215 protein-coding genes and 2 tRNA genes (1 of these 217 cut by a window edge) are annotated in these 230,686 nt (G+C 32.2%); 119 read left to right on the top strand and 98 right to left on the bottom strand.

Features of this window, described 5'->3' with window-relative positions; genetic code table 11:
• From ACVCZW_RS05705 to ACVCZW_RS05690, 4 genes are all read right to left on the bottom strand, one after another.
• Nucleotides 1-233, bottom strand: partial view of a hypothetical protein gene (locus ACVCZW_RS05705; protein ID WP_452228769.1) — the 5' portion only. Its footprint begins 94 nt before the window's first position; 233 of the gene's 327 nt are visible here — the first part of the coding sequence; the start codon lies at nt 231-233; its stop codon lies off the left edge, out of view.
• Nucleotides 234-381: 148 nt separating this feature from the next.
• Nucleotides 382-579, bottom strand: coding sequence for a hypothetical protein (locus tag ACVCZW_RS05700; protein ID WP_452228770.1), 198 nt, complete (start codon nt 577-579; stop codon nt 382-384).
• Between the two features lie 135 nt (nt 580-714).
• Complete coding sequence (locus tag ACVCZW_RS05695) at nt 715-1,515, bottom strand: TIGR00266 family protein (protein WP_452228771.1); 801 nt, start codon at nt 1,513-1,515, stop codon at nt 715-717.
• A 60-nt stretch (nt 1,516-1,575) separates the two neighbouring features.
• The gene (locus tag ACVCZW_RS05690; protein ID WP_452231882.1) at nt 1,576-2,037 is read right to left on the bottom strand and encodes a DUF4442 domain-containing protein; all 462 of its coding nucleotides are present in this window, start codon (nt 2,035-2,037) and stop codon (nt 1,576-1,578) included.
• Nucleotides 2,038-2,180: 143 nt separating this feature from the next.
• Between ACVCZW_RS05690 and ACVCZW_RS05685 the strand changes: the two genes are divergently transcribed.
• From ACVCZW_RS05685 to ACVCZW_RS05635, 11 genes are all read left to right on the top strand, one after another.
• Complete coding sequence (locus tag ACVCZW_RS05685) at nt 2,181-2,627, top strand: DUF4870 domain-containing protein (protein WP_452231881.1); 447 nt, start codon at nt 2,181-2,183, stop codon at nt 2,625-2,627.
• 89 nt (nt 2,628-2,716) lie between these two features.
• The gene (locus ACVCZW_RS05680) at nt 2,717-3,061 is read left to right on the top strand and encodes a PadR family transcriptional regulator (protein WP_452231880.1); all 345 of its coding nucleotides are present in this window, start codon (nt 2,717-2,719) and stop codon (nt 3,059-3,061) included.
• Entirely contained in the window at nt 3,054-4,868 is a 1,815-nt protein-coding gene (locus ACVCZW_RS05675) for a PspC domain-containing protein (protein ID WP_452231879.1), read from the top strand. The genes ACVCZW_RS05680 and ACVCZW_RS05675 overlap by 8 nt, the downstream gene beginning before the upstream one ends.
• A gap of 1 nt (nt 4,869) precedes the next feature.
• Nucleotides 4,870-5,376, top strand: coding sequence for a nuclear transport factor 2 family protein (locus tag ACVCZW_RS05670; protein WP_452231878.1), 507 nt, complete (start codon nt 4,870-4,872; stop codon nt 5,374-5,376).
• Between the two features lie 107 nt (nt 5,377-5,483).
• Nucleotides 5,484-6,212 (top strand): head GIN domain-containing protein, encoded by a 729-nt coding sequence (locus ACVCZW_RS05665; RefSeq protein ID WP_452231877.1) that lies wholly within the window; start codon nt 5,484-5,486, stop codon nt 6,210-6,212.
• Between the two features lie 122 nt (nt 6,213-6,334).
• Nucleotides 6,335-7,183 carry a head GIN domain-containing protein gene (locus ACVCZW_RS05660; protein WP_452231876.1) on the top strand — a complete coding sequence of 283 codons (849 nt, stop codon included), beginning with the start codon at nt 6,335-6,337 and terminating at the stop codon, nt 7,181-7,183.
• 29 nt (nt 7,184-7,212) lie between these two features.
• Entirely contained in the window at nt 7,213-7,926 is a 714-nt protein-coding gene (locus ACVCZW_RS05655; protein WP_452231875.1) for a hypothetical protein, read from the top strand.
• A 57-nt stretch (nt 7,927-7,983) separates the two neighbouring features.
• Nucleotides 7,984-8,436, top strand: a complete 453-nt coding sequence (locus ACVCZW_RS05650; RefSeq protein ID WP_452231874.1) for a hypothetical protein — start codon at nt 7,984-7,986, stop codon at nt 8,434-8,436.
• A 159-nt stretch (nt 8,437-8,595) separates the two neighbouring features.
• A complete protein-coding gene (locus tag ACVCZW_RS05645; protein WP_452231873.1) occupies nt 8,596-9,786 on the top strand; it encodes a dipeptidase in 1,191 nt (396 codons plus the stop codon).
• A gap of 86 nt (nt 9,787-9,872) precedes the next feature.
• Entirely contained in the window at nt 9,873-10,556 is a 684-nt protein-coding gene (locus ACVCZW_RS05640) for a hypothetical protein (RefSeq protein WP_452231872.1), read from the top strand.
• 150 nt (nt 10,557-10,706) lie between these two features.
• Nucleotides 10,707-11,000, top strand: coding sequence for a hypothetical protein (locus ACVCZW_RS05635; protein WP_452228783.1), 294 nt, complete (start codon nt 10,707-10,709; stop codon nt 10,998-11,000).
• Between the two features lie 88 nt (nt 11,001-11,088).
• Here ACVCZW_RS05635 and trxB read toward each other — a convergent pair whose 3' ends face one another.
• On the bottom strand, nt 11,089-12,072 hold the full coding sequence (gene trxB, locus ACVCZW_RS05630) for a thioredoxin-disulfide reductase (protein ID WP_452231871.1): 984 nt from the start codon (nt 12,070-12,072) through the stop codon (nt 11,089-11,091).
• 230 nt (nt 12,073-12,302) lie between these two features.
• Here trxB and ACVCZW_RS05625 point away from each other — a divergent pair, with 230 nt between their 5' ends.
• The 3 genes from ACVCZW_RS05625 to ACVCZW_RS05615 all read left to right on the top strand — a co-directional run bounded on the left by ACVCZW_RS05625 (nt 12,303) and on the right by ACVCZW_RS05615 (nt 14,826).
• On the top strand, nt 12,303-13,217 hold the full coding sequence (locus ACVCZW_RS05625; RefSeq protein WP_452231870.1) for a YihY/virulence factor BrkB family protein: 915 nt from the start codon (nt 12,303-12,305) through the stop codon (nt 13,215-13,217).
• Nucleotides 13,218-13,355: 138 nt separating this feature from the next.
• Entirely contained in the window at nt 13,356-14,366 is a 1,011-nt protein-coding gene (locus tag ACVCZW_RS05620; protein ID WP_452228786.1) for an AI-2E family transporter, read from the top strand.
• 67 nt (nt 14,367-14,433) lie between these two features.
• Nucleotides 14,434-14,826 (top strand): arsenate reductase family protein, encoded by a 393-nt coding sequence (locus tag ACVCZW_RS05615; protein ID WP_452228787.1) that lies wholly within the window; start codon nt 14,434-14,436, stop codon nt 14,824-14,826.
• Here the strand turns inward: ACVCZW_RS05615 and ACVCZW_RS05610 are convergent.
• The 5 genes from ACVCZW_RS05610 to ACVCZW_RS05590 form a co-directional block, all read right to left on the bottom strand.
• Complete coding sequence (locus ACVCZW_RS05610; RefSeq protein WP_452228788.1) at nt 14,823-15,137, bottom strand: hypothetical protein; 315 nt, start codon at nt 15,135-15,137, stop codon at nt 14,823-14,825. The genes ACVCZW_RS05615 and ACVCZW_RS05610 overlap by 4 nt on opposite strands.
• 98 nt (nt 15,138-15,235) lie before the next feature.
• Nucleotides 15,236-15,439 carry a hypothetical protein gene (locus ACVCZW_RS05605; protein ID WP_452228789.1) on the bottom strand — a complete coding sequence of 68 codons (204 nt, stop codon included), beginning with the start codon at nt 15,437-15,439 and terminating at the stop codon, nt 15,236-15,238.
• Nucleotides 15,440-15,468: 29 nt separating this feature from the next.
• Nucleotides 15,469-15,630: a DUF1328 domain-containing protein gene (locus tag ACVCZW_RS05600; protein WP_452228790.1), complete on the bottom strand. Its 162-nt coding sequence runs from the start codon at nt 15,628-15,630 to the stop codon at nt 15,469-15,471.
• A gap of 128 nt (nt 15,631-15,758) precedes the next feature.
• Nucleotides 15,759-16,433: an SOS response-associated peptidase family protein gene (locus ACVCZW_RS05595; RefSeq protein ID WP_452231869.1), complete on the bottom strand. Its 675-nt coding sequence runs from the start codon at nt 16,431-16,433 to the stop codon at nt 15,759-15,761.
• 141 nt (nt 16,434-16,574) lie between these two features.
• Nucleotides 16,575-17,024 carry a ferritin-like domain-containing protein gene (locus ACVCZW_RS05590; protein ID WP_452231868.1) on the bottom strand — a complete coding sequence of 150 codons (450 nt, stop codon included), beginning with the start codon at nt 17,022-17,024 and terminating at the stop codon, nt 16,575-16,577.
• A 270-nt stretch (nt 17,025-17,294) separates the two neighbouring features.
• Between ACVCZW_RS05590 and ACVCZW_RS05585 the strand changes: the two genes are divergently transcribed.
• The gene (locus ACVCZW_RS05585) at nt 17,295-18,329 is read left to right on the top strand and encodes a helix-turn-helix domain-containing protein (RefSeq protein ID WP_452228793.1); all 1,035 of its coding nucleotides are present in this window, start codon (nt 17,295-17,297) and stop codon (nt 18,327-18,329) included.
• Between the two features lie 158 nt (nt 18,330-18,487).
• On the opposite strand, the gene ACVCZW_RS05580 is transcribed toward ACVCZW_RS05585, so the two are convergent.
• From ACVCZW_RS05580 to ACVCZW_RS05565, 4 genes are all read right to left on the bottom strand, one after another.
• Nucleotides 18,488-20,032 (bottom strand): hypothetical protein, encoded by a 1,545-nt coding sequence (locus ACVCZW_RS05580; RefSeq protein ID WP_452231867.1) that lies wholly within the window; start codon nt 20,030-20,032, stop codon nt 18,488-18,490.
• Nucleotides 20,033-20,190: 158 nt separating this feature from the next.
• On the bottom strand, nt 20,191-20,391 hold the full coding sequence (locus ACVCZW_RS05575) for a DUF6327 family protein (protein ID WP_452231866.1): 201 nt from the start codon (nt 20,389-20,391) through the stop codon (nt 20,191-20,193).
• Nucleotides 20,392-20,396: 5 nt separating this feature from the next.
• Complete coding sequence (locus ACVCZW_RS05570) at nt 20,397-20,744, bottom strand: hypothetical protein (protein WP_452228796.1); 348 nt, start codon at nt 20,742-20,744, stop codon at nt 20,397-20,399.
• 3 nt (nt 20,745-20,747) lie between these two features.
• Nucleotides 20,748-21,080, bottom strand: a complete 333-nt coding sequence (locus ACVCZW_RS05565; RefSeq protein ID WP_452228797.1) for a YtxH domain-containing protein — start codon at nt 21,078-21,080, stop codon at nt 20,748-20,750.
• Between the two features lie 195 nt (nt 21,081-21,275).
• On the opposite strand from ACVCZW_RS05565, the gene ACVCZW_RS05560 reads away from it, so the two are divergent.
• Nucleotides 21,276-22,640: an NAD-dependent succinate-semialdehyde dehydrogenase gene (locus tag ACVCZW_RS05560; protein WP_452231865.1), complete on the top strand. Its 1,365-nt coding sequence runs from the start codon at nt 21,276-21,278 to the stop codon at nt 22,638-22,640.
• 90 nt (nt 22,641-22,730) lie between these two features.
• Here ACVCZW_RS05560 and ACVCZW_RS05555 read toward each other — a convergent pair whose 3' ends face one another.
• Together ACVCZW_RS05555 and ACVCZW_RS05550 are read right to left on the bottom strand one after the other, a co-directional pair.
• Nucleotides 22,731-23,888: a hypothetical protein gene (locus ACVCZW_RS05555; protein WP_452231864.1), complete on the bottom strand. Its 1,158-nt coding sequence runs from the start codon at nt 23,886-23,888 to the stop codon at nt 22,731-22,733.
• 130 nt (nt 23,889-24,018) lie between these two features.
• The gene (locus ACVCZW_RS05550) at nt 24,019-25,206 is read right to left on the bottom strand and encodes a hypothetical protein (RefSeq protein WP_452231863.1); all 1,188 of its coding nucleotides are present in this window, start codon (nt 25,204-25,206) and stop codon (nt 24,019-24,021) included.
• 120 nt (nt 25,207-25,326) lie between these two features.
• Here ACVCZW_RS05550 and ACVCZW_RS05545 point away from each other — a divergent pair, with 120 nt between their 5' ends.
• On the top strand, nt 25,327-25,866 hold the full coding sequence (locus ACVCZW_RS05545) for an RNA polymerase sigma factor (RefSeq protein WP_452228801.1): 540 nt from the start codon (nt 25,327-25,329) through the stop codon (nt 25,864-25,866).
• Nucleotide 25,867: 1 nt separating this feature from the next.
• On the top strand, nt 25,868-26,581 hold the full coding sequence (locus ACVCZW_RS05540; protein ID WP_452228802.1) for a tetratricopeptide repeat protein: 714 nt from the start codon (nt 25,868-25,870) through the stop codon (nt 26,579-26,581).
• On the opposite strand, the gene ACVCZW_RS05535 is transcribed toward ACVCZW_RS05540, so the two are convergent.
• Nucleotides 26,561-29,662 carry a CHAT domain-containing protein gene (locus ACVCZW_RS05535; RefSeq protein WP_452231862.1) on the bottom strand — a complete coding sequence of 1,034 codons (3,102 nt, stop codon included), beginning with the start codon at nt 29,660-29,662 and terminating at the stop codon, nt 26,561-26,563. The genes ACVCZW_RS05540 and ACVCZW_RS05535 overlap by 21 nt on opposite strands.
• A gap of 91 nt (nt 29,663-29,753) precedes the next feature.
• Nucleotides 29,754-29,828: transfer RNA gene (locus ACVCZW_RS05530), tRNA-Pro, on the bottom strand.
• A gap of 98 nt (nt 29,829-29,926) precedes the next feature.
• Between ACVCZW_RS05530 and ACVCZW_RS05525 the strand changes: the two genes are divergently transcribed.
• The 12 genes from ACVCZW_RS05525 to ACVCZW_RS05470 all read left to right on the top strand — a co-directional run bounded on the left by ACVCZW_RS05525 (nt 29,927) and on the right by ACVCZW_RS05470 (nt 40,837).
• Nucleotides 29,927-31,033 carry a PQQ-dependent sugar dehydrogenase gene (locus tag ACVCZW_RS05525; RefSeq protein ID WP_452231861.1) on the top strand — a complete coding sequence of 369 codons (1,107 nt, stop codon included), beginning with the start codon at nt 29,927-29,929 and terminating at the stop codon, nt 31,031-31,033.
• A 35-nt stretch (nt 31,034-31,068) separates the two neighbouring features.
• Nucleotides 31,069-31,677 carry a uridine kinase gene (udk, locus tag ACVCZW_RS05520; RefSeq protein WP_452228805.1) on the top strand — a complete coding sequence of 203 codons (609 nt, stop codon included), beginning with the start codon at nt 31,069-31,071 and terminating at the stop codon, nt 31,675-31,677.
• Nucleotides 31,677-31,979: an FtsB family cell division protein gene (locus ACVCZW_RS05515; protein WP_452228806.1), complete on the top strand. Its 303-nt coding sequence runs from the start codon at nt 31,677-31,679 to the stop codon at nt 31,977-31,979. Before udk ends, ACVCZW_RS05515 begins: the two co-directional genes overlap by 1 nt.
• Nucleotides 31,972-33,351, top strand: coding sequence for a methylmalonyl-CoA mutase subunit beta (locus ACVCZW_RS05510; protein ID WP_452231860.1), 1,380 nt, complete (start codon nt 31,972-31,974; stop codon nt 33,349-33,351). Before ACVCZW_RS05515 ends, ACVCZW_RS05510 begins: the two co-directional genes overlap by 8 nt.
• A 102-nt stretch (nt 33,352-33,453) precedes the next feature.
• The gene (locus tag ACVCZW_RS05505) at nt 33,454-34,131 is read left to right on the top strand and encodes a hypothetical protein (protein ID WP_452228808.1); all 678 of its coding nucleotides are present in this window, start codon (nt 33,454-33,456) and stop codon (nt 34,129-34,131) included.
• 7 nt (nt 34,132-34,138) lie between these two features.
• Nucleotides 34,139-34,771, top strand: a complete 633-nt coding sequence (locus tag ACVCZW_RS05500; protein ID WP_452228809.1) for a hypothetical protein — start codon at nt 34,139-34,141, stop codon at nt 34,769-34,771.
• Nucleotides 34,768-36,891, top strand: coding sequence for a methylmalonyl-CoA mutase (scpA, locus tag ACVCZW_RS05495; protein WP_452231891.1), 2,124 nt, complete (start codon nt 34,768-34,770; stop codon nt 36,889-36,891). Before ACVCZW_RS05500 ends, scpA begins: the two co-directional genes overlap by 4 nt.
• Nucleotides 36,892-37,645: 754 nt before the next feature.
• The gene (locus ACVCZW_RS05490; RefSeq protein WP_452231859.1) at nt 37,646-38,143 is read left to right on the top strand and encodes a hypothetical protein; all 498 of its coding nucleotides are present in this window, start codon (nt 37,646-37,648) and stop codon (nt 38,141-38,143) included.
• 2 nt (nt 38,144-38,145) lie between these two features.
• The gene (locus ACVCZW_RS05485; protein WP_452231858.1) at nt 38,146-38,658 is read left to right on the top strand and encodes a hypothetical protein; all 513 of its coding nucleotides are present in this window, start codon (nt 38,146-38,148) and stop codon (nt 38,656-38,658) included.
• A 131-nt stretch (nt 38,659-38,789) separates the two neighbouring features.
• Entirely contained in the window at nt 38,790-39,308 is a 519-nt protein-coding gene (locus ACVCZW_RS05480) for a hypothetical protein (protein ID WP_452231857.1), read from the top strand.
• On the top strand, nt 39,268-40,059 hold the full coding sequence (locus ACVCZW_RS05475; RefSeq protein WP_452231856.1) for a tRNA-uridine aminocarboxypropyltransferase: 792 nt from the start codon (nt 39,268-39,270) through the stop codon (nt 40,057-40,059). Before ACVCZW_RS05480 ends, ACVCZW_RS05475 begins: the two co-directional genes overlap by 41 nt.
• 178 nt (nt 40,060-40,237) lie before the next feature.
• Nucleotides 40,238-40,837: a CDP-alcohol phosphatidyltransferase family protein gene (locus tag ACVCZW_RS05470; protein ID WP_452231855.1), complete on the top strand. Its 600-nt coding sequence runs from the start codon at nt 40,238-40,240 to the stop codon at nt 40,835-40,837.
• A 201-nt stretch (nt 40,838-41,038) separates the two neighbouring features.
• On the opposite strand, the gene ACVCZW_RS05465 is transcribed toward ACVCZW_RS05470, so the two are convergent.
• Nucleotides 41,039-43,807 carry a M16 family metallopeptidase gene (locus tag ACVCZW_RS05465; protein ID WP_452228815.1) on the bottom strand — a complete coding sequence of 923 codons (2,769 nt, stop codon included), beginning with the start codon at nt 43,805-43,807 and terminating at the stop codon, nt 41,039-41,041.
• A gap of 280 nt (nt 43,808-44,087) precedes the next feature.
• Here ACVCZW_RS05465 and ACVCZW_RS05460 point away from each other — a divergent pair, with 280 nt between their 5' ends.
• The 7 genes from ACVCZW_RS05460 (at nt 44,088) to ACVCZW_RS05430 (ending at nt 49,817) form a co-directional block, all read left to right on the top strand.
• Nucleotides 44,088-44,852: a ParA family protein gene (locus tag ACVCZW_RS05460; protein WP_452228816.1), complete on the top strand. Its 765-nt coding sequence runs from the start codon at nt 44,088-44,090 to the stop codon at nt 44,850-44,852.
• Nucleotides 44,853-44,855: 3 nt separating this feature from the next.
• A complete protein-coding gene (locus ACVCZW_RS05455) occupies nt 44,856-45,761 on the top strand; it encodes a ParB/RepB/Spo0J family partition protein (RefSeq protein ID WP_452228817.1) in 906 nt (301 codons plus the stop codon).
• Nucleotides 45,751-46,344 carry a DUF5683 domain-containing protein gene (locus ACVCZW_RS05450; protein WP_452228818.1) on the top strand — a complete coding sequence of 198 codons (594 nt, stop codon included), beginning with the start codon at nt 45,751-45,753 and terminating at the stop codon, nt 46,342-46,344. The genes ACVCZW_RS05455 and ACVCZW_RS05450 overlap by 11 nt, the downstream gene beginning before the upstream one ends.
• 58 nt (nt 46,345-46,402) lie before the next feature.
• Complete coding sequence (gene dapB / locus ACVCZW_RS05445; protein ID WP_452228819.1) at nt 46,403-47,101, top strand: 4-hydroxy-tetrahydrodipicolinate reductase; 699 nt, start codon at nt 46,403-46,405, stop codon at nt 47,099-47,101.
• Between the two features lie 87 nt (nt 47,102-47,188).
• Nucleotides 47,189-48,790: a signal peptidase I gene (gene lepB, locus ACVCZW_RS05440; protein WP_452228820.1), complete on the top strand. Its 1,602-nt coding sequence runs from the start codon at nt 47,189-47,191 to the stop codon at nt 48,788-48,790.
• 98 nt (nt 48,791-48,888) lie between these two features.
• On the top strand, nt 48,889-49,509 hold the full coding sequence (locus ACVCZW_RS05435; RefSeq protein ID WP_452231854.1) for a WbqC family protein: 621 nt from the start codon (nt 48,889-48,891) through the stop codon (nt 49,507-49,509).
• Nucleotides 49,509-49,817: a DUF6122 family protein gene (locus ACVCZW_RS05430; protein ID WP_452228822.1), complete on the top strand. Its 309-nt coding sequence runs from the start codon at nt 49,509-49,511 to the stop codon at nt 49,815-49,817. The genes ACVCZW_RS05435 and ACVCZW_RS05430 overlap by 1 nt, the downstream gene beginning before the upstream one ends.
• Before the next feature lie 20 nt (nt 49,818-49,837).
• Here ACVCZW_RS05430 and ACVCZW_RS05425 read toward each other — a convergent pair whose 3' ends face one another.
• The 7 genes from ACVCZW_RS05425 to ACVCZW_RS05395 all read right to left on the bottom strand — a co-directional run bounded on the left by ACVCZW_RS05425 (nt 49,838) and on the right by ACVCZW_RS05395 (nt 56,648).
• A complete protein-coding gene (locus ACVCZW_RS05425; protein ID WP_452231853.1) occupies nt 49,838-50,863 on the bottom strand; it encodes an endonuclease/exonuclease/phosphatase family protein in 1,026 nt (341 codons plus the stop codon).
• 68 nt (nt 50,864-50,931) lie between these two features.
• Entirely contained in the window at nt 50,932-51,795 is an 864-nt protein-coding gene (locus tag ACVCZW_RS05420) for a rhomboid family intramembrane serine protease (protein WP_452228824.1), read from the bottom strand.
• Complete coding sequence (locus ACVCZW_RS05415) at nt 51,795-52,565, bottom strand: rhomboid family intramembrane serine protease (RefSeq protein WP_452228825.1); 771 nt, start codon at nt 52,563-52,565, stop codon at nt 51,795-51,797. Before ACVCZW_RS05415 ends, ACVCZW_RS05420 begins: the two co-directional genes overlap by 1 nt.
• 102 nt (nt 52,566-52,667) lie before the next feature.
• Complete coding sequence (gene mutL / locus ACVCZW_RS05410) at nt 52,668-54,521, bottom strand: DNA mismatch repair endonuclease MutL (RefSeq protein WP_452228826.1); 1,854 nt, start codon at nt 54,519-54,521, stop codon at nt 52,668-52,670.
• A gap of 3 nt (nt 54,522-54,524) precedes the next feature.
• The gene (locus ACVCZW_RS05405) at nt 54,525-54,806 is read right to left on the bottom strand and encodes a riboflavin synthase subunit beta (protein WP_452228827.1); all 282 of its coding nucleotides are present in this window, start codon (nt 54,804-54,806) and stop codon (nt 54,525-54,527) included.
• A 565-nt stretch (nt 54,807-55,371) separates the two neighbouring features.
• Complete coding sequence (ribH, locus tag ACVCZW_RS05400) at nt 55,372-55,854, bottom strand: 6,7-dimethyl-8-ribityllumazine synthase (protein WP_452228828.1); 483 nt, start codon at nt 55,852-55,854, stop codon at nt 55,372-55,374.
• A gap of 23 nt (nt 55,855-55,877) precedes the next feature.
• A complete protein-coding gene (locus tag ACVCZW_RS05395; protein ID WP_452228829.1) occupies nt 55,878-56,648 on the bottom strand; it encodes a tetratricopeptide repeat protein in 771 nt (256 codons plus the stop codon).
• Nucleotides 56,649-56,781: 133 nt separating this feature from the next.
• Between ACVCZW_RS05395 and recF the strand changes: the two genes are divergently transcribed.
• From recF to ACVCZW_RS05375, 4 genes are all read left to right on the top strand, one after another.
• Nucleotides 56,782-57,861: a DNA replication/repair protein RecF gene (recF, locus tag ACVCZW_RS05390; RefSeq protein WP_452231852.1), complete on the top strand. Its 1,080-nt coding sequence runs from the start codon at nt 56,782-56,784 to the stop codon at nt 57,859-57,861.
• Nucleotides 57,858-58,289 carry a hypothetical protein gene (locus tag ACVCZW_RS05385; protein WP_452231851.1) on the top strand — a complete coding sequence of 144 codons (432 nt, stop codon included), beginning with the start codon at nt 57,858-57,860 and terminating at the stop codon, nt 58,287-58,289. Before recF ends, ACVCZW_RS05385 begins: the two co-directional genes overlap by 4 nt.
• A 35-nt stretch (nt 58,290-58,324) precedes the next feature.
• Nucleotides 58,325-58,621, top strand: a complete 297-nt coding sequence (locus ACVCZW_RS05380; protein ID WP_452231850.1) for a DUF721 domain-containing protein — start codon at nt 58,325-58,327, stop codon at nt 58,619-58,621.
• Between the two features lie 80 nt (nt 58,622-58,701).
• Nucleotides 58,702-58,893, top strand: coding sequence for a cold-shock protein (locus ACVCZW_RS05375; protein ID WP_452228833.1), 192 nt, complete (start codon nt 58,702-58,704; stop codon nt 58,891-58,893).
• A gap of 103 nt (nt 58,894-58,996) precedes the next feature.
• Here the strand turns inward: ACVCZW_RS05375 and ACVCZW_RS05370 are convergent, their stop codons facing one another.
• From ACVCZW_RS05370 to ACVCZW_RS05355, 4 genes are all read right to left on the bottom strand, one after another.
• Nucleotides 58,997-59,917 carry a YeiH family protein gene (locus tag ACVCZW_RS05370; RefSeq protein WP_452231849.1) on the bottom strand — a complete coding sequence of 307 codons (921 nt, stop codon included), beginning with the start codon at nt 59,915-59,917 and terminating at the stop codon, nt 58,997-58,999.
• A gap of 77 nt (nt 59,918-59,994) precedes the next feature.
• Nucleotides 59,995-60,879, bottom strand: coding sequence for a LysR substrate-binding domain-containing protein (locus ACVCZW_RS05365; RefSeq protein WP_452228835.1), 885 nt, complete (start codon nt 60,877-60,879; stop codon nt 59,995-59,997).
• A 72-nt stretch (nt 60,880-60,951) separates the two neighbouring features.
• Nucleotides 60,952-63,501 carry a M4 family metallopeptidase gene (locus ACVCZW_RS05360; RefSeq protein WP_452231848.1) on the bottom strand — a complete coding sequence of 850 codons (2,550 nt, stop codon included), beginning with the start codon at nt 63,499-63,501 and terminating at the stop codon, nt 60,952-60,954.
• A gap of 116 nt (nt 63,502-63,617) precedes the next feature.
• A complete protein-coding gene (locus tag ACVCZW_RS05355) occupies nt 63,618-64,037 on the bottom strand; it encodes a nucleoside-diphosphate kinase (protein ID WP_452228837.1) in 420 nt (139 codons plus the stop codon).
• 90 nt (nt 64,038-64,127) lie between these two features.
• On the opposite strand from ACVCZW_RS05355, the gene ACVCZW_RS05350 reads away from it, so the two are divergent.
• From ACVCZW_RS05350 to ACVCZW_RS05340, 3 genes are read left to right on the top strand one after another with little or no spacing between them, the layout of a single operon-like run.
• On the top strand, nt 64,128-65,147 hold the full coding sequence (locus ACVCZW_RS05350) for a DHH family phosphoesterase (RefSeq protein ID WP_452228838.1): 1,020 nt from the start codon (nt 64,128-64,130) through the stop codon (nt 65,145-65,147).
• Nucleotides 65,140-65,685 carry a gliding motility-associated peptidyl-prolyl isomerase GldI gene (gene gldI, locus ACVCZW_RS05345; protein ID WP_452228839.1) on the top strand — a complete coding sequence of 182 codons (546 nt, stop codon included), beginning with the start codon at nt 65,140-65,142 and terminating at the stop codon, nt 65,683-65,685. The genes ACVCZW_RS05350 and gldI overlap by 8 nt, the downstream gene beginning before the upstream one ends.
• 22 nt (nt 65,686-65,707) lie before the next feature.
• Nucleotides 65,708-66,886 (top strand): peptidylprolyl isomerase, encoded by a 1,179-nt coding sequence (locus ACVCZW_RS05340; RefSeq protein ID WP_452228840.1) that lies wholly within the window; start codon nt 65,708-65,710, stop codon nt 66,884-66,886.
• 73 nt (nt 66,887-66,959) lie between these two features.
• Here the strand turns inward: ACVCZW_RS05340 and ACVCZW_RS05335 are convergent, their stop codons facing one another.
• Complete coding sequence (locus tag ACVCZW_RS05335; RefSeq protein WP_452231847.1) at nt 66,960-68,420, bottom strand: aminoacyl-histidine dipeptidase; 1,461 nt, start codon at nt 68,418-68,420, stop codon at nt 66,960-66,962.
• A gap of 67 nt (nt 68,421-68,487) precedes the next feature.
• On the opposite strand from ACVCZW_RS05335, the gene ACVCZW_RS05330 reads away from it, so the two are divergent.
• Both ACVCZW_RS05330 and ACVCZW_RS05325 read left to right on the top strand, forming a co-directional pair.
• Nucleotides 68,488-69,552, top strand: coding sequence for a DUF3810 domain-containing protein (locus ACVCZW_RS05330; RefSeq protein WP_452231846.1), 1,065 nt, complete (start codon nt 68,488-68,490; stop codon nt 69,550-69,552).
• 38 nt (nt 69,553-69,590) lie between these two features.
• Nucleotides 69,591-69,923 carry a hypothetical protein gene (locus ACVCZW_RS05325; RefSeq protein ID WP_452228842.1) on the top strand — a complete coding sequence of 111 codons (333 nt, stop codon included), beginning with the start codon at nt 69,591-69,593 and terminating at the stop codon, nt 69,921-69,923.
• 79 nt (nt 69,924-70,002) lie between these two features.
• On the opposite strand, the gene ACVCZW_RS05320 is transcribed toward ACVCZW_RS05325, so the two are convergent.
• Nucleotides 70,003-70,806 (bottom strand): DUF6503 family protein, encoded by an 804-nt coding sequence (locus tag ACVCZW_RS05320; RefSeq protein WP_452231845.1) that lies wholly within the window; start codon nt 70,804-70,806, stop codon nt 70,003-70,005.
• Between the two features lie 105 nt (nt 70,807-70,911).
• The gene (locus ACVCZW_RS05315) at nt 70,912-73,866 is read right to left on the bottom strand and encodes a T9SS type A sorting domain-containing protein (protein ID WP_452231844.1); all 2,955 of its coding nucleotides are present in this window, start codon (nt 73,864-73,866) and stop codon (nt 70,912-70,914) included.
• A gap of 37 nt (nt 73,867-73,903) precedes the next feature.
• Here ACVCZW_RS05315 and ACVCZW_RS05310 point away from each other — a divergent pair, with 37 nt between their 5' ends.
• From ACVCZW_RS05310 to ACVCZW_RS05290, 5 genes are all read left to right on the top strand, one after another.
• Nucleotides 73,904-74,704, top strand: coding sequence for a TrmH family RNA methyltransferase (locus ACVCZW_RS05310; protein ID WP_452231843.1), 801 nt, complete (start codon nt 73,904-73,906; stop codon nt 74,702-74,704).
• Nucleotides 74,705-74,795: 91 nt separating this feature from the next.
• Nucleotides 74,796-76,028: a M48 family metallopeptidase gene (locus tag ACVCZW_RS05305; RefSeq protein ID WP_452228846.1), complete on the top strand. Its 1,233-nt coding sequence runs from the start codon at nt 74,796-74,798 to the stop codon at nt 76,026-76,028.
• Nucleotides 76,029-76,251: 223 nt separating this feature from the next.
• Nucleotides 76,252-78,468 (top strand): RelA/SpoT family protein, encoded by a 2,217-nt coding sequence (locus ACVCZW_RS05300; RefSeq protein WP_452228847.1) that lies wholly within the window; start codon nt 76,252-76,254, stop codon nt 78,466-78,468.
• 24 nt (nt 78,469-78,492) lie between these two features.
• Complete coding sequence (locus ACVCZW_RS05295; RefSeq protein ID WP_452228848.1) at nt 78,493-78,945, top strand: Fur family transcriptional regulator; 453 nt, start codon at nt 78,493-78,495, stop codon at nt 78,943-78,945.
• Nucleotides 78,946-78,955: 10 nt separating this feature from the next.
• A complete protein-coding gene (locus ACVCZW_RS05290) occupies nt 78,956-80,227 on the top strand; it encodes an adenylosuccinate synthase (RefSeq protein WP_452228849.1) in 1,272 nt (423 codons plus the stop codon).
• Between the two features lie 334 nt (nt 80,228-80,561).
• Here ACVCZW_RS05290 and ACVCZW_RS05285 read toward each other — a convergent pair whose 3' ends face one another.
• Nucleotides 80,562-81,683 carry a T9SS type A sorting domain-containing protein gene (locus ACVCZW_RS05285; RefSeq protein WP_452231842.1) on the bottom strand — a complete coding sequence of 374 codons (1,122 nt, stop codon included), beginning with the start codon at nt 81,681-81,683 and terminating at the stop codon, nt 80,562-80,564.
• A 401-nt stretch (nt 81,684-82,084) separates the two neighbouring features.
• Here ACVCZW_RS05285 and ACVCZW_RS05280 point away from each other — a divergent pair, with 401 nt between their 5' ends.
• The 10 genes from ACVCZW_RS05280 to ACVCZW_RS05235 all read left to right on the top strand — a co-directional run bounded on the left by ACVCZW_RS05280 (nt 82,085) and on the right by ACVCZW_RS05235 (nt 92,843).
• Nucleotides 82,085-82,333, top strand: a complete 249-nt coding sequence (locus tag ACVCZW_RS05280; protein ID WP_452228851.1) for a type II toxin-antitoxin system Phd/YefM family antitoxin — start codon at nt 82,085-82,087, stop codon at nt 82,331-82,333.
• Nucleotides 82,333-82,593, top strand: a complete 261-nt coding sequence (locus tag ACVCZW_RS05275) for a Txe/YoeB family addiction module toxin (protein ID WP_452228852.1) — start codon at nt 82,333-82,335, stop codon at nt 82,591-82,593. The genes ACVCZW_RS05280 and ACVCZW_RS05275 overlap by 1 nt, the downstream gene beginning before the upstream one ends.
• A 186-nt stretch (nt 82,594-82,779) precedes the next feature.
• The gene (locus tag ACVCZW_RS05270; protein ID WP_452228853.1) at nt 82,780-84,588 is read left to right on the top strand and encodes an OstA-like protein; all 1,809 of its coding nucleotides are present in this window, start codon (nt 82,780-82,782) and stop codon (nt 84,586-84,588) included.
• A gap of 56 nt (nt 84,589-84,644) precedes the next feature.
• A complete protein-coding gene (locus ACVCZW_RS05265; protein ID WP_452231841.1) occupies nt 84,645-85,775 on the top strand; it encodes an aspartate aminotransferase family protein in 1,131 nt (376 codons plus the stop codon).
• 140 nt (nt 85,776-85,915) lie between these two features.
• Entirely contained in the window at nt 85,916-87,301 is a 1,386-nt protein-coding gene (locus ACVCZW_RS05260; RefSeq protein ID WP_452228855.1) for a tetratricopeptide repeat protein, read from the top strand.
• Between the two features lie 55 nt (nt 87,302-87,356).
• Complete coding sequence (locus tag ACVCZW_RS05255; RefSeq protein ID WP_452231840.1) at nt 87,357-88,364, top strand: DUF368 domain-containing protein; 1,008 nt, start codon at nt 87,357-87,359, stop codon at nt 88,362-88,364.
• On the top strand, nt 88,365-89,384 hold the full coding sequence (locus ACVCZW_RS05250; protein WP_452231839.1) for a DUF368 domain-containing protein: 1,020 nt from the start codon (nt 88,365-88,367) through the stop codon (nt 89,382-89,384).
• Entirely contained in the window at nt 89,377-90,114 is a 738-nt protein-coding gene (locus ACVCZW_RS05245; protein ID WP_452231838.1) for a shikimate dehydrogenase family protein, read from the top strand. The genes ACVCZW_RS05250 and ACVCZW_RS05245 overlap by 8 nt, the downstream gene beginning before the upstream one ends.
• 113 nt (nt 90,115-90,227) lie before the next feature.
• Complete coding sequence (locus tag ACVCZW_RS05240; RefSeq protein WP_452231837.1) at nt 90,228-92,150, top strand: DUF349 domain-containing protein; 1,923 nt, start codon at nt 90,228-90,230, stop codon at nt 92,148-92,150.
• A 168-nt stretch (nt 92,151-92,318) separates the two neighbouring features.
• A complete protein-coding gene (locus tag ACVCZW_RS05235) occupies nt 92,319-92,843 on the top strand; it encodes a hypothetical protein (protein ID WP_452228860.1) in 525 nt (174 codons plus the stop codon).
• A 222-nt stretch (nt 92,844-93,065) separates the two neighbouring features.
• Here the strand turns inward: ACVCZW_RS05235 and mazG are convergent, their stop codons facing one another.
• From mazG to ruvX, 5 genes are all read right to left on the bottom strand, one after another.
• Nucleotides 93,066-93,839, bottom strand: coding sequence for a nucleoside triphosphate pyrophosphohydrolase (gene mazG, locus ACVCZW_RS05230; protein ID WP_452231836.1), 774 nt, complete (start codon nt 93,837-93,839; stop codon nt 93,066-93,068).
• A gap of 79 nt (nt 93,840-93,918) precedes the next feature.
• Nucleotides 93,919-94,338, bottom strand: a complete 420-nt coding sequence (locus tag ACVCZW_RS05225) for a DUF5606 family protein (protein ID WP_452228862.1) — start codon at nt 94,336-94,338, stop codon at nt 93,919-93,921.
• Between the two features lie 56 nt (nt 94,339-94,394).
• The gene (gene def, locus ACVCZW_RS05220; protein WP_452228863.1) at nt 94,395-94,985 is read right to left on the bottom strand and encodes a peptide deformylase; all 591 of its coding nucleotides are present in this window, start codon (nt 94,983-94,985) and stop codon (nt 94,395-94,397) included.
• 115 nt (nt 94,986-95,100) lie between these two features.
• Complete coding sequence (locus ACVCZW_RS05215) at nt 95,101-95,679, bottom strand: T9SS type A sorting domain-containing protein (RefSeq protein ID WP_452228864.1); 579 nt, start codon at nt 95,677-95,679, stop codon at nt 95,101-95,103.
• Between the two features lie 152 nt (nt 95,680-95,831).
• Nucleotides 95,832-96,242: a Holliday junction resolvase RuvX gene (gene ruvX, locus ACVCZW_RS05210; protein ID WP_452228865.1), complete on the bottom strand. Its 411-nt coding sequence runs from the start codon at nt 96,240-96,242 to the stop codon at nt 95,832-95,834.
• Nucleotides 96,243-96,399: 157 nt separating this feature from the next.
• Between ruvX and ACVCZW_RS05205 the strand changes: the two genes are divergently transcribed.
• The 4 genes from ACVCZW_RS05205 to ACVCZW_RS05190 all read left to right on the top strand — a co-directional run bounded on the left by ACVCZW_RS05205 (nt 96,400) and on the right by ACVCZW_RS05190 (nt 100,215).
• Nucleotides 96,400-97,215 carry a 2,3,4,5-tetrahydropyridine-2,6-dicarboxylate N-succinyltransferase gene (locus ACVCZW_RS05205; RefSeq protein WP_452228866.1) on the top strand — a complete coding sequence of 272 codons (816 nt, stop codon included), beginning with the start codon at nt 96,400-96,402 and terminating at the stop codon, nt 97,213-97,215.
• A gap of 114 nt (nt 97,216-97,329) precedes the next feature.
• The gene (locus tag ACVCZW_RS05200; RefSeq protein WP_452228867.1) at nt 97,330-98,382 is read left to right on the top strand and encodes a glycosyltransferase family 9 protein; all 1,053 of its coding nucleotides are present in this window, start codon (nt 97,330-97,332) and stop codon (nt 98,380-98,382) included.
• A gap of 2 nt (nt 98,383-98,384) precedes the next feature.
• Complete coding sequence (locus tag ACVCZW_RS05195) at nt 98,385-99,467, top strand: CDP-glycerol glycerophosphotransferase (RefSeq protein ID WP_452231835.1); 1,083 nt, start codon at nt 98,385-98,387, stop codon at nt 99,465-99,467.
• On the top strand, nt 99,460-100,215 hold the full coding sequence (locus ACVCZW_RS05190; protein ID WP_452231834.1) for a glycosyltransferase family 2 protein: 756 nt from the start codon (nt 99,460-99,462) through the stop codon (nt 100,213-100,215). Before ACVCZW_RS05195 ends, ACVCZW_RS05190 begins: the two co-directional genes overlap by 8 nt.
• A gap of 25 nt (nt 100,216-100,240) precedes the next feature.
• Here ACVCZW_RS05190 and ACVCZW_RS05185 read toward each other — a convergent pair whose 3' ends face one another.
• Complete coding sequence (locus ACVCZW_RS05185) at nt 100,241-100,999, bottom strand: lipopolysaccharide kinase InaA family protein (RefSeq protein WP_452231833.1); 759 nt, start codon at nt 100,997-100,999, stop codon at nt 100,241-100,243.
• Between the two features lie 99 nt (nt 101,000-101,098).
• Between ACVCZW_RS05185 and ACVCZW_RS05180 the strand changes: the two genes are divergently transcribed.
• Nucleotides 101,099-102,205 (top strand): glycosyltransferase family 4 protein, encoded by a 1,107-nt coding sequence (locus ACVCZW_RS05180; protein WP_452231832.1) that lies wholly within the window; start codon nt 101,099-101,101, stop codon nt 102,203-102,205.
• A gap of 3 nt (nt 102,206-102,208) precedes the next feature.
• Here ACVCZW_RS05180 and ACVCZW_RS05175 read toward each other — a convergent pair whose 3' ends face one another.
• Nucleotides 102,209-103,084, bottom strand: coding sequence for an ATP-grasp fold amidoligase family protein (locus ACVCZW_RS05175; RefSeq protein WP_452228872.1), 876 nt, complete (start codon nt 103,082-103,084; stop codon nt 102,209-102,211).
• A 113-nt stretch (nt 103,085-103,197) separates the two neighbouring features.
• Between ACVCZW_RS05175 and ACVCZW_RS05170 the strand changes: the two genes are divergently transcribed.
• The 15 genes from ACVCZW_RS05170 (at nt 103,198) to uvrB (ending at nt 133,566) form a co-directional block, all read left to right on the top strand.
• The gene (locus ACVCZW_RS05170) at nt 103,198-103,758 is read left to right on the top strand and encodes an L-threonylcarbamoyladenylate synthase (protein ID WP_452231831.1); all 561 of its coding nucleotides are present in this window, start codon (nt 103,198-103,200) and stop codon (nt 103,756-103,758) included.
• Between the two features lie 74 nt (nt 103,759-103,832).
• Nucleotides 103,833-105,251: a CCA tRNA nucleotidyltransferase gene (locus ACVCZW_RS05165; RefSeq protein ID WP_452231830.1), complete on the top strand. Its 1,419-nt coding sequence runs from the start codon at nt 103,833-103,835 to the stop codon at nt 105,249-105,251.
• 99 nt (nt 105,252-105,350) lie between these two features.
• Complete coding sequence (locus tag ACVCZW_RS05160; RefSeq protein ID WP_452231829.1) at nt 105,351-105,800, top strand: GNAT family N-acetyltransferase; 450 nt, start codon at nt 105,351-105,353, stop codon at nt 105,798-105,800.
• A gap of 2 nt (nt 105,801-105,802) precedes the next feature.
• Nucleotides 105,803-106,816, top strand: coding sequence for a COX15/CtaA family protein (locus ACVCZW_RS05155; RefSeq protein ID WP_452228876.1), 1,014 nt, complete (start codon nt 105,803-105,805; stop codon nt 106,814-106,816).
• 129 nt (nt 106,817-106,945) lie between these two features.
• Nucleotides 106,946-107,461 carry an IS1096 element passenger TnpR family protein gene (locus ACVCZW_RS05150; RefSeq protein ID WP_452228877.1) on the top strand — a complete coding sequence of 172 codons (516 nt, stop codon included), beginning with the start codon at nt 106,946-106,948 and terminating at the stop codon, nt 107,459-107,461.
• Nucleotides 107,462-107,582: 121 nt separating this feature from the next.
• Nucleotides 107,583-108,479 (top strand): ABC transporter ATP-binding protein, encoded by an 897-nt coding sequence (locus tag ACVCZW_RS05145; RefSeq protein ID WP_452228878.1) that lies wholly within the window; start codon nt 107,583-107,585, stop codon nt 108,477-108,479.
• A 45-nt stretch (nt 108,480-108,524) separates the two neighbouring features.
• Complete coding sequence (locus tag ACVCZW_RS05140; protein WP_452231828.1) at nt 108,525-109,349, top strand: ABC transporter permease; 825 nt, start codon at nt 108,525-108,527, stop codon at nt 109,347-109,349.
• A gap of 84 nt (nt 109,350-109,433) precedes the next feature.
• Entirely contained in the window at nt 109,434-112,787 is a 3,354-nt protein-coding gene (locus ACVCZW_RS05135) for a T9SS type B sorting domain-containing protein (protein ID WP_452231827.1), read from the top strand.
• 7 nt (nt 112,788-112,794) lie between these two features.
• The gene (locus tag ACVCZW_RS05130) at nt 112,795-115,242 is read left to right on the top strand and encodes a T9SS type B sorting domain-containing protein (RefSeq protein WP_452231826.1); all 2,448 of its coding nucleotides are present in this window, start codon (nt 112,795-112,797) and stop codon (nt 115,240-115,242) included.
• A gap of 30 nt (nt 115,243-115,272) precedes the next feature.
• On the top strand, nt 115,273-117,120 hold the full coding sequence (locus ACVCZW_RS05125; protein ID WP_452231825.1) for a T9SS type B sorting domain-containing protein: 1,848 nt from the start codon (nt 115,273-115,275) through the stop codon (nt 117,118-117,120).
• Nucleotides 117,121-117,285: 165 nt separating this feature from the next.
• Nucleotides 117,286-122,073, top strand: coding sequence for a choice-of-anchor L domain-containing protein (locus tag ACVCZW_RS05120; protein WP_452231824.1), 4,788 nt, complete (start codon nt 117,286-117,288; stop codon nt 122,071-122,073).
• Nucleotides 122,074-122,154: 81 nt separating this feature from the next.
• Nucleotides 122,155-124,482, top strand: coding sequence for a choice-of-anchor L domain-containing protein (locus ACVCZW_RS05115; protein ID WP_452231823.1), 2,328 nt, complete (start codon nt 122,155-122,157; stop codon nt 124,480-124,482).
• A gap of 70 nt (nt 124,483-124,552) precedes the next feature.
• Nucleotides 124,553-127,051, top strand: coding sequence for a T9SS type B sorting domain-containing protein (locus tag ACVCZW_RS05110; RefSeq protein WP_452231822.1), 2,499 nt, complete (start codon nt 124,553-124,555; stop codon nt 127,049-127,051).
• A gap of 413 nt (nt 127,052-127,464) precedes the next feature.
• Nucleotides 127,465-131,385 carry a T9SS type B sorting domain-containing protein gene (locus ACVCZW_RS05105; RefSeq protein WP_452231821.1) on the top strand — a complete coding sequence of 1,307 codons (3,921 nt, stop codon included), beginning with the start codon at nt 127,465-127,467 and terminating at the stop codon, nt 131,383-131,385.
• Nucleotides 131,386-131,562: 177 nt separating this feature from the next.
• The gene (gene uvrB / locus ACVCZW_RS05100) at nt 131,563-133,566 is read left to right on the top strand and encodes an excinuclease ABC subunit UvrB (protein ID WP_452228887.1); all 2,004 of its coding nucleotides are present in this window, start codon (nt 131,563-131,565) and stop codon (nt 133,564-133,566) included.
• Nucleotides 133,567-133,864: 298 nt separating this feature from the next.
• Here the strand turns inward: uvrB and ACVCZW_RS05095 are convergent, their stop codons facing one another.
• Nucleotides 133,865-134,266 carry a TerB family tellurite resistance protein gene (locus ACVCZW_RS05095; protein WP_452228888.1) on the bottom strand — a complete coding sequence of 134 codons (402 nt, stop codon included), beginning with the start codon at nt 134,264-134,266 and terminating at the stop codon, nt 133,865-133,867.
• Nucleotides 134,267-134,483: 217 nt separating this feature from the next.
• On the opposite strand from ACVCZW_RS05095, the gene ACVCZW_RS05090 reads away from it, so the two are divergent.
• Entirely contained in the window at nt 134,484-134,771 is a 288-nt protein-coding gene (locus ACVCZW_RS05090) for a DUF1456 family protein (RefSeq protein ID WP_452228889.1), read from the top strand.
• 149 nt (nt 134,772-134,920) lie between these two features.
• On the opposite strand, the gene sucC is transcribed toward ACVCZW_RS05090, so the two are convergent.
• Nucleotides 134,921-136,114: an ADP-forming succinate--CoA ligase subunit beta gene (gene sucC, locus ACVCZW_RS05085; protein ID WP_452228890.1), complete on the bottom strand. Its 1,194-nt coding sequence runs from the start codon at nt 136,112-136,114 to the stop codon at nt 134,921-134,923.
• Nucleotides 136,115-136,346: 232 nt separating this feature from the next.
• Between sucC and lysA the strand changes: the two genes are divergently transcribed.
• Nucleotides 136,347-137,591, top strand: a complete 1,245-nt coding sequence (lysA, locus tag ACVCZW_RS05080) for a diaminopimelate decarboxylase (RefSeq protein ID WP_452231820.1) — start codon at nt 136,347-136,349, stop codon at nt 137,589-137,591.
• 136 nt (nt 137,592-137,727) lie between these two features.
• The gene (locus tag ACVCZW_RS05075; RefSeq protein ID WP_452231819.1) at nt 137,728-138,666 is read left to right on the top strand and encodes a sterol desaturase family protein; all 939 of its coding nucleotides are present in this window, start codon (nt 137,728-137,730) and stop codon (nt 138,664-138,666) included.
• A gap of 37 nt (nt 138,667-138,703) precedes the next feature.
• Here the strand turns inward: ACVCZW_RS05075 and ACVCZW_RS05070 are convergent, their stop codons facing one another.
• A complete protein-coding gene (locus ACVCZW_RS05070) occupies nt 138,704-139,687 on the bottom strand; it encodes a T9SS type A sorting domain-containing protein (protein WP_452231818.1) in 984 nt (327 codons plus the stop codon).
• Nucleotides 139,688-140,025: 338 nt separating this feature from the next.
• Here ACVCZW_RS05070 and ACVCZW_RS05065 point away from each other — a divergent pair, with 338 nt between their 5' ends.
• Nucleotides 140,026-140,535 (top strand): nuclear transport factor 2 family protein, encoded by a 510-nt coding sequence (locus ACVCZW_RS05065; protein WP_452231817.1) that lies wholly within the window; start codon nt 140,026-140,028, stop codon nt 140,533-140,535.
• Nucleotides 140,536-140,547: 12 nt separating this feature from the next.
• Here ACVCZW_RS05065 and ACVCZW_RS05060 read toward each other — a convergent pair whose 3' ends face one another.
• The 9 genes from ACVCZW_RS05060 to ACVCZW_RS05020 form a co-directional block, all read right to left on the bottom strand.
• Complete coding sequence (locus tag ACVCZW_RS05060; protein ID WP_452231816.1) at nt 140,548-141,285, bottom strand: T9SS type A sorting domain-containing protein; 738 nt, start codon at nt 141,283-141,285, stop codon at nt 140,548-140,550.
• 49 nt (nt 141,286-141,334) lie between these two features.
• Nucleotides 141,335-142,741 (bottom strand): M20/M25/M40 family metallo-hydrolase, encoded by a 1,407-nt coding sequence (locus ACVCZW_RS05055; protein WP_452231815.1) that lies wholly within the window; start codon nt 142,739-142,741, stop codon nt 141,335-141,337.
• A 109-nt stretch (nt 142,742-142,850) separates the two neighbouring features.
• Nucleotides 142,851-143,264, bottom strand: coding sequence for a hypothetical protein (locus ACVCZW_RS05050; RefSeq protein ID WP_452231814.1), 414 nt, complete (start codon nt 143,262-143,264; stop codon nt 142,851-142,853).
• 32 nt (nt 143,265-143,296) lie between these two features.
• Nucleotides 143,297-144,115, bottom strand: a complete 819-nt coding sequence (locus ACVCZW_RS05045; protein WP_452231813.1) for an alpha/beta hydrolase — start codon at nt 144,113-144,115, stop codon at nt 143,297-143,299.
• Nucleotides 144,116-144,173: 58 nt separating this feature from the next.
• Nucleotides 144,174-144,539 carry a DUF2200 domain-containing protein gene (locus ACVCZW_RS05040; RefSeq protein ID WP_452231812.1) on the bottom strand — a complete coding sequence of 122 codons (366 nt, stop codon included), beginning with the start codon at nt 144,537-144,539 and terminating at the stop codon, nt 144,174-144,176.
• Between the two features lie 95 nt (nt 144,540-144,634).
• A complete protein-coding gene (locus tag ACVCZW_RS05035) occupies nt 144,635-145,555 on the bottom strand; it encodes a hypothetical protein (RefSeq protein ID WP_452231811.1) in 921 nt (306 codons plus the stop codon).
• Between the two features lie 156 nt (nt 145,556-145,711).
• Nucleotides 145,712-145,927, bottom strand: a complete 216-nt coding sequence (locus tag ACVCZW_RS05030; RefSeq protein WP_452228900.1) for a helix-turn-helix domain-containing protein — start codon at nt 145,925-145,927, stop codon at nt 145,712-145,714.
• Between the two features lie 3 nt (nt 145,928-145,930).
• On the bottom strand, nt 145,931-146,467 hold the full coding sequence (locus ACVCZW_RS05025; RefSeq protein WP_452231810.1) for a DUF2975 domain-containing protein: 537 nt from the start codon (nt 146,465-146,467) through the stop codon (nt 145,931-145,933).
• Between the two features lie 184 nt (nt 146,468-146,651).
• Nucleotides 146,652-147,530: a PPK2 family polyphosphate kinase gene (locus tag ACVCZW_RS05020; protein ID WP_452231809.1), complete on the bottom strand. Its 879-nt coding sequence runs from the start codon at nt 147,528-147,530 to the stop codon at nt 146,652-146,654.
• Between the two features lie 152 nt (nt 147,531-147,682).
• On the opposite strand from ACVCZW_RS05020, the gene ACVCZW_RS05015 reads away from it, so the two are divergent.
• The 3 genes from ACVCZW_RS05015 to ACVCZW_RS05005 all read left to right on the top strand — a co-directional run bounded on the left by ACVCZW_RS05015 (nt 147,683) and on the right by ACVCZW_RS05005 (nt 150,542).
• Nucleotides 147,683-148,897 (top strand): hypothetical protein, encoded by a 1,215-nt coding sequence (locus tag ACVCZW_RS05015; RefSeq protein ID WP_452231808.1) that lies wholly within the window; start codon nt 147,683-147,685, stop codon nt 148,895-148,897.
• A gap of 124 nt (nt 148,898-149,021) precedes the next feature.
• Nucleotides 149,022-149,543, top strand: coding sequence for a flavodoxin family protein (locus tag ACVCZW_RS05010; protein ID WP_452231807.1), 522 nt, complete (start codon nt 149,022-149,024; stop codon nt 149,541-149,543).
• 240 nt (nt 149,544-149,783) lie between these two features.
• Complete coding sequence (locus ACVCZW_RS05005; RefSeq protein WP_452231806.1) at nt 149,784-150,542, top strand: hypothetical protein; 759 nt, start codon at nt 149,784-149,786, stop codon at nt 150,540-150,542.
• 239 nt (nt 150,543-150,781) lie between these two features.
• On the opposite strand, the gene ACVCZW_RS05000 is transcribed toward ACVCZW_RS05005, so the two are convergent.
• The 6 genes from ACVCZW_RS05000 to ACVCZW_RS04975 all read right to left on the bottom strand — a co-directional run bounded on the left by ACVCZW_RS05000 (nt 150,782) and on the right by ACVCZW_RS04975 (nt 157,207).
• Nucleotides 150,782-151,945 carry a sigma-54-dependent transcriptional regulator gene (locus tag ACVCZW_RS05000; protein ID WP_452228906.1) on the bottom strand — a complete coding sequence of 388 codons (1,164 nt, stop codon included), beginning with the start codon at nt 151,943-151,945 and terminating at the stop codon, nt 150,782-150,784.
• A 13-nt stretch (nt 151,946-151,958) separates the two neighbouring features.
• Nucleotides 151,959-152,783, bottom strand: coding sequence for a mechanosensitive ion channel family protein (locus tag ACVCZW_RS04995; protein ID WP_452228907.1), 825 nt, complete (start codon nt 152,781-152,783; stop codon nt 151,959-151,961).
• Nucleotide 152,784: 1 nt separating this feature from the next.
• Complete coding sequence (locus ACVCZW_RS04990; protein ID WP_452228908.1) at nt 152,785-154,095, bottom strand: ABC transporter permease; 1,311 nt, start codon at nt 154,093-154,095, stop codon at nt 152,785-152,787.
• Between the two features lie 3 nt (nt 154,096-154,098).
• Nucleotides 154,099-155,025: an ABC transporter ATP-binding protein gene (locus ACVCZW_RS04985; protein ID WP_452228909.1), complete on the bottom strand. Its 927-nt coding sequence runs from the start codon at nt 155,023-155,025 to the stop codon at nt 154,099-154,101.
• A gap of 374 nt (nt 155,026-155,399) precedes the next feature.
• Nucleotides 155,400-156,527: a molecular chaperone DnaJ gene (dnaJ, locus tag ACVCZW_RS04980; RefSeq protein WP_452228910.1), complete on the bottom strand. Its 1,128-nt coding sequence runs from the start codon at nt 156,525-156,527 to the stop codon at nt 155,400-155,402.
• A gap of 155 nt (nt 156,528-156,682) precedes the next feature.
• Nucleotides 156,683-157,207 carry a nucleotide exchange factor GrpE gene (locus ACVCZW_RS04975; protein WP_452228911.1) on the bottom strand — a complete coding sequence of 175 codons (525 nt, stop codon included), beginning with the start codon at nt 157,205-157,207 and terminating at the stop codon, nt 156,683-156,685.
• 161 nt (nt 157,208-157,368) lie between these two features.
• Between ACVCZW_RS04975 and ACVCZW_RS04970 the strand changes: the two genes are divergently transcribed.
• Nucleotides 157,369-158,037 (top strand): YceI family protein, encoded by a 669-nt coding sequence (locus ACVCZW_RS04970; RefSeq protein WP_452228912.1) that lies wholly within the window; start codon nt 157,369-157,371, stop codon nt 158,035-158,037.
• Nucleotides 158,038-158,269: 232 nt separating this feature from the next.
• Nucleotides 158,270-158,704, top strand: coding sequence for a hypothetical protein (locus ACVCZW_RS04965; protein WP_452228913.1), 435 nt, complete (start codon nt 158,270-158,272; stop codon nt 158,702-158,704).
• Here ACVCZW_RS04965 and mnmD read toward each other — a convergent pair whose 3' ends face one another.
• The 3 genes from mnmD to ACVCZW_RS04950 all read right to left on the bottom strand — a co-directional run bounded on the left by mnmD (nt 158,705) and on the right by ACVCZW_RS04950 (nt 160,333).
• A complete protein-coding gene (gene mnmD / locus ACVCZW_RS04960; RefSeq protein ID WP_452228914.1) occupies nt 158,705-159,382 on the bottom strand; it encodes a tRNA (5-methylaminomethyl-2-thiouridine)(34)-methyltransferase MnmD in 678 nt (225 codons plus the stop codon). It lies immediately after the preceding gene.
• 6 nt (nt 159,383-159,388) lie between these two features.
• Complete coding sequence (locus tag ACVCZW_RS04955) at nt 159,389-159,724, bottom strand: hypothetical protein (RefSeq protein WP_452228915.1); 336 nt, start codon at nt 159,722-159,724, stop codon at nt 159,389-159,391.
• A 96-nt stretch (nt 159,725-159,820) separates the two neighbouring features.
• Nucleotides 159,821-160,333: a DUF4920 domain-containing protein gene (locus ACVCZW_RS04950; protein WP_452228916.1), complete on the bottom strand. Its 513-nt coding sequence runs from the start codon at nt 160,331-160,333 to the stop codon at nt 159,821-159,823.
• Between the two features lie 142 nt (nt 160,334-160,475).
• On the opposite strand from ACVCZW_RS04950, the gene ACVCZW_RS04945 reads away from it, so the two are divergent.
• Nucleotides 160,476-161,525: a branched-chain amino acid aminotransferase gene (locus tag ACVCZW_RS04945; RefSeq protein WP_452228917.1), complete on the top strand. Its 1,050-nt coding sequence runs from the start codon at nt 160,476-160,478 to the stop codon at nt 161,523-161,525.
• A 40-nt stretch (nt 161,526-161,565) separates the two neighbouring features.
• Here the strand turns inward: ACVCZW_RS04945 and ACVCZW_RS04940 are convergent, their stop codons facing one another.
• Nucleotides 161,566-161,952: a pyrophosphohydrolase domain-containing protein gene (locus ACVCZW_RS04940; protein ID WP_452231805.1), complete on the bottom strand. Its 387-nt coding sequence runs from the start codon at nt 161,950-161,952 to the stop codon at nt 161,566-161,568.
• A 454-nt stretch (nt 161,953-162,406) separates the two neighbouring features.
• On the opposite strand from ACVCZW_RS04940, the gene ACVCZW_RS04935 reads away from it, so the two are divergent.
• The 7 genes from ACVCZW_RS04935 to ACVCZW_RS04905 all read left to right on the top strand — a co-directional run bounded on the left by ACVCZW_RS04935 (nt 162,407) and on the right by ACVCZW_RS04905 (nt 173,284).
• The gene (locus ACVCZW_RS04935; RefSeq protein WP_452228919.1) at nt 162,407-162,796 is read left to right on the top strand and encodes a hypothetical protein; all 390 of its coding nucleotides are present in this window, start codon (nt 162,407-162,409) and stop codon (nt 162,794-162,796) included.
• A 4-nt stretch (nt 162,797-162,800) separates the two neighbouring features.
• Nucleotides 162,801-164,645 (top strand): tetratricopeptide repeat-containing sensor histidine kinase, encoded by a 1,845-nt coding sequence (locus ACVCZW_RS04930; RefSeq protein ID WP_452231804.1) that lies wholly within the window; start codon nt 162,801-162,803, stop codon nt 164,643-164,645.
• Nucleotides 164,646-164,716: 71 nt separating this feature from the next.
• The gene (locus tag ACVCZW_RS04925; RefSeq protein ID WP_452231803.1) at nt 164,717-165,340 is read left to right on the top strand and encodes a response regulator transcription factor; all 624 of its coding nucleotides are present in this window, start codon (nt 164,717-164,719) and stop codon (nt 165,338-165,340) included.
• A 157-nt stretch (nt 165,341-165,497) separates the two neighbouring features.
• The gene (locus ACVCZW_RS04920; RefSeq protein ID WP_452228922.1) at nt 165,498-167,765 is read left to right on the top strand and encodes a T9SS type A sorting domain-containing protein; all 2,268 of its coding nucleotides are present in this window, start codon (nt 165,498-165,500) and stop codon (nt 167,763-167,765) included.
• Between the two features lie 127 nt (nt 167,766-167,892).
• Complete coding sequence (locus ACVCZW_RS04915) at nt 167,893-169,008, top strand: hypothetical protein (RefSeq protein ID WP_452231802.1); 1,116 nt, start codon at nt 167,893-167,895, stop codon at nt 169,006-169,008.
• A 2-nt stretch (nt 169,009-169,010) separates the two neighbouring features.
• Nucleotides 169,011-171,977, top strand: coding sequence for a T9SS type A sorting domain-containing protein (locus ACVCZW_RS04910; RefSeq protein ID WP_452231801.1), 2,967 nt, complete (start codon nt 169,011-169,013; stop codon nt 171,975-171,977).
• 269 nt (nt 171,978-172,246) lie between these two features.
• Nucleotides 172,247-173,284: an SRPBCC family protein gene (locus tag ACVCZW_RS04905; RefSeq protein WP_452231800.1), complete on the top strand. Its 1,038-nt coding sequence runs from the start codon at nt 172,247-172,249 to the stop codon at nt 173,282-173,284.
• Nucleotides 173,285-173,361: 77 nt separating this feature from the next.
• On the opposite strand, the gene ACVCZW_RS04900 is transcribed toward ACVCZW_RS04905, so the two are convergent.
• On the bottom strand, nt 173,362-175,428 hold the full coding sequence (locus tag ACVCZW_RS04900) for a hypothetical protein (RefSeq protein ID WP_452231799.1): 2,067 nt from the start codon (nt 175,426-175,428) through the stop codon (nt 173,362-173,364).
• 183 nt (nt 175,429-175,611) lie between these two features.
• Between ACVCZW_RS04900 and crcB the strand changes: the two genes are divergently transcribed.
• A complete protein-coding gene (crcB, locus tag ACVCZW_RS04895) occupies nt 175,612-175,977 on the top strand; it encodes a fluoride efflux transporter CrcB (RefSeq protein WP_452231798.1) in 366 nt (121 codons plus the stop codon).
• Between the two features lie 180 nt (nt 175,978-176,157).
• Here the strand turns inward: crcB and ACVCZW_RS04890 are convergent, their stop codons facing one another.
• Entirely contained in the window at nt 176,158-176,757 is a 600-nt protein-coding gene (locus ACVCZW_RS04890; protein ID WP_452231797.1) for a DUF1684 domain-containing protein, read from the bottom strand.
• Between the two features lie 279 nt (nt 176,758-177,036).
• Between ACVCZW_RS04890 and ACVCZW_RS04885 the strand changes: the two genes are divergently transcribed.
• Complete coding sequence (locus ACVCZW_RS04885) at nt 177,037-178,248, top strand: MDR family MFS transporter (RefSeq protein WP_452231796.1); 1,212 nt, start codon at nt 177,037-177,039, stop codon at nt 178,246-178,248.
• 44 nt (nt 178,249-178,292) lie between these two features.
• Here ACVCZW_RS04885 and ACVCZW_RS04880 read toward each other — a convergent pair whose 3' ends face one another.
• On the bottom strand, nt 178,293-178,733 hold the full coding sequence (locus tag ACVCZW_RS04880) for an Lrp/AsnC family transcriptional regulator (protein ID WP_452231795.1): 441 nt from the start codon (nt 178,731-178,733) through the stop codon (nt 178,293-178,295).
• A 118-nt stretch (nt 178,734-178,851) separates the two neighbouring features.
• Here ACVCZW_RS04880 and ACVCZW_RS04875 point away from each other — a divergent pair, with 118 nt between their 5' ends.
• Nucleotides 178,852-179,247 carry a hypothetical protein gene (locus ACVCZW_RS04875; protein WP_452231890.1) on the top strand — a complete coding sequence of 132 codons (396 nt, stop codon included), beginning with the start codon at nt 178,852-178,854 and terminating at the stop codon, nt 179,245-179,247.
• On the opposite strand, the gene ACVCZW_RS04870 is transcribed toward ACVCZW_RS04875, so the two are convergent.
• The 6 genes from ACVCZW_RS04870 to ACVCZW_RS04845 form a co-directional block, all read right to left on the bottom strand.
• Entirely contained in the window at nt 179,248-179,862 is a 615-nt protein-coding gene (locus tag ACVCZW_RS04870; protein ID WP_452231794.1) for a DEAD/DEAH box helicase, read from the bottom strand.
• A 63-nt stretch (nt 179,863-179,925) separates the two neighbouring features.
• Nucleotides 179,926-180,465 carry a sigma-70 family RNA polymerase sigma factor gene (locus ACVCZW_RS04865; RefSeq protein ID WP_452228932.1) on the bottom strand — a complete coding sequence of 180 codons (540 nt, stop codon included), beginning with the start codon at nt 180,463-180,465 and terminating at the stop codon, nt 179,926-179,928.
• Between the two features lie 247 nt (nt 180,466-180,712).
• Nucleotides 180,713-181,177 carry an RES family NAD+ phosphorylase gene (locus tag ACVCZW_RS04860; protein ID WP_452228933.1) on the bottom strand — a complete coding sequence of 155 codons (465 nt, stop codon included), beginning with the start codon at nt 181,175-181,177 and terminating at the stop codon, nt 180,713-180,715.
• 10 nt (nt 181,178-181,187) lie between these two features.
• Entirely contained in the window at nt 181,188-181,691 is a 504-nt protein-coding gene (gene parS / locus ACVCZW_RS04855) for a type II RES/Xre toxin-antitoxin system antitoxin (RefSeq protein ID WP_452228934.1), read from the bottom strand.
• Nucleotides 181,692-181,846: 155 nt separating this feature from the next.
• Nucleotides 181,847-182,320, bottom strand: a complete 474-nt coding sequence (locus ACVCZW_RS04850; RefSeq protein WP_452231793.1) for an OsmC family protein — start codon at nt 182,318-182,320, stop codon at nt 181,847-181,849.
• A gap of 215 nt (nt 182,321-182,535) precedes the next feature.
• Nucleotides 182,536-185,949 (bottom strand): methylmalonyl-CoA mutase family protein, encoded by a 3,414-nt coding sequence (locus ACVCZW_RS04845; RefSeq protein WP_452231792.1) that lies wholly within the window; start codon nt 185,947-185,949, stop codon nt 182,536-182,538.
• A 289-nt stretch (nt 185,950-186,238) separates the two neighbouring features.
• Between ACVCZW_RS04845 and purU the strand changes: the two genes are divergently transcribed.
• Both purU and ACVCZW_RS04835 read left to right on the top strand, forming a co-directional pair.
• Nucleotides 186,239-187,093: a formyltetrahydrofolate deformylase gene (gene purU, locus ACVCZW_RS04840; protein WP_452228937.1), complete on the top strand. Its 855-nt coding sequence runs from the start codon at nt 186,239-186,241 to the stop codon at nt 187,091-187,093.
• Nucleotides 187,094-187,323: 230 nt separating this feature from the next.
• Nucleotides 187,324-188,028: a DUF4197 domain-containing protein gene (locus ACVCZW_RS04835; protein ID WP_452231791.1), complete on the top strand. Its 705-nt coding sequence runs from the start codon at nt 187,324-187,326 to the stop codon at nt 188,026-188,028.
• A 164-nt stretch (nt 188,029-188,192) separates the two neighbouring features.
• Here the strand turns inward: ACVCZW_RS04835 and ACVCZW_RS04830 are convergent, their stop codons facing one another.
• On the bottom strand, nt 188,193-188,513 hold the full coding sequence (locus ACVCZW_RS04830; protein WP_452228939.1) for a winged helix-turn-helix transcriptional regulator: 321 nt from the start codon (nt 188,511-188,513) through the stop codon (nt 188,193-188,195).
• A gap of 141 nt (nt 188,514-188,654) precedes the next feature.
• Between ACVCZW_RS04830 and ACVCZW_RS04825 the strand changes: the two genes are divergently transcribed.
• The 3 genes from ACVCZW_RS04825 to ACVCZW_RS04815 all read left to right on the top strand — a co-directional run bounded on the left by ACVCZW_RS04825 (nt 188,655) and on the right by ACVCZW_RS04815 (nt 190,221).
• A complete protein-coding gene (locus ACVCZW_RS04825) occupies nt 188,655-189,653 on the top strand; it encodes a YhdH/YhfP family quinone oxidoreductase (protein ID WP_452231790.1) in 999 nt (332 codons plus the stop codon).
• 148 nt (nt 189,654-189,801) lie between these two features.
• Entirely contained in the window at nt 189,802-190,002 is a 201-nt protein-coding gene (locus ACVCZW_RS04820) for a Lacal_2735 family protein (RefSeq protein WP_452231789.1), read from the top strand.
• 72 nt (nt 190,003-190,074) lie between these two features.
• Nucleotides 190,075-190,221 (top strand): hypothetical protein, encoded by a 147-nt coding sequence (locus ACVCZW_RS04815; RefSeq protein ID WP_452228942.1) that lies wholly within the window; start codon nt 190,075-190,077, stop codon nt 190,219-190,221.
• Here ACVCZW_RS04815 and ACVCZW_RS04810 read toward each other — a convergent pair.
• The 3 genes from ACVCZW_RS04810 to prfA form a co-directional block, all read right to left on the bottom strand.
• On the bottom strand, nt 190,196-190,978 hold the full coding sequence (locus ACVCZW_RS04810) for an ABC transporter substrate-binding protein (RefSeq protein ID WP_452231788.1): 783 nt from the start codon (nt 190,976-190,978) through the stop codon (nt 190,196-190,198). The two genes, ACVCZW_RS04815 and ACVCZW_RS04810, sit on opposite strands and share 26 nt — an antisense overlap.
• Nucleotides 190,979-191,815: an orotidine-5'-phosphate decarboxylase gene (gene pyrF, locus ACVCZW_RS04805; RefSeq protein WP_452231787.1), complete on the bottom strand. Its 837-nt coding sequence runs from the start codon at nt 191,813-191,815 to the stop codon at nt 190,979-190,981. It lies immediately after the preceding gene.
• A 129-nt stretch (nt 191,816-191,944) separates the two neighbouring features.
• Complete coding sequence (gene prfA / locus ACVCZW_RS04800) at nt 191,945-193,021, bottom strand: peptide chain release factor 1 (protein WP_055445507.1); 1,077 nt, start codon at nt 193,019-193,021, stop codon at nt 191,945-191,947.
• A gap of 117 nt (nt 193,022-193,138) precedes the next feature.
• Here prfA and ACVCZW_RS04795 point away from each other — a divergent pair, with 117 nt between their 5' ends.
• The 3 genes from ACVCZW_RS04795 to ACVCZW_RS04785 all read left to right on the top strand — a co-directional run bounded on the left by ACVCZW_RS04795 (nt 193,139) and on the right by ACVCZW_RS04785 (nt 194,427).
• On the top strand, nt 193,139-193,426 hold the full coding sequence (locus tag ACVCZW_RS04795) for a hypothetical protein (RefSeq protein WP_452228945.1): 288 nt from the start codon (nt 193,139-193,141) through the stop codon (nt 193,424-193,426).
• A gap of 63 nt (nt 193,427-193,489) precedes the next feature.
• On the top strand, nt 193,490-193,768 hold the full coding sequence (locus ACVCZW_RS04790; protein ID WP_452231786.1) for a hypothetical protein: 279 nt from the start codon (nt 193,490-193,492) through the stop codon (nt 193,766-193,768).
• Nucleotides 193,765-194,427 carry an ATP-binding cassette domain-containing protein gene (locus tag ACVCZW_RS04785; RefSeq protein WP_452228946.1) on the top strand — a complete coding sequence of 221 codons (663 nt, stop codon included), beginning with the start codon at nt 193,765-193,767 and terminating at the stop codon, nt 194,425-194,427. Before ACVCZW_RS04790 ends, ACVCZW_RS04785 begins: the two co-directional genes overlap by 4 nt.
• Here ACVCZW_RS04785 and ACVCZW_RS04780 read toward each other — a convergent pair.
• The 5 genes from ACVCZW_RS04780 to ACVCZW_RS04760 form a co-directional block, all read right to left on the bottom strand.
• The gene (locus ACVCZW_RS04780; protein WP_452231785.1) at nt 194,424-195,389 is read right to left on the bottom strand and encodes a DUF3078 domain-containing protein; all 966 of its coding nucleotides are present in this window, start codon (nt 195,387-195,389) and stop codon (nt 194,424-194,426) included. The two genes, ACVCZW_RS04785 and ACVCZW_RS04780, sit on opposite strands and share 4 nt — an antisense overlap.
• 100 nt (nt 195,390-195,489) lie before the next feature.
• Entirely contained in the window at nt 195,490-196,188 is a 699-nt protein-coding gene (locus ACVCZW_RS04775) for a hypothetical protein (protein ID WP_452228948.1), read from the bottom strand.
• Nucleotides 196,189-196,230: 42 nt separating this feature from the next.
• Complete coding sequence (locus tag ACVCZW_RS04770) at nt 196,231-197,409, bottom strand: AIR synthase related protein (RefSeq protein ID WP_452231784.1); 1,179 nt, start codon at nt 197,407-197,409, stop codon at nt 196,231-196,233.
• Nucleotides 197,410-197,449: 40 nt separating this feature from the next.
• Nucleotides 197,450-198,121, bottom strand: a complete 672-nt coding sequence (locus ACVCZW_RS04765) for a Curli production assembly/transport component CsgG (protein ID WP_452228950.1) — start codon at nt 198,119-198,121, stop codon at nt 197,450-197,452.
• Nucleotides 198,122-198,583: 462 nt separating this feature from the next.
• A complete protein-coding gene (locus ACVCZW_RS04760; protein WP_452231783.1) occupies nt 198,584-200,770 on the bottom strand; it encodes a glutamine synthetase III family protein in 2,187 nt (728 codons plus the stop codon).
• A gap of 184 nt (nt 200,771-200,954) precedes the next feature.
• Here ACVCZW_RS04760 and ACVCZW_RS04755 point away from each other — a divergent pair, with 184 nt between their 5' ends.
• Complete coding sequence (locus ACVCZW_RS04755) at nt 200,955-201,980, top strand: glutamine synthetase beta-grasp domain-containing protein (protein ID WP_452228952.1); 1,026 nt, start codon at nt 200,955-200,957, stop codon at nt 201,978-201,980.
• 180 nt (nt 201,981-202,160) lie between these two features.
• Here ACVCZW_RS04755 and ACVCZW_RS04750 read toward each other — a convergent pair whose 3' ends face one another.
• Nucleotides 202,161-203,102 carry a calcium/sodium antiporter gene (locus ACVCZW_RS04750; RefSeq protein WP_452228953.1) on the bottom strand — a complete coding sequence of 314 codons (942 nt, stop codon included), beginning with the start codon at nt 203,100-203,102 and terminating at the stop codon, nt 202,161-202,163.
• Nucleotides 203,103-203,264: 162 nt separating this feature from the next.
• On the opposite strand from ACVCZW_RS04750, the gene ACVCZW_RS04745 reads away from it, so the two are divergent.
• Together ACVCZW_RS04745 and ACVCZW_RS04740 are read left to right on the top strand one after the other, a co-directional pair.
• Nucleotides 203,265-203,624: a BlaI/MecI/CopY family transcriptional regulator gene (locus ACVCZW_RS04745; RefSeq protein WP_452228954.1), complete on the top strand. Its 360-nt coding sequence runs from the start codon at nt 203,265-203,267 to the stop codon at nt 203,622-203,624.
• A 2-nt stretch (nt 203,625-203,626) separates the two neighbouring features.
• On the top strand, nt 203,627-205,312 hold the full coding sequence (locus ACVCZW_RS04740; protein ID WP_452231782.1) for a M56 family metallopeptidase: 1,686 nt from the start codon (nt 203,627-203,629) through the stop codon (nt 205,310-205,312).
• Nucleotides 205,313-205,383: 71 nt separating this feature from the next.
• On the opposite strand, the gene ACVCZW_RS04735 is transcribed toward ACVCZW_RS04740, so the two are convergent.
• Complete coding sequence (locus ACVCZW_RS04735) at nt 205,384-207,369, bottom strand: endonuclease (RefSeq protein WP_452231781.1); 1,986 nt, start codon at nt 207,367-207,369, stop codon at nt 205,384-205,386.
• Between the two features lie 617 nt (nt 207,370-207,986).
• Here ACVCZW_RS04735 and ACVCZW_RS04730 point away from each other — a divergent pair.
• Together ACVCZW_RS04730 and ACVCZW_RS04725 are read left to right on the top strand one after the other, a co-directional pair.
• The gene (locus ACVCZW_RS04730) at nt 207,987-208,139 is read left to right on the top strand and encodes an SsrA-binding protein (protein ID WP_452228957.1); all 153 of its coding nucleotides are present in this window, start codon (nt 207,987-207,989) and stop codon (nt 208,137-208,139) included.
• Between the two features lie 234 nt (nt 208,140-208,373).
• A tRNA-Arg gene (locus ACVCZW_RS04725) sits at nt 208,374-208,447 on the top strand.
• Between the two features lie 133 nt (nt 208,448-208,580).
• Here the strand turns inward: ACVCZW_RS04725 and ACVCZW_RS04720 are convergent.
• The gene (locus ACVCZW_RS04720) at nt 208,581-208,868 is read right to left on the bottom strand and encodes a helix-turn-helix domain-containing protein (protein ID WP_452231780.1); all 288 of its coding nucleotides are present in this window, start codon (nt 208,866-208,868) and stop codon (nt 208,581-208,583) included.
• Nucleotides 208,869-209,012: 144 nt separating this feature from the next.
• On the opposite strand from ACVCZW_RS04720, the gene ACVCZW_RS04715 reads away from it, so the two are divergent.
• Nucleotides 209,013-210,161, top strand: coding sequence for a hypothetical protein (locus ACVCZW_RS04715; RefSeq protein ID WP_452231779.1), 1,149 nt, complete (start codon nt 209,013-209,015; stop codon nt 210,159-210,161).
• A 14-nt stretch (nt 210,162-210,175) separates the two neighbouring features.
• Here ACVCZW_RS04715 and ACVCZW_RS04710 read toward each other — a convergent pair whose 3' ends face one another.
• The 11 genes from ACVCZW_RS04710 to ACVCZW_RS04660 all read right to left on the bottom strand — a co-directional run bounded on the left by ACVCZW_RS04710 (nt 210,176) and on the right by ACVCZW_RS04660 (nt 223,473).
• Complete coding sequence (locus tag ACVCZW_RS04710; protein ID WP_452231778.1) at nt 210,176-210,583, bottom strand: hypothetical protein; 408 nt, start codon at nt 210,581-210,583, stop codon at nt 210,176-210,178.
• Between the two features lie 103 nt (nt 210,584-210,686).
• On the bottom strand, nt 210,687-211,505 hold the full coding sequence (locus ACVCZW_RS04705) for a hypothetical protein (protein ID WP_452231777.1): 819 nt from the start codon (nt 211,503-211,505) through the stop codon (nt 210,687-210,689).
• Entirely contained in the window at nt 211,502-213,424 is a 1,923-nt protein-coding gene (locus ACVCZW_RS04700; protein WP_452231776.1) for an AbiJ-related protein, read from the bottom strand. The genes ACVCZW_RS04705 and ACVCZW_RS04700 overlap by 4 nt, the downstream gene beginning before the upstream one ends.
• 59 nt (nt 213,425-213,483) lie before the next feature.
• Nucleotides 213,484-213,975 (bottom strand): hypothetical protein, encoded by a 492-nt coding sequence (locus tag ACVCZW_RS04695; RefSeq protein WP_452231775.1) that lies wholly within the window; start codon nt 213,973-213,975, stop codon nt 213,484-213,486.
• A gap of 101 nt (nt 213,976-214,076) precedes the next feature.
• Nucleotides 214,077-216,407, bottom strand: coding sequence for a DUF3696 domain-containing protein (locus tag ACVCZW_RS04690; RefSeq protein WP_452231774.1), 2,331 nt, complete (start codon nt 216,405-216,407; stop codon nt 214,077-214,079).
• A gap of 28 nt (nt 216,408-216,435) precedes the next feature.
• The gene (locus tag ACVCZW_RS04685; RefSeq protein WP_452231773.1) at nt 216,436-216,675 is read right to left on the bottom strand and encodes a hypothetical protein; all 240 of its coding nucleotides are present in this window, start codon (nt 216,673-216,675) and stop codon (nt 216,436-216,438) included.
• Nucleotides 216,676-216,688: 13 nt separating this feature from the next.
• Nucleotides 216,689-218,332 carry a restriction endonuclease subunit S gene (locus tag ACVCZW_RS04680; protein ID WP_452231772.1) on the bottom strand — a complete coding sequence of 548 codons (1,644 nt, stop codon included), beginning with the start codon at nt 218,330-218,332 and terminating at the stop codon, nt 216,689-216,691.
• Nucleotides 218,333-218,405: 73 nt separating this feature from the next.
• Nucleotides 218,406-219,836 carry an N-6 DNA methylase gene (locus ACVCZW_RS04675; RefSeq protein WP_452231771.1) on the bottom strand — a complete coding sequence of 477 codons (1,431 nt, stop codon included), beginning with the start codon at nt 219,834-219,836 and terminating at the stop codon, nt 218,406-218,408.
• Nucleotides 219,829-220,665: an HNH endonuclease gene (locus ACVCZW_RS04670; protein ID WP_452231770.1), complete on the bottom strand. Its 837-nt coding sequence runs from the start codon at nt 220,663-220,665 to the stop codon at nt 219,829-219,831. Before ACVCZW_RS04670 ends, ACVCZW_RS04675 begins: the two co-directional genes overlap by 8 nt.
• Nucleotides 220,665-223,034, bottom strand: coding sequence for an EcoAI/FtnUII family type I restriction enzme subunit R (hsdR, locus tag ACVCZW_RS04665; RefSeq protein ID WP_452231769.1), 2,370 nt, complete (start codon nt 223,032-223,034; stop codon nt 220,665-220,667). Before hsdR ends, ACVCZW_RS04670 begins: the two co-directional genes overlap by 1 nt.
• 280 nt (nt 223,035-223,314) lie before the next feature.
• A complete protein-coding gene (locus ACVCZW_RS04660; RefSeq protein ID WP_452231892.1) occupies nt 223,315-223,473 on the bottom strand; it encodes a hypothetical protein in 159 nt (52 codons plus the stop codon).
• A gap of 157 nt (nt 223,474-223,630) precedes the next feature.
• On the opposite strand from ACVCZW_RS04660, the gene ACVCZW_RS04655 reads away from it, so the two are divergent.
• The 4 genes from ACVCZW_RS04655 to ACVCZW_RS04640 all read left to right on the top strand — a co-directional run bounded on the left by ACVCZW_RS04655 (nt 223,631) and on the right by ACVCZW_RS04640 (nt 225,410).
• Nucleotides 223,631-223,834, top strand: a complete 204-nt coding sequence (locus ACVCZW_RS04655) for a hypothetical protein (RefSeq protein WP_452231768.1) — start codon at nt 223,631-223,633, stop codon at nt 223,832-223,834.
• Between the two features lie 103 nt (nt 223,835-223,937).
• A complete protein-coding gene (locus ACVCZW_RS04650) occupies nt 223,938-224,180 on the top strand; it encodes a helix-turn-helix transcriptional regulator (protein ID WP_452231767.1) in 243 nt (80 codons plus the stop codon).
• Nucleotides 224,152-224,466: a HipA N-terminal domain-containing protein gene (locus tag ACVCZW_RS04645; RefSeq protein WP_452231766.1), complete on the top strand. Its 315-nt coding sequence runs from the start codon at nt 224,152-224,154 to the stop codon at nt 224,464-224,466. The genes ACVCZW_RS04650 and ACVCZW_RS04645 overlap by 29 nt, the downstream gene beginning before the upstream one ends.
• Nucleotides 224,463-225,410, top strand: a complete 948-nt coding sequence (locus ACVCZW_RS04640; protein WP_452231765.1) for a HipA domain-containing protein — start codon at nt 224,463-224,465, stop codon at nt 225,408-225,410. The genes ACVCZW_RS04645 and ACVCZW_RS04640 overlap by 4 nt, the downstream gene beginning before the upstream one ends.
• A gap of 308 nt (nt 225,411-225,718) precedes the next feature.
• Here the strand turns inward: ACVCZW_RS04640 and ACVCZW_RS04635 are convergent, their stop codons facing one another.
• The 3 genes from ACVCZW_RS04635 to ACVCZW_RS04625 all read right to left on the bottom strand — a co-directional run.
• Nucleotides 225,719-227,662: an OmpA family protein gene (locus ACVCZW_RS04635; protein ID WP_452231764.1), complete on the bottom strand. Its 1,944-nt coding sequence runs from the start codon at nt 227,660-227,662 to the stop codon at nt 225,719-225,721.
• 10 nt (nt 227,663-227,672) lie between these two features.
• A complete protein-coding gene (locus ACVCZW_RS04630; RefSeq protein ID WP_452227584.1) occupies nt 227,673-228,605 on the bottom strand; it encodes a PorP/SprF family type IX secretion system membrane protein in 933 nt (310 codons plus the stop codon).
• Nucleotides 228,606-228,667: 62 nt separating this feature from the next.
• Nucleotides 228,668-230,686: T9SS type B sorting domain-containing protein (locus tag ACVCZW_RS04625; RefSeq protein ID WP_452231763.1), on the bottom strand; the 2,019-nt coding region annotated here is incomplete at its 5' end.

Below are 230,686 nucleotides of genomic sequence, written 5' to 3'. Positions count from 1 at the left end.
ACCGTATGAAATGCTACGGAAGGATATTCGTTATAATAAACAAATGTAAAAGCTTCCGCTAGACTAGAAATAGCATCGTTGCTATTGTTATCATTAGAAACTGGTTGTAGTTGTTTTGCTAAATGACACTTACCATTACATTGCAGTGTAGGTTTGTCTTTATTAACACAATAAGTTTCTACAATATAATCAATATTAAGCTCGTAGTAAAGTACTTGACTTACATAATACATTGGCTTAAACGCAAATGCAAATAGCAATATGAATATAAATATTTTTTTCAGCTTAAAAATTTTATACAAATATATTTCTTTAGATTAGAAATATATAAAAAACGTGCATTTAAAAACAAAAAAAAAGCGACGTGTACGTCGCTTTTTTTTATGGTTTTAAATATATTAAACATTGATTTAGTTCTGGGTTTTGCTTCACAAGTGATTCTATAAATATTTTAAGTTCCTCAATTTCATAAGGTAATAATCTATTAATAGCTTTTTGCACTTCTTTACAAAACAAACTAGCATCAAAACTCACTTTATTAAGTACGGTTTTAGTGTACTCAAACATTGCTCTTGCCATAATTTAATTAGGTTTAGTTGTAAATAAAAAGTAGAAATGTTCTATAGGCTGTATGTGTTTTATTTTGATTAAATATAGTAAAAAAGTACATTGTATTTCTATTTAAACAAAACTTTAACACAGAATTATTATTCACTAAAACCTATTATCTCCATCTAAGAGATCTCCAATTCCGCCAAGAATACTGCCTTCTCCTTTACTCTTTCCTCCTGAACTTGGTGCGCTTGCTAATACTCTTCCTGCCAATCTGCTAAAAGGTAAAGATTGTACAAAAACGGTTCCTGGACCTTCTAATTTTGCAAAGAATAAACCTTCGCCTCCAAAGACCGTATTTTTAATACCACCAACAAACTCAATATCATAATTTACGGTTTGGTCAAAACCAACAATACATCCGGTATCTACTCGTAAGGTTTGTCCTGCTTTTAATTCTTTTCTAGCCATGGTACCTCCTGCATGCACAAATGCCATACCATCACCCTCTAACTTTTGCATGATAAAACCTTCGCCTCCAAATAAACCTCTTCCTAATTTTTTAGAAAACTCTACGCCTATACTTACACCTTTAGCTGCACATAAAAATGCATCTTTTTGGCAAATAAATTTCCCTCCAAATTCGGTTAAATCAATAGGTATTATTTTTCCTGGATAAGGAGAAGCAAAGCTCACGTTACGTTTACCAGTTAGATCATTATAAAAAGCGGTCATAAACAAACTTTCTCCAGTAAGAATTCTTTTTCCTGCTCCTAAAATCTTTCCTAAAAACCCAGTGTCTTTTTGTGAACCATCACCAAAAATAGTCTCCATTTTAATGCCATCATCCATCATCATAAAACTTCCAGATTCTGCAACAACGCCTTCCTGAGGATCTAACTCAATTTCTACGTATTGCATTTCTTCTCCATAAATGCGGTAATCTATTTCGTGTGCTGTCATAATATTATTTTTTTTGATTGCTATGGGTATAGGTTGGTTTCTTTTATGATTTGTTACAGATTATTTTTTACTTTTCACTTTTATACTCCACTCAAAATTAAATACAGATACTTCTACGCCATCGGCATTTATTCCTATAGATTGCATCCATATGGTTTGTCCTTCACCAGTCTCGATAGCTTTTACCATGGCAGCGTCTATTTTGTTTCCATCTGTACAACTAAAGGTAATTCTACCAGTTGCCTTTTTAGTAAAAGTAGCATTGTTATTCGCAACAAGCATCGAAATATTTTTTCCGCTTTCTTTAATTTTCATAAGCATTAAAGCTCCTGTTGTTAATTCGGCAGCCATACCTTGCACTGCCCAAAACATCGATTTAAAAGGATTTTGATTTATCCATCTATGTTTAACAGATACGGTACAAGAGGTAGCATCAATAGATTTCACACGGACTCCTGTAAAAAAAACAGAAGGTAGTTTTAGTAGGTTGAAAGTATTTATCTTTCCTGGTGTTAACTTCATTTATATCTTAATTTCCTCAAAAATATCGAAAAAAAATGACAATCCAATCTGTTAAAATTTTGTTAATTTTTAGTACTATGCGTAACATAATACCTTTTTAAAGACATATATTTGTATAAGAAACTATTATATACTTTTACATCATGGAAAATAACCATCAAAAAAACATTGCTACTTTTATTCATTTATCCACCTTTTCTAGGTTTATAATTCCTCTAGGTAACTTTATTGGCCCAATAATACTTTGGGTTGCTAATAAGGATAAATCAGAATTTGTAGATGCACATGGTAAGCAAGCTATTAATTTTCAGATTAGCATTTTACTATATAGTATTATAATAGGATTGTTAACGGTTCCGTTTTTCATCTTTAATATTTTTAAGCAAATTGACTTTATAGATATTAATGCTTTTGAAAATATTAGCATCAATTTAGACAAACCTTCTCCGCTATTATATATTGGAGGTGCTTTTGCAGGATTAGCAATTATAGCTTTCCTATTAGAGCTTGTTTTTATAATCAAAGCGAGTTTAACGGCTAGAGATGGGGAATTGTTTAAATATCCTTTAACCATAAATTTTTTAAAATAATTTTTAGCGAACTAATCACTCGTAATTAATATAATCAACCATCACATCCATCAAAAAATGAACAGTTATAACAAAATTAAAAGGAAACTATGAAGATAGAAAACACAAAAGCACAAATGCGAAAAGGTGTTCTAGAATACTGCATACTCTCTGTCTTAAAAGATGAAGATGCTTATGTAGCTGAAATTTTAGGAACACTAAAAGACGCTAAATTGCTAGTAGTAGAAGGAACAATTTACCCATTACTTACTAGATTAAAAAACGCAGGACTTCTTAATTACAGATGGGAAGAATCTACCTCAGGACCTCCAAGAAAGTATTATGGTTTAACAGAAACTGGAAAACTTTTTCTTAAAGAATTAACCACTACTTGGAACGAATTACAAAACGCAGTGAATATAGTAACAAGACAAAAACCAACGAAAAATGAATAAAACAGTCAACATAAATTTAGCAGGTATATTTTTTCATATAGATGAAGATGCATATACAAAACTACAGCGCTATTTGGAGGCTATTAAACGTTCGTTTACAGACTCTCAAGGTCGTTCTGAAATCATTTCAGATATTGAAGCAAGAATTGCAGAACTTTTTAATGAGCGTGTTAAACACGACAAACAAGTTATTGGTGTAAAAGAAGTAGATGATGTAATTACCATTATGGGGCAACCTGAAGATTACATTGTAGACGATGAAATATTTGAAGATGAACCAAAGCAATACGCTAGTAATAGAACTACTTCTAAAAAACTTTTTAGAGATACAGATAACTCATATGTTGGTGGTGTTTCTGCAGGATTATCACACTATTTGGGTATCGACGCTATTTGGATTCGTTTAATATGGATTCTATTAATATTTGGAGCAGGAACCGGTGTTTTACTATATATTTTATTATGGATTTTACTTCCAGAAGCCGTTACTACAAGTGACAAACTAATGATGAAAGGCGAGCCTGTTAACATTAGTAATATTGAAAAGAAAATTAAGGATGGTATTTCTACGGTTTCTGATGTTGCAAAAAACGTTTCCGATTCTGTTAGTGATGCAGCAAAAAATATAGACTTTAAAAAAAAAAGTAATTCCTTAAAATCAACATCCACATCGTTCTTTGACACTATTGGCGCTATTTTTATGTTTTTCTTAAAAGTCGCTGCAAAATTTATAGGGATTATTCTAATCATCATTGGTGCTTCGGCATTAATAGGATTAATAATAGGTATGTTTACCGTTGGTATTTCGGACGCTATAAACGTTCCTGGATTTGACATTGTAGATACTGCAAATGCAGCAGGAACACCGGTTTGGCTCGTTTCCCTTTTAGCTTTATTTGCTATTGGTATTCCGCTTTTCTTCGTCTTTTATTTAGGCTTAAAAATTCTAATTAACAACCTAAGATCTATTGGTAATATTGCAAAATTCTCTTTATTAGGTTTATGGTTAATGGCTATTATAGGACTAGTTGTTATTGGTGTTACACAAGCTACAGAACATGCATTTGATGCTACTGTAAACGAAAAAGAAGTCTATAACATCATTGCAAAGGATACCTTAACCATTAAAATGGTGGACAACAATGCGTACAATAAAAGTATGCATAAAAGCGGAAACTCTTTTTACTTGGCTTATGGAGATAATGATGAAAAAACAATCTATTCATCAGACATAAGAATAGCTATTAGATCTACCGAAGACTCTATTGCAACATTACATATAGAAAAAAATGCGGATGGTAGAAGTTTTCAAATAGCTAAAGAACGTGCTGAAAATATAAATTATAATTACGCAATAGTAAACAATACTATACAACTAGATAAGTATTTAACAACCAATGCCGAAAACAAGTTTAGTGATCAAGAAATCCACCTAGTTTTATATGTCCCAGAAGGAACAATTATAAAACTTAATAAGAATACAAGGTCTTTTCTAAACCATTACAGTTCTAACAAGAATCTTGTTACCTATAGAGATTCAGGACATCTTTTCAAAATATCAGAAGACGAAGCAACCTGTTTAGATTGCTTGGATGATGATGATGATGATGATGATGATTATAAAATTAAGATAAATGTTAATGATGAAGAAGGAAGTATTAACATCCATAATAATGGTGTAGAAATTAAAACGAAAGATTCTAATATAAAAATTGACGAAAATGGCGTTAGCGGAAATGCTGACGATGTAAAAGTCAAAATTGATGAAGATGGCATTAATATTTCTACAGATGAAAACGATAATTAATATGAAACCAATAAAAGCAATATTTGTTTCCTTGTGCTGTGTATTAATCACATTGCAAGTAAACGCGCAAGTGTCTGAAACATCCGAATTATTTTTAAAACTAAAAACCAATGACAGCTTACTATTTCATGTAGGATTCAATACATGTGATGTCATTCAGTTTAAAAAATTAATAGCGGAAGACTTTGAATTCTATCATGATCAAGCTGGTGTAACCGAGTCAAAAGCAGATTTCATGGCCAGCATTACTAATGGTCTTTGTGGCTCTTCAAATCACACAAAATCAAGAAGAGAACTTGTTGTAGAAAGTTTAGAAGTATTTCCACTTTATAAAAACGGAGCACTTTATGGCGCTATTCAAAAGGGAGAACATAAATTCTTTGAATCTGTAAATGGAGGACCAGAAAGCAAAGGCAGTATTGCTAAGTTTTCTCATGTATGGATTAAGGAAGAACAAGGCTGGAAAATAAAACGCGTATTAAGTTATGACCATAAAATGCAAGACTAAAAACAAGTCATCCTTAAAAAGCAACAATTCAGATATTTAAGTTATTAATCACTAACAAAAAATATAATATTTGAAGTAATATTTAATCAATCAAAAAACGAACAACTATGACTACACTAACCAAAATCATAATAACAATGCTAATGAGCTTGTTATTTATGTCCTGTAATTTTGATGTAAATTTTAACAATGGCGTTAAAGGAACAGGAAATGTATCCACAGAAAACAGAAATATTGACGGTCCTTTTACCGCTATAAAAGTAAGTCACGGCTTAGACCTTTATGTCACCCAAGGAGAAACCAATACATTAACTGTAGAAGCAGATCAAAACCTGCATGAACTTATTTTTACAGAAGTCGAAAACGGCACTTTAAGAATTTATGCAGATAAAAATATAGGCAACGCAGATTCTAAAAAAATCAGACTAAGCTTTAAAGATATTTCTAGCATTAAAGCTACCAGCGGAAGTGATGTATACTCCGTAAATACTATTACAGCGAACCATTTAGAACTTATTACCACAAGTGGAAGTGATATGGATTTAGAGGTTCATGTAGAAACCTTAGAATGTAAATCGACAAGCGGAAGCGACTTAGTATTAAGAGGAACTGCCAACACTCTAACTGCACAAGCTACTAGCGGAAGCGATATGGACGCACAAAACTTAAAAACCAACGCATCCCATGTAAAAGCAACAAGTGGCGCAGGAATAAAAGTCAACAGTAATAAAGAATTATATGCCAAAGCTACTAGTGGTGGCGATATTACTTATTATGGAAATCCAGAATTTATAGAAAAAAGCGATGGTGTTTCGGGTAGTATTAATAAACAATAACCAACCAATCCATTTTTGCTAATACATTTTTAGCACCAAAATAAAACCATTTTAGACTTGACAATCAAGTTTGGGATGGTTTTTGCATATATTTGTATATACAATAATTAACTACAGAATACATGTTTAAAAAAAGAGTCTTGACGCTATGTATTGCCATGCTTGCAATAACAGGGTTTGCTCAAGAAAAAGTAAAAGGAAATAAAAATGTTACTACTATAGAAACCATTATAGACGATTTTAACACCATTACTTTTGGTGAAAAATTTGAAATTGAACTCATCCAAAGTGATGCACCTTCCGTTGAAATTGAAACCGACGAAAATTTACATGAAATTATTCAATTTTCTGTAAAAGACAGCGTATTAAGTTTTAGTACTTCGGCAAAAATTCAATCTAGTAAACGATTAAAAATTGTTGTTAATATTACAAAGGCGCTTCGAAATATAGAAATTAATGAAGATGCTGAAGTAAGCGCTGCCAATACTTTAAAAAATGATTCGTTAAGCTTAAAAATTAACGATTATGCAAAAGCATTCCTAAACATTAAAAACAAAAGCTTTACGTTTACCAACAATAACAAATCTACTTTTGGTATCAGTTCCAAATCGAAACTTAATATTGAAAGTGAAAAAGTGATAATAGAACTCAACGAAAGCAGTAAAACCGAAGCTTTAATAGAAACGGATAGTTTACAAGTAGATATGTATCAAGGTGCTTATGCTAAAATGGAAGGAGATGTAGAACACATGCAATTAACCTCGATAAATTCCTCTGATTTTTCGGCAAAAAACCTTACCGTAAACACGTGTAATCTAGTTATTGAAGATTCTAGTGATGCGACGATACACGTGGTAAATGAGTTCACTTTAGAAGCTTCTGGCACGAGTGAAGTTTATCTTTATGGAGATCCTAAAATCATAATAAATGCTTTTAAAAATACGTCTACTTTTCATAAAAAGGAAATGTAAGCAAAAATAAAACTTAAAGAATAAGGAACATGCAAAACCTACAAAAAACACTTTACCTTTCCATTTTCACTATCCTATTTTTCGCTTCGTGTGATTCTAATGATGATAGTACAACTACGGCAACAGAACCATTACTATTAGAAAGTCACTACTTTAAAGGACTCTTAGATGGGGAAGAATTAAACATTGAAAGAAGGGTTTATGAATCTCCTTTAGATAATAGTCCTAATGCTATTTCTATGGATTTTGGTGGCAGTCAAACTAATGACATTGCCGTTTTGGGAGAACCAGGAACAGGCTTCTGCTATGGTCGTTATGCCTGCGGATTATTATTCTACGATTCTCAAGAAAACACAGAACAATTAGACACTGCAAAAATGTACTTCTCCAAAATTCCTGTGGGAGATTGTTCTTTAGAAAATGAACGGACAAGTATGAGAAATTTTTTAGCGCTAAACACTTTTAACTATGAAACCTTTCCTGGAAATACTATAATTAATAATGTTGCTTTAGACTTTTTTCCTGCGGAATATGAAAATCAAGAAATCTACTATTCTTCACGATTTGGAAACAATACAGATGCTTCTTTTGCTATTACATCCATCCTAGAAATAGAAGATGGTTGGTTTGAAGTAGAAGGGAATTTTAGTTGTAAACTATATAAATTTAATGACGAAACGGATTACAAAGTCTTAGAAAATGGACAATTTAAGATTAAGATTTCTAATAATTTAGAAGAATAAGACATAAAGAAGATTCTAATTAGTGACTTGAAACTTATTTTTATAGAAAACATTAAAATGCAATCCCGTACCAAAATATCCTCTAACATAGCTTTCAAAAAATATTTTCTTTCTTGGTTTGTATTGGTACTAGCCTATTTTATAACAGCCTATTTCCATTTAAACCGGTTTTGGGATTATGCTACTTGGAGTATCGCTATACTAGCTTTTATTCTTTTTATTAGTTTAAAGAAATTAGAATTTACTGAAACAGCACTTTACTTTAGCAATAAAAAAATAGCATTTGAAGCTATTACAGCTTTAAGAACTTTCGAAATTCAACAACGGACTTTTTATCTTTTTAAAACAGACGATAAGCACATATTTAAACGTTACTATTTAACGCAATTAGGAGGTTTGGGATATTTCTCGATTATTAAAATTTTGTTTTCTAAAAAAAGCAAATCTACTGTACCGCTTGTTGCATTCTTAGCGCTTTTAGATGAAAAAGCGAATATTTCTAAAAGTTAAACCTTATAAATTCCTATTTCTGAGCAAATCTTATATTGGGGACAATGCTTCTCATCTACTCTCAAATATCCGATTGGGTTTTGAGTTCCACTTTTTATTTCCTAAATTAGTTATTTAAGCAAAATACACAACTGCTACAAAAACTATAAACACAAGATTATGAGATATTTAATACTAGTATTTTTCGTTTTAATATCCTGTAAACATGCCAAAGAAAACACACCAGAAGCCAAAACTTTTGAAGAAATTCACAACCAAGCCATATTCGTAGATACCCACAACGATATTCTACTCCAAACTATGGAAAAAGGGTTTCTAATAGATAACGATTTAAAAGGCAAAACACATAGTGACTTAAACCGGATGAAACAAGGTGGATTAGATGTTCAATTCTTTTCTGTATGGAGTGACGGCAACCAAAAAGACCCCTATAATTTCGCCAATATTCAAATAGACAGTTTGGATGCCGTAATTAAGAGAAATCCAAATAAAATAGTAAAAGTAGCCAATACCGAAGAACTATTAAACGTTGTAAATGAGCATAAAATAGCCGCTTTAATTGGTTTGGAAGGCGGACATCAAATAGAAGATGATTTGAGTAAATTAGACGCACTCTTTAATCGTGGTGTGCGCTATATGACACTAACTTGGAATAATTCTACAGCATGGGCAACTAGCGCATCGGAGGAAACAAAAAACAAAGATTTAAAAACGAAAGGGCTTACCGATTTTGGTAAAAAGGTCATTAGCAGAATGAATACTTTAGGAATGCTGGTAGATGTTAGTCATGTTGGTGAACAAACTTTCTGGGACGTTATTAACAACACTACAAGACCCATTATTGCTTCCCATAGTTCTGTTTATAATATTTGTCCGCATCCCAGAAACCTTAAAGATGATCAAATAAAAGCAATTGCAAAAAATGGTGGCGTTATTCAAATTAACTTTAATTCTGCTTTTATAGATCCAACAGTCGGAAAGAAGGAAGATGCATTTATTGAAAAATATCAGACAGAAATAGATTCTTTACACGATTTAGGTGTAAACGAATATCTCGCGGTAGAATCCATATATTTAAAATACCCTCAAGAATCGGAAGCTTTAAAAGCGCCATTCGATTTAGTAATTGCGCATTTGGAATACATTATTAATTTAGTTGGTGCGGATTATGTTGGTATAGGCTCTGATTTTGACGGTATCTTTTTACCACCAAAACAATTGGATGACGTTACTGCATATCCTTTAATTACCAAAGCTTTAACCGAAAAAGGATACAACGAAAAAGACATTCATAAAATTCTAGGTGGAAATATTTTGCGTGTTTTAGAAGCAAATGAAACCCAAAAATAACCCGGAATCTAAAACTCTACGGATTTATATTTTATTTTTACTTGCTAATAATCTAACGGAAATAAACGTAAGTACACCCCTATAAAATGAATCATAGATTTTACTCCAAATCCAAAAAAGAACAAAATCGAATTCAAATTAAAATTGCGATTGCTGCGGTATCTCTTAATTTGCTAATTTTGGTTTTATGCCTTTTAAGTGGCTTCTATTTCTTTATATTTCTATTCCTAATTATAACACTTTCTATAATTGCGCCATTTTTTGATGTTCCTGCCATGAAAAAAAAGGGGAAATTGATTTACTATTCTTCCCTACTTATTACCGAAAAGGAAAACAAAGGAACCATTATCATTCATGGTGGTTCTTTATTTGATTATATTTTTGTCATAGATAAATCATTAAGCGGAAAGCAAAGAACAAATTTCATTCTTCAAAAGTATGTAGAAGGCATTTTAAACTTAATACAAGCTTGTGACGAAAACCATAACACTTCCTTAAGAATAAAGGGAACTACTTATATTCTAAATGCAAGAACAGCTGAAAAAATAGGGTTAAAAATTACAAAAACGGACTTCCTTCAAAAATTGATTTTGACCTATAATTATGTGAATATTTTGATCTCGAATTCCATTGCAAAACGAAAAATCGCATTCCCAAAACTGAATAATATTAAAACATTTGAAAGTAATATAGAAGAATTAATCAAACGTAGAGAATTCATTGAAAGCTTGAATTCCAAATTAAAAAATACGATTTCTAAAACCACGTGAAACGAATAGCTATTCCCTAGGCTAGCTTATAAAATCCTACAGGATTTTAAACTTTGCTATTTATTCACTAAATTAGTAATGTAAAACAGGGAACGAAACTATGGAAACAAGTTCTCATTCCTAAATGTAGTACGTTAAAAAATTTTCCCTATGAAAAACAATTTATCAAAAATCACAACCGAATTAGAAAACTACGCGCAAGAAAGAAACTTAACCGAATTACAGGTTATTGAAAAAATTAAAGATCATTATTTCAATAAAAAAGTAAACGAAAACTTAAAACTGTATAAAAAAGGAAAGAAAAAGGTTAGTGAAATCACTAAAGACTTAAAAATATCACCTAGAAAATTTTATGCCATTTTAGAAAAGAAAAAAATCCAACATAAAAAATATAATAAAACGCCCTTAGAACAAGAAGAAACAGATACGAATATATCGTCTTAAAGCCTTCTTAAAGTAGCATTTTATAATTCAAAAAAGCCGAAACTAATGTTTCGGCTTTATATATATATTTAAAATTCAAATACTTTATCTAGTTGTAATTAGAAGTACTAACCTCAAAAGTAGAATCTTTAGCTGCTAAATAACGTTCTGCATCTAAAGCTGCCATACAACCCGTTCCCGCTGCTGTAATCGCTTGTCTGTATACATGATCTGCTGCATCTCCAGATACAAAAACACCATCTACATTTGTTTTAGAGGTTCCTGGTTTCGCGTTTATAATGTAACCCGTTTCGTCAAGATTTAAAAAGCCTTTAAAAATATCTGTGTTTGGCTTATGACCAATGGCAACAAAAAATCCAGTTGCAGGAATATCCTGAGTTTCATTGGTTTTATTGTTTAAAACTCGCACGTCAGTAACTACTTGTCCGTCACCTAAAACTTCTTCCGTTTCTGTATTGAATAAAATTTCAATATTTTCTGTATTTGCTACACGAGCAGCCATGATTTTAGAAGCTCTAAATTCATCACGTCTCACCAACATGGTTACTTTTTTACAAAGCTTAGATAAGTAGTGTGCTTCTTCACAAGCGCTATCTCCTGCTCCAACGATTACTACTTCTTGATTTCTGTAGAAAAAACCATCACAAACGGCACAAGCCGAAACTCCGCCACCAAGCTTTAAGTATTTTTGTTCTGAATCTAATCCCAAGTATTTAGCAGAAGCTCCTGTAGAAATAATTACGGTATCACAGTGAATTTCTTTCGTCTCGTTTATCCAAACTTTATGTACATCTCCTGAGAAATCTACTTTAGTTACCCAACCATCACGTACATCGGTTTCAAAACGCTCTGCTTGTGCTTGAAGTTCCATCATCATTGCCGGTCCTGTAATTCCCTCAGGATACCCAGGAAAATTCTCCACTTCATTGGTAGTCGTTAACTGTCCTCCAGGTTGTGTACCTTGGTATAAAACAGGTTTCATATTTGCTCTAGCTGCATAGATTGCTGCTGTATATCCAGCAGGTCCAGAACCTATTATTAAGCATTTTACTTTTTCTATTGTATCAGACATAATTTTAGTATCATATTATCTATACAAAAGTAGGATTTTTGATAGAAACCTTACGTTTAAGTTATCAACAGTTACTATCCATTAATAACAATTATTGATGTTTCTAAAAATAGCCTATGTATTAAGTGGTTTAAATTGGGGTTTATCTTTTGAACTAAAAAAAATATCGATTAGGTTATTTAAATCTCACAATTATCTTAATTTACTATAGTTAATAAAAACATTTAAAAGTGGAAGACATCCAACCATATTCAAAATTCAAATTCGCAGATTTACCAACTTTATTAGTTACCACATATAAAGCATGGGATGCAGAAAACCCTTTTAGATTGAGTGCTGTTGTTGCTTACTATGCTATTTTATCGATGCCTGGATTATTGGTGATCATTGTAAATGTAATTGGTACTATATTGGGAGAAGAAATTGTAAAAGGTGAATTAACCAATGAAATATCTAGGGCATTAGGACGAGATACAGCCAACGCTGTAGAAACGATGATTTCGGAAACGCAAGATGGAGATAAAAATTTAATTTCAACCATTATAGGAATTGGTACCTTAATATTTGGAGCTTCGGGAGTGTTTTATCATTTGCAACTCTCCTTAAATCAAATATGGAAAATAGACGCATCCTTACAACAAACATTTTGGCGTATGCTAATGAATAGAGCCCGAAGTTTTACTTTTATTTTAGTAATAGGCTTTTTACTACTTATTAGTTTTATAGTTACTGCAGGAATTTCTGCGCTTACCACTTTTTTAAATAGGAATTTTCAAGATGCAGTAGTATACATGGCCTATTTCTTTGACATTATTCTTTCATTAAGTATGATAACAATACTATTTGCACTTATGTTTAAGTATTTACCGAATGCTAAAATTAAATGGAAATCGGTTTGGATTGGTGCATTCATTACATCCATTTTGTTTGTTTTAGGGAAGTTTTTATTGGGATTATATTTTGGTCGCGCAGATTTTGACTCTACCTATGGCGCGGCAGGAACCATTGTTTTAATTTTACTTTGGGTATCCTACTCTTGTTTAATTCTATTTTTTGGTGCAGAATTCACTTGGGTTTATGCCGAAAAATATGGTTATGGTATAAAACCTTCTGCACATTCAAAGAAAATAGAAAAGGATGCATAGCATTTAAAATTTAGCAATACAGTTAAAATGTTATGTAAAGCGATTACTATTTCATGAGACTTAAGCATACATTTGATAAACAGATCATGTAATGATATACATTAGCATTACAAAAACAATCCATAATTTAAATTTATAATGAAGCAAATTAGCCATAAAGTTATTAATCAGCTCTTCTTATTAGGTATCATAATATTGATAGCAATCCTTATTTTATTAGAAATACTGCCATATTTATCAGGTGTTTTAGGTGCAATAACCATTTATGTCTTATTAAGAAAGCCAATGAAAAAATTGGTCCAGAAAGGTTGGAATAAGGAACTTGCTGCAATCGTTTTATTATTATTATCGATTATAGGCATCCTGTTACCTGTTACAGGAATTGTAATTATGCTGGGCAATAAAGTGAGTAATGCAGCAGAAAATTCAGAACGGGTTACCAATGCTATTAAATTGCAGCTTGAAAAAATCGAACATGCATTAGGCTATAACTTTAGCTCTCAAATAGATGCCTCTCAAGTTTCCAGCCTAGTTTCCGAAAAACTACAAAGTTTTGCTGGTAGCACATTTGAAGTCGCAATAGCAATATTCATTATGTATTTCTTACTTTTTTATATGTTAACAAATAGACGGAAATTAAGAGAAAGCCTGTTTGAATATATTCCTATAAATACAGAAAATTTAAAAATCATAGGCGAAGATGTTAATGTAATGGTACGTTCTAATGCATTAGGAATTCCTTTAGTTGCCATTGCTCAAGGTATTGTTGCGCTTATTGGATTTTTAATATTTGGAATAGAGAATCCGTTTTTCTGGTTTGTAATGGTGACCATTGGTTCTATGATTCCGTTTGTTGGTGGATTGCTAGGTATTGTACCTGCGTTTATATTAGCCTACGCTAATGGAGATCCTTTTCAAGCTTGGGGAATACTGCTGTATGGTTTAATAGTGGTTGGCTCTACCGATAACTTAATTAGACTTTTTGTATTAAAAAAACTAGACAATGTGCATCCATTAATAACTTTAATTGGTGTCATTATTGGTGTGCCTTTATTTGGTTTTATAGGATTAATTTTTGGTCCATTATTGTTAAGTCTATTTCTTGTAATGGTTCGGATTTATAAAAAGGAATACAGTGAAAAAATATAAACATGCTTTAAGAAACAAGTAAAACTAAATTCAAAAACAGATGGGAATAATTTCAAAACATAAAAACATGATTAAATTATATTACAGTTCTAATAGCTCTTTAGGAAAACAAACCTTAGCTTATGTTAGCGCTTCAAAAAAAGAGATTTTAGCAATCGATTTATCTAAAACAAAATTAACAGGAACACAATGGATTGAGATTGCTGAAGCGCTTGACACCACACTATCCAGTTTGGTAAATCAAAACCATCCGGATTTTACAAAAAATTATGGTGAAAAAGAAATACATTTAAGCAATGAAGATTGGATTAAGGTTTTACATAAAAACCCAGAAGTGCTTAAAGGGTCTATTGTAATGGTTAACCATTCTTTTTATCTATTAGAAACACCTACAGACTTTATAAAATATTTTGAACCAGATACCGCTGGGTTAAACCCTCAAAAACCGCACGAAGATTAATTATTCCTATCATTTGATTGAGGTATTTCTTTAAAGAATTCTGCTACTTCTAAATCTCCTGTTGGTGCGTAGTTTGCTAGAACGGTTCCTTTTAATCCAGAATCTGTTTTTATCGCATATAATATAGAAGCATCTGCCGGATTACTCATTCCTTCAAAACGCATTTCTTTATCAATAAATATTTGTTCTGGCTTGAATTTCTCCTTAGAATCTAATTCCACTAAATGAGCGTCCACCATCCTAAAATTACTGGTGTATCCTTTTTCTTTTAATTCGTTTATATATTCTATTTCATGTTTTGCATATTCCATAATAAATTTGTGTTATATAAAAAAGGCAGTAAAATCTTGGATTAAACTGCCTTTTTTTGATTATTAAAAACTAGTGATCATACTATTAAAGCAGGTAATTAATCTACTGCATCTTCAATTTCATCTCCTACATCCTCTAGACCATCTCCAATGTCATCTGTTACATCTTCAATACCATCTCCAATGTCATCTGTAACATCTTCGACAGCGTCTTCTACTTTATCTTTTTTATCTTCTCTGCAACTTGTAAAAACGGCAGACATGGTAAATACTAGTATTGCTGAATAAATTAATTTTCTCATCGTGTTTCGTTTTATAGTTTTAGTGGTTATTATATTTTTTTTCTTCCTGTAATTAAGGACACAACAAAAAGTACTATAAAAATATAAAATAGAATTTTTGCTATACTTGCTGCTCCTTCCGATATTCCTCCGAAACCAAAAATCCCGGCGACTATTGCTAAAATGATAAAAATGATTGCGTAACGTAACATATTATTTTGGTTTTAAATTAGTAATGCAATGTCTTTCATTACATTACATCAAAGATGCTTCTTTTTCAGGAATTACATTAACGGTATCCAACTTTAAATTAACTCTTTTAAATATATTGCTGTATTTGTTAAAACTGGTTATTGGAAATGGTATTCCTATCTAATATTTTTTGATCTATAACTTCCGATTCAAAATCATAAGCATCCAAATCTTTGATAATGGCTTTAAAATCGGAAAACGTATTGCTTTTATCTAGCCAATAATCATAATATTTTTTCTTAAGAGCTAAAGGCTCTTTTTCAGAAAAGCTTGGTATTGGTTTACCATTAGAATGATTGCTTGTCGTTATAAGAATGGAGCATGTTTTAAAGCCATCGGACAGTTCATTATAAATTCCTGCTAAACAAAAAGGCACGTTGTTTTTTCTAAAAACTTGAAAAGATTTAATTTTACCATTACTTATATACGTGGTATAAAAACCAGTTACAATAATTAAGCAGCGTCTTTTGTTTAAAGCTTCGGAAAGAAATGGATCTTTTTCATTTATATCTTTAATATCTACATTTAAAGTATTCGATATATTTTGAAAAACCGCCCAGTTTTCCTCAAAATCAGTAGGTAATAATCCCCAAATAGAAAAATCGATAACCTTCGGTTTTTCCATAGTTATAATGGGCAAAGAAGCCTCTTTAAATCCATTTATTACTTTTACAGGCCTATATAACTTAGGATATGTAAATTTTTTATTAAACTTCTGCTCTATTTGTTTTAAACTAGCCGTATTTCGTAATTTATAAAACATAACTTTTATTTTTAATAAAAGAATAACGCACTAAACTTCTTGATGCAATGGATGAAAATGGGTGCTCTATTCGCTTTAACAAAACAAAAAAGGAAATGCCAATGCAACATTTCCTTTTAAATTAATCGGTAAGGTTTCTTTTTATTTTAGATCTTCTAATCTTTTAATGGTGTTAAGCTCTTGCTCAATGTGGCTTTTTTGATTATAAAGCATATTTTTAGTATTTAAAGGCAACCCTATTTCCTCTATAACTTCTTCATATTCTGCTATTGCTGCTTTTTCTCCTCTAATCGCTTCTTCTAGCATGGACTCATCATTATCTGAGGATAACGCAGCTTTAATATCCATCCAAGCTCTGTGTGCCGTTCCTGTAAGGCTTCCTTCTTTATCTGCCTGCTGACCAAAAGATTTAATTTCTGTTTTTAATTCATATCCAAAATCATATCTCTCTTGTGCCTTTTTATTAAAAAAGTTTTTTAGACCAATATGTTTCGCATTTTCTGCTGCTTTTTTATAGCCTTTTTCGGCATCATAGTTTTTCTCTAATAAAGCATTTAATCTGTTTCCTAACCTGTCTGTGTAATTGCTCATTTCTAAATGTTTTTAATTAGCAACATTTTATTTTAAGATACATGTTGTTTATTATCTAAGCGTATAGCTTGTGTAAGAACTACTGCGCTATACCATAAAATTACTACTAAAAACCAAAAGGTATTAACCCACATAATATGAATTTTAGCGCATTTAATTAATTAAGAAATCATTAACAGAATCTAGCACCATCTGTTATCATAATTTTAATATATCTTTACCTTGATATTTTTTAAAAAAATTAACGCTATATATATTCTAAGGTATTAAATGAAAATCATTAAAATTAATGCGGAAAATACTGCAGACAGTATAAAGCAATTTAAAGAGCAAATTGGAGGAAATATAACTCAGAAATGGGGAGAATACACTTTGGATCTGGATAATGATTTCGCAAAAGGATACATTAGACTAATGACTTTTGATTGGGGCGTTAGTTTAATTGAATATAATCTTGTGTTTTTTGAAGATATACAAGTAATAGTCGATCCTTCTAATTTTAATCCTATCCGTTTTTCTTATTCCCTAAATGGTTCTTTTCAACATAAATTTAGTGACCAAAAAGAATATACAACTATTGAACAGTTTCACTCGTTTATTGGCACCTGTAATAGTGATGTATCGCATCATTTTAGTTTTGAGAAAGGAATACATTTAGAATTGAATAATATTAAAATTATACGCAAACAATTCTTAAACAAAAGAATTAATATTGCACACATGCTAAACAAAAAACTACATGCTATTTTTGTAGATAAAGAGCATGAAAAAAAGTTTGCTTATTACGGGCCTATTAGTCTTAAAATGGCAGATCGTGTGAAGGCCTTACAAGATATAAAAACGAAAGGCATGATTAGATTATTAAAAGCGGAAGGTGAACTATACCATCTTTTGTCCATGCATATTGAGTTTTATAACAAATATGACAATGCTAATGTTCTTGAAATTGATTTACAAAAATCGGAATTAAAAATAATAAAAAAACTTGGTAAAAAGATAGTTAAAACACCCTCTGACAGCTATTCTTTAGATGAGCTATCCAAAAAAACAGGCCTGTCGCAAGCCAAGTTACAAGAAGGCTTCAAATTTTTATTTGCAAGAACCGTAACCGAATACATTAGACACGTAAGATTAGAAAAAGCTAGAGATTTAATGAATAACACGAACCTCAACATTTCTCAAATAGTATATTCTATAGGTTTTACTAGCAGAAGTTATTTTTCTAAAATTTTTAAAAACAAATATAATATTACACCTAATGAATATAAGAAACAGCTTGTAGTTCTTATAGAAGAGGAATCTTAAAAAGAATTCATTATTCTTTACCCGATTCTTTTTCCGCATCTTTAAAATCGATATCATTATCAATTACATTTTTAAATGCTTCTACCCAGGCATTTTTAAAAATGTTAGTGATTGTTGGCCAAACTTTAGAATCTACAGTTACACTTTAAATTAGGGTATTATTTACTTCCTTTACCGGTTAATGTACTTACTAATCCGCTCTGTACATTAATCCATAAATAATTAAAAAAGGATTTTGTAGTATTACGATCCCCTGTTATTTCACCATATCTATAACCATCTTTATCTGTTTTAGAACCATCGTTTACAAATACATTACCAATCGCTGTTAAAAAGGTATTCACTTTGTTTTTATTATTTAATATTTCAAATTTAAACGCTTCGTATTTCATTTTCAAGTCTCCTTTTGCGTTCCATTTATTTCCACTAAACGTAAAATAAATCTGTTCAATTTCTCCTTCTGCTTTAGCGTTTAAATTCGTCTCAAAAAAGGCATTCCCTATTTCAGCCTGGAAATTCTCAAATGCTCCGGAAGCCAAAAAGGCGTCTTGTTTAGCATTCACGTCAAATATAATATCCAAATGCATTGGTGCTTTACCCATAAAATTAGAACGAATAGCAATTTTTGTTTTCTCCCCAGCTGCATAATTATTTGCTAGATTAGTAACGTTCGCATGCACCGCTTTAAAAAACAGTTCTCCCGCTTGAGCAGTAGCATCTACTCGCTCTGCATACGTTACATTACCACTATTAAGTTCTAAGTTATTTATCGATAAATCTATGGGTAAATCACGTAACATTTTACTATACATATTTTTGATTCGCATATCATCTGCAACTCTTTTATCTCTATAAACACTTAAATTAGGTTGTTCTATTTTTCCGGAATCTGCGGTTACGAAAAAAACGTCTTTATGAAATCCGAAGTCTAATTTACGGATTTCTAATTCCGGAATACGAAGCGTTACATGATCGCGCTCTACCTCTATTTTTGTGGACAATATTTCTTTTGAATATTTTGTTTCTAAGAAGCTATTTTTCAGTTGTAACACTTTATTTTCAAGACTCAAGTTGTCTATTCTCAAAACTTCATAAGCACTCAAATTCGTAAAAACCTGCTTTGTAGTTAATTGATAATCTTTATAATTAAATGGTATTTTCTGTTTTAAAGTTTCCGCATTTAAACGTAGATCATGTAAAGCAAAATGTATAGTGTTTATGCTAGTAACAAGATTATTGCTATTAGCATCTTTCACTTGTAAAGCGCCATTTACAATTGCAATCTTCTTAATAGTTATCGTTTTACTAAATTGGGTATTTGGCGTGGTATCTTTTTGTTGCTCTTGTTTTTCGGAATAGATATGGTATTCCAGATTTGGTTGTTTAAAAACAATAGTATCTACTGCTATGGTTTTATTAAAAAGAAACTGCCATACACTAAAACCATCGACCTTCAGCTGATTAGCATGTAATGTTGCCATTAGATTTTCATCTGTATTTAACACTTTTGCCGATAAACTATCTAGTTCTACGCTACCGCTAAATACATTTGCATATATTCCTGCATATTCTAGTTTTATATTTTTGGGTAATTTAGTATCCAATACATGGATTATTTCTCTTTTGAATTTATTTTGAAGAAAGAATATCCCTCCAATAATAACAATTAAAAATATACTTATTATTTTTTTAGACCAACGCATACGTTAAAATTAAGAATAAGAAAGTGTAGAATTAGGAGTCTAAGTACTAAAGTAGTATACGATTATAACGTAGTTACTTAAACAGAATAGTCAATAACTTAAAAAGCTATCTAAATTGTATACCCATTTAGATAGCTTTTTATTATGGCATTAGATTATCATTTAATGATCTTTTTCAATAACATAAAACCGCCCATTTTTCCAGCTATCTTTAATGCAGTGCGCACCCAATTTAAAGGGTTAAGATCTTCTTTAAATTCTTCTTTAACTAGCTTAAGTTCTTCCCAAGCTATTTGTCGCTCTAGATGCAACTTTTTCAAGTCATTATCTATGTCTTTAAATGAATTATAGGTTTTCATAGGTTTTAATTAAAAAATTTAATTGCAATTTTCTGGATTATTTTTCGATCTATATGCTTTCTTAAAACATATACTAATATGGCTAGAACCACAAAAGTCAAAGCAACAATTAAGCAACCTAGCGCTAAATTACCCAGCGCATTACCAATGGCAATTGCTCCAGAAATCGCTAAAAACAAAAGTCCTAAAAACACCAAACTACCAACCGCAAAAAGCTTAACAATTAAACTAATGGAAGACGTTAATTGTTGAAATGCTTTAAGCGTGATATAATCTTGTGAAGTTTTTAAATACTTTTTACTAAGATCTGCTGCTTTATCTGACGTGTTATTTAAAGATTCAAATACGCTCATTTATTATGACGTTTTTTGTAATTTCTTATTTTTCTCTTTTAAATCCTTCAGTTTTTTCTCTAAAGTAGAGATCACATCTTCGGCTTTATGACTAGCGTTAGAGACTATAGATTCTACTTGTTCATCTAAAGTTTCCTTTTGTGCCGCCGCCGTAGTTACTGCTCTTTCTTTTAAATCCATTGCTGTTTCTGCCAATTTATCCTTAGCAGCTTGTGCTTCGTCTGAAATACGTTGTCTGGTGTTAGAACCTTTATCTGGTGCAAATAAGATACCCAAGGTAGCTCCAATTGCGGTTCCTGCTAATATTCCTAATAATGTACTATTTGAATTGCTCATCGTTTTTCTTTTTTTTTGGTTAAACATTTATTTACTGTAAATATACAATCAAAGCGAAACAAGGCTTAACTCAATACAATCAAGTTTTGCCCCAAAAAAATAAATTGTGATAACGTTAAGACTTTTCACAAATAAGTTAATACTATAATTATCTTAACTGTAATTTAGCAATCTATTTAATGAAAACCAAACAATATGTCAGACATCATAAAATCCGTAAATCCTTTTAACCAGGAAGTTATCAAAAGCTATACTTTAAATAGTCAAGAGGAAGTATTTTCGAAAATCAATTCAGCTGAAAACATCTTTAAAGACTGGAGTACAAAAGATGTTAGTGAAAGAGCACTTTTATTAATTAGAGTCGGAAATATTTTAGAAGAACGCCTAGAAGAATTAAGCCTGTTAATTACCCAAGAAATGGGTAAACCTATTAAAGAAAGCAGAGCAGAAATTAACAAATGTGTCTTTCTCTGTGATTTTTATGCTACCAATGCGGAAGAATTTTTAGCAGACCAAATCATTGAAACAGAAGCACACGAAAGCTTTATAAGTTATGATCCTTTAGGCGTAATACTAGCAGTTATGCCATGGAATTATCCGTTTTGGCAAGTATTTCGTTTTGCTGTCCCTACATTAACGGCAGGAAATACAGCTGTTTTAAAACATGCATCTAACGTTAGTGGTTGCGCTTTAGCTATTCAAGAAATTTTTGAAGAAGCTGGATATCCAAAAGGATGTTTTCAAACCCTGATTACCGATCATAAAAATATTGAAGCCATTTTAAAAGGAGATAGTATTCGAGCTGTTTCCTTAACCGGAAGTGAGAAAGCAGGAAAAACAATTGCAAAAATTGCAGGTGAAAATTTAAAAAAGGCAGTATTAGAATTAGGCGGAAACAATGCATGTATTGTATTAGATGATGCAAACCTGGATAAGTATATCGATACGATGGTAAAAGCGCGAATGCAAAATACAGGACAAAGTTGTATTGCTGCGAAACGATTTATAGTGACTGAAAATATTTACGATACGTTTCTGGAGCAATTCACAAATAAAGTAAAAGCATTAAAGTATGGAGATCCATTAAACGAAGACACAGAAATCACAACACTTGCCAGAGAAGACCTTGCAATAGATTTACAAAAACAAGTGGAAGACGCGATTAAAAAAGGCGCTCAAGTGATTACTGGAAATAAAAGAGACAAAGCATATTTTGAACCTACCATTCTAACCAATGTAAATAAAAACATGGCTGTCTTTAAAGAGGAAACTTTTGGACCTGTAGCACCAATATTTAAAGTAAAAGATTTAGAAGAAGCATTAGCATTGGCAACCGATTCTAGATTTGGTTTAGGAACGATGTTATTTACAGAAGATATAGAAACAGCAACCAAAGCTATTTCTAAAATACCAGATGGTGCTTTCTTTATTAATGAAATGGTAAAATCGGATCCTAGATTACCTTTTGGAGGCACAAAAGCTTCCGGTTATGGTAGAGAATTATCTAATGAAGGTATTCACGAATTTGTGAATATTAAAACCGTTTATATCCAAAAATAATAATCAGAATACAAAAAAGCCCAACATACGTTGGGCTTTAAAATTAAGAAGTAAGATTCGTTATTCACTTATCTTTAATTCCAACGGATTTTATGGATTCATAAGTTTTTCTGTTTTTAATTTTCGAATATAATTCCATAATTCTTCCGATTCTATATTAACTCCTGAAGCAGTTACAACAATTCTATCTTTTACTTTGTACCACAACTGTGTGGTTTTATCGCTTTCCTTATATTGGGAGATATAAGGTTTTATATCCTTTGCCTCTTTACCTTTATTTTCCATTGCATAGGCAAAATTGATCATTTCCATATCCTTCGGACTTTTAGCACAATCCATGACATAGACCTCTATTTCTTTTTTTTGCGTTTCGTTAGCATAGATTAGATGCATATTATTTTTATTTTTTTGTCCTTTTGGCGGATTACCATATTCTTTGGTAGTCACGGACAAATCCCCTAGTTTATTAGGCACCCATTCTTCAAACTGCTTTTTCGGAATAGGAATTAAGTCATCTAATCTTTTGGCTGTTTGTATTTTATCATCATCTGCTATTTGCCTTAACCTCCATTTTACATTTTTAGATGCTGGAGAACTTATGGAAAACTCCATTATTTGTAACCGAACGGCATTGACATCGCTTTCATCATAATCTGAATCGTATGTAATATTTTCTTCTATAAAGTTCCATCCTTTTTCTAAAGCAATATTTAAACGAATAGAAGCATAAATATCCCCAGATCTAGAATTAGCCTTACTACACTCCTCGTTTACGGTTATTGCTCGATCTGTATACAACCAAAAATATTTATTTTCACCAACAAGACTATCGCCAACGGATTCTAATATAGCAACGTTTATTCCATATTTTTTTACGAATAATTTATATTTGCGAGAGTACACCTCATCATAAGGAGTTTTAGCAAAGACATCCAAATCTTTACAATTACTATCTATAGAAAACCATTTCGGAAGTTTATATGGTTCTAACCGAATACTATCATAAAGCGCTTTAATATCAAATTCTGGTGCATCGAAATGCACCGTACCATCCGTAGCAATTTTTCCTAATACAATTTCTTTACCACCTTCTTGTGGGGAAACGATTTCTAATGCTTCCTTTGAATAATCAAGTTCTCCATAAAGGTTCTTTTCTATTTTTGGTAAAGCAGTATCCGATTGTCGTGCATTACACGATGGTAGCAGTGTAAACACAAATAAAAAAAGGATATAAGTTATAGTTTTCATTTTTTCGCTTTTTAGTTTTAAAATTTCTTTTCAATACATTCTGTCGTTTATTTTAAAGCGAATTATTTCCGTCCAATAAATAATGGTTCGGAAACAATTCGCAAAAAACGTACAGATTAAAGTCTTATTGTTAGTCTACACAAATCTCACTACCAACATTATCATAACTTAAGTTACTAGTAGTTAAAACTATTCCATCATTAGTAAAGGTTTGTATACTACAATTGGTAATATCTTTAAATAACACATCATGCACATTCAAAACAGAATACGCCCAAAGATAAATAGCTCCAGTTTGATTGGAGTTACTTGCATTTTCAATAGTTGCAAAACCAATTTCGTTTAATGTGGAAGGAGAATCAAAGTAAATACCTCTCCAAGAACTTAATGTATTATCTATAGAAGTAAAAACAATAGGATCTGCTGCTGTACCAACCGCAATTAAACTAGGCTTATTTCCACCAGCTCCTTCCGTAATAGCCAAATCTGTATCTTGACCAAATTTCATGACAACACCAGGCATTATTGTTAATTTTCCACCAGAATTAGTTACATCCATTCCTTCCGGAAAATGATATGGCACGTTAAGTTTAGTCCAAATATGATGACTTTCGTTTGCTATATAATCTCTATTCGCAATAATAGCATCTGTATCATTACCTATATAATTCCCTCCAGAAATTGTTGTAATATATGTCCCTAAAATATACATTGGCGCCTTACAAGAAGTAATTGTATTATTTTCTAACACTAACTCGTTATTACCAGTATCTGCATGAAGCCCATAGGTTTGACTATTTGAAATGGTTGTGTTATTCATCTCTAAGTGCGTATCCGACCATAATACTAAAGCACCATAATCTCCAACTGCTCCTGCATATTCAATAATACTATGCTCTATTTTATTTTTCACATCACCACTAACAATATAAAGACCTCGCCATGAGCCTGCAATTTTATCCTCTCCTGTAAAAACAACTTGATCTTGTGCAGTTCCTAATGCTTGAATAGAACCGGAACTATAAACCCTTATGGTGGCGTCTGTACCAAATTGAATAGTAACTCCTGGCTCTATAACCAAATCTCCATATACCACATACGTACAGTTAACAATATAATCTACGCCACTATTTCTATTTACTAGAGTACGTGTTTCTCCATCTGCTATTCCTGTAGAACAGTCTACTAATTCTAAGGCCTCCAATTCTGGCGTATCAGGTTCATTACTATCATCATCACTAGAGCAACTACTAAATAGTGCCGTTATTAATAATAAAACGAGTACGGTTCTAGGTAATTGATTTTTCAAAGTTTTCATTTTTAAATGTTTTTTTAATTAATACTATCCTTTTGTGTAAGAAATTTCAAGAAGTAAACATCTATTAATAAAAAAATATTCTTTACTTAGATGTTTACTTTTAAAGCGATTAGATACTAAATGACAGAAAGCAAAATATTAATAGCACTTAAAAAAGATGATAAGTCCGTTTTAAAATCGGTTTATTTAGAACATAAGTCTGCTTTTCTTGGTTTTGCAAAAACATATAAAATAGATAGTGAAGATGCATTAGATATATATCAGGATGCCATTATCGCACTTCGTGAAAACGCTTTGAAAGGCCAAATAGATGATTTAAAAAGTGAAGTTAAAACCTATCTTTTCAGTATTGGAAAATACATGATTTACAAACGATTAAAAGAAAAGAATAAAATGCATTTGGTAGATTCTATTAAAGAAACCAATAATTTTGAAACATTAGAAACAGATATTGATTACAATTTTAGTAGTAGACAAAGGCAATTACAAATAGCATTTAATAATTTAGGTGCGCAATGTAAAACCTTATTAAACCTATTTTACAAGAGAGGTTTTACTTTAGATGAAATTGTAATAGAATTAAATTACAGCAACAAAGATGTGGCTAAAAGTCAGAAATCGAGATGCTTAAAATCCCTAAAGAAGTTAATTAACGGTTAAAATGAATACATCAGATTATATAAATAAATATTTTGAAGGAACACTCTCTGAGGAAGAGAAGAAAGCTCTCCATGCTTTATTAGCAAAAGATAAAGATCTTAACGCAGAATTTGAATTTCAAAAAGAATTGAAAGATACTTTAGTTTTAAATGATCGTGAAGAAATAAAAAAAGAAATTCAGGATTGGGATAAAACTCCAGAAAAACAGCTTTTTAAATCATGGCAAATTGTAGCTAGTTTAATCCTGCTAATTGGTGCTTCTTGGCTACTATTTTTTAGTTCGCCATCTAGTAATCAAAACGAAAAGCTGTATGCTTCCAACTTTGAACCGTATAGAAATATTGTGCAACCTATAGTTAGAGGGGAACATAAAGAAGATTTGCAATCTAAAGCGTTTGCTGCTTATGAGACTAAAGATTATGAAAATGCAAATCTATATTTTGATCAAATTTTAAATAAAGAACCAAACCAGACCATTTCATTTTACAAAGCAAATACACTGTTACAATTAGATAAGACAAAGGAAGCAATAGCTATATTAGAAACGAATGTTAAAAAATCAGATACGCTACAAGATCGAAATTTATGGTACTTAGCGTTGGCTTATTTAAAGAATGATAATACAGAAGCATCTAAAAAAACGCTAAAGCAATTAGTATTGCAATCTCAATTTAAAGCGAAGGAAGCTACTCTTTTAATCAAAAACCTGGAGTAATCGCTTTCTTAAAAGAATTAGAAAACCTGGAATTATAATGAAAAGCAACCACCAATAACTAGTTCCCATTTCAATAGGCGAAATATCTCCCGAGAGCACAAAGCCTGCCCAATAAAAAGGATGTTTTAAAAAGCCATCTTCAACGGTATTTAAATAATCTAATTTTGCATTTTGCAATGCTTTGTTTTTAGGCACTCCTGTTTTTAAATACCTGTAAAAGGATTCCATTATTTGCGATGTTTCTTTATCTGGAACTTTCCACAAACTAGTAACCGTACTTGGCACTCCTGCATACGTAAACGCTTTAGAGACATTAGTCAACCCTTCTCCCTTTTTTAAATGCCCTATTCCCGTATCACATGCACTTAAAACAGCAAGATCTGCATTTAGGGATACGTTATAGAGTTCTGAAATAAACAGCTTTTGTTGTTCTGAATTACCAAAACTTAAATTAGAAAATTCTGAGTTTGTATTATCTATAGAAGAATGCATCGCCAAATGAAGTATACTATACTTATTTGCTGTGGTCAAAAAGGTTTCTTTACTAGCTTCTTCTCCTAAATAAACATCCGAATTTAATAATTTACTAATCTGCGATGCTTCATAAGCTGCACCAATTAATTCGCCCTTTCCAACTCTATTATCAGTATTTAGATCATTTTTTTTATAAGTGGGCGCATAAATACCTAGTTTATTATTCTTTGATTTTTCTACTTTAATTTGTTCATTAAAAAGAAGAAGTGAACTTGCGTAACTCACGCTGTGGTTTTCTATGAGATATTCTCCATGAGCATCTAATAAAATTTCCATAGGAAAATAGTAAAGTAAATCATCTAAGACAAAAATTAAATCTTCAGAATTCCCATTTTCTAAAACGGAACTTGGCAGCAATAAGGTATATAACTGATGCAGGTTTTCTGTGTAATCGCCAGTTTTAATATCTTTTATAGCAGGAATAGACTTTTCAAGCAACGCACTAAGCACTACTTTATCGGCAATTCTTGTAAGTTTGGTTTTCCATTTAGAAATGGTAAAAGCATACACCGCATTTTGTGTAAAACAATATTTAATAATCCGTTGCTCCGGTTTTAGTTTTTCTTTTAGTGCTTTTAAATCGAAATTCTGAAGGGTTTGATTAAAATAGGATTTATAATTTTCTTGGAACCAGACATCCAAGCTATCGATACTCATTTCTAAATCAAAGATTTTCTCTTTAATTATTTTCCGATTTTTATCTGATGTATTATTTAAAAAAAGTTGTTTTTTATAAAAATGAAATTCGTTTTTTAAATCGCTTTCTATATCTAAAATAGAATCCGGAATATTTATAAATTTTCTTTGGTTACTTTTTAAAAATTTTCGCCAGTTCATTTTGGAGTTCGATTCTTCAATTTGCTCTAGAATACGATTCGGAATAGATTCATTTCCCAAAAGAATGGAAGTATTTAAAACCTGTTCATTAATCTGAACAACGATATCATAAGTAGTATCATTAAACTCCGAAAACAAATAATTATGAGAAAAAGCATTGGAAGCTAATTTGCTTAAATTATGCGCTATGTCTAAATAATCTTTCCTTTTTGTTCTTGTAAAAGCATCACTATAATCTTTGCTTGCTATTAAAAGTAAGTTTATAAAATCCTTACCGCTGTATGGCTTACAATCTTGATAAAGAACGTCTTTAATAGAAACCGGTTTAGTAGTATTGTTATACAAATCTTGAAAAGCCAACGTGTAATAGGTATGCATTTCATCTATATTATCCTGTAAAAAAACAAGATGTGCTTTTTCGCCTCTTAAATGCATTAAGTCGTAAGATTCCTTTTTTTCTATGGCTTTATCTAACCAACTATCCAATTTTAATGTAGCAGTTGCATAAGCTTTTTGTTCTAGATATAAATGGATAAGATGTAACTTGTCGTTTAAATCAAATAGAGGTAGCTTCAGAATTTCTTCATAAATAGTTATGGCCTCTTTCGGATTTTTAAGTGTTAAAAGATTCGCTCTAAACCGTAGCTCACTTCGCTTGCCTATATTAATAAAATTTTTATAATACGAAAGGTTTCTCGGGTTATTCCGTGTATCATTCTCGTCATAATTAGTAAAGAAATGGGAAATCTTATCATTATAGGATATCGCCTTTAAGGTGTCTTTTTTATGCAAGTACAGATTTGCATAATGACTCCATAAATTAACTTGGGTTCTTCCTCTATATGCTTCATTAGACCAATGGTTGAGATTGCCTTTGTGCTTTTCAATAAGGTTTTCGGCCTTAATAATATATTCTTCCGCTTTAGCGTAATCTCCATGTTGTATATACCAAGTATTTAAAGATCCGTAAGCAATATTTAAATAACTTTTATCTTTATGCGTCACGTTTTCCCAAATACGAACCACATCTAAATACGTATCTAATTCTTTTTTATAATAGCCAATAAAACCATAGGTAAGTGCTAGATGATGTTTTTGAATAGCTACATCTACCGTATATTCTCTGTTATTTGAAATATTGAGATTAATGGCTTTTTTTTCTTGATGTATCACTTTGGAATAATCTCCAAACTTACCAAGAACTAAACCTATATTAAATTCAGCCTCTGCAACTAGACGATGATTATACACCAAAGTGTCTTTAAAAATAGTTTTGGTTGCCTTTGCTATTTCTAATGCTTTTTCGGCATTTTTATTAAAATAATATTGCTCGTATAAATATTTGGAAACATGTCCCTTAAAAAAAAGATCGTTTATAGCATACTTATTATAGATGTATAAAGCTTTTTTGGAAGCAACTATAGCTTCCTCAAACTTTAAATTATATTGAAAATAAATGGCGTTACAAGCTTCTTTTTTAAATAGAGCTCTTTTATAGTGAATACTGGAAGTGTCCTTGTACTTGGAAATAATTTGATATCTTAAGTCCTGCAAGACATTATAATCATTAGTATGGTATGATTCTGTTTTGTTGAAATATATAGAATCTGCTATTTTCTCTAGGTCTATTTTAGTGTACGCTGAAGTTTGAGCAAAACTAGTATTACAGCATAAGCAACCCAAAATTAGAACAATAGCTTTTAATTTCATATGCCTAAAGTTAATTTTTTTTAGGACATAGCGATTAAATATAAACGTGTAGAAATAAAAAAAGCTCCAGCATATGCTGAAGCTTTAGTAGTCGGGGTGGCAGGATTCGAACCTGCGGCCTCCACGTCCCAAACGTGGCGCGATAACCGGGCTACGCTACACCCCGAAAATGTTTTATCATTTAAGGATTGCAAATATATACCTTTTCTTGAAAAACAAACTATAAAAAGATGTAAATTGTAAATACTTTTTATATTTTTAATTATGAAGCATCCTTTTCTCCTTTTATTAACGTTAATTTCACTTAGTTTTAATTCTTGCGCACAAGATAAAAACCCAATAAACACGGCACATACTTACGAAGTAATTGTTCCGGAATTACAAAATCCCTGGGGATTTGTTTTTATTCCGGATGGTTCTATTTTAATCAACGAGAAATCTGGGAAAATGATTCTTTTTAAAGAAAACAAGAAAATAGTCATTTCTAATCTGCCCGAAATAGTGCTTCTTGGGCAAGGTGGCTTAATGGATATAGAGCTACATCCTAATTACAAAGAAAACGGATGGTTATATATTTCTTACGCATCGTCTAATGATGAAAATGAAGGTGCACATACCTCCATTATGAGAGCAAAACTAGAAGGAAACAAACTTGTAAATAAAGAAGTACTTTATAAAGCCTTACCAAACACAACTGCTGGGGAACACTTTGGTTCTAGAATAGAATTTGACAATGACAACTACTTATATTTCTCGATTGGAGAACGTGGCAAAAGAGATATTAATCCGCAAGACATTACTCGCGATGGCGGAAAAGTATATCGTTTAATGGATGATGGCTCTATTCCTACAGACAATCCTTTTGTAGATATTCCAAATGCAAAAAAAGCGATTTACTCTTACGGACATAGAAATCCGCAAGGTATGGCTAAACATCCTATTACGGGAGAAATTTGGACGCATGAACATGGTCCGCGTGGTGGCGATGAGATTAATATTATTAAAGCTGGGAAAAATTACGGTTGGCCAAAAATCACCTATGGAATTAATTACCATGGCACAAAAATCACAGATAAAACCAGTTTACCAGGAATGGAACAACCACTTCACTATTGGGATCCTTCCATAGCACCAAGCGGCATGACATTTATAACAAGTGACATCTACCCAAACTGGAAAGGAAACCTTTTGGTTGGTTCTTTAAAATTTCAGTATTTAGACCGATGTGTACTTAAAAATAACAAGGTTGTTTTTGAAGAAAAATTACTAGATGGTATTGGCAGATTACGTAGTGTTCGTCAAGGCCCAGACGGTTATATTTATGCAGGAATAGAAAATGTTGGAATAGTTAAAATAATTCCGAAGAAATAATCTTAAATTTGCCTATCAAATCAAAATAAATATTCATGCTTATTATAGGAATTGCTGGTGGAACTGGTTGTGGTAAAACAACCGTTGTAGACCAAATACTTAACGAATTACCAGAAGGAGAAGTTGGTGTAATCTCACAAGATCATTATTATAAAGACACATCTCACCTTTCGTTAAACGAAAGAACAAAAATTAATTTCGACCATCCTAGAAGTATCGATTTTGATTTAATAGCAGAACATTTAAAAGAATTAAAAAACGGAAATCCAATAGATCAACCTGTTTATTCTTTTGTAAAGCATAACAGAACTGGGGACACTATTCATACCATGCCAAGAAAAGTAATGATTGTAGAAGGTATTTTAATACTTACCAATCGGGAATTACGGGATATGTTTGATATTAAAATATTTGTACATGCAGATAGCGATGAGCGTTTAATACGCAGACTAAAACGGGATATTGCAGAACGCGGCAGAAATATAGACGAAGTGCTAACGCGTTATCAAAATACATTAAAACCAATGCATCAACAATTTATTGAACCAATGAAAGAGTATGCAGATATTATTATACCAAACAATAAATACAATACCGTTGCTGTAGATATAGTTAGAACTATTATAAACGAAAGAATAAGTTAATGCTAAAGTATTTTAAAAACATATTCCTTATTATTTTTTCCATATTCGCTATTTGGATGCTGTTTTTTGATGCCAATTCCTTACTCATTCACAACGAATTAAATAATGACCTTAACGACCTAGAAGACGAAAAAGAGTTCTATATTAAGGAAATTGAAAAAGACAATAAAGGACTTAAAAAGCTAAGTACTGACGAAGGACTAGAAAAATTTGCACGCGAAGAATATTATATGAAGCGTGATAACGAAGAGATTTATATTATTGAATACGAAGACAGCTTAAAAACAGAGAAGGATGACTAAAAAATTATTTAATGATTTTGACAAAGTTTCTTCAAAAGAATGGAAACAAAAAATACAAGTAGACCTAAAAGGAGCAGATTATAATGATACCTTAATTTGGAAAACCAATGAAGGTATTGATGTAAAACCATTTTATCATGCCGATGAATTTAAAGCGCCTTTTAAGAGTATTACCGGCCCAAAAGATTGGTCTATTGGCCAATCTATTTTTGTTTATGATATAGCATTAAGTAACAAAAAAGCTATTGATATTTTAGAACGTGGTGCAGAAAGTATTCTGTTTATCATTCCTAATAAAGAGGTTTCTATAAACGATTTACTCCAAAATATAAATTTAGAAACCACCTTATATTTTGAATTACAATTTTTAGATTCCGAATTCGTAAAAGAACTCAACAACTATCTCCTACAACGCAGTCCAAAGAACGCTAACAAAGGCAACTTTCACATTTACAACGACATTATTGGGAACCTTGCCAAAACCGGAAATTGGTTTACAAACTTAAAAGATGACCATCAACATTTTGAAGCTATTGTAAAAAACACCAACTCCTTCTCTATAGATGTTTCTTTATACCAAAATGCTGGAGCAACTATGGTGCAGCAATTGGGATATGCCATGGCACAAACCAATGAATATTTAAATGTTATTGCAAGTACCACAAAGCAACCGCTTCAAATCACTTACCATGTTTCTGTTAGCACAAACTACTTTTTCGAAATCGCCAAACTACGTGCTTTACGCTTATTATGTAACAGCTTAGTTAAAGAATATAACCTAGAAGCCGTTTGTCATATTGTTGCAACCCCTACAAAACGCAACAAAACGATTTACGATTATAACACAAACATGCTTCGTACCACTACCGAATGTATGAGTGCTATTCTTGGTGAAGCAAATACTATTTGTAACTTAGCCTATGATGCTATTTACCATAAAGACAATGAATTTGGCGAACGTATTGCACGAAACCAACTATTAGTTTTAAAAAGGGAAAGCTATTTTGACGTGGTAGAAAATGCTTCCGAAGGTTCTTATTATATTGAAAGCTTAACGAATCAACTAGCAGAAAAGGCTTTAGAATTATTGAAAGATATTGAAGCAAAAGGTGGTTTTTTAAGCCAATTAAAAGAAGGCACTATTCAAAGAAAAATAAAAGAAAGTGCTACCAAAGAACAAGAACAGTTTGATGCTGGAGAAATCGTTTTATTAGGAACCAATAAACATCCTAATAAAAACGATACCATGAAAGACGAATTAGAACTCTTTCCTTTTGTAAAAACAAATATTAGAAAAACCTTAATACAGCCCATTATTGAAAGACGTTTGGCTGAGAAAATAGAACAAGAAAGATTAAAAACCGAAAAATAAATTTATTAAATCATGAAACATCCTTAACGCATACTTTATGCTATAATGAAATGACTAAAAGGATGTCACATGTGACCAATTAAAAATATTAAATATAAACACATGAGAAACAGTAGTATTAAACTTTTAATAGTAATCTTAATTTTTAACTTTTCAAGCTGCAAAAAAGAAAGCTCTTCTTTTTCAGATTATCAGTTTGCAGAAGAAACGCCAGTAATAAATTGCGAGAACACAGATAACAAATTATTAAATGAAGCTTTATATTCTTTTGAAAAAGATATGACTCCTTTTTACGATCTATTAAAACAAAACAAAACTCTTGCTTACAATACTTTCACAAAACGAGCTACAAACAAAAAGATAGACCCTACTCTTTTTGCTTCTAAACATTCGGTAGCAATAGCTAACGCATTAAAAGAAGCTGGTTTTATAAGTGAAAAAGGAGTAAATTATAAAAACTCTTTAATGCACTGTATTGGAGAAAACATGAAAAAAGAGGATATAAAAACTACGTTTAATGCTTTATTAACAACCAATAGTTTGTCCAAAAAATTATTTAATCCAGCTTTACAGTCTAAAACACATAAAGTACATGTTGATAAATATTTATCTATTTATGTTGCCTTAGAGTATTTTTATGTCGAAATATTAAAAGCAGATTTCACAAATGTAGATTTTAACAGACTTAAAGCTACTAAAAGAGACACAGCGAAACCTAATATCATACAAAACTCAAATAATTCTAAAGTAGATTTTAATAAGCGTCCAGCAAAGCAGTAAAGATTTAATGATGAAACCAGTAAACATAAAAGCATTTAAAATAATTACTCTAATTATTACTTTGTTTATGTTTTCCTGTCAACAAAAAACGGAAAGTCAATTACAAAGAAGTTCACTTCCTGGCTCCTATTTTGATCTTAAAAAAGACAATATTAAAATATTCCTTCCTGTTTATTTTCAGGAATATTCTGAAAATGATTACGAAACATTAATTGATGCCTTAGAAGATTCCGATGAAAAAGAACTAGAGAAGAAACGCTTCAATTTTTTAAAGTTTTCTAAAGGCAATAATTACTTTTTTAAGGATATAGCCTCCTCTACTCTTATTAATGTAAAAATGATGAAGTATATACCATTTGCTAGAAAAGAGTCTTCTCAATTATTAGGAATACTTTCAAAATCTTGTAACGACTATGCAGAACTTCTTAAAACCAATTGTGAAAAAATAACCGCGGCATATTCTGAAAACTATGTAACTAAAGTTTTTAAAGCTGTATATAAAATTTCAAACAATAAAGATTATTTAATGTATAATAACATATATTTAATTAGTTCAAAGCATAAAACATTTTCCATAAATATTTACTCAGAAACAGATCAAAATTTCAACCCATTCATTGAAAAAATCACTGTAGAATAATGCGAAAAAACATCCAACATATTACTTTAAATCCGGAAGCTAAAAGTCAAAAGACTGCAGCGAATAGCCTTTTTAAAACGGCGGAAGACATTACTGTAAAATCGAATTACAATAAAGCAGATTTACAAGATGTAGAACATATAGGTTTTGTAGCAGGACTTGCACCAAATCTTCGTGGACCTTATTCTACCATGTATGTTAGAAGACCTTGGACGATTAGGCAATATGCCGGATTTTCGACCGCAGAAGAAAGTAATGCCTTTTACAGACGTAATTTAGAAGCTGGACAAAAAGGACTTTCTGTTGCTTTCGATTTAGCAACTCATCGGGGTTACGATTCTGATCACGAACGTGTGGTTGGAGACGTTGGTAAAGCTGGAGTAGCAATCGATTCTGTAGAAGATATGAAGGTGCTGTTCGACCAGATTCCTTTGGATAAAATGTCGGTTTCTATGACCATGAATGGTGCTGTTTTACCAATTATGGCATTTTATATTGTTGCTGCAGAAGAACAAGGTGTATCACCAGCATTGCTTGCAGGAACGATTCAGAATGATATTTTAAAGGAATTTATGGTACGTAATACCTACATCTATCCTCCTACACCATCCATGAAAATTATTTCAGATATTTTTCAATACACGAGTAAGCACATGCCAAAATTTAATAGCATTAGTATTTCTGGATACCACATGCAAGAAGCTGGGGCCACTTGTGATATTGAATTAGCATATACACTTGCAGATGGTTTAGAATATATTAGAAAAGGATTAGACGCAGGAATGGATATTGATACTTTTGCTCCTAGACTTTCTTTCTTTTGGGCAATTGGTATGAACCATTTTATGGAAATTGCTAAAATGCGAGCTGCCAGAATGCTTTGGGCTAAATTGGTAAAACAATTTAATCCGAAGAACACAAAATCACTTGCTTTACGCACGCATTGTCAAACTTCTGGTTGGAGTTTAACAGAGCAAGACCCTTTTAACAACGTTGCAAGAACAACTATTGAAGCTGCAGCTGCTGCATTTGGCGGCACGCAATCTTTACATACCAATGCTTTAGACGAAGCTATTGCGCTACCCACAGATTTTTCGGCACGTATTGCAAGAAATACACAAATATTTCTACAAGAAGAAACCAATATTACAAAAACGGTGGATCCTTGGGCAGGAAGTTATTACGTAGAAAAACTAACGCATGATATTGCTCAAAAAGCATGGACTTTAATTGAAGAGGTTGAAGAACTTGGAGGAATGACGAAAGCTATTGAAGCTGGGATTCCGAAAATTAGAATTGAAGAAGCTGCGGCACGTAAGCAAGCACGAATAGATTCTAGTCAAGATATTATTGTTGGTGTAAACAAATATGTTTTAGACGAAGAAGATGCTATTGCTACTTTAGAAGTCGATAATCAAACGGTACGTTTACAACAAATTGAAGGTTTAAATAAAATTAAAGCCGAAAGAAATACCGAAAAAGTAAACCAAGCTTTAGCAAATTTAACACAAGCGGCTAAAACAGGTCAAGAGAATTTATTAGCTTTAGCAGTAATTGCAGCTCGAGAAAGAGCTACTTTAGGCGAAATTAGTGATGCTTTAGAAGTAGAATTCGGACGTTATAAAGCACAAATAAAATCATTTTCTGGTGTGTATAGTAAAGAAATAAAAGACGATAAATCTTTTGCAAAGGCGAAAGAACTGGCCGACAAATTTGCGGAACAAGATGGACGACGTCCAAGAATTATGATTGCAAAAATGGGACAAGATGGTCATGACCGTGGCGCAAAAGTAGTAGCAACTGGTTATGCAGATGTTGGTTTTGATGTAGATATCGGTCCACTTTTTCAAACCCCACACGAAGCTGCTAAGCAAGCAGTAGAAAATGACGTACACATTCTTGGTGTTTCCTCTTTAGCTGCAGGACACAAAACGTTAGTCCCTCAAGTAATTGAGGAACTTAAAAAATATGGTCGCGAAGATATTATGGTTATTGTTGGTGGTGTAATACCTAAGCAGGACTACCAATATTTATTTGATGCTGGCGCTGTTGCCGTATTTGGTCCTGGAACAAAAATTAGTGAAGCCGCTATTAAGATATTAGAAATACTGATTGACTAACAATAGCTTCGTTTAAAAAATCATATTTTCGGGGCAACAGCAACACCAAACGAAGGATACTCGAATCTATTTGCGGGATAGAATTCTTAAAAGTGATGTAATAGCACGTTATGCCACATTAAAGAAATTCGCTGATTAATATAAAAAATGACCTAATCCAACATCTGAATAATTACATCAAGTTATCTAAAGAAAATACGCAGCTAATAATTAATCACACTAAAGTAAAAATTATAAAGCTTCCGGATTTTTTCTTGAAAGTAGAGATAAATGTGACCAAATAGCATTTCTAATAAATGACGTGTTTCGTTTTTGCTTTATGAATAATAAAGAAAATGAAGTAACATCATACTTTAGGAAAGAAAATGATTTTGTTTGCAACATAACTTGCTTTTTTTTTTAAAATTCTCTGTGAGTTCCGGATCCATGCAAGCAGAAACAAATTGTTCGGTTATTCCGTTTTCAAGAGCATCTTGGGGTTTATTTTTTAATACAATACCAGAATGAGAAAATTCATTTCCAAAGAAGTTTACTTAATCTTCACGCAAAGGCTTCTTACTTGAATTTTTTAAAAACCTATCCAACTATATTGCAAAGAGTGCCATTACATCATATTGCTTCATTTCTAGCAATAACACCGTTTTCTTTGAGTAGAATACGAAAATCAATTTCAAGAGTTTAGCATTAATTGCCAAATGACAAGTCCGTTAACTTAAAAAAAAGTTTCCTTTGCTTATAAATAAAAACAAAATAGATGGATACTTTAGAACAACAGCGAATTTATAGAATTAAGGCAATGATGCATCGCTTCTTTTCATTGTATGAAAGCAAGAATACAGATTTCTCTTTGGTTAGTGAACTACTTTACAAAAATGATTTTGAATGGTTGAGTCCTAGTGGAAATCTAGTTGGCGTAGAAGCATTTGAAAACAGTTTTAATACACTTAATAAAGAATGGGGACATTCGCACCGACCATTTGAAATGACAATTAAGCTAATTGATGATAAAAAAGCTACATTAAGCTTCAATTATATATATCAACACATTCAAAACGGAAGTATAGTTTTACACGCAAAAGGTCATTATGATATAGATTGCATCGACAACGGTGAAAAATTTCCACGAATTCAAAAATGCAACCTTATATTATTAGAAATGATTGAAGTTGGTGGATTTATTGATATGTATGAAATGAACAAAACTTTATATTTGGAATATAAACTGAAAGCAGAGCAAATAGTAAAAGCATAGTATTGAAAAACAAACCTGTAATTATGGAATTAGTAGCCGATTTTTTGAAAAGCGAAAAAACATTATACCTTTTCACCGGAATAATCGGTGTTGTTTCGGTAATCGTTGGTTTACTTTTTTTAATTTTTTCCAATCATAAAAGTTTTGCTACAACTATGATTGTAATTGGTATTTTAGAAATGGCTGTAATGTTTCCGATATATCTAAAATACCAACAGAAAATTGATGACAAGATTTCGATTTATGAAAAGAATAAAACGGATTTTCTAAAAACAGAAACTATAGCAATGGAAAAAGCAATGCAATCCTTCTTTTGGCTCAAATTAACCTATGGCATTTTGATAGTTATACTTATTCTGGTAATGTCATTTTTAAGCAAAAATTCTGTACTTTTTGGAATATTTACAGCACTAATTTTACATTTCACTTTCGCAATTACTATTGACAATTTTGGAGAAAAATACACAGAGAAATATCTAATAGAATTACAACTTCAAAAAAACAACGCGACATAACATCGTGTATTTTTAATTAATAGGTTCTCGCCTTATCGGAAAACATTTGGAGATTTCCTATTCCGTTTTTATTCATTAAATTAGAGTTTTTAACACGCAAAAAACCACATACGAATACGTTTATATTAATAATGGAGACAGTAACAATAGGATACATAGTGATTGGAATTTTAGTCCTTCTTCTTTTATTACAACGGAAGCAAAATAATAAAAATGTGGAATTTGATTCCTATAATCATATTTGGTCGGATGCATTAAAAGATTGGTCGATTATGACTTCTTTTCCGGACTCAAAAATATGGAGCAAATACGCTGGTGAAATACGATTTGGACCTGCTTACCTGCACCTAAAAACGGAACCAAAAAATGTATTTGAAAAACAATTCTTCGGAGATTGGTTTTATAGAACAGAAAACGGCGTTTATTTGCAAAAGTGGAATTCAAATCCGATTAAAAGTGGCGTTCGCACGAAAGCCAATAATGACTTGATTTATTATGACCGATTAAAAAACAAAATTAAAAGTATTGAAACTGGAATAAAGTCATTTCATTGGGAAATGGAAAAGAACGAAAAGAATGAATTGACTTTAATTTATTATGCTAGTGAAATTGAAAATAGAATTAAAATCAGCAATACCAAAAAGGTATAGCCACTTAGAAAAACAAAAGATCCCCTTGCAAGTAGAAATCAAAAGCCCAAGAATAGAATGTTACAAATGCATGAGACCTTCCAGCACATGTATATGCAAACACATTAATCCTTTCCAAACGAAGACTCGTTTTATTATTCTTATGCACCCAAAGGAGTACAAAAAAGAAAAAAACGGAACTGGGCATATGACGAAGCTACAACTTGAAAATTCAGAAATTATAGTCGGCGTAGATTTCACCAATAATAAGCGTGTAAATGAAATATTGAATCAAGAAAAAAATTCCTCTTTTTTACTTTATCCTGGAAAAGATAATTTCAACCTATCGATTAGAAACAGTTCAGAAATAAATTCTTTTATGGGCACTAATCCACATATCTTCCTTATCGATGGCACTTGGCCTTGTGCGCGCAAAATACTTAAACTAAGTACAAATTTGCAAACATTGAATAGAGTGAGTTTTGATAATACAATCGAATCCAAATTTATTATCAAACAACAGCCAGAATCTCTTTGTCTTAGTACTATTGAGTCTGTATATACCGTCTTAAATTTACTTAAGAAAGGTGATTTAGAACAATGCGAAACGAAAGATTTTCTTATTCCTTTTGAAAAAATGATTGCATATCAACTCGACTATATTCTAAATCCAAATAGTAAAAACTACTGTGCCGCTGCGAACAGAGTCGTTATTCCTAAGAACACATATAAGAAAAACACGGAAAGAAACGTTATTTTCGAACAAGAATAGATGTAATTACAGAATCCATAAGGAAGATCTAAAGAATTATAAAAAACACCTGTAACAAGGAGTAGCTTTAATTATTGGGTTCACGCCTTCTTGGAAAATTCTTTGCGTTTTTTAACCGCTTCGTTTTAGTTTACTAAATTGGTTGGCTAAACAAGCAAATACATTAATAAAATCAAAAATGAGCATACCAATTTCATTAATACTATTTCGACTATTATTAGCCCCTATTATTTTGGCTTTAGCCTATTTCATTGGAGAAGATTCCAAAACAACCATTGTTGTATTGATGTATTTAGGACTAATCTCTGATATATTAGACGGCATAATTGCAAGAAAGCAAAATATATCTTCAGAGAAATTACGCCGTATGGATAGTCAAACGGATATGATCTTTTGGCTGTCTATTGGATTCGCAACTTGGATACTATATCCAAAACTGATTTCTGAGAATGCCATTTTTATATGGACAATTCTTGGAATGGAAATAGCTTGTTATGCAATAAGTCTAATAAAATTTAAGAAAGAAACTTGCACGCACGCCTTTCTCTCGAAAATTTGGGGTATCACATTATTAATTGCTTTTACTTCTTTAATAGGATTTAATCACGCAGGAATCCCATTTACTTTAGCTATAATTATGGGATTGATTTCACATATCGATCGAATTTTAATAACTCTAATTTTACCAAAATGGACGCACGACATACCAAGTGCTTACCACGCATATTTGATTAGAAAAGGAATTAAGTTTAAACGAAATGAATATTTAAATGGATAACTAATTTTCGATAACAACACGAGTACTTAATAGATGAAATTCAATTAATAATGTATCGAAAATTATTCTTGGATTTATTATATGCGCAATTGAATAAAAAGACTGCGGGTATTTTATGGGTTTAAGAGGATAGCTAAAATAAAAACTAGCCAACCCAAATTGTTTTGGTTGGCTAGTTTTATGGTATTAAAGCGTCTTAAATTAATCTACTTTTTTAACTTCTTTGGTAATTTCAAAATTTTCAAAATCTCCTGCATTTACAACAGTCCATGCTTCAAAAGTTTTAAAATGTTTTTTAATAGCTTTGTTTACATCTTCCACCGTAAGACTACTTACTTGCGCTTCAATATTTTTTTGAAAATTTAAATCCCGATCAAAATACATATTATCATTAATAACTCTGGACAGCTCATCATCTTTTGCTCTAGAAACACTTTGTTCTTGAATCCAACCATCCACAGCGGTTTTTAGCTCTTCTTTGGTAACACCATCTTTAATAAAACGTGCAATTTCTTCCGTAAAGCCAAGTTGTACTTTTGCTGCATTTTCTGGCGCATAAATAGCATAAACCATAGCTGCAGAATTGTTATCGTTTTTATCATCATCTACATTTACTCTTCCTCCAGCACCATAACTTACGCCATCTTGTTGGCGTAAACGATTTGCTATTCTAGAACTTATAAAACCACCTCCTAAAATTTCACCAGCCATTTGAAGTGCTGCATAATCTGGATCATATTTACTAGTCGCTATTGGCAATATCCCGAAAGAAATAGCATTCTTTTTATCTGGTGTTTTTATTTTTTTATTTACCGCATTATTCTCCTCAAAAGCATCACTAATTGCTGTGTACGCTAAATCCGATTTAAAGTTTCCAAACTCCTTTTCAAAATAACCTTTTAATGCTTCTTCATCTATATTTCCAATGGCAACTAAATTGGCACTATTTGAAATCCCATAAAACGCATCATAATACGCTTGAAGCTCTTTTGGTGTAATAGCATTAATTGCACTAATCTCTTCATCTATAGACATATTATAAAATGGATGCCCTTTTTTATAGCGCTGATTTAATAATCCCATTTCTCTAATTGCTAAAAACTGAGGGTCTGTTTTGTTTTGTTCAAGACCTGCCAAAGCTTCCGTTTTTAGCTTATCCAATTCCGTAGCGTCAAACAACGGATTCTTAAGCATATCTGCCATTAAGGACAAAGCTTGGGTAAGATGTTCTTCGGTACTGTTAACATTTACCGTTATCTTACCATTAGATCCACTAAAACTAACCGAAGATTTAATCGCACTTAATTTATCTTCAATATCTTGTCTCGATTTACTTTTCGTTCCTTTGTTTAACATTTTTGCGGTATAACTTGCCGCAAGACCTTTATTCATTAGTGCATCGACATTTCCTGTTCTACTAGTAAAGGAAACGGTTACTGTTTTACCTCGATTATTCTTTTTTATAAAACCATATTCTATTGGGCTTTTGCTTAAAGTTCCCGAGTTTAATGTGTTTTGAATATTTGTAAAAGAAACATCAAAAGCATCTCCTGCTCCCATTCCTTCTTTTCCTTTATAATTAGTTACCAAAGCGGCAATACCTTCCGTATGTTCTATTTCCACCCGCATTGGTTTTTTCTCTGGAATAAAAACACCAACCGTTCTATTGGTTTTAATTAAATAGCGTTGTATTGCAGCATTCACTTTCTCTGCTGTCATGCTTTCTACACGATCCCGAAAGATAAATGCTAAACGCCAATCTCCTGCCCCAATAAATTCACTCATAAAAGTTCCTAATCGGGAAGAATTTCTAAAAATAGCATCCGCTTCCTTTAAAAATTTTGCTTTTCCACGATTAACTTCTTCTTCGGTTACTGGAGTAGTTCCTAAATTATCTAAAACAGACAAAAATGTAGATTCTGCTGCCGTTAAGGATTTATCAGAAGGCACATCCACATTTATATACATAAAGCCAGGTTCTTTTGTAAAAGGCGCAAAAGACCAAATGCTAGATGCTTTTTTTTCATTCACCAATGCCTTATATAATCTACCAGAAGGAGCATCGGTAAGTATTAACTCTGCAACTGCTAGCGCCGCTGCGTCTTCATGAGATCCTGCAGGAATATGATATAGCGCAGATACAATTTGTAAATCGCCGACACGACTAAGCGTCACTCTTTTTTCTCCATCTTGCGCTGGCTCAATAGTTGGGGTGTCTTTTAAAGGACCGCCTGGATTTTTAAGTACGCCAAACTTTTTTACTACTTTAGTTAACATGTCTGCTTCTTCAAACTTTCCTGTTACCATTAAAACGGCATTGTCTGGACGATAATATTTTTTATAAAATGCTTTTAAATTTTCAATAGGCACACGTTCAATATCCGAACGATTCCCTATGGTTGATTGTCCGTAATTATGCCATAAATACGCCGCACTAACTACTTTATCTAGAAGCACATTGGATGGCGAATTTTCTCCCATTTCAAATTCATTTCTAACCACCGAAAATTCAGATTGAAGATCCTTTTCTGCTATAAATGAATTTAACATCCTATCCGACTCCAGATCTAAAGCCCAATCTAGATTATCTTCATTAGCATTAAACGTTTCAAAATAATTGGTACGATCGTACCAAGTAGTTCCATTTGGTCGTGCACCATGTGAAGTTAATTCTTCCGGGATATTTGGATGGTTTGGGGTGCCCTTAAACACCATATGCTCTAATAAATGCGCCATTCCTTTTTCTCCATAGCCTTCATGACGAGAACCAACTTTGTACGTAATATTTACCGTTATAGTTTGTGCCGAATTATCTGGAAACAAGAGTACTTTTAAACCATTGTCTAGCATATATTCTGAAATACCTTCCACACTTGCCGTCTTTTTAATTTGCGATTGTACCGTTAAAGAAAATACGAATAGTAGGATTACAGGTAGGGACTTTTGAAAAATAATATTATTTTTTTTCATAATTAAGAAGTTGATTAATAGATATTAAAGATAGAACAAAAGCACTTAAACTCCTGTAAATCAGCTACTATATTTTACGCACGTCACCATAAAAAAGTAATTATACGTAAGATTAATCTTTCGCAATCCTAAAAAAAAGGAAATATTAAGGCTTCCAAAAACGTATATGTATACTGCATTTATAAATTAATAATTTCTTTTAACCAACTGTTAACAACTTCCATTTTATAAACCCATAAATAATCGTATTTTTGGTTGTTCCTTAAATCAAATGAAATTAATGGGTAAAATTATAGCAATTGCTAATCAAAAAGGTGGTGTTGGCAAAACTACAACTTCAATAAACTTAGCTGCTTCGCTTGGTGTACTTGAAAAAAAAGTACTTTTAATTGATGCAGATCCTCAAGCCAATGCAACATCTGGTTTGGGTATTAATGTAGAAGAAGTAGAAATTGGCACCTACCAACTTTTAGAGCATACAAATACTGCGAAACAAGCCATTGTTAAAACAGATACTCCTAATTTAGATATTATTCCTTCCCATATAGATTTAGTAGCTATTGAGATTGAATTGGTAGATAAAGAAGCACGTGAATACATGCTTAAAAAAGCATTGGAAGAAGTAAAAGATGATTATGATTTTATCTTGATTGACTGTGCTCCTTCTTTAGGTTTATTAACCTTAAATGCTTTAACAGCAGCAGACGCGGTGATTATTCCTATTCAATGCGAATATTTTGCGTTAGAAGGTTTAGGTAAATTATTAAACACGATTAAAAGTGTTCAAAAAATTCACAATCCGGAATTAGATATAGAAGGCTTACTACTTACCATGTACGATTCGCGTTTACGCTTATCCAATCAAGTGGTAGAAGAAGTACAAAAGCATTTTAACGATATGGTTTTTAAAACCATTATACAACGTAACGTACGCTTAAGCGAAGCACCAAGTTATGGTGAAAGCATAATTAATTATGATGCTTCTAGTAAAGGTGCAAGTAATTATTTAAGTTTGGCAAAAGAAGTTATTACAAAAAACTCCTAGATTATGGCGAAGGCAACCAAGAAACAAGCTTTAGGCAGAGGGCTTTCAGCTCTTTTAAAAGATCCTAGCAACGATATAAATAATGCAGAAGACAAAAATGCCGATAAAGTAATTGGTAATATTGTAGAATTAGAATTGGATTTAATTGAAATGAATCCGTTTCAACCACGAACTAATTTTAATGAAGAATCCCTTCGAGAATTAGCTTCTTCTATTAGAGAATTAGGTGTTATACAACCAATAACGGTTAGAAAATTAGCATTTAACAAATACCAATTAGTTTCTGGAGAGCGTCGTTTTCGTGCAAGTAAACTTATAGGTTTACCTTCTGTTCCAGCATACATTCGTATTGCAAATGACCAGGAAAGCTTAGAAATGGCTTTGGTGGAAAACATTCAACGCCAAGATTTAGACCCTATAGAAATTGCATTATCCTACCAACGTTTAATTGACGAAATTCAATTAACACAAGAGCAAATGAGCGAGCGTGTTGGTAAAAAACGTTCTACTATTGCAAACTATTTACGTTTGTTAAAACTAGATCCTATTATTCAAACAGGAATGCGAGATGGTTTTATTTCCATGGGTCATGGTCGTGCAATTATTAATATTGAAGACCAATCTATTCAGTTAGATATTTACGAAAAAATACTAGAGAACAAGCTATCTGTTAGAGATACAGAAACCTTAGTAAGAACGTATAATGCTACGCAAGAAGTAAGTGTACCACCTAAAGTAAAAGAAGAATTGCCAAAGTTTGTTAAAAAAGGCATGAAAGATTTTTCAGAATACTTTGGTCATAAAATAGACGTTAAAGTTTCTAGTAATGGTAAAGGGAGAATTACAATTCCTTTTCATTCCGAAGAAGATTTTAATAGAATTAAAAAGTTAGTACAAAGTGAAAAATAAAATTGTCCTATTAATAATATGTAGTATTTGTTTTAGTTTTTCGGCTTTAGCACAAGAAAAAGAGCTAAAAAAAGAAGAAAAACAACTAGCTAAAGAAGGTATTATTATAGATGGTGAAATTAGTACCAGAGAACCCATAGATCCTTTAACACCTGCTCGCGCTGCCTTCTACTCTGCAGTTTTACCGGGTTTAGGACATATACATCTTAAACAATATTGGAAAGTTCCTGTTATTTATGCCGGACTTGGTGCGGGAGTATATTTCTATTTAGACAACCATAACGAATATAATCGATATCGCGATGCCTACAAACGTAGATTAGCGGGTTATACAGACGATGAATTTTATGGTTCTATTACCGATGATGGTTTAGAAGAAGCACAAAAATCACTTCGTAGAAACAAAGAGTTATCCCTTTTAGTTACAGCTGGTGTCTATATATTAAATATTGTTTGGGCTAATGTAGATGCGCATTTACTGCAATTTAATGTAGATGAAAATCTAACCTTTATGCCACATTATAAAATTAACGAATTTGATAATACCGGAGATTTAGGTCTCTCTATTAATTTTAAATTTTAAATTGAAATAGCTATTAATAAGGTTTTCGATGTCTCGGAAACAAAAAAATTTATTTTTGATGAATATTGCACTTCTTGGCTACGGAAAAATGGGAAAAACCATTGAGCAAATAGCGCTACAACGTGGTCACAAAATTGTTACAAAAGCAATGGATGACCATTATGATATTACAGATGCAGATGTTGCTATAGATTTTAGTATACCTTCTGCAGCTTTCAAAAACATTTCTAATTGTTTGAATAAAAATGTCCCTGTTATTTCTGGAACTACAGGCTGGTTGGAAGATTACGACAAAGCTGTTACTTTATGCGAAGAAAAAAAAGGAGCATTTATTTATGCTTCTAATTTCAGTTTAGGAGTAAATATTTTTTTTGAACTGAATAGTTACTTAGCCAAAATGATGAATACTTTAAAAGATTATAAAGTATCTATGGAAGAAATTCATCACACACAAAAACTAGATGCACCAAGTGGAACAGCTATTACCCTTGCAGATGCTATTATAAAAGAACACGATAGCTACACCTCTTGGAGCTTAGCCCCAGAAACGGAAGCTGCTTTGCCAATTACGGCTAAAAGAATAGAAGACGTTCCTGGAACGCATAGCATTGCCTATAAAAGCAATGTAGACACTATCGATATCTCACACACAGCACATAGCAGACAAGGTTTTGCACTTGGCGCTGTTGTAGCTGCCGAATGGATTCATGGAAAAACAGGTGTTTTTACTATGAAAGATGTGTTAAACATTAGTTAACTAGCAATGTATTTGTAACGTATAAAACGTTTACATCACTAACAATAATAAAACAATTGCTGGAAGGCAATTATTAGTATACAAATTATGACATTTACGCAATTATTTATCTTTTTCGTTAGTATTCAAGTAATTCACGGATTAGGAACTTGGAAACTTTATGTAAAAGCAGGAAGACAAGCTTGGGAAGCATTTGTTCCTGTTTACAATGCTGTGGTTTTAATGAAAATTATTAACAGACCTTGGTACTATACCATTTTTCTATTTTTGCCAATTGTTAATCTTATCCTATTTCCTGTAATTTGGGTAGAAACCGCTAGAAGCTTTGGTAAAAATCAGCATTTAGATACTTTTTTAGCTATTATTACTTTAGGTTTTTACAATTACTATTTAAACTATGCTGCCGACGTAACCTATGTGAAAGATAGAAGTTTACAACCTAAATCCGGATCTGGTGATTGGGTAAGTTCTATATTATTTGCCATTGTAGCTGCAACTATTGTGCACACTTATGTCATGCAACCGTATACAATTCCGACTTCCTCTTTAGAGAAATCTTTGTTAGTTGGCGACTTTTTATTTGTAAGTAAGTTTCATTACGGAGCAAGAGTACCAATGTCTACTATTGCCGCACCAATGGTTCATGACACGATTCCTTTTATAAAAAAGAAATCGTATTTATATGATGACAAATTAGAAAACAAAAACACTTCTTGGATCAACAAACTGTCTTTACCGTATATGCGAATTCCAGGATTACAAAAGATAAAGCGTAATGATATTGTGGTCTTTAACTGGCCAATAGATACTTCCTATAGTATGTCTGTTGCTCATCCAGACAGAAACTACCACAAACCCATTGACAAGAAAACAAATTACGTAAAACGTTGTGTTGGTTTACCAGGAGATTCTTTATCTGTTCGTGATGGTTATGTATTTATAAACGGAAAACAAAATGAATTACCAGACCGAGCGAAATTGCAGTTTTCGTATTTAGTAAAAACGAAAAACAATCAAGACTTTAACTTGCAATATCTTCATGATAGATATGGTATGAATCCAAATAGAGTTGGTAAAGTAGATCAAGATGTTTATAAATTTATGGGAATTTATAAAGGAGATTTAGAGAAGTTTAAAAACAACCCGAAAGTAGATCAAATTATTCCTTTAAAAGAAGAAGAAGGAAAACGAAATCCTGGTATTTTCCCTCATGACCCTAACTATAACTGGAATAACGATTATTTTGGAAATCTATATATCCCTGAAAAAGGAAAAACGGTAGACTTAAACTTAAACGTTTTACCAATTTACAAACGTATTATTACCGAATACGAAAACAATACATTACAAGTAAAAGGAAATCAAATTTTTATTAATGATGCCCTTGCAACTAACTACACATTTAAGCAAGATTATTATTGGTTAATGGGAGACAACAGACATGATTCTCAAGATTCTAGAACTTGGGGATTTGTACCTTTTGATCACGTGGTAGGTAAACCTGTTTTTATATGGTTTAGTTGGGATTCTGATGGTCAAGGTATAAAGAACAAAATCCGTTGGGAACGTTTATTTACCACTGTTGGTGGTAGCGGAGAACGCGTTTCTTATTTAATTCCGTTTTTAATTTTACTACTTGGTTGGTATGGTTACGGTAAATGGAAAAAAAGAAAAGAAGCGAATAGTTAATATGTTTTTATCACCCCGAACCGGATTCGAAACCAATTAGAAATAAAGAATTTAATTGAATAGATTCGGAATTCAGTTCGGAAGGACAGCAGCTACAAATGAATATACTAATACATCCAACATACTTCCCAAACATAGCACACTTTGCTGCCATGTTAAAAGCGGGTGAAGTAACCTTTGAGGTGCATGACAATTACCAAAAGCAAACCTATAGAAATAGAACTTTTATTTATGCAGCAAATGGCAAATTACAGTTAAGTGTCCCGGTAATATATTCACAAAAGGAAAGACAAAAGTATAGTGACATAAAAATTCATAATACAGAAAAATGGCAAATACTTCATTGGAAGTCTTTAGAATCTGCTTACAAAACTTCTCCTTTTTTTGAATTCTATGAAGATGAGCTTCTACCTCTATTTACAGAACAAGCTGAAAATCTTTTAGACTTTAATTTAAAATGTTTTGAAACGATTTTGGATTGCATACAATTAGATCTAAATACTTCGGAAACCGAAAATTTTCAAAAAGAAACCACCGACAAAACAGACTTTAGATATTTAGCAAACTCTAGAAAAGAACCAAATTTCAACTTTGAACCATATACCCAAGTATTTAGAGAAAAGCATGGTTTTATTGGTAATTTAAGCATTTTAGACGTACTCTTTAATGAAGGCCCGAATACTTTAAGCTATTTAGAAAACCAATTTAAACAGCTATAATGTTACAATCTTTTTTACATTATGGTATTCACTTTGGCTTGCCTCTATTAGTTGCACTACTCTTTTTTAGAAGTAATTGGAAAGTAGCATATCTAATAATGGCTGCTGGAATACTTATCGATTTAGATCATTTACTAGCAACTCCTATTTTTGAAGCAAATAGATGCAGTATTAATTTTCATCCGTTACATACGTATTACGCAATGGTACTTTATGTGTTATTATTAATTCCGAAGAAAACAAGATTAGTTGGACTTGGCTTGTGTATTCATATACTTGCAGATTATACAGATTGTGCCTTTATGTAATTTCTTTGGAATACTGCTAATTATTCTAACAAAGACAATCTAGCCATCACCGGAAAATGATCGGAATAATGCACATCATAGGTTTTAAAAGTATCTACAACAAATGCATCATCCACTAAAATAAAATCTATTCGCGTAGGAAAGAATTTAAAATCATAGGTTCTACCAAAACCATTTCCTGCAACTTTAAAAGCATCTTTTAAACCTTCTTTCATTTCCTTATACACATAAGAAAATGCAGTATTATTAAAATCGCCACTAACCACTACTTTATACCTACATTCCTTTTTGTGCTTTAAAAACAATTCGGTTTGTGTTTGCTGCATTATAAAAGATTTACCAATACGTTTTACTAAACGTTCCGAATTCTCTTGAGAAATAGCTTCCACTTTAGTATCTATTTTTAAAGATTGTAAGTGTACATTATAGATTCGAATGGTATCTTTTTGCTTCACAATATCCACAAAAATGGCATTATTAGAAGTATTAGGAAACGCTACAGAACCAGAATTTATAATTGGGTATTGCGAAAAAATTGCTTGTCCGAATTTAATTTTATTCCCAGTAAGTTTTTCAAATTTATACTTAAAAAAAGATAAATCTATATTTTCATGTGGATGATATTCCTGAAAACTAACTACATCCGGCTTTTTTTCTTTAATAAAGTCAATCAGTTTTAGATCTGTACTATCTTCTTCAATCCAATCGTATAAATTAAAAAGCCGCACATTATAATTCATAACTGCTAGGCTATTTTTTTTATCCACTTCCTTTTTATTTCCAAATTTATACAAAGAACCAAATGACAAATAGCCAATTACTAAAACTAAAAAAGATAAAAAGAACTGTTTTTTTACTTTTAACAACCAATATAGAAAAAACAAAACGTTTACTATAATCAAAAGCGGAACCCCTAAACTTAGAACCGATAAAATGGCGAAGTTTTTTGGAGCAACAAAAGGCAACACATAAGAAAGCAATAAAAGAGTAGCTGCAACAGAGTTGAAGAAGAATACTATTTTATTTATAAAGTTTAATTTTTTCATGTGATAATTAAAAGTTCAAAAGCTATTTTTATTATTACTGTAAACTGCTTACTGAACACTGCGTGGAACTACTTCCCGGCTCGAAACAATAATTCCTTCTCTTCTTTGGTTAAACTATCATAACCACTTTTACTTATTTTATCTAGAATAACATCTATTTGCTTTTGGTTGTTAAACTCTTTAAATTCATCTTTAGTATAACCAGCAACTTTGCTTTTCCTTTTATGCACGGTTTTAAGTGTCGATGGATTCTTTTTAAACAGATTTGTAAAGCCATTCATAAAACCTTCAAAGCCTTTACCAATATCTTTCCCTTTAGTTAATTGCGTAGCATAAAAATAACCAAGTATCGTTCCTCCAAAATGAGCAAGGTTCCCTCCTGCATTTCCTCCAAAAAGACCAACAAAATCTAGAACTACAATAGCAATACCAACGTGTTTCAGTTTAATATTAAAGGTAAAAACGCGCAAATCCATATTAGGCATATATGCGCACATAAAAATAAGTAAAGCTCTAACGGCTCCAGAAGCACCAACTAATCGATGTCCAGAACTAAAAACGTTTGGTAGTAATGCATAGGCTAATAAAAATAGTAAAGCACCAGAAATAGCACCAAGAAAGTACACATTTAAAGCAAGTTTAGTATTAAATAAGTTGATAAACATTTTACCAATAAAATACAGCCAAAGCATATTAAATAACATGTGAATAAAATCATAATGCACAAAGGCATAAGTAATAATACTCCAAGGTTGTTTTAGAAAATCAAAAAAGTCGCTAGGCAGCTCGAACCAGGACATACTAGATCCTGTCTTTAAAACAAACCTTAAAATTTGTGCTAGTATAAAAACAAGAACATTAACAGCAATAAGCTTTTCAAACACATTAAGCTGCGTCAGTTTTTGTTTTATATCTTGATTTAGATTTGTCATTAATCCCAACGGTTTTGATTAAACTGATTTTTTTTCCAATACCACATGATTAAAAATCCGGTAATTGCACCACCAACATGTGCCATGTATGCTGTATTACTCGGACTAAAAAAGGATTGCCCTGAAATTGCAGAGATCACATCTAATAAAATAATTCCAGGAATAAAATATTTCGCTTTTATAGGAATTGGTAAAAAGATCATCATCAGTTTTGCTTCTGGATTCATCATACCAAATGCAGCTAGAATTCCCATAATACAACCAGATGCACCAACCATAGATGCATTATAAATTGGGTAAGCTTCTTTTAAATTTATTAATTGGACATCTGTAATTCCTGAAATAATTTCGTTAGAAGTAAACATGTGCACCAATTGATCGTTTGTCAATCCAGAGCTTATTAATTCATTGTATAAAGGAATATAGCTGAAATAATAATACCCCAACTGAAACAATACTGCTCCTAACCCTGCGGATATATAGACAAATAAAAATTTCTTACTACCTAAAACCTGTTCCACTGGAGAACCAAACATCCATAAAGCAAACATATTAAAACCTAAATGCATTAAGCTAAAATTCTGTAAATCTGCTCCACCATGCATAAACATGTGGGTAATTATTTGCCAAGGTTGAAACGCATCATTCTTAGGAAAATATAGCGCAAACCATTCGTAAAACAACTGTCCGCCACCAATAAATAAAGTACCAATAAACATAAGAACGTTTATGATAATTAGATGTTTTACTGTATCTGTTATTCTATTCATATTAATTTAGCATCTTTCGACTTGGCTCCAGATAAACTCTAGAGGAAATCTGTTTTAATTAAACTTATTTCTATTCCCTTGAAAAAAGGGAAACTTATTATTCTATAAAAATTTTCTATCCAACTCATCCATCGTCATGGTTACAAAAGTTGGTCTATTCATTGCCGAAACATTAGGTTCTTTACAAGCAAAAAGCTTATTTACCAAATGCTCTTGTTCTTGCAGGCTTAAGCTTTGCCCGGTTTTAATGGCCAAACTTTTAGACATGGATTTTGCCAATAAATCTGTGGCGCTAAAATTACTATCTGGCACTTCATTTTCCACATCGCTAATAAGCTGCTCTAAAATGATAGAAACCTCACTCTCTGGAACACTTACCGGGACTCCTGTAATTTCTAAGCTATCTTCATTTATGGAAGCAAACATAAATCCGGTATGTTCTAAATCTTCTTTAACTTGATTAATAATAGCAATTTCTTGCGATGAAAAATGCAATTGCAACGGAAACAGCAATTGCTGACTCATCGCTTCCTTTACGGTCAAGTTTTTAAGGAAATCTTCGTATAAAACACGTTGGTGTGCTCGATGCTGATCGATAAGTAGCATTCCAGACTTTACCTTACTAATAATATATTTATTATTTAATTGGTAGGTAGATTGTTGCTGCTCCACTTCGTTTTCATTAGTAAACATAGAAGCAGTTTGCTCATCACTTTCAAAATGCACTTCGCTAAAATCTTGTTGTGTTTTGGTACTTTTAGATTCTAAACCAACATATAAACCTTCCCAGCTTCCGGCAACTTCTTTTTTATATGAAACTTGCTGTTTTGCTACTGGATTTCTTTCTTCTTGAAAAGGATTAAAACTACGATCTACCTCTATGGTTGGTGTACTTCCTCCTTTATTTTTAAAACCATACGGTGTATCTAAATTAGCATCCCGATCAAAATCTAAAACAGGAGCAATATTAAATTGTCCCAAACTATGTTTCACCGCAGAGCGCAAAATGGCATATAAAGTATGCTCATCATCAAACTTAATTTCGGTTTTTGTAGGATGTATATTGATATCTATGGTTTGCGGATTTACTTGCAAGTTTAAAAAGTAGCTTGCATGTGCGCCATCTTTTAACAAACCTTCAAAGGCCGAGCCTATTGCATGATTTAAATAAGCACTTTTTATAAATCTATCGTTCACAAAAAAGAACTGTTCTCCTCTAGATTTTTTTGCATATTCTGGTTTACCAACAAATCCTGAAATCTTCAATACTTCTGTATCTTCTTCTACAGGAACTAATTTCTCATTAGTTTTAGTACCAAATAAATTTACAATTCGTTGTCTATAATTACTTTCTGGAAGCTGAAACACTTCAGATCCATTATGATACATTGCGAATGTAATATTAGGATGCGCTAAAGTAACCCGATGAAATTCATCAATAATATGTCGTAATTCTACGGTATTCGATTTTAAAAAATTTCGTCTTGCAGGAATATTAAAAAACAAGTTTTTAACCGCAATAGAAGTTCCTTTAGGAGTTACAACTACTTCTTGTTCTTCAATTTCGCTACCCGCTATAATAATACTAGTACCAACTTCTTGGTCCTCTTGTTTGGTTTTTAATTCTACATGAGCAATTGCGGCAATACTTGCTAAAGCTTCGCCACGAAAACCTTTGGTATTTAGTTTAAAAAGATCATCTGCTGTTCTAATTTTAGAAGTTGCATGACGCTCAAAACTCAAACGAGCATCTGTTGTGCTCATTCCCTTACCATCATCTATTACTTGAATTAAGGTTTTTCCAGCCTCTTTTACTATTAGCTTTATGCTTGTAGCTTGCGCATCAATAGCATTTTCTAATAATTCTTTTACTACCGAAGCTGGTCGTTGTACTACCTCACCAGCTGCAATCTGGTTTGCAACATGATCGGGTAAAAGTTGAATAATGTCTGCCATAAATTATTTTGAAAAGAATATAGATACGTCAAAATCTATAATAAACAAAAATACAAATATGAGGATAGCAAGAATAATTAAAACACGTTTATTTGCGCTTTTATCTTCGTTGTTTTTATAGTCGTTAAGTGCAGAAACTAGTTTTGTTTTAATTCCTCCCTGACTACCAACCGTTGACCTTTGGTCATCAAATTTGTGTTTAATTTCATACGGATTCCCTACCCCTTTAAAGTATTGAGGTGTATAATCAAACTTTCTGTTTTGTTTTGTTTTAAAAATGCCCATAAGCTTTGCTTTATTAGTAACTACTTAAAATGTATAACAATACCAATATAGCTATCAAAAACAACACCATAACTGTTAAGCTAGAAAGAAAACTTCCTTTCCGTTTTGATGTTCCTCGAATAGCATCCCATTTGGAAGTTAGCGCTTCTTTTTCGGTTTGCTCCTGTTCTCTCTGGTGTTTAGGTGTATAACTAAACGATTTGTTTCTGCGTTGATTAAATAAATTCACTGTAAAGTTAAAAGTGTATGTTACCCTCAAATTTACTTAATTTACAAGGAAATATTGGTTTCGAAATGCTAAAAATTGTTAACAAACAGGTTAGGAAACAGAAGTTAGAAGACAGATGTAGTAAAATTCTTTAAGGAAAACGAAATACTAGCACTGCAAACGTTTTGTTTGAAAGATGTGAAGGTGCGAAATTACAGCGTTGTTTATGGAGGTATTATTCAGGAATAACGGAAAGCACAGCCTTCCATATAGAAACTAAAAAATCAGTATAGAAAAGTCCCGAATTCCTTATGTATTCTGTTGCTATGTTGTTAAAGAGAAACGGAATATTAAAAACTAAAGTATATTTAAAGCAGCCATTTTAATTGCAGCTACAGCAGCTTCTGTACCTTTATTACCATGAATTCCACCAGAACGATCGATACTTTGCTGCATATTCATATCGGTAAGCACACAGAAAATCACAGGAACATCATGTATGACGTTTAAGTCTTTAATACCTTGAGCAACGGCTTCACAAACAAAATCGAAATGTTTCGTTTCGCCTTGAATCACACTACCAATTGCAATTACAGCATCGACATTATACTGTTGCATTTTTTTGCTTCCAAAAATAAGCTCGTAGCTACCAGGAACATTCCAACGGAGTATATTTTCTTCTTCTACACCGTTTTCAATAAGTGTATCCAAAGCACCTTTAAATAAGCCTTCGGTGATGTTATCGTTCCATTCTGAAACAACAATCCCAAACCGAAAATTTTTCGCGTTTGGGATTGTGTTTTTATCGTAATCGGATAAATTTTTATTTACTGTTGCCATATTTCTTCCGCGAAAGCGGTTATTTATTTAGTAGCCAACACTTCTGCTTTACCTATAAATACATCAATATTTGAAGCTTCGGTAGCAGTAGGATATTCTTCTTTAATTTTATTAAAATGTTTTAACGCTTCACCAGCTTTTCCTAAATCTAAAGCAGTAATTCCCGCTTTGTATAAGTACATTGGTGTTGTTAATTCATTGTTACGCATTTGAGCAGCTTGCACATAATAACCTAAAGCATCTTCTTTTTGGTTTAATTGTACAAAAGCATCTCCAATTGCTCCTTTAGCAATAGGTCCAGTAGCTTCGTCTTTACCTTTATAATTACCTAAATACGAAACTGCATTCTTGTAATCTTTTTGGTTTAAGTACGCCATTCCTGCATAATAGTTTGCAAGGTTAGCAGCTTCTGTTCCGCTGTGTTCGGATATAATATCTAACATACCATATTTACCTTCTCCTCCATTCAATGCTAAATTAAATAAAGAATCCTTTTCGGTTCCTGTTACGGCTTCATTATAATACTTTTGCGCTTGAAACATATCGTTCATCGCTTCTGTTTGTCCTGGTTTAGCTACAAATTCTTTATAACCTAAATATCCTAAAACACCAATAGCTACAATACCAATTATTACAAAAATGTATTTTTGGTTCTTGATCACCCAGTCTTCGGTTTTAGAAGCTGTTTCATCTAATGTATTAAAGACTTCAGCAGTTGTTGAGTTTTCCTCTTCAACATGTACTTCTTCTTCTTTCGTTTTCGGTTTATATCCTCTTTTCTTGTATGTAGCCATTATTTTGTTAATTATTGCGTGGCAAAAATAAAATTTTTCTTCACAAATAAGGTTTATTTATTTGTTATTTTTCAATATTTTGCAAGACATTTTAAGAAAACAACTTCTAGAATTCCGTTTATCTAACTTTTTTATGATTTTAAAATCACTTTCTTTACTTAATTATAAGAATTTTGACAGCATTTCTTTCTCCTTTAACGAGAAAATAAATTGCATTGTTGGCAACAATGGCGTGGGTAAAACGAATATACTAGATGCTATTTACCATCTTTCGTTTGGTAAAAGTTATTTTAATCCTATTGCATCTCAAAATATAAAACACAACGAAGAGTTTTTTGTGATTAATGGTGATTATGAAAAAGAAAATAACACAGAAAAAGTTGCAATTAGCTTAAAAAAAGGTCAAAAGAAGGTAATTAAGCGAAATAATAAGGCCTACGAAAAGTTTAGCGAGCACATTGGCTTTCTTCCTTTGGTCATTATTTCACCAGCAGATCGAGATTTAATTACGGAAGGAAGTGACACAAGACGTAAATTTATAGACAGTGTAATCTCACAAAGTGATAAGACGTATTTAGAAGATTTAATTAAATACAATAAGATTTTAGCACAAAGAAATTCCTTATTAAAATATTTTGCGCTTAATAACACCTATAATCAAGATACTCTTGAAATTTATAATAACCAATTAACCGATTACGGAACTCGGATTTTTAAATCGAGAGATGCTTTTTTACAAGCGTTTATTCCTATTTTTAAATCGCGTTACGAAGCAATTAGCAATAATAACGAAAGTGTAGATTTGGTATATAAAAGTGATTTATTTGAAGCAGACCTCAACACGCTTTTAATGCGCGTTATAAATAAAGACAAAGCCTTGCAATATACAAGTACAGGTATACATAAAGACGATTTGGTTTTTAATATTGCAGAACATCCCATTAAAAAGTTTGGGAGTCAAGGACAGCAAAAATCATTTTTAATTGCTTTAAAGTTGGCACAGTTTGATTTTATAAAAAAACAAAGTGGCGTAAACCCAATTCTACTTTTAGATGATATTTTTGATAAGTTAGATGAACAGCGTGTTGCTCAAATTATTAAATTAGTGGATGATGAGAACTTCGGACAACTATTTATTAGTGACACACATGCAGAACGAACCGAAAACGCTGTAAAACAAGTACACCAATCTTTTGAAATTTTTAGATTATGAAAAACTACACATTAATACTATTAACTGTACTCCTTTTTAACTGTTCTTCAAATCCGGAAACCTTTATAACACATGTAAATGGGTACTGGGAAATTGATGAAGTTACATTGCATGACGGAAGCAAAAAGGACTATAATTATAATGATACTATTGACTATTTTGAAATAAACGATAGCTTAACTGGTATCAGAAAAAAACTAAAGCCTAATTTTCTTGGCACTTTTGAAACCTCCAAAGATGTAGAAAGGATGCGAGTTGTTATAGAAAACGATAGTTTAAACGTATACTACACTACTCCTTTTGCTACTTGGAAAGAAACTATTCTTTTAGCAACTAAGACGCAGTTAAAAATAATAAACCAGAATAAGGACGTATATTTATACAAACGCTACCAACCTTTAGATTTAGGTGAAATAAATAAGAATTAATTAAAAAGAGAGTCCCATTTTCGTGGGAAGTGAGCATGGCAAAACGTAATAATGAAAATTTAAGCATATCCGATGCTTTAAAAGAATTTGTAGAAACCAATAAATTAGAACGTGGTTTAGACAAAGTTAATGTAGCAGACGCTTGGGCAAACCTAATGGGAAATGGTGTAAACAACTACACAACAGCAGTACAATTGGAACGCGAAACGTTATATATACAATTAAGTTCTAGTGTTTTAAGAGAAGAATTGAGTTATGGTAAGGAAAAAATAATTAGAATGCTTAATGAAAGCTTAGGAAAAGAGATCATTAAAAAACTGGTTTTAAGATAATTAACAAATAAATATAGCTTATTTAATTTATTGGCATTATCTTTGTATTACAGTTAGTATTAACAATAAATTACATTACCATGAGTAAAGGAACAGTAAAGTTCTTCAACGATGCCAAAGGATTTGGTTTTATCACAGAAGAAGGTTCAAACAAAGAACATTTTGTTCACATTTCGGGATTAATCGATGAAGTTCGTGAAGGCGATGACGTTGAGTTCGAATTAACAGAAGGAAAAAAAGGATTAAACGCAATAAACGTTAAAGTTATATAATTTATAAGCTTATCTTTTTAGAACAAAAACGCAACCCGATGGTTGCGTTTTTTTGTTTCTATACTTCTTGTTTTTGTTATCTTCTGCACATCTAATCTGTTTTTTAGTTTAAAATATAAAGTAGAGAGAAAACAGAAATAAATAACCACAATATAAATGCGAATAAGATGGGTTTAATACCTGAAGATTTTAAATCATGAATAGATATATTAGACCCTACAAGGAATAAGGTTACTATAAGTAATCGTTTTGCTATAAGCACAATAAAACCAGTTGCAGGTTCTGGCAAAACATGGTAACTATTGATAATAATTGCCATTATAAATAAGAGAATAAAATAGGGTATCTTTATTTTCTCTCCTTTTGTTTTAAATAGAAACATAGAAAAAATAGACAAAGGTATAATCCATAAGGTTCGTGTTAGTTTCACTGTAGTCGCTATTCGTAAAGCTTCATCTCCATAACCCAAAGCAGCTCCAACCACAGAACTGGTATCATGTATAGCAATAGCACACCATAAACCAAATTGCTCCTGTGTTAAGTTAAAAAAATGACCTACTGCAGGAAAAATAAACAGCGCAACCGCGTTTAAAAAAAACACAATACCTAAAGCAATACTTATCGTTTTGCTTTTTGCTTTAATAACTGGTGAAATTGCTGCAATGGCACTTCCGCCACAAATAGCAGTTCCACAACTAATAAGGTGTGCTAATTTTAAATCTAATTTCAAAATTCTTGCTAAAAAGAATCCTAAGCTGAGTGTTAAAAAAATAGAGAACATGGTTAGTTCTATTCCTTGCTTACTGGTTTCTAGTGTTTCATTAATAAACATTCCGAAACCTAAACCAACCACCGAGATCTTCAAAAAAAGATGAAAAGCCTTCTGACTGTACGTTGGAAAAGGATTATTTAATACCAATGTAAAAACAAAGCCGAGCACTAATGCAGTTGGACTATTTATTCCGCCTAAAAAAGCGATACTAATTATAAGAAGGTAGGCAACTTTTGATAATAAATCTTTCATATCATTTCGTAGTATTACGATACAAAAGTAATTCTAACAAATAACCTTTAAGCAAATTAATTAGTTATTAAGCATAACTAAAAGTTATAGTTGTTGCGGATAAAATTTTCTAGGTAATCTATAGTCTTGGATTGAAAGCCTGTTCTTTTTATGAAGTAAAACCACCTTTCGATCGATAAATCTTTAATGTCAATTATTTTTAATTTATTATGCACTAAGTCGTTATGAATGGCATTAATAGATAAAAGTGCAAAATGATCAGAATGATACAGGTAGTTTTTAATCGCTTCCGTACTATTTAAAGACACCACACTATTAAGACTTTTTATATTATTTTGTAATAGAAACTTATCAATAATAGCTCTTGTTCCAGAACCTTTTTCTCGTTCAATAATAGGAATTTCCTGTAGTGTTTCTATAGTAATGCTTCCTTTCTTAAAAAGAGTATTATTCACATTAGTTACCAATACAATTTCGTCTTTAATAAATTTTTCGAAATGTAATTTAGTATTGGATATACTACCTTCCGTAATTCCAAAATCTATTTCTTCATTCAGAATATAATCTTCAATATGCGCTGAATTATCACTTATTATTTTAAATTTTGTTTGCGGAAACTGTACTCTAAACTTTGCTATTATTTTAGGGATTATATAATTGGACAAGGTTGTACTAACTCCTAATTCAATAACCTCTGGAAAAACGTCTTTTTTGTGTAGAAACTGTTCCTCCATTTCAGAAAAAACAGCGAGTATCCTGTTGGTATACACAAGAAAAGCCTTCCCTTCTGCTGTGAGTTCTATCGAGTTTCTCTTTCTGGTAAAAAAGGTTGTTTTATATTCTTCCTCTAAATTTTTGATGGATTTAGAAACCGCAGGTTGGGAAACAAATAATTGTTCTGCTGCTTTGGTGAAGCTCAAGTGCTTTGCAACCACTTTAAATATATGTAACTTAGTTTTCATTATCTCTTGTGTAAATAACCAATAAAAGCACAACCATTGCTAGCTGTGCTTTTTTTAATCATTATAATGCAACTACTCTTTAACAAGCTTAATAACCGTTTTACTTTCTGGCGAAGCAACAGTCATAAAATAAATACCTGCAGCTAGATTAGATATATTAACATCTTTTTGCATTTGCATATTCGCTAAATCTATTTGTGTAATAAATCTTCCATTAATATCATGAATACTTGCCGTACTTAAATCTATGTTTTGTGTTTTTAGTAATGTAAATAATCCCTTAGAAGGATTTGGAAACACTTTGATACTACTGTTTAATGTTTCAAATTCTGTAACAGATAAAATTCTGGAGCAGTTATAAATTACCACATCATCTAAATACCAGCCTTCAATACCGTTACAACCATCTGTACCCATTTCCCATCTAAATTTAACAGTGCTATTAGCTCCAAGACCAATCGCTGATAAATCTATAATACTTTTTCCCCAACTACCAGAAACAGAACCACCATTCGTTCCTGTAAAAGCGTCCTGACCTTGCATCGGATTATCATTCCCGGTAATATTTAAAGAATTATTATATGTATTATGTGTAAATGCAGTACTTGGTAAAGTATCCCAAAGAAGACCATTGGTTACACTATACTTTATATTTCCACCATCCCATTGCGACTCTGTTGCCACATAATGATCAAAAGCCATTTCATAAATACCATCTGTAAAATCTGGCAATGTAATTAATGGACTTTCTAGTCTAATTATTCCGTTTTGTAAATCTGCACCACAATCTCCATTTACAGGATCTACACCAAAAACGGCTTGTCCTACTCTACCGTTTGGTAAACTAGCACTTATCGCCCAAGGTCTAGACTCCCAAGTAGCAGGATTACTTGGTAATTCTGTAACTATCCAAGTTCCTAAACCAGATTCCCAATCTTCAAAAAACACTGGATTATTGATTGCTGCTTCACATAACTCTGGTGTTTCTACCAAAATTGCCACAAAGCCACACTGATCTGGAAAAACACGCAGCTCTACTGCTACTAAAACTTTTACTAATTCATCGAAATCTGCCGTTGTAATTATTTCACCAGAAGGCCCAGCCGGCGTACTGGTTGTTGTAAGTCCTTCTAGATTTATTCCTATTAAATCGGTACAAGCAGCCTCTAAAGCATTAGCTAACAGCGTAAAATCACTTGTAGCTGTAAGGTATGTACTTTGTGCTCTCCAAAAAATATGAGCAGCCTTAGTAAAGCCAATACCATTAATGGTTTGTCCATTATAGGTTCCTCCATCTACTAATAATGCATACGCATGGTTTGGCACTCCCGAATTAACGTGTACACCTCCAGAATCACTATCTGCACAATGATAATTAGCATCTGTAACTTTTCCCGGAGCATTATTACAATTAGGATTCCAAAGATCACGTATTGGCGCAGAAAAGAAGGAAGCATCTTCTCCCATTCTCCATCTCAAGGAACTACCACAATCGGTTCTTAAGGAAAGATCTTCTCCTTCATCCTCATAATTATTAATTAAATCTACCGTTTCACCCCAAATATCGGAGTAAGACTCATTAATTGCCCCAGCTTGCCAAGCATAAATTAAACCACTAGTAAATTCCGTATATGCGTGTCCCCATTCATGTGCAATTACATCATCTGCAGCGGTACCATCGCGGTAGTTGGTTGTAGAACCATTCCAACTTGCATTTGCTACACCTGGATCGTTATTTACGGTTCTCATTTGTGCTCCATTACCATCGTAAGAATCAAAACCAAAAGTATGGTTAAACAAATGATATACTTGTGCTGAAGTTTCCACCTCATTTATTTGCCAGCTCGTTAATGTGCCTGGTAAGACATCCCCTTCTTCCCAAACAGTATTCCCCGTATTGTCTTCGTAAACAATTCTATGTAATGCATTTGCCATTCCTGTGAATTGTTCTACAGTTTCCTGCGTATGTGCATTTACAAAAACAAACTCTCTTACATCTTTATCATTTCGAACTTCTACTTCATAAACAAGATGTTTTGAGGTAAAATTCCCTTGTGCTAATCCTTTTTGAAAAACATATAATGTGTTTTTATTTACTTTTAAAGGTACTCCTGAGCCATTTATTTTTTGATTTTGAACAACTTCCATTGCCAATCGATTAGCCGTTGCTGCAGATATAGTTGGCGTCGCGTTCAGTTTTATGTTTGGTATATAATTCCCATTAATAGCAGTTAACTTATTTTCGATATTAAAATGAAACTTTAATTTACCGTCATATACAGGAACACCATGATACTCTTGATTTAATGTTAGCTGTTTCCATCCGTAATTATCTGTTATTAACCCGTCTACGACAAAAGATTCGCTTACCTTTTTTATATTAAATATCGCTTTATATTTCTCTAAGAAAGTAAATGCTTTTGCCTCTAATGTTATACCTTCTACATCTAAAGGATTAGTCTGTTGAAACTTAATAAAGCTTGCAATTTGTGTATTTTCATTTACAGTAACACTTGCATTCGTTTCATGTACAAAAGCGGTAATGCTTTTTTGTGTTTCTTGCGCATATGCAGTAATGGCTAGCAAGAATAAAACGAATAAAAGTTTAGTAGATTTCTTCATTGTCTTTTTTTTTATAAATATACTACAGTTATTTTAATTTTATTGTTAGCTGGCTTACAGAAACAAAAAAAGCCTGCAAATTGCAGGCTTTTTGTTAATATGTGTATATAAATTTTCTAGAACATTTCTCTTCCAGAAAAATGGAAAGCACCTTCAATAGCTGCATTTTCATCACTATCACTTCCGTGTACTGCATTTTCACCAATAGATGCTGCATATAGTTTACGTATAGTACCTTCTGCTGCGTCTGCTGGATTAGTAGCTCCAATTAAAGTTCTAAAATCTTCCACGGCATTATCTTTTTCTAAGATTGCTGCTACAACTGGTCCACGTGTCATATACTCCACTAATTCCCCAAAGAAAGGACGTTCGTTATGTACCGCGTAAAACGCTTGTGCATCTGTAGTTGTCATGTGTGTTAATTTTAATGCTACGATTCTAAATCCTGAAGCAGTAATTTTTTCTAAAATTGCACCAATATTCCCTTTTTCAACAGAATCTGGTTTAAGCATTGTAAATGTTCTATTTGTCGCCATTTTTTATAATATTTTTTTTTTTGCAAAAGTAATGTATTTCTTCCTAAAAACCATATAATCCATTACTAAAAAATTGTATCTTCGCTACCTATGAAAAAACAAGACATTACTAACATAAAAGCACTACTACAATCTCCTAAAAAAATTGTGATTGTTCCTCATAAAAACCCAGATGGAGATGCAATTGGTTCTACATTAGGCTTATACTTATATCTTTTAAAATACAATCATGAGGTACGCGTTATTGCTCCGAATGATTACCCAGATTTTTTAAAATGGATGCCAAGCGAAGCCACTGTTTTAAAATATGACACGCAAACGGAGGAGAGTGAAACCTTAATTCATCAAGCCGAAATTATTTTCACATTAGATTTTAATGCTTTAAACAGGACTGGGGATATGGAGCCTGTTCTTGCTAAAAGTGAAGCTATAAAAATAATGATCGATCATCACCAACAACCAGATGATTATGCTTTATATACCTATAGTGATGTAAGTATGAGTTCTACTTGTGAAATGGTGTATCATTTTATAGATATGTTAGCCGATGCAAATAAGATAGACGCAGATATTGCTACCTGTTTATATACCGGAATTATGACAGACACTGGTTCTTTTAGGTTTTCTTCTACCACATCTACAACACATAAAGTCATTGCCGACCTAATAGAGAAAGGCGCTAAAAACGCGGAAATACACAATGCTATCTATGATACAAATAGCTATAACAGATTACAATTATTAGGTTGCACCCTAAGTAATTTAAAAGTTTTACCAGAATATAGAACTGCATATATAACACTCTCTCAACAAGAATTAAACAACTTTGATTATAAAAAAGGAGATACCGAAGGATTTGTTAACTATGCGCTATCCCTGCAAAACATCATATTTGCAGCTATTTTTATAGAAGATCAAAAGCAAAATATTATTAAAATATCTTTACGATCTAAAGGAGACTTTTCTGTAAACGAATTTTCAAGAGCACATTTTTCTGGAGGCGGACATACTAATGCTGCTGGAGGTAAAAGCGATACTGACTTAAATGAAACCGTTGAAAAATTTATTAGTATATTACCAAGCTATAAAAAGGCTTTAAACAATGAATAAGTTTTTACTAATACCTTGTATTTTAATTCTATTAGTTTCGTGTAAATCACCAGAAGCACGAAGACCTATTTCTGCAACTTCTGGTTCTTTTATTGAAGAATCGGTTGCAAGAAACAAAGAACTATACGCTAAAGAACAAGTACGTATAGAAGCTATTATGGATAAAAATCCGAAGAATAATTATATCGCTTCGCAAAGTGGTTTTTGGTATTATTACAATACCAAAGTACAAGACAGTTTAATAAAACCAAATTTTGGTGATATTGTAAATTTTAATTATAATGTGAAGTCTTTAAACGGAAAACTAATCTATACTAAAGAAGAGTTAAGAACACAAAACTACGCAATGGATAAGCAAGAACTTTTCACTGGTTTACGTGAAGGTTTAAAACTTATGAAAACTGGCGAAACCGTTACTTTTCTTTTTCCATCACCAAAAGCATATGGCTATTATGGAGATAATAATAGAATAGGCACTAGTATACCATTAATATGTGAAGTAACTGTAAATTCAATAACCCAAAATCAATCTAATTAATATGAATTTTTTAAAACAAACTATGAAAATTTTTATTCTAGCACTTTTGCTAAGTATTACCTCTTGCCAAGATAAATATCCAGATCTTGAAGATGGTCTTTATGCAGAATTTGTAACCAACAAAGGTACTATGGTTGCTAAATTATATTTTGAACAAGCACCTGTAACAGTTGCAAACTTTGTTGCTCTAGCAGAAGGAACACATCCAAACGTTACAGATTCTTTAAAAGGAAAAAGATATTATAACGGTATTATCTTCCATAGAGTTATCGATAAATTTATGATTCAAGGAGGAGATCCTACAGGAACTGGATCTGGAGATCCTGGATACAAATTTACAGATGAATTTAATCCAGATTTAAGACATAACAAACCAGGAATCTTATCTATGGCAAATTCTGGTGCGAATACAAATGGTAGTCAGTTTTTTATAACGGAAGGGCCTACACCAAACTTAGATGCATTTGATGCACAAGGAAACTTAAAAAAATGTGACAATCCAAGAGTTAGTTGTCACGCTGTATTTGGTGAAGTAGTTTTAGGGTTAGATGTGCAAGACAGTATTTCTAACGTAAAAACAGAAAAACCAAGCAACAAACCTTTTATTGACGTGGTTATTAATGAGCTTAACATTATAAGAAAAGGGAAGGCTGCAAAAGCTTTTGACGCTCCTAAAGTGTACACAGAAGAATTACCTAAAATTGCTGAAAACACAAAAAGACTTAAAGAAGAAGCAGAAGAAAAACTAAAAGAAGAAGCGAAACAAGCAACAGAAAACTTCTTGAAAAAGAACGAAAGTTTAAAAGGAACTATTAAAACACTTCCTACTGGCTTAGTTATGATTATTGATGAAGCTAAAAATGGTGTAAAACCAACCTCTACAGATAAAGTTTTAGTTAATTACGCTGGATTCTTTGAAGACGGCAAATTATTTGACACTAGTTGGGCGCAAGTTGCAAAAGACAATGACCAATACAATGAGCAACGAGATAAAGCTAAAGGCTACAAACCTTTTGCTATGATATATAATGAAACGGCACAACTTGTTCCCGGATTTAGAGAAGCGATGCTTAACATGAATGTTGGTGACAAAGCACACGTTTTTATACCTAGCTATTTAGGTTATGGTGAAAACGGCATGGGACCAATACCAGGAAACACAAACTTGGTTTTTGATTTAGAGATTATGGGAATTGAATAATAACCCAGAATCAATTACATAAAAAAAGCAGCTCGATGAGCTGCTTTTTTTTTATACTATATTTATATTATCCTTATTTTTTAGGAATCTCCTTCAAAATCTCTAAAACAAACTTCCAGTATTTTTGAGCAGAAGAAATACTTGCTCTTTCATCTGGAGAGTGTGCTCCTTTAATAGTTGGTCCAAAACTAATCATTTCCATTTCTGGGTAATGCGTTCCAAGAATACCACATTCTAATCCGGCGTGACAAGCAGCAACATGTGCTTTTTCGCCATTCATTTTTTCATATAAAGCATCTAATACTTTTAATATAGAAGAATCCATATTTGGAGCCCAACCAGGATAATCTCCCGAAAGTTCTACCTCACAACCTGTAAGTTCAAAAGTTGCACGAAGTGAATTTGCTAGATCATCTTTAGCACTTTCTACAGAACTACGTGTTAAGCATCCTATTTTAATAGCTCCATCTTTAATAATTACTCTCGCAATGTTATTGGATGTTTCTACCAAACCAGGAATCTCTGCACTCATTCTATACACCCCATTACAAGCGGCATAAATAGCTCTTGTGATCCCTTCTTGAACACCAAGATCCATAATAGTTTCTGGTGTTTCTGTTTTAGAAACTGTAATTTCTAAATCCGGTTCCATCGTTCTTAATTCGGTTTTAATGGTTTTTGCCATTGCTTCCATTTCTGCAATAAAAGCAGCTTCATGCACCGCATCGATAGCAACTATTGCATTACTTTCTCTCGGAATTGCATTACGCAAACTTCCTCCATCAATTTCAGAAATACGTAAACCAAAGTTTTCAAATCCGTCAAATAAAACACGATTCATAATTTTGTTCGCATTCCCTAAACCCTCGTGAATTTGCATTCCAGAATGTCCACCTTGCAAACCATTTACGGTAATAGCAAAACCGGTTTTAAATTCTGGAGTTTCTTCTACGTTATATTCTCTAGTTGCAGTAACATCGATTCCACCGGCACAACCAACACCAATTTCATCATCTTCTTCTGTGTCTAAGTTTAATAAGATTGCGCCTTCCAGCAATCCTCCTTTTAAACCCATTGCTCCTGTCATTCCTGTTTCTTCGTCAATAGTAAATAACGCCTCAATTGCAGGATGTGCAATATCTGTACTTTCTAGAATGGCCATAATAGTTGCAACACCTAAGCCATTATCTGCTCCAAGCGTAGTTCCTTTGGCACGAACCCAATCTCCTTCTACATACATATCAATTCCTTGCGTATCGAAATCAAAATCGGTATCGTTATTTTTTTGGTGTACCATATCTAAATGCGATTGCATAACGATGGTAACTCGATCTTCCATTCCAGAAGTTGCTGGCTTTTTAATGATTACGTTACCAACTTCATCTTCGATAACTTCTAAACCAAGTTTGGTTCCAAAATCTTTCATAAACGCAATAACACGTTCTTCTTTTTTGGATGCTCTTGGCACTGCATTAAGGTCTGCAAACTTATTCCAAAGTTGTTGTGGTTCTAGTTGTCTTATTTCTGAATTCATTTGTATATATTTTTGAAAGTGCAAAGATACGAATAGTCTTTTACAAACATTTGCTTACTTTTGAAAGATGCTGAAAAACCCAAAACCCTATATTGCTTTTTCTTTAGTACCAGTTTACTTTATGGTACGGTTACTTTCTAATTATCCTGAATTTATTGAGAAATATTACAGCAACGGCTTATACCCTATAATTTCGAAACTTTTGAGATATACTTTAGGATGGATTCCATTTTCATTTGGCGATGTATTCTATGCGTTTTCTATTATATTTATCCTTCGATGGTTTATTAAAAACAGACGAAGAATTAGAAAAGATACTAAAAACTGGTGTATAGATGTTTTTGCGGCAGTTTCCATTATCTATTTTGCCTTTCATCTTTTTTGGGCAATGAATTATTACCGATTGCCATTACATAAAAACCTCCATCTAGAAGCAGATTATACTACCGAAAAATTAATCTCCGTTACCAAACAGCTCATTAAAAAATCGAATACTTTACATCTAGAAATCACAAAAAACGATACTGTACAGGTAGAAATACCGTATAGTAAATCCGAATTATTACAACAAGTCCCCAATGGTTATACTGTTTTAGAGAAAGATTTTCCGCATCTAAAATACCATCCGAAGAGTATAAAAAAATCCTTATTTAGCATCCCATTAACATACATGGGATTTTCGGGATATTTAAATCCGTTGACCAATGAAGCGCAAGTAGATGCATTAATTCCTAAGTATAAATTTCCAACAACCGCTTCGCATGAAGTTGCGCATCAATTGGGTTATGCTGCAGAAAACGAAGCTAATTTTATTGGATTTTTAGCAGCAACCAACAATCCGGATATCTACTTTAAGTATTCTGGTTTTACCTTCGGATTAAAACATTGTTTATTGGAGGTATACCGAAGAGATCCTGTTGCTTACGAAGCATTATTAGATACTATTAACCTCGGAATTATTAAGAACTATCAAGAAACACAAGATTTCTGGCAAAGTTACCAAAACATAACAGAGCCTATTTTTAAACTTGTGTACACCAACTTTTTAAAAGCAAACAACCAACAAGGCGGAATGAAAAGCTATAGTTATGTGGTTGCCTTACTGGTTAATTATCAGGATAGTAAAATATAATTAATTCTTGTATCTTAGTACAATAAAAATCATAGGTTATGAAAAAGACATTATTATTAGTCTCCCTTTTTATTAGTGCTATTTCTTTTGCACAAACCATAGAGCTAAAGAAAATAGATAAAAAGAGTTATTCTTTTTTTGACAGCTATACTTTTGAAAAAATTCTGGTTTTAGAAACCAATTTAAAAACCACTGCACCTTTTAAAAATTTTGAAGCAATACCAACTGGCAACTTAGTATTTACACCACAAAATTTTAATAGGCTTACTGCTTATCCAGATTTTACTAGTTACACTTTAAAAAACGAATTACGCAAGGTGATGTTAGAAATTCCTGGTTTACATAGACCTATTGAACCTAATTCTTTGTAATTTTAAACTTAAAAATAGCACATAAAAAAAAGCGAACATTATATAATGTTCGCTTTTTTTATGTGCTTTAAAAGAACGCTTAGTTTGAAAATTCTCCATTTTCAGGTTTAGCAAATGTGCTAGATGGCATAGCTGCATCTGTAATTTGAACCTCTATAAAATCTGTACTCTTTGTAGCTTCTGTTGGTTTGTCGTCTTTAAAACCATAATTCACACTTGTTTTAGGCAATAATAAACCATTCACTTTTTGCCAATTACTATATCTTCTAAAGTGCAATTCTTTGGTATCAATTCCTGGAACAAAAGAAACGGTATAGCCTAACCATTCCATTTGATATGTTGTAGGGTTGTAATATAACACGTAACGATCTTCTGGAGTTTCACCAACTCCTGCGTTATAGGTTACTTGAATTCCTGGGTATGTTATCCCTTCATAAACTAAAGGTTCTGCATCTGCATAGTTAATTCCGTCATCGGCAAGAATAAAAGGCATCGCATAGAAATAGAACATTAAGTTATACTTATATTTAGCCATTGCCCCATTATAATCTCCTTCAGTTTTATTTACAAACCATGCTTTTTCACCATCAAAACCAATACTTTCTTTTGGGTTATCTACCAATCCTTCTCTTGAAATTAAGTTTGTGGTTATCACTTCTTTTCCGTCTGGCTTTTCCATAGTGAAAGCTAAGGATTTCATAGATTTCCAGGTGTCCATTCCGCCATGCGCATCAAATACTTTAGTCAGATTTTCTGGATAGGTAACTGCTGGATTTTCTACTATTACTTCTTCTACACTTTCTGTAGCTTCTTCTGTCTTTGTGTTTTGTTTACATGCCGAAAATGTAATTAATAAGGCAATTGCAAAAATGTAGTTTTTCATCAAATAGATTTTTAGTTGGTAGCTATGTCGAAAAGCGAAAATAAACATTACAAAAAAAGCTTCCGAATTACGGAAGCTTTTATAACTTAAATTTAACGTATATACTTATTCAATAATTAGTTTTTCCATCCTTTTAAATGTTTTGCTTTTCAGTTCTACAAAATACATTCCTTGTGATAAATTAGATACATTAAAAGTAATCTTATTCTCATTAGTAACCACTCGAGGTGCTCTTATTAATTTACCTTGTAGGTTGTAAATGCTTACCGAAAAATCTTCCGCTACAGCGTTATTAAACTGAATATTTACAGTACTATTTGCTGGATTTGGATAAATACTAAATTCTGAAAAGGGCAAAGCATCTACAGACAAGGTTGCAACAAACTCATTTACAAATCGGTTAGTCGTTATTCTATCATTAAAATCAAAATAAATATCTGCGATATTTGATACAAATGAATTTGGAGTATAACCACTTGTTGGTTTTATTTTGAAATAAACATAACCATGACTATTTGGTTCATCCATACTTTCACTTGGTAAGTTAATGTCATTAAATTTCCACACTAATTTATTACTTTTACGTATTAGCACATAATCATGACTTGCGCTTAACATTTTAAATGTACTTGCATCTATTGTTTCATTTAACAAATCTTCTATTCTGATATCAATAGCTTCTGCTGTACCAATATTTTGAAAGTTAATTGTATAATATAGATAGTCTTCACTGGTGAAACTTTCAAATGGTATTTCACTTCCGTGAGATTCCAATTTATTATTAGGATCATAAGAATTGACTACTGCTTCAGTTAATATAGATTCATTGTTATCGTTATCAATATCATCAATACCATAAACAACTATATTAGTAACTAAATCACCAATAGTTAAATTAGTAGGAATATTTAAGATAATTGAAACATGTTCCTGATCTCCAGGTTGTAAGTTATTAAAATCCAAAATAAAGCCAGTTCCTGTATTTGTTACAGTATTTCCTGAATCTAAATTCAGCACATTAACTAATGTTACGAATGTATCATGCGTAAACTCAACAGTACCAGAAACAGATGTACTTCCTAGGTTTTCAATAATCATTTTATTGGTATAGTTCTGCCCTGGTCTTGGTGGTATAAATGATAGCAATGACACATTAATGTCGTTACAATCTTGATTAATTGTTAAAGGAAAATCAATATGAACCGTATCAGATTCTGCAATTGAAACATTCTCAACTAGTGTGAATGTTTGATTTAAACAGGTTTCATAACTATCATACATTGTAAAACTTATATCATAGGTATTAGTATTATCATAATTTGGAATTAAAAAATTACCTGTAGACGAATTAACATAGTTTATTCTACCATCATTATTAACTTCATAAGTAAATACTCCTTCACTAAAATTGGATTCTATATCATCAAGAACTGAATTACTGTTCTCATCTACAAAAGCATTAACTTCTATATAATCTAGCTCACCAAGACAAGATACTGTAAAATCCCAAGGGTCATCATCACAAAGAGTTGAATTGAAATCCGAAGACACCATTACTGTAATAGAATCACCAGTAGATGTAAACATTAATCCTGTTAAGTTTCCTTCAACACCATAAGGTGTTTCTGCATTAATATTTGTTACACCATCTGAATCTAATACAATAAGTTCATCAAAATTATTTTCTGTTAGTCCAGAATTAAAAAACAACTTTAATTGTGAACCATCAGCAGTTTGAAATGAGAATTGTCTATTATCAGCATTATCATAACAAAAAACAGTATTGACTACTCCATTAACAGCACAATCAATGATTTGAATTGGATTATTTCTTGTTGAAAAACTTTCTTCAACACATCCCGTTGCTGGTCCATCATCATTATAAGGTACAATGGTTACATAATAAGTAGTTTCATATTCTAAAGTACCAGGATCATAAGTTGTTACCAGCCCAACATCTACATTATCCGCAACATCAGTACCTCCGGAAGTAGTTCCTATTGAAATTCTATATCCTGTAACATATTGACTCGCAAAAGTCCAGCTCAAATCCGCCTCTAAATCAGCATCTTGAAAATTATTTTCAGGTGCTATTAAAACAGCATCACAGTTTGGTAGAATCACTGGGCAATCAACTGTTATAAGTATATCTTCTTCTATTGTTGCAGGTAAACCAGTATTAGGATCTATAAATGTAATTTCTCCAGTAAATGTTTCATCAACTATTGGACAAACATTAATAGTTTCATTATTACTAATTAAAACATCATCTTGATCATACCAAGCATATGTATTTCCTAATATGCTTCCTGAAGGAAAAAATCCCCATGCTTCATACTGTGTAGACCATGCTCCTGTATTTCTTCCTGGAGGAACCACCGCTTGTGTACCTTCAGGGTTTTGAATCCCTACAACTGCATTTCCATTATTCCAACCAGCACAAAATGGTTTGTTTAAAAGGTATACTTCAACAACATTTGTAGTTTCATGCAGCACAATCATTTGCGTTGTTCTTAAATCATTACAAGAAAAATGTGCCATATCCAAAAAACTAACTACAAAGACTCTAAAAGGAGCCGTACCTTTAACCTCGTAAGCAATTTCGCCATTAACACTAGCATCCATATCATGTGCTGCACCAAAAATATTAGCATCACTCAATGCCGTATTCGTATTATTTGGTAAAGTCTCAGAAAACAACCAACCATTAAAACCATTAGCCTTAGAAGTATCAAATGAAACAACACCATTACCTCCAATTATTAGGTCACTATACGTATCCCCATAAAATGAAAAATCAAATGGAAGATTAAGAATACCACTCCATGTATCATCTAAATTTAAAGAAGTTCCAGAATCTAAACCATCAAAACTGGATGGAGGATTAAAAGGTATACTAGCGACATTATAATCTAAAGTTGCTTCTATATTTAAAGGGTAAATTGTAAGATCTGAACAACCAGTACTACAATCTGTCTCTTGAGAAATAAAAGAAGATTGCGAATAATGATTTAAACTAAATAAAACGGTAAGTAGTAATAAAAGTAATTTTTTATTCATAATAGTGTAAATTTGTGCTTACAATATAGGTAAATTAATGGATTTCAAACAAATAACAAGTACACAAAATGCTTACATAAAAGAGCTAGTTCTTTTAAAAGATAAGTCTAAAAACAGAAAACAATCTGGGTTGTTTTTAATTGAAGGCGAACGGGAAATTTCATTAGCGATTAAAGGAAAGTATGAAATAGAAACTATATTATTTTTTAAGGAATTATTTTCGGAAGAAAGATTAAACACACTAGATCTTTCTAAAGCTGAAATTATAGAAGTTTCCAAAGACGTGTATCAAAAATTAGCATATCGAAGTACTACGGAAGGTATTATTGCTATAGCCAAAAACAAACCACACAGCATTGAAAGTCTACAATTTAACACACCAAACCCTTTACTTCTAATTGCAGAAGCTCCAGAAAAACCCGGAAATATTGGTGCCATTTTACGTACTGCAGATGCTGCAAATGTAGATGCTGTAATTATTGCAAATCCGAAAACCGATTTATACAATCCTAATATTATTCGATCTAGTGTTGGCTGTTTATTTACAAACCAAATTGCGACAGGAACTACGGAGGAAATCATATCTTTTTTAGACAAAAACAACATCGCTATTTATAGCGCTATTTTGCAAGAAGCAGTAAATTACCACGAACAAAATTACACCAAAGCTTGCGCTATTGTGGTTGGTACAGAAGCAGATGGATTAAGCGATGCTTGGCGAAAAGCATCTAAGCAAAATATTAAAATTCCCATGCAAGGAGAAATAGATTCTATGAATGTTTCCGTTGCAGCTGGGATATTAATTTTTGAAGCGAAAAGACAAAGAGGTTTTAAATAAATAATCTCTACGAAAAACGAAGCAGTCCCCTAAAATAAAACAGATTGCCACGTCGTTTTAAAAACGCCTCGCAAAAACACAAAAAAAGAACATGACACCTACTACACTTTTCTATATTATCCTTGCTATTTTAATTATCGATTTTATAATCGATAAAACGCTAGACGCCTTAAACGCTAAACATTATAAAGATATCGTTCCTGAAGAGCTACAAGATGTTTATGATACTAACGAATATAATAAATCGCAAGAGTATAAGAAAACGAATTATACATTCGGAATCTTAACTTCTACATTCTCCATGCTTTTAACCTTAGCTTTTTTAATTTTTGATGGCTTTGAAGCTATGGATAATATAGCAAGAAGTTATTCTGAAAACCCAATTGTAGTTGCATTAATTTTCTTCGGAATCATAATGATTGGAAGCGATATTCTCACCACACCTTTTTCCTATTATAAAACATTTGTTATTGAAGAAAAATTTGGATTCAACAAAACCACAAAAAAAACCTTTTGGCTAGACAAAATAAAAGGATGGTTCATGATGGCGATTGTTGGAAGTCTTATTCTATCGGCAATTATTTGGTTTTACCAATCTACAGGAAAATATTTCTGGTTATATGCCTGGGCTTTAGTTACTGCTTTCACCGTTTTTATGAATATGTTTTACGCCAAACTAATTGTGCCATTATTCAATAAACAAACGCCTTTAGAAGATGGCAGTCTGCGCGATAAAATCTCAGCCTATGCAAAAACGGTTGGTTTCACCTTAGATAAAATTTTTGTTATTGATGGTTCTAAAAGAAGCACCAAAGCAAATGCTTATTTCTCTGGATTTGGTAGCGAAAAACGCGTCACTTTATATGACACGTTGATTAACGATCTAGACGAAGAAGAAATAGTTGCTGTGCTTGCGCATGAAGTTGGCCACTATAAAAAGAAACACATTATATTTAACTTGATAGCTTCCGTTTTACTAACTGGTTTTACACTTTTTATACTTTCCTTATTCATTTCAAAACCTATACTATCACAAGCTTTAGGTGTTGAGATTCCTAGTTTTCATATTGGATTAATTGCCTTCGGAATTTTATATAGTCCGCTTTCCGAAATTACAGGTTTATTAATGAATTGGTTTTCCCGAAAATTTGAATACCAAGCAGATGATTATGCAAAAAACACCTATAAAGCCGAACCATTAATTACTTCCCTTAAAAAGCTATCTAAAAACAGCTTGAGTAATTTAACGCCGCATAAAGCGTATGAATTTATGCATTATTCCCATCCTTCTTTATTAAAGAGAATTCAGAATTTGAGAAAATAATTCCCTCCTGTTAATGGTGTCCACTTTTTAAATCAAAATTTAATTTTCTTTATCACTTTCCTGCGAGGTTTTCAAAACCTTGTAGGTTTTCAGCAAATTTTAGCTACAAGATTTTCAAAACCTCAGAGAATCTACTGGACTAAAAAATGAATATAGTAATCGCATGCAACTTTAAACAAAAAAGGGTTGTGCATTAATTTTCTTTATACTATTTTTAGTACTTATGACAGATGCAGAAATAGAAAAAGAAAACGCAGCCATTACCAAAGCATATAAAGAATTGCTTAAGGTAAGCTACAGAACGCTTAGTACTGAAGATAAAAAACTAATCCGTAAAGCCTTTGAAGTCGCCGTAGATGCACACAAAGAACAACGCAGAAAATCTGGGGAAGCTTATATTTTTCATCCTATTGCGGTCGCTAAAATTGTAGCACAAGAGATTGGCTTAGATGCAACTTCTATTGCCGCCGCATTGTTGCATGACGTGGTAGAAGACAATGACGATTATTCGATTCAAGATATCGAACAGCTTTTTGGGGAAACGGTTGCTAAAATTGTAGACGGACTCACAAAAATTTCTTCGCTTAATAAAGACATGGATGTTTCTATGCAAGCAGAGAATTTTAGAAAAATGCTACTCACACTTAATGATGACGTTCGTGTTATCATTATTAAAATAGCAGATAGATTGCATAATATGCAAACTATGGATTCTATGCGAGCAGACAAACAAGTTAAAATTGCAAGCGAAACCCTTTATATTTATGCGCCATTAGCCCACAGAATAGGACTTTACAACATTAAAACCGAATTGGAAGATCTTGGTTTAAAATACACAGAACCTGAAGTCTATAATGACATTTTGCTTAAATTAAAAGAAAGCAAAGAAGAACAAGATATATATATTAAAGAATTTAATGATGTAATAAAAAACTCATTAGATAAAGAAAACCTGAATTACGATATAAAAGGAAGACCTAAATCTATTTTTTCTATCCGAAGAAAAATAGTGAATCAAGGTGTTTCCTTTGATGAAGTGTACGATAAATTTGCAGTTCGTATTATTTATAAAAGTGATGCTGCTAACGAAAAATTTCTAGCTTGGAAAATATATTCCATTGTAACCGATCATTTTAGACCGAATCCTACACGACTTCGAGATTGGATTTCCTCACCAAAATCTACAGGTTACGAAGCATTACACATTACCGTAATGGGACCAAAAGGTCGTTGGGTAGAAGTGCAAATCCGAAGTGAACGAATGAATGAAATCGCAGAAAAAGGATATGCTGCACATTATAAATACAAAAATAAGGACGAAAAAGAAGAAGATAGTTTGGACTCTTGGATTAATAAATTACAAGAAGCTTTAGAAAACCATGGTACAAATGCCGTAGATTTTGTAGAGCAGTTTAAACTCAATCTGTATTCTAAAGAAATTTTTGTTTTTACACCACAAGGAGATTTAAAATCCTTACCAAAAGGAGCTACTCCTTTAGACTTTGCTTTTCACATACATACAGAAGTTGGTATGAAAACTAGAGGCGCAAAAGTAAATGGAAAACTAGTCCCTTTAAGTCATGAATTACAAAGTGGCGATCAAGTAGATATATTGACTTCAGAAAGTGCTAAACCTAATCCTAACTGGTTAGACTATGCAACCACAGCAAGAGCTAGAAGCAAAATTAAAACGGCTTTAAAAGAAAGCACAAAACTGGTAGCCGAAGAAGGAAAAGAGATTTTAAGACGTAAATTAAAACAACTTAAAATCACTTTAAATGAAAATTCTATCAACGAGATGGTAAGTCATTTTAAACTTAAAACAAGTTTAGATTTATTTTACCGTGTCGGTTCTGGAGCTATAGATAACATCATGTTAAAGGAATATGCTTCGTCTCGAAGTAATGCTTTTGTTAGTTATATAAAGAATAAAATTTCTAGAAAAGTTCCGCTTACTAAAGAAGAAATTGAAAAAGACGAAATTACAAATAAATACGATTTACTCGTTTTTGGTAAAGAGGAAGAAAAACTAGACTACAAATTAGCAGTCTGTTGTAATCCTATTCCTGGAGATTCTGTTTTTGGATTCTTAACAATAAACGAAGGCATTAAAGTACATAAAAAGAATTGCCCAAATGCCGTAAGTATGCAATCTAATTATGCATATAGAATTTTATCTGCAAAATGGATAGACTCTAGTCAGCAAGATTTCTCTGCACAAATCATACTTTCAGGTATTGACAATTTGGGGTTAGTAAATAATATTACTAAAATGATTTCAGCAAACATGAATGTGAACATGAAAAGCATTAGCTTTCAAAGTGATGATGGTATCTTTTCAGGAAAAATTAATGTGGTTGTCAAAAACAAAAACTTATTAACAAAACTTATGGATAACCTTAAAAAAATTAATGGAATTGATAAGGTTAAAAGAGTATAAAAAGTGTAAATTTACGCCGAAATTATGAGTGTAAAAACAGATTCAAAAAACCAGGAAATTGTAAAGAATGTCTTTACTAAGTTTCTAGAAAGTAAAGGACATCGTAAAACGCCTGAGCGTTACGCTATTCTACAAGAGATTTATAACAGTGATGTACATTTTGACATTGAGTCGCTGTACCTAAACATGAAAAACAAAAAGTATCGTGTTAGTAGGGCAACGCTATACAATACCATAGAATTACTTCTAGAGTGTGCATTGGTAAGAAAACACCAATTTGGGCAAAGCCAAGCACATTATGAAAAATCTTATTTTGATAAGCAACACGATCACGTTATTCTTACAGATACAGGAGAAGTCATCGAGTTCTGTGATCCAAGAATTCAATCGATTAAAAAAACGATAGAAGAGGTTTTTGATATTGAAATCACAAACCACTCACTCTACTTTTACGGCACAAAAAAAGCAACTAAATAACTATATTATAATGGCAGTAGATTTACTACTAGGTTTACAATGGGGAGACGAAGGAAAAGGAAAAATCGTGGATGTCTTAACCGCTAACTACAATATTATTGCACGTTTTCAAGGTGGTCCAAATGCAGGACACACCTTAGAATTTGATGGCATCAAACACGTTTTAAGAACTATTCCTTCCGGGATTTTTCACGACGAATCTATCAATGTAATTGGTAATGGTGTGGTAATAGATCCTGTAGTCTTTGCTAAAGAACTAGAAGGTTTAGATCAATTTAATCTAGATTATAAAACCAAGCTTATCATTTCTAGAAAAGCACACGTCATTTTACCAACGCACAGATTATTAGATGCAGCAAATGAAGCGTCTAAAGGAAAAGCAAAAATTGGCTCTACCTTAAAAGGAATTGGTCCAACATACATGGATAAAACCGGTAGAAACGGAATTCGTGTTGGAGATCTAGAGCTTAGCGATTGGAAAGAAAAATACAGAGCTTTAGCGAATAAACATGAAGCTATGATTTCTTTTTTCAATGCAGATGTGCAATATGATTTAGAAGAAATGGAAGCTGAATTTTTTGAATCTATTAAGGTTTTAAAAGAATTACAATTTATAGATTCGGAAGAATATTTATACCAAGCACAAAAAGCAGGAAAAACCATTCTTGCCGAAGGCGCACAAGGTTCTCTTTTAGATATTGATTTTGGAACCTATCCTTTTGTAACTTCAAGTAATACAACCGCAGCTGGAGCATGTACTGGTCTTGGTGTTGCACCAAATCAAATTGGTGAAGTGTATGGTATTTTTAAAGCCTATACAACAAGAGTTGGTTCTGGACCATTCCCAACCGAACTTTTTGATAAAGTTGGTGAAGATATGGCAATCATTGGTAATGAAGTTGGGGCTGTAACGGGAAGAGCAAGACGTTGTGGTTGGTTAGACTTAGTCGCACTTAAATATGCTTGTCAAATAAATGGTGTTACCAAATTAATGATGATGAAAGGCGATGTGCTTTCTGGTTTTAAAACCCTTAAGATTTGTACAGCTTACAAATATAAAGGAGAAACAATCACACATTTACCTTATAATATAGAACCAGAAAATCTAGAACCAATCTATAGCGATTTTTCAGGTTGGAAAGAAGATTTAACGCAAATGACAGATAAAGCGCAATTCCCAAAAGAATTGAATGACTATATCGCTTTTCTTGAAAAAGAATTAGAAATCCCTATTTATGTGGTTTCTGTTGGTCCAGATAGAAAGCAAACGATTTACATGTAACAATGTCATTGTGAGGCGCGAAGCAATCTCATAAATAATAACTAAAACCTGTCAGAATAATTTCTTGACAGGTTTTTTTAGTATTAGAAACTCCTCTTTCTTTATATTTTTTAATGAAAATATAAATTCATTCTCCTCTTTAAAAAAAAGAGGAGAGCTTTTACTATTAATCATTTAGAACTAAAATTATATCTTTTTTATTACCAAATACACCTGTCACTTGCTCTTCTATTCTAGGAAAAATACAGTATTTAAAAAAAACTATCTCGTACTTGCTCCTCTCTTTTGTTAAAGAGAGGTGGATTTTTTAGAAAAAAATTCGGAGAGTTAGAAATTACTCCTTAGCAATCTTGTACGCCTTAACTTGTTTACCAATGGTAACCGTAACCAAATACATTCCTGCTTGTAAGTTAGAAGTGTCTATAACTGTTTGCATACTATTAGGTTTAGATTCTAAAATTTGCTGACCAATTAAATTATAAATAACAACACTTTCAATTCTTGTTCCAGATTTAAAATGAAGCAGTTCATTTACCGGATTAGGAAATATAGAAAATCCTTCGAAACCAAATTCTGGAGTAGTTAATGTACCATCTTGCACTAAGACATCAAACAATCCTGTTGCTCTTTTCCCATTACTATCGGACCAAACTTGCACGTAATAATCGGTATTAGTAGACACTGAAATATCTGTTAAAGCATTTGCAGCACATGCATTTGCCACTTGTGTTAAATTGGTGCAATTACCTTCCCAAAGTTGTAAAGAATAACCAGGTTCTGCTAAAATATCTAAAGTTGAATACAAACCAGAGTTTACAGTAAACCAAACGTCTACTCTATTTATATCGTTACAGCTTGGTGTTTGGGTAGAAGTTGTTGCATTTTCATTGTAGGCTTGTAACGTTTCTCCTATTGTAAGTTCTAACGCTTCTTCACAACTATCGTTGCTTGGAACAAGATCACAAGAAAGAGAAACTTCTGGTGTACTATTACAGCCAGGAGCATTGTTTTCTATAATTACTTGACCTAAAGGGCAGTAAAATGGATTCATATTGCAATAATTCAATGAATTACAAACTGAACTTATATTGCAAACTGATAAGTTTTGGTTATTTCTAAAAACTAAACCTTCTATAAAACCCTCGTCAAGAAAATCTACATCATTTAATGCTGAAATATCAGTCAAGGAATTATTATAAGATAATAACAAACTATATATTTGAGTTAACATATTGATGCCATCTAAACTTTGCAATGAAGAATTATAACTAATTTCGGCAGGTCCAAAATTGTTTAGAGAATCTAATCCATTAAGATTGATTAAATTGTCATTCCCTGAAATAGTAATATCATCTCCACTATTAACTAAATTATTTAATCCAGTTAAATCAACTAGTAAATCATTATTAGAAATATTTAGTACATCAACATCTGTCAATCCTTCTAATCCAGTCAAACTTATTAATGAGGAGTTATTATATATTACCAACTGTGATATATAACTTAAGCCTGAAAGCGTTGATAAATCAGTTATATCCTCACCACTGATAACTAATTGAAAAAAATCCGTGCAGTCTGAATAATTTACTGCAAAAGCATCCACTTCAGCTTGAGAGTTTAATTCTTCGAAGGTTGCGTTAAAATCTGGACATTGACTAAACCCAATTAGCGGAATAACGAATAACGAATAACGAAAGAAAATAAAGTTTTTGCAAAATGAAGTGTTTAGAATTATATTTTTTAAATATAATAAATAAAACAATAACCCATTAACAAAGTAATCCTGTATAAAAATAACTCTAAACATATTTTATTAAAACAAGTACTCGTTTAAGTACTTTTACCTATATTTGTACTATGGAAACAGTAAATTACAGCGATTTTCGTGCAAACCTAAAACATTGGTTCGATAAAGTGATTGATGATGTAAGCGATATCATCATTAAAAGAAAAGGAGGCAAAGACCTTGTACTCATCTCTTTAGACGAATATAATTCACTTAAAGAAACAACCTATTTACTAACAGGAAAAAATAGAGAGGTACTTTTAAAATCTATTCAAGAGTTAGAAGAAAATAAAGGAACAGAAAAAGAACTTATTTCGTAATGAAGCTAATCTGGTCTGCAACAAGTTGGGAAGAGTATCTCTATTGGCAAAAAGTAGATAAAAAAATTCTTAAACGTACAAACCAACTCATAAAAGCATGTACGCGAACACCTTTTGAAGGTATTGGAAAACCAGAAGCTTTAAAAGGTGACTTACAAGGTTATTGGTCTAGACGAATCACTTCAGAACATCGATTGGTTTATAAATATCGAGAAAATGAACTTTTAATTGCTTCATGTCGTTATCACTATAATAAATAACTCCAACAATTTTTTAGTAACTATTTCATATTAAATTTATCCCAATAGAGAATACCACATCATAATAATAGTTATTTTTACCACAAATTATAGATTTTGAAACATCCATAACATAAACTGGATACCAAAGGATAATGATTAAATGGATGCTACATGTGCCCATTGAAAATTATTAAATACAAATACATGAAATTGAAACACATATATATACTCCTCCTATTTTTCTCTTTCGCTTTCGCGGAAGCACAACAGCAAATAGAAATTAGATATTCTGGATTTTTAGAATTTAAAGAAGAAGATGCTCCTGGTTTAAAAATCATGACCCGTGATGATTCCGGACAAATTCACATTGTACATGAAGGTGTAGATATGTGGTGTGACCAAGCACTACTCTACTCCAACGACAATTTTGTGGAAGCCTACGGAAACGTAAAAATGAAACAAGGAGACACTATCAACATGACCTCCAAATATGTAGAATATAGCGGAAAAACAAAACTAGCATTTGCAAGTGGAGACGTTATTTTACAAGAACCAGCTTCCACATTAACAACAGATACGCTGTATTTTGATCGCGCCAAACAACAAGCGTTTTACAAAAGTGGTGGAAAAGTAGTTCGTGATTCTTCAGGAGTTATTACCAGTCAAATTGGTCGTTTTTATATGAATGCTAAAAAATACCAATTCGTAAAAAACGTAAAATTGGTAAATCCGGATTATACCATTGATACCGAACGATTAGATTTTTTCACAGAGACGGGACATGCCTTTCTTTATGGACCTTCCACTATTGTTACCGAAGAAAGTAAAATCTATTGCGAAAAAGGATTTTATAATACAGAAACCAAACAAGGATATGCGGTCAAAAAATCGCGTATAGATTATGAGAATCGACTCTTTGAAGGTGACAGTATGTATTTTGATAATACCCGAAATTTCGCCTCTGCAACGAATAATATAAAAGTTACAGACACGATAAATAAAAGTATTGTAAAAGGCCATTATGCTGAAATTTATAAACTCAAAGATTCTGTTTTTATTACCAAACGTGCTTTGGCTATTTCGGTACAAGAAAACGATTCGGTGTATATACATGCAGATACTTTAATGGTTACAGGAAAAGCAGAAAACAGAATTACACGAGCCTATAAAAATGCTAAGTTCTTTAAAACAGATATGAGCGGAAAAGCAGATTCTATACATGTCAACCATCTAACAGGACTAACAGAACTTATCAACTTAACCAATGTAAAATCTAAAGAAGCATTTGTCACCAAAAGACAACCAATTCTATGGAATCTTGGTAACCAAATGACAGGAGATACTATTCAAATAAAATCGAATCCAAAAACAGAAAAAGTAGATTCCTTATTCGTTTTTGATAACGCATTTATAATCAGTAAAGACACATTAGGTGCCGGTTATAATCAAATTACGGGAAAAATTCTTATCGGACTTTTCTCTGAAGAAAACACATTAAGACAAGTAGATATAAATAAAAATGCGGAATCCATTTATTTTGCTAGAAACGAAAAAAACGAATTAGTAGGAATTGACAAATCGAAATCTGGAAGTATTATGATGCTTTTTTCAGAAGGCGAAATTGAAGAGCTTCGAAAAATCAGACAAGTAGACGGAAAAACATATCCAGAATCTGAATTCCCAGAAAACGTAAGAAAACTGAGAGGTTTTAATTGGCGAGAAGAAGAAAGACCAAAAAGTGTTGAAGATTTATTTAGCGATGATCCTCCCCTAAACTTACCTATAATAAAAGGACTAGAAGATTATGTACCACAGGAAGAATTCTTTGATGCTGAAATGTTAGAGCGCATGGAAAAAGCAGATGAAGCCGAAGCTAAAAAGTCTAAAAAACCTGTAACTAGTCCAAAAGCATCGAGAAACGTACCACAAAAGAATATAAATAGCGGATCTATGCTTCCGCTTTCGGTTACACAAAAAGCAAAACCTCAATTAATAGCACCTAAAAAAGAATAGTCATAAAAAAAGATTTCTTAACATATCAAGCGCAAACTTCGCCACATCCTTTAGCAATGGAAATTTCTCGTGCAGAAGGATCTTACATTTACGACACCAACAATAAAGCCTATTTAGATTTTGTTGCAGGAGTGTCGGCATGCACACTTGGGCATAATCACCCCAAAGTAATAGCAGCACTTAAAGAACAAATAGATAGCTATTTACACGTCATGGTTTATGGGGAATACATCCAAAAACCAGCGGTAGAACTCACCAAACTGATAGCAAAACATCTCCCTAAATCTTTAGAAAAAACATACTTAACTAATTCGGGCACAGAAGCCATAGAAGGCGCTTTAAAACTAGCAAAAAGAGCCACTGGAAGAAGTCAGATTATTTCTGCCAAAAAAGCATATCACGGAAATACCATGGGTTCTATGAGTGTCATGGGTTTTGAAGAACGCAAACAAGCTTTCCGTCCATTACTTCCAGATGTTTCCTTTATTACTTTTAATGAGGTGGCAGATTTACAATTAATCACAACAAAAACAGCCTGTGTTATTTTAGAAACCATTCAAGGTGGCGCCGGTTTTATAGAACCAACAAATAACTATTTACAAAAGGTAGAAGCCCGCTGTAAAGAAGTTGGTGCGCTTTTCATTTTAGACGAAATACAACCAGGAATTGGTCGCACAGGAAAACTCTTCGGCTTTCAAAATTACAACTGCACTCCAGATATTTTAGTTACTGGAAAAGGTCTTGGTGGCGGTATGCCAATTGGTGCATTTACTGCTTCCACGGCACTTATGGACTTGTTGCAAGACAATCCTAAACTTGGTCACATCACTACGTTTGGTGGGCATCCGGTAATTGCAGCTGCTGCTTTAGCAACATTAAAAGAAGTAACAGATAGTGATTTAATGGCACAAACACTTAAAAAAGAAGCACTTTTCAGAAAACACTTAGTCCATCCATTAATTACAGAAATTAGAGGAAAAGGCTTAATGCTTGCCGTTTTAACTCCTTCCGCAGAAATAACAAACCAAGTAATTTTACGTTCTCAAGATGCTGGTTTAATTCTTTTCTGGTTACTTTTCGAGCAAAAAGCAATCCGAATTACGCCTCCATTAACCATTTCTGACCAAGAAATCATTAAAGGTTGTGGCATTATTATTGCTATTCTGAATAGTATTACACCCAATTGAACCCTTTAAAACAACTGACAACCAGTAATAAACACTAAAAACGATGCTGTTCATTACTTTGTTAAAAACATTTAAGGCTTTATCCCTTATTAACTGTTTAGATTAGTACATTTATTATAGTAGAACGATACCTATTGCCTATGGAGTTTAGTCATAACGACAACAACAATTTACCGCTTACAAAATTTGAATCGATGTTAAAAACAAACAACGTGTTGTTTTTCGATTCAGAGGAGTTCGAGAATATTATACATCACTACCTAAATCAAGGAAAGGTTGCATTGGCTAAAAAAGCCATTAAATTAGGTTTAGAGCAGCATCCTTCTTCTGTGAATTTAAAATTATTTAAAGTAGAGGTTTATATTTTTGAAGACGAACTGCCTAAAGCTGATAAGCTCTTAAATGAGCTTCATAACTTAGAACCTCAAAACGAAGAAATCTATATTCAGAAAGCCAATATTTTTTCTAAACAAGACAATCACGCAAAAGCTGTAGATGTACTTATTAGCGCATTAGAATTTGCTGATGATACCACAGATTTATATTCTTTAATAGGTATGGAATACCTGTTTTTAGATAAGTTTGAGGAAGCGAAACAAAACTTCATGAAATGTTTAGAACAAGATCTTGAAGATTATTCGGCATTATATAACATGATTTATTGTTTTGATTTTTTAGATCAGAATGACGAAGCAATAGAATATTTAAATGAATATTTAAATACCAATCCATATTGCGAAGTTGCTTGGCATCAGCTAGGAAAGCAATATTATACGATTAAAGATTACACAAAAGCACTTGCTGCATATGATTTTGCTATCATTTCTGATGATACTTTTGTGGGTGCATATTTAGAAAAAGGAAAAGTTCTAGAAAAACTAAAAAGACCTGAAGAGGCTATTGAAAGCTACACCTTGTCTTTGCAGTTAGATGACCCTACTTCGTTTGCTTTATTGCGAATTGCACAATGCTATGAAAAACTAGGAAAGGACGATTTAGCTGTTCAGTATTTCTATAAAACAGTACATGAAGACCCTTTATTAGACAAAGGTTGGATTGCTATTACTAAGTTTTATAACAAAAAGAAAAACTACAATAAAGCCTTATATTATATCAATAAAGCGATAAATATCGATACCGAAAATGTTGTTTATTGGAAACTTTATGCGCAAATAAATAACCGTTTAAACTTTTTAGAAGAAGCAGAACGTGGTTATAAAAAAGCTTTAGAATTAGGTAATTATGAAGTAGATACTTGGATTGCTCGTGGAGACATTCTTTTAAAACTTGGCGAATCTGAAGCTGCTATCTATAACTTTTTACAAGCTGCAGAATTTCATCCAGAAAATGCAGAATTAGAATACAGACTTGGTGGTTTATACTTTTTACAACATGAAATAGAAAAAGGAACCTTTCACTTAAAAAATGCGGTTCGTACGAATCCTGAATATGCATTTATTATAGAAGAACTTTTTCCTAATGTTTTTGATAAACCAATGGTTAAAAAGTTACTAAAAATAAAATAACGCAAAATGTCTTGCTAAAAATATTACCTTTGATTTCTACCAATTTAACCAAAGTATGCAAAGACGTTTTATAGATTACTTAATCATATCTTTTAAAGGAATGGCAATGGGAGCAGCAGATGCTGTTCCTGGAGTTTCTGGAGGAACAATCGCTTTTATTTCTGGTATTTACGAAGAACTTATTAATACGATTAGTAATGTAAATCTAACCACTTTAAAAACATTAAAAACCGAAGGAATTAAAGCCTTTTGGGAAAAAGTAAATGGTAATTTCTTGCTCGCTCTTTTTCTAGGAATGGTAATCAGTTTTGCCTCTTTTATGAAGCTTGCCAAATACCTAATCGAGCAGCATCCTATTTTAATTTGGTCCTTCTTTTTCGGACTAATTATAGCAAGTATTCTTTTTATTGGGAAGCAAATTACCAAGTGGAACATAGCAACCATTATTGCTGTAATTGTAGGCGCCGCTTTAGCATTTTATATTACTTCACTGCCTTCTATGGCAAGTAATAATAATCCTTTCTTTTTATTTTTTGCTGGTGCTATCGCTATTTGCGCAATGATTTTACCAGGTATTTCAGGCTCTTTTATCTTAGTAATTCTTGGTGCCTACAAAACATTAAGTGTAGCAATTGATAGTTTAGATTTTAAAAAAATAGCCATTTTTGCCTTAGGAGCAATCGTTGGCTTGCTAAGCTTTTCACGTGTTTTAAAATGGTTATTCAAACATTATCACAATATAACATTAGCAGTGCTTACTGGTTTTATTTTTGGATCTCTAAATAAGATTTGGCCATGGAAAAAGACTATTTCTGTGATGATCGATACCACAAAAGAAGTTGTACCTTTTTCTAGTGTTAGTGATTTAGGTACACTTTCCGTTTACCAAAAAACAATTCAGAATTTTGAAAGCTATAAAACCATTACAGAAAAAAGCATTTTACCTTCGCATTATTCCGAATTAAATCAAATGGATGCACAGCTATTAACCGCAATGGCATTAATGACCGTAGGATTTCTAACCATTTTTATTCTAGAAAAAATAGGAAACAAAGTAAAATAAATGGAAAGAACCAGAACATTTACAGACAAAATGTTCCTAGTCTTAAAAGGATTAGGAATGGGAGCTGCTAACAAAGTTCCTGGTGTTTCTGGTGGTGTGGTTGCTTTTGTTGCTGGTTTTTATGAAGAGTTTATCTATTCCCTTCAAAAAATAAATGGCAAAGCTTTAAAGCTTTTAATTAACGGAAGATTTAAAAGTTTCTTTACATACATTAATGGACGGTTTTTAGGCTTGCTATTCTTCGGAATAATTATCAGCTATTTTAGTGTTTCAAAAATATTAGATTATTTAATAATACATTTTGAGCTTTATGTTTGGAGTGTTTTCTTCGGAATGATTATAGGTTCCATCTATTACATTAGTAAAGATTTTAAAGACTGGAATTTAAAAACCTACCTTGCTCTCTTTATAGGTATTGTAATTGGTGTAAGCATTAGTTTTTTAGATCCTGCCAAAGAAAATGATAACCTATGGTTTGTATTCTTTTGTGGTATCATTAGTGTTTCGGGCATGACACTTCCAGGTTTTTCCGGATCTTTTATTTTAATTCTTCTAGGTAATTATGTGTTACTTCTAGTCGATTCTGTAAATGCATTGTATGACAGTTTTGCAGATATGATTAAAGGCGATTTTTCGTTTATAAAAAATATTGAACGCTTAAGAATGATTAAAGTACTTATAGTATTTACACTTGGTTCTTTTGCGGGGTTGGTAACCTTTTCTCACGTACTAAGCTATATTTTAAAAAATTACAAAAGCATTACAACAGCGTCTATAATTGGTTTTATAGTGGGATCTTTAGGTGTGGTTTGGCCTTTTAAAAAAACCGTCTATAAACTAAATGAAGATGGTGGTTTTTTAATAGACTCTGCTGGAAGAAAGATTATAGAAAACTACAAACGCTTTATACCAGAACTCACCCCAGAAACGTACCTTGCTATTCTCTATACTATTATTGGTATTGCGGTAGTTTTGGCTTTAGAATTTTATGGGCGAAAAACAAAAAAAACAAATGCGTAAATTCGGATTAATAGGAAAAAACATAGATTATTCATTCTCGCAATCCTATTTTGCAGCAAAGTTTAAAGCGGAAGAAATTACAGATGCTTCGTATCAAAATTTCGATTTAGAAAGTATCACTGATTTTCCAAAACTTTTAGAAGACAGCCATATGAAAGGCTTTAATATTACCATACCTTACAAAGAAGTAATTATTCCGTTTGTGGATACCTTAGATAAAAACGCAAAAAAGATAGGAGCAATAAATACCATAAAATTTACTAAAAAAGGAAAACTAAAAGGATATAACACCGATTACTACGGATTTAAAAATTCTATACTACCACATTTAAAACCACGGCATACGTCTGCATTAATTTTAGGAACAGGTGGCGCAAGTAAAGCCATTGCCTATGCATTAAAAAAGCTTAAAATTAAATACACCTATGTTTCTAGAAGTGCAACAAAAGAAAATCAGATTTCATACCAACAACTTACAGAAGAAATCATAAAAAACAACACCATAATTGTAAACTGCACACCATTAGGCACATATCCAGACATAAAAGCTTGTCCGAATATTCCATATGCAGCCATTACAGATAAACATTTGCTTTTTGATCTTATTTACAACCCAGAAGAATCCACTTTTTTAAATTATGGGAAGCAAAAAAATGCTACTATAATTAATGGCTACAACATGCTACAATTGCAAGCAGAAAAGTCATGGAAAATATGGAACAAGCAATAAATACTAGCAAACCTTAAAATTCATTTAGTTAATACTAGTTACTTTTTTGAAAATACAAGCCTTGTTTAGTATCTTTAACCCTATAGTACTTTTACGAACCAATCATTTTTATAATGTCAGAGAAAGATAACCTGCTGCAAGCAGACGGAAAATTAGAAAATCAGTCAACAGAAAATTCTAAAACAACAGAAGAAAACCAAGTAACGGAACAATCAGAAATCCAGGGCGACCTAGAAAATCAGGATGAAGTTCTAAATGAAATTGAAGCTGTTAATGCGGAAGATGCTGAAGACGAAGATACAAAAGAAAGGCATGAAATAGAAGTAAAAGACTATCACGCAATGGAGTTGGAAGACTTAGTTGCTGAGCTGGAAAAATTGGTGGCTAATGAAAAAACACAAGCCATTAAAAGTCATGTAGAAGAAATAAGAGCCGAATTTAAAGCAAAATTCAATACGCTTTTAGAAGAGAAAAAAGAAGAGTTTATTAACGAAGGTGGTAACGAAATAGATTTTCATTATTCTAGTCCGTTACACAAACAATTTAAAGAAACTTATTTTGTTTACCGTGATAAATTAAATGCGCACTACAAAAGTATAGAAAAAAGCCATAAAGATAATCTAGCAGAACGTTTACGTATTATTGAAGAAATAAAGGGTCTAATTAATGTAGAAGAAAACATTAATACAACGTACAAGCATTTTAAAGATCTACAAGAACAATGGAGAAATGCCGGAGCAATACCAAGAGATAAATACAATAATGCTTGGAACACATACCACCATCACGTTGAAATATTCTATGACTTTCTACATTTAAATAGAGATTTGCGTGACTTAGATTTTAAATACAATCTAGATCAAAAGCAAAAAATAATTGAAAGAGCAGAAGAGCTTGCACAAGACGATAATTTAAATCGTTCTTTTAGAGAACTACAAGTTTTACACAAACTTTGGAAAGAAGACCTTGGTCCTGTTGCTAAAGAAAACAGAGATGAAATTTGGAATAGATTTAAAGCTGCCACCAAAATTATTCACGACAAACGTCAAGATTATTTTAAAGACTTAGATAAGATTTACGAATTAAATTTAGAAACCAAACATGCTATAATTTCAAAAATAGAAGCCATTTCTAAGCAACCAGTAAAATCACATAGTGCTTGGCAAAGCAAGATAAAAGAAATTGAAGCTTTACGCAAAGAGTTTTTTAGTGCAGGTAAAGTTCCAGTGAAAGTAAACGAAGCTACGTGGTCTAAATTTAAAGATGTCGTTAGAGATTTTAACCGAAATAAAAATTCTTTTTATAAAGACTTAAAGAAAGAACAACACACCAATCTGGATAAAAAATTAGCTTTAATTAAAATTGCTGAAGAAAATAAGGATAGTGAAGATTTTGAAACTACTACGCCACTAATGAAGAAAATTCAAAATGAGTGGAAGAATATTGGTCATGTACCAAGAAGAGATAGCGACAAAATTTGGAAACAGTTTAAAAGTGCTTGCAACCACTATTTCGGTAAGTTTCATGCCATACAAGATGCTGAAAACAAAGAAGAATTTGAGGTTTACAACAAAAAGAAAGAATTGTTAGACACCATGAAAACGCTTGAAATGAGTGGTGATAATGAAAAAGATTTAAAGCTAATTAAAGACCATATTGCACAATGGAAAGCTTTAGGTACTGTACCACAAAATAAACGTTATATAGAAGGGAAATTTAGCAAAACTTTAGATGCTTTATTTGATGGTCTTAAAATGGAAAAAGAGGAGGCTGAAATGATTAAGTTTGAAAACAAATTAGAAAACTTAAGCAATGCTAAAGACAGTAGATTCTTAGATAACGAACGTACATACATAAGAAAGAAAATTGATGAAGTAAAAGGTGAAATCAACCAATTAGAAAACAATTTACTTTTCTTTAAACACGTAAAAGAGGATAATCCTTTAGTAAAAGAAGTGCACAATAACATTAAAAAACATAAAGATACTTTAGCGCTTTGGAAAACAAAGCTGAGTAAAATAAAGGAGCTTTATTAGTTGGTTGTCATAAATTATAAAAAACGACATTATAGCAATGGGGTTTTTAGTAATAATATTTTTGATATTTGAAATCACTTAACTTAATTTTGATAATTATAAAACTCCAATAATCCATCCATTATTGGAGTTTTATATTTTTCCACATGCCTTATAAGAAGAAAAAAAATGAAAATTAAAGAATACAAAAGTATTATTCTTTTTGGAGCAGCTTGGATACTCTTCTTCTTCTTGACGGAGTTTTTAATGAATATATTTTTCAAAGACAATACTCCGCTATGGAAGATAATAGCTATCAGCTTTATTTCTGGTTTAGGAATTTTTTATCCCTTTCTTAAAAATAGTAAAAATTTCTCATTAAATCAAGTTAAGAAAAAACAAAAAAGAGAAATCACTTTTAATGCAGAAGGTTTAGAATTTAGTATACAAGAAAAAATTATTCCACTTTTAAAACGGAATAAATTTAAAATTATAAATTCAGAAAGGAATACTATTAAATTTAGATCAAAATGGAGTTTGAATTCTTACGGAGAAAATTATATGCTAACCCTGAAAAAAGAATGCATCACAATAGAATCGACTCCACGCTCATATGTTTTCCCTTACGATAGTGGAACAACCTATAAACAAATAAATTTCATTGAAAAAGAGATAATTAACTTGAACTTGTCTAATAAGAACTACAAGACTTAGTTTATAAAAAGACTAAATCCTATTTGAATTTAAAAATTCAAATAGGATTAGTCCCTAACTAAACTAACTAAACAGTTATTTTTGAAATAAAAAAATAACTAAAAATATTAAGCTGACACTTTAAAAGAATTTGATTCTGCTATTAATCTACTCATGAAAGTAGTGCCATTTAATAATATATACGGCGAAACATTAATTTTGGATTACGAGAATTTAAAAAATTTACATTTTTTTCGCTTCTTCCCAGAAAACATCCATTTCCCCAAGGGTCATATCTTTTAAATCTTTATTTAAAGACTTTGCTTTCTCTTCCAAATATTGAAAACGTTTAATAAACTTTTTATTGGTACGTTCTAATGCGTTCTCTGGATTGATATTTAAAAATCTAGCATAGTTTATCATAGAAAACAAAACATCCCCAAATTCGCTTTCCATAGCTTCTTGGTCTTCTGCTTTTACTTCGTCTTGAAATTCTTTAAGTTCCTCTTCCACTTTTGCCCAGACTTGTTCTGGTTCTTCCCAATCAAAACCAACACCAGCAACTTTATCTTGAATCCTATTGGCTTTCACTAAAGCAGGTAAACTTTTTGGAACACCTTCTAGAACGCTACTTTTCCCTTCTTTAAGTTTTAAGTTTTCCCAATTACGTTTTACATCTTCTTCATTTTCTACCACAACATCGCTATAAATATGCGGATGTCTATGTACCAACTTATCGCAAATACTATTACAAACATCGGCTATATCAAAGTCGTTAGTTTCACTACCAATTTTCGCATAAAAAACAATATGCAGTAATACATCACCTAGCTCTTTTTTTACTTCTTCTAAGTCTTTATCTAAAATCGCATCTCCAAGCTCATACGTTTCTTCTATGGTTAAATGACGTAGCGTTTCCATGGTTTGTTTCTTATCCCAAGGACATTGTTCACGCAATTCGTCCATAATAGTTAACAATCTATCAAAGGCTTTTAGTTGATTTTCTCTAGAATTCATATTTCTTATTTTGGTAAATTTACAAACAAAAAATCCAACTGCTGGAGTTGGATTTTTAAAATATTATAGTTGAAAAATGTTATTCTTCTTCGTCGGAAGATTTTTCCACTTTATCAAAGTCTAACATATTATGCTTTTCTAATAAATTATACCATTGAATGATTTTTTTAATATCACTAGCATATACTCTATCTTCATCATAATCTGGTAACACTTCGAAAAAGTATTCTTCTAATTTGTCTTTACTTTCTTTATGACTTACAGAAGTTTGCTTACCGTTTTCTTTCGTTTTTATTCTATTTAAAACTTCTCTTAAAGGTAATTCTTCTTGTAATGTGTAAATAGCTATTTCACTTAAAATGCTAACATTATGTTGCATGTTTACAGAAATCTTTTTTTTGTCTAATAAAGATTCTGCTATAAAACCACCACGTGTTTGTGCTACTAATTTATATAATCCTGGCTTCCCTGAAATGGATAATACTTTATCTAAACTCATATACTTATTTTTTTAACGATGGCAAATATCAAGTGTTTGCAATTGCAAAACAAATTTTATCGTTTCTTTTTTTGGTTAGGAAATCGCATTTTATAATCTATACCTATTTTTCCTTTAGATATGTTTGCTAGTTTTCCTTTAATTAAACGCTTTTTTAAAGAAGATAACTTGTCTGTAAACAAAACACCCTCAATATGGTCATACTCATGTTGTATAACACGCGCTATTAAACCATCATATGTTTCGGTGTGCTTTTCAAAGTTTTCATCAAAATATTCAATAGTAATCTCTGGTTTTCTAAAAACATCTTCTCTTACATCTGGGATGCTCAAACAACCTTCATTAAAAGCCCATTCGTCCCCTTTTTCTTCAAGAATTCTTGGATTTATAAAAGCCTTTTTAAATCCTTTAAAAACTTCTTGTTCTTCTTTAGTATAAGATTCATCTTCTGCAAATGGTTCTGCATCTACAAGAAACAAGCGAATAGGCAGTCCAATTTGCGGAGCTGCTAAACCAAGACCAAAAGCACCATACATAGTTTCGTACATATTAGCAATTAATTCGTCTAGTTTCGGATAATCTTTAGTAATGTCTTTTCCTACTTTTTTTAAAACAGGATCTCCATAAGCTACAATAGGTAATATCATGAGGTATGTTAAGTGATTTTTGGCAAAAATACAATACTTCCTTAATTAGTTAGCAAGAAAGCAAAAAAAACTCCTTAAAATTTAAGGAGTTCTTTATATAATAGTTGTTTATGTTTTAATTCATTATAATTACTTTTCTAGTAACTGTTGCCATATCTGTAATAATTTGAGCAATGTAAATACCATTTTCTAAATTAGAAACATCTACGCTTACGCTGCTTAAATCAGACTTACCAGTACTTAACATTCTTTTTCCTGTAACATTATATATTTCTACTTTCACAGAAGTGTTAACACCTAATTCTATATTTAAGTTATCACCACTTTTAACCGGATTAGGATATACTTTTAGTAACGTTTTAAAGATCATTTCAAATTCTTCAGCAGATAAAGTCCCTCCTGAATATTCACAAACAGAAAATCCGAAATCTACAGCTATATTGTCTGGATCTGCTAATGCAGGACCTGAAGTTAATGCATAAACAGATAATTGATCTTGACAAGATGTTTGCGTAAAAGTACTTGATTCTACCGTTACAGTTGTAGGTCTATCTACACAAGCTGATGTTCCTGCATCATAAATAAAATAAAGGCTGGAATCTGTTGCGTATCCAGTTGGTGGACAAAATTGTGCTTGAATTTGAGTAAAAGAGAATAATGCTAATACTAGCATTGTTAAGTAGTAATTTTTCATAAGTTTAATAATTTGGGTTGGACAAATATATATTGTGGAATTAACAATCCAACTTTTATTAGACGAACGTAATAAAAAAATCGTTAAACGTAGGTAAAATGCATATTTATTCGATGAAATGCATAAAAACTTGTAGAAATCTATGAAAAACCTTACTTTGAATATAAATAACTCTGTAAAATAATGGTCGCACTAATCTCATCGACCAAAGCTTTATTTCTTCTTTGCTTTTTATTTAAGCCAGAATCTATCATGGTTTGAAATGCCATTTTTGAAGTAAACCGTTCGTCTACACGCTGCATTGGCATTTTTGGAAAGGCAATGGTAAACTTTTTAATAAAAGCTTGAATAGCAGCTTCACTCTCTGAAACCTCGTTATTTAATTGTTTTGGTTCCCCAATAACAACAAGCTCCACTTGTTCTGAAGAAAAATAGTCCTTTAAAAAAGGAAGCAATTCTTTAGTATGCACTGTAGTTAATCCGGAAGCAATAATCTGCAACTCATCGGTTACCGCAATTCCTGTTCTTTTCGTACCAAAATCTAATGCTAATATTCTTTTCATAGTGCTGCAAATTTAAACTTAATTTTTAAGCTTCAATACCTATACCATATTTTTATAGCAACCATTTACTTATATCAATTATAGATTTATCTTTGCAAAAGTAAAATGTTAAACAGAAGAGGTTTCCGCTTTAACGGAAATGAAAATATAATTTGCAATGAAAGAATTACAACAGCTAATAGAATCTGCTTGGAACGATAGAGAATTATTAAAAGAACCACAAACCATATCTGCAATTAGAGAGGTTGTAAACTTATTAGACTTAGGAAAACTTCGCGTTGCAGAACCTACAGCTACAGGATGGCAAGTTAATGAATGGGTAAAAAAGGCTGTAGTGTTATATTTTCCTATTCAGAAAATGGAAACTTTTGAAGTTGGAATTTTTGAATACCACGATAAAATTCCGTTAAAAACGGGGTATGCAGAAAAAGGAATTCGTGTGGTACCGCATGCCGTTGCAAGACATGGTGCATACATTGCTCCAGGAACTATTTTAATGCCAAGTTATGTAAATATTGGTGCTTTTGTAGATGAAGGTACTATGGTAGACACCTGGGCAACCGTTGGTAGTTGTGCACAAATTGGTAAGAATGTACATCTTTCTGGAGGTGTTGGTATTGGTGGTGTTTTAGAACCTTTACAAGCTGCTCCAGTTATTATTGAAGATGGTGCTTTTATTGGCTCTCGTTGTATTGTGGTAGAAGGTGTTCGTGTAGAAAAAGAAGCTGTTTTAGGTGCAAATGTAGTATTAACTATGAGTACCAAAATTATAGATGTTACCGGAGACGAACCGGTAGAAACGAAAGGAGTTGTTCCTGCTCGTTCTGTTGTAATTCCGGGTAGTTATACCAAAAAATTTAAGGCTGGCGAATTTCAAGTACCTTGTGCTTTAATTATTGGTAAACGAAAAGAAAGTACCAATAAAAAAACATCTTTAAATGATGCCTTACGTGAATATGATGTAGCAGTGTAATAGTTAGCAGTGTACAGTCGCAGTATACAGTTGTTCACTCTAATGTGAATACTGCAAACTGAATTCTGTGACTGAATACTTATCCTTAATTAATAATAAAATAATTCTTAGAGTTTGAAGATACTAGTTGTTCAACAGAAAATGATTGGAGATGTGCTTACGAGTAGTATTCTGTTTGAAGCATTGCGTGCAAAATATCCAGAAGCCCAACTAGATTATGTTATTAATTCACACACATTTCCTGTGGTGGAAAATAATCCGTTTATAGATAATTTTCTTTTTATTACTCCTGAGATTGAAAAGAATAAGATCCTCTTTTACCGTTTCCTAAAAACACTAAAAAAGAAAAAATACGATGTTGTTATTGATGTTTATGGGCAGTTAGGAAGTACACTTATTAGTAGATTCACTTCCGCTAAACTAAAAATTGCATATTATAAAAAACACACCGCTTTTGTTTTTACGCATCCAATTCAGCGAATCAAAAACCCAGAAAACAATGCAAGTTTGGCCATTGAAAACCGATTAAGACTTTTAGAGCCTTTAGATATTCCTTTTAAAAATAGAGTTCCTAAAATTTATTTAAAACTTAAAGAAATCACTACCGCTAAAAAGTATTTAGAAACATCTAAAATACAAAGTAGCAAACCTTTATTTATGATTAGCGTTTTAGGTAGTAGCGCTATTAAAACCTACCCCGCAAAATACATGGCTTCCTTATTAGATAGCTTGGTAGAATACAAAAAGGATGCACAAATACTGTTTAATTATATACCAAAACAGGAAGAAGAAGCTAGAGAAATTTATGACTATTGTTTAGCGCAAACACAAAACCATATTTATTTTAATGTCTTTGGAAAAAGTTTAAGAGAATTTTTGGCAATCACACAACAATGTGATGCTTTAATAGGAAACGAAGGAGGCGCAAATAATATGGCAAAAGCATTAAACATTCCCACCTTTACCCTTTTTGCACCTTATTTAAACAAAGCGAATTGGTTTAGCGAAAACGAACCGGGAAACAATATTGCTATACATCTATCGGATTATATACCTTATAATGAAACGGATAAAATAGAAGCTAAAAAAAATCCGGAAGCGTATTATTTAAAGCTTAAACCAGAATTTATCAAACCAGCTCTTAAAAAATTTTTAAGTAACTTATAATCATGAATTATAAATTTTTAATTTATATCTCGTACAGTTATGCGCTGCCAATTGGTACGCCTTTAGAAACTGAAATTATCAAACGAGGTTACACCGTAAAATGGTTTGCAGATATTGCCGATGGTAAAAAAGCTATCCAAGAAAAAGAGAATGCTTTACAAACAACACAAGAGGTTATTGATTACAAACCAGACATTGTATTAACAGCGACAGACAGTGTTGCTGATTTTATTACAGGTTTGAAAGTGCAGATATTTCATGGTTTTAATGCGCAAAAAAGACCTTCAAAGAAAAACACTTTTAGTCATTTTAGACTTCGTGGCTTTTTCGATTTATATTGTACACAAGGCCCATCTACAACAACTGGTTTTAAAGCACAGCAAAAAAAACATCCCTATTTTGAAGTTGTAGAAACGGGATGGAGTAAAGTAGATCCTTTATTTCCTATAGAAAAAAGAGAAAGCAATAACACAATTATGATTGCTTCCACGTTTACCGAAAGCTTAAGTCTAGCGTATAATGACGCGGTATACCAAGAGATTAAAAGACTATCTACTGCTGGAACTTTTAATTTTATTATGGTTTTACACCCTAAACTTCCAAAAGCTATTATTAATAAATGGAAATCTATAAATAATGCCAATTTTAAATTTTATAATACCACAGATTTAATTCCTTTATATAAACAAGCGGCTATTATGTTTGCCGATACCACTTCTGCAATTCAGGAGTTTTTACTTCAAAAAAAGCCAGTCGTTACCTTCAATCATACTTTTAACCATGACTACTTGTTACATGTGCATGAAGCTGGCGATTTAGAAAAAACATTTCAAGAAGCTTTGTTGTATCCTGAAGATTTAATTAAAAATATAGCGCATTTTCTTCAAGATTTACATCCTTATTTTGACGGAAAATCTAGCCAACGCATTATAGATGCTTCTCTTTCTTTTTTACATAAAGATAAAAACTATTTAAAACAAAAACCCTTAAATTTGGTGCGAAAGTATAAAATGCGAAAACGATTAAACTACTTTACTTTTAAAAGCTATAATAAAGCATACACTTTACTTAAAACGAATGAATAAACTAACTGCAATTATTCCTACAGGAAATGAAATTCATAATATAGAAGCGGTTATTGCTTCCGTAAGTTTTGCTGACGAAATACTAGTTGTAGATAGCTTTAGTACGGATGGCACTTTTGAAAAAGCACAAGAATTAGCAACTAAAGTAATTCGACGGGAGTATGAATATTCTGCTTCGCAAAAAAATTGGGCCATTCCCCAAGCAAAACACGAATGGATTTTATTAGTAGATGCAGATGAACGTGTTACTCCAGAATTAAGAGAAGAAATTCAGGCTAAATTAAAAGAATCAAAAATAGAACATACTGCGTATTGGATTGGTAGAATGAATCATTTCATGGGAGAACGCGTGCATTATAGCGGTTGGAGAAATGATAAAGTAATTCGTCTTTTTAAGCGTGATTTATGCACTTATGAAGATAAACATGTACATGCCGAAATTATAGTAAATGGTACTATTGGTAAGTTAGAAAGCAAGTTTTACCACAACACGTATATTACTTTTGATAAGTATCTAGAAAAGATGAATCGTTATGCATGGTGGCAAGCAAAAGATTACGATAAAAAAACAGGAAGCTTAACGCCTTATCACTTTGTGATTAAACCTTTTTACGGCTTTTTTAAACACTATATAATGCAAAGAGGTTTTTTAGATGGCCTTGTTGGTTTTACTATTGGTACCATACAAGCCTATGTTGTTTTTATGCGCTATTTAAAACTTTGGCTATTACGAAGAGGAAGAGAATAATCTTTCGAGTTTTGGATCTTAAAGATTACTTTTTCCAAAATTTCAATTTCTTTTTCAAACGTTTTTTTCGTTTAAACTTCTCTTGAAAAGCTTCTGTTTCCTTCCACATTAAGCCAAACACTTTAGTATAATCTTCTCCTGAAATTTTAGCATATTCATCACTCATCGTTTCTACAATAGATTGATGTACGGTAAGTCTAGAGAAATTCTTTATTCTTGCTTCAAAGGACATGGGCTTAAATTCCATCCTATTTAAATCTACCAAATAGAATTGGTACTCGCCATCTACTTTTTTAATTAACGTATTTCCTGGAGAATGATCTAAAAAGTTAATATTATTTTGATGTAATATATAGGTAAACCTTGTAAACGCTCTTAGTATCGTTTCGTGATCAGGATAATCTAAATCTCTTGTAAGCTCTCTGTACGTTAAATCACAATCTAAATGAGCACTAATATAAAAGCTCTTTTTAAATAGAAACGGCGTTGCAAACTCATAATATGCAATTGGCTGCGGTGTTCCAATTCCTAGTTCTTTTATCTTAGAAGCATACTCAAAAGAACGCTGTGCTTTACTTTTTCTGAAAAACTTATAAGCTATTTGATTAAATATATTTGGTACTTTAAACGATTTAATATTTATCGTTTCTCCTTCTAAATCAAATAATTTAATAACATTTCTATCTGCTTTACCAAATTGTGTTCCTAAATCATTAAAATGACTAATGAAATGGTCTAATTTTTCTTGGTGCTTTTTATAGATGTCTTGATATACCGTTTGCATCTTGCAATATTACAAATTTTACGGGTTATTAATCTAAAAAAACAAAGCTGTTATTAAATGTTTTTAATTACTTTGTAGCCGACACTATTGAATATAACTATGAGATTATTACAGATTACTGCATCTGGCGTTTGGAGAGGTCATGAACAAAAAATTATTTATTTATACGAAGCCTTTAAAGAAAAGAATTATGTAGAAGATCAATATATTATTTGTGCCAACAACACGCCTATTCACGAGGTTGCTAAAGAAAAAAACATGCAAGTTATTGGTTTTGATTACAAATCGGAATATGATTTAGGTTTTGCAAAACAACTAGCACAAATTGTAAAAGAGAAAAAAATCGATGTTGTTTTTATTCATAATAGTAAAGCACATACCTTGGCTGTTTTATCTCATTTATTTTATAAACTTCCTGCTCCTTTAGTATTATGCAGAACTTTAATAAGACGTGTAGATTCTAACATGCTTAGAAAATGGAAGTACAATTACAAAGGCATTAAAAAAATAATTTGTGTATCGCAACCTGTGGTAGACGTATTAAAATTTGCTGTAAAAGACACGAGTAAAATGTGCGTAGTTGGTAGTGTTACAGATGTACACAAATTTACGAAACAAGAAAAAAACGGCTTATTACATAAAGAATATAACATTCCTTCGGACTATAAAATAATTGGAAACATTGCTGCTTTTGCTGGCTTTAAAGATCACTATACTTGGGTAGATGCGGTTGAAATTTTAGTAAAACGAAATAATATAAAAGCGAAATACATTTTAATTGGAGAAGGAAAGTTAGAAGCTGAAATAAAACAATACGTAACTGATAAAAACCTGAATGATCACATTATATTTTCCGGATTTAGGAAGGATATACCACAGGTTTTACCAGAATTCGATTTGTTTATGTTTACTTCTAATAACGAACCAACAGGTGGCGTTTTATTAGAATCTTATGCTTGCCGAGTTCCTATTGTTGCTGCAAATGCAGGAGGAATTCCAGAAGTTATTGTAGATAATGAAACTGGATTTTTAGCAGAAGTTGGTAATCCTGTCGATTTTGCGGATAAAGTAGAATTATTACTGAAGGATAAAGAACTTCAAAATAAATTCACAACCAACGGTCATCAGTTTTTATTAGATAACTTCACCAAAGATGTTATTGCTAAAAAAATGTATGACAAGTTAAATGAAGTTATAAATTCTTAAAAATTAAATTGGTAATTTTATTAAATCACCAAGCTCGAAGTTGAGTCTTTCGACGGTAAGTCTTTTATTTGCTGCCCAAGGAAAAAATGTAAGCTCTCCAAAATAAATTTTGTTTTCTATAGAATATAAATCTACCCGAACAAAAATGAAATCGCCCGCTAATTTTTTGGCAACCGTTATTAATTCTTCCAAATTATCTGGTTTAGAAATATCTTTAGATAAATAATCCTTTTTATTTGTGTCTGGAGACAATCTATTCCAGTTTAAATCAAAATAGCAATTTCTATATTTTCCATCGTCAAAGGTTTTTACCCAAATACAAGCTGGTTCCCCATGAATACAATAAAATTTATAATCTATAATATGATCATTATCCAATTGGTCTAAATACTTCTCGGCTAAAATTCTAGGCTGTACATCCTTATAAATTCGTTCTTTATATCTCTCATAATAGTTTAGAGACATAAACTTATTTAATTTTGTTTTTGCATCTCCCCAATCTAAACTACTTTTATCTTTAACAATTACGTTATACCCAGAACCGTGTGTTCCTTTTAATGCAAATTGATTAGGTAAATCATCTAACTTTATTTCATCTACATGATCATAAATAGCAATAAATTCATTTAAATATGCGTCTCCGATTTTATCTTTTACATACGCCCTAATCTCGTATTTATCTACATAATTTTTATATGCTTCCGTATATTTAAAAAACTTTAACCATTGCAGTTTTTCAACAAATTCCGTAGGGTTTTCAATATTTAATGACCTATTATTTTTTAATTTGTAATATGTTTTTACATACTGAAAATCTGTACCAAAAACTTTAAAATACTTTATTGATAATTGATAATACTTTCGTTTTATAAAATTCATACTATTTTTAAAAGGCTTTAGTTTTCATTTTACTATGGATTCACATAAATAGATGTAAGCAAATATATTAATATCTTATTGAATATCTTTGCAGCATAATTCTTTTTAAATAAATGAATACAGAAATAGCAAACGCGACAAAAGTTTTAAAACAAGGAGGAATCATACTCTACCCAACAGATACCGTTTGGGGAATTGGCTGTGACGCCACCAATGCAGAAGCTGTGGCTAAAATTTACAAGCTTAAAAAACGCATAGAAACCAAAGCCATGATTTGCTTAGTTGCAGATGATAGAATGCTAAATAAGTATGTAAAAAAAATACCCGATGCTGCACAAAGTATTTTTGATATTAGCGATGATCCTATTACCATCATTTATGATGACGCACAAAATCTAGCAGAAAATTTAATTGCTGAAGATAAAACCATTGCTATTCGTATTCCAGATGATGAGTTTTGCTTTCAAATATGCAGAAAACTGAATGGCGCCATTGTTTCTACCTCAGCAAATATTAGCGGGCAACCTACTCCTAAATCCTTTAAAGAAATACACCAAGACATTTTAAAAGGTGTGGACTATGTTGTAAATTTGCACCACGATAAAAAAAACGTAAAACCATCGGCTATTATTAAATTAAGTAGTAGCGGTATTGTTAAGGTTATACGTAAGTAAAAACACAAGTTTCAAGTACTACATTCTAAAAAATATATCCTTAGCATTAACACTTGATTACTGGAATTTAGTTTATGAATTACAAACAAGCATTACAAAATAAAATTTTCAAAATAATTTCGCAATCTGCTAAAGAACTAGGTTTAGAAAGCTATGTCATTGGTGGTTTTGTTCGTGATTTTATTTTAAATCGTGGAACAGCAAAAGATATAGATATTGTTGCTATTGGTAGCGGAATTGCGCTAGCAAAACAAGTAGCAAAAAATTTACCCAACAAACCAAAGGTACAAGTATTTAAAACCTACGGAACTGCAATGCTTCGCTACGAAGATATTGAAATCGAGTTTGTTGGCGCTAGAAAAGAATCCTATAACGAAGACAGTCGAAACCCTATTGTCGAAGATGGGACCTTGCAAGACGACCAAAACCGACGCGATTTCACAATTAATGCACTCGCCCTAGATTTATCGGAAGATAACTTTGGCGACCTTTTAGATCCGTTTCAAGGCGTTCCAGATTTAGAGGCTAAAATCATTAAAACACCATTAAATCCAGATATTACCTATAGCGATGATCCGTTAAGAATGATGCGCGCCATTCGTTTTGCGACACAACTAGATTTTATCATTGAAAAAGAATCGCTAGATTCCATTTCAAGAAACAATGAACGCATTAATATTATTACCAAAGAACGTATTGTTGTAGAATTAAATAAAATTCTAGAAGCAGACAAACCATCTATTGGTTTCTTATTACTAGAAGAAACTGGATTATTAAAGCATATATTACCAGAACTAACGGCGTTAAAAGGAATTGACGAAGTAGAAGGTCAAAAACATAAAGATAATTTTTACCACACCTTAGAAGTTGTAGATAATATAGCACCAAATACAGAAGACGTTTGGTTACGTTGGGCTGCATTATTACATGATATTGGTAAAGCACCAACAAAAAGATTTAGTAAAAAAGTAGGTTGGACCTTTCATTCCCATGAATTTGAAGGCTCAAAAATGGTCTATCGTTTATTTAAAAGACTCAAAATGCCATTAAATGACAAAATGAAGTTTGTCCAAAAGATGGTTTTCATGAGTTCTAGACCAATTGTACTCGCACAAGATGTTACCGATTCTGCCGTACGTAGATTGGTTTTTGATGCTGGAGATTATGTCGATGATTTAATGACACTTTGCGAAGCAGACATTACCACTAAGAATCCGAATAAATTTAAGAGATATCATAATAACTTTAAGATCGTTCGTGAAAAAATTGTAGAAGTAGAAGAAAGAGATAGCGTACGTAATTTTCAACCACCAGTTTCTGGGGAAGAAATAATGAAAACCTTCAACTTAAAGCCTTCCAAAGAAATCGGAATAATTAAAGAAGCGATAAAAGAAGCTATTTTAGAAGGCGTAATTCCTAATGAATTTGATGCCGCATTTCAACTAATGCTAAAAGAAGGAGAACGTTTAGGATTAGTCAAAAGTGAGTCTTAGAGAGTGTTCAGTGTTCAGTGTTCAGTGTTCAGTGTTCAGTGTTCAGTGTTCAGTGTTCAGTGTTCAGTGTTCAGTGTTCAATAAGTAAAACGAAAAAAAATGGATTTAGTTAGAACCAATTCTGAAAATAACGATTTTGTTTACTTAGTAAAACAACTGGATGCGTATTTAAAAATAACAGACGGAGAAGAACATGCCTTTTATAACCAATTCAATAGTATTGCCGTTTTAAAAAATGTCATCATAGCTTATAATAAGGAAAAAGCTGTTGGTTGTGGCGCTTTTAAAGAGTTTAATAAAAGTACTGTAGAAATCAAACGTATGTTTACTAGTACCGAAACCAGAAACTTAGGTATTGCCTCTAAAATTTTAGAAGATTTAGAAAATTGGGCAAAGCAATTAGGATATAAAAAATGTGTACTAGAAACTGGTATTCGACAAATGGAAGCGGTACATTTTTATAAAAAAAACAACTATAAAATAATCACAAACTATGGCCAATATGCGACTATGGAAAATAGCTTGTGCTTTGAAAAAGAATTAATTTAGCGATGAAAAAGGATAACAAAAAAGTAATCTATTGGCTATTTACTGGCTGTTTATTAATCTTCATTATGGTGGTTGTTGGTGGCATTACCAGATTAACCGATTCTGGTTTATCCATTTCAAACTACAAACTAATCACAGGAACCATTCCTCCTATTGGAGAAGCCGCATGGCAAGAAGCATTTGCCCTTTACCAACAATATCCAGAATTTCAAAAGTTACATTCTCATTTCACATTAGAAGATTTTAAAAGCATTTACTTCTGGGAATGGCTGCATAGAGTCATTGGGAGATTAATAGGTATGGTTTTTATTATTCCTTTCTTATACTTTTTAGCAACCAAACAGCTAACTAAAAAAACAATAAAAAAATGCATGGTACTTCTTGTTCTTGGCGGTTTTCAAGGTTTTTTAGGTTGGTATATGGTAAAAAGTGGATTAGTAGATAAACCAGATGTGAGTCATTTTAGGTTAGCTGCGCATTTAACCACGGCCTTTTTAACTTTTGCTGCAACTTTATGGGTGGCATTAGATTTAATTTTCCCAGATAGAAAAGCAATCGATAAAAAGTTTAGAAACCTTATTCTTGTTGGCTATATCGTATTAATTTTTCAAATTATTTATGGTGCTTTCGTGGCTGGTTTAAAGGCAGGATTATTACATAATCATTGGCCCTTAATGAACGAAGGAAAATTTATGCACGAAACCGTTTATATACTTAATCCATTTTATAAAAATCTTATTGAAAACCCAAGTGGTATTCAGTTTATACACAGAACAACTGCTTACTTAGTGGTTCTTTTCATATGCATTATTTGGTTTCAAGCAAAAAAGAAAATAACTACTAGATATCAAAAAATAGGGATCCATTCGTTAATAATCTTGGTCGGATTTCAATTTTTATTAGGTGTACTAACCATTATATATCAAGTCCCTTTAATATTAGGTGTTGCACATCAAATTGGTGCTTTTTTCTTATTAACAGCCATGACATTTACATTGCACCGTTTCAGCAAATAAAATAAAAACAACCTAAAATACTTGAACGACATAAATTACTTATCCTCCGAATTTAGTTTTGAGATTTTGGAATTTAGTTTTTGGTTTTTGGGCTTTGGAAATCGTACCTTTGCAAAATAATATTTTACCATGATTTACAGATTTAGAGTAGTACTTGATAATGACACAGAAGAAGATATTTTTCGTGATTTAGAAATTCGCGAAACCGATACTTTAGAAGACCTACATAACATCATCACCCAATCTTTTGGTTTTGACGGATTAGAAATGGCTTCGTTTTATATAAGTAATGATACTTGGGAACAAGGAGAGGAAATCTCTATGTTTGATGTTAGCGAAGGTGCAAATGAAGTTCGTTTAATGAACGAAACGGTTATTAATGATGTTACGCATGAAATGGCCACCAAACTAATTTATGTGTACGACTTTTTAAGCATGTGGACTTTTTACGTAGAGCTTGCTGAAATTGTAGAGGAAGCTGAAGGTCAAGATTACCCAAACCTCATGTTTGTTCATGGACAAATCCCAGATGAAGCGCCAATTAAAAACTTTGAAAGTGAAGACGAAGATGAATTTGATGAGTTTGACGATGGTTATGACGTTAATGATTATGACAACCTAGACTTTGAAGAAAACTGGAACTAAATAAGGTTCTTTATATCATTTTAAGCACTCTAATTTAAATAATTAGGGTGCTTTTTCATTTTAACCTGTAACAATTTTTCGCTTATCTCGTCTTACTTATAACTAATCAAACCTGTATACTTTGGAATCTATTCTTACGATTAATAACCTTACCAAAAAATTTGGCTATCTCACCGCTGTAAAAAACCTTTCGTTTACTATAAAAAAAGGAAATGTTTATGGTATTCTAGGACCCAACGGAAGCGGAAAATCGACAACATTAGGCATCGTTTTAAATGTGGTAAACAAAACGCAAGGAGACTTTAAATGGTTCGATGGCACAGTATCTACACATGATGCATTGAAAAAAGTTGGAGCCATAATTGAGCGCCCTAACTTTTATCCGTACATGACCGCTTCGCAAAACCTAAAACTGGTTTGTAAAATCAAAGGAGTAGCTTATAGTAAAATTGAAGAGAAATTAGCTATTGTTGGTTTAGAAGATAGAAAAGATCACAAGTTTAATACCTATTCATTAGGTATGAAACAACGTCTTGCTATTGCTTCCGCTTTATTAAATGATCCTGAAATATTAATTCTAGATGAGCCTACTAACGGATTAGATCCGCAAGGAATTCATCAAATACGTAAAATAATACAAGATATTGCCGCAAAAGGAACAACTATTCTATTAGCTTCTCACCTACTCGACGAAGTAGAAAAAGTGTGCACACATGTTGTGGTTCTTCGTAAAGGAGAAAAATTATATTCTGGTCGCGTAGACGAAATGATTTCTAGTCATGGTTTTTTTGAATTAAAAGCAGAAAAACAGGAAGATTTAATAAAACTATTAGAAAGCAATACTACTTTTAAAAATATAAAAGTGGAAAACGGTTTAATTACAGCTTTTTTAAATGCACCAATGGATGCTTCCGATTTTAACAAACTTATGTTTGAAAAAGGCATCGTATTATCTCATTTGGTACAACGTAAAGAAAGTCTTGAAGAACAATTTCTTCAGCTTACAGACAATAACTAATACATCCATATATGCTGAACTTGCTTCAGCACCAAAACCAAACCCATGTTACGACTATTAAATCTTGAATTACAAAAACTGCTACTTAACAGAGCTAGTAAAGTACTTATATTTGTTTCTTTTATATTACCATTTACGGTATTAATTCTATCTTCTATAAAAATAAACTTCTTTGGTTTTTTCACATTAGAATTGGGCGAATTAGGAATCTTTAACTTTCCTATAATTTGGCATATCACAACATTTTTTGCATCGCAGTTTAAATTCTTTTTCGCTATTGTTGTAGTTAGCATGATTGGTAATGAGTATAGCAATAAAACGATAAAGCAAAACTTAATTGATGGTTTAAGTAAAAAGGAATTTATACTTTCAAAATTCTATACCATTGTATTCTTTTCCTTAGTAGCAACTATTTTAATAGCAGTAGCTTCCTTTTGTATTGGTATGTACTACTCTAGTTATACAGAAGCTAGTATCATATTTAGAGAAACTAATTTCTTAGTCGCTTATTTTGTGAAGCTTGTCGGTTTTTTTACGTTATGCTTATTCTTTGGTATGCTTGTAAAACGCTCTGCTTTTGCTTTAGCTTTCCTATTTATTCTATACATTTTAGAATATATCGTTTTAGGTTTAATCACTTGGCAAAGTAACTATGAATTGGCCGAAAAAATTCAGAATTTCTTCCCATTAAAATCAATGTACAAGTTGATAGATCAGCCTTTTCAACGTGTTATGATGACAAAATTTCCAGACAAGATGGATCTTACGTATAACTACGCAGTCCATTGGTATGAAATTGTTATTGTACTTTGTTGGACTGGGTTATTCTTATTTTTATCCTACAGAATTTTAAAAAACAGGGATTTATAAATAACACATCGCACTCATTTTAACACGTACCTCTTAATATTCAAATAAAAATATAATATCTTTGATAGCTATTGCTATAAAAGAATGAAAAACATATTATATCTACTTTTTCTTATTGTTACTGTGTCTTACTCACAAAACCAAGCATCTAATTGGTATTTTGGGGACAATGCCGGGATTACTTTTGACAGCAATACGGGAGCTGTATCTGCCTTAACAGATGGACTATTAAGTACAGACGAAGGTTGCACAAGTATTTCGGATATCGATGGTAATCTTTTGTTTTATACCGATGGTATTAAAGTATACAATCGCAACCATCAAATAATGCTAAATGGTAATAACCTATTTGGAAACCCTTCTAGTACACAATCTGCTATTATAATACCAAAACCAGAAGATCCAAATATCTATTATATTTTCACGCAAGGGACCACTTACCTAAGCCAACAGGACTTTGGTTTTAATTATTCGGAAGTGGACATGACTCTAGACGGTGGTCTTGGTGGAATAACGGTTTTAAAGAATCAGCGGTTACTACATAAGGCTTCTGAAAAACTAAGTGCGGTACTTAAAGATTGTGCATCTGGTGAAATCTGGGTGATTACCTTTGCTGATGCTGATGCAATCACAAATAGTGGAGCAGTAGATAACAACAATAATACTTTTTATGCATTCAAGGTAAGTTCTGCAGGTGTGGATACTACACCAATTACGTTTACAGATACGACTCGAAGTCTTGTAGAAAGAAGAGGTTATTTAAAGGTATCTCCAGATGGTAGTAGACTTGTATCTTCCAATATTAGCAGCGGTTTATTTATATATGATTTTGATTTAAATACAGGTTTAGTTTCCAATCCGCAACAAATAACAATAAACCCTACCAATCTTAATGGCGCAATTTACTCGTATGGAATTGAGTTTTCTTCTAATAGTAAAGTACTATATATAAGCACCTACAATGATTTAAGTCAAACCAGTAGTTCTAGACCTTTCGATCAACAAAGTGCAGTATTACAATACGATATAACAACCGGAGACATTAATGAAATTAATGCTAGTCAAATCAATATAGATATTAGCCAAGGTTATAGAAGTGCCTTACAACTAGGTCCAGATAGTAAGATTTATAAAACCGAAAGTAGCACCTATTTTGTAGGTTTACCTAATTTAAGCACCATAGAATCTCCCAACATTTTAGGTGTAGATTGTAATTACACACAAAATGCTATAAACTTAAATGGCAGATTAGCTAGACAAGGCTTACCTCCTTTTATTTCCTCTTATTTTACTGAAAAAATAGATATTATAGGGAACACGTCACAAACCATCCAATTACCTTTATGCACTGGAGACATTTATACTTTAGAAGCAGAAGATGTTGTTGGAGCAACTTATTCTTGGACTGTTGATGGGGTAGCAATAGCAACACCAGTACCTCCATATCAATTAACCATAAACGCAGATGGGAATTATGAAGTGGAAATACAAATACCAGGTAATGACTGTGAATCTAAAGAAGGACAAGCTATTGTAAAGTATTATGATATTCCTGTAGCAAACCAACCAGCAGATATTTTAGTTTGTGATGACAACAATAATGACCATTGGGCATTTAATTTTTCTTCGCAAAATGCTGCCGTAATAGACACACAAGACGCGAGTATTTATAGCGTACATTATTTCGAAAATCAATTAGATGCCGATAATAATGAAAACGAAATAATTGGGTCGTATGATAATCAAGATAACCCACAAATTATCTATACTAGAGTTCATAATGATAATAATCCGAATTGCTACGATACCTCTTCTTTCAAAATACATATTTACAATACACCAATTGCAAATTTTGTAGACAACTTTACGACTTGTGATGATAATGCGGATGGCGATGACACCAACGGACAAATAGATATTTTACTTACCGATTTTAACACCGAAGTTTTAGACACTCAAAACGCAGCAGATTATACAATAACCTACCATAACTCTCAAGCAAATGCAGATGCCGGAATCCCTGTTTTACCTAACACCTATTATACACAAACTCCAAATCGAGAAACTATTTTTGTTAGAATAGAAAATAATTTAAATGCAACATGTTATGATACTACCTTTTTTGATGTTATTGTAAATCCGTTACCAAACCGTTTTGACAGTAGCTTATTTCAATGTGATGAAGATGGTGCTATAGATGGTATTACGGTATTTAATCTTACCGAAGCAGAAGATGCTTTAACGGGAAGTGCAACCAATGTTTCGGTTAAATTCTATACCGAACTAGCAGATGCTGAAGCTGGTGTAAATGAAGTCGATGGGACAAACTATCCCAATACTACTAATCCGCAAATCGTTTTTGCTCTTATTACAAATAACACTTCAGAATGTACAGCAATTGCAGAACTTTCATTAGAAGTAAGTACTACGCAAATTCAAAATTATAATGCTCCAGTAGCTTGTGATGAATTAGATTCAGAAGATGGTATAAATGCTTTTAATTTAAACGATTTCACAACAGATATTCAAGCTATAAACGGCATCACGTTTCCTATAAAATACTATGAAACATATAATGATGCACTTTTGGAAGAAAATGAATTAACTTCTCCATACGTCAATACAAATCCGTACACACAAATTATTTACGGAAGAGCAGAAGATGACAATACATGTTATGGTATTAGTGAAATAACGGTAACAGTGAACAGGCGTCCGCAACTTGTAGAAGATGAAACGGCTTTTTATTGTTTAAATTTTCACCCAGAAACAATACCCTTAGAAAGTGGAGTCATTGGTAATCCTGCCGATTATACTTATGCGTGGTCTAATGGAGCAACTACAAACGAAATTCAAATTAATGAAGTAGGAACCTATACCGTAACAGTTACTAATGTAGAGGGTTGCAAAAAAACGAGAACAATTACTGTAGAAGCCTCTAGTAATGCAACTATTGATTCTATCGATATTGTAGATGCTTCTTCTAATAATACAATAATCGTTAATGCTTCTGGTGAAGGAGTATATGAATACGCCCTTTTTAATGACGCAGGTATGCACACCTATTATCAAACAAGTCCTATTTTTACCAATGTAGCTCCCGGAGGTATTTATACGGTTTCTGTTAGAGATTTAAAAAATAGCTGTGGTATTACAGAAAAAACAATTTCTGTAATTGGTTTCCCTAAGTTCTTTACACCTAATAATGACGGTATTAATGATTTTTGGCAAGTATATGGCGTTTCTAATATTTTTCAACCAAATACAAAAATTAAAATCTTTGATCGTTATGGGAAATTGTTAAAACAAATTAGCCCAATTGGTCTAGGTTGGGACGGTACATTTAATGGCAAAATTTTACAAAACGATGATTATTGGTTTGCAGTAACCCTTCAAGATGGAAGAGAATACTTTAATCATTTCACTCTAAAAAGATAACTCACTTTTGAAAACAAATAGAAAACTACTTCTTATACTTATAGCAAATTTCTTTGTGCAATTTACTTTCGCACAACTACCAACAGATTGTATCGATGCCATTATTGTATGTGGTAACTCCAATGTGAATTTAGACGCTAACGGAATTGGTACGCAAGAATTATCTGGCTCTAACACCTGCGGAAGTCAAGAAAATAATAGTTTATGGTTGCAAGTTACCGTAGTTAATAATGGCACACTTGGATTTACATTAAGACCAAACAGTGGAAATATTGTAGTGGATTATGACTTTTTTGTATTTGGCCCAAATGTCACTTGTGGTGCTATTGGTTCTGCTATTCGATGCTCTACTACAAATCCGCAAGCTGCAAATCAAGGCAATAATTTAACGGGGATGAACGGTACAGAAACAGATATAGCTGAAGGTCCTGGAGCAACTGGAAATAGTTTTGTAAAATGGTTAGATGTAATTGCTGGAGAAACGTATTTTATTGTTATCGATAGACCTGCAGGAACAAGCCCTTTTACTTTAGAATGGACCGGAACTGCAGAATTTGCAGAACCACCAACCAATGATGCTGGAAGTGCCGATGCCTTAAACATGGAAGATTGTGATTTAATTACTCCTTTTGATGATGGCTTTACAACATTTAACTTAGAAAACAATACCGCTTCTATTACAGGTACGCAAACAAATATTTTTATTACTTATCATGATTCTGAAAGTGACGCAAACCTAAATATTAACGCATTATCTAGCCCGTATACAAACACCGCAAATCCCAAAACTATTTATGCTAGACTAACCAATACAACCAATGGTTGTTTTGATATTGCTCCCTTTGAATTAACCGTAAAAATAGGCCCCGATTTTAAAACTCCTACAGATCTACTTACTTGTGATAACTATGATGATGGAAACGCCACAGATGGTTTCACCTTTTTTGATTTAGCATCTAAAACGGCAGAGATTCTTGATGGTCAAGATGCTTCACTAGTAAACATAACCTATCATGAAACGAATACACAAGCTTTAAATAACACAAATGCGTTGGCTAGTCCGTATTACACCACAGACACCACCCTTTTTGTAAGAATTGAAAGTGCTTCTGAACCAGATTGCAAAAATATTACAACTTTAGATTTAAGCACATTATCTATACCTCCTAGTATTAACAGTTCTCTTTTTCAATGTGATGAAGATGGGACTATAGATGGTTTAACGGTTTTTAATCTTTTTCAAGCAAAAGACGCCTTAACTGGTGGAGATACAAATGCTCCGGTGAAATTTTATACTTCCGCGGCAGATGCAGAAAATAGCGTGAATGAAATAGATGGTAATATTTACACTAATACTACAAATCCAGAGACTGTATATGCACAAATTATTAATAGCACCACAACATGTTTTTCTGTGGCAACACTTACGTTGGAAGTAAGCACTACTCAAATTCTAGATTATAACGCTCCAGCTGTTTGTGATGCTTTAGATTCCGAAGACGGCATACACACTTTTAATCTCGATGATTTCACAACAGATATTCAAAATATAAATAGCATTACCCTACCAATTACCTATTATAAAACATATAATGATGCACTTTTAGAACAAAACGAACTAACATCACCCTACACAAATACAATTCCTTATACACAAACTATTTTTGCAAGAGCAGAAGACAATAATGCTTGTTATGGCATTAGCGAAGTTTCTTTAATAATACATGAGTTACCTGCTGTTTTAGAAGACGAAACCCTATTGTATTGTTTAAACTTTTATCCGCAAACCATAACCTTAAAAAGTGGCGTTATTGGCAATCCCAACAACTATACTTATGCATGGTCTAATGGAGAAACAACAAACGAGATTCAAGTAAATGAAATTGGAAGTTATACCGTAACCATTACGAATGCAGAAAGCTGTGATAAATCAAGAATACTAACTGTAGAAGCATCCAATATTGCGACTATAGATGCAGTTGAAGTTATAGACGGAAGCATCCGCAATACCATAACCGTTTTAACTTCTGGTGAAGGAATTTATGAATATGCATTATATGATGCGGATGGCGTTTTGTATCTTCCGTATCAATCGAGTAACATTTTAGAAAATGTATATCCAGGAATGTACACTATTGCTGTAATGGATATTAAAAATAATTGTGGTATTGTAGAACAACCTGTTTCTGTAATTGGCTTTCCCCAATACTTTACACCTAATAATGATGGGATTCATGATACTTGGCAAGTGCTAGGAATTTCTAACCTGATACAACCAAACACCAAAATTAAAATTTTTAATCGTTATGGTAAACTTATAAAGCAAATTAGCCCTTCAAGTACTGGTTGGGACGGCACATTTAATGGAGAATATTTACCAAGTGAAGATTATTGGTTTGCCATTACATTGCAGGACGGAAGAGAATATTTTAACCATTTTTCATTAATACGCTAAAATGAATCGCGTACATGTGCATAGCAGACTATGAAAACGTGCAACCATACTTTAATTTTACTCGTACTTCTATGGACCTTTCTTCCTCTAGCCGCGCAAGATATAACGTTATACCAGCAATACAATGGTCGTATTAATTACACCGCTATTGGTAATACTTTAAACCCTGCAGAAAACAATATAGCTAGAGAATTTTGCGAAACACTACCTAATTCTTCCGCAGCATTAAACCTACCAAATACAGAAAATATTGTAGCAGCCTATTTGTATTGGGCTGGTTCTGGAGTTGGTGATCTAGAGGTTTCCTTAAACGATATACCGGTTCTAGCAGAAGAGGTTTACCGTGTTGCATATGAAGATCCTTTTAACGGAACACTTCCCTATTTTTCCTGCTTTACAGACATTACGAGTATCGTTAATAACCTAGGTAACACTACTTACACCTTAAGTGATTTAGATATTTCTGAAACACTAGCAAACAACGATGGTTATTGCAGTAACAGAACTAATTTTGCTGGTTGGAGTATGTATGTTATTTACGAAGAATCTAGCTTACCAATAAACCAAGTGAGTCTTTTTCAAGGCCTAGAAATTATTAACCGCGTAGTACAAGAAAAAACAATTGTTATAGATAATATTAATGTTTTAGATAATGATGGCGCTAAAATTGGATTTCTTGCTTGGGAAGGAGATAGCAACCTCAACTATGGAGAAACCTTGCAAATAAATGGGAACCTAATTTCTAACGCTCCGTTAAACCCTGCAGATAATGCTTTTAATGGTACCAATTCTTTTACTAATTCTAACACATTTTATAATGGCGATTTAGATGTTTATAATATTCAAGATAATATTGCTATTGGTGACACCTCTGTAGAAATAAAACTTACAACGGGAGCTACAGACGACTTTGGAATTTTTAGAGCCGATTTAATAATTTTAAACAATATAATAACCGTTTTAAATAGTCAATTACCAGACGCTACTATAACGATTAACAATTATTATATGCCTTGCTATAGCAAAACCATAGACCTAGATTATACCGTCTTTAATATAAATAGCACAGAAGTATTACCAGAAAATACACCAATTGCATTTTATGCCGACAACCAAATTATTGCACAAAGCATCACACAAAATGAAATAGCAATAGACGCTTTTGAAAACGGAAATATCTTACTTACCATACCAGACAATATTCCAGACCACTTTACCTTAACGCTTGCGGTAGATGATATTGGGGATGGTAACGGCGTTGTTATTGAGCTAAACGAAACCAATAACATAACAACAGAAAACCTACAACGTATTCCATTACCAGAAAGCATAGAATTAGCAGCTATTTTAAATTGTGATATTGGTTTTAATACCTCTATTTTTAATCTAACAAACCCATTAGACAGCATTACATATACAGATATTTCTACTATCCATTTTTATGAAAATTTGGAGGATCTTATAAATAATGATAATTATATAATGCACCCCGAAGATTACCAAAGCACTGCAAGTCCGCAAACGATTTATATAAAAGATACAACCGAGGAATGCTATACCATCTATCAATTTAATCTACAAACAGAAAACTGTCCTCCTACCATTCCGCAAGGGTTTTCTCCAAATAATGACACGGTTAATGATTGGTTTAACATTCAAGATTTATATGATATTTTTGAGCAGCATGAACTTCAAATTTACAATAGATATGGTACGCTAATTTTTGTTGGAGATAATTCCACAAGATGGGAAGGCAAAGCCAATCGAGGTATTAATAATCAAGGTGAAATACTTCCTGTTGGCACCTATTTTTATGTACTAAATCTAAATGACAGTAACTATAAAATTATTACCGGTTGGGTTTATTTAAATAAATAGCGCATTCAACACCTTGTATTTCGTCGATTTTATTTGCATTTCACCTAAATTTCACTTACTTTTGGGGTCTAGAAATAAAGCCCTAATAAATTGAAAAAGAGTTCAATAAAAACAATCCATAAGCTAAAGCTACTATTCACATGCCTTTTAGTAAGCAGCTGCTTTTTGCAAAACTCGTTTTCGCAACAAATTTCAATAGACAACACACAAACACCCCAGCAACTTATAGAGAATAATCTAATTCAAGGTTGTGTAGAAGTTTCCAATATAGTTTCTAATGTAAACGGAAGCATCAATGGACTAACTAGTTATGGTTATTTTGAAAAAGGAACTTCCAATTTCCCTTTTGAAAACGGGATTCTATTATCTACAGGGAATTCGGTTTCCGCTGGTAATTCCACCAATGCCAATAACATGCATGATGGAGATGAAAATTGGGGAACAGATCCAGATATAGAAACGGCTCTTGGTATTTCAAACACCGTAAATGCAACATCTATTGAATTCGATTTTGTGTCGGTTACCAACCAAATTCAGTTCAATTATATTTTAGCTTCCGAAGAATATTATGCAACATATCCTTGTGAATACTCGGATGGCTTTGCATTCCTTTTAAGAGAAGTTGACACAACTACATATACCAATATTGCAGTGGTACCAGGAACTAACATACCGGTAAACACAAGTACCATACACGACGAAATTGTTGGTCATTGTGCTGCCGAAAACGAAATGTATTTTGACGGCTATAACGTTGGCGACACGAATTTTAATGGACGAACTACGGTGCTTTCTGCTACAGCAACTATTCTACCAAATGTACAATATCATATAAAGTTAGTAATTGCAGATCAAGACGATCAAAATTATGATTCTGCTGTTTTTATTGAAGGAAATAGTTTTAATGCTACGGTAGATTTAGGCCCAGATATTACAACATGTGCCGATTCCGTTTCCCTAAATGCCGACACAGAAAACCCTTTAGCGACCTATGAATGGTTTTTAAATAGCACTTTAATCCCTAACGAAACACCACCGCATATAAAAAACGTAACACAGTCTGGTTTATATCAAGTTGTAGTAACGATGCCAATTGGTAGTACCATTTGTGAGATCACAGATGAAATCCTTGTCACATTAAGTTCAGAACAATCTGCTGAAAATATTGAAGATTACGAAATCTGTGACGATATTAGTAATGATGAAGAAGAGACCTTCGATCTTTCTACAATGGATGCCGAAGTTTTAGCATCTGTTCCAATGTCTAATTACAATATAAGTTACCACTATACAAATTCTAACGCACAAGCCGGAAACAATGCAATTACTGCTCCTATTATAAACGGAACGAATCCACAACTAATTCATGTAAGAATTGAAGATACAGATAATGGTTGTTTAGCATTTTCTACTTTTAATTTAATAGTAAATCCCTTACCAACAATTATAGATCCAACACAACTAGATGTTTGCGATGATGCTACTTCAGATGGTTTTACAACGATAGATTTATCGGTGAAAAACGATGAAATTACTGGCGGAAACACGGGATATATTGTAAACTATCATTACTCGCAAATAGACGCGGATACTGCAGCAAATCCAATTGCGATGCCGTATCCAAATACCAGCACAACAGAGCAACTTTTTGTAAGTGTTGTCGATACTTCTACTGGTTGTGTGAGCACAACAACACTAGTTATTAATGTTTTAGAAAATCCAGATATTAACACAGACACGCAGCAAATTAACGCTTGTGAACCAGATGATGATGGTTTAGCTTCTTTTGATTTATCTACCATAATCCCTGATGTATTAGAAGGCTTAACAGATGTTACCGTAACATTTCATGTAACGTATGCAGATGCACAAACGGGAGATAACCCAATTATAGATTATCAAAATTTTAATAATACAATACCAAATACACAAATTGTATTTATTAGAGTGGTAAGCAACAATACCGGTTGTGCTTCTATATCTACAGTAGAGTTACATGCAAACTTATTACAATCTGGAACTGCTATTAGAGATTTTAGTAAATGTGACGATGCTTCTAATGATGGTATTGTTGAATTTAATTTAGATACTGTTGGCAATATAATTGCAAATAATATAGAAGACGCTACTGTTACTTTTTATGAAACAGAAAACGACCAAACCAATGATCAAAACGAAATTGACAAGTCGGTACTTTACACAATAACAGAGAGTCCGCATACTTTATATGTTACCATTGAAACACCTGAATGTATTTACTTTTCAAACATTAATTTAATTATTGATCCAGCAACCATTATTCAACCATTAGACACGGTGGATTATTGCGATACAGATGATGATGGATATACCGCTATTTCTTTAGAAGATTTTAACGATTATGTAAGTGATGGCATCGCAAATGCTGCTGTAAAATATTTTTTAACAGAAGAAAATGCAGATAATAATGAAAACGCATTACCTCCTTTTTACACAAACACAACAAATCCGCAAATAGTATATACACGAGTTAGAAATACTGCCACAGGCTGTTATGATGTTGCCGAGTTAGAAATACAAGTGATTCCTGCTCCTACAGTTATGCAACCCAACGATATTGTTATTTGTGATGATGATTATGATGCTTTGTACCTAGTAAATCTAGAGGATAAAATAGCGGAAATAGTAACCAGCACTTCTAATTTAACAATCACTTTTCACACTTCCGAAAATAATGCAAATACAAATACTGGTGCTATTACTAACACAACTGCATACAACGCAAATACGCAAACCATTTATACACGGGTAGAAAGTGATATCACCACTTGTTTCGCTCTTGTTATTTTTGAAATAACGGTAAACACACAACCTGTCTTTACTACAATTACTAATTTTAGACATTGTGAAACAGATGGCGATCAAACAGGAGATTTTATTTTTAATGAAAAAGATGCGGAAATCTTAAATGGACAACCTGGGAAACAGGTTTTATATTTTGAAACCGCACAAGACGCAATAGACAGAACAAACATAATAGATAAAAACGCAGTGTATCAAAACACCGAAAATCCACAAGAAATATTTATTCGCGTAGAAAATTACTCAGACCACGATTGTTTTGACACCACTTCTTTTGAAATTGAAGTAGGATTGATTCCTGAATTCACGGCTCCAGTGGATTTTATAGTTTGTGATGATATTGCCAATGATGGAATAGAAACCTTTGATTTTTCTGAAAAGGTAGCTGAAATGTCTGCTTCTAGCACCGAAAATTTAACCATTACATTTTACCTTTCTTTTGATGATGCAGAAAATGAAGAGAATAGCCTTCCGCTGATCTATGAAAACACAGATAATCCGCAACAAATTTATACAAGAATAGAAAACGGAACCTATTGTCATGGTATTTCACAATTCGGATTAAATATTATACAAGTACCAAATGTAAACCCTACAGGTCCATTAAGAAAATGCGATACGGATACCGACGGACTTACAAATTTTGATTTAACAGCTGTAGAAATTGATGTTTTAGGAGTAAGACAAGATGATATTGCAATAACATACCATCCCTCTTTTAACGATGTAGAAGCACATACCAATATAATAAACAACCCAAGCAACTATACTAATACTACCAATCCGCAAACCGCATATATTAAAATTACAAGCACCATTTCATTATGTTATGTCGCTGTACCAATAGAGCTAATTGTAGACGTGCCGCCAACAATAAATACAATTTCAAATGTAGAAACTTGTGATAATGAAGACAACACCTTTAATCTTTCCGAAACAACAGAAAGCTTAATAGATGATACTACTAACGTTGCTGTCACTTTTTATAGTAATCTTAATGATGCTGAAAATGCACAAAATCCGTTAAACACAAATTACACCTATCTTTCTAATAATGATACGATTTATGTAAGAGCAGAAAACACGAATTCAAACTGCCACGCTACCTCTTCTTTTGTTCTACAAGTAAATAGTAGTCCGATAGCTAATACGTTAACCGATTTAGAAGCCTGTGATGATGACTATGACGAAATACAACAGTTTAATTTAGAAGAACAAACTGCCATCGTTTTAGGCAGTCAAAATCCAAATGATTTTACAGTTACTTATTTTGAATTAGAAGACGAAGCAAATACTAACGAAAATGCTATTTCAGATTTAAACTATGCTGCCTTTGATGGACAAACCTTTTACATACGTTTAGAAAACAAGACTACCTTATGTTATACGGTAACAAACTTTAATACTATTGTACACAGAAAACCTATTCTAGAAATTGAAGACCAAACCATCTGTTTAGAAAGTCTTCCACTAATAGTTAGCGCAAACACTGGATTTACTAATGATACATATGCTTGGTCTACAAACGCTACAACTTCAGAAATTGAAATAACAGCAATAGGAAGTTATTCGGTAACGGTTACTACAGCTTTTGGTTGTACCACTTTTGCAACTTTTAATGTAATAGAATCCGAACAAGCAACTATTGAGTTTACCGAGCAAGTAGATTTTTCAGATCCTAATAATATTACGGTTACTATTAGTGGTATTGGAGATTACTTCTACATTCTAGATAATGGTCCTGCACAAGAATCTAACTTTTTTAATAATGTAACACTTGGACCACATGTTATTACCGTTTTAGATGCCAATGGTTGTGCGTCTACTACTAAAGAAATTATAATTATAGATACGCCACTATTCATGACACCAAATAACGATGGCTATAATGATACTTGGCACATTACTGGTGTTAATCAACTTACAGGAACCATTGTCTATGTTTTTGATAGATACGGAAAACTATTGAAAACACTTTCTCATACTTCTCCAGGTTGGGACGGAACCTACAGAGGACAAAACATGCCAACAAGTGATTATTGGTTTCTTGCAGAAGTAATACAAGACGGTAAAAAGTTTGAACTTAAAGGAAACTTTACGCTAAAGCGATAAATACAAATCCCAATTTCTTTAACATATCATTTTCCTTATAAAACGTAACACTTCTTTATATTTGCAATCCAATTATATGTAATGAAGAATTGCTTTACGGTTTTGTTATCTCTTTTTACTTGTTTGCTATTCTCGCAAAACATACAAGTAGATCATACTACCTACACGCCACAACAACTTATTGAAGACATTTTAATTAATAGTGAATGTATTAGTAATGTTGTTGTTACTAATGTAGAAGGTGGTAATTTTAATGGAACAGACCAAAGTTATGGTTATTTTGATGCTTCCGGAACCACCTTTCCTATAGCAAATGGTTTGGTTTTAAGCACCGGAAGATTATCTAATGTTCCGGGTCCTAATAGTAGTTTAAGCGATGATGATGCCCCAGGTTGGTCTGGAGATAATGATCTAGAAACTGCTTTAAACGAAAACAATACTATAAACGCAACCATTTTAGAATTTGATTTTCAATCGCTAAGTAACCAAATAAGCTTTCGTTATTTATTTGCTTCCGAAGAATACCAAGAAGGAAATAATAATACCTGTCAGTACTCCGATTTGTTTGGCTTTTTAATTCGTCCAACAACTTCTACAAACTACACCAATATAGCATTAGTTCCAGGAACCAACACGCCTGTAAAAGTAACCACAGTGCATTCTGGTATTCCAGGTGCTTGCAACCCAATTAATGAAACTTTCTTTGGTGGTTGGAACAACGCTTCTGCTCCAATAAATTTCAACGGACAAACCACTGTACTAACCGCTACAGCAACCATTACTCCTAATGTTACCTATCATGTAAAACTAGTAATTGCAGATGAGCAAAATTATAGATATGACTCTGCTGTTTTTTTAGAAGCTGGAAGTTTTACTTCGGATATTGATCTTGGTATAGATAGACTTTTTGCTACTAGAAACTCTTTATGTGAAAACGAAACTTTAGATCTAGATGCTACCCAAACTGGAGCTACAGGCTATACTTGGTTTAAAAATAGTTTACCAATTGCAGGGGCAACTAGTCCAACCTATACCATTCTAGATGCTGGTACATATAGCATTACTATTACCTATCCTACTACCTGCGTAACGTCTGGAGAAATCACTGTAGAATATGGAACAAAACCAATTGTAAACGACGCCACATTAATAGCTTGTGATTTAAATCAAGACGGAATTACAACCTACAACCTATTCGATGCGCAACAAGATATCGTCACCGTTGGTGGAGATTTTGTCACTAATTTCTATCTATATGCTGTAGATGCAGAAGATGAAATAGATGAAATACTAAGTGCAACAGTTTTCGAAAACACGATGGTGTTACAAACCGTTTTTGCGCGTGTACAAAATCAGTTTGGTTGTTACGCTGTCGCGGAAGTGGTATTAGATATTTCAAATAACGTCGTTACTATTGCTCCTTTTGAAGCATGTGATAATTTTCCTGTAGATGGTTTTACGGAATTTGATTTAAACCTACTGCGTTCCCAAATAGAGACACAAGTTCCTGCCGGATCTACCATTACATTTTTTCCTTCGGAAGCAGACTTACTAGCAGCAACAAATAGCATCAACGGCAACTATACCAATACGATTCAAAATACAGAAACCATTTATGTGCTTATCACCAACGGAAGCAGTTGTTTTGCAGTTAGTACAGTAATGCTATCGATGAAATACACACCGATTCTTTTAGCAGACGAAACCACAAACTACTGTTTAAATACGTACCCAAACACTATTCCATTAGAAGCTGGTTTACTCCTTGGTGCTCCTGGAGATTTCACCTATCAATGGCTATTCAATACTGTACCTACACCTTTTACAAGCGAGACCATAAACATTAATGAAGTTGGTACCTATACTGTAATAGTAACGCATCCAGATGGCTGTTCCGCTACTAGAGATATCGTTGTAGAGCCTAAAGATACAGCCTTTGTAGAATCCGTTTCTGTTTCTGGTGTTGCGCCAAACAATACGATTACTATTACCGTTTCAGGAATTGGAGATTACGAATTCACATTAGATGATGATAATGGCAACTACCAAGACAGTCCTATTTTTACTAATATTTCCGCAGGAGAACACATAGCGTACATACGAGATAAAAATGGTTGCGGTACCGTCGAAGAAATTATTTACGTTTTAGGTTTCCCTTCGTATTTCACACCAAATGGGGACTATTATAACGAAACTTGGATGCCATTAGGTGTCGATTTAGATTTTAAAGCAACCATGATTATTCAAATTTTTGATAGGTATGGCAAACTTTTAAAACAAATAAAGCCGCAAAGTCAAGGTTTTAATGGTACATTTAACGGCGAAAATTTACCGTCGTCAGATTATTGGTTTGTCGTTCGTTTTTCTAACGGAAAAACCTACCGAGGACATTTCGCTTTAGTGCGTTAATTATTGTTTACAATAGCATCACATTGTCTATTATATTTTTTATTATTTTTACCATCCTTAAAATTATTTAATGAAAAAAACTATTACTCTATTCTGTTCTATTGCGCTTTTATTATTTACTACCACTAGTACATCTAGCAATACCAATCTTGTTAAAAACAGTAATACAACAGTAGAATGTCCTGCTGCTATTATCACTTCTTTCTCGCCTTCTTCAGGACCAGAAAACACCTTAATTACCATTACTGGAAGTAACTTTAACACAGCTAATACTGTAACCTTTGGAGGAGTAAATACTACTTTTAATATTATTAGTGATACCGAAATAACCACTTTTATTCCTGCAGGAACTAGCGATTCTTCCACTATTTCCATTATAAGTACCGGAGGCTGCACAGGAACATCTACGTCAAACTTCACGTTGTTAGCTTCAGAATGTACTACGGCAGAAATTTATATTTCCGAAATTTATGATGCCTTTGCAGGAGATTACGCGGTTATAGAATTGTATAACCCAACCAATGCTCCTATCGTTATTGATAATACATATGTTATTCTTAGATATGGAGATATAGGAAGTACGGACATTAGGAATAACTTTGATTATATCACTGGTACCATAGCTCCTTTAAGTACTTTTATTATTCAAATGGGAAGTAGTGGTTCTGATTGTTCTTCCATAAGCGCTGATTTTAATATTGATACAGGTATTAATGACAATGATGAATTTGAACTTTTAAAAAACGGTGTCATCATAGATAATGTGCATGCTCCAGACGAAAGAGGATATAGTATTATTAGAAATGCAGATGCTACCATTCCGCAAACAACGTATAATAACAACGATTGGTCTATAAATCCTCAAGAAAACTGTACCGATTTAGGTGTACATACTGCAGATGCTATTCCAGATAACACACCAAACATTACGCATCCAACCTCACAATCTATTTGTGAAAATGGGACAACTACTTTTACAGCTTCCGAAGATTCTGGAACATTTTCATACCAATGGAAAACACTTAACGCTTCCGGAAACTGGGTAAACGTAAACAATAACGCGAATTATTCAGGTGCTACAACGGGTACATTAACCCTTAATAGTGTTCCTGTAAGTTTTAATGATAACCAATATTATTGCGAAATCACTTCGCCTTCGTGTACACTGATAACCAATGCAGCGCAATTAGAAATTGGTATTATTGCTGTAGATACTTTAACCAATCAAACGGTTTGCGAAAGTTATACTTTACCTACCTTAACTAATGGTAATTATTTTACTGGAACTAACGGAACAGGAACTGCACTTACTACTGGCGATATTATTTCGACTTCACAAACTATTTACATTTATAATGTAACAGGTGCTTGTACCAACCAAAGTAGTTTTATTGTTACAATAACTCCTGCTCCAAGCGTGGATACTTTATCTAATGTATCGGTATGTACTTCATATACGCTTCCAACACTTACTAACGGAAACTATTTTACGGCAACCAATGGTTCTGGAACTGCTTTAAATGCAGGTGCTGTAATTTCAACGACACAAACCATTTATATTTATAATGCTACAGGTACTTGTTCCAACGAAAACAGTTTTACAATTACAGTAAATGGCACGCCAACAGTAGATACACTAGCAAATCAAACGGCATGTGATAGCTATGCCTTACCAACTTTAACCAATGGCAATTACTTTACAGGAACCAACGGAACAGGAACTCCATTAACTGCTGGTGATGTAATTACTACGTCGCAAACAGTATATATTTATATCGAATTAGGTACTGCACCTAACAATTGTTCTAACGAATCTAGCTTTACCGTTACCATAAATCAAACGCCTTTAGTAGACACACTTAATAATGCCGAAGCATGTTCCCAATATGTGTTACCAACAATAACGAATGGTAATTATTTCACAGCAACTAATGGAACGGGAACAACACTTATTGCTGGTGATGTGATTACCACTTCACAAACGGTTTATATATACAATTCCGTAGCTACATGTACTAACGAAACTAGTTTTGATATTACCATTTTACCTGCTACAGATTTTACGCTTGAAGCAAATAACCTTACTGTAAATGAAGATGTATTAACAGTAACAATGAATGATACGACAATTAATTATATGTATGCAGTCGATAGTGGAGATTTTCAACTAGACGAAACTTTTACCAACCTCTCTAACGGAACACATACGCTTTATGTGGAAGATGCAAATGGTTGTGTTTCTAAATCTATTTCTTTTGAGGTTCTTGTTAATCTGGATGCCATAGTAATTCCTAACGGATTTTCTCCAAATGGAGACGGAATTAACGAATGGTTTAATATTCAAGGACTTTATGACACGTACACAAATCATAGCCTAGAAATTTATAACCGTTACGGATCACTTATTTTCAAAGGAAACAACGATAATAAATGGCACGGAAAAGCGAATAAAGGTCTTTTAAGTACAGATAAAACACTCCCTGTAGGAACCTACTTTTATGTATTACACCTTAACGATGCCAATGCTACAAAACAAAGATATATAGGTTGGGTATACCTTAATAAATAACGTATAGTTTAAGTATTCTTTATTAATCTAATATTTTATTATATATTTAGGAGCCTTATTTTTCAAATAAGGTTCCTTTTTTTTATAAGGTAACAATCACATAACGTAAGAAATTAAATATTAATTATTTTTGCGCCCTAATTATAGCTAATGAAACCTATTAAACTTTTACTTGTTTTTATTTGTACTTTTTTTATTTACAATGCAAGCAACGCCTTTAAAACAAGAAAACCCACAAAATTCAGGTTTTGATGATACATTTGATGGTAATAACTGACCAACTTCAGATTATTGGTTTGTTGCTACTTTTTCTAATGGAAAAATACACCAAGGACATTTTGCTTTAAAACATTAAAAAACAGTCACCTAACTTTAAATTAAGGTTCATAATTACTTAAAATAAAATTGATAGAATGAAAAAAGTTACATTACTTTTCTTATTAGCAGCATTGCATACTTTTGCACAAGTTCCAAACATAGCATGGAGTAAAAATTACGGTGGAACGCAGGCCGATTTAGGTAAAAAAATAATACAAACAACAGATTTAGGATATTTAGTTGCAGGAGATACCTATTCCAATGACGGAGATGTTACTTCAAATAATGGAGGTTATGATGTTTTTCTATTAAAATTAAATCCAGATGGAGATATCATATGGAAAAAAACGTATGGAGGTTCTCTTAATGATAATGTTAGTTGGGTAGATCAAACTTCAGATGGAGGCTATATTATATCTGCTACCTCGTACTCTAATGATTTTGATGTATCTGTTAATAAAGGTAGTGCAGATTATTGGATTTTTAAAATTGATAGTTTAGGTAATTTACAATGGGAAAAAACATTTGGAGGAACAGGTTATGATTTTTGTAGAAAAGTGGAAGAAACTTTTGATGGAAACTTTATAGTTACTGGTTATTCAAACTCTAATGATGGAGATGTAACAGGAGCTCATGGTAATTATGATTTTTGGGTATTAAAGTTAAACGCTTCAGGAAATATAATGTGGAAAAATGCTATTGGTGGCTCCGATATAGATATTTCTACTTCTATTGTTGAAACCACAGATAATGGTTATTTAGTTTCTGGAAAATCCGATTCTTCAGATGGAGATAGATTACCATTACAAGGTATTTCTAATGGTAGTTGGGTTGTTAAACTAGATATTAATGGAGTTATTACTTGGAAACAATCTTGGAATAACAACATATTTTCTACCGTTGAAGGAGTAAACGTAATTAACACAAATGATAATGGCTTTCTAGTAAGCTCCAGCCAATCTTCTACTAATGGTATCGTTAATGGAACTCTTACATCTTATTATCCAGATTCTTATATCACAAAATTAGATGTTAATGGTTCCATAGAGTGGCAAAAACCTTTTGGAGGCTTACATGACGAATTACTATTTTCTATGTCACAAGATGCAGATAATGGTTATACGTTAATACACTTTTCGAATTCTAATGACCAATATGTATCTAATCATAATGGAAATGCAGGTTTATCAGGTGATTCAAGTGATGCTTGGATAGTTAAAACAGATAGTTTGGGTAATATTATTTGGGAATCTTCCTTTGGAGGAACAAATAAAGATGGAGGATATAACATTGTTCAAACAAATGATGGAGGGCATGTTTTTACTGGCTTAAGTGAATCTACTAATGGAGACATTGCAAACCCTAAAGGTGACCAAGATTTATGGGTTTTAAAATTAGAAGCAATATGTCCTGCTCCAGTTGTAACTTCTTTTTTCCCTTCTAGTGGACCAGAAGACACATTAGTTTACATTAGCGGAAGTGATTTCACTACTGCAGCAACAGTAGCATTCGACGGAATAAGTACAGGTTTCACGATAATTAACGATAATGAAATTGAAGCTTTTATTCCTGCTGGAATTTCAGCATCTTCTAATATAACTATTACTAGTACTGGTGGCTGTGTAGGAAACTCGGCAACAGACTTTACGTTATTAGCTTCCGAATGTACTACTGCGGATGTTTATATTTCTGAAATTTATGATGCGTTTTCCGGAAGTTATGCGGTTATTGAATTATATAATCCAACAAATACTCCTATTGTTTTAGATGGCGTTTATATTATTGAGCGTTTTGGTGATATTGGAAACGCTGCTCCAAGTAATACGTATAACGTACTTGGTACCATTCCTCCATTAGATACTTTTATTATTATATTAGGTGGTGGATCAGATTGCCCTTCATTAACTGCTGATTTTAATGTTGGCACAGGAATTAACGAAAATGATGAATTTAAACTTTTTAAAAACGGTACCTTAATCGATATTGTTAATGCTCCTGCAGATAAAGGATATACCATTATTAGAAACCCCGATGCTGCCGTAACCCAAACTACTTATACTGCTAGTGATTGGTCTATAAATTCTAATGAAGATTGCTCCGATCTAGGTTCGCATACTGCAGATCCAATTCCGGATAATACGCCAACGATTACAAATCCATTTTCACAAACCATTTGTGAAAATGGCACTGCTACTTTTACAATTTCTATCTCTGGTACCGAAACATACACCTACCAATGGAAAGTTTTAAACAGTGCAGGAAACTGGGTAAACGTAGTCAATGATGCAAATTATTCTGGAGCTACAACAGATACATTAACTATTACCAATGCGCCTTTAACTTTTGATGCGAATCAATATTATTGCGAAGTCAATTCGACTAGTTGTGATTTAGTTACGAATGCGGCGCAATTACATGTTGGTAATGTGGAAGTCGATACACTGTCAAGCGAAACGGTTTGTACAAGTTATACCTTACCTACATTAACAAACGGAAACTATTATACTGCAACCAATGGTGGCGGAACGCAATTAAATGTTGGCGATATGATCACTACATCGCAAACTATTTTTATTTATAATATTTCTGGAACACCTCCTAATACCTGTGATAACGAAACGAGTTTCACCATTACAGTAAGCGGAACGCCTCCTGTAGATACCGTTTCTAGCGAAACCGTTTGTGCTAGTTACACTTTACCTTCTATTACTAACGGAAATTATTACACAGCAACCAATGGTGGCGGAACACAACTGAACATTGGAGATAACATTACAGCCACACAAACTATTTTTATTTACAACCAAGTTGGGACTGCTCCTAACACCTGTTCTAACGAATCCAATTTTACCATTACGGTAACCGGGAATCCTGCTGTAGATACCATATCTAGTGAAGCGGTTTGTACAAGTTATACCTTACCTACATTAACAAACGGAAACTATTATACCGCAACCAATGGTGGAGGAACGCAATTAAATGTTGGCGATATGATCACTACATCGCAAACTATTTATATTTATAATATATCTGGAACGCCTCCTAATACCTGTGATAACGAAACGAACTTCACCATTACAGTAAGTGGAACGCCTCCTGTAGATACCGTTTCTAACGAAACTGTTTGTGCAAGTTACACACTACCTTCTATTACCAACGGAAACTATTACACAGCAACCAATGGTGGCGGAACACAACTGAACATTGGCGATAACATTACAGCTACACAAACTATTTTTATTTACAACCAAGTTGGCACTGCTCCTGACACTTGTTCTAACGAATCTAATTTCACCATTACGGTAACCGGGAATCCTCCTGTAGATACTTTATCTGATCAAGCAGTTTGTACAAGTTACACCTTACCAATACTTACTAACGGAAACTATTTTACTGCAAGCAATGGTAGCGGAACACCACTTAATGCTGGTGATATGATCACTACATCGCAAACTATTTTTATTTATAATATATCCGGGACTGCTCCTAATACTTGTGATAATGAAACCACTTTTGATGTAACCATCTATCCAGCTACAGATTTCACACTGGATGCTTCTAATATTACCATTATTGAAAATACTTTAACGGTTAGTATGACAGACACGTCCATAAACTATATCTACGCAGTAGACACTGGAGCTACGCAAACAAATCCAACGTTTACAGATCTTGCAAATGGCATACACACCTTAGTGGTTCAAGATGAAAATGGTTGTGTAGTAAAATCTATTCCGTTTACAATCGATAGTATTCAAGAAATAAATATTCCTTTATTTTTCACACCCAATGGGGATACCTTTAATGATACCTGGTTAATAACAGATACTCAAAATACCATTAAAGAAATCCTAATTTTTAATAGATACGGTAAACTTCTAAAGCAAGTTTCGCCGAGTTCTAAATTTTGGGATGGAACATACCGAGGTTATAATTTAGAAACCAATGATTATTGGTACTTAATCACACTACATAGCGGAGAAGAACTTAAAGGGCATTTTACACTTAAAAGATAATCTATAAAGTTTTCGGAGTCTTACATTTTATATTAAAGTAACTTTAAGTAATTTAGCTGAATTACAGATGGAAACATTTGTCATTCCGTAAGCTTAAACTATGCTTTTCGACACAGGTAATACGGAATAATAACCTTTTTTTTGTTGCTGCGTTGTAGCTTAGCATGCCAATAACTTATGAAATTTAAAATAGAATCGGAATTCAAACCAACTGGAGATCAACCAAATGCCATAAAACAATTAGTGCATGGTTTAGACACCCATGAAAAATACCAAACCTTACTTGGTGTTACAGGTTCTGGTAAAACATTTACAGTTGCTAATGTTATTGAAGAAACACAAAGACCAACCTTAGTTCTTGCACATAACAAAACTTTAGCGGCACAATTATACAGTGAATTCAAACAGTTTTTTCCAGAAAATGCTGTAGAATATTTTGTGTCTTATTATGATTATTACCAACCCGAAGCCTACATACCAACTTCTGGTGTTTATATAGAAAAAGATTTATCTATTAACGAAGAAATAGAGAAAATGCGATTAAGTACCACTTCTTCCCTCCTTTCTGGTCGTCGTGATGTCATTGTTATTGCTTCCGTTTCGTGTTTATATGGTATTGGGAATCCGGTAGAGTTTCAAAAAAATGTCATTACATTAAAACGAGATCAGGTCATTTCTCGTACCAAATTATTACACCAATTAGTACAAAGTTTGTATTCGCGTACCGAAGCAGATTTTAATCATGGAAACTTCCGAATAAAAGGAGATACGGTAGATATATTTCCAAGTTATGCTGATGATGCTTTTCGCGTTCACTTCTTTGGCGATGAAATTGAGGAAATCGAATCTTTCGACATTCAAACCAATAAGGTTATTGAAAAATATGACGTACTGACTATCTATCCTGCAAATATGTTTGTTACTTCTCCAGACATTTTACAAGGAGCCATTAGAGGTATTCAAGACGATTTAGTAAAACAATACGATTATTTTAAAGAAATAGGAAAACACTTAGAAGCAAAACGACTTAAAGAACGTACCGAATTTGATCTAGAAATGATTCGGGAACTTGGTTATTGTTCTGGTATTGAAAACTATTCGCGTTACCTTGACGGAAGAGAGCCGGGAACGCGACCTTTCTGTTTGTTAGATTATTTTCCAGAAGATTATTTAATGGTTGTAGACGAAAGTCACGTAACTATTTCACAAGTTCATGCTATGTACGGAGGAGATAGAAGCAGAAAAGAGAACTTGGTAGAATATGGATTTAGACTTCCTGCTGCCATGGACAATAGACCTCTAAAATTTGAAGAGTTTGAAGCACTTCAAAATCAAGTCATTTATGTGAGTGCTACTCCTGCAGATTATGAGCTTGAAAAAACGGATGGTGTTTATGTAGAGCAAGTCATTAGACCTACTGGTTTATTAGATCCGATTATTGAAGTGCGACCAAGTTTAAATCAGATTGATGACTTAATTGAAGAAATACAGCAACGTATAGAAAAAGACGAACGTACTTTAGTAACGACGCTTACCAAACGTATGGCGGAAGAATTGACCAAATATTTAAGCAGAATTTCTATCCGAGTAAACTACATCCATAGTGATGTAGATACTTTAGAGCGAGTTCAAATCATGCAAGATTTACGTCGCGGTATTTATGATGTTTTGGTGGGTGTGAATTTATTACGTGAAGGTTTAGACTTACCAGAAGTTTCTTTAGTTGCGATCTTAGATGCAGATAAAGAAGGTTTTTTACGTTCGGCAAGGTCTTTAACCCAAACGGTTGGTCGTGCAGCACGTAACCTTAATGGAAAAGCAATAATGTATGCCGATAAAATTACCAAAAGCATGCAAAAAACGATTGATGAAACCGAATACAGACGTGCAAAACAAATCGCATATAACACCCAGCATAACTTAGTACCAAAAGCATTAAATAAGAGCTTGGATAGTGCATTATCGAAAAACTCGGTAAGTACCTATAGTTACGAACTAGAAGCTGCAAGAGCTGCAGAACCAGAAAGCGAATATCTAAGTAAAGGAGAACTGGAAAAGAAAATTCGTGAAAAACGAAAAGTGATGGAGCAAGCTGCCAAAGCATTAGACTTTTTAGTTGCTGCAAAACTACGTGATGAAATTAAAAGCTACCAAGGTAAACTGGAAGCACTGAAGGCCTAATTTATAACTAATGACCGACGACTGCAATAGTTTACTACACAGAGACTCACAAAGATCCACAAAGTTGCACGGAGAAATTACGAACAAAGACGAAAATGTTGCCTTACCTATTGATGACTGATGACTGATGACTGATGACTGAAACCTATGTCATTTCGAGCTTGTCGAGAAAACTTTTTTTACGGATATTCTTTTCAAAGAAATTTTTAGCTTAATTCAGAAGATTCCGCATTTTAGCGGAATAAGTCCCACTAACCAAATGGAATGCACCAAAAGGCTTTTCCATTTAGAACCTACCTTAATTATACTGTACCTTAAAAATATCGATCAATACATCTGGTGGCACCATCTTATTTGGAAAGCTCTCCATCAAGTACAATACCTTATTAATAGACTCATGGTTTAAACCCATTCGCAAACCAAAATTATGGAGTTTAATAATTTCTTTATCATTAATATCTCCATCAATACTCATTAGTAAAACCAACCTATGAAACTGTACAATGCGCTCGCTATGTGATTTTAAATGGGTATAATCGATAGGGTTTGCTATAAGATAATCAAAATCTTCACGAGAAATATGTAACTGCTTCGCTACACCTAATAAAAATTTATGTTCTATACTTTTTATCATCTTGTCGCATTTTGCAAATGCAATCATTTCCGACAAAAGGCATAGTTTTTCTACCCTATTTACCATTACTATGAGGAATTAATTAATTATTATAAAGTTAGATATAATCCCTCTTTTATAATCGTTGATATATTGTATCTTGTCGAAAAAAAAAGAGCAATTCATCGCTTTTATACTAGTTTCATAGAAACAAAATCTTATAGAACAACATACAACACCTTTGTTTTACATGTTTCAGACGATTTTCACTTCTAAAACTAACCAAAAAAATTAAAATTCTACTATGACTAATAATGACATATTTAAAAAACTAAGAGTAGCACATAAACTTCGTGATGAGGATATTATAAAAATTCTAGAATTAGTAGATTTTAGAATCGGAAAAAGTGAACTTAATGCTTTTTTCAGAAAAGAAGACCATCCAAAATATATGGAATGTGGCGATCAGATTTTACGAAATTTCCTTAACGGTTTAGTGATTCATTTACGTGGACCAATGCCAAAAAAAGGAGAGAAAAAAATAAGCGATACGCCAACAAAGAATAAGATACAAAAAAAGAGCAACGATTAGTTGCTCTTTTTTTTGGTCTATACTTACCAAAATTTAAAGAAAACGTATCTGTCATTTCCCATTTTAAGACAAAAAAAAGAGCAACCAAATGGTTGCTCTTTTCTATATATTTATGAAATACAGAAACTAGTTCTGCATCACATTGAAATTTATTTAGATAATACTTCTTGTACTTTATCTGCAGCTTCTTGAAACTCTGTAGCACTCATTACAGCTAATCCTGAATTATCAATTAATTTTTTCGCAATATCGGCATTAGTACCTTGTAAACGAACAATAATTGGCACTTCAATATTCCCCATGTTTTTGTATGCATCAATAACACCTTGAGCAACACGATCACAACGAACAATACCACCAAAAATATTAATTAAGATTGCTTTTACAGCTGGATCTCTTAAAATAAGTTCGAATGCAATTTCTACTCTTGCAGCATCTGCAGTACCACCAACATCTAAAAAGTTAGCCGGCTCACCACCTGCTTGCTTAATTAAATCCATTGTTGCCATTGCAAGTCCTGCACCATTTACCATACAACCAACGTTACCGTCAAGATCTACATAGTTAAGTCCATGTTCACCTGCTTCTACTTCAATTGCATTTTCTTCACGTAAATCACGTAAAGCAGCTAAATCTTTATGTCTATATAATGCATTGTCATCTAAAGATACTTTAGCATCCACAGCCATTATTTTAGAATCACTTGTTTTTAAAACTGGGTTAATTTCAAATAAAGAAGAATCAGACGCTACGTAAGCTGTATATAATGCAGTTACAAATTTTGTCATTTCTTTAAAAGCAACACCAGATAAACCTAAGTTAAACGCTATTTTTCTAGCTTGAAAACCCATTATTCCTAAAGCAGGATCTATTTCTTCATGAAATATTAAATGTGGTGTTTCTTCTGCAACCGTTTCAATATCCATTCCACCTTCTGTAGAATACATAATCATATTTTTACCTGTAGCTCTATTTAAAAGTACAGACATATAATACTCTTCTGTCTCAGAATCTCCAGGATAATAAACATCTTCACAAACTAAAACTTGGTGTACACGTTTACCTTCCGCAGAAGTTTGAGGTGTTACCAAATCCATTCCAATAATTTGTCCAGCAATTTCTTCTACTTCTTGTAAGCTCTTAGCAAGCTTAACTCCTCCACCTTTACCACGTCCACCAGCATGAACTTGTGCTTTAATCACGTGCCAACCAGTTCCTGTGTCTTCCGTCATTTTTTTTGCTGCAGCAACTGCTTCTTGAGCGGTTTGTGCAACGATTCCTCTTTGAATACGTACGCCAAAACTGCTTAATAATTCTTTTCCTTGATATTCGTGTAAATTCATCTTGTTTAAAGTAAAATTGTTAGTTCTCTTTCGCCAAAAGCTTCAAAGAATTTATAATGAAACAAAAGTAAATAATCACAAGAACTTACCCTAATATTTAATTATTAAAAAACGAACAAACTATAGAAATCTCATATTGTTAAATATTTAACAATATGTTTAAAATGTGTAATATTATGTTATTTTCATTTTTATAAGCCTAAAAAAAAATATATTTGAAAAAAAATCACACATGGAAAACAGCGAATTATTAAAGATAACAAAAGATTTCGGGAGTCCGATTTATGTTTATGACGCAGATAAAATAGCTTTTCAATATAAACGTTTAACTTCTGCTTTTAAAAAGGTGAAGCAGGTAAAACTGAACTATGCTGTTAAAGCGCTATCTAATATTTCCATTTTAAAATTAATGAAATCCTTAGGAGCCGGATTAGATACGGTTTCTATTCAAGAAGTAAAACTAGGACTTACCGCTGGTTTTACTCCAGATCAAATTATTTTTACTCCGAATGGTGTTTCCTTAGAAGAAATTGAAACAGCTGCAAAATTAGGCGTTCAAATTAATATAGACAACCTTTCTATTTTAGAACAATTTGGTACAAAGCATCCAAAAACACCGGTTTGCATTCGTATCAATCCGCATGTAATGGCTGGAGGAAACACGAATATTTCTGTAGGACATATAGATAGTAAATTCGGAATTTCCATCCATCAAATACCACATATCCTTCGTATTGTAGAAAACACAGGAATGCATATTAACGGGATTCACATGCATACCGGAAGTGATATTTTAGATATTGATGTGTTTTTATATGCAAGTGAGATTTTATTTGAAACCGCTAAACACTTTAAAACGTTAGACTTTATTGATTTTGGATCTGGTTTTAAAGTGCCTTATAAAGCAGAAGACATTGAAACAAATATTGAAGAATTTGGAGAAAAACTCACTAAACGGTTCAATGATTTCTGCAAAGAATACGGAAAAGAATTAACGCTTGCTTTTGAGCCAGGGAAATTTTTGGTGAGTGAAGCTGGTCAGTTTTTAGCGAAAGTAAATGTGGTAAAACAAACAACCTCAACAGTTTTTGCGCAAATAGATTCTGGATTTAATCATTTAATACGACCAATGCTTTATGGGTCGCAACATGAAATTGAAAACATTTCAAACCCAAAAGGAAGAGAACGTTTTTATAGTGTTGTAGGTTATATTTGTGAAACAGATACTTTTGCGAATAACAGACGTATTTCTGAAATTAACGAAGGAGATATTATAGCTTTTAAAAACGCAGGAGCGTATTGCTATTCGATGGCTAGCAATTATAATTCGCGTTATCGTCCAGCAGAAGTACTTTGGCTAAATAACAAAGCGCACTTAATTAGAAAAAGAGAAACTTTTGATGATATACTGAAAAATCAGATTGAAATAGAAATAGGTCCTTCTAGCAAAAAAAAGGAAAATGTTTTAGTGAAATAAGACACTTTAATTATACAATATAAATCCGTTTTAAGACAGCACATTCTTAAAACGGATTTTTTTTTCGTAAGAAAAACCATTTATCTGCGTTTTTCCAGCAAAATCAAGGTATTTTTGAAATTAAAAATAAAATTTAATGGATTTCACTAACCCTTTAGTTTACGGCGTACCTTGTTTTTTAGGACTCATTTTATTAGAGTTAAGCTATAGCAAACACCGTAAAGAACCTCGTAATCAAGAATTATACGGATGGAAAGATTTAGGGGCAAGTGTAACTATGGGTGTTGGTTCTGCTATTATAGCGCCACTTACTAAAACCATTGCAGCCATTGTATTATTTAACTTTATTTACAACCTTTTCAACCCAATAGTAGCTGGTGTACACACCAATATTATGGGATACGAGTCTTTTGGATACGCTTGGTATGTTTGGTTTATATGCCAGCTTTGCGACGATTTTAGTTATTATTGGTTTCACCGACAAAACCACAATGTACGCTTTCTTTGGGCTGCCCATATTGTGCATCATTCTTCCAATAATTTTAATTTAGGGACAGCTGTGAGAAACGGATGGTTTACTCTTTTTTACAAACCTTTATTTTACATGTGGATGCCCGCTATTGGCTTTCCGCCTGAAATGGTAGTCGTTTGTTTAGGTATAGAATCGCTATGGCAATTTCAATTACATACCGTTTACGTTCCTAAATTAGGTATTATTGAAAAAGTATTCAACACGCATACTATGCATCAAGTACACCATGCACAAAACATAGAGTATATGGATAAAAACCATGGTGGCTTTTTAAATATTTTTGATAAAATTTTTGGTACTTGGAAAGAGCTAGATGAGAATATTGAAATTAAATACGGAGTTACTCATGCGCCAAACTCCTATAATCCACTTGTTATTTTAACACATGAATACAAAGATATTTGGAACGATATGAAAAAATCTAAAAACTGGTCCCATAAATTCATGTATGCTTTTGCGGCTCCTGGTTGGAGTCATGATGGCAGTACACTTACCATAAAACAACTACGAAAACAAATGAAAATGCAAAACCTAAAAAGTTAACTTTTCAGGTTTTATGCCTTTTCTATAAAACGAAGTATTACTTTTTAATAAACTTTTTAGTAAACACTGCGCTATCTGTTTCTACTTTTACAAGGTACATTCCGCCTTGCAAAACACCAACATCGATAGCTGTTGTATTATTTGTTGTACTTAGAACTTGTCGTCCATTAATATCATAAATACCAATAGTTTTAATAGGGTTTGGTGTTTTTAAATTTATATTTAAAACAGAATGCACCGGATTAGGAACAACGGATATCTCATTATATGCATTTTCGTTAATCCCTAATAAAGTGACTAAATATGCTTCATTAATAGTAGTAGTTTCGTCCACACTTGCAATTGGAATTACAATATGCACCGTATTAGATCTAAAAACTAAATTACCATTACCATTATCATAATAATAGTAAGACGTTTGTGTCGCGGTACCTGCGTTAGGTAAAAAAGGAGGAAGACCTAAATTAACTGTTTGAACTACTTTTAATCTAGTAACCGTCGAGCTATAAGCTCCAACACCAACATCATTCATGTTAAGCGTTCCATAAGCATCTACTGTCTTTACAATGTCACCAGTAAATTCGCCAGAAATATCTGGATTAGTGAAAGTACCTTCAACAAGATCGGTGTTATTGTAACCAAAACTTAATGGAAATGTACCAATAAGCGCATTATCGTCATTATAATTTAATTCTAAGTCGGGCGTTATTGCTCCGGTAATAAAAAGTTCACCAGCCACACTTTTAAATAAAATATCGTTATCACCTGAAGAAAACACATTTGTTGTTCCAGGAAACGTATTTGTTTGATCCGTGGTTGGTCCAGCATAGGTATCTGTAGAGTTACCCGCATCAGTTAAGCTTGTAAAATTCCAAGTAGCGCTTGCTCCCATTGGGCTTTGATCTACTGCACCATCTACAATAGCATAATTAGACATGTGCACACTATTAAAGGTTGCAATGCTTTGGGAAAAAGTGAAGCTAGTAGCGAAACAAGCCAGATAAAGTAATTTTTTTTTCATTTTTTTAATATTGATTAATAGTACTCTAAAAGTACAAAAAGGAAACAGACAACCTAAAATATTAGTATAAAGAGCGACTATAAACGATTAACTGCTTAATTGTATTCGGAAATAATTTACGAAACCGAAAGATTTTTTAAGTAAAATATGGAAACCTTTTACTTCAACAAACCTCGGTACTAACAATTAATTCGCTAAAAATCAAGGTTTAACATCTTTTATTTGGTATCTTTATAAAACTCCTAATCGAAATAAGCATACATTGCCTCACATGTACTATCATTAACAATCTTCCTATTTCTTTATGGAAACGGTTTATTCATTTAAATTTTAGTTTCATGAAAAAAGGTATTATAATAGGATTCGTATTACTACTAATAGTTTCCTGTAACAAACAGCGATACACGCAAAACTCTCCAGAAATTGACATTGTTAAAGCGGTTATAAATAATTATGACTACCAGAAATGGGATAGCTTAACGATGAAATATGCCGACACCGCGAAAGTATATTACAACACAAGAGATCAATTTTTTACTGCAAAAAGTTTACCGGAATATCATAAAAGGAATGATTCCAGTTTTTTAACTAGAGCTTTTGAAGAAAACAGAAGAGAGTTTGAAATGGTTACGGATGATAGTGGAAAAAACTGGGTGAATTTTTGGGGAATCTGGGAAGGCAATCTTTTAGAGAACAATAAAAAAATTGAAATGCCGGTTCATATTACTTATCAATTTATTGATAAAAAAATAGTTCTTGAATATGGATATTGGGATGCCAGCCAACTAGTATTAGCCCTTCAGCGCTTGGAAGACATGAAGAAAACAGATACTATTTTTATTCAATAATAAAAAACGGGATTAATTTTTAATTATTCTTTTAGTTTCTATTTCGCCATTTTCAGTTTCAAAAACAAAAAAGTATATTCCGGATTCTAGATTGCTCACATTTAAATTAGTAGTAGTACTAGAAGCAATTTTATGGGAAAGCTTCCTTTGCCCTTTCACATTATAAACCGTAAGTTTTAGGTTTAAAAGATCCTTCGTTTTATCTATAGTTAGCGAATGCATAACAGGATTAGGAAACAACTTTATTTTAGAAGCTATATGCTTATTTGTATTTAATAAAGCGCTTCCGTAAATTGCTTGATCCCCATTATTAGTAGTAATAGTTAATGTATAGGTATTATCTATAAGTTGCACTATATTATATGTAAATGCACCGGATTGATTCGCAAAATAAAAATTAGAAAAATAAAGACTTTCAAAACTACTATTTTCTTGCATATCACATACAATCAACGTTTGATATAATTCTGAAAATGTAAAAGTAGATAAAGCATCATCAAAGATTAGATTTCCACTAAGAAGGTTGCATACGTTAGTCTCAAAATCAAAACCTGCAAAGAATGATAATGAAACCGATGCAACTTCGGCATTAGATGGCGGATAATTATTTTGACCATTAACAATTACATTTTGTAAATACCACACATTTTCACCTAACCGCGAATCTTGGCCTTTACTATGTAGTGCAAATAAAAATATAATGATTACTAAAAAATATTTCTTAAAATCACACTTTGGAAAACCTGTCATATGGAACCTTTTTATCTATAAAGGTAGTTTTTTTTGTGGAAAACAAAAACTAATTTTTAATAGCACTTTGTTTTGGTAACGGATTAGTTCCATATTTATCAAACAGATACACTAAAGAAGTCATGGTTGCTGCACCAAGTTCTAGTTCGCGTTTATTAACGGCATCGAAGGTATCATTTGCCGCATGATGATGATCAAAGTAACGTTGTGAATCTGGACGTAATCCTGCTAATACATTACTATCATTTTTTAAAGGACCAACATCTGCACCACTTCCACCTTTTTCAAAATAATGAATAAGGTATGGTTTAAACAAAGGTTTCCAACTTAATACTTGGTCAAAATTAGCATCGCTACAATCAAAACTAAATCCTCTTGGTGTAAATCCGCCAGAATCACTTTCTAAAGCAAACACATGGTTTTCTCCTTTTCGCTTTGCTTCTTCTGCATATTTATTTCCGCCACGCAATCCGTTTTCTTCATTCATAAATAAAACGACACGAATACTTCTTTTAGGTTTAATACCTGATGCTTTTAAAAGTCTTAAAACATCCATTGACTGTACCACTCCTGCTCCATCATCATGCGATCCATCTCCCAAATCCCAAGAATCTAAATGCCCTCCAACTACAAAATATTCTTTAGGAAACTCACTTCCTGTAATTTCACCAATGACATTATACGATAGTACATCTCTAAATTGCGAACAGCTTTGTTTAAAATAAAATTCTAAGTCTTTATCTAATTTTAATGCGGTACTTAAAAGCTCTGCATCATTAGTACTTATTGCAGCTGCAGGAATACGTTTTTCTAAAGGAAGATCGTCATAAGTCATACTTCCTGTGTGTGGAAAATCGTCTAAACGTAAATTCATAGAACGAACAATGACACCAACAGCACCAAACTTCTCTGCTTCTACTGCGCCACTATACCGTTGATTTACACAACCACCATAGGCATTGAAAGTACTAATTAAATCTTCTTGCATTGGCCTGTTAAAGAATATAATTTTTCCTTTTATTACTGCTTCACCAAGTCCCTGTAATTCTTCAAAATTTTGTACTTCAATGATTTTTGCTTTTAAACCTAAAGGGTTTGTGGCTACAGAGCCACCAAGCGCACAAATATTAACACTGGTTGTCGTTTTCTTTTGCGAAGACTCTATATATGCATATTCTTTTGCTCCACGAACCCATTTTGGAACCATTACTTCTTGCAACCAAACTTTATCTAAGCCTAGCTTTTCTAATTCTTCTTTCCCCCATTTTACAGCAAATTCTGCTTGTATAGATCCTGATAAACGTCCTCCTATTTGGTTAGACAAATAATCTAGCCATTCGTAACTTTTACCATTAGTTAAGGATTGTTTATATATTTCTTTAAGGATTTCTTCGTCGGTTTGCGAATAAGTTGTTATAGAACTTAATGCGAAAAGAAATAGAAGGATTTTTTTCATGTGTAATTATTTTAGGGATGCTAATATTAAGTTTTAAAGATACTTCTTCTAGAAAAAAGGAATCCTTAAATAAAATATAAAAAGTAATTTTATTTAGTATGGCTCTATTTTAAAAGTCGGTTCTATTGGTAATATTTTCATCAAACTTTGCTTTTAGCCCTTCTATTTTGGAAAGATTTAATTCTCCATTTAAATCAAACACTTTGTTGCTGTACAAAAACTTTACATGATTTTTCAATAAATTATAACCAGAAACTTCTACTACAATATCTTCTTTAAGAAATTTATAGATGGTATAATCTTGTTTTCCTTGTTTTGCACCAAACTCAATTCGTATAAAAATCAGTTCTTCTCCAGTTTCCTTATCCAGCAGAGTCACCCATTCTGCGGGTCCTTTTTCACAATTAAACACATGTACCTCTTCAATTAGCGCTTTACCTTTTTTAAGTTTTACTTTTTGAGCATGCATCATGGATGTCGTTGCTAACAGTAAGAATAGCACAATCTTTAATTTGTTTTTCATTTCGTATCTTTTTTTTATTATATAATATTAAACTAGTTATTTTCACTCATTATCCAAGTTAATGCTTGTTCTTTTTTAGCTCTAAAAATGGTACTGTGTTTTTCATTCGGTGCATCTTCATATTTCCAAATTAATGTGCTAGGCGCATTATTTTGCAAGGTTTTAGCAAGATTATTGGTATGTATGGAAATATCTTCTACTCCCGATCCAGCAAACCAAAGTTTCTTTTTTTTATTCGGAAAAGCATTTAAGTATGTTGAAGCATTTTGTTCTAGATAATGATTATTCCACCAAAGCGAAGGATCCATTGCAATATAGAAATCGAATGCATTTGGCTGAACGAGGAAAGTTTCCATAACAAAAAGGCCCGCTAGAGATTCGCCAATAATACCTTTTTGAGATGTTGTTCTGTATTTACTGTTTATCTGAAGCATTAATTCTTCGGTTATAAATGCTCTAAAGTTTTTTGCGCCATCGGTTAACGGACAAAATTGTGCATCATATTCCGTTTCCGAAAAACCTGTGAGGTCTCTTCCTCTTTCTGTATTTTCAATTCCGACAAGAATTACCGGCGGTATATTTTTGCTTTCCACTAACTTAGCAATGGAATTCGCTATATGCGGAAAATCCTCTTTTATTCCGCCATCAGGCATATATAACACAGGAAAAGAATCGGTACCATTTTTATAATTTGGTGGAACCCACACATTAATTACGCGCGTTTCATTTACAAATTTGGACTTTATAGTAAAGTTATCATGATTTGGAATAACGTCATGAATGGTTGTGGTTTGCCAACAACTAGAAGTTAGTAAAGCCACCAAAAGCAGAAAGTAAATAGATTTATTCATCGTTTGTTTGTTAGTATTCCTTTTAAAGTACAATTAATTTAACTGTTCATTAATCAATTTATGCAATGCGCAATATCTTTTCCATTTTACGTCCTCTTGCCAATTCCTCTACTAGTTTATCCAAATATCGGACTTCTTTGGTTAGCTGATTTTCTATTTCTTCAATTCTATACCCACAAATCACCCCTTTAATTAGTTGGGCATTTGGGTTTAATTTTGCACTTTTAAAAAATATTTCAAAAGTCACTTTTTCAGCTATTAGTTCTTCTAGTTCTTGTTCATCATAACCCGTTAACCAATGAATAACTTGATGTAATTCGTCTTTACTTCTACCTTTTTTCTCCACTTTGGTAATGTAATGCGGATACACGGAAGCGAATGTCATTTTTGCAATACGTGCATCATGGTGGCTTGTTGTGGACATCGTTTATTTTATTTTTTGATTCTTATGGTTTTCAAAGTGCTTTCCGTTTTACCGGTATTTAGAATAGCAACTTTCCTTTTCATTCTTGCTTTGCTTTATTCCATTTTTATAGCCGTAGAATAAATTTTACTTAAGCCATTTTGATTTCCTTGAATATAGCTTTTAAAATCTAAAACATCCTTAAACTTTCTAGATTCCAGATTTCTTCTTTTACTGGTAAAATATAAGATTCCGTTTTCCGCATCATAAAAAGGACAGTATTCCATATACTTTGTATTAATAGGAGTCCCCATATTTTTTGCTTTTTCCCATTTTCCATTTGCATCTTTTCTAGAAATGTACAAATCCCCACTTCCTTGTCCGCCTTCTTCCTTATACTTTGTATATATTATAAATTCTTCTTCTCTAGAGATAAAAGCATTAAACTCATAACCACTACTGTTTATGTTTTCATTCAAAAGAATTGGTGCTTCATAGCCATCGCCATTCCATTTAGAAAAATAAATATCATCTTTTCCTAATCCATTAGGAGATTCCATCGTAAAATACAAATTATTATTTTTACTCACGGAAGGATAAAACTCATTAAAACCGGAATTAATTGGCTTTCCTATATTTTTAGGTGCCGACCACTTGTCTTTAGTATTATTTCTATCCACATACCAAATATCGAAATCTTTCTTTTCATTAGAAGTATGGTCTAAAGGTCTATCTGAAACAAAAAATAGTCGATTTCCTTTGGGAGACAAAAAAGGTTCTAAATACATAAAGGAATCATTAAAAGACACTAATTCTGGTTCCGACCATTCCTTTTTCTCTTTTTTGACGACTACTATTTGTGAAATTTGTACATCTGGACTTTGTATGGTAAAAAAAGCTTCCTTACCAGTATTAGAAATACAAAAATCGCGTACGTTATAAAATTCACCTAATTTTTTATCAAACGGAATAATCGCATTATCCTTTTGGCCAAATACCACAGTAGAACTTAAAACTAATACTATTATCCATCTCATTTATATCTTATTATTTTTCTAAATTTACTCTATTCAAATAACCTTTAAAATTCGTGCTAATAAATACTTTAAAACCCAGCTTATTTATGTAAAAAGCTTTTGTGACATCTTTATCAAGCATTGGTAATTTTGGAATGATAGTAGTTAGCATAATTTTTAAGATTCTTGATCTTTTTTATGTTCTAGAATATCTGCTGGCTGACAATCTAATGCTTCACAAACCGCATTTAAAGTACTAAACCGAATTGCTTTTACTTTTCCCGTTTTTAGTTTAGACAAGTTTGCTAAGGAGATATTTACGATTTCAGATAATTCGTTAAGTGACATTTTACGTTTTGCCATCATCACATCCATATTTACAATAATTGCCATATGTTATACTGTTTCTTCTAGTTCTTCTTGATTTGCTACTCCTTTTGAAAAAATAATAGCAATCACATAAATTACAGCTGCCATTAAAATAAAGGCTTGACTGTCTGCCCAAAACTGGTTTAGCATATCGATATTATAACCACGATGTTGCAAATTTTTAGCAACCTGCCTTGCTAAATAACTTAATAAGCCTATGGAAAATGTATAGTAACTAATTTGAGTAATTTGTTTAGAAACAAAACTATTGAACGGCTTAGATAAATCAATTTTGGTTACGAGTACAATTAGTAAATAGAATAGATATGCTTTAAGAATCGAGATGATTAGGATAAAACTATACATACTATAAAAAGCTCTTTTACTGCTTGCGTACATTTCGCTTAAGTCTAATTTCTGATATAGTTTTGAAACGAATTCCGGGTTATACAGACTAAAAATAAAGTTGACTACCAAGCCTCCTGCTTCAATACACAGACCAACAAAGATGACCCAAGCAACAATTTTTAAACCTTTAAATACGACGTTATTTGTTTCTGACATGATTAGAATAGCTATAAATATATTACAAATATAGATAAATATTTATTGATAAACGATAAATATTTTATTTTTAATGATATATTTAAAAAACAACAAAGGGCAACAAATTATTTTCATCAACTCATTACCCTAAAAAAAAGCACATAATTCTTCCTCTCAAAAAAAGGATGAAATCCATAGAAAACTATTCCTTATTCAACTGCTCCTTATACCATTCAATATTTGCCTTCACATCATCATCCAATTCTGGTTCTTTAATATCCGTATATTCTTTTAATGTATCATACATTATTTTTGCGACTATCAGTCTTGCTGTGGGTTTATCATCTGCTGGAATATTAAACCAAGGCGCATGTGGTTTTGATGTTCTATTTAAAGCATCTTGATAACATTCTTGGTATGCTCCCCAAAGTTTACGCTCTTTTAAATCACCTGGAGAGAATTTCCAGTTTTTAGATGGTTTATCTAAACGACGCAGTAAACGGTTTTTCTGTTCCTCTAAAGATAAGTTTAAAAAGAATTTAAAAATAATAGTTCCAGTTTCTGCAATGTGCTTTTCAAAATTATTTATTTGTTGAAAACGTGCATTCCAAAAAGCCTCATCTATATCTTTTACGGAATTTATATGCGGCAAATGCTCTCCCATAATATAACCAGGATGCACTCTGGTTACTAATACGTTTTCATAATGCGTTCTATTAAACACACCAAACTTACCGCGAGCAGGAAGTGCAATATAATGTCTCCAGATAAAATCATGTTTTAATTCTAATTCTGTTGGTACTTTAAAACTATGAACCACCACTCCTCTTGCATTAAAATCTTTAAATACTTCACGAATTAAACTGTCTTTTCCGGCAGTATCCATTCCTTGTAAGCAAACCAAAACGGCATATTTACCATGTGCATAAAGCGTGTCTTGTAGTTCACCTAGTTTTCGTCTTACTTTTCTTAACTCGTCTTTTACATCGTCTTCTTCTGCTTCTAAATTAAAGGTTGTAGTTAGTTTAGAAATTTCTATTTGAGATTGTATTTTAAAGTCGTTTATTTTAATGTCTTTCAATTTCCAAGGCTTTTATAAGTTCTGTTTAAAGATATTAATATTTTTGGTTAATAGAAATTCTATTAATAAATAGCTGCTATTAATTTGCCTAAACTTTTCTAGTCGAGCTCATTATAAATATTGTAATTTTATCGTCTCACTAATTCATCTTCATGAAATCTTTTCACCTATTCATATTTACACTAGTACTATTTCCTTTTATAACTTTTTCGCAACAAGTAGATTCGATACCTACGACTATAAAAAATGGAATTACAAAACCGAGCATTGTGTCTTCCCATCCTTTTGGTCTCTTTTTTTCAAGACTACAAGGAAATTTTAAAACACATGCTACTAAAAATAGTGTTGTTAATATTAGCTTAGAAAGTGCAAATGTTTGGGGACCTCCAGTAACCACATACATTCCAAATGATGAAGCGACAAGAAATGAAGCTAGAAAATACGATTGGGATTTGGCTCAATATCATTTTGATGTAGAAGATTTAGATGCCGAAACTTTTCAATTACAAATAGATGGCGTTATAAAAAGCATTAAAGCAAATGTTGCTTTTAATTTAAGTGACAACAAAGAATTAGTAGTTGCCTTACGAGTTGCCATGCTAACGAATGGAGAATATCCCCTTTCTTTTTTTACTAGTGATAAATTTATTGAAGATTTTCACAGTAAAATTGCAGGAGGAGAAGATCCTTTTGACAGAAAGGTTTTTAAATTAAATGACGCCGGAATTAAATATACAGACAGAAATGGCAACACTGCAGAACTTGAAAAAAATGATGTTTTTTTAAGCGGAATAGAAACTACTTATTATTATTATCCGGAATGGTTGATAAATAAAAACAAAAGTTTCTTTATGAATTTGGGTTCTCACCTTGGTACAAATCTATCCAAATATAATACGTCTATAGATTTAGGTGTTTCTGTTAATGCCGTTAAAAAGATTGCATTTAAAAACGAAAACTACGCACAAATAGGTGCTAGTTTAGGTTCCCTAAGAAAGAATGCCATTAATTTAAAAAAAGACAATGTACAATTTGGAACCAATAATTATGTAGCCTTTTTAGAAAGTGCTTTAGAGTATAATTTTATATCTAAAAAGGGATCGACACATTCTATAGGTTTAGATTTTTACATACAAACTAGCTTAAATAAAAAGAAGGAGCTAGATTATATAATACCTATTCGCCATCCAGATGCGCATGATGCTTGGGGAACTGGTACTACCAATTTATATAAAAACAATAATTATTGGACTTTACTATATTCTTTTACAAGAAAGGTTACCACCACTATTTATCTACAACAAGATCTTACGGTAAACAACAATCCAGATATACAAACTGGTGTTAGCGTTAGTTTCAAAATATAAGGCCACCTCATTTTTCCTTTTTAAAATACATCCATATTTTCTATTTGACCATTAATTGTTTCTATTAGAAATTGGCATTTTAGTCTTATCAAAGTCATTACTTAGCTTCATAAACTTAATGAATATGAATAAAGCAGTAATACTGCAAGGAAGCGCAAGAAGTTTTGGCGACACCTATAAAATAGTGAATCATCTTGCCTCCAAATGCAACTATGCGGTTATAGATTTAAACACCAAAGTTATTAGCCAATATGATTATAAGTATAAAAATGCGGGTGACGATTTTATGGATGTCATAACAGAAGTTATTACAAATTATGACACTATTATTTTTGCTACTCCGGTTTATTGGTATACTATGAGTGGTATAATGAAAGCTTTTTTTGATCGTATTTCGGATGTTATTAGAACAGAAAAAGATTTAGGCAGACAACTACGAGGTAAACATATGGCAATGATAAGTACTAGTAATAGTCCGGATTTAGTAAAAGGTTTTAATATGCCTTTTGTAGAATCTGCAAACTATTTAGGAATGCATTATTTAGGAGACATTCATACTTGGGTTGCTGATGATCATATTCCTAATGAGGTAAAAAATAGTATTAATACCTTTGATGAAAAACTAAAAAAGACACTAAATAATTAGTGTCTTTTTTTATATGTTAAAGTGATTTTATGACCCGTACTATTTGCTGTTTTTCATGGTTCCAGTTTATTAAAAGATATAATGTAATTAATTTTACGCATCTCTTTCTAAATCTTCAATATGTAATAAATATTAGAAGCTCCTTTTAAAAACAAAACAAACACCGATTAAAAGTTGCTTTATCACGTTTAATTGTAAAGTTTGATTATTTTTACTCCCGTAACTTAAATGATCCTACTTATGAAAAAACAATACCTACTCTTTCTTCTACCTATTATCTTTTTAAATACTATTACCGCTAAAATTTCTAAATCAGGAAACGGAGATACAAATCTAGGAATTGTTACTAAAAATATAGATGCTGGAATTAAAGCTTATAATATAATAGACTTAAAGTATCATGCGGATCTATCCAAACAAGCTATTGAAAGTGTCATAGAAGCTCTAGAAGCTACAGACTGCACTAGTGCTTTAGACTTATCCATAAGTATTTCTACGTATTTAGATACTGCTTTATTAGCTGATGACTTGGCTTCTGGAAGAACTTATTTGTATATGGCTGAAGAATTAATTGTTAAAACATTTTATGAATATGAACTTTGTAATACGCTAACAAAGGAGAACAATGAATTGACACAAAACAGTAACAATCAGCTATCCGACTTAGAGCAACAACAAGCGAAATTAAAACAGCAACAAGCGGAATTAGAACAACAAGCAAATGAAATAAAAAGAAAACTTGCAGAACAACAAGTTAAAAAATCTTTATTAGAAAAAGAACAATTTATAACATTGCAAGACAAAACAATAGTAGAAAACATTAAAAACTATAACGATTTATTAAAAACGTGTGATTGCAATACTACAGTTAATAATAGCACTGAAAATAAAATAACATTATCCTCCAAAACGATAGAAGAACTTAAAGCATATTATTTAAATAAAATAATACGTATTACCGAAAATCATCTTCAACTTTTAAATACTTGTAAAAAGTAAAAACCTCAATATAATATTGAGGTTTTTATATAATCTATATAAATTATACTTCCAAAAAAGGACTCTAGACGTATCCTTGTAGATAAAAAAGGGAACAATACCACGTTATTTTTACAATAAAAAATGTACTATAACATGACGTATTTCTTAATCCATGTTAAAATTCTTCCGTTTAGAATATGCAATAATTCACTATACCATGTAATATTTTTGAATTGTTTGCTTTTAATAATTTAGAGCTACTTACTCGCAAACATTTTCACATCTTGTTCGCTTACTTCTTTTTCACCAAGAATAATTAAACGTTCTACAACATTACGTAGTTCTCGTATGTTTCCGGTCCAATCGTATTCTTGCAATAATTTTATCGCTTTCGCCGAAAAATTCTTTTTTGCTGTGCCTTGCTCGTCTGCAATTTTTTTAGAAAAATATTCAATCAGTAACGGAATATCATCTCGTCTATCATTTAACGAAGGAACTTTTATAAGAATTACTGCTAGTCTGTGGTAAAGATCTTCACGAAATCTACCTTCTTCTATTTCTTTTTTTAAGTCTTTATTGGTTGCTGCTACTACTCTAACATTTACTTTAATGTCTTTATCACTACCAACACGTTGTATTCTACTTTCTTGCAATGCACGAAGCACTTTTGCTTGTGCAGAAAGACTCATATCACCTATCTCATCTAAAAATATAGTTCCCGAATTTGCTGCCTCAAATTTCCCTGCTCTATCTTTATTTGCACTTGTAAAAGCTCCTTTTACATGTCCAAAAAGTTCACTTTCTATAAGTTCGCTTGGTATTGCCGCACAGTTTACTTCTATCATAGGTCCTTTAGAACGTGCACTTTTTTGATGTAACCAATGCGCTACTAATTCTTTTCCCGTTCCGTTAGGACCAGTAATTAAAACACGCGCATCTGTTTGTGCTACCTTTTCAATAATTTCTTTTATATGCGAAATGGCTTCACTTTTACCAATCATTTCGTAGTTCTTGCTTACTTTCTTTTTAAGCATTTTGTTTTCTACAACAAGCTCTTTTCTATCTAAAGCAATACGAACGGTATTTAATAACCGATTTAAATCTGGCGGTTTTGAAATATAATCAAAAGCACCAAGACGCATGGTATTTACAGCGGTATCTAAATCGCCATGACCAGAAATCATCACCATTGTGGTTTCTGGTTTTAATTTTTTAACCGCTTCTAATACTTCTACACCATCCATTTTTGGCATTTTTATATCACAAAGCACTAAGTCATAATCTTCTTTCCTAATTTTTTCGATTCCAACTAAACCGTCTTCTGCTTCTTCTACTTCATACGTATCGTTTTCTTCGGAAAGTATTTTTACCAATACTCTTCGGATTGCTGCTTCATCTTCGATTACTAATATTTTCGGCATCTTTATCTCTTTTTTATTTCTGAATAATATGAATATCTCTTTGTGGAAAAGGTATACTTATGTTGTTTTCTCTAAATAATCTATCTATTTCAAAACGAATATCACTTTTTGGTATTCTTGCATTAAAACTATCGTTGATAGTAAACGCTATTCTAAAATTTAGAGAACTATCTCCAAAATCTGTAAATAACACAGCTGGCCCTGGATATTTTAAAACATCTTTATGACCTTTAGCTGCTTCAATAAGTAATTTTTTCACTAATTGCACATCACTACCATACGCCACACCAACATCTACACTCTCACGTGTTGTGGTTCCGTTTTGCGTCCAATTATACAAACTATTGGTTAAATATAAATGATTTGGTATGACTAGTACTTTATTATCGATAGTAACAGCTCTTGTGGTACGTAATTTAATTTCTTCTACGCGCCCTATTTTCCCATCTAATTCAATAATATCACCAACATGAACAGATTGATCTACCAAAATAAAAACACCGGAAATTATATCCTGAAAAAGCGTTTGTAATGCTAAACCAATACCAATTAATAATGCTGCAGATGCTGCAAAAATCCCTGTAACATTAACACCAACGGTATGTAAAGTCACCAAAACAATAATGACATAACTAAACCAAGTTGCATAAGAAAAAACAGCTTTGAATTTTAATTTATCATCTTGAGGTAATTTTCTACTTATTAACTTTCTAAGAAGCCTTAAAAATACGGTTGCAAATAATATGACTAAAAGTAAAATTAAAATATTTTGCACACTAATCTCTACATCTTTAGAGATTTGAATAGATTTAGATAGTATGTTTTTTATCTCTTTCATATTAATATTTAATCCACTTCATAAGTTCCTTATAACTCGGCTTTTTACCATACATTAAAATACCAACTCTGTATATTTTCGCTGCAAACCATACGGTTAACATAAAGGTACCAACTAATATTAAAAAAGAAAGTGCTTGTTGCCAAATGGGTACACCAAAAGGAATACGCATTAACATAACTACTGGAGAGGTAAACGGTATAAACGAAAATATAGTAGAAACAGTACCATGAGGATCTTCAATTACTGTAAATATACCAATATATACGGCTAAAACTAAAGGCATTATAATAGGTAACATAAATTGTTGCGTATCCGTTTCGTTATCTACTGCGGCTCCAATTGCGGCATATAAAGAACTGTATAACAAATATCCACCTATAAAAAATAAGATGAATGCTATAATTAGATTTGCGATTGGCAAGTTATAAAAAGCAGTAATTGCATTTTGCATTTCCATAGCTACTTCTGGGTTATCCATAGCTTGTTGCATCATTTCACTCTGTGGTGTTTGCTGCATCAAGTCGATACCAAAAATGGCAGACACTACTGTCATTAAAATACTTCCTATTATAATCCAAATAACAAACTGTGTTATTCCTGCTAAAGAAGTTCCTATAATTTTACCAAGCATTAATTGAATTGGCTTTACGGAAGAGATTATAACTTCTATAATTCTACTTGTTTTTTCTTCAATAATACTTCGCATAATCATGTTACCGTAAATAATAATAAACATGAATAGTAAGTACCCTGCAGCCAAACCAAAACCTAATTTAAAATAACTATCTATTTTGGATGTTTTTTCGCCAATAAAACTTTCTTGAGCAATATTAACTTTGGTTCTTGATGCTGTTAATTTTGCTAAATCGATACCTTGTTCTTGTAATTTAACGTCTCTTAATCTGTTTTCTAATTTGCTTTCTAAACCAGAAATAACAGATAACGAAGGTGTTTCTTTAGAGTAAAACTTAATATGCTTTACTAATGCATCTATACTATCTTGTTTTGGTATATAAAGCAAGCCATAGGTTTCTGCTTCTTCTACAATTATTTTAGCATCATCTAGAGATACATTATCAAGCATATTATATTTTGTATGCTCTGCATTTTGAAAAATATCGGTAACTAATCCAGATTCGTCTAAAACAGAAATAGTTCGTGTTTTATTATTATTTAATTGGGATAAATAACCCACAACAGCAATTAGTGCTATCATAATGATAGGACTTAAAATAGTCATGACAATAAACGATTTGTTTTTAACTTTTGTTAAATACTCGCGTTTTATAATAAGTGGTAAATGGTTCATAAATTAATTATTCTTAACTGCTTGAATAAAAATATCGTTAGCGCTTGGTATGAGTTCTACAAAATGAGAAACCTCTCCTTTAGTGGTTAAATAACTTAATAGATCGTTTGCAGATTCGTTTTCGGAAAGCTTTATATTTAATTTTAACTCATCGTTTAAAGATCTAAAATCAGTAAGCGATGCATCAAACTTTTGCGAAATAGTTTCAGCAAGTGCTACTTTATCTGCTGCGTTTATACCAATCTCAAAGGTATTGGTTTTATACTGTCTTTTTATATCTGTTAATTTTCCATCTAGTATTTTATTAGACTGATGTATTAGCGCAATATGATCACACAACTCTTCTACAGATTCCATTCTATGCGTAGAAAATATAACAGTTGCTCCGTTATCTCTTAAACGTAAAATTTCGTCTTTAATTAAATTCGCGTTTATTGGATCGAATCCTGAAAAAGGCTCGTCGAAAATCAATAATTTAGGTTCGTGTAAAACAGTAACTACAAACTGAATTTTTTGAGCCATTCCTTTAGAAAGCTCTTGAATTTTTTTGTTCCACCAATCACCAATCTCTAAACGATCAAACCAATATTTTAATCTGATTTTAGCTTCACCTTTACTCAAACCTTTTAATTGTGCTAAATACAATACTTGTTCGCCAACTTTCATCGATTTATATAAACCACGTTCTTCTGGTAAATAGCCAATATTTTGCACATGATGTGATTGCAAAGGTTCTCCGTCCAATAAAACATGACCAGAATCTGGCATGGTTATTTGGTTTATTACACGTATTAAGGTTGTTTTCCCTGCTCCGTTTGGTCCTAATAAACCAAAAATACTTCCTTTAGGAACGGAAATAGACACTTTATTTAATGCGGTAAAATCTCCAAAGTTTTTAGAAACTGCGTGTGCTTCTAAGAGGTTTTTCATAATATGTATTTAGAAATACCAAACAAATGTTTTGGTACGATATAAGTGTTGTAAAGATAGAAAATGTTACAAAAGAAATAGCATGCATTAAATTAAAATTAAAGATAGCTACTAACGTATAAACTATTCACCTAATCATAGTACGATTTGTTAAAACAAGAACTATTAAAAAACAAAACCCACCCTTTTACTTAAAGTGAAAGGATGGGAAAAAATTGCTATGAAAAAGAAAAATTACCACTAAAATTAATTAGTGATAAACCAAATATACTATTTTTTGCTAAATAAATGTTAATAGAAATAGATTTGTTACTCTTTATCAAAAAAAAATCCACTTAAAAAGTGGATTTTTTATATATACTATTGCTTTTTTTTTAAGAAAACATATCTTTTACTTTTTCAAAAAAAGATTTATCTGTACTTTCTGGTTTAGGCGAAAAATGTTCGTCTTCTCGCATAGACTCAAAAAATTCTTTTTGTTCTTTGTTTAATGTTTTTGGTGTCCAAACATTTACATGGACTAATAAATCACCTTTACCATACCCATTAATATTTGGTATTCCTTTTCCGCGTAAGCGTAAAATTTTACCAGACTGCACTCCTGCTTCTACTTTAATTCGCACTTTTCCTGTTACCGTATCTATTTCTTTAGAGGTACCAAGAACTGCGTCGGGAAGACTGATATACATATCATAATGTAAATTATCACCTTCACGCTGCAAGGATTCATGATCTTGTTCTTCAATAGCAACTAGCATATCTCCAGCAATTCCATTTCCTGGTGCTTCGTTACCTTTTCCTGTTACTTTAAGCTGCATACCATCTACAACTCCTGCAGGAATTTTAATAGAAACCGTTTCCTCCTTAATGATTAAACCATGCGCATCTGCCTCTGCTGGTTTTTTATCTATAGTTTGTCCTGCTCCGCCACATGTTGTACATGTTGCTGCTGTTTGCATTCTTCCTAAAATAGTATTGGTAATTCTAGTAATTTGTCCAGAACCGTTACAAGTAGAACAGGTTCTGTAGGTAGTACCTTCTGCTTGAACTTTACGTTTTACTTTAATTTTCTTTTCTACGCCATTCGCAATTTCTTCTAGCGTAAGTTTAACGCGAATTCTAAGGTTACTTCCTTTTACTCTGCGTTGTTGACCGCCACCAAAACCACCACCAGAGAAACCACCGCCGCCGCCAAAGCCACCAAAAATATCACCGAACTGACTGAATATGTCATCCATATTCATGCCACCTCCACCACCTCCAAAACCACCAGAGCCATCAAATGCTTGATGTCCAAATTGGTCATAGCGTGCTTTTTTGTCAGCATTACTTAAAATCTCGTAAGCTTCTGCAGCTTCCTTAAATTTAGATTCTGCTTCCGTATCATCTGGATTTTTATCTGGATGAAATTTTAAAGCCATTTTTCTGTAGGCCTTTTTTATTTCTGCAGCTGTTGCGCTTTTACTTATACCTAATATTTCGTAATAATCTCTCTTTGCCATATAATATTTGAGTTTTCAGTTTTCCATACCCGTTTTCATCGATAATACTCTAAGAATACTGTACCTTTTTACTGAACACTTTATTTATTTTAATTTTCAGTTTCTTTATGCTGCGCTACGCCGTAAAGGAATATAACAGCATAAGAAAAACCGTTTTACTGTCCTATTACCACTTTAGGAAAACGTATTACTTTCTCTCCTAGTTTGTATCCTTTTTCAACTACATCTATAATTTTTCCTTTTAAATCGTCTGTTGGCGCAGGAATTTGTGTAATTGCTTCATGATGGTCTGCATTAAAGACATCGCCTTGTCTAACAGATAAAGCGGCTAAACCTTTATGCTCTAACGTAGATAGTAATTTTTGATAAATTAGATTCACTCCTTTACGCAGTTCTTCAGCTTCTTTGTCGTCTTCAATATGACTTAAAGCGCGTTCAAAATCGTCTAAAACCGGTAAAAGTGACACCATAACATCTTGACTTGCTGTTTTAAACAACTCAATTCGTTCTTTAGATGTACGTTTTTTATAATTTTCAAACTCCGCAAAAAGACGTAAAAACTTATCTTTTTCTTGTTTTAATTCTGCTTGTAGTTGTTCTTCCACAGTTAACTCTTGCGTTTCTACTGTTGATTGTTCTACTTGCTCTTCTATACCTTCTTCTTTATTTTTCTTGCTCATTTTTGTACCTAGATTTTAAATACCTTTTTACAGATGGCAAAAGTACTGCCATTATTATAAAAATGTCAAAATGTCATTGACTTTTTTTTATGCTTTTTCTTATTTAACTAAATTAACAATTTGTATTTTTGTCACTTAACACTATAAACAAAATAATAATTATGAAAAAACAAGTTTTAAATATTTTTACTGTTATTGCCTTATGTACAGCAGTTATTGGTTGTAAAAAAGCAAAAGAAGCTAACACAAGTGACGCTGAAGCTGCTGCTGTTAGCGAAAGTGCAACGGCAAAGTATGTTGCAAATGTATCTGAATCTACCATTGAGTGGAAAGGTTTTAAACCTGGAGGAACACATAACGGTACTATAAACGTTGAAAGTGGAATATTTCATGTAGATAATGGTACTTTACAAAGTGGTACTTTTTTAATTGATATGAAATCTATCAATTCTACAGATGTTGAAGGTGATAAAAAAAAGAGTTTAGATGCGCATTTAATGGGAACTGTTGCAGGTAAAGAAGGTGACTTTTTTGATGTAAACAAATTTCCAACAGGAGCTTTTGAAATTACAGGAACGCAAGCTGCTGAAGGTGGAAAAACAATGCTTTCTGGTAACTTAGCTTTAAAAGGAAACAAACACAATGTTACATTTCCTGTTACTATTACTAACGAAGGAGATATCATGACCATTTCTAGTGAAGCATTTACTATTGACAGAACACAATGGGGAATTAACTATGGTTCTAAATCTGTTTTTGACAACCTTGGAGACAAGTTTATTAATGATGATATGGAATTAAAGATTACTATTAAAGCTAAAAAAGCTTAAGTCATAATTACTTTTATAAAAAATAAGGCCATACTTTTACGTGTGGCTTTATTTTTGTTTTGCACCCTATAAAACAATAACTACCAGCGATTTACTTAATTAAAATCGAGTAAATTAGCTTTTTATCGAATAATTAAAATTTATTAATCTTTTACTTTACATTTTATAATTAGAAGCTATATTTTCACCAGTATTTTTTTTTGAAGAAAGCCTTAAATATTTAGAGAGACCAATGAAATTTATATTTACATTTTTAGTTACATTCACATGTATAGCTGCAAGCTATAGCCAAGCGTCTAATACCTTAAGTTTTGAAAATTTTGAAACCGACTTTTTCTCTTATAATCCAGAGCAAAAAAAAACGGTAACAGATGATCACTTTAGCTTTGCAGAATATGTGATTTCTGAAACTAAAAAATCTTTAAATAATGATGTAAGTAATTATAATGTAATTCATTATTGGAACATACTAACCGCATTAGATATGCTTAAAGAAGATAAATCTAAATTAATTTTAGGTTTTCAAAAATTAGTAGAATTAGAAGGTAGCTGTAAATATATTGTTAATTATAAAAAGAAAATTTCTTTTTATAAAACCATAACGGCAATGTATGACCACTACTACTTGCAGTGTAAAAAAAGCGACAGTCTACTAGGCACGAACTAATTACAATAATTTAGTTGCTCTTAACATGTGCCTTTTTCCGGGAGGACCTGGTAAGCGTTTTAAATCAAACCCTACACTTCTTAATGCTCTTTTAACAGTTCCTTTAGCAGCATATGTTACCAAAACTCCATTTTTCTTTAGTGCATTAAACATACTTTTAAAGATCTCTTCGGTCCATAATTCTGGTTGTACTCCTGCTCCAAAAGCATCAAAATAGATAATATTAAAAGCCTCTTTTTCGTTTATTTCTGAAAAATCTTTTTGCTCTTTAATCAGATGGAAATTACTGGTGATTTGCGCTTCGGTTTCCCAAGGAACTTCATGTAGTTTATTAAAAGCAACTTCCTTTTTTGAAGCATCTAATTGCGTAACATAATTCAATTGTTGTAACTCTTCCAATGAAATAGGAAAAGCTTCCACTCCTTTATACTGAATTTTAAGGTTTCGTTTTTCGGCTTCCAACAATGTCATAAAGGCATTCAATCCAGTACCAAAACCTATTTCTAGTATCGATATACTTTCCGCATTATTTTCATCTACATAATGATGTAAACCATTTTTAAGATACACGTGTTCTGCTTCTTGAATTGCTCCATGTGTAGAATGATAATGTTCATTCCATTCTGGAATATGAATGGTTGTAGAACCGTCTTCTGTAATTATTATTTTACGTTTCAAAACGAACTATTTAATTAATAGTTTTTTTATTCTTGGTATTGGTCCTGTACATTCGGTTTGGTGACAAGAAATACAAAGACCAACAGCATTATTAAACCGATCTTCAATAGGTGTCTTAGAATCTGTATTGAAAACCTCTTTTTCTGCGGAAACAAAAAGTGTAGAAAATGCTTGAAACCTTTCGCTTCTAGATTTAAAATCGGAAAGTTCTGCGGTATGAATCTTTAAAAAATCTAACGGAAATTCTGTTGGAATTTCACCAGCAATAATTTCTTTTTTAATCTTTAAATTATGCGCATACATTTCGTTCATGAGTATTGCCATTTCTGACGACTCATACATATCGTAAACCTTTTTTTCTTTTTTTTCGACTTGTTTTTCTTTCGTATTACAATTGAATAAAAAAGCGAAACAAAAAAACCAAAGCACATGTTTCATCTATAATTGTTCTTCTACAAGTAAAACGCCATCTGCTTCAAAAGAATATGTTTTTTTGGATTCTGTAATTTGTGCAATTTCTTCAGCAGATTTTCCTGCATCTTCTGCATAATGACGAAGTTCTTCAACAGGCACTTCGTTTACGTATGCTTTACCATTTATAATTACTTCTTGTCCTGCAATATTTTTAGGCATGAAGAAACCATAGTCTTTAAACTTAACCATAACTTGTTCTCCATTCTCTAAATCTAATTTCATCCAGCAACCTTTAGCTTGACAAACATCCGCCACTTTTGCAATCATTTTAGAGTTTATACTATCTCCAACTTTCATTGTTTTATAGTGTTCCGCCATAGAAGTTGCCGTAATAGCATCTGCTGCAATAATTTCTTCTCCAAAAGATTTATATGCTACTTCTTTAACTTCTTCTATTGTAGCATCCCCTTTTTTCGCATCGTTTTTACATGCCACAAAAACAGTTAAAAGCATTGTAATTAGTATATATTTCTTCATTTTTAATTCTATTTTAATATTAATATTTCGGCATAAAGATAGTACTTTTTAAAAAATAATTAATCTTTTTTATACCACTATTATTCTGTATTTTTGTGTCTTAATACATGTTTTTTAGCATGAATAAACAATTGCAAACAAAATGGATATAGTAAAAGTAGAAAAATCAAGAATAGATAGCGTTGATTTTGAAAATTTAGCTTTTGGTCGCGAATTTTCGGATCATATGTTTGAGTGTGATTTTGTAAATGGCGAATGGCAAACTCCAAAAATAAAACCTTACCAAGCATTAACACTGGACCCTTCGGCTCGCGTGTTTCATTATGGTCAAGCCGTTTTTGAAGGAATGAAAGCGTTTAAAGATGATAATAATAAAGTTTGGTTATTTAGACCTTTAGAAAACTTTAAACGTATTAATGAGTCGGCAAAACGATTAGCAATGCCAGAATTTCCGGAAGCATATTTTACGGAAGGACTAAGTACTTTAATTAGTTTAGACCAAGATTGGACTAAAAAGGGAGATGGTAATGCGTTATATATAAGACCTTTTATTATTGCTACAGAGCCTGCTATTTCTGCTGCGCCTGCTAGCGAATATAAGTTTATGATTATTTGCTCTCCAGTTAAAGCGTATTATACTGGTTTAGTTCGCGTTTTAATAGCCGAACAATTTAGTCGTTCTGCAGATGGAGGTGTTGGTTATGCAAAAGCTGCTGGTAATTATGCCGCACAGTTTTACCCTACAGCTTTAGCTCAAGATCAAGGATACCAACAAATTATTTGGACCGATGCTAGTACACATAAATACCTGGAAGAAGCAGGTACCATGAATGTGTTTTTTAGAATAAACGACAAGCTAATAACAGCACCTACAAGTGATCGTATTTTAGATGGAATTACTAGAAAGAGTATTATTCAATTAGCAGAAGACAATAATGTAGAAGTAGATATTAGACCTATTTCGGTGGAAGAATTAAAAACAGCATCAAAAGACGGGTCTTTAAAAGAAATTTTTGGAACTGGAACTGCTGCAGTAATTAGTCCGATTTCAGCATTTGAACATGCTAAAGAAGTATATGAATTACCGGAATTGAATGCCGATTCTTATTCTACTGTTTTCAAAAGAAAACTATTAGACATACAATATAACAAAGCAGAAGACAACCATAATTGGCGAGTAGCTGTAAAATAAAAAAGTAAAAAAAGCAACCCGGTGGGTTGCTTTTTTTTATTTACTTATCTAATATTTCAGAAATATTGGGTTTAAAATAATTTGGTCCTTTAAGCACTTTACCATCTTCCCGGTAAATTGGTTGTCCGTCTTCTCCAAGCTTACTCATATTACTTCGTTGAATTTCGTTAAAGACCTCCTCTATTTTATCTTGCATACCATGTTCTATAATAGTACCACAAAGAATATACAACATATCTCCTAAAGCATCTGCAACCTCTACCAAATCATTATTATTAGCAGCTTCTAGGTATTCTTCGTTTTCCTCTTGCATTAAATTAAAACGAAGTGTATTCTTATCTTTTCCTAAATCTGCTTTTGGTGCTTCTCTATGTCCAATTTTAAAAGCAGTATGAAATGCTTTTACAGCTTTAATCTTATTTTTCATATAAATATATTTGTTTATCAATTTCCGTGAAAACGGAAACCTTATCGTTATTAATTTCACTAATTTTGCATAAAAATAGATATATGTTTAGTACTGGTCAAATCGTTTTCGGAATTTTATTTGCAATCGCATTTATTATCGTAATTACGTACACGTACCGAAAAGACCTAAAACTACACCAACGTCATTACAAAGGAAGCATTTGGGTTTTAGTTGCTTTTATCTGTTTTATCCTTTTTATTGTTTCTATTAAGCACTTCTTAAAGTAATTCAACTGCAATTATTGTTGTTTGTCTGAATTTTATATACTTCAAAAAAAATATCCTTAACTTTTTAGAATACCTGTAACTAGGTATTTTTTCGCATGTCTATATTTGAGATATTTGCAACTAACCAAACCAAAACTATGGGAAATTTAAATTCGGTGCGCTTATTATGTTTTTTCATTTTTTTAATGAATTGCAAAGACAATAACCTGAAGCAAGAAAATTACAGTTTTGATTTGTGCAAGAATCCTTGCGCAATTTTAAACCAAGGCTATGATTACAATACCATCGACGGAACAGCAAAATACATAATTCCATATCCTAGTGGATCCAAGTTAACCGAGGTAGATAATAAAAATAATATTATAACCTATAACATTACTGGTAGCGGAGATTTTACAAAACCAAAATTTCAACAGTTTAGCAAAAATAGTTTATCCAAAACACCTGGCGCAGGATTAACCATTATAGTGGAGTTTGAAAATTTTGACTGTAACGCAAGTAGCATTACAAAAAGAAAGAAAAAAACGATAATAAAAGGATCTCCAATAACTCTTGATTGTGGAATTTTGGAGTAATTTCATGAGAGCTTCATTTATAAAATTAGTCTGTATTTTTTGTTGTTCTACTATTTGCTTAGCACAAAAGGATTCTGCCTATTTTTATTTTGATGCTACCACGCCTATTGCGTTACTAGAGTCCAAACTTAAAAATTCTAAAAATACCACAGATGCTACATTCTATAAATTAATATACCATAGTCGTTTAAGAGATAGTGATTCTATGTTTTTTTATATAAATCTGCTAGAAAAGAATAAAAAACTTACCAAATTTCAACAATGCAGAGTCTTATATTTTGAGGGGTTTTATAATAAAATAACGAGTAACGATTCTTTATTTTTTAAAAAAAGTTATCAAACACTTCAATTAGCAAAAAAAACTCAAGATACTTTAACCACGTTGTCTTGCCTTTCAGCGCTTAGCCAGACTTATGACTATAATAATGACAACTATTATAATCTAGAATATTTAAATGATTTAGAACAAAAAGCAAAAGAGTATAATAATACTACGTATAAAATAATTCATCGTTTTTTATTAGCGACGTACTATTATTATAGAGATGAAAACAATGAAGCACTACGTAATTATAAAATGCTTTTAGGCTATAACTACAAAAAAAGAGATAGTGCTTATTTACTTTATACCTATAATAATTTAGGTGCATTGTTTGAAGACAATTTATTACAATCGGATTCTGCCATATATTATTTTAATAAGAAATTAGACTTCTTTAAAAAATCACCAAGTCATGCATCAAAAGAAAGTTATTTTAACACGTATTTTAATATTGGTGTTTCGTACGAAAGATTAAATAAACTGGATGAAGCTGAAAAATTTTATTTGAAAGCGGATAGTGTATCTACTCGAGAAAACATCCTTAAGAATAGTAAAAAAATCAATGAAAATCTATCGGATTTATTTGCCAAACAGAAAAAGTACCATAACGCATATAATAGTCTAAAATTATCACTTGAACTTTCGGATAGCTTAAATACCAAAGATCATAAAGAAGCTATCGCCAATATTAAAGAACAATACGATAACCAAAAACTACGTGCAGACAACCTAGAAAGCGAAGTAAAAAGAAAACAAAATCAAAACCTGCTTATTGCATCTTTATTCCTCCTAGTTTTTGGTGGGTTTTCTGCATTCTTAATTCAGAAAAACACCAAACGCAAACAACTACTTGCCGAACAAGAAAAAGAGCTGCAAACACAAAAATTAGCAACGGTACTTAAAGAACAAGAACTTACAAGTATTGACGCTATGATTGCTGGTCAAGAAAAAGAAAGACAACGGATTGCTAATGATTTACATGATGATCTTGGTGGACTCATGGCTACCGTAAAACTGCATTTTAACTCCTTAAAAGAAAATAACTCCACAGAAATATTTGACAAAACAAATTCGTTATTAGACGAAGCATATACCAAAATACGAAATATAGCACATGCAAAAAATTCTGGCGTTATTGCTAAACAAGGACTTCTAAAAGCGGTTAAAGAAATGGCTAACAAAGTTTCGGGAGCTAATAAAACACAAATAGAAGTAATAGATCACGGACTAGAAAACCGTTTAGAAAACAGTTTAGAGCTAACTATTTTTAGAATCATACAAGAACTTGTTGCCAACACTATAAAACATGCAAAAGCCACACACGTAACCATTCACCTTACTAACCATGATAATAGTTTAAACATTATGGTAGAAGATAATGGCGTTGGTTTTGACACAAAAACCATTTTTAAAAAAGGAATGGGAATTCATAGTATAGATAAGCGCATAGAACATCTAGAAGGTAGCATGACCATAGAATCTGAAATTCATCAAGGCACAACAATAATAATAGATTTACCGATATGAGAAGATCCTATATTTTAGATGGTTATCTATAAATTAGAGGAGTTTGATTTTTGAATTAAAAATAGAAAATAATGATACGATTAGCCATAGCAGAAGATCATCAATCCTTAATTGATGGATTACAACTACTCTTAAAATACGAAGAAGACATTTCTATAATTGGTACCGCAAATGATGGCGAACAGCTACTTAAAATAGTAAGATTAAAACAGCCAAACGTTATTATTACAGATATAAGAATGCCAAAATTAGATGGAATTGCCGCTACAAAAGTGATAATGAAAGAGTTTCCAACTACAAAAGTATTAGCGTTTTCTATGTTTGATCAATTGGATGCTATTGAACAGATGTTAGATGCTGGAGCCAAAGGTTATATATTAAAAAACTCTTCGCTAACCGAAGTCTTACAAGCAATTAAAACAGTATATAAAGGAGAAACGTACTTCGATAAAAACATAGATACCAATGCGCTTGGCACCGATAAAAACAATTCTAAAAAAGGACTTTTAACCAAAAGACAAATTGAAATACTAGAACTTGTTGCACAAGGTAAAACCTCACGAGAGATTGCCGAACAATTATTTATTGGTATTCATACGGTAGATACACACCGAAAAAATATGATCCGTATTCTTGGTCTTCAAGGTAAAGGGGAATTGATGCGTTATGCATTAGAGAAAAAGTATAAATTCTAGTACATTTAAAATACCCATTACTAGGTATTTTTTTCATGATATGTTTCTCCTAGTTTTGTTATAATCCTTTAAAAGGAACTAAGATTTTAAAAACATTCTTTTTCTAACAATCAGATTATCACTATCTTATAGTCGCTATTAATTAATAAAAAATATCATGAAACAACTCTTACTTTATTTTACACTTACTGTTTTAACAATTCAAAGTACTTTTTCTCAAGTACCTGCAAACGATCTTATTCAAAATGCTACATTGGTAGATCAATCTCCTCACGTAGAAAGAAACGTAAGAATAGACCAAGCAAGTGTTGGAGATGGCGGACAAAACGGCTGTGAACTTGGTGTTAATTACCAACAAATATATTATAAGTTTACTGCAACTAATACAAACATAATTTCTATAACAATAGAAGACTCACGTGAAGGTTATACTTTGGGTAATGCTTTTGCTATTGTTTATTCTGCTTCAGATTTAAATGCCACCAGTGACAGCCAACTAACAAATATTTCTCCATGCACTTATGCTGGTGAAACAACCTTTACTCCTACAGTTGGAACTAATTATTATGTTATCATACACAGAACCAATGGAGAATCAAACTATACATCCATAACTATAGACATCCCGCAAGCGGTAACTCCAAGTGAAAAAACAGCACTTCAAGATTTATATAATAACACAAATGGTGCAACTTGGACAAATCAAAACAACTGGAATACTACAAATCCAGAATCTTCATGGCATGGCGTTACAGTGAAAAATGGTCATGTTTCTAAACTTTTATTAAATGCAAATAATTTAAACGGAACTATTCCAGCTTCCATTTTAAATTTACCATACTTAGAAGAAATAAATTTTAGCAATAATGGAATAAGCGGAACTTTCCCAGATATAGGAACAATAACAACAATCAATTCCGTAAATATTTCTAATAATGACTTTTCATTTTCAGATTTAGAAACCAATTACGCAAGTAATAACACTATAGCCTCCTTTATATATCAAACACAAAACAAAAGAGATACTGAAGATTCTTTTGATGGTATAACAGGAAACAGTTACACATTAACCATGAACCCAATAAGCGGTACAAATGTACAATACCAATGGTATAAAAAACGTTTCAACTATTTTAATGCAAGTGATGATGCAATACCAGGAGCAACCGGTAATACTTATTCTATAACCAATTTACAAGACCAAAATTTTGATGTGTATTTTTGTAGAGCAACCAGCGCCAGTGTTCCTTATTTAGTAATTGAGCGAAATAGTATCGAAATTAAAGGCGAAGTATCGCAATTACAAAAAGATGCTTTAATTGCTATTTATATTTCTACTAACGGAGGTAGCTGGAATGACAACACCAATTGGTTAAGTGCAGAACCTGTTTCAGATTGGTATGGTGTAACCGTTACTGGTAATAAAGTTTCGAAACTAGAATTTTCAAATAATAATTTAACAGGAACATTACCTCCAGAAATTGGTGATTTAACTGGTTTAGAGTATTTATCTTTTTATTCTGGAAATAGCATTAATGGAACATTACCTCCAGAAGTTGGAAACTTAACCGAGTTACGCGTTTTAAGCTTTGAATACAATAATTTTACAGGACCCATTCCTGCCTCTTACGCTAACCTAACGGAGTTAAGAGGTTTTTGGTTTAATAACAACCAGCTTTCGGGTGAGGTGCCAGATTTTATAGCAACCAATTATCCTAATATGGTGTATTTTGATATTAGCTATAATAATTTTCAAGGTATATTACCAGATTTCACTGCATTACAATACTTAAAATATATAAATATTAATAACAACCATTTTTATGCTTCCGATTTCTCCGATCAATTTAATGATTACATCACACAAGCGAATTGGAATAGTAGCTGGTATTACTCCCCACAAACCACTTTAGATACTCCTGGAAGCCAAAATCTAAACACAGGTAATGACATCACCTTATCTGTTAGTGAAACAGCAGGGAGGTTTTCTAGTAGAACTTCTAGTTCCCCAGTATTTCAATGGTATAAAGACAACCTTATTATTTCTGGAGCAGATACAAATCCGTACATAATTACAAATGCACAACCTTCCGATTCTGGAAGCTACCATTGTGTAATAACCGATAATGATATTCCTAATTTTGAAATTATTAGAGCACCTATACTTGTAGATGTAGCTTTAAGTATTAATGAAAACGAATTAAAAAAGGTACAGATATATCCTATTCCTACAAAATCTATGCTTTACATTTCAAGTAATCGCATTGTGAATTTTATTGAAATTTTCGATCTATTAGGAAAAAAAATTAAGCATATAGAGAAACCTTCCAATAAAATAGATCTTTCTAATTTTTCTCCTGGTGTATATATTTTAAAATTACAAACAGAAAACAAAACCGTTTCAAAACGAATCATTAAAAATTAATTAAATTATTAGCTCTAAAACATAACGCTTACTAATTCTTGTTTTCAAAAATCCCCACTATTGGGGATTTTTTTGTGTTAAGTCCTTTTCTACATTAGGACTCTATTAATCAACAAAAACTTAAGTCATGAAAACATGTACAAAAACATTCAAAAACGCCTTAATCTTATGCTTTACACTTGTTTCTACAAGTTTATTAGCACAAACCATTATCACTATTGATAATAATTCTGGTTCTACAACCACACACCAAACTATTCAAGCTGCACATGATGCTGCTTCAGCTGGAGACATTATTTATGTACAGCCTTCTGGCACATCATATGGTGCTGTTACCATAGATAAAGAATTAACTATAGTTGGTAGATCACATAGTGAACCTAGTAAAGTTTCGCAATTAGCATCAGTTATCATTCGCTCTTCCGCAGTAACGCTTAAAGGTTTAAAAATAGCTTCGTTGAATCCACAAGGTTCTGGCGCACCAATCGCACCTCCTTTTATTGGTTTAGATATTGACGAGTGCTATGTAACTAATCTAACCCTTGGTGAAGGTAATGCTGCCCCAATAGTGGTTATAGACGATATTAAAATAAGAGGTAGTCTTTTAACAGGAAATAATTACATATATGAAGATGCTACCAATGTACTTTTTTCTAATAATATTTTCACTTACAGTAGTCCTCTAAGTATTTATAACACAACAAGTCTTGTTGTTGCCAATAATATTTTTAAGTTTACTTCTAGTTTAAGCCTTACTAACAGCAATGTAAGCGGGACAGCCATATTATATAACAATATGTTTATTTCTAATTATGGTGCAGAAGCAAACGTTTATTTTAATACTGGAGATTTTAACCTATCTAACAACCTTACCTATAATTATGCTGACACTTTCAATATTATATTTACAAATGGTAGTGGAGGAACATATTTAGATTCTAATACATTAACAGATATAAATCCTCTGTTTACAAACATTGATAATTCTGTAAATGGCAGTCTTGCAGGTTCTGGATCTTATAACCCAGCCTACCGTTTAGAAGAAGATCTAACCTTACAATCAGGATCCCCTGCACTTATTGGTGGAGGTGGTGGTTCTGAAATGGGCTTACATAACAATGGCTTTTTATATAACATGCTTGGTAACCCAAAAGGCATACCAACACTAGACGTAATTAGTTATGATGGTGCTGTACCTAAAAACGGCAATATTAATGTAACTATTAACGCAAAAGCGCATTAATTATGAAAGCGCAACACAAAAACATGCGCTTGCCAATTAATTATCTATTAGGATGTATACTATTATTCTTTTTTAGTTTTGCCACAGTAACCTCGCAAAACATACAACAATTAGAATATTATTTTGGTACAGATCCTGGATTAGGTAATGGTACTTTGGTAACTGCAAACGCAAATACAGGCGAACTTACACAAGCTTTAAATTTATCAATAACTGGTTTAAATGAAGGCTTTCATAAGCTAACCGTTAGAGCTCAAGGTAATTTGGGTACTTGGGGATTATACCAAGATGTTACTTTTTATATTTCAGAAGAAATTAATACAAGCGATCCTATATCTAATATAGCTGGAGCAGAATATTGGTTTGATGCAGATCCCGGACAAGGAAACGGAAATCCGTTAACCATTTCTGGAAGTCCAAGTGATACTACTCAGAATTTTGCTATTCCTTTAGAAACTTTAGATACTGGTTTTCATACTATTGGAATACGAACTCAAAATCTAGATGGAACATGGAGTTTATACGACAAGAAAGTATTTTATGTTTCGGAAGAAATTGCAGGAGGTGCCACTGTCTCTAACATTGCAGGAGCAGAATATTGGTTTAATGCCGATCCAGGACAAGGAAACGGAAATCCGCTTACCATATCTGGAAGTCCTAGTGATACTTCACAAAACTTTGTAATTCCGTTAGGAACACTAGATGTTGGATTTCATACCATAGGTTTACGAACACAAAATCTGGATGAAACATGGAGTTTGTACGATAAGAAAATATTTTATGTTTCGGAAGAAATTGACGGAAGCGATCCTGTTTCTAACATTGCAGGAGCAGAATATTGGTTTAATGCAGATCCCGGACAAGGAAATGGCAATCCTTTGACTATTTCTGGTAGTCCGAATGAAACATCGCAAAACTTTGTAATTCCTTTAGGAATACTGGATGCTGGTTTTCATAAATTAGGATTACGAACTCAAAATCTAGATGGAACTTGGGGTATATACGAAAAGAAAATATTTTATGTTTTTGAAGCCGAAGACAACCAGCCTCCTGCTGCTTTAGCGGAAGCTGAATTTTTATACGATGCCGAATTAGGCTTTGGTACAGGAACTGCTGCTACTTTAACACCAACCGGAAACACAGATGAATATCTCGTAGAAATTCCGACAAATCTAGTTACCTGCGATTTACATGACGTTTGGTTAAGTATAAAAAATGCAGATGGTAATTATTCGCTGTACAAAATCACATTAGATGTAGATGTTTATGACGACTTACCTCCTACCATCGTCGTATTTCCAAATATCACTGCAGAACTAGATGCAAATGGTCAAGTTTCTATAGACATCGATGATGTGAACAATGGTACTTTTGATGATTGCGAATTAGTTTCGGTAGTATTAAATCAGACACAATTTGATTATACTTGTGTAAATCTTGGCACAAATACGATAACTATTACTGCTACAGATGCCGAAAACAAAGTAAGTACACAAGATGTAACCATAACTGTTATAGATTCTATTGATCCTGTTGCTGTTACCCAAAATATTACGGTGCAATTAGATGCTAATGGAGATGCAAGTATTACCGCTTCGGAAATAGAAAATGGTTCTACAGATAATTGTAGTATTGCAACAAGTAGTTTAGATATTGTAAGTTTCAATTGTACCAATTTAGGTGCGAATACAGTTACGTTTACCGTAGAAGATACTTCTGGAAACAGCAATAATACAACTGCTGTAGTAACAGTAGAAGACTCTATAAATCCGACAGCAATTACACAAAATATTACTGTGCAATTAGATGCAAATGGTAATGCTACTATTACACCAAACATGGTGAATAATAATTCTACAGACAACTGTACTATTGCTAGTTATAGTTTAGATACTACTGCTTTTACTTGTGCTAATTTAGGAAACAACACAGTTACTTTAACGGTTATAGACCAGAGTAATAATAGCGATACCGAAACGGCTATAGTTACGGTTGTAGATGCTATGAATCCATCAGTTATTACCCAAAATATAACTGTTCAGTTAGACGCCAATGGTACTGCGAGTATTTTAGAATCGGAAATAGAAAATGGTTCTACAGATAATTGCACCATAGCAAGTAGCAGTTTAGACATAACTAGCTTTTCTTGTGCAGATCTTGGAGCGAATACAGTCACGCTTTCTGTTACAGACCAAAGTAATAATACAGGAACAGCAACTGCAATCGTAACGGTTGAAGATGCAATAAATCCTTCAGCAATCACCCAAAATATTACGGTACAATTAGATGCTAATGGGAATGCTAGTTTTACTCCAAATATGGTAGATAACAATTCTACAGACAATTGTTCTATTACTAGTTACAGCTTAGATATTACCTCTTTTACTTGTGATGATATTGGAGATAATACCGTTACTTTAACAGTTACTGACGCGAGTAATAATAGCGATACCGAAACGGCAGTTGTCACTGTCGTAGACACCTTAAATCCGACTGTAAGTGGTCAAGATATCACAGTCGATTTAGAAGGAAATCCCTCTATAACTATAACCGTAGATGATGTGGATGATGGCTCTTCAGACAATTGTACTTTTTCTTTAAGTATAGATATAGATACTTTTACAATGCCTGGAGATTATCCTGTAGCATTAACAATTACAGATAATTTTGGTAATGCAACGGCCGTAACAATTACGGTAACAGTTCTTGACTCTTCTTTAGGTATTGAAGAAGAAAGTCTAACAAAAAATCAAATTAAGGTTTTTCCAGTTCCAACGGAAGGCTTTATAAATATTTCTACAAATATGCAAATAGATGAAATGGTAATATTTGATTTAAATGGTAAAAAAATCATGCAAAATCAAGGAGCTGTTTCTAAAATGGATGTTTCCAAAATAGAAGTTGGTATGTATTTAATCCGATTTAAAGTAGAAGACAAATATTACACTAAACGTATCATTAAAAACTAATTAGAATAGCACGTGTTTTTTAGGGAAAATTAATACTCCTTCTAATTAATAAAATCCCCTTTATTGGGGATTTTATTCCTTCCAATAATTCCATAAATTAAAAAAAACAAATACTTTTAAAATGTTTCAAATAATATCAATACTTTTTATTCTGCTTATTTTCAATTTCATTTTACTAAAATTTAGCATTAATAAATAGCTGTTAATCAGCACCTTTTAAAACTGAAAAATATTTGATTATATTTGGTACTATATCAAATAAACAAATAATGAAAACTTTTAAATACGTTCTCTTTTTACTACTGATTTTAATTGTCGGTTTTTCAGTTTATGTAGCTGTACAACCAAATAGTTATGATGTAAAACGAACCAAATTAATTAAAGCTCCAGTAGCTATGGTTTTCCACCAAATTAACGACTTTAAAAACTGGGAAAATTGGGGGCCGTGGAAAGCAGAAGATCCTGACATGACCATTACCTATCCTGAAAAAACCGCTGGAATTGGAGGGAACTATTCCTGGGAAGGTACAGAAGGACCGGGCTATATGGAAACAGTAGCCGTAACACTAAATAAATCTATAGATCAAAAAATATCTTTTGCCGGCATGGAACCCAATGATGTGTATTGGATTTTTAATGAAGTTGAAAATGGCACAGAAGTAACTTGGGGAATGAAACATGACAAAATGAACTTTATGTTTAAAGCGTTTGCTGTAGCGCAAGGAGGAATGGAAAAAAACCTAGGAATTATGTTTAATAAAGGACTTAATAAACTAGATAGTATAGTAACCGAAGAATTTAAAAAAACACCGAAAGTCGATTATAGATTAGATGACGTTGTTGAAGTCGCTATTCCTGCTCAAAAATTTATAGGGTATAAACAGAATACTACTACCGATTTGTCTCCAGAAGAAATGACCAATCTATTTACCGAATTCATGCCAAAAGCTGGTGCTTATGCCATGCGTAAATTAACTTCCGAAGATTTTATTCCCAGTACCTATTACACCAAATGGGACGAAGAAACTAAAGAAGCAGAATTCTATATTGGTTTATTATTAAAAAAAGAATTAGCTCCGGCACAAGGAATGACTTCTTTTAATGTGCCAGAAGGAAATGCAGTTAAAATTGCAAAATATGGTAATTATGGTTCTGGTGATTATGAAGCACACACTGCCATTGGAAAATATATGCAGGACAATAAATTAGAAATGAACGGAACCTTTGTTTGGGAACTTTATGTTAATGATCCTACAACGGTAAAACCAGAAGATATTCAAACAGATATTTACTATCCTATAAAATAATTCATTCATCCTATTAACAAAATAAAAAAGCAGCTCAATTTGAGCTGCTTTTCTTTTTTAAATTAATTTTTTGGTTGTTAAACCACGTCCTTTAGACAAACAATTTTTCTAATATGTATTGCTGGATATATTCTTTGACTGTCAAGAATTACGCGATGTTTTGCAGTTAAAGTTATTTCCCCACAGTTTTTAGTACTAGAAGTAGCAACACTAAAGGGCTCGTCACTTATTGATGCTGTTCCACTTGCTACAGTAAAACTAGAAGCATCTGTTAAACTAGTATGTAAATGGAACTCTTCTAAATGCGTTTCTTCCACAGAAAAACTTCCCGAAATAGGACTTCCTTTTACAAAATGAGAACATTCACCATAATTAATGATATCCAAAGTTAAACCTGGAATCGTGTTATCCATTTGAATTACTTGGCTATCTGGAGTAGAACCATCTAAATGCTCTAATGTAATTCTTAATAAATCATTATTTCCTGGGTAGAACCTTGCAACAATATTATTTTCATTGTTAGTGGCATCCCCATAATAGGTATATTCATTAGCTGCGTTCGCTGTAGATTCTGAATTATCATCTAATTTAAATGATTTGTTTAGATAATTGCTTTCTCCTGTGGTAAGATTATCTATTCTAATTTTATATTTCTGCCCAGCAAATGCATTTGTTTTGGCTTCTACCATTATTAATCTAGCAAAAGCACAATTATCATAAGCCACTGGAGTATCATAATAATCAAAGAAAATTCCTGGTTTTGTTAAACCATCATTACCAATATCTTCCACTCTAACACCTCCAATAACGGTTAGTTTTGGACCAATACCATGCCATGCATCCATAGGTTTTAATTGAATGTAAGACTCTACAATATTTCCCCAATTAGAGCAATTCCTATCTGTTGGTGGCACATTCCATGACAATACAGCCCGTACTTTTAGAACATTTGGTGTATTACAATTTCTTTTTAAATCTTGAAAATTATAAGGTAAAACTACCGAATAAAACAAGCCTTCACTTGGCATATCATCAATGTCATATACAGCAACAGAAGAGGTTCCCGCGTGAACCCATTCACAATTTTCTTCGGTTTGCACCCAGAAAGACACGTACTCTTTACTTCCGCTACTACAAAGACTTCCGCTATAACCCGAAGATTTTTTCACTTTAACCGTTCCTACTAAAGCTTCTCTATTATAATCTGCTCCAACACAAACTAACTCTTCGTAGTTTGTATTACAATTAAGAGTATTTAAATGAATTAAACTGTCAGATAATGAGATATTGTTCATTTCGAATAAATTTGAAATATCACTAACATTGTTTGTAAACGCAGTATTTTGAATCTTATCCAACAACTTATAACCAAACCGGTATGGTTCAATTTTATCTTTTGCATATAAATTTACAAGAGCATTAAATGGTAAGTCTTTAGGAATAATAGTGTGTTTTGCTTTTTGTAATGCTGAAATGTGTTCCGGCTTATCAAAGGCAATCGTATTTAAGGACAAATTTGGATTTAAGATTGCAGCATGCAACAATTCATCAATCTCTAAAACTGGAAAGTTTGGAATAAAAAATTGTAATGGTGCTATTTGAATTCTAGCATCTTTTTTATCACTCCAAACATAAGTTCCTTTTGTTAAGTTTGGATCGTTTGGCTCTGGAATTGTATTCCAAGCAAGAACAGCTCTTACTAATGGTAAGTTTGGTATTGTACAATATTTCTTTTTCGGATTAATATTCAACCTAACCACATAGCTCATTGGCTTTTCATTTTCTCCTTGACAATCTTTTTTTGTTGGAATGTCATGCACATTTAAACCTACAATTCCCATATCTTCCCAACCAGCACCATCTTGATAGTCTAAATAAAACCGCACATATTCATGTGATCCATTAGCACATAAATCCCCAGAATATCCTGTTGCTCTTTTAATATTTACAGTTGCTGTTAATTGCTTCTTTACCGCGTTATAACCAACACAACCTAAAGATTCAAAAGTGGTGTTTAGCTGTTGTTTAAAAGCACTTAGCGGTGTTTTTAGTTTTAATTTTGAAAGCGTTTTACTTCCAGAGGTTAAATAAGGTCTAAATTCTTGTCTTGCAACCAATAGTTGCTTTTCGCTTAATTTTTCCATGATTTTTTAATTTAAGATATACCTACTCTATTCTTAGGCTTTTCGGATTACGCCTTTAGGCTAAACCAGTGTATTAAGGAGAATGAATTAACGGAATTCAAATTTTAATAATCAAAAACTAAAAAGGTTAACATGTTTTAAAAATTAATTCTATTGTAATTTATTAGGTAGTATATTTGTTAAATGAAGAATTTATTACTCGTATTTGTTGGTGGCGGTTTTGGTAGTGTATTACGTTATATTATTGGAAAGTATTTAAATAATACAGAAAACGGAATTCCGTACGGAACTTTTTTAGCAAACATTTTAGGTAGTTTACTTATTGGATTTATTCTTGGCTATGCACTTAAAAATAATAATCTATCTTCAAACCAAACACTATTACTAGCCACAGGATTTTGTGGTGGTTTTACTACCTTTTCCACCTTTGCTTATGAAAATCATCTGTTTTTAAAATCTGGAGATTTCACTAGTTTCGCTATTTATACCATTGCTAGTTTTGTTTTAGGATTTTTAGCTGTTTTTTCAGGAATGTATTTAGCGAAGTAAAACGGGATTGAAGTTGGAAGACGGAAGATTATAGATTTAAGATGAGCACTGATTACTGAACACTAAAACCACACCAACTCCTCTCTTTAGCTAAAGAGAGGTGATTCCGTTTTAACGGAATCGGAGAGTTTGACCTAAAATGCGAAGCCATTTTCACCTACTGCCACGCAATACTTAAAACTACTTCACAAAAGCCTTCACTCCTGCTTCTATACTTTCATCTACATAATTATTTCTAGGTACAATTGGACAAGAAAACTTTTCATTATACGCACAAAACGGATTGTATGCCTGATTAAAATCAAGCGTTAAAGTATCTCCTTCCGGAATTCGTAAATCAATATATCGTCCGCCACCATAGGTAGTATCGCCATTCGTATTATCTATAAACGGAAGAAATAAATAATCCTCAAAACCTTTTTTTTGCATTAAATCTTGACCTTGGTAAATATCCAAACGATAGTTTTTTCCGTTTAGTTGAAAAAATAAAACCCCATAAACACGCTCTTTAGAAACACGATCTGTAGTTGTTTTCATTTTAAACCATTCCGAATCTGGTGTTCTTTCCAATGTGGCAGTTACCACAAACTTAGCATCAAACTTAAAAAAGTCTAATGTTCTAAAAGCCTTTCTGTCTTTACTTTTTAAAGGCGATTTAGAAGCGTCTTTGAAATCGGCATTCTGTTCTCGTTGCCAATCGGTATCTCCTAATAAAGGCTGTTTTTCTTGAGCACAACTTAAAGCAGATATGAATATAAATAGATAGAATAAATTTTTCATGGTATTATTTTTCGGCTTAAAAATACAACTTCTAATTATTTTGTTTAGCTTTGAACCATCAAATTATAAATAAAAATGAATTTAGTCATTACTAATTATAAGCAATATACCTCTTGTAGAAATGCAGGTTGGGCTACTTATATATTATGATGATATAAATATCAATTAATACAATATTAAAAGTCCAACTTCGTAGTTGGACTTTTTTATTTTAGGTCTAATAACGAAGTACCCTTTTTGCTAATGAAATAAACCAAGAAACCATTAAAACCAACCAACATGAAAAAACTATTACATAACTACATAAATACTTTTAGAGGTCTCTCTACAGAAGTTTGGTGGCTCGCACTGATTACTTTAATTAATAGAGCCGGAACCATGGTTATACCTTTTCTATCTTTATATCTTATAGAAGATTTACACTTTACGTATAAAGATGTAGGATGGATCATGTCTGCTTTTGGTTTAGGTTCTGTCGCTGGATCTTGGTTGGGAGGAAAATTAACAGACAAAATTGGCTATTATAAAGTAATGGTTAGAAGTTTATTGCTCACAGGAATACTATTTGTAGCGCTTCAGTTTTTAAATACTTTTGCCTCTTTATGTGTTGGTATTTTTCTAGTCATGCTAGTTGCAGATATGTTTAGACCTGCAATGTTTGTTGCATTAAGCGCATATAGTAAACCAGAAAATAAAACTAGAAGTGTAACGTTAATTCGTCTTGCCATAAACTTAGGTTTCTCTGCAGGACCAGCTGTTGGCGGACTTATTATAACAAAAATGAATTATAGTGGTTTATTTTGGGTAGATGGTATTACTTGTATTTTAGCAACAATAGTACTTATTCTTGTATTAAACCCTAAAAAAGCTAAAGTACTGGATAATATTATTGTAGAAAATCCAGATTCTGCATATAATGACAAACCTTTCTTAATTTTTCTAGTAGCTATGTTTTTGTTTGGTTTTATTTTTCTACAATACTTTTCTACCATGCCAATTTATTACAGAGAAACGCACATGCTTACCGAATTGCAAATAGGCTTGCTTTTAGGTGCAAACGGCTTTTTTATTTTTCTACTAGAAATGCCTTTAATTAAATGGCTCGAGAACTCGAAATACACGAAATCTGGTTTAATGCTTTTTGGTGTAACATTAACTGCGTTAAGCTTTTTGGTTTTAAATCTAACCACTTGGTCTGGAATATTAATTATTGGAATGTTCTTAATGACCGTTGGCGAAATGATTGCTTTTCCGTTTTCAAATGCCTTTGCAATGCAACGTGCTAAAAAAGGAAATCAAGGAGAATACATGGCCTTATATTCTATAGCATTTTCTATAGCACATATTTTTGGACATAACGCAGGAATGCGATCTGTGGATGGATTTGGTTTTAATAACACCTGGTATATTATGGCTGTACTAGGAAGTGTTTGTGCTTTTTTATTCCTGTTTTTAAAGATCTACATGAAGAATAAAAATAGTGCGCAATAAAATAAAACAAGCTATTAATAAGATTTATATACTACTTCCCGAATTTAAATCTTATTAATAGCATTATTCTTCACTACATGCGAAAGGATAATTTGGGTTTTGCTTTCGCCATACACAATAAGTTGGTCGATAAATGTTTCTAAATGTTTTTGATTTTTTAAAATCACTTCCATTACAATATTTTCATCGCCTGTAATTCTGTAGCAATTAATAACCTCATCAAAGGTTTTTACTTTTTCAAGAAACGGCTTTAGTTTTCCCATAAAAGCACGCAAAGTAATAAGTGCTTTTAGCTGATAACCAACCTCAAAAGGAGAAATTAAGGTGATATGATTTTGAATAATCCCCAAATCTTCCATCTTCTTAATACGCTCGGAAACTGCTGGAGAAGTGATACCAACTTGCCTACCAATTGCCGCATTAGATTGTCGCGAATTTTCCTGCAAACATTTCAATATCTTCCAGTTAAGATTATCTAGGCTCATTTCTAAAGTATTTAATTAAAATAATTTAATTTTTAAAGCAAATATATGGTTTTACTTTAAAATCAAAAGTGTTTAGTGCGATCTTGTGACTAAATTTGATGGAAATCGAAAAAATATCATGTTAGCGCATATTCCATCACATCTTTCAGACTTACCAATATACAAGCAGGCCTTGCATATTTTTCTATTGTCTAGAAGTATATCTACGTATCTAAATCAAGATTTAGCATACTTAAAAGAAGATGGTACCGAAGATGAAAACATTTATTTTTCTGGTGATATTGTACAGCATTCTGTTTCTCTTGCACCTGAAATTATTAATGCAGAAATGGAACGTTTTTCAGATAAAAAGCACAAACATATTGCTTCTGTAAGACAACTTACCAATAGACTATATAGCCATTGTAAGCGCTTAGAAAAATGCAATAGTAATGGTAAGGAGTATATTCCTATTTTAAGAAGAGAACTTAAAGTTTTTAAAAAACTACAAAATAGCTGGATGCTGACTTTGTAATTACTTCCCTTCTACTATATGCGCATTATACATAATAGTATCCTTCAGTTGCTCAAATTTTGGATGCATTTTTTCAGCTAAAAGTACATATTGACATTTTGCTAAACTTTCTGTAACACGCAAAACATCGTTATGGTAATTGTTTCGTATTAAAAATTCTGCATCATCTAAAGCTAATATTTTAAGTTGCCCTAAATGCAAACTATTCATAAAATACAGCTTATTTAAACGTTTTGGTGTTGCTACTAAAACATCTACGCCGTAATAAATTTCTTCGCGTTGTTGATCTAAAGTTTGCTCATCATAAGCTGCATAGACTCTTAAATCCATGTACCTCATATACTTCTCAAACTCCTCTTTTAAATCTAATGCTGCTTGCTTGTCTTTTACAATAACCAATGCTCTAGGAGAGTCTTCAAAAGCTTCTGCTTTTAACTTATGAATGATGGCAATGATTAAAGCTGTCGTTTTACCTGAACCTTTTGGAGCTAACCCATATACATTTGCTCCTCCTTTTATCTTTGGTAATATTTCTTTCTGAAAAGGTAAAGGCGCTTCATAATTTAAGGTTTCTAAAGCTTCTTTTAGTACTGGGTTTAATTTTTTAAAGGACATGCTAAGTAAATTTGTAAGTTGTAAAGCGCAGTAACTCGCCTTAATTTTGCACAAAGGTACGTATTAATGACACATTTTGCAGTCTGCTTTCTCTTTGATTTCTCCAACTAAATAACCTTCTTCATTTATTACAAAGTCACAACAGTCTACAAACCCTTGCGCTATCATTTTACGAGCCCGTTGTATTTGTGACTTCACCGTAGATAATGGCACATGTAGTTGTTCGGCTATTTGCGCTTGTTTTAGTCCTTTTATGTCACTTAAAAACAAGGGATCTCTATACTTTTTAGGTAAGCTTTTAATAATACCTTGCAAACAATCTGCTTCTGTATGTTCTAACTTTTGTTCTTCAAAAATAAAATCTTCTTCTGTGGTTTCATATACTAATTTTTTATTTCTAAAGTAATCTAAAACCGTATGTCTGGCTATTGTAAACAACCAAGACTTCATCTTTTCTTCGTTTTTTAATGTATTTAGCTTTGTGTGTACTTTTATAAAGGTTTCCTGTACTAAATCTTCAGCAATAACGGCATCCTTCACTTTACTTAAAATAAAGAATTTAATATCGTCTGCATGCAATTGCCAAATGTCTTGAGTTTTCATAAGGATATTCTATAAATAACGCTAATCACAGTATAAATTTACTACAATTAGCGTTGTTATTTTCTTCTATTAGTAATAGCTTAACAGTTGCAATTCGTACATGTGCAATTAGCGCAAGTACAATTTTGACAATTTCCTTTGGAGCAACTATCACAGTTGCAAGTACATTCTGTGTTTTTCATGACCTCTATTTTTTAAGTTCATATAGTAGACGAGACAATTTATAAAAAGATGCATGTTTCAACCATTATTTTTTCTGAAAAACCCTAGAGTCGACATCTAAAACTCCTGTTTTTATAATTTTAACTTCTTTAATCAGCGGATGCCTTGGGTTTACCAAAATATTTTTGCTCATTGGTAAAATGGCAGAAGGAACTTCTATTGCTAGACTTTTATTCGCTTTAAGCCAATCTGTCCCATATTGCATAGAATAATTAGAAGGCGGATTTTCACGCCAACTTTCTTCTAGTTCGATTTCTTTTTGCTTCGGAGAAATTAGAAGGTCCGGAATTTCCGCTTCTAAATAACCAAAATCGTTGGTTAAAAATTTAAAATCTATATGCACTAAAATTTCTAAAACAGCCAAGGATAAGCTTTCGGAAAAATAAACCATGGGATACCCTTTTTTATTCCATCTTCCACCATATAATCGTGCTCCTTCTCCAGATACATCTTCTAGATATTGCTTTTTTGCTATTCTGTAAATTTTCAAAAGAATGGTTTTAAGAATAAACACCAAATTCAATACGACCAAGCGTATCTTTAATTAGACTAGTACCAAAACTGGTATCTAGAAAATTTATAGGTTTTTGGTAGTTTAAAACCCGTATTTCACTGTGTAACCATGAAGTAAATGCTTCTAGAGTACCAAGCACTTCGATACCTCTAGAAATCACTTCTGCTATCTCTAAAATTTGTTCTGTAGGATATACATTTAATAACTCTTCATCACTTTTTCGTTGGATGGTACGATGGGAAACATGAATTAATGCACTCATTTTTTCCATAGAAATACCAAGTAGACTGCTTATAGTATGTACTACAGATTTCGGTAAACCTTTACGAGTAATCTCTATGAGATCAAAATCATTAGAAATGGTTTGCCCAACCTGTAAACTACCACCTAAAACACTAATGATTCTATCATATTTGTTTTGCAAATTATAAAAGGCCTCTGGCTCGTTTGCCAAATCTTTTATTGCATTTTCAAGTTTGTAATTTCTCATAACTATGACATTTTACACAAATATACGTATTTTTGTCGTGATTTAATGTTTTTTACTATTTTAACACAACCTAAAGCAAACAAATACAAAGCTTTGCGTTTTTATATTTTTGAAATCCTAAACTAAATTTTGTTTAATAAACTCCAAAAACAACACTACTTTACTTGTATCGTTGCGCGATGAGAGATTGGAAAATTACAGGAATTAGCAATAAAACATAATGCATTTGCTTGCTCATGAAGGCTTTCTGCCTTTTCCACCATTTCCTGTTTACTAACTACAACTACAGGATTTAATTGCATGGAAACAAACTGTCCTTTTCCTTTATTATCCACTTCTAAAACACCTTCTGCTTGATCTTCATAAGCAACTACTTCTATTCCGTTTTGCGAACACACATAAAAATAAGACATCATATGGCAAGAAGAAACAGCACTTAACAGCATATCTTCTGGATTATAAAGTGCATCATCTCCTCTAAAAATTTTTGCAGAAGACACTTGTAAAGGTTCTGATTTTCCTTTTATACTTACTGTGTGATTTCTATTGTAGCTTCTAGCATCTAATGTACTTTCTCCTTTACTAGAAGACCATTGCGTTTTGGCCTTGAAAATATGTTTAAATGCCATGTTCTTTGTTTTTTTATTTAAACGAATAAACCACTTTTCAAAAAACATGAAAAGTGGTTTGTTCTATTTTTTTTTTAGAGATCCCGAAACGAGTTCGGGATAAGTGATTCGCACGCTTTTCATGAAAAATGAAAAGCGGCTCTCTGAGATCCCGAAACGGGTTCGGGATAAGTGATTCGCACGCTTTTCATGAAAAATGAAAAGCGGCTCTCTACTTACATGTTACGTCTATATTGTCCGCCTACTTCAAACAACGACTCCGTAATCTCTCCTAAACTACATACTTTACAAACATCCATCAAGGCTTCAAAGATATTCTCATTGTTAATCGCTTTATGTTGTAAATCTTTTAACAATGCTTCTGTATCATTTGCTTCATGAAGGCTTTCTAAAGTTTTAATTTGAAATTGCTTCTCTTCTTCCGTTGCACGAATAACTTCTTTAGGAATAACGGTTGGAGATCCTTTAGAACTCAAGAAGGTATTTACACCTATAATTGGGAACTTCCCGTTATGTTTTAATGTTTCGTAATATAAACTCTCTTCTTGAATTTTAGAACGTTGGTACATAGTTTCCATAGCACCTAAAACACCACCTCTTTCTGTAATTCTATCAAATTCTAACAACACAGCTTCTTCTACTAAATCGGTTAATTCTTCAATAATGAAAGATCCTTGAATTGGATTTTCATTTTTAGCTAAACCTAATTCTTTATTAATAATTAGTTGAATTGCCATGGCACGTCTAACCGATTCTTCCGTTGGTGTTGTAATCGCTTCATCATACGCATTGGTATGTAACGAGTTACAGTTATCATAAATAGCATACAATGCTTGAAGCGTGGTACGAATATCATTAAAGTCAATTTCCTGCGCGTGTAAGCTTCGTCCGGAAGTTTGAATATGGTATTTCAACATTTGCGCTCTTGCATTTGCACCATATTTATGCTTCATTGCTTTCGCCCAAATTTTTCTTGCTACACGACCAATTACTGCATATTCTGGATCAATTCCGTTAGAGAAAAAGAACGATAGATTTGGACCAAATTTATTGATGTCCATGCCACGACTTAAATAATATTCCACGTACGTGAAACCATTAGATAAAGTCAACGCTAATTGTGTAATTGGGTTTGCTCCTGCTTCTGCAATATGATATCCAGAAATAGAAACCGAATAAAAGTTACGCACATTATTCTCGATAAAATACTCTTGCACATCTCCCATTAAACGCAATGCGAATTCGGTAGAGAAAATACAAGTATTTTGCGCTTGATCTTCTTTTAAAATATCTGCTTGAACGGTTCCTCTAACCTGAGCAATCGTATTCTTTTTAATCTCGGCATACACATCTGCTGGTAATACTTGATCTCCGGTAACACCTAATAGCATCAACCCTAAACCATTATTTCCTTCTGGTAACTCGCCATTATAAAAAGGACGCGTTTTATCTTTATAAATTTTAGCAATTTTAGCTTCCACTTCTTTTTCAAGACCATTCTCTTTAATGTAAAATTCACATTGTTGGTCAATGGCAGCATTCATAAAAAAGCCTAGTAACATTGGAGCAGGACCGTTAATAGTCATACTTACAGAGGTCATTACATTTGCTAAATCGAAACCAGAATACAGTTTTTTAGCATCATCTAAGCAACAAATAGAAACTCCTGCATTACCAATTTTACCGTAAATATCCGGACGTAAATCTGGATCGTTTCCGTAAAGCGTCACACTATCAAAAGCGGTAGACAAACGTTTTGCTGGCAAACCTGCACTTACATAATGAAAACGAGTGTTCGTTCTTTCTGGTCCTCCTTCCCCTGCAAACATACGTGCTGGATCTTCTCCTGTACGTTTAAAAGGATATAAACCAGAAGTATATGGAAATTCTCCTGGTACGTTTTCTTGCAAACTCCATTTTAATAAATCTCCCCAAGCTTGATACTTTGGAAGCGCTATTCTTGGAATTTGTAAATGCGATAATGACTCGGTATGCGTTTCTATTTTAATTTCTTTATCTCTTACTTTGAAGCTATAAATCGGGTTTTTATATTTGTTTACTTTTTCGTCCCAACCGGTAATTACTTCCCAGTTGTACGGATCTAAGTTTAGTTTTACTCTATCAAATTCGCCAACTAATAATCTAACAAAATCTTTATTGTCTTCCGTAGAAGTAATCGATTCTGAAGCAATTCCTGCTTTATCTAAAACTGGTGTGGCATCTAAAACAGATTCTAATGTTTTATAAATTCCGTATAATTTCTGAGCAACTTCCTCTTGTGTTCTTGCTGTTTTATCATACGCACGATTACTCTCTGCAATTTCAGATAAGTAACGCGTTCTAGAAGGAGGAATAACGAAAATCTTCTCGCTCATCTCGTCAGAAATATGGAACGTCGATTTTAAATCGGAAGCTGTTTTTTCTACCAACTTATCCATAATCGCTTTGTACAGCGTATTCATCCCCGGATCATTAAATTGCGAAGCGATGGTACCATAAACAGGTAAATCATCTTGATGCACATCCCAAAGATTATTATTACGCATATATTGTTTTTTCACATCGCGTAACGCATCTAAAGAACCACGTTTATCAAATTTATTGATGGCAACTAAATCGGCAAAATCCAACATGTCGATTTTCTCCAATTGCGTTGCAGCACCAAATTCTGGAGTCATTACATATAATGCAACATCGGAATGCTCCATGATTTCTGTATCTGATTGTCCGATTCCTGAAGTTTCTAAAATAATCAAATCATATTCCGCAGCTTTTAAAACTTGTACTGCTTCATTTACATATTTTGATAATGCTAAATTAGATTGACGAGTAGCCAAACTACGCATATATACTCTTGGCGAATTAATGGCATTCATTCTAATTCGATCTCCTAAAAGCGCTCCTCCTGTTTTACGTTTGGAAGGATCGACGGAAACTAAACCAACTGTTTTTTCTGGAAAATCTACTAAAAAACGACGAACCAATTCATCGACTAAAGAGGATTTTCCAGACCCTCCAGTTCCTGTAATTCCTAAAACCGGTGTTTTAGAATTCTTATTTTTTTTATGAATTTTATCTAAAGTATCTTTTGCAACTTCTGGAAAGTTTTCAGCAGAAGAAATCACTCTAGCAATTGCTCTTGCATTTTTAGATGGTAAAATATCTAATTCCCCATTTAAAACATCACCAATTGCAAAGTCAGATTGCTCTACCAAATCGTTAATCATACCTTGTAATCCCATCGCACGACCGTCATCTGGCGAGTAAATACGTGCAATACCATAATCCATTAATTCTTTAATTTCAGACGGAAGGATTACACCACCACCACCACCAAAAATCTTGATGTGTTCTGCACCTCTTTCTTTTAAAAGATCGTACATATATTTAAAATACTCGTTATGTCCACCTTGGTAAGAAGTTAAACAAATAGCATTTGCATCTTCTTGAATGGCTGTATTTACAACCTCATCTACACTTCTATCGTGACCTAAATGGATCACTTCTACTCCTGTAGATTGAATAATACGACGCATAATATTTATGGATGCATCATGACCGTCAAATAATGCTGCTGCCGTAACTATTCTTACTTTATATTTTGGTTTGTATGGTGTTGCTTGTGTCATCTTATGGTTTCTATTGCTTTTTATTTAAAAGATGTTACACGCATTTCTATCTTTCTATACTTTCAAAAAAAAGAAATGCATGTTTCATTCTTAAAATATAATCTATTTTAGGCTTGCAATTTACGGAATATTCAAAAATATCGCTCTATAATCTGTAATTATCTAAAAGTTAAAAACAAAAAGCCAACCTGAAATTTTTAGAGTAATTTAGTATAACTATTTCGTTATTAGATTTTTACTTTTACAGAAATAAAAATATATAAAATTCTCGCTTTCGCGGAAAACAAACATGAAAAAACTAACCATACTTATAAACTGCAAGGACCAGTCTGGAATCATTGCAACTGTCACTAATTTTATTGCGAATAATAAAGGAAATATTGTTTACATAGATCAGCACGTGGATAGAGAGCAAGATATTTTCTTTATGCGTTTAGAAGGGGAATTTGAAGCAGCCTCTTTTAATACGGAAGCTTTCAAGGAAAATTTCAAGTCTAATTTGGCCGAACAATTTAAAATGAAATGGCGAATATATTCCGCAGAAAACAAACCAAAAATGGCATTATTTGTTTCTAAATATGATCATTGTTTGTATGATATTTTAGGCCGTTATAATTCTGGAGAGCTAGATGTAGATATTCCTTTTATTATCAGTAACCACAATACTTTAAAGCCCATTGCAGATAGCTTTAATATTCCGTTTTATCATATTCCGGTAACCAAAGACACCAAAGCAGAAGCCGAAGAACAGCAATTAAAACTATGTAAAGAATTTGGCATCCACTTTATTGTACTTGCTCGTTATATGCAAATAGTGTCTAGCAAAATAATTAGTCAGTATAACAATAAGGTTATAAATATTCATCATTCGTTTTTACCCGCTTTTGTTGGCGCAAAACCGTATCATTCGGCCTATAAACGAGGTGTTAAAATTATTGGAGCAACCAGTCATTATGTTACTGAGGAATTAGATGCCGGACCAATTATAGAGCAAGATGTCGCTCGTGTTTCCCACACACATGCTATTGAAGACTTAATAGCAAAAGGACGTGATTTAGAAAAAATAGTTTTAGCCAATGCTATTAAACTTCATATTAAAAGAAAGGTAATGGTATATAATAATAAAACGGTTATTTTCTCGTAGTTACTATTTGCGTGAGCGGTTGCAGTGACATCCTTTTTGTTTTTCGCAAAAAGATATAACGGAAAACGCGGTTTTTATTGACATTTTGGTTTCTAGTAAAAATCTTAAGTTACTTTACAATTAGTTTCATTAGTTATTTTGAATGCGTAATTTTAATTTCATATCAAAACAAAATTTCACTAAAAATACGCCATAAGAATAAGTATCTTTACATCCAAAAAATATAAATTATGAAAAAAATATTAGCCTTAGTTATTATTTTAAATTTTACTGCATGCGCAGAATTACAACAAGTAATAGACCAATTACCTGAAGAGGTTGGTTCTCTTTCTGAATCTGAAATTGGCTCTGGTTTGCGAGAAGCGTTAGAACTTGGTATTGACAAACAAGTAACCAAATTAACCCAGAAAGACGGTTTTTTTAAAAATGAATTGGTAAAAATAGTTCTACCTGAAGAATTACAAAAAGTAGACAAAGCACTACGTGATATTGGACTAAGTAGTTTAGCTGATGAAGGGTTAAAAGTATTAAACAGAGCTGCAGAAGACGCGGTAAGTGAAGCGACTCCTATTTTTGTTAATGCGGTTAAAGACATTACTTTTGCTGATGCAAAAAACATTCTACTTGGTAAAAATGATGCTGCGACACAATACTTAACAAGCAAAACGCAAACCGCTTTATACGCTAAATTTAATCCTGTTATTAAAAACTCTTTTAGTAAAGTTGGTGCAGATCAGGTTTGGGCGAATTTAATTAACAAGTATAACGCGATTCCTTTTACAAGTAATGTAAATCCAGACTTAACAGATTATGTTACTGGTGAAGCTTTAAATGGCGTTTATAAAATGATTGCCGTAGAAGAACAAGAAATAAGAAGTAAATCTTCTTCTAGAACTACCGATTTATTACGTAAAGTTTTTGCTATGCAAGATTAGTCTCATCTTACATCCTTCCTAAAGGGAAGAACTTTTAGACTACTCGATTAATTAAACATAAAAAGCCTTTGAAGAAATAATTCTTGAAAGGCTTTTTATTTATTAGTTGTTTGTCGCAACGACACTTCCTTTCGTATTCAATAACTTCAACCAACAAATGAAACTTATAAACTACTAATACTTTCTTCAAAAAGTAAACCGCCTTTATACATTCCTTTCAAAACAGGATGAATTTCATTACCTAATTTTGTTAAACTATATTCTACTCTTGGAGGAACTTCAGGAAATGCTGTTCTATTGATTAATCCATCTACTTCTAATTCTTTTAGCTGTTTGGTAATCATTCGTTCGCTAATATCTGGCATTAATCTCACCAACTCACTATATCTTTTATCGCCTTGAAAAAGATGTAAAATTATAGTTCCTTTCCTTTTTCCTTTAATCGTATTTATAAATGTATCTATTGGACAATAACTTTTTTTCATTTTTTTTTATTCTTAAACGCCTTATAAACAGACAAAACAGCACAAAATGTTCGTATGCGCAAAAAATGTAAGCTCTTGCATATCAGCACATTTTTAACGAAATTTAATGTAAAATTAAGTAAAACAAATAAAAGAACAACTATGAATACGCAAACAACATACAAAGCTTTTAGAGTAGAAGATAATGATGGCAATTATGTTTCTTCCATTAAAGACATGCCTTTTTCTGATTTACCCGAAGGAGAAATACGCATAAAAGTACACTATAGTTCTTTAAACTACAAAGACGCTTTGTCTGCTTCAGGAAATAAAGGAGTAACTAGAAATTACCCGCACACGCCAGGTATTGATGCCGTTGGAACCGTTGTTTCTTCTAAATCGTCTAAATTTAAAGTTTCAGACCAAGTTATTGTAACCAGTTATGATTTAGGAATGAATACGGATGGAGGTTTTGCGCAATACGTGCAAGCACCTGCAGATTGGGCAGTTAAGCTACCAGAAAATCTTTCTATGAAAGAAGCGATGACTATTGGTACAGCCGGATTAACAGCTGGAATGTCTGTATTAAGATTAAGTGAACTTGTAAGACCAGAAGATGGACCAATAGTTGTCTCGGGCGCTACAGGTGGTGTAGGTTCTATGAGTCTCCTGATTTTAAAAAAACTAGGATATAAAACAGTTGCCATTACAGGGAAAGAATCTGAAATTGATTTTTTGAAAAATCTAGGAGCAGATGAAGTTATTATGCGGGAAGATTTCGAGAACATGGATAAAAAACCACTTTTAAAACCACTTTATGCTGGTGGTATAGATACGGTTGGAGGAACAATTCTTCAAAATATTATTAAAGCTACTTTCCCAATGGGAATTGTGACTTGCTGCGGAAATGTTGCATCTCCAAAACTAGATTTAACCGTATTTCCTTTTATATTAAGAGGAGTCACATTAATAGGAATAGATTCTCAAAATTACCCAATGAAATATAGAGAAAAAGTATGGGAGAAATTAGCTAACGAATGGAAAACGGATAGATTAACAGATGCAGCTACAGAAATATCTTTAGGTGATTTAAACGAAAAAATGGCGTTCATGCTAAAAGGAAAATTAAAAGGAAGAACAATAGTCAATTTGAATATATAAAGTACGCCAAGCCTATTATTTTCTACAAGCAAATTAGATTTTTAAAGTTGGATTTAAAAGAATCCTTTTTTTTTGTTAAATTTAATAATACACGTTTAAATTAAATATAAATAATGTATATTTAATTGATTAATAGCACATTACTACAATGAACAACAATGACTTAATAAAAAAGCATCAAAGCAAACTCGATAAGAAATACAAAAACCTTATCGAGCAAGCTTACAATTTAAGGCAAACAGATCACGCATTAAGTGATATTTCTGAATACAGAGCCATTAAACTTCTAGGTAAATTAAACAAGTTAAAATACCTATCTAGAGATACAGCACATTCTGTAATTTCTTAATTTACCTTTTATTTAACCTTTGCTTAAAATCCAAACGCGAAGAAAACTCGTACTTTATATAAAGAACAAGTTATGAGCGCACAATTTTGCAAGGTTGGAAAAATAAAACCAAATTTAAACAAGTTATTAAGCCTAGGATCTACGGATAAAAAAGCAATACAGTTTGTGGAAGTAGTATACAAGAAAAAGTATACTAAAGACTTACATGTAGCTTCTTAAAATAACTAAAAGACTTAATAAGTCTAGAACCATACCATGAAAACATTTCGCCATCTACTAATTGTATTTTGGCATTAGTATAGTACGCTCCTAATTCTTCTATATGTTTTTCCTTAAAAGGATATGGCTCACTAGACAAAAAGACCACATCTACTTCTTTATTTTGCTGCATTTCAATTTCCGGATACCTTCCTAAATCTGCATAAACATTTTCAAATTTATTTAATTGTAATAAATAATCAATGAAGGTATTTTTACCAGCAACCATAAACGGATTCTTCCAGATGAAATACGCTACTTTTAAAGTCGGTTTTGCTTGAATATCGTTTTGAAAATCTTTTAAATTATTTTGAATTTTCTCTGAAACATTTAAAGTTTCCTCCTTCTTACTGAAGATTTCGCCATATTGCTGAATCATTTCTATACAATGGGAAATGGTTTCAATTTCGGAAACATGCACCATACAAATTTCACTACAAGCAGCAACAATCTCCTTTGTATTTTCCTCTTTATTGCATAGAATAATATCTGGTCGTAGTGCTTTTATCTTTTCTAGATGGATTTGCTTTGTACCACCAACAATCGTTTTTGTTTTTAGTAAATGCTTTGGATGTACACAAAATTTAGTAATACCAACAATAGAAGATTCTAAACCTAAATCGTATAATAATTCGGTTTGAGAAGGCACTAAGGAGACAATTCGTTTTGGAACGGATTTAAAATGTAATTGTCTTCCTATTTGATCTTTTAGTTGCATTTAAAAAGACTGCTTCGTTCTTTGCAATGCCAGTAATGCTTCCATTTGCGATTGCAGTTCTTTTGCACTTTTTGCAGCTGCATCTGCAAAATCTAGTTCTTTGGAAGCGTAAATAATTCCTCTAGAAGAATTTATTAGTAAACCAACTTGTTCATTCATTCCATATTTACAAACATCTTGTAAATTTCCACCTTGTGCACCAACGCCTGGAACTAGTAAAAAACTATTTGGAACAATCTTTCTAATTTCCGCAAAACACTCCGTTTTAGTAGCACCGACTACATACATTAGGTTTTCCGAATTTTTCCAGTTTTTAGAGGTTTCTAAAACCTGTTTATATAATTCTTTTCCTTCTACTTGCTTGGTTTGAAAATCGAAAGCACCTTCATTAGACGTTAAAGCCAACATAATAGTATGCTTATTTTCAAAAGCTAGAAATGGCTCTACGGAATCTTTTCCCATATATGGAGCAACCGTTACACTATCAAAAGCTAAATCTTCAAAAAAAGCTTTGGCATACATCGTACTTGTATTACCAATATCACCACGTTTTGCATCTGCAATGGTAAAAATTTCCGGATACTTTTCGTTTAAATAATGGATAGTCTTTTCTAAAGCTCTCCATCCTTTTAATCCGTACGCTTCATAAAAAGCGGTATTTGGTTTATACGCCACACATACATGATGTGTTGCATCTATAATCGCTTGATTAAACGCGAATATTGGATCTTCTTCTTTTAAAAGATGTTGCGGAATTTTATTCACATCGACATCTAATCCTATACATAGAAAGGATTTCTTTTTTTGGATCTGATTTACAAGTTCTTTTGTGTTCATCGATAATATTTTGTCATTCTGCGCTACGACGCAGAATCTATTTTTATTATTAGTGGATTCCGCATCCAGTGCGGAATGACAAATCATTTTTATTTGTCATTAAAAAAGCCTCAAAAAAGAGGCTTATTATTAAAGGTGTTCGTCACTAGCTTTTAACTTCTCTGTGTTATCTGCTAGTTGTAATTCGTCTATAATTTTTTGAATATCGCCATTTACAATATTTTGTAAATCGTAAAGTGTTAATCCAATTCGGTGATCTGTTACACGACCTTGTGAATAATTGTACGTTCTAATTTTAGCACTTCTATCTCCAGAAGTTACCATGGTACCACGTAAAGCGGCATCTTCTTCATTTTTCTTCGCCAACTCCATATCATACAAACGAGAACGCAATACTTTAAATGCTTTCTCTTTATTTTTATGTTGTGATTTCTGGTCTTGACACTGTGCTACCAATCCGGTTGGAACGTGCGTTAAACGCACTGCAGAATACGTTGTATTTACTGATTGTCCTCCTGGTCCTGAAGAACAGAAAAAATCGATACGTACATCTTTTGGGTTTATTTCTACATCAAACTCTTCGGCTTCTGGAAATACCATAACCGTTGCTGCACTAGTATGTACACGACCTTGTGTTTCGGTTTGTGGTACACGTTGTACACGATGTACACCAGCTTCAAATTTTAAAGTTCCGTACACATCATTACCGGTAACTTCAAATTGAATTTCTTTAAAACCGCCATTGGTACCTTCACTATAATCTACAGTATCTACTTTCCATCCTCTACCTTCGCAGTATTTGGTATACATTCTGAATAAATCTCCAGCAAAAATACTAGCTTCATCTCCACCAGTTCCTGCACGCAGTTCTACCACCGCATTTTTAGAATCTTGCGGATCTTTAGGAATTAAAAGAACACGAATCTCATCGTCTAACTTAGGAATCCCTTCTTTGGCTTCGTCATATTGCATTTTAGCCATTTCTACCATTTCGGCATCACTACCATCTGCAATAATCGCTTCTGCTTCTGCTAAATTATCTGTAAACTCTATATATTGCTCACGTTTATCCATTAAAAGGCGTAAGTCTTTGTATTCTTTATTTAACTCTACATAACGCTTTTGATCGGTAATAATATCTGGTTGAATGATTAAATCACTAACCTCATCAAAACGTTGTTTTACTATTTGTAATTTATCTAACATCTATCTTCTAAAAAATTGTATGCCAAAAATACGATAATTTATGGATTTTATATAGTGTATAGACTAGCAATATTGTTATGAAAATAATTAGTGCACTTTTGCGTTTTAATAGTACTCATGAAACTGCTAAAAGGAATACTTGCATATTACAAACCACTATTTCTGTGGTCTTTTTCTATAAACCTTCTTGTTTTAATAGTCAGCCAAAGCTTTGCACTCACTATTTTAACCAAGTTGTTTGTAGTTATTTTATTTTGGTTATTACTAAAAGATGCTAGCGTTAGAAGAAGAATTGGCTTTTATAAAATGGTTGGCGTTTCTAACCTAAAACTACTCAGTATTTTATTTTTAATAGATTGTTCTGTATCTCTTGCTTTTATATTCTTGATAAAAGGTTTTGCTTGATATATTGTTAAACCTTTCTAAATGTATTTAGTAATACCAGAAAAAACGCTTTAATTAGGAGACATGAAATCGCTAAAACTTATTTTTATTTTTTACAAACCGTTCCTTCTCTGGTCGTTTATAATTAATGTTTTAGCAGGAAGCAATATTGCTGTTCTTGTATTGCTAAAGCTACTTCTTACCATATTTCTATGGTATTATATTCGAGAAACAAAAGCAAAAACCAATTTAGTGTTTTATAAAAATGCTGGTATTTCTACTTTTAAATTATATGCTTCTATATTTATTATGGATGTTATTCTATCTGTTCCTTTTCTTCTAATAGCAAAAACAATACTATGATTTTAGAGATAGATAATGTAGAGCTTTCCTTTTCCAATAAGTTAGTGTTAAACGGAATTTATCTGAAAGCAGAAACAGGAAAAGTTACTGCTATTCTTGGCAGTAATGGTTGCGGAAAAAGTTGTTTACTACAAATAATATTTGGTGCATTACAACCTAAATATAAACTAGTAAGAATAGATAGCAAACCGATTACAAAACCTTTGTACTTAACTAAAAGCGTTAGTTTATTACCACAATACAATTTTGTTCCGAAAGGCTTAAAACTGAAAACCATTTTTAAAATTTTAGAGGTATCTTGGGAAACTTTCACGACTACTTTTGAAGGTTTTTCAAAATACAAAAACAGTAAGATCCATTTGCTTTCTGGCGGAGAACGTCGTTTAGTAGAAACCTATTTAATACTAAAAGGGAAAAGTAAAATTATTTTATTAGATGAGCCTTTTTCTCATATTGCCCCGCTTTATATAGAGAAACTAAAAACGCTGATTACCGAAGAAAAACAGCATAAAATTATCATCATCACCGATCATATGTACAAAGACATTATCGATACGGCAGATGCTATCTACTTACTTAAAAATGGGTATACAAAACAGATTATAGATTTAAAAGATTTAGAGTTCTTCAACTACTTAAGTGCAAATAGTATACACTAAAAATCTACAACCACACCAATACCTAGAATTTGCTTCCATTGTACTCTGGCTCCTTCTTCTACATATGCTTCCTCTTCATTTTCTTCACTAATAGCCATCAGATTTTTCACATCATTATCATACTTTAAATGCGAACCTAGATTCGCTCTAATGTAATTATTTACTTTAAAATCTAAGTTCACTTGCCAGTCTACATCTATGTTTCCGAAGCCATTAAGGTAATCGGTATAAAAGTTGACTGCATGTTTCATATAAATATTGGTAGCTATTTCTGTTTCGTAGGCATTTGTAATTAGTATTCCGAACTCATTTCGTACTTGCTCCCCATTTTTAATCACATTTTCATTTTCATCTAAAATAGCTGGTTTAACACCAAATGCTCCTGCGTTTGCTAACTCTTGATCTAAAACAAAAGTAGATTTAGTAGTTGCTGGAGAAAAGTAAACAGAAAGTTTTTCTATGTTTTTACCATATTCAATACCTACGCCATAAAACAAATAACCTGGCGCCATAATTTTAGAGATTACATTTGTGGTATTTGGATACGTATACCCATTTGTAAACTGCGTTTTAAAATTAAATCTAGAAGTAAAAAACCAATTAGTTAAACTATCTCGTCGATAACCAACATTGGAGTTAACCTCAATGATATCTTCCGTTTTTCTAAACTCTTGTTCTTGTTGCTTATTAATCCCATATCGAATATTAATATTATTATTCCAAAAAAAGTGTTTGAATTTATAGTTTGCTTGGCTAACAATACCTAATAATGCGGAAATAGAGTTACTTCCTCCAGAATTCCAATTAACAAAAGCGACCTCACTTACATCTAGAGTAGCAATGTTTTTGTTTTTCCATTTAGGAAAACTTTCTCTAAAGGTAGTATCTACAGCCGTAGAATCAGATTGTGCAAAAGTAAATTGAATAGCAAAAACGAGTAGTAGGAATAAAACTTTTTTCATGGGTAAATTTTAATAGCATACGAATTTAAATACTTCAACAAAGTATTTAATCTTTTTAACAGTTTTTAACAAGAAAACGGTAGAAAGCTCGTTTTTATTGTTAGTCGTCTAATCCCACATATTCCTCACTATAATCATCAATAGCATATCGTACCATAAAAAATAAAGCAAAAAGATAAAAAGATATTCCTGGAATAAATAATAGGTTAATATTAAAATAATAAGCTAGTACCATAAAAAAATCGGAAAGCGCAAAACCAAAAACAAAAGACATATAATACATAGCCTTTGTAGTATTGGCTGTGAAATTATAGTTTCCGGCAAAAACACATGCTAGAATAAGCACAATACCATAGAAATAGAGTATTATTTGTTGCAAGCCGTCATGCAGTTTATATGTTATAAACGTGAGTAATTGATCTAAGAAAAAAAAGTTTAAAAAAATTATTACCACAAAAAAAGCAATAAGAAATTTATTCACTTTTTTTAATTGTAATCTTTTCAATCCGCTAATTAATAACACTAAATAACCAGCAATTGAAAACAATGAAGTTAGCTTATTATAGATTCTATCATCATAAAAAAGCATAAAAAAGGCAGAAATTAAAAAGCTCACAAAAATGAACAAGATAGCCTTGTTTTTATACCCTTTAAAATAAAGGAATAATAAAAAATAAACAAATACGCTTATAAATCTTAATATTCTGTTTTCCGAAAAGGTGTATTCAGAAATAACATATATATTAATTACTAATAAGAGTAGCGAAATAATAAGCAGTGCTTTTTTTTCAAAACTCATTAAGATATTGCTTTTAATAAGACGCTAATATCGATAAATGTATTAATACTCAAAAACGCCATATTCACTTTTAATAGTTAGCTTTTTATTTTCTGAAGCTTCTACGCTACCAATAATTTTAGCATCCACATTAAAGGATTTTGAAATAGCGATAATATCTTCGGCTATTTCTGGAGTTACATATAATTCCATTCTATGACCACAATTAAATACTTGGTACATTTCTTTCCAATCTGTTTTAGATTGTTCTTGAATAAGTTTAAATAATGGTGGCACCGTAAACATATTGTCTTTTACAATATGTAGATTATCTATAAAGTGAAGTATTTTAGTTTGTGCCCCTCCAGAACAATGTACCATACCGTGTAAACGATCACTATTGTATTTGGACAAGATGGCACTAATAATTGGCGCATAGGTTCTTGTTGGTGATAATACTAGTTTTCCTGCATCAATCGGAGAATCTTGTACAGCATCTGTTAATTTAATATTTCCAGAGTACACTAATTCTTCTGGTACGGAAGCATCAAAACTTTCTGGATATTTTTCTGCCAAATATTTTGCGAATACATCATGTCTTGCAGAAGTTAAGCCATTGCTTCCCATTCCTCCATTATATTCTTTCTCATAAGTGGCTTGACCAAAACTTTCTAAACCAACAATAACATCACCAGGTTTAATGTTTGCATTATCTACAACATCTGTACGTTTCATTCTTGCTGTTACTGTGGAATCTACAATAATAGTTCGCACTAAATCACCAACATCTGCAGTTTCGCCTCCTGTAGAATGAATAGTAACACCAAAGGTTTTTAAGTCTTGAATAAGCTCTTCGGTACCATTAATGATTGCCGAAAGCACTTCGCCTGTAATTAGGTTTTTATTTCTTCCAATGGTAGAGGAAAGCATGATATTGTCTGTTGCTCCAACACAAAGCAAATCGTCAATATTCATGATAAGTGCATCTTGTGCAATACCTTTCCAAACAGAAATATCTCCTGTTTCTTTCCAGTACATATAGGCTAGAGATGATTTTGTTCCTGCACCATCTGCATGCATAATTAAACAATAGTCATCATCATTCGTTAAATAATCTGGAACAATTTTACAGAATGCTTTTGGAAATAAACCTTTATCTATATTTTTAATAGCGTTATGCACATCTTCTTTAGAAGCAGAAACTCCTCTTTGTGCATATCTTTTACTTACATCTTGGCTCATGAGTCTATTTTGAGCAACAAAAATAGGAATTGTATTTTAGTTAATTATGAATTATTGGATTAGAATTAATAATTGTTGGTTCATTACTTGGTATTTTTTTCTTTTTATTAGAATTACCAAAGTAATAATTTATTCCAAAAGCAATTCTCCAATACACATCGTTTGCATCTCCAAACACTTTTCCATCCAATTCATCTGAAAAAGTATGGTTATAATCTGTAAACAGTTTTATACCAAAATCTTCCATAATGATATATTCTAGACCAAGACCTCCTTGTATTTTCATTCCAGTTGCTGCAAAATAGTTAGACGCATTAAGTCCTGCGCCTGCAAAAATAAAAGGTGTAAAGAAGTGATCTGGCATTATGGTACTTTCTACATTAAGATCAAAAGACATGTACCCATTATTACTAATATTTTTATGTGCAAGATTGAATTTGTTGTAGGTAAAATTCACATTAATATAAGGATTAATATATCTTTTATAACCTACTTGACCATAAAACTCGAATAACGGATCTTGGTAATCCCCATTAATTACGGCCGTACCCAAAGCGGCAGTAAAAACATTATCTGCTCTATATTTATAAAAAAAAGTATGTGATTTGTCTTTTGTTTGTTTACTCGCTTCCTTTTGGGTTTGTGAACGTATTTGAGCAGTACAAAAACACAGAAATAAAACTAGAGAAACTTGTTTGAAATTTGAAATCATTTTAGCTGATTTTTTTATAAATATGGATTTAATTTAAAACAATAAAGACAAATGAAGCAAGTTCATTTGTCTTTATTAAAAATACTTAAAAACTTAAATCAACACATAATAACTCGCAGAGTTAACTACTAACTATAACTAGTTACTATTTATGTTGCACTACTTGTTTTGTCTGTACTAAATCTTTTTTGAAATCTTGTGTCTTTTTTTCTTTACTAGCCTGCGAGAATATAAAAGTCGCAACCATGAGCATAAGGACACTTAAGAAAAGCCTCTTCATTTTAAATTGATTATTGATTAATAGCTCTGCTAAAGTAAAGAAAACAAAGCTACTAAACTCCTATTAACCAAAGTATTCGTTGACATGTGAATTATATTAGACAAAATACAAAGTATTAACTTTTGCTCCATAAAAAAGGCCACTTTTATGAAAGCGACCTTTAAATGAAGGAAGAATTATGTCTAGTTGGTAAATAGTAATTCTCTATATTTTGTTAGTGGCCAAAGCTCATCATCGACCAATAACTCGAGCTTATCACAATGGTATCTAATATCATCGAAGAGTGGCTTTACTTTAAAGCAATATGCCTCTGCTTTTTTCTCTATATCTGCCAGATTATTCGCTTTTTTACGTTCGTTAGTCATTTTAGTAACATTAGAATTTAAAGATTCTAAATGACCAGAGATTTCTTCGATTAAAACCATTTGTTCTTTCGCTAATTTTTTAAAATCAGCACCATAAATTTCTTTAAGTCCTCTCACGTTTTCTATTAAAACGTTTTGATATTTCACAGCAGTTGGCACGACATGATTTCTTGCGACATCACCTAGCACACGACTTTCTATTTGTAAACGCATGGTATATTGCTCTACCTCTATTTCGTAACGCGCTTCTACTTCTACTTTATTCATAATACCCAAATCACCATACAGATCGATCGCTTTTTTGGAGATTTTAGCTTTTAATGCTTCCGGAGTGGTTTTATTATTGCTCAATCCACGTTTTTTAGCTTCTTTTTCCCAAGCTTCACCATACCCATTTCCTTCGAATAAAATATTTTTAGATTTCTTGATATATTCTCTTAATATATTAAAGACAGCTTCGTCCTTTTTTAAACTTTTCTTTTCAATTAATGCATCTACTTCTCCCTTAAACTCTATTAATTGTTTTGCTACAATAGCGTTTAAAACGGTCATTGGATTTGCACAATTCGCTGTAGATCCTACTGCTCTAAATTCGAATTTATTTCCGGTAAACGCAAAAGGAGAAGTTCTGTTTCTATCTGTATTATCCAATAAAACATCTGGAATTTTACCAACTACATTCAATTTTAAATCTGTTTTTTCTTCAGGAGACAATTTACCATTAGTAACGTTTTCTAGCTCGCTTAATGTTTTGGTTAATTGTTCTCCTATAAATACGGAAATAATTGCAGGAGGCGCTTCATTTGCACCCAAACGATGATCATTACTGGCCGATGCTATTGCAGCACGAAGAAGTTCTTCATTATCATAAACCGCTTTAATAGTATTTATAAAAAAGGTTAAGAATTGCAGATTACTCATTGGTGTTTTCCCCGGACTCAAAAGATTAACTCCGGTATCTGTGGCCAAACTCCAATTATTATGTTTCCCAGAACCGTTTACTCCCGCAAATGGTTTTTCATGAAAAAGCACTTTAAAGTTATGTCGCGCAGCAATTTTATCCATCACATCCATTAATAAGGAATTATGATCTACTGCAAGATTCGCTTCGTCATAAACTGGCGCCAATTCAAATTGATTAGGTGCCACTTCATTATGTCTTGTTTTAACAGGAATACCAAGTAGCATACATTCGGTTTCTAAGTCCCGCATATACGCCATTGCACGATTTGGTATGGTACCAAAATAGTGATCATCTAATTGTTGTCCTTTTGCAGGAGAATGCCCTAATAACGTACGACCAGTTAACACTATATCTGGACGAGAATTGGCCAAAGCAAGATCGATTAAGAAATACTCTTGCTCCCAACCTAAAGAAGCATTTACTTTCTTGACATTTTTATCAAAATATTTACAAACGGCAACTGCGGCTTGATCCACGGCTTGTAATGCACGAAGTAAGGGTGTTTTATAATCTAATGCTTCTCCCGTATAGGAAACAAAAACGGTAGGCACACAAAGTGTTGTACCATAAATAAATGCTGGCGAAGTTGGGTCCCAAGCGGTGTAACCACGGGCCTCAAAAGTATTACGTATTCCGCCATTTGGAAAACTAGATGCATCTGGTTCTTGCTGTACTAGTTGTCCGCCTTCAAATTTCTCTATTGCTCTACCATTTCCAACAGGCTCAAAAAACGCATCGTGCTTTTCTGCGGTAGCTCCTGTTAGTGGCTGAAACCAATGTGTGTAATGTGTAACTCCTTTAGATATTGCCCACTCTTTCATACCAGTAGAGATATGATCTGCAATTACTCTATCTATTTTTGAACCATTTTTAATAGCATCTTGCACACTTTTAAGTGCTTCTTTAGTTAAATATTGTCGCATGGTGTCTTCATTAAAAACATTAGCACCAAAAATGGAAGAACGACGTTCCTTTTCTTCAATATAAACTGGCTTTCTATTATAGGTTTCTTTTACTGCAAAAAATCTTAAAGTGGACATAAAAATGTTTTTAATTTATTTTACGAATTTACAATTATTAGCTTCAAAAAAAGAAATACCCTAAAAAAAATAGGGTTATTAACCATAATTTAATAAAACTCACGATAAGTGATCTATTTTTTCATAGGTAATAATGAAAATTACCTATATTTACCAACATCATATTAATATAATTTGAAGTATTATGGCAAAAATTAAATTAGAATACATTTGGTTAGATGGGTATTTCCCAACTCAAAATATGAGAAGTAAAACCAAAGTAGAAGAGCATGAAGACTTTCAAGGAACAATTGAAGAATTAGGAATGTGGTCTTTTGATGGTTCCTCTACTAAACAAGCATCTGGAGGTGCTTCTGATTGCTTATTAAAACCAGTTGCAATTTATCCAGATCCTACACGAAGAAATGGTTATTTAGTAATGACAGAGGTATTAAATGCAGATGGTACGCCGCACGTTTCTAATGGTAGAGCTACCATTGAAGATGAAGATAATGATTTCTGGTTTGGTTTTGAGCAAGAGTATTTTATAATGGATACTAAAACACAATTACCGTTAGGATTCCCTATTGGTGGTTATCCTGCACCACAAGGAATGTATTACTGTTCTGTTGGAGGTTTACATACACATGGTAGAAAACTAGTAGAAGAGCACGCAGATTTATGTATTGATGCAGGTTTAAATTTCGAAGGAATTAATCAAGAAGTTGCTTCCGGACAATGGGAATACCAATTGTTTGCAAAAGGAGCTAAACAAGCAGGTGATGAAATTTGGGTTTCTCGTTATTTACTAGATAGATTAACAGAACAATATGGTTATTATATTGAATACCATCCAAAACCATTAGGTAGAGATATGGATTGGAATGGATCTGGAATGCATGCCAATTTCTCTAATACTGTTTTAAGAACATGTGGTAGTAAAGAAACATACGAAAAAATATGTGAAGCATTCAGACCTGTTGTAAAAGAACATATGGCTGTTTATGGTGAGTTTAACGACCAACGTTTAACAGGAGATCATGAAACTGCATCTATTGACGATTTCTCTTATGGCGTATCGGATAGAGGAGCTTCTATTAGAATTCCTATTATTACAGTAGAAAAAGGCTGGAAAGGATGGTTAGAAGACAGAAGACCTGCTTCTAATGGAGATCCATATAAAATTGCTGGTAGAATTATTAAGACTGTGAAGTCTGCTAATATTAGTTAATAAAATTTACATTATTTCAATTATCCATTAAAAAGGCTGTCTTATTAGATAGCCTTTTTTTTTATCCTCTAAATACGCTCACTATAAAAAAGTATTTAGATAAATCTGCAAATATCCCTTAATACTATTCCCTTTATTTAATTACCTATTAAAAAGACTATTGTATTAAATCGCTTCTTTTTATCCTCTAAATACTAAGACAATAAAAATACCGTAAAGCATTACTAAACCAAATCCTTTAATTTTATTAATCTCATGCCTTTTAGGTAAAAGTGCTAAAATCAATACGCTAGCAGCAAAGATTAACATCCAAAATATATCGCGAGATAATATCAAAGGCTCTGTCACAGGAATGGTTTTTATCATAGAAGTTAAACCCAGTACAGAACCAATATTAAAAATATTAGAACCAATTAAGTTACCCAAAGAAATTGCTTTTTCCTGTTTAGCTGCTGCTATTACAGAAGCTGCAAGTTCTGGAACACTTGTTCCTATAGCAATCATAGTTACACCAATCACCGCTTCGCTAACCCCAAGTTGTGTCGCAATTTCTGTAGCTCCTTTTACCAACCACTCACTACCAAAGTACAAAGCTAAAGCACCTATAAGCAACCAAATAATCATTTTAAAATTAGAAACAATTGCTAAAGTATCATCTACTTCTTCGGAAGCATCTTCATTTTTTTGACTTTTAATTAAATAGATTATAAATACAATTAAAGCTGCAAAAAGTATTGCTCCTTCTATAGCTGTTAATTGATTATCATTCCAAAGAAAATAATAAAGCGCAATAGAGAATAGCATCATTACTGGCCAGTTTACTTTATAAAAAGACTTATCTACACCAATAGCGCCAACTATTGCAGTAATACCAAGTACCAAACCAATATTTGCAATATTAGAACCTACCACATTATTTATTGCTATTGCTGGTGAGCCAGACAAAGCGGCGTTTAAACTTACTAGTAATTCTGGAGCAGAAGTAGCAAAAGAAACCACTGTCATACCAATTACAATTTTAGATATGTTTAATTTAAAAGATAAAGCAACCGAAGCCCTAACTAGAAACTCTCCTCCTATTACTAATAAAACAAAGCCTAAAATTAAAAAAGCAATACTCATAATTATTTTTTTTTACGAAGATAGTATTTCTTCCAAATGAAAAAACAAAACTTAAAACTTAGTTGAATAACTATATTTACAGTTGTATAACTATAAAAATAGTTATACATTTGAGACAGTAAACTAGATTCCCATTTTCATGGGAACAAAAATATATTTTCGATGCAAAAGCTAACGAATAAAGAAGAGGAAATTATGCACATATTATGGAAGCTAGAAAAGGCTTTTGTAAAAGATGTATTACAGGAAATTGAAGAAGAAAAACCGCACTATAATACCCTTTCTACTATTATTAGACATTTAGAGGAGAAAGATTATGTTAGTTATAATGCCTTCGGAAAAACGCACCAATACTTTCCTATTATAACCAAAGAAGCCTATAAGAAGAAATTTATGAATACGGCCATAGACAACTATTTTAACAGCTCTTATAAAAATGTAGTTTCCTTTTTTGCTAAAGAAGAGAAAATAAGTGTTGCTGAGTTAAAAGAGATTATTTCTATCATTGAACAAAAAAAATAAGTATGGAGTATTTTTTAAAAGCATCTGCTATTACAGCACTATTCTATTTATGCTACAAAGTTTTTTTGCACCGTGAAACTTTTTTTGAAAGTAACCGATGGTTTTTATTAATAGGCTTACTAGCTACTATTTGTTTGCCTTTATTAATAATTCCGATTTACATAGAAAGTCCAAATACCACAATAGACCTCTCTAAATTTACAGAAAACATAAATATTACAACCACTACAAGTTTCGACTATACCTTCCTGGGATTAGCAAGTATTTATGTGCTTGGCGTTAGTTTCTTTTTCTTAAAACTAATTATAGAGTTTGTATCCTTGTTTCGTGTATTGCGTAAAAATAAATCCACCAAAAAAAATGGCTTCCTACATATAGAAACCGAAGAGTCCATTTCTCCTTTCTCTTTTTTCCACTTTATTGTGTATAATAAGAAACCGTTTAGCCCTACAGAATTAGAACATATCATTAATCACGAAAAAGTGCATGCAAAGCAATTCCATTCTATAGACATTCTTTGCATACAATTCGCGACTGTTGTGTTTTGGTTTAATCCGTTTATCTGGCTTTATAAAAAAGAAGTACAGCAAAATTTAGAGTTTATTGCCGACAAACATGCGCAACGTAATTCGACCAATAAAAAGAGTTATGAATATGTTTTACTTAAAACAAGCATTGCTAACCAGTCATTAGCATTAGCAAACAACTTTTACACTTCATTAATTAAAAAACGAATCGTTATGTTACACAAATCAAAATCTAGAAAATTAAATGCATTAAAATATGTATTAGTATTACCATTATTAACGCTTTTCTTAATGAGTTTTAATACGAAAGAAATTTACTTGAATACCAATACTTCTAATTTCAAACAAACGATTGGAGCTATGGAAACGGTTATAATTACTAAGAATTTTTCGGATGTGGCATTAGACAAAGTAATTTCCGAATTTAAAACGAAAGATGTCACTCTTAATTTTAAGAAAATTGAAAGAAACGATCGAAATGAAATTATAGCGATTGCAATAGAAGCGAGTTCTAAAAAGATGAAAACTAATTTTAGCTCTAATTCGAATAACGCTATTAAACCCATTAAAATAATCTACAATAGCCAAGACTATAGTATTTCTATTAGCACCATAGAAGCGAATGAAACAGTTGTTACAGAAGACGGCACTACTGCTATTGTACCATCGGAATCGGACAATAATGCTTTTATTTTATCGGAAGAAGAACAGAATGCTAAGGTTGAAGTTATTACAGAAGACAGCAATAACAAAGACACTAAAGTTGTTATTAGAAGAAAAGCTACTACTATTGATTTAAATACGGAAGCTTCAGAAAATAAAGAGAAAGTAAAATTTACCTCGAAAGATAAGGATGGAAATATAGTAAATGAAGAAATTATTCCAGGTCAAAATGGTCAAACTTGGGTTGTTGAAAAAGGAGGCGCAAATGACGTACAGATTGTTAAAGCAAAGACAAAAGACAACAAACTATTTATTTCTACAGACTCAGAAAACAGTCCTTTAATATTTATAGACGAAAAAGAGTCTACCAAAGAGGAAATGGAAAATCTAGATCCAAACAATATAGCATCTATTAATGTTCTTAAAGGAGATAAACATATAAGAATCTATGGCGAAAAAGCTAAAAATGGTGTCCTATTAATTGTTACCAAAAAATAATATTTCAATTAAAAACAAGCATAAAAAAAATCGCAAACTAATGTTTGCGATTTTTTTTATGGGATTATGTTTTACTGAATCACCATTTTCTTTATGGTAGTTTTACCTTCCGAAGTAATTTTAAAAAGATACATACCACTCGCAAGGTTTACATTTAAAACCGAATTACCAGTAATGCTGTAAGTTTCTATTTTTCTTCCTTCTAAAGAAAACACATCTACTGTAGCTTTATTTAAAAGACCATTAATGTAAATCGCATTTTTGGCTGGATTAGGATATACCTGAAGCTGTAGTTTATTATTTTCAGCAATACTTAATTCTTGATCCCAAACTTCTCCTGTCCCTACTTTATTTCCCCAAATATATTCTACCATATCTGGTTGATCTATAAAAGGGTTTCTATTAAACTGCCAAGTATAGACTACGTTGTTTCTATTCATTTCATAATCGTCTGGCGGATCATTTCTATGCCATTCTAATAAGGTTGCTAAATCTCCTAACTGTCCTTCTGTGCCGTCGCCAATGGGATAACCATTCACAACTTCCAGTCCGTTATATCTAACTGCCATGTACAAAACACTTCTAGCAACATCGCCATAAAAACTTCCCGCTGTATTTGTTGGTCCATTATATCCTCCTAAATTTGGATCTCCGTAATGCTTATTATTACGTGAACTATTCTCTGGTCCGTCTGCTGCTCTTAAAGCATGTGCATCTGAATTTCCGTGACGCAAGGAATCTGCTGTAGTATTCCAGAAAACTTCCTTTCCATCTGCAATATCATCCGCATCTATATCATAAAAGCCACCACGAGATCTAGGAAAAGTATGTTCTCTATTCCATTTCCCTGTGCTACTACCAATAGTATGATTATCTAATTTAGAACGACTTATTTCTTTATATACTAACCAAACCTCATTACTTTGTGCTGGGTTCTGATCTGCTTCTTTTAAAATATCAACAATATCTGCATACGTTTGCGCTCTTACTACACCTTCTTCTGCTACAATATCTTGTATCGCTTGACGTAATGCATCTTCTGTTAAGCCATCTAAACTATCATAATAACCATCCGGTTGCGTACTTGTTACATTTCCTATAAACGGGTTAAATTGAGTTGCAGGTGCTCCAAAATTTGCTGTTGTAAAATCATCATCCAGCACACGAAGCTTTACAAAGTTATTATTTATAATATTGGGCCAATTTACATTTCCGAATTTTATAATTGGTTCTTCATCCCCTTCATCTATTATATCATTTATAAGTGTAATTGATGTTGTAACCGAATTCATTCCGTTAAGAATGGTAACTGTAGTATTTCCAGAAAAATCAGAAGCGTCAAATCCATCATTATCTAAAGTAAAACTAAAAGTTACATCTTCTGTCACATTCTCTTCCGTAGAAAAAACAATATCAAAAGTATCCCCTTCATTATATTCTGTTGCATTTGTAGAAAGACTTACTGCTTTAAAAGGTATTCCTGCGCCATCATTTACAGCTCTTGGTGTTGGTGTTGCAGTTATGTACGAGCCATCTTCCAGACGTTGTATAGAGTTTGTATTATTAGAAGAACCTTCACTTATCTGTTCTGTTACTCCTAAAAGCGCCATTAAATCAACATCATCTGAATCGCTAGTATCGTACACCAATGCATCGATTAAATTGGTTTGAGTTGCTTGTGTTCCGTCGGGAAAATCAGATGCGCTTCCTAAATAAATGGCAACTGCATCTGCACCATTCTGAATCGTACTTACAGATATCAATATTTGAGGAAAAGGTTCTACGGAATCACTACCAATTAAAAGTAAACCATTTGGATCTGTTTGAAAACCATCTAGATCTATAGTAAAATAACTAGAATCATTTCCTGAAGCTGAGCCATTAAATAAAACGAGCACATAACCATCTAGAGGAAAATTGGGTGTGTCTGATTTAAGTTCGATAAATTCTTTATCATCCGTACTTGGCGTATCGCAATCTAGTTCATTGATAACAATTTGACTGAAGGAGAATTGATATATTACTAAACATATCAATAGCATGTAGTATTTTTTCATTAGGGGGAATTTTGTGTAAAAATACGTATCCGTTTGGGTTTAAGCCGATTTTAACCTCGCGAAATGCAGAACTTTAACACTTATAGAAAAAAATCTATAAGAAAAAAATCAAACTATTATATGTTTTATGAAACTATAAAAAAGATGAAAACGGATAAAAACAATCTGTTTTCGTAAAAAAAGCCCTTGGTTTTATTAAACCTTATAAAAAAGCACCTTGAAACACTACATATTATAACAACAATCAACACTTATAATTACATATTACAACATAAAACAAGGAATAATCATTACTAATTATAATAAAAATCATCTTTTTAGTTATAATACTATACGCAAATTCATTGATATTCTATAAAACGTTTGGAACATGGTTTGAAAATCATATATATTGAAAAAACATAAAAAAAACGAAACGCTTTATTAACAACTAAACCCTTAAAATTATGATGACACTTGTAACCACTTTAATTGAATTTATTATTTCTATACTTTAGTATATTACCCGATAGTAAGACTTAGTCTAGAATAAGTTTTACTATTTTATAAAAAAAGAATATTTGGCTACTTCTATTTAAAGCAATAATTTTGTTATTCAAAATATATCCTTTTTAACAATGAAAAAGAAAGTGTTTAAAATATTAGCAAAGCTTAATAGAACCATTTTACCTAGTTTCACGAAACAGCGATTGGATTTAAGCAAAGCCTCAAAACTACAAATGGCTATTTTTGGTTGGAAAGTGTACGTAACTAAAAATGCATTAGATTAATTTTTCACTAATTACATCTCTTCCTTCTTCTCTTATAAGCGGCGCTTCTAACGAAGATAAAGACTTCTTATCGACTAATATTCAGACAAGTAATAATCAGGTGTATTCTCCTAAAAAGCAACCTGTACTGTATCTATTATCCTTCTATATTTTTACAACGAAAAAAAAGTAAATAAAACTTTGAGTTTGCTTTGTGTTTCTATTAAAAAGAAATATATTTGCAGCCACAAAAATGGCCTCGTGGCGCAACTGAATAGCGCACTTGATTACGGCTCAAGAGGTTACTGGTTTGAATCCAGTCGAGGTCACTACTGATAATAAAGCTTCCAAGAGATTGGGAGCTTTTTTATTTTTACTATTTGCAGAAAATTTGCAGAATAATCGAGATTTAATATTACTACTATTTGCACTCTAGAAACCTTCTCCCCTAGTAAACCACAATCATTTTAATTGATTCTTCTGTAATAAATCTATTAATTCTTGCTTATTGTAATAACGTCTGCTAGCAATACCATAACTTTTTACTTTGCCTTTATTCGTCCAATTCCAAAGCGTAGTTAAATTAATCTTTAAAAATTCGGCAGTTTCTTGTCTGGTTAAATACACATCATTTTCTTTTATGTGTAGTTCATCTAAATAATGTTTTATTTTGATTAAAAGTTTATCGGCTACTTTTTCTGCTAATTCGTCAAAAGTGATTTCTTGGATTTGAATTGTTTTTGATATCATAATTATGTTTTGTTTAAAACAAATAACATAAAACAATTTAACTAGTCTCTTAACATAAAATGCAATTCATCGAATTTACACTGCATTCACCTTTTATAAATACTCATTATCAAACGTTTAACTATTTTGCATTAAAACCAAATTATGGACTTAAAAGAAAACTCAATAACTAATTCCCCCTTTGACAACTCATTTATCACGTCTTTTATCTTGCCAGGTACAATTTTCTCTATTTGCCTAATAATTATTGCATTTGTTTTCAAGGAAGTTTTTCCTAGCTGGATGATTATAAATAAGGAACCCTTAGATTCTATTTTCGCAAACAAACAACGACTCTTCAAACTACTACAAGGGGAATACACTCTAGGGATTCAAGTACTTATGCTTGCAATACTTATTTTCATAAGTATAATATTTGGAAATGCCATTTCTGTAATAGGGAGCCTTTCTTTTGACCATCATTGGTATAAAAAAACTATTGGCTATCCGTATGAAAGGTTTTTAAGTCTCCCGTCAAAAAGGTATTATAAAAATGGATCCAATATGGTAATATATATTTGTGTAAATATAGCATCAATTCTATTTATTCTTTTAAACTCACCATTGACATCTATATATATTCCAATAGCATTGGTGCTTTTTAGTATAATTCTTTCTTTAACTATTAAGAATAGAGAAACAATTAACAAGTTAAAAATTTATGGTTTTTTGGAAAAATATAGCAAGAAAAAGAATAAAAGAATAACAGAAATTAACTGGGTTGCTCATAAATATTATAAAGAAAATAAACTTAAAATAGATTTAAATTTTTACATGATGTGCATAATTGACTTCTTTATTCTAATTAAAATAATTTTAAGCAAACCTTTTGGGCTAACCGTAGAGTTTGATAAAAGCACAGTAAAAAAATTCAAATCTTATTATTGTAAAAAATTCTCAACTAATAAATTCTACAACTCGACTGAGATCTTTTGGAATGTTTATATTTATCTTTATCAGAACGAACAACACTTATTTAAAAGCGTTTTTAATCAATATAAAAAAAGTATTTTTTTAAGAAACCTAACAGCATCTGGCTCATTATTAATTATTTTACTATTCATAATAAAACTCTTCTTAAAAAACACTAGTGAAAATTTCAATAGGTGGTATTGGTGGACTTTGAGTATTTTTTTAATAACTCACCTTCTTTTTGTTGGATATAACCACATTTACCATAAGTCATACACAAAATTTCTTTTTAGAAGCTTCATTGTTAGTTGTGAAACCTCTAAAAAAACAAAAAAGCAATAACGCCCGAATATATACTAGTCTCGCTCATTAATTCTACCAGAAATAACCTCATCAAACCTATTCATTAAATCAAAACAATCTGATTCTATAGCCTTCCATATCTCACCTGTATAACTAAAGTTATAATAAAGTGATTCATTATGATCCTTTGCATTGTTACAAAGTATTACTTCTAATCTATCTCCTTTTCTCAATGCAATATTTGTATCAAATGCACCCTTTGTATTGAGCGTACTAACTAATAACTGAGCATTAATTTCAAACATAGGATGTAAGTGATCTGGTAATATAGGAATCCCCATTACTATATCGTTTTTATCTTTATTGTACCTATGCAAAACCCAATAATGATTAAATTCTTCTATATCTATATCATCATCAATACAAGTACAAAACTTTATTTTATCTGAAATTTTACACATATTTTAATATTAGTTACACTAATTAGCGAATACTGGTTTGCGAACCATCTGGCAAAAATATTTGTATGGTTTGTGGTCTTGACATAAATACTTTTTATTAAAATTAAAAATAGATACTACTATTTATCATTGCGTTAACTAAGACAATCTTCCAATTATTTATACCATCTCTAGCTTCAATTTTTGAATAGTGGTTTTTAATAAATTTTTTAAGTTCTATTTCATCACTAATTGAATCTTTACCACTTGAAATAAGTAAATCTAATTCTGCAATAACTTCATCAGAATCTTCCCTGAAACGTTGTAACAAATTCAATTTATCATAATGGCTCTTTATAACTTTAAACAAGTTTAAATCGATATTCGATATGTTTTTCAATTCAAAAGTAAATTCTATCTTCGATACAATACTAACAAATAAATATTGTGAATTGGGTATTGTCAAGGAGTATAGGTTTAAAAACAATAAGTTTTTATCACCTTTCCAATTCTCCTTCTTTTTTGAATTACAGGTTGAACAACAAGGTATTAAATTTATTGGATTAACTGAAAATTCTGGAAATTCATCTTTTGGGATATAATGATCTAACGACGCAACTTTTTCAATTGTGCAATTTGGGCAATTATTTATTCTTTGATTAAATTCATTTGTGGTAAGCTCTTTTTTAAGTTCTATGATGGGCTTCCTTTGCGAAGAATAAAGCTTTAGAAGGTTTGCCTTATCCTCACCCTCAAAACCATGTGCTGAAATAGCAAACAAATTATTATTGTCAAATTTATCCTTATAATCAGCATAAGTTTGAGTTATAGTAAGTTCATTTTTTAATAAATTATCTTTAACAACTCCTATATTTAAACTATCATTTACCAATTTTTTATGAAAAGACAGAGCATCTCCTTGATAACACTTTATATTTTTCATACTAATTTACTTTTAATATAAATTTTAGCATTTAAGCTTAATGGGAGATTATCATTTTCAATCTTTTCAAGTATAGTTTCATAATGGTAATATTGCTCAATCATCTTATCGAGTATTATTTTATAATGCTTATTTATATCTCTGTTTTCGAAAATATCTTCTGTTAATACAGTTAAATTCTCACCAAAACTTTCAACTCCTATTTTTCGTAAAAAAGGAACATTACTCTCTTTTTCCATTACATAAACATTCTTTCCAAAAATATTTTGAATAATAATTGGAGAATGCGTTGTAATTAAGCAATAGGAATCAAATGATTCAACCAATTCATAAATTGAACTTATAAGTTGAGAAATCGCATTTGGGTGTAAATGTGTTTCTGGTTCATCAAATAGAATTAATGAGTCAAATCTAATGTTTGCTATTATTTTAGTAATGATTTCTAACATTATACTTTGACCAGAGCTTAATTTATCTAAAATTTCAATAAATTTACCCTCATTTATTTTGTACTCGTTATCATCTCCATAAGCTCGTAATCCATTTTTAACGAAAACATCATCTAGAGTTTCCTCATCAATAAAGTTTGTCAAAATATGCTTCCATTTTCCAACTCTATTATGGTGTTTTATTTTTTTATACGCTTCAAGAAAGTTTTGAACTTTATCAGTTTTTGAAGGAATATTTTTATCAGCATTCAACAAGCCACAAAACACATAGTTAAAATCAATTTTTTGATTGGGTATTTTAAAATTGTCAAACACACTATAAGAAACAGCAATTACTTTACTGAATATTGGTTTATGAGGTTTAAAAGCCTCGGCTTTAGATTCAGATATATCTATGGGTAAATTTGTTATTAATTGAGTCTTTCCCGCACCATTTTTACCAATTACGGCAAAAATTCTATCTGAAAATTCTAAAGTATCATTAAATTCTAAATCAATCTCAACAGGAATAGATGCATAGTTAGGTGTAAAAGTGTAGGTGAAATTGTATTTATTCTCAAGACTTATTCCTTGTAAAATTAACCTAATATTTCTTGAAAGCTGTTCTGCCTCATCTCTTCTTGTTAAAGAATCCCGATATATAGCGTTAGAAGAAAACTTATCATTTATTTCAACAAAATAGGCAGCATCCTTTAAGGCTAATAAAATACTTGGAAATTTACTACTAAATATCCTTTGAAGGTTTTCATAGTATTCCTGTTCCTGACCTAACGAACAGAATGAGCCATTTAAAGATGTAAACCTTTTATCAATTACATCTCTTGTTTTTTTACTTTTTCCATCTGTTATTTTTACATCTCCAATCTTTTCAATATCAAATGAGCTTTTATAATAAAGTAATCGAAAAGTAGTTTCACTTCCATAATCATCCCAATCATTTGTTTGTAAATAAAAATAAGGGTATTTATTTATATGATGACCTACTACAAAAGGTGTTGAATTTTCTAATATATCAATCTTATCATTTTTCTTACTTTCCCTTAAAGTGTAAATAGGTAAACCTTCTTTATAATCAGAAACAGCCAAAGTGTAATTAATATTTGCCAATTCAACATTGATAAGAGCGACAAACAATTCTATTTCCTGCAAATCATTTCTAAAATCAGGATGAACTACAGTCTCGATGAATTTAGTAAAGTCTTCATCATTTTCTAATAATTTGAAACGATCTAAAAAAGTATATTCATAACTCCAGTCATCATTATTAGCTAAATGCTGTACAGCATCATCATAAGCATTAGACCACCTAGTGTCTTCTGGCGAAGGTGGAAGTCCTTTTAAATCCCATATATTATTCAAAAACAATATTATCCCGTTATTCCATCCATCATCTTTTGCATTAAAAGTAGTAGGATGCTTATTTATTAACTTAAAAAGTTTTGACTTTAACTCTTTGGTGTATTTTATCATTTATTAAATTTAAAAAAACTTAGTATCTACTATTTTTACTAAAGCAGTATTAAAAAATATTAGTTTAAACTAAATCTAGACTTTACATTTTGATTTAAATCAATCCAATGCTCAATAATAACGATTGCCCTTGATATTAATTCCCAGTTTCTTGAACCTCTTTCAATTTGACCATAAAACTTTGCTCCATGCAATAGACTGTTTCTTATTCTCCTTATGTATTCTGCTAATTGAAGTTCAATAGTAGCTTCTTTTGTAACTACTACCCATGTCATACTACCACTTTCTTGAATTAGTTTTCGTGGCGGATCATTTAATATAAAATCTATTGCTAGTTTTAAATTTTCGGATGTATCTGGATTAAATTGTTCTGAAATAGAAGCAACATAATTATCTATACTAGCCATAGCATACGAACTTGATTGTAAAAAACCTTCTTCCTTTAATGCATATTCAAACCTTGAATAAAGCATCAAAAAGTCTGAACACAATTCCAAATAATCAGGATTTACATCGATAATTCTAGCTTTTAATTCATTTAAGTTTTCCATAATTTTTTAATTTACCTACAATTACATTCCTTTAACAAATCTGCATTTAACTAACCAACATAAATTACGCTAATATTTAGATTGTTGACCTAACTCTAAGGTTACTTTTTTAATTCAATCCACTTTATAAGAAAATCGTTTGTTTTATTTATATAAGCGATAGCTTCTGCCTTGGTTTTTATGGGTCCAGGATGAGCAGCTTCGTTTCTTTTTACACGCAAATCATCAATGAGTTCTATTTTCAAGTCAGAAGGCGTATTAAAGTTAGCTATTAATTCAACTAGAAATTTTGGGTAATCTACATTACTAATGGCAGACGTATTTATTCTTATTGATTTGAACTTCTCGAGTGTCCCTTGCATGACACCAATCATCCATTTTTTTGTAGAATCAACTTTTATGAACAGGTCTTTTAATTCATTCTCAACTGATCGTCCATATTGAAGAATTACAGGTGAAAAGTCACTATGAGCATCAATATTATGTAGCAAATACTGGCCAGTGGATAAATACCTTAGGCTGTCTGGCAATAATTTTGAATGATTAACAAAAATTGCATTTATCAATGTTTGATATCCTCTTATATCTGCTTTCTCAGTATAGTCGTCAATCTTCTGCTGCAAATTAGAAATTATATTTTCGTTTTCTTCATTATCTGCTTTCAGAGCTTCAAAATCTCTGAAGAAATTATCTCTTTTAACGTTCAGCAGACTTAACTCCAACTTATCTGCTTCGTCGAAGAAACCGTCGTCAAAAAGTTTATAATCTATAGTACCGTCAGAATCTATGAAAATCGGTTCTATCTGTTTTCTGTCTACTGTGATTTTTTTTGCGCCTCTTAGATAAAATATCTTGACGTCCTCACTATTTATTTTCCCTTTCGCTGTAAGTGTCTGAAATTTCCTTATGAGGTATTCACTGTGCGTTTCTATTATTAACTGGATATTATATAACTCATTAGCCTCTACAAACATTTTTGCTAACAATGACTGCCATTTTGGGTGAAGGTTTGTTTCGGGTTCTTCAATTAGAAGTATACTTGAAACATAGTAATCTTCCATATAATAGTCACCTTCGTGATTAGTAACTTCTTTACTTTTCTTGTTTTTTTCTGCTATTACTTCTATATGCATTAAAATCAGAATCAACTGCTTAATTCCATAACCAAAATCAACCAGATCACGTTCAGTAAACTGATCTGATTTTATCGAAATATTAATAACTTGATGTTTACGTTCAAAATTCACCATAAGTTCATCACCAATTTCAAAGGCTTTTAAATATTTATTGATGAAGTTTGTATCTATATTAAGTGAGCTGTAATCTTTTAATAATTTTGTAAAAGTTGAATTATTTGTACCTATATAAATTCTTGAATTCTCATCTTTAACCGTTGAGAGGTAATTTATGGTAGAAATTCTTCCTATGAGTTCTTTGTAACTGCTTTTAAAACATTCTGAAATGACAAAATAATTATCATCTAGGTCTGTATTGTTTTTCCAATTTAGTTTTTTATTTAATATTCCAATGGATCGATAGTATAATATTTCTTCTATTTTTGGCTCAGGAATAAAGTATTCTTCAGATTGGAAATCATCTTCCAAAATTGGCTCCTTTCCAGCCAGAAGTATTCCTTCTTTAATATCACTATCAAGGAAATCTTTCCACGCTGCAATCGATGCTTCACTTTTAAGCGATTTGATAAAAACAGAAGCAATAAACGAGTCTTTTTCAAAAACCCCATCAGCATGCTCCAGAAAGCCTTCATTCTTTTTATTTTTTAAATAGATTTCATAGAACCCTAATAGTTCCTTTAAATAATATCTTAATTTCTCTATATTGATACTCCAATCTATATATGCAACCAACGGACTATAAGATGGTGGCATATAAAATAGATTAAGGAACTGATTTTCTGAAGACTCCTGAGTAGCTGTATTTTTTTTCTGTTGGAACTCTTCTGTTTTAAGCTTGTGTTCTTTAGTAAGAGAATCTATCTCCGCTTCCGTTGCTTTCCTATAGGCAAATGAAAAAAGGTCAATATTATCTTTTTTATCCGTTATGGTCATTTTTCGCAGATGCCCTTTATAACTGTCATTATGCGACGGTATTTCAAAAGAAAGTATTGAATAGATCGTTGTAATTCCTAAAAATGTAAAGGGAAGAGAAATTTCAATATTTCTATTGGCTGTATTATTTAGTACATTTTCAAAATCCCCTAAGAGGTGTTCCTGCTCGTTTAAATCTAGATCAAAGGGAATTTTATTTCCAGCAACACTGTTTTTGAGCATCTGAAGATATTTTATTATCGAACTTTTACCTGAATTGTTTGTTCCAGTGAGTAAATTTATAGCAGAAAGTTCTTCAAAAATCCCATTCTGATCATCGAATACTCTAAAATTCTTAATTCCAATAAAATCAATTGGTTTCATAAATTGTTGTTTATTTCAACTGTTTAGACTAAACAGCCTTAATAGTTATTTTACTATCATTAATAGCACTAATTATAACAGATAGTCCTTTTAAACAATTATTAACTGCTTTTAATAGCTCTTCAAAATTATCGAATCTATCAGTTAATAATAAAAAGCATAATAAACATTCTGCATTACTATTTGGGTTAATTACCGAAACTCTAACAGCTTTACCCAAACCACATTTAATTAATCTGTCGTGTATTTCTTGTAGTTTTTTATTCATTTTTTATACATTTCTAATTGGTAAAAACCTCCCGCAAAACACTCTGCATCAAAATTTCACTATATTCTTGGCTTTGTTGTACTTCTTGCTCTAAAGTATCACATAAACCCATTAAAGTATTTACTTTTTCTACAATGGCTTTTTGTTCTTCTATTGGTGGAAGCCCGAAAGCAGACATTTTTAATTTAGTACCATTTATCGCTGGTTGATTTCCGCCCACCGCATTTGACCTAGTTTTTTCATATCTACTCAAAAAGTAATGCCATAAATATTCTGATATCAAATAGTTGTGGAAAATTATAATACCACCTACATTTTGATTTGTACCTGCTTTAATTTTAAGGATTGAAGTTTGTCCACGTGTTTTACCTTGACCAATCATTGCTACCAAAACTGTTCCAACTGGATATATTGTAACAGATGATTCTGATAATCCTTTTTCTGTGATTTTTTCTTTCGTGTTTAGAATGAAATTATTTGCGACTTCTCCACTTGATATCCAAGGTATATTACCATTCCAGTATTCTGGAATCTCTCTTTTAGGTGTTGCTCCTACTCTAATACTTGAAATATCACCCAACCTACACCAAACCCAACCTTCAGGCAAATCATAAGAGATTTCATCCTTAGTAATTTTAGGTAATGCTTTTTCCTTTTTTATTTTTTTGTCTTTGATGAGTTGTGCTTTCTCTTCTTGAATGCGTTTTAATAGAATAGTAGCATCTTCAGTATCTGGATTTTTTGCTCGCCAGTCTGCTGTTAGTTTTCCTTGTACAGCTAATTGTAAAACGGTTTCTCGTAACTTTTTAATATTAGTGGTTTCATTAAAGAAACTTTTAAAATGCTCTTGTAAAAAAGCCCATTCTTGGTTAGCGTTATTGGTAGTGAGTTGTTTTAATGCTGATATTGCAAAACCTTCTTTTAAACCAATACGCGCTAATGTTAATTGCTCTAATTGTTCTACTTCTTCAAAAAGGGTTTCTACTACTTTTACGATTTCTTTTTGTTCTTCTAGTGGTGGAAGAGGAAGATAAAATTCTTTAACATTTGAAGCTGACAAATTAGGTTGAGCTGTACCATTATCGTGTTTGTAAATCATTTCTTTACCTAAGCGACTTGAAAAATAATTCAACAAAAAAACAGAATCAACTGATTCCGTAACCCTAACAATTACAAGAGATGATGCAATTGCTCCTTTTTCTATACCTTCTACAATACTACATTTACCCAAAGAACCTCTTAAACAATACAGAATATCATTTAATTGAACTTGCCCACTTCTTAGTAAATTGTATTTTTCTTCTGAAATATAATTAAGGGCTTCGTGCTTTAAAAAACGTTCTCCTAAATTTCTTGCAGTAATAAAAGGTATTCCTTCCGAAATATAATGCTCTTTGGAAGGATAATTTTTACCTCTATCTCCATTAATCAAACTACCAACTTCTCCCAATTTCACCCAAACCCAACTATTAGGTAATTCATAAGGTATTTCATCTTTATCTATTTCTGACAATGATTTTTCCTTTCTTATTTTCTTATCATTAACAAGTTGTGCCTTTTCTTTTTGTATTCTATTTAATAAGTCAGCAGCAGGTTCAATACCTGCATTTTCTTCCCTCCAATTAGCTGTCAATTTCCCTTGAATTGCCAATTGCAAAATCAATCCTTTTAATTCTTCAGCATTTTTAGGACGAATGGTTAATTCTTTAAAGTGTTGTAGTAGTTGCATATTACTTTAAAGCTTCAGTTAATACATTTATAATTTTGTCTTGTATGCTAGAAATTTTTTGTTCCGTAGTTCTAAATTTTTCTAAAATTACTTCAGGACTTTCTAAATTATCGGCTTCTTGGTGTGGATTTTTAATATCTAGATTGTAATTACGCTTTTTAATATCTTCAATAGATACCTTCCAAGCATATTCATTTTCTACACGTTTATTCCACCATTTTTTTTCTACATCAAACTCTTTAATATTAATAGGTTTGGTTTTGTTATAGCTTTTTGCTCCTTTTGGATATTGGTGTTCGTAATACCAAACTTCTTTGGTTGGTGTGCCTTTTTCAAAAAACAATAAATTGGTTTTAATACCTGTGTATGGGTTAAATACGCCATTTGGTAAACGCACAATGGTATGTAGGTTACATTTGTCTAACAACTCTTCTTTTAGGCGTGTTTTCATTCCTTCGCCAAACAACGTACCATCTGGTAATACAATGGCACAACGTCCTTTATCTTTTAAAAGCTTAATAATTAAGGCTAAGAACAAATCGGCAGTTTCTTTGGTTCTAAACTTTGTAGGGAAGTTGGTTTCGGTACCATCTTCTTCTACACCACCAAAAGGCGGATTAGAGAGTATAATATCTAACTTGTCTTTGGCTCCCCAATCTGCATAAGGTTTACTTAGTAAATTGTCTCTGCGCACCGCTGGTAAATCAAAACCATGTAACATTAAATTGGTGGTACACAGTAAATGTGGTAATGGTTTTTTCTCTATACCACGTATCGATTTTTGTAATATGTCTCTTTCTGTATAATCTTTTACTTGGTTTCTAACATGGTCTATAGTACAAGTTAAAAAACCACCTGTACCACAGGCTGGATCTAATACGCTTTCGCCCAATTGCGGATTAATAATATCTACCATAAACTGCGTTACAGCTCTTGGTGTGTAATACTCCCCAGAAGAACCCGCAGATTGTAGGTCTTTTAATATGGTTTCGTAAATATCGTTAAATACGTGGCTTTCTTTAGAGTCGTTAAAATCTATTTGGTTAATTACATTAATCACTTGGCGGAAGAGTGTTCCGTTTTTCATAAAGTTATACGTATCATCAAAAACCGAACGTATAATTTTTGCTTGCGGACTTAATGTAATATCTAGATCTTTTAAAGCAGGAAATAATTCGGTTTCTATAAACTCCATTAAAGCATCTCCTGTTAAACCTTCATCGTCTGCTGCCCAGTTTTGCCATTTTAAGTGTTCAGGAATTGGCGATTGGTAACCGTCTATAGTTATTTCCCATTCTTCTTCTTTATCGGCAAAAATCTTCATAAAAAGCATCCACACCATTTGCGAGATACGTTGTGCATCTCCATCTACTCCTGTGTCTTTACGCATTATATCGCGTATGCCTTTTATGTTTGTTGTTATGTTACTCATTAATTATGATTTGTTTTAACTCGTCTACTGTGTAGTATTCGTTTTTATTGTTTTTTCTATGTAGCATTCTATGACAATTTGCGCATACTAGTGCTAAATCTTCTAATTTAGTGATTCTTTCTCCTTGATTAATAGGAATCCTATGATGGCACTCTATAAAACCACTACCTAAGTTTGGATAGGTATTTGAATAGTCGAAACTACAACATTCACATACGGGACTGGCGACTGAAGCTTTCTTTTTTCTAACTAAACTTCTATCTCTTTCTCTAAAACGATGCATTGCATAATTCCATTTACCTTCTTCACTTTCGGCATCTTCTAAACTATCATCATTAAGACTTTCTGATACCTCTAACAAGTATTTATTATAAACTTCTGTTCTAAAAAATGGTTTGAATGCATTCCAAATTATTTTTTGAATATCCTCCTTAGATGTATCTAAATTTAAATATTCAACCGGGTAAGTATGACCTTGATTAACTCGACCTAAACCCAATGAATTCGGGCGTAGAACTTCTTGTGTCTTCGCTAATATTTTCATTTTCCTTCCCCAACGATAATAAGGGTTATTATCAATACAATCTCTTTCTAGATTATCTACAGGAGTTAATAAATGCGTAAAATAAAAATGATTATTTGTATTTAGCTTTTGAAAAAGAACTACAATATCTCCAATTTTAGGAATCATAGCGTGTGTTGGATGTTTAGTAAATGAAGACGACCAATGCAAAATCATTTCGTCTTTATCTTCGTCAAAGTACGCCCAATTTTCTCCACCTTCGCGCTTTACATTACGAACCCATTGTATGTCTGTATGTTTAAACATTAAGCGATATTGTATATTTCGTTTTCTAATTCTTTTACGGCTTGTTCAAAGTCTTTTTTCTTACCAAAAGCTCTCACTAATTCTACAGGAGAACCCATTTGGCTTAAAGGCTGTACTTTTAATACAGAACCTTGTTCTATGGACACAATGCCTTCTTTTTCGTATTTATCTAATAAACTATTTAAAACCTTTTGTGCGGTTTCGCTGTACTTTGTAAAGTAGTTGCGTTTACGTACATTATTTGCACGTTCTTGTCGTGTTAAAGCAGGTTGATCGAAGGCAATATGACATATTAAATCGAAATCGTCTAAGTCTAAACCAACATCTTCGCGCAATGCTTCTAATAAAACACCATGTTCTGCCAATTCTTTTATTAATTCTTCTTTCTTTTCAGAATCATTCCATTTTTGGATAAAAGCATCTAAAGAAGCAAACTCTTTTGTTATATTTTTTTTAGAGTAGTCTTTTAAAGATTCTGTGATTAGTTTTCCATCCTTACCGTAATACTGTACACGCTCATGAATTATAGAAACAGGTATTTGATTTACGTAGAATTTTTTTACTTCGTCTTCCGTATCATCTATTCCAATACCTGGAGTTGTTGGTTTAAAAACATCAGGCTTACTTGGATCTCCAATATCTGGCTCTGATGGTTCAATAACATCTGGCGGAACTACAGGTTGCCCTGGCTCTGGTTCATAAATTTGTACTGGATCACCATCAAAATCGGGTCTTGCAAAAATGTTAGTCGCTTTTCTAAAGTCCATAATAGTAAAAAACACTTTACCTTCTGCTTCTCTAATTCGTGTTCCACGACCAATAATTTGCTTAAACTCTGTAACCGATTGTATGTTGGATTCTAAAACAATAAATTTTACCATTTTAGTGTCAATTCCAGTAGTCAGCATTTTAGAAGTGGTGGCAATTACAGGAAAACGTTCTTCTACATCCGTAAAATTATCGAGTTCTTGTTTTCCAACTTCATCATCACCAGTAATTTTCACACAATAGTTCCAATGTTTGGCTACTAAGTCTGCGTTTTCATTAATTAAGGCTTGACGCATTCTGTTTGCATGATCAATATCGGTACAAAACACAATGGTTTTAGCATAACGGTCTGTAGCTTTTAAATATTCCGTGATTTTCTTTGCAACAATTTCTGTACGCTCATCAATTGCTAAAGTTCTGTCGTAATCCTTTAAATTATAAATACGGTCTTTTACTTCATTTCCATATTTATCTATTAAACCTGCTGTTGGTCTCCAGCCTTCATCTACACTGGTAGTAATTCTTACCACTTTGTAAGGTGCTAAAAAGCCATCGTCTATACCTTGTTTTAAAGAATAGGTATATACAGGTTTTCCAAAATAATCCATATTAGAAACATCTTTGGTTTCTTTTGGAGTTGCTGTTAATCCAATTTGAGTAGCTGCATTAAAGTAAGTTAAGACATCTCGCCATGCAGAAGCTTCGGATGCGCTTCCTCTGTGACACTCATCTATTACAATTAAATCAAAGAAATCTGGACTAAACTCTTTGTAGGCATTTTTATCTTCGTCCGTACTGGTTAAACCTTGATACAATGCGAAGTATATTTGATAGGATTTATCAATCTTTCGGTTTTTAATAATATGCATGATATCATTTCCGAAAGGTGAGAAATCCCCGTTTTTTGTTTGTGTTAGTAATGCATTTCTATCTGCAAGAAATAAGATTCGTTTCTTAACTCCTGTTTTCCATAAACGCCAAATAATATTAAATGCAGTATACGTTTTTCCTGTTCCTGTTGCCATAACCAAGATAATCTTGTTTTGACCTTTAGCTACAGCTTCTACTGTTCTGTTTACTGCGTTTTGTTGATAATATCTTGGCGTCATTCCGCTATCATCTGCGTAATAGTCTTTTTGCACAATTTCTTGTGCTTCGGGAGTATCAATATCAGCATGCTTTAAATACTTCTGCCATAAGGTTTCAGGAGAAGGAAAGTTATCTAACGGTAATTCTTCTTCTAAAATTCCATCTGTTCTTGTTTTATCATGAAAAACAAAAGAATCTCCGTTGGAAGTAAATACAAATGGGATTTGCAAAATTTCGGAATATTCTAAAGCCTGTTGCATACCATGACCAACTGCTTTTTTATTGTCTTTAGCTTCAATAATTGCAATTGGAATATTGGATTTGTAGTATAGGATATAATCTGCTCGCTTATTTTTTCCTCTAGTATATAAATTTCCTTGAACAATAATTCTTCCATCTGTGAAAGAAACTTCTTCACGAACTTGGGTTCTCATGTTCCATCCCGCTTTTTGTATCGCAGGATTAATAAATTTGCTGCAAATATCCCTTTCGGAGAGGTCTTTTTTATTCATATAATGATACAGTAAATCGTTCTAATTAAATAAACTATTATTATAATTGGCTATTTTAAGCTTTAGGAGATTCCAATATATAACCTTTTTAAAAACTAAGGAGGTATTACATCGAAAAAAAACAGCTAACAACAGCATTTCAAAGTTAATTCAATTGAAACGTAAAACCTTGAGGAAAACCGTAAACAAACCAACGCATTTTATTTATTTTGTGAAGTTTTTTTAGTAAAATAAAAAGTAACGCCCTTTAAGTTAGCTTCATAGATTCTGGCATTAAGTGCTAGATGGTGTTTTTGACAAGAACCGTTCTTACTTTCAAATTTATAAAATTTTTATCCACACCACCTTTGTAACGCGCAAGGTGTCCGTCTGCGCTTTTGTAAAAAGAAATATCTCCGATAGTTCCTTTTAATTTGATAATACCTGTCTGTCTAGCCATAACTTATAAAATTTTGATTATTAAACAAAAGACAGTAGATTTATAAGAGAAATCAAAAACACACATACATCCATTCCTATTAGTTCGTTTTATGCCATTAGAGTACATATAGACGATTCCAAGATGCGGTATGGACCAAGTATGGATAAAGTATAAAATGAGAATAGTAAGAGCTTGCATATATCCAAAAGACATCCAACGCATCACTGGAAGAAGTGAACGCTACGGACGTAAGCTTTTAAATGACATTAAAGCCCACTTTGGCAAAAAGCCTTATCAATTTATCACTGCAGAAGAATTCGCAGAATACAGCGGGATCAAAACAGATATTGTTATGCAATATTTAGAAAGCACTTCTTAAACATACCCTTTCGGGTATAGCTAGACACAAGTACTTATTAATTATACCCTTTAAGGTGTAATATAAATAGAAATCAGTATATTGCACCCATAAAGGTATAATTATGAAAGAATGGAACCGCAATAATGCAATAGCAACTTTTGTACGTAACAGACGAAAGGAGGCAAACTATACACAAGTCGATCTAGCAGATTTAACAGGAATTGGCTTGCGCTTTCTTCGTGAGCTCGAGCAAGGCAAACCAAACGTAATGACAGATAAAGTAAATCAATTATTACAGTTCTTCGGTCATACATTAACACCAACACCTATAAAAAATGAGACAAGGAGCAATTTGGATAAATAAGGAACAAGCAGGTATTTTAAAAGAAACCGACGACGGCTACTTATTCACCTATAACATCGACTATCTAAATAAAGAAAAACCGCTAGCAATAGCACTTTCTTTACCAGTACAAGAAGCACCATTTGAGTCGGAGAGCCTCTTCCCTTTCTTTGATGGACTAATACCAGAAGGATGGTTATTAGAAATTGTACATAAAAACTGGAAGCTCAACCCCAGAGATCGCATGGGACTATTATTAACCACTTGTCGTGATTGTATCGGCAACATAAGCGTAATTGAAATATGATTTGTTTAGCGTGTCATAAACCTGTTAACGAAAAAAACAGCCAATATCATGAGGCTTGCCTTAAAGAATTTTGGCAAGAAAACGAACCTGTAATACAATTAGAATATGCCTCGTCGGATATAGAACAGCTGGCCAAAGAGAATGTAGCACAACGTTTAATAGTTACCGGTGTACAACCTAAATTATCTTTAGGATTCGATAACGCAAAGCATAAGGATAAACGCCTGACTATTGTTGGAGCTTTAAACGGTCGATTCATATTGAAGCCTCCTTTTGCTTTATATCCTGAAATGCCACAAATTGAAGCGTTATCCATGCATCTTGCAAAAGCTTGTGGCGCAGACACAGTTCCTTTTCTATTAATTCCCTTAAAAGATGGCGAGCTTGCGTATCTCACGCGACGAATAGACCGTAAACCAGATGGCAGCAAGTTAGCAATGGAAGATGCCTGTCAGTTTACAGAACGATTAACAGAGCACAAATACAGAGGATCCTATGAGCAAATAGCGAAAGGAATAAAAGCCTACGGCTATAATCCTTTAATTGATATCATACGTTTCTATGAACAGGTAATTGTTTCGTTTTTGATAGGGAACAACGATATGCATCTAAAAAATTTCTCATTGATTGCTAAGGTACCAGGAAACTATAGTTTAACACCTGCATATGATATGGTTGCAGCGCAACTACTAGTAGATGATCCAGAAGAGCTAGCTCTGAATCTCAATGGTAAAAAAAATCGTTTAAAACGTACGGATTTTGATGTTGCAATAGAAGGAAGTGGTATTCCTAAGAAGGCAATACAAAACATTTGGAAACGTATAGAAACAGGAATGGAAGAATGGCAGCTACTAATAAAAAACAGTTTTTTAAGTCCGGAACAAAAAGCATCTTTTAATAAATTAATCGCTGAAAGAGCAGAACAAATAGATCTTAATTTTTAAATGCTTTTAATAGCATTTAGTACTATTTATATAGGTTTGAATCTTTATTTTTATTAAATTGTACTAGGTTTAGAAAGTCAATTAAAACCAAACTCGTTCATTTCAAAATGTTACAAATCGGTTACCATTTAAAATTTAAATGGTGAAACCCCAACAATATCAATAGGTTGACGACTGCGTTTGAATCCAGTCGAGGTCACGAAAAAAAAGCAAGCTTAATTTAAGCTTGCTTTTTTATTTTTATAATATCTGACTAAACAAAAAAACCACCAATAAATTGGTGGTTTTTTTATTTACTCTATTTTTTGTTAGTCCATGGAAACTACAATAAACTCACTACGTCTATTAAGTTGGTGTTCTTCTTCTGTACATGGTACACCGTCAGAACATCTATTAGTTAACCTTCTTTCTCCATAACCATTTCCTGTTAATCTATTAGCATCTATTAAACCCACTTTAATAATATGTGCTATAGTCGATTTATTTCTTCTTTTAGATAATGCTTCGTTATAACTATAAGGAGCTCTAGAATCTGTATGCGAACGTACATCTATTTTCATATTAGGATATTGCTTCATTACCGCTATTACTTTTTGCAATTCTAATGCTGCATCTGGTCTAATATTAGATTTATCAAAATCGAAATAAATAATTGGAATATCTAATACTTGAGCTAAATCAGTACCAACTTTAATTTCTCTAACCTCTTTAGATAAGTTAAGTTCTAAATCTAATTCTTGTTTTGTACTTGGCGTAGTAAAACGTACTTCATCTGAAGCATAATCTTGTTTCTGCGCACGTACTAAATATTCTTCTTCACAGTCTAAATTAAAAGTAAAAGAGGCATCCCCTTCAACCACTAATCGTTGCATTTCTTTTCCGTCTTTATCAAATAAGATAACGGTAGCTTCTGACAATAATTCCCTTGTGTTTTTATCTTTAACTATACCTTCTACAATTTGCTCACACTTGGTTTCTTTTGCTGCAAAACTATAAATATCATCATCTCCTTTTCCGTTTAGTCTATTAGAAGAGAAAAAACCTTCATTAGTACCTAAGTTTTCATAGTACGCAAAATCATCTTGCGGACTATTAATAGGCTTTGCTAAATTTTCTACAGCTAGAGTAGAACTACTTGCATATTTATTTTCAAAATCTCTAATTACATATACATCTAAACCTCCTAAACCAGGATAGCCATTAGAGGAAAAGAATAAATCTCCTCTTTCGTTAATAAAAGGAAATGTTTCTTGTCCTTCTGTATTTATTTTAGATCCTAAATTTACAGGTTTCCCTAAAGTACCATCCGTATTAATATCTACGACATACAAATCGGACTTCCCTTGCGTATCTGGCATATCTGAAGCAAAATATAATTTTGTTCCGTATACGTTAATCGATGGATGTGCTACACTGTATTGGTTACTATTAAAATGCACAGACTCTATATCTCCCCAAGTTTCATCTTCTTGCAGTCTAGCTCTGTAAATCTTTAACCTAGTAACATCTTCACTATCTCTTTTTAGTTTTTTGTTTGTATAGTTATTACGAGTAAAAAACATTAATTGATCATCTGGTGTAAATGAAGGTGTAGATTCATGATACGGTGTATTTACAGTTTCATCATAATTTTCTACATTAATATAGGTACCATCTTCTTGTTTTTCTACTGCATATAAATCTAAAAATGGTTGATCATTCCATCCATAACTTTTACCATCTCCTCTAGAAGAGGCAAATATTAATTTGTTTTTATATTGGGTGGTACCAAAATCTGAAACTTCAGAATTAAAGTCCATATTAGTTACTTCAAAATCTTTACTTGCCTTTTCAATTTTAGCAAGATAGTTTACTGTCGAAGCAAAAGCTCTTCCTCTAGAATCATTAGATTTAGATTCATTGAATTTTGTCATCCATTTATCAGATTCTTCATAGTTTTCGCCATACTTTAATGCTTGTGCATATCTAAAGTAGTATTCCGCATCTAAAGGTTCATCTAAAGCCATTAATTCTCCATACCATTTTGTAGCCTCTTCCATTTTATTATTGAAATAGAAAGAGTTACCCAGTTTTTGAAATAAATCGACAGACTTATGACCCGCTTCTGCAACTTCAAGTAAAATTTCACTTGTTTTTACGTAGCTAAATTGGTCATATTGTTTACTTGCTTTTTTAATTTTTCCTTTTTGGGCATACCCTATAGATATAAAGAAACCAAAAAAGGCAATTAATGTAAGTTTATATAATTTCATAATCTTTTATTTAGAAGAATCTAGGAGAAATAATTTTACTATCTTTTTTGAACAATTCAAATCTTAACATGATTTCATAAGAACCACTATTAAATTTAGTTTTACCAAGTTCAGTAGTTTCTTTATCATATGCCAAACCAATCATTAATCCTTCCGTAATTTGGAAACCAGCTAATGCACTTAAAGAAGCACTCCATCTATAAGCAGCACCTAAAGTAAGCTTATCGTTTATTAAAAAGTTTGCTGTTAAATCTACCTGTAAAGGAGCTCCTTGCACAGCTTTACCTAAAAATGCTGGCTTAAATTTTAAATTCTCTGATAAATCAAAAACATAACCTCCAATTAAATAATAATGAATTCTTTCGGTTGCTGTAGATAAGGTTACTTCATCCAAATGTTCTGTTTCCAATAGGTTTGGAGCAGAAACACCTAAATACCATTTATCAGCATGACGATAGTATAAACCAACTCCTACGTTAGGTGAAAACTCACTTATAGATCCTGTTGGTAATACAGCATCTGTATTATATCGTTTAAGCTCATCATAATTAATATTTAATAAATGACCTCCTCCTTTTAATCCAAAAGAAAATCTTCCTTTATCTGAAGTATGAAAAGTATAAGAAAAATCAATATCAAAGTTAGTTTCATGGGTTGGCCCAATATTATCATTAATGATAGACAATCCTAGACCTAGCTTTTCACTACTTCCAATAGGCGAATGAACACCTAGCGTTTGTGTCTCAGGAGCACCATCTAGGCCTACCCATTGTGTTCTGTATAAACCAACAACGCTTAACACTTCTCTCGAACCAGCATAGGCAGGGTTTATACTCATTGTATTATACATATACTGGGTATATTGAGCTTCCTGCTGTGCAAAACTTTCTAAGCAAAAAGTAGTGCTAATACTAATAACTAATAGTAAGATTTTATTTTTCATTATAATCTATTATTTTTATTTTATAAATGGAGGTAGACGCTAATCTACCTCCTTTTTTAATTCTATCTATGGATATATAAATAACCTGCTTTTTCTTTAGTCTCTCCGTTCTTAACGTAAGACACTATGTAGAAATAAGTACCTTCTGGTAATAATTCATCTTCACTAATAGTAACTCTACCATCTGATCTACCACTAAAATACTCTCCATTCTGACCGTATCCTAAAGCATCATATACTAAAACTCCCCATCTATTATAAATTCTTACCTGATTCTCTGGGAACAATTCAATATTTTCAATTGTAAAGACGTCATTATCATAATCTCCATTAGGCGTTACCGCGTTGAATATTTCAATATCATCATCCGATTCTGCTAAAACTCCATTATCTACTTCTAGATAATCTGGAAGACCATCTCCGTCACTATCAAACGCATCGAAACCAAATCCATCACCAGGGTATTCATCACTTGTTAGAATCTCATCATTATCATCATCCGTATCTAAATAATCAGGTGTACCATCTCCATCTGTATCCTCATTTGCAGGTAAACCATCTCCTGTTGGATCTACTTCTCCATCTGATACATCTGTATCTGTGTAATCTTCATTAATAGTTAATACTCCATCATTATCATCATCTGTATCATTGAAGTTAGGCATACCATCTCCATCGGTATCTCCGTAACCTAACTCTTCTCCATTTGGTACATTATCATTATCACAATCATCTGCTAACCAAGCTGCAGAAGGATCCACTGTTGCGCTCTCTATTACAAGATCACAATAATCATGTGGATCTGTACCATCCATAATTTCGTCAATATCAATAACTCCATCTCCATCACAATCAATTGAAACTGTGATTGGTTCTGTAATATCGTCTACATTATAAGAACATGGATTATTTGGATCCGTTCCGTTTAAAATTTCAACACTATCTAATACACCATCTCCATCCGTATCACAACTTGTAACTGCTGTTACAGGTAAAGTAATATCTGTTGCAGTAAATTCACATGCATCATTTGGATCTGTGTCGTTTGGTCCTTGAACGCCGTCTCCATCAGGATCTACTTCGTCTAAGTTACTTACTCCATCTCCATCACAATCTGCAGTTGCCCAGTCACTTGTTGTGTCTGTTAAATCTACATTTGATAATGTTCCTCCGATACAAGGATCCGTATCATTTGGATCCGTATCACTTGTTTCTCCATCGCCATCACAATCTGTAATCGCTGTTACAGGTAAAGTAATATCTGCTGCAGTAAATTCACATGCATCGTTTGGATCTGTGTCGTTTGGTCCTTGAACGCCGTCTCCATCAGGATCAACCTCGTCTAAGTTACTTACTCCGTCTCCATCACAATCTGCAGTTGCCCAGTCACTTGTTGTGTCTGTTAAATCTACATTGGATAATGTTCCTCCGATACATGGATCGGTATCATTTGGATCCGTATCACTTGTTTCTCCATCACCATCACAATCCGTAATTGCTGTTACAGGTAAAGTAATATCTGTTGCTGTAAATTCACATGCATCATTTGGATCGGTGTCGTTTGGTCCTTGAACGCCGTCTCCATCAGGATCTACTTCGTCTAAGTTACTTACTCCATCTCCATCACAATCTGCAGTTGCCCAGTCACTTGTTGTGTCTGTTAAATCTACATTTGTTAAATTTCCTCCGATACATGGATCGGTATCATTTGGATCCGTATCACTTGTTTCTCCATCACCATCACAATCTGTGATTGCTGTTACAGGTAAAGTAATATCTGCTGCAGTAAATTCACATGCATCATTTGGATCGGTGTCGTTTGGTCCTTGAACGCCGTCTCCATCAGGATCTACTTCGTCTAAGTTACTTACTCCGTCTCCATCACAATCTGCAGTTGCCCAGTCACTTGTTATGTCTGTTAAATCTACATTTGTTAAATCTCCTCCAATACATGGATCCGTATCATTTGGATCCGTATCACTTGTTTCTCCATCACCATCACAATCTGTGATTGCTGTTACAGGTAATGTAATATCTGCTGCTGTAAATTCACATGCATCATTTGGATCTGTGTCGTTTGG

This window comes from Lacinutrix sp. MEBiC02595, from assembly GCF_053601555.1.
This window is presented reverse-complemented; position numbering and strand designations above follow the sequence as displayed.

Excerpts from the sequence above, each read along its gene's own strand:
- ACVCZW_RS05325 (WP_452228842.1), top strand. The coding sequence starts at position 69,591 with ATGAAAAAGACATTATTATTAGTCTCCCTTTTTATTAGTGCTATTTCT.
- ACVCZW_RS05690 (WP_452231882.1), bottom strand. The coding sequence starts at position 2,037 with ATGAAGTTAACACCAGGAAAGATAAATACTTTCAACCTACTAAAACTA.
- ACVCZW_RS05525 (WP_452231861.1), top strand. The coding sequence starts at position 29,927 with ATGAAGCATCCTTTTCTCCTTTTATTAACGTTAATTTCACTTAGTTTT.
- ACVCZW_RS04655 (WP_452231768.1), top strand. The coding sequence starts at position 223,631 with ATGAGAATAGTAAGAGCTTGCATATATCCAAAAGACATCCAACGCATC.
- ACVCZW_RS05620 (WP_452228786.1), top strand. The coding sequence starts at position 13,356 with ATGAAGCAAATTAGCCATAAAGTTATTAATCAGCTCTTCTTATTAGGT.
- ACVCZW_RS05265 (WP_452231841.1), top strand. The coding sequence starts at position 84,645 with ATGGAAATTTCTCGTGCAGAAGGATCTTACATTTACGACACCAACAAT.
- ACVCZW_RS05675 (WP_452231879.1), top strand. The coding sequence starts at position 3,054 with ATGAATAAAACAGTCAACATAAATTTAGCAGGTATATTTTTTCATATA.
- ACVCZW_RS04925 (WP_452231803.1), top strand. The coding sequence starts at position 164,717 with ATGATACGATTAGCCATAGCAGAAGATCATCAATCCTTAATTGATGGA.
- ACVCZW_RS05350 (WP_452228838.1), top strand. The coding sequence starts at position 64,128 with ATGAAAAAACAAGACATTACTAACATAAAAGCACTACTACAATCTCCT.
- ACVCZW_RS04820 (WP_452231789.1), top strand. The coding sequence starts at position 189,802 with ATGAACAACAATGACTTAATAAAAAAGCATCAAAGCAAACTCGATAAG.
- ACVCZW_RS05670 (WP_452231878.1), top strand. The coding sequence starts at position 4,870 with ATGAAACCAATAAAAGCAATATTTGTTTCCTTGTGCTGTGTATTAATC.
- ACVCZW_RS05045 (WP_452231813.1), bottom strand. The coding sequence starts at position 144,115 with ATGAATAAATCTATTTACTTTCTGCTTTTGGTGGCTTTACTAACTTCT.
- dnaJ (WP_452228910.1), bottom strand. The coding sequence starts at position 156,527 with ATGGCAAAGAGAGATTATTACGAAATATTAGGTATAAGTAAAAGCGCA.
- ACVCZW_RS05155 (WP_452228876.1), top strand. The coding sequence starts at position 105,803 with ATGAAAAAGGATAACAAAAAAGTAATCTATTGGCTATTTACTGGCTGT.
- ACVCZW_RS04710 (WP_452231778.1), bottom strand. The coding sequence starts at position 210,583 with ATGTGTAAAATTTCAGATAAAATAAAGTTTTGTACTTGTATTGATGAT.
- ACVCZW_RS04970 (WP_452228912.1), top strand. The coding sequence starts at position 157,369 with ATGAAAAAACAAGTTTTAAATATTTTTACTGTTATTGCCTTATGTACA.
- ACVCZW_RS04885 (WP_452231796.1), top strand. The coding sequence starts at position 177,037 with ATGAAAAAACTATTACATAACTACATAAATACTTTTAGAGGTCTCTCT.
- ACVCZW_RS04975 (WP_452228911.1), bottom strand. The coding sequence starts at position 157,207 with ATGAGCAAGAAAAATAAAGAAGAAGGTATAGAAGAGCAAGTAGAACAA.
- ACVCZW_RS05355 (WP_452228837.1), bottom strand. The coding sequence starts at position 64,037 with ATGGCGACAAATAGAACATTTACAATGCTTAAACCAGATTCTGTTGAA.
- ACVCZW_RS05000 (WP_452228906.1), bottom strand. The coding sequence starts at position 151,945 with ATGCCGAAAATATTAGTAATCGAAGATGAAGCAGCAATCCGAAGAGTA.
- ACVCZW_RS05395 (WP_452228829.1), bottom strand. The coding sequence starts at position 56,648 with ATGGCTACATACAAGAAAAGAGGATATAAACCGAAAACGAAAGAAGAA.
- ACVCZW_RS04765 (WP_452228950.1), bottom strand. The coding sequence starts at position 198,121 with ATGATTTCAAATTTCAAACAAGTTTCTCTAGTTTTATTTCTGTGTTTT.
- ACVCZW_RS04865 (WP_452228932.1), bottom strand. The coding sequence starts at position 180,465 with ATGAAAACTCAAGACATTTGGCAATTGCATGCAGACGATATTAAATTC.
- ACVCZW_RS04720 (WP_452231780.1), bottom strand. The coding sequence starts at position 208,868 with ATGATATCAAAAACAATTCAAATCCAAGAAATCACTTTTGACGAATTA.
- ACVCZW_RS04690 (WP_452231774.1), bottom strand. The coding sequence starts at position 216,407 with ATGAAACCAATTGATTTTATTGGAATTAAGAATTTTAGAGTATTCGAT.
- ACVCZW_RS05545 (WP_452228801.1), top strand. The coding sequence starts at position 25,327 with ATGACAGAAAGCAAAATATTAATAGCACTTAAAAAAGATGATAAGTCC.
- ACVCZW_RS05365 (WP_452228835.1), bottom strand. The coding sequence starts at position 60,879 with ATGAAAACTAAGTTACATATATTTAAAGTGGTTGCAAAGCACTTGAGC.
- ACVCZW_RS04650 (WP_452231767.1), top strand. The coding sequence starts at position 223,938 with ATGAAAGAATGGAACCGCAATAATGCAATAGCAACTTTTGTACGTAAC.
- ACVCZW_RS05575 (WP_452231866.1), bottom strand. The coding sequence starts at position 20,391 with ATGAAAACCTATAATTCATTTAAAGACATAGATAATGACTTGAAAAAG.
- ACVCZW_RS05215 (WP_452228864.1), bottom strand. The coding sequence starts at position 95,679 with ATGAAAAATTACTACTTAACAATGCTAGTATTAGCATTATTCTCTTTT.
- ACVCZW_RS04755 (WP_452228952.1), top strand. The coding sequence starts at position 200,955 with ATGGCAAAAATTAAATTAGAATACATTTGGTTAGATGGGTATTTCCCA.
- ACVCZW_RS04770 (WP_452231784.1), bottom strand. The coding sequence starts at position 197,409 with ATGAGCCAAGATGTAAGTAAAAGATATGCACAAAGAGGAGTTTCTGCT.
- ACVCZW_RS05385 (WP_452231851.1), top strand. The coding sequence starts at position 57,858 with ATGAAAAACTACACATTAATACTATTAACTGTACTCCTTTTTAACTGT.
- ACVCZW_RS05505 (WP_452228808.1), top strand. The coding sequence starts at position 33,454 with ATGAGAAACAGTAGTATTAAACTTTTAATAGTAATCTTAATTTTTAAC.
- ACVCZW_RS04955 (WP_452228915.1), bottom strand. The coding sequence starts at position 159,724 with ATGTATGAGTCGTCAGAAATGGCAATACTCATGAACGAAATGTATGCG.
- ACVCZW_RS04740 (WP_452231782.1), top strand. The coding sequence starts at position 203,627 with ATGGAGTATTTTTTAAAAGCATCTGCTATTACAGCACTATTCTATTTA.
- ACVCZW_RS05465 (WP_452228815.1), bottom strand. The coding sequence starts at position 43,807 with ATGAAAAAAAATAATATTATTTTTCAAAAGTCCCTACCTGTAATCCTA.
- ACVCZW_RS05180 (WP_452231832.1), top strand. The coding sequence starts at position 101,099 with ATGAGATTATTACAGATTACTGCATCTGGCGTTTGGAGAGGTCATGAA.
- ACVCZW_RS05260 (WP_452228855.1), top strand. The coding sequence starts at position 85,916 with ATGGAGTTTAGTCATAACGACAACAACAATTTACCGCTTACAAAATTT.
- ACVCZW_RS04850 (WP_452231793.1), bottom strand. The coding sequence starts at position 182,320 with ATGGCATTTAAACATATTTTCAAGGCCAAAACGCAATGGTCTTCTAGT.
- ACVCZW_RS05375 (WP_452228833.1), top strand. The coding sequence starts at position 58,702 with ATGAGTAAAGGAACAGTAAAGTTCTTCAACGATGCCAAAGGATTTGGT.
- pyrF (WP_452231787.1), bottom strand. The coding sequence starts at position 191,815 with ATGAACACAAAAGAACTTGTAAATCAGATCCAAAAAAAGAAATCCTTT.
- ACVCZW_RS04880 (WP_452231795.1), bottom strand. The coding sequence starts at position 178,733 with ATGAGCCTAGATAATCTTAACTGGAAGATATTGAAATGTTTGCAGGAA.
- ACVCZW_RS04940 (WP_452231805.1), bottom strand. The coding sequence starts at position 161,952 with ATGAAAAATAAGATTAAAGCTGTAAAAGCATTTCATACTGCTTTTAAA.
- ACVCZW_RS05270 (WP_452228853.1), top strand. The coding sequence starts at position 82,780 with ATGAAATTGAAACACATATATATACTCCTCCTATTTTTCTCTTTCGCT.
- ACVCZW_RS04670 (WP_452231770.1), bottom strand. The coding sequence starts at position 220,665 with ATGTTTAAACATACAGACATACAATGGGTTCGTAATGTAAAGCGCGAA.
- ACVCZW_RS05610 (WP_452228788.1), bottom strand. The coding sequence starts at position 15,137 with ATGGAATATGCAAAACATGAAATAGAATATATAAACGAATTAAAAGAA.
- ACVCZW_RS05470 (WP_452231855.1), top strand. The coding sequence starts at position 40,238 with ATGAGCATACCAATTTCATTAATACTATTTCGACTATTATTAGCCCCT.
- ACVCZW_RS04935 (WP_452228919.1), top strand. The coding sequence starts at position 162,407 with ATGAATTGCAAAGACAATAACCTGAAGCAAGAAAATTACAGTTTTGAT.
- ACVCZW_RS04845 (WP_452231792.1), bottom strand. The coding sequence starts at position 185,949 with ATGACACAAGCAACACCATACAAACCAAAATATAAAGTAAGAATAGTT.
- ACVCZW_RS05425 (WP_452231853.1), bottom strand. The coding sequence starts at position 50,863 with ATGAAAAAATTAAACTTTATAAATAAAATAGTATTCTTCTTCAACTCT.
- ACVCZW_RS04810 (WP_452231788.1), bottom strand. The coding sequence starts at position 190,978 with ATGCAACTAAAAGATCAAATAGGAAGACAATTACATTTTAAATCCGTT.
- ACVCZW_RS05595 (WP_452231869.1), bottom strand. The coding sequence starts at position 16,433 with ATGTTTTATAAATTACGAAATACGGCTAGTTTAAAACAAATAGAGCAG.
- ACVCZW_RS05110 (WP_452231822.1), top strand. The coding sequence starts at position 124,553 with ATGAAAAAAACTATTACTCTATTCTGTTCTATTGCGCTTTTATTATTT.
- ACVCZW_RS05340 (WP_452228840.1), top strand. The coding sequence starts at position 65,708 with ATGAAAATTTTTATTCTAGCACTTTTGCTAAGTATTACCTCTTGCCAA.
- ACVCZW_RS05565 (WP_452228797.1), bottom strand. The coding sequence starts at position 21,080 with ATGAGCAATTCAAATAGTACATTATTAGGAATATTAGCAGGAACCGCA.
- ACVCZW_RS05650 (WP_452231874.1), top strand. The coding sequence starts at position 7,984 with ATGCAATCCCGTACCAAAATATCCTCTAACATAGCTTTCAAAAAATAT.
- ACVCZW_RS04760 (WP_452231783.1), bottom strand. The coding sequence starts at position 200,770 with ATGTCCACTTTAAGATTTTTTGCAGTAAAAGAAACCTATAATAGAAAG.
- ACVCZW_RS04630 (WP_452227584.1), bottom strand. The coding sequence starts at position 228,605 with ATGAAAAATAAAATCTTACTATTAGTTATTAGTATTAGCACTACTTTT.
- ACVCZW_RS04780 (WP_452231785.1), bottom strand. The coding sequence starts at position 195,389 with ATGAAAAAAGTTTTATTCCTACTACTCGTTTTTGCTATTCAATTTACT.
- ACVCZW_RS05420 (WP_452228824.1), bottom strand. The coding sequence starts at position 51,795 with ATGACAAATCTAAATCAAGATATAAAACAAAAACTGACGCAGCTTAAT.
- ACVCZW_RS05600 (WP_452228790.1), bottom strand. The coding sequence starts at position 15,630 with ATGTTACGTTACGCAATCATTTTTATCATTTTAGCAATAGTCGCCGGG.
- ACVCZW_RS05615 (WP_452228787.1), top strand. The coding sequence starts at position 14,434 with ATGATTAAATTATATTACAGTTCTAATAGCTCTTTAGGAAAACAAACC.
- ACVCZW_RS05255 (WP_452231840.1), top strand. The coding sequence starts at position 87,357 with ATGCAAAGACGTTTTATAGATTACTTAATCATATCTTTTAAAGGAATG.
- ACVCZW_RS05235 (WP_452228860.1), top strand. The coding sequence starts at position 92,319 with ATGAAAATTAAAGAATACAAAAGTATTATTCTTTTTGGAGCAGCTTGG.
- ACVCZW_RS05065 (WP_452231817.1), top strand. The coding sequence starts at position 140,026 with ATGAAAAAAGGTATTATAATAGGATTCGTATTACTACTAATAGTTTCC.
- ACVCZW_RS05310 (WP_452231843.1), top strand. The coding sequence starts at position 73,904 with ATGGATTTCAAACAAATAACAAGTACACAAAATGCTTACATAAAAGAG.
- ACVCZW_RS05455 (WP_452228817.1), top strand. The coding sequence starts at position 44,856 with ATGGCGAAGGCAACCAAGAAACAAGCTTTAGGCAGAGGGCTTTCAGCT.
- ACVCZW_RS05150 (WP_452228877.1), top strand. The coding sequence starts at position 106,946 with ATGATTTACAGATTTAGAGTAGTACTTGATAATGACACAGAAGAAGAT.
- ACVCZW_RS05005 (WP_452231806.1), top strand. The coding sequence starts at position 149,784 with ATGAAAAAACAATACCTACTCTTTCTTCTACCTATTATCTTTTTAAAT.
- ACVCZW_RS04660 (WP_452231892.1), bottom strand. The coding sequence starts at position 223,473 with ATGGCTAGACAGACAGGTATTATCAAATTAAAAGGAACTATCGGAGAT.
- ACVCZW_RS05695 (WP_452228771.1), bottom strand. The coding sequence starts at position 1,515 with ATGACAGCACACGAAATAGATTACCGCATTTATGGAGAAGAAATGCAA.
- ACVCZW_RS05645 (WP_452231873.1), top strand. The coding sequence starts at position 8,596 with ATGAGATATTTAATACTAGTATTTTTCGTTTTAATATCCTGTAAACAT.
- ACVCZW_RS05125 (WP_452231825.1), top strand. The coding sequence starts at position 115,273 with ATGAAAACGTGCAACCATACTTTAATTTTACTCGTACTTCTATGGACC.
- ACVCZW_RS05040 (WP_452231812.1), bottom strand. The coding sequence starts at position 144,539 with ATGTCCACAACAAGCCACCATGATGCACGTATTGCAAAAATGACATTC.
- ACVCZW_RS04715 (WP_452231779.1), top strand. The coding sequence starts at position 209,013 with ATGGACTTAAAAGAAAACTCAATAACTAATTCCCCCTTTGACAACTCA.
- ACVCZW_RS04785 (WP_452228946.1), top strand. The coding sequence starts at position 193,765 with ATGATTTTAGAGATAGATAATGTAGAGCTTTCCTTTTCCAATAAGTTA.
- ACVCZW_RS04920 (WP_452228922.1), top strand. The coding sequence starts at position 165,498 with ATGAAACAACTCTTACTTTATTTTACACTTACTGTTTTAACAATTCAA.
- ACVCZW_RS05405 (WP_452228827.1), bottom strand. The coding sequence starts at position 54,806 with ATGGGCATTTTTAAAACAAAACAAAACAGAAAGTTTGATTATACACCT.
- ruvX (WP_452228865.1), bottom strand. The coding sequence starts at position 96,242 with ATGAAAAGAATATTAGCATTAGATTTTGGTACGAAAAGAACAGGAATT.
- ACVCZW_RS04930 (WP_452231804.1), top strand. The coding sequence starts at position 162,801 with ATGAGAGCTTCATTTATAAAATTAGTCTGTATTTTTTGTTGTTCTACT.
- ACVCZW_RS04915 (WP_452231802.1), top strand. The coding sequence starts at position 167,893 with ATGAAAACATGTACAAAAACATTCAAAAACGCCTTAATCTTATGCTTT.
- ACVCZW_RS05205 (WP_452228866.1), top strand. The coding sequence starts at position 96,400 with ATGAAAGAATTACAACAGCTAATAGAATCTGCTTGGAACGATAGAGAA.
- ACVCZW_RS04700 (WP_452231776.1), bottom strand. The coding sequence starts at position 213,424 with ATGATAAAATACACCAAAGAGTTAAAGTCAAAACTTTTTAAGTTAATA.
- ACVCZW_RS05560 (WP_452231865.1), top strand. The coding sequence starts at position 21,276 with ATGTCAGACATCATAAAATCCGTAAATCCTTTTAACCAGGAAGTTATC.
- ACVCZW_RS04645 (WP_452231766.1), top strand. The coding sequence starts at position 224,152 with ATGAGACAAGGAGCAATTTGGATAAATAAGGAACAAGCAGGTATTTTA.
- ACVCZW_RS05300 (WP_452228847.1), top strand. The coding sequence starts at position 76,252 with ATGACAGATGCAGAAATAGAAAAAGAAAACGCAGCCATTACCAAAGCA.
- ACVCZW_RS05275 (WP_452228852.1), top strand. The coding sequence starts at position 82,333 with ATGAAGCTAATCTGGTCTGCAACAAGTTGGGAAGAGTATCTCTATTGG.
- parS (WP_452228934.1), bottom strand. The coding sequence starts at position 181,691 with ATGAGAAATTACAAACTTGAAAATGCAATAAAAGATTTGGCAAACGAG.
- prfA (WP_055445507.1), bottom strand. The coding sequence starts at position 193,021 with ATGTTAGATAAATTACAAATAGTAAAACAACGTTTTGATGAGGTTAGT.
- ACVCZW_RS04735 (WP_452231781.1), bottom strand. The coding sequence starts at position 207,369 with ATGAAAAAATACTACATGCTATTGATATGTTTAGTAATATATCAATTC.
- ACVCZW_RS04750 (WP_452228953.1), bottom strand. The coding sequence starts at position 203,102 with ATGAGTATTGCTTTTTTAATTTTAGGCTTTGTTTTATTAGTAATAGGA.
- uvrB (WP_452228887.1), top strand. The coding sequence starts at position 131,563 with ATGAAATTTAAAATAGAATCGGAATTCAAACCAACTGGAGATCAACCA.
- lepB (WP_452228820.1), top strand. The coding sequence starts at position 47,189 with ATGACATTTACGCAATTATTTATCTTTTTCGTTAGTATTCAAGTAATT.
- ACVCZW_RS05590 (WP_452231868.1), bottom strand. The coding sequence starts at position 17,024 with ATGAGCAATTACACAGACAGGTTAGGAAACAGATTAAATGCTTTATTA.
- ribH (WP_452228828.1), bottom strand. The coding sequence starts at position 55,854 with ATGGCAACAGTAAATAAAAATTTATCCGATTACGATAAAAACACAATC.
- ACVCZW_RS05060 (WP_452231816.1), bottom strand. The coding sequence starts at position 141,285 with ATGACAGGTTTTCCAAAGTGTGATTTTAAGAAATATTTTTTAGTAATC.
- dapB (WP_452228819.1), top strand. The coding sequence starts at position 46,403 with ATGAATATTGCACTTCTTGGCTACGGAAAAATGGGAAAAACCATTGAG.
- ACVCZW_RS05025 (WP_452231810.1), bottom strand. The coding sequence starts at position 146,467 with ATGTCAGAAACAAATAACGTCGTATTTAAAGGTTTAAAAATTGTTGCT.
- ACVCZW_RS05700 (WP_452228770.1), bottom strand. The coding sequence starts at position 579 with ATGGCAAGAGCAATGTTTGAGTACACTAAAACCGTACTTAATAAAGTG.
- ACVCZW_RS05640 (WP_452231872.1), top strand. The coding sequence starts at position 9,873 with ATGAATCATAGATTTTACTCCAAATCCAAAAAAGAACAAAATCGAATT.
- ACVCZW_RS05140 (WP_452231828.1), top strand. The coding sequence starts at position 108,525 with ATGTTACGACTATTAAATCTTGAATTACAAAAACTGCTACTTAACAGA.
- ACVCZW_RS05635 (WP_452228783.1), top strand. The coding sequence starts at position 10,707 with ATGAAAAACAATTTATCAAAAATCACAACCGAATTAGAAAACTACGCG.
- ACVCZW_RS05050 (WP_452231814.1), bottom strand. The coding sequence starts at position 143,264 with ATGAAAAACAAATTAAAGATTGTGCTATTCTTACTGTTAGCAACGACA.
- ACVCZW_RS05460 (WP_452228816.1), top strand. The coding sequence starts at position 44,088 with ATGGGTAAAATTATAGCAATTGCTAATCAAAAAGGTGGTGTTGGCAAA.
- ACVCZW_RS05435 (WP_452231854.1), top strand. The coding sequence starts at position 48,889 with ATGAATATACTAATACATCCAACATACTTCCCAAACATAGCACACTTT.
- ACVCZW_RS05170 (WP_452231831.1), top strand. The coding sequence starts at position 103,198 with ATGAATACAGAAATAGCAAACGCGACAAAAGTTTTAAAACAAGGAGGA.
- ACVCZW_RS04870 (WP_452231794.1), bottom strand. The coding sequence starts at position 179,862 with ATGTCCTTTAAAAAATTAAACCCAGTACTAAAAGAAGCTTTAGAAACC.
- ACVCZW_RS05225 (WP_452228862.1), bottom strand. The coding sequence starts at position 94,338 with ATGAGTTTAGATAAAGTATTATCCATTTCAGGGAAGCCAGGATTATAT.
- ACVCZW_RS04990 (WP_452228908.1), bottom strand. The coding sequence starts at position 154,095 with ATGAACCATTTACCACTTATTATAAAACGCGAGTATTTAACAAAAGTT.
- ACVCZW_RS04705 (WP_452231777.1), bottom strand. The coding sequence starts at position 211,505 with ATGAAAAATATAAAGTGTTATCAAGGAGATGCTCTGTCTTTTCATAAA.
- ACVCZW_RS04635 (WP_452231764.1), bottom strand. The coding sequence starts at position 227,662 with ATGAAATTATATAAACTTACATTAATTGCCTTTTTTGGTTTCTTTATA.
- ACVCZW_RS05540 (WP_452228802.1), top strand. The coding sequence starts at position 25,868 with ATGAATACATCAGATTATATAAATAAATATTTTGAAGGAACACTCTCT.
- ACVCZW_RS05185 (WP_452231833.1), bottom strand. The coding sequence starts at position 100,999 with ATGCAAACGGTATATCAAGACATCTATAAAAAGCACCAAGAAAAATTA.
- ACVCZW_RS05580 (WP_452231867.1), bottom strand. The coding sequence starts at position 20,032 with ATGCGTTGGTCTAAAAAAATAATAAGTATATTTTTAATTGTTATTATT.
- ACVCZW_RS05095 (WP_452228888.1), bottom strand. The coding sequence starts at position 134,266 with ATGGTAAATAGGGTAGAAAAACTATGCCTTTTGTCGGAAATGATTGCA.
- recF (WP_452231852.1), top strand. The coding sequence starts at position 56,782 with ATGATTTTAAAATCACTTTCTTTACTTAATTATAAGAATTTTGACAGC.
- ACVCZW_RS04905 (WP_452231800.1), top strand. The coding sequence starts at position 172,247 with ATGAAAACTTTTAAATACGTTCTCTTTTTACTACTGATTTTAATTGTC.
- ACVCZW_RS04685 (WP_452231773.1), bottom strand. The coding sequence starts at position 216,675 with ATGAATAAAAAACTACAAGAAATACACGACAGATTAATTAAATGTGGT.
- crcB (WP_452231798.1), top strand. The coding sequence starts at position 175,612 with ATGAAGAATTTATTACTCGTATTTGTTGGTGGCGGTTTTGGTAGTGTA.
- ACVCZW_RS05240 (WP_452231837.1), top strand. The coding sequence starts at position 90,228 with ATGTCAGAGAAAGATAACCTGCTGCAAGCAGACGGAAAATTAGAAAAT.
- ACVCZW_RS05175 (WP_452228872.1), bottom strand. The coding sequence starts at position 103,084 with ATGAATTTTATAAAACGAAAGTATTATCAATTATCAATAAAGTATTTT.
- ACVCZW_RS05660 (WP_452231876.1), top strand. The coding sequence starts at position 6,335 with ATGTTTAAAAAAAGAGTCTTGACGCTATGTATTGCCATGCTTGCAATA.
- ACVCZW_RS05585 (WP_452228793.1), top strand. The coding sequence starts at position 17,295 with ATGAAAATCATTAAAATTAATGCGGAAAATACTGCAGACAGTATAAAG.
- ACVCZW_RS04730 (WP_452228957.1), top strand. The coding sequence starts at position 207,987 with ATGAAAAAGAAAGTGTTTAAAATATTAGCAAAGCTTAATAGAACCATT.
- ACVCZW_RS05555 (WP_452231864.1), bottom strand. The coding sequence starts at position 23,888 with ATGAAAACTATAACTTATATCCTTTTTTTATTTGTGTTTACACTGCTA.
- ACVCZW_RS05320 (WP_452231845.1), bottom strand. The coding sequence starts at position 70,806 with ATGAAAAACTACATTTTTGCAATTGCCTTATTAATTACATTTTCGGCA.
- ACVCZW_RS05535 (WP_452231862.1), bottom strand. The coding sequence starts at position 29,662 with ATGAAATTAAAAGCTATTGTTCTAATTTTGGGTTGCTTATGCTGTAAT.
- ACVCZW_RS05090 (WP_452228889.1), top strand. The coding sequence starts at position 134,484 with ATGACTAATAATGACATATTTAAAAAACTAAGAGTAGCACATAAACTT.
- ACVCZW_RS05510 (WP_452231860.1), top strand. The coding sequence starts at position 31,972 with ATGACTAAAAAATTATTTAATGATTTTGACAAAGTTTCTTCAAAAGAA.
- ACVCZW_RS05480 (WP_452231857.1), top strand. The coding sequence starts at position 38,790 with ATGGAGACAGTAACAATAGGATACATAGTGATTGGAATTTTAGTCCTT.
- ACVCZW_RS05315 (WP_452231844.1), bottom strand. The coding sequence starts at position 73,866 with ATGAATAAAAAATTACTTTTATTACTACTTACCGTTTTATTTAGTTTA.
- ACVCZW_RS04995 (WP_452228907.1), bottom strand. The coding sequence starts at position 152,783 with ATGAAAGAGATAAAAAACATACTATCTAAATCTATTCAAATCTCTAAA.
- lysA (WP_452231820.1), top strand. The coding sequence starts at position 136,347 with ATGGAAAACAGCGAATTATTAAAGATAACAAAAGATTTCGGGAGTCCG.
- ACVCZW_RS05415 (WP_452228825.1), bottom strand. The coding sequence starts at position 52,565 with ATGAATAGAATAACAGATACAGTAAAACATCTAATTATCATAAACGTT.
- ACVCZW_RS04875 (WP_452231890.1), top strand. The coding sequence starts at position 178,852 with ATGTTAGCGCATATTCCATCACATCTTTCAGACTTACCAATATACAAG.
- ACVCZW_RS04965 (WP_452228913.1), top strand. The coding sequence starts at position 158,270 with ATGAAATTTATATTTACATTTTTAGTTACATTCACATGTATAGCTGCA.
- ACVCZW_RS05165 (WP_452231830.1), top strand. The coding sequence starts at position 103,833 with ATGAATTACAAACAAGCATTACAAAATAAAATTTTCAAAATAATTTCG.
- gldI (WP_452228839.1), top strand. The coding sequence starts at position 65,140 with ATGAATAAGTTTTTACTAATACCTTGTATTTTAATTCTATTAGTTTCG.
- ACVCZW_RS04910 (WP_452231801.1), top strand. The coding sequence starts at position 169,011 with ATGAAAGCGCAACACAAAAACATGCGCTTGCCAATTAATTATCTATTA.
- ACVCZW_RS05680 (WP_452231880.1), top strand. The coding sequence starts at position 2,717 with ATGAAGATAGAAAACACAAAAGCACAAATGCGAAAAGGTGTTCTAGAA.
- ACVCZW_RS05570 (WP_452228796.1), bottom strand. The coding sequence starts at position 20,744 with ATGAGCGTATTTGAATCTTTAAATAACACGTCAGATAAAGCAGCAGAT.
- ACVCZW_RS05190 (WP_452231834.1), top strand. The coding sequence starts at position 99,460 with ATGAATAAACTAACTGCAATTATTCCTACAGGAAATGAAATTCATAAT.
- ACVCZW_RS04890 (WP_452231797.1), bottom strand. The coding sequence starts at position 176,757 with ATGAAAAATTTATTCTATCTATTTATATTCATATCTGCTTTAAGTTGT.
- ACVCZW_RS05055 (WP_452231815.1), bottom strand. The coding sequence starts at position 142,741 with ATGAAAAAAATCCTTCTATTTCTTTTCGCATTAAGTTCTATAACAACT.
- ACVCZW_RS05035 (WP_452231811.1), bottom strand. The coding sequence starts at position 145,555 with ATGAGATGGATAATAGTATTAGTTTTAAGTTCTACTGTGGTATTTGGC.
- ACVCZW_RS04950 (WP_452228916.1), bottom strand. The coding sequence starts at position 160,333 with ATGAAGAAATATATACTAATTACAATGCTTTTAACTGTTTTTGTGGCA.
- ACVCZW_RS05250 (WP_452231839.1), top strand. The coding sequence starts at position 88,365 with ATGGAAAGAACCAGAACATTTACAGACAAAATGTTCCTAGTCTTAAAA.
- trxB (WP_452231871.1), bottom strand. The coding sequence starts at position 12,072 with ATGTCTGATACAATAGAAAAAGTAAAATGCTTAATAATAGGTTCTGGA.
- ACVCZW_RS05370 (WP_452231849.1), bottom strand. The coding sequence starts at position 59,917 with ATGAAAGATTTATTATCAAAAGTTGCCTACCTTCTTATAATTAGTATC.
- purU (WP_452228937.1), top strand. The coding sequence starts at position 186,239 with ATGAAAAAACTAACCATACTTATAAACTGCAAGGACCAGTCTGGAATC.
- ACVCZW_RS05500 (WP_452228809.1), top strand. The coding sequence starts at position 34,139 with ATGATGAAACCAGTAAACATAAAAGCATTTAAAATAATTACTCTAATT.
- ACVCZW_RS04795 (WP_452228945.1), top strand. The coding sequence starts at position 193,139 with ATGAAACTGCTAAAAGGAATACTTGCATATTACAAACCACTATTTCTG.
- ACVCZW_RS05135 (WP_452231827.1), top strand. The coding sequence starts at position 109,434 with ATGAAAAACATATTATATCTACTTTTTCTTATTGTTACTGTGTCTTAC.
- ACVCZW_RS05075 (WP_452231819.1), top strand. The coding sequence starts at position 137,728 with ATGGATTTCACTAACCCTTTAGTTTACGGCGTACCTTGTTTTTTAGGA.
- ACVCZW_RS05430 (WP_452228822.1), top strand. The coding sequence starts at position 49,509 with ATGTTACAATCTTTTTTACATTATGGTATTCACTTTGGCTTGCCTCTA.
- ACVCZW_RS05010 (WP_452231807.1), top strand. The coding sequence starts at position 149,022 with ATGAATAAAGCAGTAATACTGCAAGGAAGCGCAAGAAGTTTTGGCGAC.
- ACVCZW_RS04640 (WP_452231765.1), top strand. The coding sequence starts at position 224,463 with ATGATTTGTTTAGCGTGTCATAAACCTGTTAACGAAAAAAACAGCCAA.
- ACVCZW_RS05280 (WP_452228851.1), top strand. The coding sequence starts at position 82,085 with ATGGAAACAGTAAATTACAGCGATTTTCGTGCAAACCTAAAACATTGG.
- ACVCZW_RS05515 (WP_452228806.1), top strand. The coding sequence starts at position 31,677 with ATGCTAAAGTATTTTAAAAACATATTCCTTATTATTTTTTCCATATTC.
- def (WP_452228863.1), bottom strand. The coding sequence starts at position 94,985 with ATGATATTACCTATTGTAGCTTATGGAGATCCTGTTTTAAAAAAAGTA.
- ACVCZW_RS05490 (WP_452231859.1), top strand. The coding sequence starts at position 37,646 with ATGGATACTTTAGAACAACAGCGAATTTATAGAATTAAGGCAATGATG.
- ACVCZW_RS04745 (WP_452228954.1), top strand. The coding sequence starts at position 203,265 with ATGCAAAAGCTAACGAATAAAGAAGAGGAAATTATGCACATATTATGG.
- ACVCZW_RS05160 (WP_452231829.1), top strand. The coding sequence starts at position 105,351 with ATGGATTTAGTTAGAACCAATTCTGAAAATAACGATTTTGTTTACTTA.
- ACVCZW_RS05360 (WP_452231848.1), bottom strand. The coding sequence starts at position 63,501 with ATGAAGAAATCTACTAAACTTTTATTCGTTTTATTCTTGCTAGCCATT.
- ACVCZW_RS04815 (WP_452228942.1), top strand. The coding sequence starts at position 190,075 with ATGAGCGCACAATTTTGCAAGGTTGGAAAAATAAAACCAAATTTAAAC.
- ACVCZW_RS05115 (WP_452231823.1), top strand. The coding sequence starts at position 122,155 with ATGAAGAATTGCTTTACGGTTTTGTTATCTCTTTTTACTTGTTTGCTA.
- ACVCZW_RS05665 (WP_452231877.1), top strand. The coding sequence starts at position 5,484 with ATGACTACACTAACCAAAATCATAATAACAATGCTAATGAGCTTGTTA.
- ACVCZW_RS05605 (WP_452228789.1), bottom strand. The coding sequence starts at position 15,439 with ATGAGAAAATTAATTTATTCAGCAATACTAGTATTTACCATGTCTGCC.
- ACVCZW_RS04695 (WP_452231775.1), bottom strand. The coding sequence starts at position 213,975 with ATGGAAAACTTAAATGAATTAAAAGCTAGAATTATCGATGTAAATCCT.
- ACVCZW_RS04945 (WP_452228917.1), top strand. The coding sequence starts at position 160,476 with ATGGATATAGTAAAAGTAGAAAAATCAAGAATAGATAGCGTTGATTTT.
- ACVCZW_RS05290 (WP_452228849.1), top strand. The coding sequence starts at position 78,956 with ATGGCAGTAGATTTACTACTAGGTTTACAATGGGGAGACGAAGGAAAA.
- ACVCZW_RS05070 (WP_452231818.1), bottom strand. The coding sequence starts at position 139,687 with ATGAAAAAAAAATTACTTTATCTGGCTTGTTTCGCTACTAGCTTCACT.
- ACVCZW_RS05335 (WP_452231847.1), bottom strand. The coding sequence starts at position 68,420 with ATGAATTCAGAAATAAGACAACTAGAACCACAACAACTTTGGAATAAG.
- ACVCZW_RS05105 (WP_452231821.1), top strand. The coding sequence starts at position 127,465 with ATGAAAAAAGTTACATTACTTTTCTTATTAGCAGCATTGCATACTTTT.
- ACVCZW_RS04900 (WP_452231799.1), bottom strand. The coding sequence starts at position 175,428 with ATGGAAAAATTAAGCGAAAAGCAACTATTGGTTGCAAGACAAGAATTT.
- ACVCZW_RS05030 (WP_452228900.1), bottom strand. The coding sequence starts at position 145,927 with ATGGCAATTATTGTAAATATGGATGTGATGATGGCAAAACGTAAAATG.
- ACVCZW_RS04985 (WP_452228909.1), bottom strand. The coding sequence starts at position 155,025 with ATGAAAAACCTCTTAGAAGCACACGCAGTTTCTAAAAACTTTGGAGAT.
- udk (WP_452228805.1), top strand. The coding sequence starts at position 31,069 with ATGCTTATTATAGGAATTGCTGGTGGAACTGGTTGTGGTAAAACAACC.
- ACVCZW_RS05685 (WP_452231881.1), top strand. The coding sequence starts at position 2,181 with ATGGAAAATAACCATCAAAAAAACATTGCTACTTTTATTCATTTATCC.
- ACVCZW_RS05305 (WP_452228846.1), top strand. The coding sequence starts at position 74,796 with ATGACACCTACTACACTTTTCTATATTATCCTTGCTATTTTAATTATC.
- ACVCZW_RS05380 (WP_452231850.1), top strand. The coding sequence starts at position 58,325 with ATGGCAAAACGTAATAATGAAAATTTAAGCATATCCGATGCTTTAAAA.
- ACVCZW_RS05295 (WP_452228848.1), top strand. The coding sequence starts at position 78,493 with ATGAGTGTAAAAACAGATTCAAAAAACCAGGAAATTGTAAAGAATGTC.
- mazG (WP_452231836.1), bottom strand. The coding sequence starts at position 93,839 with ATGAATTCTAGAGAAAATCAACTAAAAGCCTTTGATAGATTGTTAACT.
- sucC (WP_452228890.1), bottom strand. The coding sequence starts at position 136,114 with ATGAATTTACACGAATATCAAGGAAAAGAATTATTAAGCAGTTTTGGC.
- ACVCZW_RS05245 (WP_452231838.1), top strand. The coding sequence starts at position 89,377 with ATGCGTAAATTCGGATTAATAGGAAAAAACATAGATTATTCATTCTCG.
- ACVCZW_RS05330 (WP_452231846.1), top strand. The coding sequence starts at position 68,488 with ATGCTGAAAAACCCAAAACCCTATATTGCTTTTTCTTTAGTACCAGTT.
- ACVCZW_RS04830 (WP_452228939.1), bottom strand. The coding sequence starts at position 188,513 with ATGAAAAAAAGTTATTGTCCAATAGATACATTTATAAATACGATTAAA.
- ACVCZW_RS05015 (WP_452231808.1), top strand. The coding sequence starts at position 147,683 with ATGAAATCTTTTCACCTATTCATATTTACACTAGTACTATTTCCTTTT.
- ACVCZW_RS04790 (WP_452231786.1), top strand. The coding sequence starts at position 193,490 with ATGAAATCGCTAAAACTTATTTTTATTTTTTACAAACCGTTCCTTCTC.
- ACVCZW_RS04825 (WP_452231790.1), top strand. The coding sequence starts at position 188,655 with ATGAATACGCAAACAACATACAAAGCTTTTAGAGTAGAAGATAATGAT.
- ACVCZW_RS04675 (WP_452231771.1), bottom strand. The coding sequence starts at position 219,836 with ATGAGTAACATAACAACAAACATAAAAGGCATACGCGATATAATGCGT.
- mutL (WP_452228826.1), bottom strand. The coding sequence starts at position 54,521 with ATGGCAGACATTATTCAACTTTTACCCGATCATGTTGCAAACCAGATT.
- ACVCZW_RS04775 (WP_452228948.1), bottom strand. The coding sequence starts at position 196,188 with ATGAGTTTTGAAAAAAAAGCACTGCTTATTATTTCGCTACTCTTATTA.
- ACVCZW_RS05655 (WP_452231875.1), top strand. The coding sequence starts at position 7,213 with ATGCAAAACCTACAAAAAACACTTTACCTTTCCATTTTCACTATCCTA.
- ACVCZW_RS05550 (WP_452231863.1), bottom strand. The coding sequence starts at position 25,206 with ATGAAAACTTTGAAAAATCAATTACCTAGAACCGTACTCGTTTTATTA.
- hsdR (WP_452231769.1), bottom strand. The coding sequence starts at position 223,034 with ATGAATAAAAAAGACCTCTCCGAAAGGGATATTTGCAGCAAATTTATT.
- ACVCZW_RS04835 (WP_452231791.1), top strand. The coding sequence starts at position 187,324 with ATGAAAAAAATATTAGCCTTAGTTATTATTTTAAATTTTACTGCATGC.
- ACVCZW_RS05195 (WP_452231835.1), top strand. The coding sequence starts at position 98,385 with ATGAATTATAAATTTTTAATTTATATCTCGTACAGTTATGCGCTGCCA.